General features: G+C 36.2%; 206 protein-coding genes, 4 pseudogenes and 2 riboswitches (2 of these 212 only partly in view). Of the genes and pseudogenes, 75 read left to right on the plus strand and 135 right to left on the minus strand.

The features are described 5' to 3' along the window. The 3 genes from fsa to I5776_RS20090 all read right to left on the minus strand — a co-directional run. A protein-coding gene (gene fsa / locus I5776_RS20080; protein WP_202778256.1) for a fructose-6-phosphate aldolase crosses the window boundary here: on the minus strand, window positions 1-328 show its 5' portion. 323 nt of this gene lie to the left of the window's left edge; the window shows 328 of its 651 coding nt (coding positions 1-328); the start codon lies at window positions 326-328; the stop codon falls past the left edge of the window. Between the two features lie 101 nt (window positions 329-429). Next, entirely contained in the window at window positions 430-1,287 is an 858-nt protein-coding gene (locus tag I5776_RS20085) for a class II fructose-bisphosphate aldolase (protein ID WP_202778257.1), read from the minus strand. Between the two features lie 224 nt (window positions 1,288-1,511). After that, window positions 1,512-1,880 (minus strand): response regulator, encoded by a 369-nt coding sequence (locus tag I5776_RS20090; RefSeq protein WP_213085686.1) that lies wholly within the window; start codon window positions 1,878-1,880, stop codon window positions 1,512-1,514. 296 nt (window positions 1,881-2,176) lie between these two features. Here I5776_RS20090 and I5776_RS20095 point away from each other — a divergent pair, with 296 nt between their 5' ends. Further along, the gene (locus I5776_RS20095; RefSeq protein WP_246483854.1) at window positions 2,177-2,695 is read left to right on the plus strand and encodes a DUF2529 domain-containing protein; all 519 of its coding nucleotides are present in this window, start codon (window positions 2,177-2,179) and stop codon (window positions 2,693-2,695) included. A gap of 34 nt (window positions 2,696-2,729) precedes the next feature. On the opposite strand, the gene pyrG is transcribed toward I5776_RS20095, so the two are convergent. The 9 genes from pyrG to I5776_RS20140 form a co-directional block, all read right to left on the minus strand. Continuing rightward, a complete protein-coding gene (pyrG, locus tag I5776_RS20100) occupies window positions 2,730-4,328 on the minus strand; it encodes a CTP synthase (RefSeq protein ID WP_202778258.1) in 1,599 nt (532 codons plus the stop codon). Window positions 4,329-4,530: 202 nt separating this feature from the next. Further along, window positions 4,531-5,103 (minus strand): DNA-directed RNA polymerase subunit delta, encoded by a 573-nt coding sequence (rpoE, locus tag I5776_RS20105; protein ID WP_202778259.1) that lies wholly within the window; start codon window positions 5,101-5,103, stop codon window positions 4,531-4,533. A gap of 474 nt (window positions 5,104-5,577) precedes the next feature. After that, the gene (icmF, locus tag I5776_RS20110) at window positions 5,578-8,844 is read right to left on the minus strand and encodes a fused isobutyryl-CoA mutase/GTPase IcmF (RefSeq protein ID WP_202778260.1); all 3,267 of its coding nucleotides are present in this window, start codon (window positions 8,842-8,844) and stop codon (window positions 5,578-5,580) included. Between the two features lie 20 nt (window positions 8,845-8,864). Further along, on the minus strand, window positions 8,865-9,425 hold the full coding sequence (locus I5776_RS20115; protein ID WP_425490305.1) for a TetR/AcrR family transcriptional regulator: 561 nt from the start codon (window positions 9,423-9,425) through the stop codon (window positions 8,865-8,867). Between the two features lie 178 nt (window positions 9,426-9,603). Beyond that, window positions 9,604-10,743, minus strand: coding sequence for an acyl-CoA dehydrogenase (locus I5776_RS20120; RefSeq protein WP_202778261.1), 1,140 nt, complete (start codon window positions 10,741-10,743; stop codon window positions 9,604-9,606). A 22-nt stretch (window positions 10,744-10,765) separates the two neighbouring features. Continuing rightward, complete coding sequence (locus I5776_RS20125; protein ID WP_202778262.1) at window positions 10,766-11,896, minus strand: acyl-CoA dehydrogenase; 1,131 nt, start codon at window positions 11,894-11,896, stop codon at window positions 10,766-10,768. Between the two features lie 31 nt (window positions 11,897-11,927). Continuing rightward, window positions 11,928-12,779 carry a 3-hydroxybutyryl-CoA dehydrogenase gene (locus tag I5776_RS20130; protein WP_202778263.1) on the minus strand — a complete coding sequence of 284 codons (852 nt, stop codon included), beginning with the start codon at window positions 12,777-12,779 and terminating at the stop codon, window positions 11,928-11,930. Between the two features lie 15 nt (window positions 12,780-12,794). Beyond that, entirely contained in the window at window positions 12,795-13,982 is a 1,188-nt protein-coding gene (locus I5776_RS20135; protein WP_202778264.1) for an acetyl-CoA C-acetyltransferase, read from the minus strand. Window positions 13,983-14,208: 226 nt separating this feature from the next. Further along, window positions 14,209-16,323 carry a 4Fe-4S dicluster domain-containing protein gene (locus I5776_RS20140; protein WP_202778265.1) on the minus strand — a complete coding sequence of 705 codons (2,115 nt, stop codon included), beginning with the start codon at window positions 16,321-16,323 and terminating at the stop codon, window positions 14,209-14,211. 487 nt (window positions 16,324-16,810) lie between these two features. Here I5776_RS20140 and cls point away from each other — a divergent pair, with 487 nt between their 5' ends. Beyond that, entirely contained in the window at window positions 16,811-18,010 is a 1,200-nt protein-coding gene (gene cls / locus I5776_RS20145) for a cardiolipin synthase (RefSeq protein ID WP_202778266.1), read from the plus strand. 50 nt (window positions 18,011-18,060) lie between these two features. Here the strand turns inward: cls and argS are convergent, their stop codons facing one another. The 5 genes from argS to speE all read right to left on the minus strand — a co-directional run bounded on the left by argS (window position 18,061) and on the right by speE (window position 23,363). Next, the gene (argS, locus tag I5776_RS20150) at window positions 18,061-19,731 is read right to left on the minus strand and encodes an arginine--tRNA ligase (RefSeq protein ID WP_202778267.1); all 1,671 of its coding nucleotides are present in this window, start codon (window positions 19,729-19,731) and stop codon (window positions 18,061-18,063) included. 3 nt (window positions 19,732-19,734) lie between these two features. Then, complete coding sequence (locus I5776_RS20155; RefSeq protein ID WP_425490306.1) at window positions 19,735-20,178, minus strand: YwiB family protein; 444 nt, start codon at window positions 20,176-20,178, stop codon at window positions 19,735-19,737. Between the two features lie 272 nt (window positions 20,179-20,450). Next, window positions 20,451-21,197, minus strand: coding sequence for a sulfite exporter TauE/SafE family protein (locus I5776_RS20160; protein ID WP_202778268.1), 747 nt, complete (start codon window positions 21,195-21,197; stop codon window positions 20,451-20,453). A 444-nt stretch (window positions 21,198-21,641) separates the two neighbouring features. Further along, window positions 21,642-22,514 carry an agmatinase gene (gene speB, locus I5776_RS20165; protein ID WP_202778269.1) on the minus strand — a complete coding sequence of 291 codons (873 nt, stop codon included), beginning with the start codon at window positions 22,512-22,514 and terminating at the stop codon, window positions 21,642-21,644. Window positions 22,515-22,532: 18 nt separating this feature from the next. After that, complete coding sequence (gene speE / locus I5776_RS20170; RefSeq protein ID WP_202778270.1) at window positions 22,533-23,363, minus strand: spermidine synthase; 831 nt, start codon at window positions 23,361-23,363, stop codon at window positions 22,533-22,535. Between the two features lie 244 nt (window positions 23,364-23,607). Here speE and I5776_RS20175 point away from each other — a divergent pair, with 244 nt between their 5' ends. Next, window positions 23,608-25,674, plus strand: coding sequence for a transglycosylase domain-containing protein (locus I5776_RS20175; protein WP_202778271.1), 2,067 nt, complete (start codon window positions 23,608-23,610; stop codon window positions 25,672-25,674). Between the two features lie 165 nt (window positions 25,675-25,839). On the opposite strand, the gene I5776_RS20180 is transcribed toward I5776_RS20175, so the two are convergent. Then, window positions 25,840-26,349, minus strand: a complete 510-nt coding sequence (locus tag I5776_RS20180; RefSeq protein WP_202778272.1) for a YwhD family protein — start codon at window positions 26,347-26,349, stop codon at window positions 25,840-25,842. 15 nt (window positions 26,350-26,364) lie between these two features. Continuing rightward, complete coding sequence (locus I5776_RS20185; protein WP_425490394.1) at window positions 26,365-27,018, minus strand: site-2 protease family protein; 654 nt, start codon at window positions 27,016-27,018, stop codon at window positions 26,365-26,367. Between the two features lie 194 nt (window positions 27,019-27,212). Here I5776_RS20185 and I5776_RS20190 point away from each other — a divergent pair, with 194 nt between their 5' ends. Further along, the gene (locus tag I5776_RS20190; protein WP_202778274.1) at window positions 27,213-27,398 is read left to right on the plus strand and encodes a 2-hydroxymuconate tautomerase; all 186 of its coding nucleotides are present in this window, start codon (window positions 27,213-27,215) and stop codon (window positions 27,396-27,398) included. 629 nt (window positions 27,399-28,027) lie between these two features. On the opposite strand, the gene I5776_RS20195 is transcribed toward I5776_RS20190, so the two are convergent. Together I5776_RS20195 and I5776_RS20200 are read right to left on the minus strand one after the other, a co-directional pair. Then, window positions 28,028-28,540 carry a YwgA family protein gene (locus tag I5776_RS20195; RefSeq protein WP_202778275.1) on the minus strand — a complete coding sequence of 171 codons (513 nt, stop codon included), beginning with the start codon at window positions 28,538-28,540 and terminating at the stop codon, window positions 28,028-28,030. Window positions 28,541-28,586: 46 nt separating this feature from the next. Beyond that, a complete protein-coding gene (locus tag I5776_RS20200) occupies window positions 28,587-29,888 on the minus strand; it encodes an HD domain-containing protein (RefSeq protein ID WP_202778276.1) in 1,302 nt (433 codons plus the stop codon). Window positions 29,889-30,097: 209 nt separating this feature from the next. On the opposite strand from I5776_RS20200, the gene I5776_RS20205 reads away from it, so the two are divergent. Continuing rightward, entirely contained in the window at window positions 30,098-30,811 is a 714-nt protein-coding gene (locus I5776_RS20205) for an RsfA family transcriptional regulator (protein WP_202778277.1), read from the plus strand. Between the two features lie 146 nt (window positions 30,812-30,957). On the opposite strand, the gene I5776_RS20210 is transcribed toward I5776_RS20205, so the two are convergent. The 4 genes from I5776_RS20210 to pta all read right to left on the minus strand — a co-directional run bounded on the left by I5776_RS20210 (window position 30,958) and on the right by pta (window position 36,906). Further along, window positions 30,958-32,967, minus strand: a complete 2,010-nt coding sequence (locus I5776_RS20210; RefSeq protein ID WP_202778278.1) for an ABC transporter ATP-binding protein — start codon at window positions 32,965-32,967, stop codon at window positions 30,958-30,960. After that, a complete protein-coding gene (locus I5776_RS20215) occupies window positions 32,964-34,721 on the minus strand; it encodes an ABC transporter ATP-binding protein (protein WP_202778279.1) in 1,758 nt (585 codons plus the stop codon). Before I5776_RS20215 ends, I5776_RS20210 begins: the two co-directional genes overlap by 4 nt. A gap of 339 nt (window positions 34,722-35,060) precedes the next feature. Next, window positions 35,061-35,894: an octanoyl-[GcvH]:protein N-octanoyltransferase gene (lipL, locus tag I5776_RS20220; protein ID WP_202778280.1), complete on the minus strand. Its 834-nt coding sequence runs from the start codon at window positions 35,892-35,894 to the stop codon at window positions 35,061-35,063. 40 nt (window positions 35,895-35,934) lie between these two features. After that, complete coding sequence (gene pta / locus I5776_RS20225; protein ID WP_202778281.1) at window positions 35,935-36,906, minus strand: phosphate acetyltransferase; 972 nt, start codon at window positions 36,904-36,906, stop codon at window positions 35,935-35,937. Between the two features lie 249 nt (window positions 36,907-37,155). Here pta and hemQ point away from each other — a divergent pair, with 249 nt between their 5' ends. Beyond that, entirely contained in the window at window positions 37,156-37,911 is a 756-nt protein-coding gene (gene hemQ, locus I5776_RS20230) for a hydrogen peroxide-dependent heme synthase (RefSeq protein WP_202778282.1), read from the plus strand. Between the two features lie 639 nt (window positions 37,912-38,550). Beyond that, entirely contained in the window at window positions 38,551-39,021 is a 471-nt protein-coding gene (gene gerQ / locus I5776_RS21530) for a spore coat protein GerQ (protein ID WP_246483856.1), read from the plus strand. A gap of 45 nt (window positions 39,022-39,066) precedes the next feature. Here the strand turns inward: gerQ and I5776_RS20240 are convergent, their stop codons facing one another. Then, the gene (locus tag I5776_RS20240) at window positions 39,067-39,438 is read right to left on the minus strand and encodes a DUF423 domain-containing protein (protein WP_202778283.1); all 372 of its coding nucleotides are present in this window, start codon (window positions 39,436-39,438) and stop codon (window positions 39,067-39,069) included. A gap of 73 nt (window positions 39,439-39,511) precedes the next feature. Next, entirely contained in the window at window positions 39,512-39,796 is a 285-nt protein-coding gene (locus I5776_RS20245; protein WP_202778284.1) for a YwdI family protein, read from the minus strand. A gap of 281 nt (window positions 39,797-40,077) precedes the next feature. Here I5776_RS20245 and I5776_RS20250 point away from each other — a divergent pair, with 281 nt between their 5' ends. Then, complete coding sequence (locus I5776_RS20250) at window positions 40,078-40,437, plus strand: YflT domain-containing protein (protein ID WP_202778285.1); 360 nt, start codon at window positions 40,078-40,080, stop codon at window positions 40,435-40,437. 175 nt (window positions 40,438-40,612) lie between these two features. Here I5776_RS20250 and I5776_RS20255 read toward each other — a convergent pair whose 3' ends face one another. From I5776_RS20255 to rsgA, 4 genes are all read right to left on the minus strand, one after another. Beyond that, window positions 40,613-41,077 (minus strand): molybdenum cofactor biosynthesis protein MoaE, encoded by a 465-nt coding sequence (locus I5776_RS20255; RefSeq protein WP_202778286.1) that lies wholly within the window; start codon window positions 41,075-41,077, stop codon window positions 40,613-40,615. After that, complete coding sequence (gene mobA / locus I5776_RS20260; protein WP_202778287.1) at window positions 41,067-41,678, minus strand: molybdenum cofactor guanylyltransferase; 612 nt, start codon at window positions 41,676-41,678, stop codon at window positions 41,067-41,069. The genes I5776_RS20255 and mobA overlap by 11 nt, the downstream gene beginning before the upstream one ends. Continuing rightward, window positions 41,678-42,076: a VOC family protein gene (locus tag I5776_RS20265; RefSeq protein ID WP_202778288.1), complete on the minus strand. Its 399-nt coding sequence runs from the start codon at window positions 42,074-42,076 to the stop codon at window positions 41,678-41,680. Before I5776_RS20265 ends, mobA begins: the two co-directional genes overlap by 1 nt. A 269-nt stretch (window positions 42,077-42,345) precedes the next feature. Then, window positions 42,346-43,404 carry a ribosome small subunit-dependent GTPase A gene (gene rsgA, locus I5776_RS20270; RefSeq protein WP_246483857.1) on the minus strand — a complete coding sequence of 353 codons (1,059 nt, stop codon included), beginning with the start codon at window positions 43,402-43,404 and terminating at the stop codon, window positions 42,346-42,348. Between the two features lie 474 nt (window positions 43,405-43,878). Here rsgA and pdxK point away from each other — a divergent pair, with 474 nt between their 5' ends. The 6 genes from pdxK (at window position 43,879) to I5776_RS20300 (ending at window position 48,562) form a co-directional block, all read left to right on the plus strand. Next, complete coding sequence (gene pdxK / locus I5776_RS20275) at window positions 43,879-44,694, plus strand: pyridoxine/pyridoxal/pyridoxamine kinase (RefSeq protein ID WP_202778290.1); 816 nt, start codon at window positions 43,879-43,881, stop codon at window positions 44,692-44,694. A 213-nt stretch (window positions 44,695-44,907) separates the two neighbouring features. Next, window positions 44,908-45,255, plus strand: coding sequence for a YojF family protein (locus I5776_RS20280; RefSeq protein WP_202778291.1), 348 nt, complete (start codon window positions 44,908-44,910; stop codon window positions 45,253-45,255). A 27-nt stretch (window positions 45,256-45,282) separates the two neighbouring features. Continuing rightward, window positions 45,283-45,966: a bacillithiol biosynthesis deacetylase BshB2 gene (gene bshB2 / locus I5776_RS20285; RefSeq protein WP_202778292.1), complete on the plus strand. Its 684-nt coding sequence runs from the start codon at window positions 45,283-45,285 to the stop codon at window positions 45,964-45,966. A 141-nt stretch (window positions 45,967-46,107) separates the two neighbouring features. Continuing rightward, window positions 46,108-46,830, plus strand: a complete 723-nt coding sequence (locus I5776_RS20290; RefSeq protein WP_202778293.1) for an ABC transporter ATP-binding protein — start codon at window positions 46,108-46,110, stop codon at window positions 46,828-46,830. Next, window positions 46,827-47,879, plus strand: a complete 1,053-nt coding sequence (locus tag I5776_RS20295) for an ABC transporter permease (protein WP_202778294.1) — start codon at window positions 46,827-46,829, stop codon at window positions 47,877-47,879. Before I5776_RS20290 ends, I5776_RS20295 begins: the two co-directional genes overlap by 4 nt. A gap of 23 nt (window positions 47,880-47,902) precedes the next feature. Next, window positions 47,903-48,562, plus strand: coding sequence for a TetR/AcrR family transcriptional regulator (locus I5776_RS20300; RefSeq protein WP_202778295.1), 660 nt, complete (start codon window positions 47,903-47,905; stop codon window positions 48,560-48,562). A gap of 21 nt (window positions 48,563-48,583) precedes the next feature. On the opposite strand, the gene I5776_RS20305 is transcribed toward I5776_RS20300, so the two are convergent. Continuing rightward, complete coding sequence (locus I5776_RS20305) at window positions 48,584-49,456, minus strand: Cof-type HAD-IIB family hydrolase (RefSeq protein ID WP_202778296.1); 873 nt, start codon at window positions 49,454-49,456, stop codon at window positions 48,584-48,586. Between the two features lie 230 nt (window positions 49,457-49,686). On the opposite strand from I5776_RS20305, the gene I5776_RS20310 reads away from it, so the two are divergent. Beyond that, on the plus strand, window positions 49,687-51,012 hold the full coding sequence (locus I5776_RS20310; RefSeq protein WP_202778297.1) for a short-chain fatty acid transporter: 1,326 nt from the start codon (window positions 49,687-49,689) through the stop codon (window positions 51,010-51,012). Window positions 51,013-51,053: 41 nt separating this feature from the next. Here the strand turns inward: I5776_RS20310 and recQ are convergent, their stop codons facing one another. The 10 genes from recQ to I5776_RS20360 all read right to left on the minus strand — a co-directional run bounded on the left by recQ (window position 51,054) and on the right by I5776_RS20360 (window position 64,520). Next, on the minus strand, window positions 51,054-53,189 hold the full coding sequence (recQ, locus tag I5776_RS20315) for a DNA helicase RecQ (RefSeq protein ID WP_202778298.1): 2,136 nt from the start codon (window positions 53,187-53,189) through the stop codon (window positions 51,054-51,056). A gap of 187 nt (window positions 53,190-53,376) precedes the next feature. Continuing rightward, entirely contained in the window at window positions 53,377-54,627 is a 1,251-nt protein-coding gene (locus tag I5776_RS20320; protein WP_202778300.1) for an ATP-binding protein, read from the minus strand. Window positions 54,628-54,782: 155 nt separating this feature from the next. Continuing rightward, window positions 54,783-55,730, minus strand: coding sequence for an L-threonine 3-dehydrogenase (locus tag I5776_RS20325; protein ID WP_202778301.1), 948 nt, complete (start codon window positions 55,728-55,730; stop codon window positions 54,783-54,785). A 37-nt stretch (window positions 55,731-55,767) separates the two neighbouring features. After that, window positions 55,768-56,958: a glycine C-acetyltransferase gene (locus I5776_RS20330; protein WP_202778302.1), complete on the minus strand. Its 1,191-nt coding sequence runs from the start codon at window positions 56,956-56,958 to the stop codon at window positions 55,768-55,770. Window positions 56,959-57,174: 216 nt separating this feature from the next. Beyond that, window positions 57,175-58,251 carry a DUF871 domain-containing protein gene (locus I5776_RS20335; protein WP_343066403.1) on the minus strand — a complete coding sequence of 359 codons (1,077 nt, stop codon included), beginning with the start codon at window positions 58,249-58,251 and terminating at the stop codon, window positions 57,175-57,177. A gap of 53 nt (window positions 58,252-58,304) precedes the next feature. After that, a complete protein-coding gene (locus I5776_RS20340; RefSeq protein WP_202778303.1) occupies window positions 58,305-59,678 on the minus strand; it encodes a PTS transporter subunit EIIC in 1,374 nt (457 codons plus the stop codon). 22 nt (window positions 59,679-59,700) lie between these two features. Continuing rightward, complete coding sequence (gene murQ / locus I5776_RS20345; RefSeq protein ID WP_202778304.1) at window positions 59,701-60,585, minus strand: N-acetylmuramic acid 6-phosphate etherase; 885 nt, start codon at window positions 60,583-60,585, stop codon at window positions 59,701-59,703. Between the two features lie 165 nt (window positions 60,586-60,750). Then, window positions 60,751-61,599, minus strand: coding sequence for a MurR/RpiR family transcriptional regulator (locus tag I5776_RS20350; protein WP_202778305.1), 849 nt, complete (start codon window positions 61,597-61,599; stop codon window positions 60,751-60,753). Further along, window positions 61,596-62,762 carry a MalY/PatB family protein gene (locus tag I5776_RS20355; protein WP_202778306.1) on the minus strand — a complete coding sequence of 389 codons (1,167 nt, stop codon included), beginning with the start codon at window positions 62,760-62,762 and terminating at the stop codon, window positions 61,596-61,598. Before I5776_RS20355 ends, I5776_RS20350 begins: the two co-directional genes overlap by 4 nt. 654 nt (window positions 62,763-63,416) lie before the next feature. Next, complete coding sequence (locus I5776_RS20360) at window positions 63,417-64,520, minus strand: PRK06851 family protein (RefSeq protein ID WP_202778307.1); 1,104 nt, start codon at window positions 64,518-64,520, stop codon at window positions 63,417-63,419. A 205-nt stretch (window positions 64,521-64,725) separates the two neighbouring features. Here I5776_RS20360 and I5776_RS20365 point away from each other — a divergent pair, with 205 nt between their 5' ends. Further along, window positions 64,726-65,580 (plus strand): alpha/beta fold hydrolase, encoded by an 855-nt coding sequence (locus I5776_RS20365; RefSeq protein ID WP_202778308.1) that lies wholly within the window; start codon window positions 64,726-64,728, stop codon window positions 65,578-65,580. Between the two features lie 280 nt (window positions 65,581-65,860). On the opposite strand, the gene I5776_RS20370 is transcribed toward I5776_RS20365, so the two are convergent. Continuing rightward, window positions 65,861-66,046 carry an SE1832 family protein gene (locus I5776_RS20370; RefSeq protein WP_202778309.1) on the minus strand — a complete coding sequence of 62 codons (186 nt, stop codon included), beginning with the start codon at window positions 66,044-66,046 and terminating at the stop codon, window positions 65,861-65,863. A gap of 161 nt (window positions 66,047-66,207) precedes the next feature. Between I5776_RS20370 and I5776_RS20375 the strand changes: the two genes are divergently transcribed. Next, window positions 66,208-66,858 carry a LytTR family DNA-binding domain-containing protein gene (locus I5776_RS20375; protein ID WP_202778310.1) on the plus strand — a complete coding sequence of 217 codons (651 nt, stop codon included), beginning with the start codon at window positions 66,208-66,210 and terminating at the stop codon, window positions 66,856-66,858. A gap of 177 nt (window positions 66,859-67,035) precedes the next feature. After that, entirely contained in the window at window positions 67,036-68,550 is a 1,515-nt protein-coding gene (gene scpC / locus I5776_RS20380; RefSeq protein WP_202778311.1) for a succinyl-CoA:acetate CoA-transferase ScpC, read from the plus strand. Window positions 68,551-68,599: 49 nt separating this feature from the next. Here scpC and I5776_RS20385 read toward each other — a convergent pair whose 3' ends face one another. Then, window positions 68,600-69,919, minus strand: coding sequence for an L-cystine transporter (locus tag I5776_RS20385; protein ID WP_202780883.1), 1,320 nt, complete (start codon window positions 69,917-69,919; stop codon window positions 68,600-68,602). Window positions 69,920-70,408: 489 nt separating this feature from the next. Then, the gene (locus I5776_RS20390; RefSeq protein WP_202778312.1) at window positions 70,409-71,980 is read right to left on the minus strand and encodes a bifunctional metallophosphatase/5'-nucleotidase; all 1,572 of its coding nucleotides are present in this window, start codon (window positions 71,978-71,980) and stop codon (window positions 70,409-70,411) included. A gap of 283 nt (window positions 71,981-72,263) precedes the next feature. On the opposite strand from I5776_RS20390, the gene I5776_RS20395 reads away from it, so the two are divergent. Next, on the plus strand, window positions 72,264-73,211 hold the full coding sequence (locus I5776_RS20395) for a phosphate/phosphite/phosphonate ABC transporter substrate-binding protein (protein WP_202778313.1): 948 nt from the start codon (window positions 72,264-72,266) through the stop codon (window positions 73,209-73,211). Between the two features lie 541 nt (window positions 73,212-73,752). Here I5776_RS20395 and I5776_RS20400 read toward each other — a convergent pair. The 9 genes from I5776_RS20400 to I5776_RS20440 form a co-directional block, all read right to left on the minus strand. Further along, window positions 73,753-74,919 carry an IS256 family transposase gene (locus I5776_RS20400; protein WP_202778314.1) on the minus strand — a complete coding sequence of 389 codons (1,167 nt, stop codon included), beginning with the start codon at window positions 74,917-74,919 and terminating at the stop codon, window positions 73,753-73,755. 191 nt (window positions 74,920-75,110) lie between these two features. Next, window positions 75,111-75,908, minus strand: coding sequence for a phosphonate ABC transporter, permease protein PhnE (gene phnE / locus I5776_RS20405; RefSeq protein ID WP_202778315.1), 798 nt, complete (start codon window positions 75,906-75,908; stop codon window positions 75,111-75,113). After that, window positions 75,905-76,684 carry a phosphonate ABC transporter, permease protein PhnE gene (gene phnE / locus I5776_RS20410; RefSeq protein WP_202778316.1) on the minus strand — a complete coding sequence of 260 codons (780 nt, stop codon included), beginning with the start codon at window positions 76,682-76,684 and terminating at the stop codon, window positions 75,905-75,907. Before phnE (I5776_RS20410) ends, phnE (I5776_RS20405) begins: the two co-directional genes overlap by 4 nt. Beyond that, window positions 76,681-77,454: a phosphonate ABC transporter ATP-binding protein gene (gene phnC, locus I5776_RS20415; RefSeq protein WP_066230565.1), complete on the minus strand. Its 774-nt coding sequence runs from the start codon at window positions 77,452-77,454 to the stop codon at window positions 76,681-76,683. The genes phnE (I5776_RS20410) and phnC overlap by 4 nt, the downstream gene beginning before the upstream one ends. A gap of 244 nt (window positions 77,455-77,698) precedes the next feature. Continuing rightward, window positions 77,699-77,836, minus strand: a complete 138-nt coding sequence (locus I5776_RS20420) for a hypothetical protein (RefSeq protein ID WP_181294656.1) — start codon at window positions 77,834-77,836, stop codon at window positions 77,699-77,701. 68 nt (window positions 77,837-77,904) lie between these two features. Beyond that, entirely contained in the window at window positions 77,905-79,155 is a 1,251-nt protein-coding gene (locus tag I5776_RS20425) for a DEAD/DEAH box helicase (protein WP_108072080.1), read from the minus strand. A 77-nt stretch (window positions 79,156-79,232) separates the two neighbouring features. Continuing rightward, a complete protein-coding gene (asnB, locus tag I5776_RS20430; RefSeq protein ID WP_202778317.1) occupies window positions 79,233-81,080 on the minus strand; it encodes an asparagine synthase (glutamine-hydrolyzing) in 1,848 nt (615 codons plus the stop codon). A gap of 330 nt (window positions 81,081-81,410) precedes the next feature. Then, window positions 81,411-81,842: a threonine/serine exporter family protein gene (locus I5776_RS20435; RefSeq protein ID WP_066230574.1), complete on the minus strand. Its 432-nt coding sequence runs from the start codon at window positions 81,840-81,842 to the stop codon at window positions 81,411-81,413. 16 nt (window positions 81,843-81,858) lie between these two features. Then, window positions 81,859-82,623, minus strand: a complete 765-nt coding sequence (locus I5776_RS20440) for a threonine/serine exporter family protein (protein ID WP_066230579.1) — start codon at window positions 82,621-82,623, stop codon at window positions 81,859-81,861. A gap of 226 nt (window positions 82,624-82,849) precedes the next feature. Here I5776_RS20440 and I5776_RS20445 point away from each other — a divergent pair, with 226 nt between their 5' ends. Further along, window positions 82,850-83,866 carry a DUF1646 family protein gene (locus I5776_RS20445; protein ID WP_107919844.1) on the plus strand — a complete coding sequence of 339 codons (1,017 nt, stop codon included), beginning with the start codon at window positions 82,850-82,852 and terminating at the stop codon, window positions 83,864-83,866. Window positions 83,867-83,913: 47 nt separating this feature from the next. Here the strand turns inward: I5776_RS20445 and I5776_RS20450 are convergent, their stop codons facing one another. From I5776_RS20450 to I5776_RS20475, 6 genes are all read right to left on the minus strand, one after another. Then, entirely contained in the window at window positions 83,914-84,864 is a 951-nt protein-coding gene (locus I5776_RS20450) for an ATP-grasp domain-containing protein (RefSeq protein ID WP_202778318.1), read from the minus strand. Beyond that, window positions 84,857-84,994, minus strand: a complete 138-nt coding sequence (locus I5776_RS20455) for a hypothetical protein (RefSeq protein ID WP_160331433.1) — start codon at window positions 84,992-84,994, stop codon at window positions 84,857-84,859. The genes I5776_RS20450 and I5776_RS20455 overlap by 8 nt, the downstream gene beginning before the upstream one ends. A gap of 2 nt (window positions 84,995-84,996) precedes the next feature. Next, window positions 84,997-85,105, minus strand: a riboswitch (SAM riboswitch). A 158-nt stretch (window positions 85,106-85,263) separates the two neighbouring features. After that, entirely contained in the window at window positions 85,264-86,217 is a 954-nt protein-coding gene (locus I5776_RS20460) for a siderophore ABC transporter substrate-binding protein (RefSeq protein ID WP_202780884.1), read from the minus strand. A 156-nt stretch (window positions 86,218-86,373) separates the two neighbouring features. Continuing rightward, window positions 86,374-87,132, minus strand: coding sequence for an iron ABC transporter ATP-binding protein (locus tag I5776_RS20465; RefSeq protein ID WP_066230592.1), 759 nt, complete (start codon window positions 87,130-87,132; stop codon window positions 86,374-86,376). After that, window positions 87,129-88,076, minus strand: a complete 948-nt coding sequence (locus I5776_RS20470) for an iron chelate uptake ABC transporter family permease subunit (protein WP_202778319.1) — start codon at window positions 88,074-88,076, stop codon at window positions 87,129-87,131. Before I5776_RS20470 ends, I5776_RS20465 begins: the two co-directional genes overlap by 4 nt. Continuing rightward, on the minus strand, window positions 88,069-89,019 hold the full coding sequence (locus tag I5776_RS20475; protein ID WP_108072072.1) for an ABC transporter permease: 951 nt from the start codon (window positions 89,017-89,019) through the stop codon (window positions 88,069-88,071). Before I5776_RS20475 ends, I5776_RS20470 begins: the two co-directional genes overlap by 8 nt. A gap of 353 nt (window positions 89,020-89,372) precedes the next feature. Here I5776_RS20475 and I5776_RS20480 point away from each other — a divergent pair, with 353 nt between their 5' ends. Then, on the plus strand, window positions 89,373-89,909 hold the full coding sequence (locus I5776_RS20480; protein ID WP_202778320.1) for a shikimate kinase: 537 nt from the start codon (window positions 89,373-89,375) through the stop codon (window positions 89,907-89,909). Between the two features lie 26 nt (window positions 89,910-89,935). Here I5776_RS20480 and I5776_RS20485 read toward each other — a convergent pair whose 3' ends face one another. The 7 genes from I5776_RS20485 to I5776_RS20515 all read right to left on the minus strand — a co-directional run bounded on the left by I5776_RS20485 (window position 89,936) and on the right by I5776_RS20515 (window position 97,841). Next, window positions 89,936-90,265 (minus strand): potassium channel family protein, encoded by a 330-nt coding sequence (locus I5776_RS20485; protein ID WP_066230601.1) that lies wholly within the window; start codon window positions 90,263-90,265, stop codon window positions 89,936-89,938. Between the two features lie 620 nt (window positions 90,266-90,885). Then, entirely contained in the window at window positions 90,886-91,608 is a 723-nt protein-coding gene (locus tag I5776_RS20490) for an amino acid ABC transporter ATP-binding protein (RefSeq protein ID WP_202778321.1), read from the minus strand. Then, window positions 91,605-92,258 (minus strand): amino acid ABC transporter permease, encoded by a 654-nt coding sequence (locus I5776_RS20495; protein WP_202778322.1) that lies wholly within the window; start codon window positions 92,256-92,258, stop codon window positions 91,605-91,607. The genes I5776_RS20490 and I5776_RS20495 overlap by 4 nt, the downstream gene beginning before the upstream one ends. A 383-nt stretch (window positions 92,259-92,641) precedes the next feature. Next, entirely contained in the window at window positions 92,642-93,451 is an 810-nt protein-coding gene (locus tag I5776_RS20500; RefSeq protein WP_202778323.1) for a basic amino acid ABC transporter substrate-binding protein, read from the minus strand. A 240-nt stretch (window positions 93,452-93,691) separates the two neighbouring features. After that, window positions 93,692-94,045 (minus strand): hypothetical protein, encoded by a 354-nt coding sequence (locus I5776_RS20505; protein ID WP_202778324.1) that lies wholly within the window; start codon window positions 94,043-94,045, stop codon window positions 93,692-93,694. A 40-nt stretch (window positions 94,046-94,085) separates the two neighbouring features. Further along, a complete protein-coding gene (gene abc-f / locus I5776_RS20510) occupies window positions 94,086-95,879 on the minus strand; it encodes a ribosomal protection-like ABC-F family protein (protein WP_202778325.1) in 1,794 nt (597 codons plus the stop codon). A gap of 528 nt (window positions 95,880-96,407) precedes the next feature. Then, entirely contained in the window at window positions 96,408-97,841 is a 1,434-nt protein-coding gene (locus tag I5776_RS20515) for an amino acid permease (RefSeq protein ID WP_202780885.1), read from the minus strand. Window positions 97,842-98,035: 194 nt separating this feature from the next. Between I5776_RS20515 and I5776_RS20520 the strand changes: the two genes are divergently transcribed. Next, entirely contained in the window at window positions 98,036-98,869 is an 834-nt protein-coding gene (locus I5776_RS20520; RefSeq protein WP_202778326.1) for an HAD family hydrolase, read from the plus strand. A gap of 54 nt (window positions 98,870-98,923) precedes the next feature. On the opposite strand, the gene I5776_RS20525 is transcribed toward I5776_RS20520, so the two are convergent. Continuing rightward, on the minus strand, window positions 98,924-100,576 hold the full coding sequence (locus tag I5776_RS20525) for a methyl-accepting chemotaxis protein (RefSeq protein WP_202778327.1): 1,653 nt from the start codon (window positions 100,574-100,576) through the stop codon (window positions 98,924-98,926). A gap of 183 nt (window positions 100,577-100,759) precedes the next feature. Next, window positions 100,760-101,650 carry an NAD(P)/FAD-dependent oxidoreductase gene (locus I5776_RS20530; protein ID WP_246483858.1) on the minus strand — a complete coding sequence of 297 codons (891 nt, stop codon included), beginning with the start codon at window positions 101,648-101,650 and terminating at the stop codon, window positions 100,760-100,762. A gap of 148 nt (window positions 101,651-101,798) precedes the next feature. Between I5776_RS20530 and I5776_RS20535 the strand changes: the two genes are divergently transcribed. Further along, the gene (locus I5776_RS20535; RefSeq protein ID WP_202778329.1) at window positions 101,799-102,734 is read left to right on the plus strand and encodes a nuclease-related domain-containing protein; all 936 of its coding nucleotides are present in this window, start codon (window positions 101,799-101,801) and stop codon (window positions 102,732-102,734) included. 1,030 nt (window positions 102,735-103,764) lie between these two features. Here the strand turns inward: I5776_RS20535 and I5776_RS20540 are convergent. Continuing rightward, window positions 103,765-103,911: a hypothetical protein gene (locus tag I5776_RS20540; protein ID WP_202778330.1), complete on the minus strand. Its 147-nt coding sequence runs from the start codon at window positions 103,909-103,911 to the stop codon at window positions 103,765-103,767. Window positions 103,912-103,942: 31 nt separating this feature from the next. On the opposite strand from I5776_RS20540, the pseudogene I5776_RS20545 reads away from it, so the two are divergent. Then, window positions 103,943-105,108, plus strand: a pseudogene (locus I5776_RS20545) (IS256 family transposase). Between the two features lie 272 nt (window positions 105,109-105,380). Here the strand turns inward: I5776_RS20545 and I5776_RS20550 are convergent. Next, window positions 105,381-105,995, minus strand: coding sequence for a hypothetical protein (locus I5776_RS20550; RefSeq protein ID WP_202778331.1), 615 nt, complete (start codon window positions 105,993-105,995; stop codon window positions 105,381-105,383). Further along, window positions 105,970-106,503, minus strand: a complete 534-nt coding sequence (locus tag I5776_RS20555) for an RNA polymerase sigma factor (RefSeq protein WP_202778332.1) — start codon at window positions 106,501-106,503, stop codon at window positions 105,970-105,972. The genes I5776_RS20550 and I5776_RS20555 overlap by 26 nt, the downstream gene beginning before the upstream one ends. 143 nt (window positions 106,504-106,646) lie before the next feature. On the opposite strand from I5776_RS20555, the gene I5776_RS20560 reads away from it, so the two are divergent. The 3 genes from I5776_RS20560 to I5776_RS20570 all read left to right on the plus strand — a co-directional run bounded on the left by I5776_RS20560 (window position 106,647) and on the right by I5776_RS20570 (window position 109,149). Continuing rightward, entirely contained in the window at window positions 106,647-107,915 is a 1,269-nt protein-coding gene (locus tag I5776_RS20560) for a dicarboxylate/amino acid:cation symporter (protein ID WP_202778333.1), read from the plus strand. 87 nt (window positions 107,916-108,002) lie between these two features. Then, window positions 108,003-108,473, plus strand: coding sequence for a hypothetical protein (locus I5776_RS20565; protein WP_202778334.1), 471 nt, complete (start codon window positions 108,003-108,005; stop codon window positions 108,471-108,473). A 175-nt stretch (window positions 108,474-108,648) separates the two neighbouring features. After that, window positions 108,649-109,149, plus strand: a complete 501-nt coding sequence (locus tag I5776_RS20570; RefSeq protein ID WP_202778335.1) for a hypothetical protein — start codon at window positions 108,649-108,651, stop codon at window positions 109,147-109,149. A gap of 203 nt (window positions 109,150-109,352) precedes the next feature. Here the strand turns inward: I5776_RS20570 and I5776_RS20575 are convergent, their stop codons facing one another. Further along, entirely contained in the window at window positions 109,353-112,436 is a 3,084-nt protein-coding gene (locus I5776_RS20575; RefSeq protein WP_202778336.1) for an efflux RND transporter permease subunit, read from the minus strand. Window positions 112,437-112,535: 99 nt separating this feature from the next. Here I5776_RS20575 and I5776_RS20580 point away from each other — a divergent pair, with 99 nt between their 5' ends. Further along, window positions 112,536-113,372: a TetR/AcrR family transcriptional regulator gene (locus tag I5776_RS20580; RefSeq protein ID WP_202778337.1), complete on the plus strand. Its 837-nt coding sequence runs from the start codon at window positions 112,536-112,538 to the stop codon at window positions 113,370-113,372. Between the two features lie 236 nt (window positions 113,373-113,608). On the opposite strand, the gene I5776_RS20585 is transcribed toward I5776_RS20580, so the two are convergent. The 9 genes from I5776_RS20585 to I5776_RS20625 all read right to left on the minus strand — a co-directional run bounded on the left by I5776_RS20585 (window position 113,609) and on the right by I5776_RS20625 (window position 124,151). Further along, the gene (locus I5776_RS20585) at window positions 113,609-115,333 is read right to left on the minus strand and encodes an ABC transporter ATP-binding protein (RefSeq protein WP_202778338.1); all 1,725 of its coding nucleotides are present in this window, start codon (window positions 115,331-115,333) and stop codon (window positions 113,609-113,611) included. A 189-nt stretch (window positions 115,334-115,522) separates the two neighbouring features. Further along, window positions 115,523-115,993, minus strand: a complete 471-nt coding sequence (locus I5776_RS20590; RefSeq protein ID WP_202778339.1) for a (2Fe-2S)-binding protein — start codon at window positions 115,991-115,993, stop codon at window positions 115,523-115,525. A 9-nt stretch (window positions 115,994-116,002) separates the two neighbouring features. Next, window positions 116,003-116,836, minus strand: coding sequence for an FAD binding domain-containing protein (locus I5776_RS20595; RefSeq protein ID WP_202778340.1), 834 nt, complete (start codon window positions 116,834-116,836; stop codon window positions 116,003-116,005). Continuing rightward, window positions 116,823-119,180 carry a xanthine dehydrogenase family protein molybdopterin-binding subunit gene (locus I5776_RS20600; protein WP_202778341.1) on the minus strand — a complete coding sequence of 786 codons (2,358 nt, stop codon included), beginning with the start codon at window positions 119,178-119,180 and terminating at the stop codon, window positions 116,823-116,825. The genes I5776_RS20595 and I5776_RS20600 overlap by 14 nt, the downstream gene beginning before the upstream one ends. Continuing rightward, complete coding sequence (locus I5776_RS20605) at window positions 119,167-119,781, minus strand: nucleotidyltransferase family protein (protein ID WP_202778342.1); 615 nt, start codon at window positions 119,779-119,781, stop codon at window positions 119,167-119,169. The genes I5776_RS20600 and I5776_RS20605 overlap by 14 nt, the downstream gene beginning before the upstream one ends. Continuing rightward, window positions 119,778-120,776 carry an XdhC family protein gene (locus I5776_RS20610; RefSeq protein ID WP_202778343.1) on the minus strand — a complete coding sequence of 333 codons (999 nt, stop codon included), beginning with the start codon at window positions 120,774-120,776 and terminating at the stop codon, window positions 119,778-119,780. Before I5776_RS20610 ends, I5776_RS20605 begins: the two co-directional genes overlap by 4 nt. Window positions 120,777-120,870: 94 nt before the next feature. Beyond that, complete coding sequence (locus tag I5776_RS20615) at window positions 120,871-121,446, minus strand: spore coat protein (protein ID WP_202778344.1); 576 nt, start codon at window positions 121,444-121,446, stop codon at window positions 120,871-120,873. Window positions 121,447-121,482: 36 nt separating this feature from the next. Next, window positions 121,483-121,755: a hypothetical protein gene (locus I5776_RS20620; RefSeq protein ID WP_202778345.1), complete on the minus strand. Its 273-nt coding sequence runs from the start codon at window positions 121,753-121,755 to the stop codon at window positions 121,483-121,485. Between the two features lie 59 nt (window positions 121,756-121,814). Further along, window positions 121,815-124,151: a xanthine dehydrogenase family protein molybdopterin-binding subunit gene (locus I5776_RS20625; RefSeq protein WP_202778346.1), complete on the minus strand. Its 2,337-nt coding sequence runs from the start codon at window positions 124,149-124,151 to the stop codon at window positions 121,815-121,817. Window positions 124,152-124,272: 121 nt separating this feature from the next. Between I5776_RS20625 and I5776_RS20630 the strand changes: the two genes are divergently transcribed. Then, a complete protein-coding gene (locus tag I5776_RS20630; protein ID WP_202778347.1) occupies window positions 124,273-124,572 on the plus strand; it encodes a hypothetical protein in 300 nt (99 codons plus the stop codon). Window positions 124,573-124,642: 70 nt separating this feature from the next. Here the strand turns inward: I5776_RS20630 and I5776_RS20635 are convergent, their stop codons facing one another. Both I5776_RS20635 and I5776_RS20640 read right to left on the minus strand, forming a co-directional pair. Next, window positions 124,643-125,098, minus strand: coding sequence for a (2Fe-2S)-binding protein (locus I5776_RS20635; RefSeq protein WP_202780886.1), 456 nt, complete (start codon window positions 125,096-125,098; stop codon window positions 124,643-124,645). A 13-nt stretch (window positions 125,099-125,111) separates the two neighbouring features. After that, window positions 125,112-125,951, minus strand: a complete 840-nt coding sequence (locus I5776_RS20640; protein WP_202778348.1) for an FAD binding domain-containing protein — start codon at window positions 125,949-125,951, stop codon at window positions 125,112-125,114. Window positions 125,952-126,043: 92 nt separating this feature from the next. On the opposite strand from I5776_RS20640, the gene I5776_RS20645 reads away from it, so the two are divergent. The 3 genes and pseudogenes from I5776_RS20645 to tnpC all read left to right on the plus strand — a co-directional run bounded on the left by I5776_RS20645 (window position 126,044) and on the right by tnpC (window position 128,275). Next, window positions 126,044-126,238 (plus strand): hypothetical protein, encoded by a 195-nt coding sequence (locus I5776_RS20645; protein WP_055740709.1) that lies wholly within the window; start codon window positions 126,044-126,046, stop codon window positions 126,236-126,238. Continuing rightward, window positions 126,235-126,588 (plus strand): IS66 family insertion sequence element accessory protein TnpB, encoded by a 354-nt coding sequence (gene tnpB / locus I5776_RS20650; RefSeq protein WP_143252667.1) that lies wholly within the window; start codon window positions 126,235-126,237, stop codon window positions 126,586-126,588. Before I5776_RS20645 ends, tnpB begins: the two co-directional genes overlap by 4 nt. A 99-nt stretch (window positions 126,589-126,687) precedes the next feature. Further along, window positions 126,688-128,275 (plus strand): annotated as a pseudogene (tnpC, locus tag I5776_RS21855) (IS66 family transposase). Between the two features lie 236 nt (window positions 128,276-128,511). Here tnpC and I5776_RS20660 read toward each other — a convergent pair. After that, window positions 128,512-129,528, minus strand: coding sequence for an FUSC family protein (locus I5776_RS20660; RefSeq protein WP_202778349.1), 1,017 nt, complete (start codon window positions 129,526-129,528; stop codon window positions 128,512-128,514). Window positions 129,529-129,915: 387 nt separating this feature from the next. On the opposite strand from I5776_RS20660, the gene I5776_RS20665 reads away from it, so the two are divergent. Further along, window positions 129,916-130,314 (plus strand): DoxX family protein, encoded by a 399-nt coding sequence (locus tag I5776_RS20665; RefSeq protein WP_202778350.1) that lies wholly within the window; start codon window positions 129,916-129,918, stop codon window positions 130,312-130,314. A gap of 196 nt (window positions 130,315-130,510) precedes the next feature. After that, complete coding sequence (locus I5776_RS20670; RefSeq protein ID WP_202778351.1) at window positions 130,511-131,884, plus strand: MATE family efflux transporter; 1,374 nt, start codon at window positions 130,511-130,513, stop codon at window positions 131,882-131,884. A gap of 76 nt (window positions 131,885-131,960) precedes the next feature. Here I5776_RS20670 and I5776_RS20675 read toward each other — a convergent pair whose 3' ends face one another. Continuing rightward, window positions 131,961-133,214 (minus strand): methyl-accepting chemotaxis protein, encoded by a 1,254-nt coding sequence (locus tag I5776_RS20675; RefSeq protein WP_202778352.1) that lies wholly within the window; start codon window positions 133,212-133,214, stop codon window positions 131,961-131,963. A 260-nt stretch (window positions 133,215-133,474) separates the two neighbouring features. Here I5776_RS20675 and pepT point away from each other — a divergent pair, with 260 nt between their 5' ends. Next, the gene (gene pepT / locus I5776_RS20680; protein ID WP_202778353.1) at window positions 133,475-134,707 is read left to right on the plus strand and encodes a peptidase T; all 1,233 of its coding nucleotides are present in this window, start codon (window positions 133,475-133,477) and stop codon (window positions 134,705-134,707) included. Between the two features lie 75 nt (window positions 134,708-134,782). Here pepT and I5776_RS20685 read toward each other — a convergent pair whose 3' ends face one another. The 9 genes from I5776_RS20685 to I5776_RS20725 form a co-directional block, all read right to left on the minus strand. Continuing rightward, a complete protein-coding gene (locus I5776_RS20685; protein WP_202778354.1) occupies window positions 134,783-135,562 on the minus strand; it encodes a sulfite exporter TauE/SafE family protein in 780 nt (259 codons plus the stop codon). A gap of 44 nt (window positions 135,563-135,606) precedes the next feature. Continuing rightward, a complete protein-coding gene (locus tag I5776_RS20690; RefSeq protein WP_202780887.1) occupies window positions 135,607-135,834 on the minus strand; it encodes a sulfurtransferase TusA family protein in 228 nt (75 codons plus the stop codon). Window positions 135,835-135,855: 21 nt separating this feature from the next. Then, window positions 135,856-136,983 carry an MBL fold metallo-hydrolase gene (locus I5776_RS20695; protein WP_202778355.1) on the minus strand — a complete coding sequence of 376 codons (1,128 nt, stop codon included), beginning with the start codon at window positions 136,981-136,983 and terminating at the stop codon, window positions 135,856-135,858. A gap of 37 nt (window positions 136,984-137,020) precedes the next feature. Beyond that, window positions 137,021-137,593 (minus strand): sulfurtransferase TusA family protein, encoded by a 573-nt coding sequence (locus tag I5776_RS20700; RefSeq protein WP_202778356.1) that lies wholly within the window; start codon window positions 137,591-137,593, stop codon window positions 137,021-137,023. A gap of 51 nt (window positions 137,594-137,644) precedes the next feature. Next, window positions 137,645-137,941, minus strand: coding sequence for a rhodanese-like domain-containing protein (locus I5776_RS20705; protein ID WP_202778357.1), 297 nt, complete (start codon window positions 137,939-137,941; stop codon window positions 137,645-137,647). Window positions 137,942-137,965: 24 nt separating this feature from the next. Beyond that, on the minus strand, window positions 137,966-138,445 hold the full coding sequence (locus I5776_RS20710; RefSeq protein WP_202778358.1) for a DsrE/DsrF/DrsH-like family protein: 480 nt from the start codon (window positions 138,443-138,445) through the stop codon (window positions 137,966-137,968). Between the two features lie 81 nt (window positions 138,446-138,526). After that, a complete protein-coding gene (locus tag I5776_RS20715; RefSeq protein WP_202778359.1) occupies window positions 138,527-138,790 on the minus strand; it encodes a metal-sensitive transcriptional regulator in 264 nt (87 codons plus the stop codon). 220 nt (window positions 138,791-139,010) lie between these two features. Further along, window positions 139,011-139,598: a hypothetical protein gene (locus I5776_RS20720; RefSeq protein ID WP_202778360.1), complete on the minus strand. Its 588-nt coding sequence runs from the start codon at window positions 139,596-139,598 to the stop codon at window positions 139,011-139,013. Window positions 139,599-139,607: 9 nt separating this feature from the next. After that, the gene (locus I5776_RS20725) at window positions 139,608-140,789 is read right to left on the minus strand and encodes a ParM/StbA family protein (protein ID WP_202778361.1); all 1,182 of its coding nucleotides are present in this window, start codon (window positions 140,787-140,789) and stop codon (window positions 139,608-139,610) included. A 384-nt stretch (window positions 140,790-141,173) separates the two neighbouring features. Here I5776_RS20725 and I5776_RS20730 point away from each other — a divergent pair, with 384 nt between their 5' ends. The 5 genes from I5776_RS20730 to I5776_RS20750 all read left to right on the plus strand — a co-directional run bounded on the left by I5776_RS20730 (window position 141,174) and on the right by I5776_RS20750 (window position 144,208). Beyond that, the gene (locus I5776_RS20730) at window positions 141,174-141,299 is read left to right on the plus strand and encodes a DUF4023 family protein (protein ID WP_202778362.1); all 126 of its coding nucleotides are present in this window, start codon (window positions 141,174-141,176) and stop codon (window positions 141,297-141,299) included. A 153-nt stretch (window positions 141,300-141,452) separates the two neighbouring features. Further along, window positions 141,453-141,839 carry a GntR family transcriptional regulator gene (locus I5776_RS20735; RefSeq protein WP_202778363.1) on the plus strand — a complete coding sequence of 129 codons (387 nt, stop codon included), beginning with the start codon at window positions 141,453-141,455 and terminating at the stop codon, window positions 141,837-141,839. Further along, on the plus strand, window positions 141,836-142,732 hold the full coding sequence (locus I5776_RS20740; protein ID WP_202778364.1) for an ABC transporter ATP-binding protein: 897 nt from the start codon (window positions 141,836-141,838) through the stop codon (window positions 142,730-142,732). Before I5776_RS20735 ends, I5776_RS20740 begins: the two co-directional genes overlap by 4 nt. Continuing rightward, window positions 142,719-143,462 carry a hypothetical protein gene (locus tag I5776_RS20745; RefSeq protein WP_202778365.1) on the plus strand — a complete coding sequence of 248 codons (744 nt, stop codon included), beginning with the start codon at window positions 142,719-142,721 and terminating at the stop codon, window positions 143,460-143,462. The genes I5776_RS20740 and I5776_RS20745 overlap by 14 nt, the downstream gene beginning before the upstream one ends. After that, window positions 143,459-144,208 carry a hypothetical protein gene (locus I5776_RS20750; protein ID WP_202778366.1) on the plus strand — a complete coding sequence of 250 codons (750 nt, stop codon included), beginning with the start codon at window positions 143,459-143,461 and terminating at the stop codon, window positions 144,206-144,208. Before I5776_RS20745 ends, I5776_RS20750 begins: the two co-directional genes overlap by 4 nt. A gap of 52 nt (window positions 144,209-144,260) precedes the next feature. On the opposite strand, the gene kynU is transcribed toward I5776_RS20750, so the two are convergent. Then, on the minus strand, window positions 144,261-145,547 hold the full coding sequence (gene kynU, locus I5776_RS20755) for a kynureninase (RefSeq protein WP_202778367.1): 1,287 nt from the start codon (window positions 145,545-145,547) through the stop codon (window positions 144,261-144,263). 26 nt (window positions 145,548-145,573) lie between these two features. Next, window positions 145,574-146,059: a PaaI family thioesterase gene (locus tag I5776_RS20760; RefSeq protein WP_108072230.1), complete on the minus strand. Its 486-nt coding sequence runs from the start codon at window positions 146,057-146,059 to the stop codon at window positions 145,574-145,576. A gap of 177 nt (window positions 146,060-146,236) precedes the next feature. On the opposite strand from I5776_RS20760, the gene I5776_RS20765 reads away from it, so the two are divergent. Together I5776_RS20765 and I5776_RS20770 are read left to right on the plus strand one after the other, a co-directional pair. Further along, the gene (locus tag I5776_RS20765; RefSeq protein ID WP_202778368.1) at window positions 146,237-147,487 is read left to right on the plus strand and encodes a GGDEF domain-containing protein; all 1,251 of its coding nucleotides are present in this window, start codon (window positions 146,237-146,239) and stop codon (window positions 147,485-147,487) included. Window positions 147,488-147,653: 166 nt separating this feature from the next. Next, window positions 147,654-149,147: a peptide MFS transporter gene (locus I5776_RS20770; RefSeq protein ID WP_202778369.1), complete on the plus strand. Its 1,494-nt coding sequence runs from the start codon at window positions 147,654-147,656 to the stop codon at window positions 149,145-149,147. A gap of 150 nt (window positions 149,148-149,297) precedes the next feature. Here I5776_RS20770 and I5776_RS20775 read toward each other — a convergent pair whose 3' ends face one another. The 4 genes from I5776_RS20775 to tatC form a co-directional block, all read right to left on the minus strand. Next, the gene (locus I5776_RS20775) at window positions 149,298-151,013 is read right to left on the minus strand and encodes a GMC family oxidoreductase (RefSeq protein ID WP_202778370.1); all 1,716 of its coding nucleotides are present in this window, start codon (window positions 151,011-151,013) and stop codon (window positions 149,298-149,300) included. Between the two features lie 28 nt (window positions 151,014-151,041). Continuing rightward, window positions 151,042-151,812, minus strand: a complete 771-nt coding sequence (locus I5776_RS20780) for a gluconate 2-dehydrogenase subunit 3 family protein (RefSeq protein ID WP_108072597.1) — start codon at window positions 151,810-151,812, stop codon at window positions 151,042-151,044. A 153-nt stretch (window positions 151,813-151,965) separates the two neighbouring features. Further along, on the minus strand, window positions 151,966-152,163 hold the full coding sequence (gene tatA, locus I5776_RS20785; protein WP_108072596.1) for a twin-arginine translocase TatA/TatE family subunit: 198 nt from the start codon (window positions 152,161-152,163) through the stop codon (window positions 151,966-151,968). A gap of 45 nt (window positions 152,164-152,208) precedes the next feature. Beyond that, a complete protein-coding gene (gene tatC, locus I5776_RS20790; protein ID WP_202778371.1) occupies window positions 152,209-152,943 on the minus strand; it encodes a twin-arginine translocase subunit TatC in 735 nt (244 codons plus the stop codon). A gap of 176 nt (window positions 152,944-153,119) precedes the next feature. On the opposite strand from tatC, the gene I5776_RS20795 reads away from it, so the two are divergent. Further along, window positions 153,120-153,380, plus strand: a complete 261-nt coding sequence (locus I5776_RS20795) for a hypothetical protein (protein ID WP_108072593.1) — start codon at window positions 153,120-153,122, stop codon at window positions 153,378-153,380. A gap of 91 nt (window positions 153,381-153,471) precedes the next feature. Here I5776_RS20795 and I5776_RS20800 read toward each other — a convergent pair whose 3' ends face one another. Continuing rightward, entirely contained in the window at window positions 153,472-153,825 is a 354-nt protein-coding gene (locus I5776_RS20800; protein ID WP_202778372.1) for a c-type cytochrome, read from the minus strand. Window positions 153,826-154,056: 231 nt separating this feature from the next. Between I5776_RS20800 and I5776_RS20805 the strand changes: the two genes are divergently transcribed. Next, complete coding sequence (locus I5776_RS20805) at window positions 154,057-154,989, plus strand: S66 peptidase family protein (protein ID WP_202778373.1); 933 nt, start codon at window positions 154,057-154,059, stop codon at window positions 154,987-154,989. A gap of 44 nt (window positions 154,990-155,033) precedes the next feature. On the opposite strand, the gene I5776_RS20810 is transcribed toward I5776_RS20805, so the two are convergent. Then, on the minus strand, window positions 155,034-155,999 hold the full coding sequence (locus I5776_RS20810; protein ID WP_246483859.1) for a TRM11 family SAM-dependent methyltransferase: 966 nt from the start codon (window positions 155,997-155,999) through the stop codon (window positions 155,034-155,036). 188 nt (window positions 156,000-156,187) lie between these two features. Between I5776_RS20810 and I5776_RS20815 the strand changes: the two genes are divergently transcribed. Beyond that, window positions 156,188-158,554 carry a penicillin acylase family protein gene (locus I5776_RS20815; RefSeq protein WP_202778374.1) on the plus strand — a complete coding sequence of 789 codons (2,367 nt, stop codon included), beginning with the start codon at window positions 156,188-156,190 and terminating at the stop codon, window positions 158,552-158,554. A gap of 41 nt (window positions 158,555-158,595) precedes the next feature. Here I5776_RS20815 and I5776_RS20820 read toward each other — a convergent pair whose 3' ends face one another. After that, window positions 158,596-159,633 carry an LLM class flavin-dependent oxidoreductase gene (locus tag I5776_RS20820; RefSeq protein WP_202780889.1) on the minus strand — a complete coding sequence of 346 codons (1,038 nt, stop codon included), beginning with the start codon at window positions 159,631-159,633 and terminating at the stop codon, window positions 158,596-158,598. 408 nt (window positions 159,634-160,041) lie between these two features. On the opposite strand from I5776_RS20820, the gene I5776_RS20825 reads away from it, so the two are divergent. The 7 genes from I5776_RS20825 to I5776_RS20855 all read left to right on the plus strand — a co-directional run bounded on the left by I5776_RS20825 (window position 160,042) and on the right by I5776_RS20855 (window position 168,173). Then, complete coding sequence (locus tag I5776_RS20825) at window positions 160,042-161,517, plus strand: methyl-accepting chemotaxis protein (RefSeq protein ID WP_202778375.1); 1,476 nt, start codon at window positions 160,042-160,044, stop codon at window positions 161,515-161,517. A gap of 149 nt (window positions 161,518-161,666) precedes the next feature. Continuing rightward, window positions 161,667-162,584 (plus strand): aldo/keto reductase, encoded by a 918-nt coding sequence (locus tag I5776_RS20830; protein ID WP_202778376.1) that lies wholly within the window; start codon window positions 161,667-161,669, stop codon window positions 162,582-162,584. 147 nt (window positions 162,585-162,731) lie between these two features. Next, a complete protein-coding gene (locus I5776_RS20835; protein WP_202780890.1) occupies window positions 162,732-163,418 on the plus strand; it encodes a response regulator transcription factor in 687 nt (228 codons plus the stop codon). Between the two features lies 1 nt (window position 163,419). Then, the gene (locus I5776_RS20840) at window positions 163,420-164,424 is read left to right on the plus strand and encodes a sensor histidine kinase (RefSeq protein WP_202778377.1); all 1,005 of its coding nucleotides are present in this window, start codon (window positions 163,420-163,422) and stop codon (window positions 164,422-164,424) included. 100 nt (window positions 164,425-164,524) lie between these two features. Continuing rightward, complete coding sequence (locus I5776_RS20845; protein ID WP_202778378.1) at window positions 164,525-165,286, plus strand: ABC transporter ATP-binding protein; 762 nt, start codon at window positions 164,525-164,527, stop codon at window positions 165,284-165,286. Then, on the plus strand, window positions 165,276-167,222 hold the full coding sequence (locus tag I5776_RS20850; protein WP_202778379.1) for an ABC transporter permease: 1,947 nt from the start codon (window positions 165,276-165,278) through the stop codon (window positions 167,220-167,222). Before I5776_RS20845 ends, I5776_RS20850 begins: the two co-directional genes overlap by 11 nt. A gap of 570 nt (window positions 167,223-167,792) precedes the next feature. Next, window positions 167,793-168,173 (plus strand): VOC family protein, encoded by a 381-nt coding sequence (locus tag I5776_RS20855; protein ID WP_202778380.1) that lies wholly within the window; start codon window positions 167,793-167,795, stop codon window positions 168,171-168,173. Between the two features lie 67 nt (window positions 168,174-168,240). On the opposite strand, the gene I5776_RS20860 is transcribed toward I5776_RS20855, so the two are convergent. The 3 genes from I5776_RS20860 to I5776_RS20870 are packed head-to-tail and all read right to left on the minus strand — an operon-like array spanning window position 168,241 to window position 171,160. Continuing rightward, window positions 168,241-168,897 carry a YcnI family copper-binding membrane protein gene (locus I5776_RS20860; RefSeq protein ID WP_202778381.1) on the minus strand — a complete coding sequence of 219 codons (657 nt, stop codon included), beginning with the start codon at window positions 168,895-168,897 and terminating at the stop codon, window positions 168,241-168,243. A gap of 24 nt (window positions 168,898-168,921) precedes the next feature. Beyond that, a complete protein-coding gene (locus I5776_RS20865; RefSeq protein ID WP_246483860.1) occupies window positions 168,922-170,571 on the minus strand; it encodes a copper resistance CopC/CopD family protein in 1,650 nt (549 codons plus the stop codon). After that, window positions 170,561-171,160, minus strand: a complete 600-nt coding sequence (locus I5776_RS20870; protein ID WP_202778383.1) for a DeoR family transcriptional regulator — start codon at window positions 171,158-171,160, stop codon at window positions 170,561-170,563. Before I5776_RS20870 ends, I5776_RS20865 begins: the two co-directional genes overlap by 11 nt. Window positions 171,161-171,448: 288 nt before the next feature. Between I5776_RS20870 and I5776_RS20875 the strand changes: the two genes are divergently transcribed. From I5776_RS20875 to ahpF, 12 genes are all read left to right on the plus strand, one after another. Then, entirely contained in the window at window positions 171,449-172,180 is a 732-nt protein-coding gene (locus tag I5776_RS20875) for a GntR family transcriptional regulator (RefSeq protein WP_202778384.1), read from the plus strand. Next, window positions 172,173-173,732: a gluconokinase gene (gene gntK / locus I5776_RS20880; protein WP_202778385.1), complete on the plus strand. Its 1,560-nt coding sequence runs from the start codon at window positions 172,173-172,175 to the stop codon at window positions 173,730-173,732. The genes I5776_RS20875 and gntK overlap by 8 nt, the downstream gene beginning before the upstream one ends. Then, window positions 173,723-175,069, plus strand: a complete 1,347-nt coding sequence (locus tag I5776_RS20885) for a GntP family permease (protein ID WP_202778386.1) — start codon at window positions 173,723-173,725, stop codon at window positions 175,067-175,069. The genes gntK and I5776_RS20885 overlap by 10 nt, the downstream gene beginning before the upstream one ends. Before the next feature lie 240 nt (window positions 175,070-175,309). Continuing rightward, window positions 175,310-176,290 carry a sugar ABC transporter substrate-binding protein gene (locus I5776_RS20890; protein WP_202778387.1) on the plus strand — a complete coding sequence of 327 codons (981 nt, stop codon included), beginning with the start codon at window positions 175,310-175,312 and terminating at the stop codon, window positions 176,288-176,290. Beyond that, window positions 176,283-177,746, plus strand: a complete 1,464-nt coding sequence (locus I5776_RS20895; protein WP_202780891.1) for a sensor histidine kinase — start codon at window positions 176,283-176,285, stop codon at window positions 177,744-177,746. The genes I5776_RS20890 and I5776_RS20895 overlap by 8 nt, the downstream gene beginning before the upstream one ends. Further along, entirely contained in the window at window positions 177,724-179,292 is a 1,569-nt protein-coding gene (locus tag I5776_RS20900) for a response regulator (RefSeq protein WP_202778388.1), read from the plus strand. Before I5776_RS20895 ends, I5776_RS20900 begins: the two co-directional genes overlap by 23 nt. Window positions 179,293-179,303: 11 nt before the next feature. Next, window positions 179,304-180,416, plus strand: coding sequence for a D-xylose ABC transporter substrate-binding protein (gene xylF, locus I5776_RS20905; RefSeq protein ID WP_202778389.1), 1,113 nt, complete (start codon window positions 179,304-179,306; stop codon window positions 180,414-180,416). Window positions 180,417-180,609: 193 nt separating this feature from the next. After that, a complete protein-coding gene (locus I5776_RS20910) occupies window positions 180,610-181,725 on the plus strand; it encodes a sugar ABC transporter substrate-binding protein (RefSeq protein WP_202778390.1) in 1,116 nt (371 codons plus the stop codon). A gap of 88 nt (window positions 181,726-181,813) precedes the next feature. Continuing rightward, a complete protein-coding gene (locus tag I5776_RS20915) occupies window positions 181,814-183,334 on the plus strand; it encodes a sugar ABC transporter ATP-binding protein (protein WP_202778391.1) in 1,521 nt (506 codons plus the stop codon). Window positions 183,335-183,345: 11 nt separating this feature from the next. Further along, window positions 183,346-184,521 carry a sugar ABC transporter permease gene (locus tag I5776_RS20920; protein ID WP_202778392.1) on the plus strand — a complete coding sequence of 392 codons (1,176 nt, stop codon included), beginning with the start codon at window positions 183,346-183,348 and terminating at the stop codon, window positions 184,519-184,521. A 650-nt stretch (window positions 184,522-185,171) separates the two neighbouring features. Continuing rightward, window positions 185,172-185,735 carry an alkyl hydroperoxide reductase subunit C gene (gene ahpC, locus I5776_RS20925; RefSeq protein WP_202778393.1) on the plus strand — a complete coding sequence of 188 codons (564 nt, stop codon included), beginning with the start codon at window positions 185,172-185,174 and terminating at the stop codon, window positions 185,733-185,735. A 12-nt stretch (window positions 185,736-185,747) separates the two neighbouring features. After that, window positions 185,748-187,277, plus strand: a complete 1,530-nt coding sequence (gene ahpF, locus I5776_RS20930) for an alkyl hydroperoxide reductase subunit F (protein ID WP_202778394.1) — start codon at window positions 185,748-185,750, stop codon at window positions 187,275-187,277. Between the two features lie 66 nt (window positions 187,278-187,343). Here the strand turns inward: ahpF and I5776_RS20935 are convergent, their stop codons facing one another. Both I5776_RS20935 and mqo read right to left on the minus strand, forming a co-directional pair. Further along, on the minus strand, window positions 187,344-188,018 hold the full coding sequence (locus I5776_RS20935; protein ID WP_202778395.1) for a uracil-DNA glycosylase: 675 nt from the start codon (window positions 188,016-188,018) through the stop codon (window positions 187,344-187,346). Window positions 188,019-188,225: 207 nt separating this feature from the next. Then, window positions 188,226-189,737 (minus strand): malate dehydrogenase (quinone), encoded by a 1,512-nt coding sequence (gene mqo / locus I5776_RS20940; protein WP_202778396.1) that lies wholly within the window; start codon window positions 189,735-189,737, stop codon window positions 188,226-188,228. Window positions 189,738-190,043: 306 nt separating this feature from the next. After that, window positions 190,044-190,143: riboswitch (SAM riboswitch) on the plus strand. 105 nt (window positions 190,144-190,248) lie between these two features. Here mqo and I5776_RS20945 point away from each other — a divergent pair. Next, entirely contained in the window at window positions 190,249-191,370 is a 1,122-nt protein-coding gene (locus tag I5776_RS20945; protein WP_425490310.1) for a 5-methyltetrahydropteroyltriglutamate--homocysteine S-methyltransferase, read from the plus strand. 777 nt (window positions 191,371-192,147) lie between these two features. Further along, window positions 192,148-193,587, plus strand: a complete 1,440-nt coding sequence (locus tag I5776_RS20950; RefSeq protein ID WP_202778397.1) for a L,D-transpeptidase family protein — start codon at window positions 192,148-192,150, stop codon at window positions 193,585-193,587. Between the two features lie 113 nt (window positions 193,588-193,700). On the opposite strand, the gene I5776_RS20955 is transcribed toward I5776_RS20950, so the two are convergent. Then, window positions 193,701-194,969, minus strand: a complete 1,269-nt coding sequence (locus I5776_RS20955; RefSeq protein WP_202778398.1) for a cytosine deaminase — start codon at window positions 194,967-194,969, stop codon at window positions 193,701-193,703. Next, a complete protein-coding gene (codB, locus tag I5776_RS20960; RefSeq protein WP_202778399.1) occupies window positions 194,959-196,233 on the minus strand; it encodes a cytosine permease in 1,275 nt (424 codons plus the stop codon). The genes I5776_RS20955 and codB overlap by 11 nt, the downstream gene beginning before the upstream one ends. Window positions 196,234-196,606: 373 nt before the next feature. On the opposite strand from codB, the gene I5776_RS20965 reads away from it, so the two are divergent. Both I5776_RS20965 and I5776_RS20970 read left to right on the plus strand, forming a co-directional pair. Continuing rightward, window positions 196,607-197,155: a helix-turn-helix domain-containing protein gene (locus I5776_RS20965; protein ID WP_202778400.1), complete on the plus strand. Its 549-nt coding sequence runs from the start codon at window positions 196,607-196,609 to the stop codon at window positions 197,153-197,155. Between the two features lie 145 nt (window positions 197,156-197,300). Next, a complete protein-coding gene (locus I5776_RS20970) occupies window positions 197,301-198,296 on the plus strand; it encodes a hydroxymethylglutaryl-CoA reductase, degradative (protein WP_246483861.1) in 996 nt (331 codons plus the stop codon). A 113-nt stretch (window positions 198,297-198,409) separates the two neighbouring features. On the opposite strand, the pseudogene I5776_RS20975 reads toward I5776_RS20970, so the two are convergent. The 5 genes and pseudogenes from I5776_RS20975 to yeiL all read right to left on the minus strand — a co-directional run. Then, a pseudogene (locus I5776_RS20975) lies at window positions 198,410-198,895 on the minus strand (IS3 family transposase); the annotation flags it as partial. A 26-nt stretch (window positions 198,896-198,921) separates the two neighbouring features. Then, the gene (locus I5776_RS20980) at window positions 198,922-199,248 is read right to left on the minus strand and encodes an IS3 family transposase (RefSeq protein WP_202778401.1); all 327 of its coding nucleotides are present in this window, start codon (window positions 199,246-199,248) and stop codon (window positions 198,922-198,924) included. A 47-nt stretch (window positions 199,249-199,295) separates the two neighbouring features. Continuing rightward, on the minus strand, window positions 199,296-199,583 hold the full coding sequence (locus I5776_RS20985; protein ID WP_202778402.1) for a transposase: 288 nt from the start codon (window positions 199,581-199,583) through the stop codon (window positions 199,296-199,298). Window positions 199,584-199,742: 159 nt separating this feature from the next. Continuing rightward, on the minus strand, window positions 199,743-200,915 hold the full coding sequence (locus tag I5776_RS20990; protein WP_202778403.1) for a cadherin-like beta sandwich domain-containing protein: 1,173 nt from the start codon (window positions 200,913-200,915) through the stop codon (window positions 199,743-199,745). 137 nt (window positions 200,916-201,052) lie between these two features. After that, entirely contained in the window at window positions 201,053-201,724 is a 672-nt protein-coding gene (gene yeiL, locus I5776_RS20995) for a transcriptional regulator YeiL (RefSeq protein ID WP_202778404.1), read from the minus strand. An 80-nt stretch (window positions 201,725-201,804) separates the two neighbouring features. On the opposite strand from yeiL, the pseudogene I5776_RS21000 reads away from it, so the two are divergent. Next, window positions 201,805-202,976 (plus strand): annotated as a pseudogene (locus I5776_RS21000) (MFS transporter). An 86-nt stretch (window positions 202,977-203,062) separates the two neighbouring features. Here the strand turns inward: I5776_RS21000 and I5776_RS21005 are convergent. Next, entirely contained in the window at window positions 203,063-204,025 is a 963-nt protein-coding gene (locus I5776_RS21005) for a helix-turn-helix transcriptional regulator (RefSeq protein WP_202778405.1), read from the minus strand. A 108-nt stretch (window positions 204,026-204,133) separates the two neighbouring features. On the opposite strand from I5776_RS21005, the gene I5776_RS21010 reads away from it, so the two are divergent. Together I5776_RS21010 and I5776_RS21015 are read left to right on the plus strand one after the other, a co-directional pair. Continuing rightward, the gene (locus I5776_RS21010) at window positions 204,134-204,613 is read left to right on the plus strand and encodes a GyrI-like domain-containing protein (protein ID WP_202778406.1); all 480 of its coding nucleotides are present in this window, start codon (window positions 204,134-204,136) and stop codon (window positions 204,611-204,613) included. Window positions 204,614-204,637: 24 nt separating this feature from the next. Continuing rightward, window positions 204,638-205,102, plus strand: coding sequence for a DUF8821 family protein (locus I5776_RS21015; RefSeq protein WP_202778407.1), 465 nt, complete (start codon window positions 204,638-204,640; stop codon window positions 205,100-205,102). 90 nt (window positions 205,103-205,192) lie between these two features. On the opposite strand, the gene I5776_RS21020 is transcribed toward I5776_RS21015, so the two are convergent. The 11 genes from I5776_RS21020 to I5776_RS21070 form a co-directional block, all read right to left on the minus strand. Then, complete coding sequence (locus tag I5776_RS21020; protein WP_202778408.1) at window positions 205,193-205,897, minus strand: YczE/YyaS/YitT family protein; 705 nt, start codon at window positions 205,895-205,897, stop codon at window positions 205,193-205,195. A 266-nt stretch (window positions 205,898-206,163) separates the two neighbouring features. Then, window positions 206,164-207,891 (minus strand): amidohydrolase family protein, encoded by a 1,728-nt coding sequence (locus tag I5776_RS21025; RefSeq protein ID WP_202778409.1) that lies wholly within the window; start codon window positions 207,889-207,891, stop codon window positions 206,164-206,166. 202 nt (window positions 207,892-208,093) lie between these two features. Then, the gene (locus I5776_RS21030) at window positions 208,094-209,074 is read right to left on the minus strand and encodes a LacI family DNA-binding transcriptional regulator (RefSeq protein WP_202778410.1); all 981 of its coding nucleotides are present in this window, start codon (window positions 209,072-209,074) and stop codon (window positions 208,094-208,096) included. Between the two features lie 42 nt (window positions 209,075-209,116). Further along, the gene (locus I5776_RS21035) at window positions 209,117-209,533 is read right to left on the minus strand and encodes a hypothetical protein (protein ID WP_202778411.1); all 417 of its coding nucleotides are present in this window, start codon (window positions 209,531-209,533) and stop codon (window positions 209,117-209,119) included. Window positions 209,534-209,662: 129 nt separating this feature from the next. Further along, window positions 209,663-210,049, minus strand: a complete 387-nt coding sequence (locus tag I5776_RS21040) for a hypothetical protein (RefSeq protein WP_202778412.1) — start codon at window positions 210,047-210,049, stop codon at window positions 209,663-209,665. Between the two features lie 262 nt (window positions 210,050-210,311). After that, window positions 210,312-211,337 carry a C45 family autoproteolytic acyltransferase/hydrolase gene (locus I5776_RS21045; RefSeq protein ID WP_202778413.1) on the minus strand — a complete coding sequence of 342 codons (1,026 nt, stop codon included), beginning with the start codon at window positions 211,335-211,337 and terminating at the stop codon, window positions 210,312-210,314. 1 nt (window position 211,338) lies between these two features. After that, window positions 211,339-212,118: a MerR family transcriptional regulator gene (locus tag I5776_RS21050; protein WP_202778414.1), complete on the minus strand. Its 780-nt coding sequence runs from the start codon at window positions 212,116-212,118 to the stop codon at window positions 211,339-211,341. A gap of 541 nt (window positions 212,119-212,659) precedes the next feature. Then, complete coding sequence (locus I5776_RS21055) at window positions 212,660-214,303, minus strand: hypothetical protein (protein WP_202778415.1); 1,644 nt, start codon at window positions 214,301-214,303, stop codon at window positions 212,660-212,662. Window positions 214,304-214,476: 173 nt separating this feature from the next. After that, window positions 214,477-216,351 (minus strand): DUF3732 domain-containing protein, encoded by a 1,875-nt coding sequence (locus tag I5776_RS21060; RefSeq protein ID WP_202778416.1) that lies wholly within the window; start codon window positions 216,349-216,351, stop codon window positions 214,477-214,479. After that, window positions 216,348-216,812, minus strand: a complete 465-nt coding sequence (locus I5776_RS21065; RefSeq protein ID WP_202778417.1) for a three component ABC system middle component — start codon at window positions 216,810-216,812, stop codon at window positions 216,348-216,350. Before I5776_RS21065 ends, I5776_RS21060 begins: the two co-directional genes overlap by 4 nt. Further along, window positions 216,781-218,043 carry a hypothetical protein gene (locus I5776_RS21070; protein ID WP_202778418.1) on the minus strand — a complete coding sequence of 421 codons (1,263 nt, stop codon included), beginning with the start codon at window positions 218,041-218,043 and terminating at the stop codon, window positions 216,781-216,783. Before I5776_RS21070 ends, I5776_RS21065 begins: the two co-directional genes overlap by 32 nt. Window positions 218,044-218,588: 545 nt before the next feature. On the opposite strand from I5776_RS21070, the gene I5776_RS21075 reads away from it, so the two are divergent. After that, on the plus strand, window positions 218,589-220,235 hold the full coding sequence (locus I5776_RS21075; RefSeq protein WP_202778419.1) for a DUF2075 domain-containing protein: 1,647 nt from the start codon (window positions 218,589-218,591) through the stop codon (window positions 220,233-220,235). Further along, window positions 220,232-220,534 carry a nucleotide pyrophosphohydrolase gene (locus I5776_RS21080; protein WP_202778420.1) on the plus strand — a complete coding sequence of 101 codons (303 nt, stop codon included), beginning with the start codon at window positions 220,232-220,234 and terminating at the stop codon, window positions 220,532-220,534. The genes I5776_RS21075 and I5776_RS21080 overlap by 4 nt, the downstream gene beginning before the upstream one ends. A 64-nt stretch (window positions 220,535-220,598) precedes the next feature. On the opposite strand, the gene I5776_RS21085 is transcribed toward I5776_RS21080, so the two are convergent. The 7 genes from I5776_RS21085 to I5776_RS21710 form a co-directional block, all read right to left on the minus strand. Continuing rightward, complete coding sequence (locus I5776_RS21085; RefSeq protein ID WP_202778421.1) at window positions 220,599-222,089, minus strand: recombinase family protein; 1,491 nt, start codon at window positions 222,087-222,089, stop codon at window positions 220,599-220,601. Then, window positions 222,089-222,283 carry a hypothetical protein gene (locus I5776_RS21090; RefSeq protein ID WP_202778422.1) on the minus strand — a complete coding sequence of 65 codons (195 nt, stop codon included), beginning with the start codon at window positions 222,281-222,283 and terminating at the stop codon, window positions 222,089-222,091. The genes I5776_RS21085 and I5776_RS21090 overlap by 1 nt, the downstream gene beginning before the upstream one ends. A 776-nt stretch (window positions 222,284-223,059) precedes the next feature. After that, window positions 223,060-224,574 carry a recombinase family protein gene (locus I5776_RS21095; protein WP_202778423.1) on the minus strand — a complete coding sequence of 505 codons (1,515 nt, stop codon included), beginning with the start codon at window positions 224,572-224,574 and terminating at the stop codon, window positions 223,060-223,062. Window positions 224,575-224,579: 5 nt separating this feature from the next. Continuing rightward, window positions 224,580-225,959 (minus strand): recombinase family protein, encoded by a 1,380-nt coding sequence (locus I5776_RS21100; protein ID WP_202778424.1) that lies wholly within the window; start codon window positions 225,957-225,959, stop codon window positions 224,580-224,582. A gap of 83 nt (window positions 225,960-226,042) precedes the next feature. Then, a complete protein-coding gene (locus I5776_RS21105) occupies window positions 226,043-226,486 on the minus strand; it encodes a recombinase family protein (protein ID WP_202778425.1) in 444 nt (147 codons plus the stop codon). Beyond that, the gene (locus I5776_RS21110) at window positions 226,476-226,661 is read right to left on the minus strand and encodes a hypothetical protein (protein ID WP_202778426.1); all 186 of its coding nucleotides are present in this window, start codon (window positions 226,659-226,661) and stop codon (window positions 226,476-226,478) included. The genes I5776_RS21105 and I5776_RS21110 overlap by 11 nt, the downstream gene beginning before the upstream one ends. A gap of 56 nt (window positions 226,662-226,717) precedes the next feature. Further along, window positions 226,718-226,852 carry a hypothetical protein gene (locus I5776_RS21710; protein WP_281397281.1) on the minus strand — a complete coding sequence of 45 codons (135 nt, stop codon included), beginning with the start codon at window positions 226,850-226,852 and terminating at the stop codon, window positions 226,718-226,720. Between the two features lie 942 nt (window positions 226,853-227,794). Between I5776_RS21710 and I5776_RS21115 the strand changes: the two genes are divergently transcribed. Next, window positions 227,795-229,513, plus strand: a complete 1,719-nt coding sequence (locus I5776_RS21115; protein WP_202778427.1) for an ATP-dependent nuclease — start codon at window positions 227,795-227,797, stop codon at window positions 229,511-229,513. Continuing rightward, on the plus strand, window positions 229,506-230,686 hold the 5' portion of the coding sequence (locus I5776_RS21120; protein WP_202778428.1) for a UvrD-helicase domain-containing protein. The gene runs 580 nt beyond the window's last position; the window shows 1,181 of its 1,761 coding nt (coding positions 1-1,181); the start codon lies at window positions 229,506-229,508; the stop codon falls past the right edge of the window. The genes I5776_RS21115 and I5776_RS21120 overlap by 8 nt, the downstream gene beginning before the upstream one ends.

A 230,686-nucleotide genomic window follows, 5' to 3' on the forward strand; every position in this document is an offset into this window, starting at 1 on the left:
AAATTAAAGTTACATTTGTTTTTATTCCCTCTAAAGAGAAAATATGTACAGCTTTTAAGCCTTCAGGAGTCATAGGAACTTTAATCGTAATGTTTGGAGCTATTTTAGCTAATTCCCTACCTTCATTCACCATTCCTTCAGCATCTAAAGCAATCACTTCTGCGCTTACGGAACCGGGTACTAGACTAGTAATTTCCTTTAAACGGTCATGAAATGAAACGTTCTCTTTGGCTACAAGAGAAGGATTTGTCGTTACCCCGGATAAAATCCCCAAATCATAGGCTTGTTTAATTTCATCAATATTAGCTGTATCAATAAAAAACTTCATTTTCTCCACCCCTAAAAATTTTAATATAGGGAAACCGCCCAAATAGGCGGTTTCTCAAGCTTGCGTATTTCTAAAGATGTTTTTAATTTTCTAATCAACAATTACGCTTTATTTGAAGATCCAAATTCGCGAATTTTACCAGTAACTGTTTCTTTAATTACTTCACGAGCCGGTCCAAGGTATTTACGTGGATCATATACTTCAGAATCTGCTGCAAGCACTTCACGAACTTTTTTGGCAGAAGCAATTTGGTTTTCAGTGTTTACATTAATTTTAGCAGTTCCTAAAGAAATTGCTTTTTGAATATCTTTTGTTGGAATACCAGTACCACCATGAAGAACTAGCGGAAGTCCAGTTGCAGCACCAATTTCCTCCATTTCTTTGAAACCAAGATTAGGCTCACCTTTGTATGGTCCATGCACTGAACCAAGAGCTGGAGCAAGTGTATCAATACCAGTACGTTCTACTAATTCTTTACACTCATTTGGATCAGCGTAAATGACGCCGTTAGCAACTACGTCATCCTCTTGTCCACCAACTGTTCCAAGTTCAGCTTCAACAGAAACTCCTTTTGAGTGAGCATATTCCACAACTTTAGAAGTAATTGATACATTTTCTTCAAAAGGATGATGGGATGCATCGATCATTACTGAAGTAAATCCTGCATCAATTGCTTCTTTACATTTGTCATAACTTGAACCGTGATCTAAATGAATAGCAACTGGTACAGTAATATTGTAGTCTTCCATTAATCCTTCAACCATTTTTACAACTGTTTTAAATCCACCGATGTAGCGTCCAGCACCTTCGGAAACACCAAGAATTACCGGTGACTTTTCTTCTTCAGCTGCTTGAAGAATCGCTTGTGTAAATTCTAAATTATTAATATTAAATTGACCTACTGCATAATGCTCATCTTTCGCTTTATTCAGCATTTCAGTCATTGAAACTAATGGCATGACTTATTTCCTCCTTTGATATTTCGTCAAAATGGTTTATTTCATCCTAAGTTAGGCAGGTCATTAAACCATAAAGGTTTTCTAAAGTGTCTTCTTTTATAGATTAAACAAACAATTTGACTTCATACAAGTTAAAATTTCATTTTCATCATACCAAACTAATTTTTCTTTTTCCAATGAACTTCATTATATTTCACAAAGATGGAATTTTTTATTTTTTCATTTTATTTATTTACAGGTAAATGATCCTTTACAGCTTTTCTTATATCATCAATATCAAATGGTTTGGCAAAATGCGTTAATGCACCTAAATCTTTTGCCTCTTGAATCATATCCAATTCACCGTACGCTGTCATAATTATTACTCGAATATCAGGTTCAATCACTTTCATTCGTTTCAAAATTTCAATACCATCCATTCCTGGTATTTTCATATCCAGGAGAACAAGGTCGGGTGAGTATTTTTTTGTGATTTCTAACGCTTGTACCCCATTTGCCGCTTGAAATGTTTTATACCCTTCTTTTTGTAAAACTTCATTTAGTAAAATGCGAATACCAAATTGATCATCTACAATTAATATTTTTTCCTCCATCAGAATCCCCCCAAATGAACTTTGTCTAATTAAAATTTCAAAAATGATCAACCGTATATATTTAATTTGGAAAATCTGGTTAATTTAATAAAATTTCCTCTTTACTACTATTGTATTATACTAAAAAATTAATAAGAATTTTACATTTCTTCTAATGATTTTTATTTTGCCTATATAAGGCTTTATGTATTATCTACATATGTGTATTCTATTAATGTTAATCATTTTCCTGCAAAATAGGATTCTATGCTATAACAAATATTTTTATTATCTCGTTTTAAAGGAGTGCGGATTTTATGAAGATGTTTTTAACCCAAATTAATGGTTTATTTTCAAGAATTTATGAAAAAGAGCAATTTTCCATCGAAGATAGTGCAAGATTATTAGCTCAAGCCACTATAGGTCAAGGAAAAATATATATTAAAGGATTTAATGAAATGGAGGGTGTTACATTAGAGGCTTTAGAAGGGGCAGAGCCATTAAAAAGTGCTTTGCGATTTACAGAAGTGGATGATCTGACAGATGCGGATCGTGTCATTCTACTATCGAGGTTCTCTAATGATGCCGAAGCATTGGCTCTTGCCCAAAAGCTTGATAGAAAAGGAATACCTTTTATATCCATTTGCGGTGATGTTAAAAATGATGAAAATGATTTGTCTAAACTAGCCGAAGTACATATTAATACCTCTTTATTAAAACCAATGCTTCCATCAGAAAGTGGAGATCGCATTTGCTTCCCAACCTCCATGGCTGCACTGTTTATTTATCATTGTATAAAGCTCACCTTCGATGAAATTATGGAGGAATATGAATAATAATAAATAAAAAAAATCCCTAATGGGATTTTTTTTATTTATTATTTAATGCTGCTCCAATAAATCCACGGAATAATGGTTGTGGACGAGTTGGTCTAGAAGTGAATTCTGGATGGAATTGAGATGCAACAAACCATGGGTGATCTTCCAATTCAATCACTTCAACTAGTCGTCCATCCGGACTTGTCCCAGAGAAAACAAATCCTGCCTTTTCCATCTGTTCACGATACTCATTATTGAATTCGTAACGATGACGGTGTCGTTCGTCAATCATTTCATTTTGATAAACAGCAAACGCCTTTGTGCCTTTTTCAATTTTACAAGGATATAGACCTAAGCGAAGTGTTCCACCTAAATCTTCAATATCCTTTTGTTCTGGAAGAAGATCGATAATTGGATACTTTGTACTAGGATCAAGCTCTGCTGAATGTGCACCTTCAAACCCAAGTACATTTCGTGCATATTCAACGGAAGCTAGCTGCATTCCTAAGCAAATACCGAGGAACGGGACCTTATTTTCACGCGCATATTGAATCGCACAAATTTTCCCCTCTACGCCCCGATCTCCAAATCCACCAGGAACTAATATTCCATCAGCATCTTGTAATAACGATTGAACGTTTTCGGCTGTTACATTTTCAGCATTTATCCAATCAATTTCAATATCTGCATCATAAGCATATCCTGCATGTTTTAAAGCTTCGACTACAGATAGGTACGCATCTTGCAATTCCACATACTTACCAACCAAAGCTATTTTTGTTACTTTTGATAAATTTCTTACCTTTTCTACAAGTCCTACCCACTCGGTCATATCCGGTTCATGACATTGTAATTTCAAATGGTCACAAACAATTTGATCAAGGTTTTGGTCACGTAACGCTAACGGAATAGAATATAAAGTATCTGCATCTCTGGACTCAATTACTGATTTTTCATCGATATCACAGAATAACGCTATTTTATCCTTCATATCTTGAGAAATAGGCATTTCCGTACGAACAACAATAATATTCGGCTGAATACCAAGACTACGCAGCTCTTTCACACTATGTTGCGTTGGTTTTGTTTTCATTTCACCAGCCACTTTAATATACGGTACAAGTGTACAGTGGATATACATAACGTTATCGCGTCCGACATCACCTTTAATTTGACGAATCGCCTCAAGGAAAGGTAATGATTCAATATCCCCTACCGTTCCACCAATCTCCGTAATAACAACATCGGAATCAGTTACTTCACCTGCTCGAAACACGCGGCTTTTGATTTCATTTGTGATATGAGGAATAACCTGTACTGTACCTCCAAGGTATTCGCCACGTCTTTCTTTTCTTAATACTTCAGAATAGACTTTCCCTGTTGTAACACTGCTATATTTCGTTACATTAATATCAATAAAACGCTCATAGTGTCCAAGATCCAAATCTGTTTCAGCACCATCGTCTGTTACAAAGACTTCACCATGTTGATATGGACTCATCGTTCCAGGATCGACGTTTATATACGGATCAAATTTCTGAGTTGTCACCTTCAAACCTCGATTTTTTAATAATCTTCCTAATGATGCAGCGATAATTCCTTTCCCTAATGAAGAAACAACTCCACCGGTTACAAAAATGTATTTTGTCACTTTTCTTCCCCCTTCTATTTGATGTTATTGTGTCACAATATTGTATCAGTTAATCTGATAATTAAATTTGTTTAAGTGGGGATAAAAAAATAAAAATGCCCCCCTTATTTACTAAGGGGAGCATTAGAATATTCTTCTTCGTTCCTTTTTTAAGGAGCCCAAATAAAATACTACCTGCCTATTGGGAAGAAGTCAAGAAAGATTATTTTTCCTCTTCTTCCTCTTCCGAGTCAAGGTCATCTTCTTCATCTTCTTCATCTAAGTCATAATCGTCTTCGCCGATTAATTCCTCATCATCTTCAAAGACTTCATCGTCATCATCTTCATCAAGATCATCAAAATCTTCGTCTTCTACTTCATCATCGTCATCATCGAGTAAATCATCTTCATCATCAAAGTCGTCTAAGTCATCATAATCAAGATCCTCATCATCGAGTAAATCCTCGTCTTCCTCTTCGACAACCTTTTTGGATTTTTTCTTTTTCGTCTTAACAGGTGCTGTTACTTCTTCATCAATTTGATCATATGGATACCACGTACGTAAGCCCCATCTGTTTTCTCCCAAACTGATGAACCGTCCGTCAATATTTAAATCTGTGTAGAATTGTACCATTCGAGAACGAATATCCTCCATTGGTATACCTAGAAGCTTAGCAATTTCCTCAACTAACTCGTTAAATGATAATGCTTGTTTGTTTTCCTCTAAATATTGATAACCTAGCTCAATAAGTGACATTTCACGTAATTCTTCTTTAGATAATTGCTGTAAACTCAACTTTCGCACTTCCTTTCTCTATTTCAAACTCCTATGATTAGGAGCAAAAAAGGGCAGAGTTTAAATATAATTGCAAAATACATACTTACCATTATAAACAAATTCAAAACATTTATGCTAGCTTTAAAATGCCTTTTTTGTAAAAATAAATCTAACCCTTTACTTTTTTTTTGAACGTATACTTATTCCGAGATAAAAAAGAATAATGGACAATATTAACAATGGAATCGCGCCTAGCTGTTTCGTATAAAGAAAGTATCCAAAAATAAAAAAAGCAATAATACCGATTATTTTCAGTAAGTTCTTATATCGCATATTTTCACATCCTGTTAGGCACTTAACCAATTCTTCGTTGTTCATTTACATCTATCTAGATTTTACCTTTAATTCACAGTAGCATTCAATAGCTGCACAATTTTTTTCGTAAAAACTCCTTAGCATTTGTATACTAAGGAGTTTTTCGATCATTTTTTCTTACATATTTCTTCTATATTGCCCGCCAACTTCGTACAATGCTTTTGTAATTTGACCTAAACTAGCCACCTTTACTGTTTCCATTAATTCTGCAAAGATATTTCCGCCATTCATTGCAGTATTTTTCAACTGTTTTATCGCCTGATCCACTTTATCACTATTTTTTTCTTTAAATTGATTTAAATGGCGAATTTGAGTTTCCTTTTCTTCCTTCGTTGCGCGTGCAAGTTCAATGCTGTTCATTTCTTCCTCTGAAGGTGGGTTTGGATTCAAATAGGTGTTGACACCTATGATTGGCAATTCCCCACTATGCTTTTTCATTTCATAATACATCGACTCTTCTTGAATTTTCCCGCGTTGATACTGCGTTTCCATTGCTCCTAAAACACCACCGCGATCGTTCAAACGATCGAATTCGGAGAGGACTGCCTCTTCAACTAAATCAGTTAATTCTTCGATAATGAATGATCCTTGTAATGGATTTTCATTTTTCGTTAATCCGTGCTCCTTCGTAATAATCATTTGAATCGCCATTGCCCGCCTTACCGATTCTTCGGTAGGAGTAGTAATCGCTTCATCATAGGCATTCGTGTGTAAAGAATTACAATTGTCATGTAGTGCCATTAGCGCTTGCAATGTTGTTCGTATGTCATTAAAGTCAATTTCTTGGGCATGTAGTGAGCGCCCTGATGTTTGAATATGGTATTTCAGCTTCTGGCTCCGTTCATTTGCACCGTACTTATCTCTCATTACTGTTGCCCAAATTCTCCTTGCTACGCGTCCAATCACGCTGTATTCAGGATCAAGGCCATTCGAGAAGAAGAAGGATAAGTTTGGAGCAAAATCATTTATATCCATTCCACGACTTAAATAATATTCAACATAGGTGAAACCATTAGCTAAAGTAAAAGCAAGTTGTGAGATAGGATTTGCTCCAGCCTCAGCAATGTGATACCCAGAAATCGAGACAGAATAATAATTACGTACTTTATGATCGATAAAGTATTGTTGAATATCTCCCATCATTCGAAGGGCAAATTCAGTTGAAAAGATACACGTATTTTGGCCTTGATCTTCTTTTAAAATATCTGCTTGTACGGTACCCCTAACTACTTGTAACGTCGATTCCTTTACGGCTGTAAATTCCTCAAATGATAAGGGTCTTCCAAGTTCTTCTTCTTTCAATTGCACTTGCTGATCAATGGCTGTATTCATATACATCGCCAAAATAATCGGTGCAGGACCGTTAATCGTCATCGAAACAGATGTCGATGGGTGGCATAAATCAAATCCTGCATAAAGTTTCTTCATATCATCAAGTGTACAAATACTTACACCTGATTCCCCAACTTTCCCATAAATATCCGGTCGATAATCCGGATCCTCTCCGTATAATGTTACCGAATCAAACGCCGTGCTCAAACGCTTTGCTGGATCATTTTCCGATAAATAATGGAATCGCTTATTCGTTCGTTCTGGTGTTCCTTCACCTGCGAACTGCCTTTTTGGATCTTCGCCTTCTCGTTTAAACGGAAATACTCCCGCCGTGTATGGAAAAGAACCTGGAACATTTTCTTTATATACCCATTTCAGAATTTCCCCATAATCCTCATACTTAGGTAAGGAAACTTTCGGAATATCTAGGCCAGATAAGCTTTTGGTCGTTAACTCAGTGATAATTTCCTTATCGCGAATTTTCGTAACAAACTGTTTTCCAGAGTATTTTTCCTTTAGATTCCCCCAGTTACTAATGATGCCTTTTGATTCTTTTGTTAGACTTTCATACACATCATTTTTCAATGCTTCTAGTGAGGCAATAACGTCATCATTTGTTTCCTTTTCCCGAACCGCTTGAAGTGCGCCTTCAAGCTGGAAAAGCCTTCTTGCCAATCGTACTTGTTCCTCTGCCTTCTTATGATAGTTTCGTACCGTTTCAGAGATTTCTCTTAAATAGTAACGACGACTATTCGGAATTATCACATTCTGTTTTTCAACAAGAGCATCTTTCGAAAAGGGAACACTCCAGTTCACAGACATTTTTTCATTAATTTTTTCAACAAGTGCAGCAAATAGGGCATTTGTACCCGGATCATTAAATTGACTCGCTATTGTACCATAAACAGGCATACTCTTTAAATCACTATCAAATAATAAATGACTTCGCTGATATTGTTTCTGTACCTGGCTTTTGGCATCTTCAGAACCTTTCCGTTCAAATTTGTTGATCACAATTAAATCCGCAAAATCGATCATATCGATTTTTTCAAGTTGTGAAGGTGCACCAAATTCGCTCGTCATGACATACATAGCAATATCACTTATCTCAGCAATTTCAGCATCCCCTTGGCCGATACCGCTCGTTTCGACGATGATCAAATCATATTCTGCTGCTTTTACAACATTTATCGCATCTCTTATAGCAAGTGACAATTCGGTTCTTGAACCCCTTGTAGCCAAACTTCTCATATATACTCGAGAATGAAAAATGGCATTCATTCGAATTCGATCGCCTAGTAAAGCTCCACCCGTTTTTTGCTTTGTTGGATCAATGGATAAGATCGCCACCTTTTTATCAGGAATCTCATTTAGAAATCGGCGAATTAGTTCATCTGTTAAAGAGCTCTTACCCGCTCCTCCAGTACCCGTAATACCGATGACTGGTGCGTTTTTTGCTAATAATTTTATCTCGTCAAATGCTGACTCTACAGAAGAGGCAACTTCTTGATTTGCACCAATTTGATTTTCTGCGAGTGTGATAAGCTTTGCAACTGAACGAATATTACCCTCTTTTAACTGATTTATCTCATCCGCCAGTTGACTTGTAATTGTGGGATAATCACATTCTTTTAGCATGATGTTAATCATCCCTTGCAGACCATATTTCCGTCCATCCTCTGGTGAAAAAATCCATGCAATTCCATATTCATGAAGTTCCTTAATTTCACGCGGAATAATGACTCCGCCTCCACCACCATAAATGCGAATATGGGATGCCCCTCTTTCCTTTAATAGATCATACATATATTTAAAATATTCAACATGGCCACCTTGATAAGACGAAATGGCAATCCCTTGGACATCTTCCTGGACGGCTGCATTGACAACTTCCTCTACCGAGCGATTATGCCCAAGGTGAATAACCTCTGCCCCGCTTGATTGCAGTATTCTTCGCATAATATTGATTGATGCATCATGGCCATCAAATAAACTTGATGCGGTTACAAAACGTACAGAATTTTTTGGTTTATAAATCTCAACCGTGCTCATTTTTCTCCCCCTGTTCCATACTATATTTCAAACTCAGCGATTCCCTTAAAAAGTAAGTTCGTTTGTAAGACAATATATTCTTCTATGGAATAATTCTTCTTGAGCGCCCATCTTCTAAATCCCCACATTTGTCCTTGAACAAAAATATTATGAGCTAATAGATCGATATGTTGATCATCCATAATCAATTCACCGTTTTCAATGCAACGCCGAATTAAAGTTTCAAACATTCCAACCATTTCCATTTCCTTTTTCAACACATATGGAAGCGCATCTTTCGATAATGACTTTGCTTCCTGATACATAACTAATACCTCGTCTTGCATTTCGTTCATAATGTTAAAATAGTAAGCAATTCCAAGCTTTAAACTTTCAAGAGTCCCCTTTTCCAAATCCATCCCTTGCAAACGTTCTCGAACCTGGTCATAAATACTATCACAGACAAGATATAAAATATCTTCTTTCGTTCTAATATATTCATATAATGTACCAATACTGAAACCAGCCGCTTGTGCAATTTCCCTCGTTGTCGTTCGATGAAATCCTTTTTCCTTAAACAGTGCTACTGCTCCCCGAATCATTTGGGTTCTTCGAATATTTACTAGTCGCTCATCTTTTACAGATGCATGAACAGCTCTTTTTTTATTCAGAAAACATCACCTTCTCCCGATACAGATAAGGAACTCCCCAAGTTCCTTACCTGCTCGCTACTATCTATTAAAATTACCCCTTTATGACCGTTTTCTCATGGTGATGTTGTTATTTTGTTAGCATTCTCGAAATGACTAAGCGTTGAATCTCTTGTGTACCCTCATAAATTTGAGTAATTTTAGCATCTCGCATAAATCTCTCAACAGGATAATCCTTTGTATAACCATATCCGCCAAAGATTTGCACCGCTTCTGTCGTTACTTTCATTGCTGTATCACCAGCTAAAAGTTTAGACATCGCCGATTCCTTACCATATGGCAATCCATTTGATTCTAGCCATGCTGCTTGATAAGTCAATAAACGGGAAGCTTCAACACTTGTAGCCATATCAGCAAGTTTAAAAGAAATGCCTTGATTTGCAGCAATTGGTTTTCCAAATTGATGACGCTCTTTCGCATATGCAACAGATGCATCTAATGCTCCTTGAGCAATCCCTACCGCTTGTGCGGCTATTCCGTTACGCCCGCCATCAAGAGTCATCATAGCGATTTTAAAGCCATCTCCTTCTTGGCCTAGTAAATTCTCCTTTGGAACCTTACATTCCTCAAAAATTATCTCAGTTGTTGGTGAGGAACGAATACCTAATTTTTTCTCCTTTTTCCCTACGGAAAAGCCTTCAAAATCTTTCTCGATAATAAACGCGCTCGTTCCTTTATGTTTGCTAGATGGATCTGTCAATGCAAAAACAACGTAAATATCCGCTACTCCGCCATTTGTAATAAAAATCTTTGATCCATTTAAGATATAATGATCACCTTCTAAGCGAGCGGTTGTACGCATTCCACCCGCATCCGATCCTGAACCTGGCTCGGTTAAACCGTAACCGCCAATCTTTTCACCCTGTGCCATTGGTTTTAAATACTTCTGTTTTTGTTCCTCGGAACCAAATTTATAAAGTGGCCATCCAGCTAATGAAGTATGTGCAGAAAGGGTAACTCCCGTTGATGCGCAAACTCTTGATAGCTCCTCAACAGCTATACAGTAAGCTAAATAGTCACTGCCGATTCCACCGTATTCCTCTGGCCAAGGAATTCCTGTTAAACCTAATTCAGCCATTTTATCGAAGATTTCTCGATCAAAGCGCTCCTCTTCATCCCGTTCAGCGGCAGTTGGTGCCACTTCTTTTTCTGCAAAGTCACGAACCATTTTTCGAATCATTTCATGCTCTTCTGATAAACGAAAATTCATAATTAAGTTCCTCCACTTATTGTTATAATTGTTTGCTTATTACGATTCGTTGTATTTCACTTGTTCCTTCATAGATTTCAGTAATTTTTGCATCCCGGAAATATCTTTCTACTGGATAGTCCTTTGTGTATCCATAACCGCCAAAGATTTGAATTGCTTCTGTCGTTGTTTCTACTGCTGTTCGCGACGCAAATAATTTAGCCATTGAAGCTTCCGTTTTACACGGAAGACCCAAGGATTGTAGGTTAGCGGATCGATAAACCAATAGTTTTGCTGCTTCTACATTTGTTGCCATATCAGCAAGTTTAAACCCAACACCTTGTTGAGAAGCAATAGGCTTTCCAAATTGGAACCGTTCTTTTGCATATGCTATCGATTTTTCAAGTGCCGCTTCAGCGATTCCTAGGCTTTGTGCGGCAATTCCGATTCTTCCAATGTTAAGATTGGCAAGGGCAATTTTATTCCCTTCCCCTTCTTTGCCAAGTAGGTTTTCAACAGGAACAGCCATGTCATCAAAAGTAAGTTGTACTGTACGAGACCCATGAAGTCCCATTTTATGTTCATCTTTCCCTATGATTAAACCAGCGGTATTTTTCTCAACGATGAAAGCCGATATGCCATCTTTTCCTGCCGTTGGATCGGTCACAGCAAATACAATATACGTATCGGCTTCACCACCGTTTGTAATAAATACCTTTGAGCCATTGATAATATAGTGGTCCCCTTTTTTAATGGCTCGTGATTTTAAATTTCCAGCATCAGAACCTGCACTAGGCTCTGTTAAGCAAAATGCTCCTAAATATTCACCCGTTGCCAGCTTAGGAAGATACTTTTGCTTCTGTTCCTCCGTACCAAAATAGAGAATTGGATTTGTTCCTACGGACGTATGGACAGATAGAATGACGCCAATAGTTGCACTAACTCTTGATAACTCATGAATTGCAATAATATACGAGGTAAAATCCATCTCTGATCCGCCATACTTTTCAGGAACGGTAATACCCATTAGCCCTAAATCCGCCATTTTTCGTAAAATAGATCTAGGGAATTCCCCTTCTTCCATCTTTTCTATGAAAGGAGCAATTTCTGCTACTGCAAATTCATGAACCATTTTTCTCATCATTATTTGCTCTTCGTTGAAATGTAGATTCATCATTGTCTCCCCTTATTTCCTACAAAAATAATTAATGATAAACATAGAAACCTCTACCTGATTTCTTTCCGAGCCATCCGGCTTTTACATATTTTCTTAATAATGGGCAAGGGCGATATTTATCATCCCCGAAACCTTCGTGCAATGTCTCCATAATATATAAACAAGTATCTAAACCAATAAAATCAGCTAGAGTTAAAGGTCCCATCGGATGATTCATCCCGAGCTTCATTACTTCGTCGATCGCTTCTTTTGTAGCAACCCCTTCATACAAGGTAAAAATCGCCTCATTAATCATTGGCATGAGTACCCGGTTAGAAACAAAACCAGGAAAATCATTTACTTCGACAGGAATCTTCGATAACGATTTAGTCATGTCCTCTACTGCCTGATATACTTCATCCGAAGTTGCGAGGCCGCGAATAATTTCAACTAGTTTCATAACTGGGACCGGATTCATAAAATGCATACCAATTACTTTTTCCGGACGATCGGTAGCTGCTGCAATTTCTGTTATAGGTAATGAGGATGTGTTGGAAGCTAGTATCGTATGATTTGGCGCATATTGGTCCAATTCCTTAAAAATTTTACTTTTCACGTCCATATTTTCAACAGCTGCTTCAATAACAATATCAACGTTTTCTGAGTCTTTTAGATTAGTAGACAAAATAAAGTTTGAAAGAATTTTGCTTTTTTCTTCTTCTGTCATTCTTTCTTTAGTTACCTGTCTTGAAAGATTGTTAGTAATGCCACCTAGCCCTTTTTGAACAAATTCTTCTTTTAAATCATTTAAATAGACGGTATAGCCAGCTTGTGCACATACTTGCGCAATTCCAGATCCCATTTGTCCAGCACCGATCACCATCACTTTTTTTATATCCATTTTGAATTCCCTCCTCTAGTTTTTCTTTACTTCGATTAGTACAGCGTCTCCCTGACCGCCACCAGAACAGATTGCGGCTATACCTAATCCACCGCCACGGCGTTTAAGTTCATAAATAAGCGTCAAAATAATTCTTGCCCCACTTGCACCAATCGGATGGCCCAGTGCAATCGCTCCTCCGTTAACATTAACCTTTTCAGGATCTAAATGGGCGATTGTGCTACTTGCCAGTGATACAGCGGCAAATGCCTCGTTTATTTCAAATAAATCAATTTCCTCTGCTGTTTTCCCTGTTTTCTTAAGAAGTTCATTAATGACTAATCCAGGTGTTTGTGGAAAATCTTTTGCCTCAATCGCAATGGCCGTATGACCTACAATAGTTGCTAACGGCTCTAAACTCATTGATTGTGCCTTCTCCTCACTCATCAAAACCATAGCACAAGCACCATCGTTAACTCCCGGTGCATTTCCCGCTGTAATTGTCCCTTCTTTATCAAAAACAGACGGTAATTTCGATAACTTTTCTAAGGTTGTGTCACTTCTCGGTGCCTCATCATGATTCATTAGTAGGGGAGTTCCTTTTCTTTGAGGAATCTCAATTGATACTATTTCCTCTGAAAACTTTCCTTCTTCAATTGCCTTTACTGCACGTTCATGGCTGCGTAATGCCCATGCATCCTGCTCTTGTCTCGAAATATTAAATTCACTAGCTGTTAGGTTTCCATATGAGCCCATATGCACACCAGAGAATGAACAAGTTAAACCATCAAATGTCATTAAATCTTTTAAAGAAGCATCACCCATTCTTAAACCAAAACGGGCATTCGGTAAAATATAAGGTGCATTGGACATGGATTCCATTCCGCCAGCTACAATGATCTCTTCATCACCTAACCGAATAATTTGATCAGCTAATGTTACACTCCGCATTCCAGATGCACATACTTTATTAATTGTTTCTGTCTTTACTTCCCATGGTAGATCTGCTAATCTAGCTGCCTGTCTTGAAGGAATTTGCCCTTGTCCCCCCTGAAGAACAGAACCAAAAATTACTTCATCCACTTTAGCAGGTTCAACTTTTGCTCTTTTCAAAGCTTCTTTAATCGCAATTCCGCCTAATTCAGGTGCGGTAAGGGAACGTAACTTACCACCCAACCTGCCGAAGGGAGTTCTTGCTCCACTCACGATTACTGTCTTTGTCATTTTATTCACTCCTTCAAAGGAAACCTCGGGAAATCGCTTACAAAATTACTGACTGAACGCTCGCTCAACAACATGGTTTATAAAAAGGGACTAAACGTCCCTTTTGTACACTATTCATACTAAATATCTATAAAACTATATTAACTGAAAAACTGAAGGAATTGAAACACTTTATTAAAAATTCCCAATAAATTTTATGTTCCATTTTATCGCAATAGAATATTAATTAAGATGCAAGGGTTTGTTCCGGCTCCCCACAGACCGCTTTTTCAAGCAATTCTGCCACATCATATGTTTTAACCGTTTCTTCTACTTCCTTCGCTTTTGTGCCATCTGAAAGCATTGTTAAGCAATACGGACATCCAGAACTAATGACAGATGGGTTCACTGCCAGTGCCTGTTCAGTCCGGGAGACATTTATACGATGACCCGTATCTTCCTCCATCCACATTAAACCGCCACCGGCTCCACAACACATCCCTTTTTCGCGGTTACGGTCCATTTCAATTAATGTAACACCAGGGATGGCTTTTAAAATTTCGCGGGGTGGATCGTACACATCATTATATCTTCCTAAATAGCAAGAATCATGGAACGTAATTTTTTCATTCACTTCATATTTAGGTTTTAGGCGTCCTTCTTTCACTAATTCATAAAGAAGTTCGGTATGATGATAAACTTCCGCTTCTAACCCAAAGTCAGGATACTCCTTTTTAAAGATGTTATAAGCGTGCGGATCTATCGTAACAATTTTCTTCACTTCATTTTTTTCAAATTCTGAAATATTTTGGCCCGCTAGCTCTTGGAATAAGAACTCATTACCTAAACGGCGAGGAGTATCCCCAGAGTTTTTCTCTTTGTTACCTAAAATTGCAAATTTTACACCCGCCTCGTTAAGAAGCTTCGCAAAAGATAACGCGATTTTTTGACTACGGTTATCAAATGAACCCATTGATCCAACCCAGAATAAATATTCAAATTCTTCGCCAGACTTTTTCACTTCTTTTACAGTTGGTACGTGAACATCTTCACGGGCATCACGCCAATTTTCACGTTCCTTCCGATTAAGTCCCCACGGATTTCCTTGACGTTCGATATTTTGCATCGCACGCTGAGCATCTGCATCCATTTTTCCTTCTGTTAGTACTAGATAACGTCTAAGATCGATAATTTTATCGACATGTTCATTCATAACCGGACATTGATCTTCACAGTTACGGCATGTCGTACAAGCCCATATTTCTTCTTCGGTAATTACATCTCCGATAAGACTTGGAGAGTAATTTAAAGTAGCAGCTGATTCCTCTGCCCCTTGTCCAGCACTTGCTAATGCAATTTGATTTCCTTTTGTGTTAGAAAATGCGAAAGTTGGTACCCATGGTTGTTTGGATGTCACTGCTGCACCATGGTTCGTTAAATGATCCCTTAATTTAATAATCAAATCCATTGGGGAAAGCATTTTTCCTGTTCCTGTAGCCGGACACATATTTGTACAGCGTCCACATTCTACACAAGCATATAAATCAATTAATTGTAATTGGGAGAAGTCTTCGATTTTTCCTACACCGAAAGATTCTTGAGATTCATCTTCAAAATCGATTGATTTCAGTTTTCCTGCTCCATCCAAACGATTAAAGTACACATTTGCTGGTCCAGCTATTAAGTGTGCATGCTTCGATTGTGGTACATAAACAAGGAAAGAAAGAAGGAAAATCAAATGGATCCACCAAGCAATATAGAAAATAATGATCGATGCTGTTTCACCAATCCATCCAAATGCTTGAGCAACAAGCGATGCGATTGGCTCCGTCCATGTTATATCCTCACCGTGCCAAATGATCCCCATTCCATTTCCAATTAACACGGATACCATTAAGCCACCAATAAATAAAAGAACGAGTCCAGATTTGAATCCTCTTTTTAAACGAACTAATTTCTCAATATAACGACGGTAAAATGCCCATACAACAGCAACTAAGATTACGAGTGTGACAATTTCTTGGAAAAATGTAAATCCTGCATATAACGGACCTAACGGTAAGTGTGATTCAGGTGCAAGGCCCTTCCAAATAAAATCAATTGCCCCGAATTGCACAAGAATAAAGCCATAGAAGAACATTACATGGATTGCGCCACTTTTTTTATCTTTCAAAAGCTTTTTCTGACCAAACACATTAACCCAAATCTTTTGTAGACGCTCTTTGACCCGATTATCGAATTCAACCTTTTTGCCTAGCTTAATATATTGAATTCTTGTTTTAACAACATAAACAAATAACGAGATTGCGTAAACGGTTACAAAAAGAAAAGCAATCCAGTTCGCCCAAAGCAACCAAGACATATAATAAACTCTCCCCTCCAAAGAATACCTTTGGGATTTATAACCCCTAAATTTTCTGAATGTTACTTACTTACATTATATAATGAATGAGCATTCAGTCAATGACTTTATTCAAAGTTTTTTGACTTTTATCATAAAATTCTTTCCTTTTATGTACAAGAGTGATGTTAACGCCATCACTCTTTCTTCCTTTACGCTAAATTAGAAAGGACCTCCCGGTGGAGGAATATTATTTCTATGATCATACGGGTTTTTCTCTATATCTTTATTGAATCTCTTTTTTGTATTTGAGCTGTTAAAGAAAAAAATTATGGGGATTACTATGATTAGAAGCAGAAATATCCACCACATATCTTCACCTCCCTAATATTATTATACGTAATTTCATTTGAATTTTCCAAAAATTCATACAAAGGGGCTATTTTTTATGTTTCTCTGAATTATGGAGATACTATTGGAACATTATTTTTTTCGTAGGGAGGAATTTATGCTGACATGGCTATGGATAGTGACTCTGTTTATTCTACTTATCATCGCTTTATGTACAGCTGACTATGTTTTTGGGAAAAGAAATTATTTACGTCATTGTAAAAAGAGAGAATATCCCAAACGGATGGGAGAAATTCACCTGATTACTAGGGGAGATGACTTATTTAATTTATTTTATTCGGACATTAAAGCAGCTAAAACAAGTATTCATATCCTTTTTTATATTGTCAAAGGCGACCAATTTAGTAAGAACTTCTTAGAATTATTAGCGCAAAAGGCAGTTGAGGGTGTAGAAGTTCGATTATTAATGGATTGGATGGGAAGTCATAGTGTATCCAAATCATTGATGAAACAATTAAAAAGTATTGGAGCTGAAGTTGAATTTTGCAATCGACCCCATTTTCCTTTTTTATTTTTTACCCTTCAACAAAGAAATCATCGAAAATGTTCAGTTATTGACGGCAAAATTGGATATGTAGGCGGCTATAATGTAGGCAAAGAATACATTGATAAAGATCCAATTCTCTCTCCTTGGAGAGATTATTGCTTCCGCTTTTTAGGTGAGAGTGTAAAAGATATTCAGCAGGAGTTTTCTATAAACTGGGAAAGGGCAACGAGCCAGCCTTTAACGTTACAATATTCCCCCGAAGCTGTGAATGGATTGATGGTGCATCGTTTTTTTCCAACAGAAGGGAAATATTTGGAGGAAGTAATTTGTGGATTAATTGATTGTGCAAAAGAAAGGATCTATATTGGAACCCCTTATTTTATTCCCTCCAATAAAGTTTTGGAAAGGCTTCTCTTCGCTTCAAAAAGAGGGGTAACGTTAAAAATCCTCGTTCCTGAAAAAGCTGATCATATTTTGGTGAAAGAAGCGTCGTTTCGTTATTTTCGCAGGTTGCTATCTAGTGGGGCTGAAGTGTACCAATATTTGAACGGCTTTTATCATGCGAAAGTGATGATTATTGATCAATCTATATGTCAAACTGGGACAGCTAATTTTGATCGAAGAAGCTTTTTCCTTAATCATGAATTGAATTGTTATATTTATGATCAAGACTTTATTAAGAGAATAACGAAAGTAGTTGAAAAGGATATATTAGATTCACATCAACTTTCCATCGAAGAACTTCATAACACTTCTCTTGGGACTAAAATAAAAGAGTTTTGTGCAAACGCAATGGCAAATATTCTATAGTTTCCTTTACATAAAAAAATCCAATTCATATGAATTGGATTTTTTTGGAATTACATTTTTTCTGGTGCTGATACGCCAATCAATGCTAATGCATTTTTCAATGTGATTTGTACGGATTTAATTAAAGCAAGGCGTGCCTTTGTCAATTCCACATTGTTTTTATCCAATACTTTTTCTGCGTTATAAAAGCTGTGGAAGGTGGACGCAAGATCGTTAATATAGTTAGTGATTCTATGTGGAATACGCTTTTCAGCTGCCTCAGCAATTACTGCAGGGAAATCACCAATTTTCTTTAATACTTCAATCTCTTTTTCCGCTTTTATTAAGTCATATTTTGCATTACTTTCAACTGTAAAACCTTGTTCTTCACCTTGGCGCAAAATACTGCAAATTCTCGCATGTGCATATTGTGCATAATAAACAGGGTTCTCATTTGATTGTGAAACCGCAAGATCCAAATCAAAATCTAAATGAGTATCAGCACTTCTCATTGCAAAGAAGTAACGAACTCCATCCAGGCCAACTTCTTCAATCAAATCGCGCATCGTTACTGCTTTTCCTGTTCGTTTGCTCATTTTCATTTTTTCGCCGTCTTTATATAAATGAACAAGCTGAATAATCTCTACTTCAAGATTATCCGGATTATATCCTAAAGCCTCCATAGCTGCTTTCATACGCGGGATATATCCGTGATGATCTGCTCCCCATACATTAATTAACTTATCAAAACCGCGTTCAAATTTATCATTATGATAAGCAATATCTGGTGTTAAGTATGTATAAGAACCATCATTTTTAATTAATACACGATCCTTGTCATCACCAAATGCAGTTGATCTAAACCAAGTGGCGCCATCTAATTCGTACACATGTCCTCTTTCACGAAGAGCCTTTAACATGGAATCAATTTTTCCATTTTTATAAAGTGACGTTTCTGAGTACCATACATCAAATGGAACACGGAAGTTTTCAAGATCTGTTTTTAACTTTTCCATTTCATACTCTAACCCATATTGACGGAAAAATTCGAAGCGCTCTTCTTCTCCTTTTTTCGTGTATTCATCACCGAATTGTTCAGCAAGCTTCTTGCCAATACCGATAATATCCTGACCATGGTAGCCATCTTCAGGCATTTCCTTATCCAATCCAAGGGCTTGATAATACCGCGCTTCAACAGAACGTGCCAAATTATTTATTTGGTTACCGGCGTCATTAATATAATATTCACGACTAACATCATATCCTGCTTTATCAAGAATATTACATAAAGAATCGCCTACTGCTGCCCCACGAGCATGTCCTAAATGCAAATCTCCAGTCGGGTTGGCAGATACGAATTCAACTTGAATTTTTTGACCTTTCCCTGCATCTGTTTGTCCGTATTGGTCGCCGGCCTCAATAACTGTCGGAATCAGATTTGTTAAATAACTATTATTCATGTAAAAATTAATGAATCCCGGTCCTGCGATTTCAATTTTTTCAATAGAAGCTTTAGATGTATCGAAATGAGAGACAATTTCTTCTGCAATCATTCGAGGGGCTTTCTTTGCTACCCTAGCTAATTGCATGGCCGTATTCGTCGCATAATCACCATGTGATTTATCTTTCGGTGTTTCTAGAATAATTGCAGGAATTTGTTCCTCCGTAGCCAATCCTGCCTTTAACACGGCATTTTTAATTTCACTTTTCACGTTCATTTGGATTTGTTCAACAATATTCATTTTTTATGCCTCCTTATATGCTATCGACATTTCGTATTTTCCGGATGTGGAGCCTTGCATAAGAAGATCGTATGCCAGCTTAATTTGCCCCTCATTCTTCGTCGTTTTTATATGTTCAATTTTTTCCGTTTTCGTTGAAAGTAAAAGTGTGCCAAATGCACTTTCATAGGAACCATTTTTCTCGACATCCATATGGAAATTTATGCGCATTTTAATGGCACCGCTTCGCAAAATAACCGCGTTGTTATCCGCTATTTTAACAATGGTATGTACCGTTCCTTCCTCAACCTCTTCATCGTATTTTAAGAAAAATGCATTTCCTTTTTGATAAAAATTTCCGAAAAGCATTAATTCATAGCTTTCACTTTCTGTATCCTGTTTAATAACTGTCTTTAGGTGAATTTTGACAGGTGTTTGTTGGATCATTCCTTCTGTCAAACGATTCACATCCTTTTTTCTAATAAATATATATTTAGACCTTCAAAGCCAAAGCCGTTCCTTTCCGCTGCAGGCACTTGCTTTCCGTGGGGCTGGCGATGAGCCTCCTCATCGCTTCGCTCTTGCGGGGTCTCATCTGTCCAGCTGATCCCACAGGAGTCAAGTGCCTTCCGCTCCAATCCACTCTGCGTGAATAATATGGGAAAGTATCAATCTTATAGAAAATAGCTGATCATTATAACTTTTTTAAGTATAGAAATAAATCTCAAGAAAATCAATGTCTATACGACGAGAATCAATGCGCTTATGGCTGGTGTTAAGATCATTGCTGTTTTCAAAATTCCTTTAGGAACAAGATTCGTGAATTTAGCACCAAGATAGGCGCCAAGCATCGTTCCTATTAATACTTGAATGAGTAATGTGACATCCAGAAATCCTTCTGATGAAAAGCCGACTCCGCCTCCGATTGCAATCGGAACAATTACGAGCATGGTTGTCCCAACCGATTGTCGAAGGGAAAGCCCCAAAAATGTGAGAAGACCTAATTGAATAAACGGTGTGGAACCAATTCCAAACGTACCCGATAGAATTCCTGTGATAATTCCTAATATGGCGGCTCTCATTAATAGTTTCGTATTTAGTGTCCAAGTTTCATTAGTTACTTCCTTCTTCTTCATAAAAAATAAGCGAATAACTAATAAAATTGCTGAAAGAAAGAGCATTCCACCAGTTAAATAGTGCATATCATCCGTTGGAATAAATGAAGCAATCTTCGAGCCAACAAACGCTCCTACTGCGCCAAAACCACCTACTAGAAGACCCGCTTTCACAGATATATTTCCTTCACGATAGTGGCTAAACGCACCTGATAAACTGGTAAAGGCCATTGCCGTTAAAGAGGTGGCTAATGCGACATGAATAGGTATCTTAAATACAAGTGTAAGAATAGCGATGATAAATCCTGAACCACCTGCTCCAATAAACCCTAGTATTGCTCCTAGTACAAGCATCGTTAACACAATTGCCATTCTTGCCACTCCTATCGCGTTTAAATACTTTAAATTATCCTTATGATTACTAGAATATTATACCTTATTTCCTTTTGCGAACTAAAGCCGTTTTTGGAAAAGGACTATTTCATTAAGAGATGGAATAGTATTTATATGATTTTTAAATAAGGGGATGGAGGATTGCTATTTTTAAATATCTGTTTATAGTCGGTGTACTATGTTTTACAATTATACGTACATTAATTAAGGAGCCTAAAAAGAAATAGAGGATTACGATCCGAAGATACTTTTAAGCTTAAGTTTATTCCTATAGATGATTCCTCATTTAAATGGTATGTTCTCTTTTCAAAAGGAACTATACGTTTCAAAGAAAAGGGCGGAAAAATAAACGAGGTAAAAGGATTAAATATTGCAGGCTGGTGGATGATAACTGAAGAAAAAGGATCCTCTCAATGAGGATCCTTATTTCACCCAACCAAGTATCATTTCACGAATCAACTTACTTGCCGTATTTGCCGTTTGTTCTGACGAATCATAGATAGGAGCTACTTCTACTAAATCTCCACCTACGACCTTCACTTGTGAACGTGCTATTTCATGGATTGATGCCAGCAATTCTTTTGAAGTAATCCCACCACAATCGACTGTTCCTGTTCCAGGTGCGTGTGCAGGGTCTAGAACATCAATATCAATTGTTACGTAAACCGGACGACCAGCAAGCTTGGGTAATACTTGTTTCAATGGTTCAAGTACTTCAAATTTAGAGATGTGCATTCCATTTTCTTTTGCCCATTTAAACTCTTCCTTCATTCCAGAACGAATTCCGAAAGAATATACATTTTTAGGACCAATTAATTCGGCCGCTTTTCTGATCGGGGTAGAATGGGAAAGTGGCTCTCCTTCATATTCAGAACGCAAATCTGTGTGTGCATCCATATGAATAATCGCGAGATCGGGGTACTTTTTGTACATCGCTTTAATAACTGGCCACGAAACGAGATGCTCCCCGCCCATTCCTAAAGGAAATTTATTATCTTTTAATAAACCATCGATGTATTCTTCAATAAGATCAATACTCCGCTGAGGGTTTCCGAAAGGCAACGGAATATCACCTGCATCGAAGTATTTCACCTCTTCCAATTCTCGGTCTAAATATGGACTATACTCTTCTAAGCCAATTGAGACTTCTCTTATCCGCCCTGGACCGAAACGTGAACCTGGTCGGTAGCTAACTGTCCAATCCATTGGCATTCCATAGATAACCGCTTCGCTTTCCTCATAGTTCGGATGGCTTTTAATAAACACATTTCCTGAGTAAGCTTCATCAAATCGCATATGTGTACCTCCTCTTTTTTATTCAGTTAAATCCTTAACAAACTTAGGCAGTACAAATGCTGCTTTATGAAGTTCTTTCGTATAGTATTTTGTTTCAATGTCATGGAATCGATCTTCACTTACTTCAAGTGGATCATATTTTTTTGATCCAACTGTAAATGTCCACATGCCACTTGGATATGTTGGAACATTTGCGATATATAGACGAGTAATTGGGAAAATTTCCTTTACATCTTTTTGTACTTCGCGAATTAAATCAGCTTTAAACCAAGGATTGTCTGTTTGAGCAACGAAAATACCGTCTTCTTTTAATGCTTTTGAAATACCTGCATAGAATCCTTTTGTAAACAAATTGACTGCTGGTCCGACTGGTTCTGTTGAATCAACCATAATTACATCATATTCGTTTTCGCTTTTCGCAATATGCATGAAACCATCATCGACTTGAACATCAACACGAGGATTTTCTAGTTCGCCTGCGATTTCAGGTAAAAATTTCTTGGAATACTCAATAACCTTGCCGTCAATATCCACAAGTGTTGCTTTTTTTACACTTGGATGCTTCAAAATTTCACGAATTACCCCGCCATCTCCGCCACCAACAACAAGAACATTTTCGGGATTTGGATGGGTAAACAATGGAACATGTGCCACCATTTCATGGTAGACGAACTCATCTTTTTGTGAAGTCATCACCATATCATCCAAAAGAAGCATATTACCCCATTCAACAGTTTCAACCATATCTAACTTTTGAAATTCCGTTTGTTCTGTATGTAAAGTTTGCTTAATCTCCATTGTAATTCCAAAATGATCAGTTTGTTTTTCAGTAAACCATAGTCCACCCATTGCAATCTTCCTTCCTATTATAAATATTAGCGTCCATTAATAACTCACTACTAACTCATTTTTCCCTAAGACACTAAATACAAACATGAGAAAAAGTATAGTGAATTCTGGCAAAATTGCAAGAAAAACTTTCATTCACTTATTAAAATTATTCCTATCAAAAAATTCTTTTTGCATGTTTAAAAAAGAGGTTGTTTTTTCATACTGATACAATAGGCATTTTTAGAAGTTTGAGGTGAACGTCATGGAAACAATGACAAATCCAAAAATACAAAAGTCAAAGCGCTTTTTAAGACTATCATTATTTGTCTTACTTATTGTTCTAACCATATCTATCGTTTCTATAGCTGGAATTTTAATATATGCAAAAATATTAGGTCCTCCCCCTCTTTCTGTCCCACAATCAACTCTATACTATTCAAATGATGGCACTCTAATCGGAGAAAGTAGTAACGGGGATAAAAGATATTGGGTTGATCTAGACGATGTATCAGAAGACGTAATCAATGCGACTATATCCATTGAGGACCAAAACTTCTATTCACACCATGGATTTGATTACAAACGAATAGCGGGTGCAGTATTAGCAGATATAAAAGCGATGGAAAAAGTGCAAGGCGCTAGTACGATTTCACAACAATATGCAAGAAACCTCTTTTTAACGCTCGATAAAACATGGAAGCGAAAAATTTCCGAGGCTTTTTATACACTTAGATTAGAAATGAATTATGATAAAAAGGAGATTTTGGAAGGCTATTTAAATACGATTAATTATGGTCATAAAGCTTATGGAATCGAAGCGGCCAGTCAATTTTATTTTGGAAAAAAGGCAAAGGAACTTAGTCTGGCAGAGTCTGCTATGCTGGCTGGAATCCCAAAAGGCCCTAATATCTATTCACCTATTGGTCATTTTGATCGGGCGAAAACTAGACAAAAAATTATTCTACAGTCAATGGTTCATAATGGTTTTATTACACAAAAAGAGGCCGACAAAGCAGCAAGCAAAAAGCTAAATATTATCGGCGAACATTCCTCTTTGCAAACAACGGTCGCCCCCTATTTTCAAGATACGGTGAAACATCTTTTAAAAACAAAAATTGGTCTTGATGATCGAACAATTGATTTAGGTGGTCTTCATGTATTCACAACATTAAATACTGATCAACAGAAAATTGCGGAACAAGTAATTGAGGAAACAATTTCCGGGAATTCCAATATCCAAGTAGGATTTGCAGCTATGGATCCTAACACTGGCTTTGTTTCAGCATTGGTTGGCGGGAGGAAATATGAAGATAGTCAATATAATCGTGCTGTTCAAGCTATTCGCCAGCCAGGCTCGACCATCAAACCATTACTGTATTATGCGGCTCTAGAAAAAGGGTTTACCCCAACGACAATGATGAAAAGCGAACCGACTACTTTTCATTTTGATGATGGTAATAAAGAGTACACACCACATAATTTTAATAGTAAATATGCGAATGATGAAATTACGATGGCACAAGCACTTGCACTTTCTGATAATGTATTTGCTGTGAAAACACATTTATTTTTAGGAGAAGATGTTCTCGTCCAAACAGCCAAGCACTTTGGAATACAGACAAAAATGTCTAAAGTTCCTTCTTTAGCTTTAGGAACATCTGGTGTTCGTGTTATTGATATGGTAAACGCTTATAGCTTATTAGCAAATGGCGGTAACCAAGTGGAGCCTGTCTTTATTACAAGGGTAGAAGATTACCAAGGGAAGGTTATATATCAGTATGAACCACCTAGGGGGCAAATTCTTGATCCAAAGCTTGCGTTCATTATGGATCAAATGATGACGGGCATGTTTGATAAAAAGTTAAATGGGTACTCGAGCGTCACAGGGTCAACGATCGCTAGTCAAATAACAAGGCAATATGCAGGTAAATCGGGGTCAACTGATACCGACAGCTGGATGATTGGGTTTGCTCCACAGCTCACTGCGGGAATATGGACTGGATATGATCAGGGGAACCAAATTACACTAAATGCAGATAAACTATATGCCAAAAACATCTGGGTTCGATTTATGGAAAAGTCCCTTGAAGATCAGCCGATCAAAACTTTTAAACAACCAAAAGGTGTAATTGCTGTTCCAATCGACCCGGAAAGCGGAAAAATTGCAACTGATGACTGTCCAGTTTCTCGAATAACCTATTTCATCGAGGGAACAGAGCCTACTGATTATTGTGATAAACACGTTAATGAGGGAAACATGTTGGAGCTCGATAAAAGGAAACAAAAGGAAAACAAAAGCTGGTTTAAACGGTTCTTTAGATGGTTTTAAAGTTGTTTACAAGTAAATGAAAAAACTCGGGGTGTGCGTCCCCGAGTTTTTTCGTGTCCTAGTTTGTATATGCAAACCATCAATTCTAGTTTACTTATTTTCCATTAAATCAGCAAGTCACTGCAAATAAATTCAAACAAATGTCACAATTTGTCCACATTTTCTTTATTCCGAAGCCAAACCTTTTTTTAACTCTTCACTAGATAGTTCCCACATCTTTTCATCGTGAGTTTTCAAGAAGTCTTCCAGTATTTTTTTAGATTTGACATCCATATGATCGACAATAATATGACGTTTTAATGATTTATCTAAGCGATTTACATGCTCTGGCAATGATTTATACCCACGTCTCGCTTCTTTATTTACGGTCATTTCACAAGCAGTCACACCTGCAAAATACGGTCCTTCTTCTTTTCTGTCAATTGTCACCCAAACTAACCAATAAGGCTTTGCCCCTTCTGGTACATCCTCGCGATTAGGTAAAAATTTCACCCTTTTCTCAACAGAACTTCGTGCATGCATAGCACCAATATCAACAAAGGCTTCTCCTTCTTCTACATCTACAAATACAGGTGATACATTTTCTAAACTTAATGATCCAATTCCGAATCCTCGGTGACCATCTGTAGGATCGTTTTTAATAATATTGAATTCTAGCTTTTTCTTCCCTTCCATTACGATACCTCCTGACTACATAAACATTGAAAAAATTGTTTGAAAGCTAGATAGAAAAAAATTACTAACTTTTTGCATCAACGGAAAAATGGTGTATTCATCTAATGGTGTCACAATAATAATTAGAAATACTAAAATACTATATTGTTCAAATTGTGTCATTTTTGCCCGGATGGTAGGGCTCACTAAGTCTTCCACAATTCTATACCCATCTAGTGGTGGAAGGGGAATTAAATTGAATACAAATAACATCATGTTTAGTTGAATAAAAATATTTAAAAAATCCATGATGAAACTAGATGCATTCGTCCATGATCCCGAAGAAATTAAAAAATAGAAAACCCCGTATCCTATAAATGCCAATAATAAGTTACTTAGTGGTCCCATAATCGAAACTAATATCCCTGCAGCTCTCGGGTTTTTAAAATGGCGACGATCGACAGGTACTGGACGTGCCCAACCAAATCCAGCAATTAAAATAAGAATCGTCCCAAATGGATCAAGATGCTGAATCGGATTCAGTGTTAAACGACCTTGATCTTTAGCAGTCGGATCGCCAAATTTATAAGCCGTATATGCGTGGGCAAATTCATGCACGGTAAAAGCAATTAATAATGTAATAACTACAAACGGTAGATACTCAATTGGATATTTCAAAATACCGGACAAAAAATTAATCAATTGATCCACAATCAAACCCCTTTTTCAATCATTCTATTCATTCTAACTATTAGTATACAACAATCCAATGATAAATTCCTTGTAGTGGAACTGATTTTGCTAATATCCCTTGCATGCCCTTTCATAAAGCAATACACTTTGTATTGTAAATACTATTTTTCATAGAAGGAGTTGTCGGTTGTATGCCATATATTACAGTAAAAATGTTAGAAGGTCGTACAGAGGAACAAAAAAAAGCATTGGTAGAAAAGGTTACGGATGCTGTTAGTGAAACTGCTGGCGCGCCGAAAGAAAATATCGTAGTTTTTATTGAAGAAATGTCAAAAAATCACTATGCAGTAGGTGGAAAAAGATTAAGTGACAAGTAAAAAGAACCGGGCATGCCCGGTTCTTTTCAGATTAATATGAAACATTACATATAAAATCACTAAAAGGTAATAGAAATTGGTAGTTTCCTGTTCAATCGGTTTGCCTTTGGTTGCTTGCGGTACCATGGGCGGTGATGGGACTGCTCTATCGGCTTGCTTTTGGTTCCTGCGGGACCATGGGCGGCGGTACCACTCCTCTATCGGATTGCTTTTAGCTCTTGCGGGACCATGGGCGGCGGTGCCACTCCTCTATCGGATCGCTTTTGGCTCTTGCGGGACCATAGGCGGCGGTGCCACTCCTCTATCGGATCGCTTTTGGCTTCTGCGGGACCATGGGCAGCGGTACCACTCCTTTATCGGATTGCTTTTAGCTCTTGCGGGACCATAGGCGGCGGTGCCACTCCTCTATCGGATCGCTTTTAGCTCTTGCGGGACCATGGGCGGCGGTGCCACTCCTCTATCGGATCGCTTTTGGCTCTTGCGGGACCATAGGCGGCGGTGTACCCTGCCCTATCGGTTCGGTTCGCCTCTTCTTCTCACGGGACCATTGCCGATGTATGTTTGTTCCATTAGATTGACCCTTCATTCTATTAATTCCTTATTTTTTAATAAAAACAAATAGCTAAGCCTTATTCCCGCGGCTTAGCTATTTGTTTTAACGACTCAATATACTGGTATGCTTCAGTAATTTCCGACTCACTATAATTCTGTTTTGCTTTAACTGTTTGGACTTTCTCGATAACCTCTTGCTGAGGAAGATTATCAAAATAAAGAACTGTAGATACCAACTCCAAAAAACGAGAATTTTGTTCGTTCATATTGACTAAACATTCATCTAAATGCGGAACCTTTGTTTCATACATATTTAGAAACTCTTTGCCACTTTCAGTGATTGTATAACGATATTGAAAGTATCCACCCTTTTTTTCCTTCACTTCTTCAATAAAACCTAAATTAGTAAGTTCCTCTACCCGCAGAGTTAACTCCTCTGAATAAGGACCATAAAAGTGAAATTGAAATCTTTCTTGAAAAGGAAAATCTAACTTTTTCGATATATAAATCATCTTTTGTAACTTTTTCCGTCCGATAATCTCTCCCGAAGCTGCAAGTGCCCCCATCAATCTAACATGATCATTTAACAAAGAAACTCATCTCCCGCTTAATAAAAACTTATTTATCGTGATTCAACTATATACTCTCTAGTATGGAGCGAATCTTCTGCTTTATTTCGCTATTCATCTTGTCATCATGAATAAAGTCAGCTGGATAATATAATTTATGATCGGTTCTGCGCTTTCCTGAAATAGCATCAACAATGTCAGACGCCCTAGATAACTCTCGTAATTCTCCATTTGACTTTAATAAATGAATAGGAAGTCTTTCCTCTTCTTCGCCTGGGCGATAAAAATCATATGGAAGGTCGGATGAAGAATCCACAACTAAATAATAGTTAGGGTCTATTCCTGCCTCTTTAAACAGGTTTTCTAATGTACTATGTACCTTGAACTGTTTAGCTGGATCAAAGTCAACATATTTAAATAAGTTTCTATTCACAAATCTTGTACATAAATCACTTAAAATTGAATCATCTTCATCTTGCCACATTTGAAAATAATATAATATGACATTTTCATCTAATTTTAAATAGTCTTCTAATGTCATTTCATCCTCAAAAAGGGAATAAAAATGAACTGGATGTTGTTTAAATGAATAATATTCATCATGCAATTGCTTCGCACGATGCAAAATTTTCGTTAAAATCACTTCTGCGCTTCGTGTTACCGGATGAAAGTAGATTTGCCAGTACATTTGATAGCGACTCATAATATAGTCCTCGACTGCATGCATTCCGCTGTACTTAAAGACAACTTGTTCTTCACGCGGCCTCATTACTCGTAATAGCCTTTCTATATCAAAGTGGCCGTAACTAACTCCTGTAAAATAGGCATCCCTAAGTAGGTAATCCATCCGATCGGCATCAAGCTGGCTCGAAATTAAACTAACAACTAATTTATTTTCATAAGTTTTAGCAATGACTTCAGCCACTTTTTTCGGAAAGTCGGGACTTACTTTAGCCAATACTTTGTTTACTTCAGTGTTTCCGACAATAATCTTCTGTGTAAATTCCTCATGATCAAGTTGAAATACCTTTTCAAAAGAATGTGAAAATGGACCATGTCCTAAATCATGCAAAAGAGCCGCACACAAGGTAAGGAGACGATCCTCACTGTTCCATTCTTTTCGGCCATCAAAAACATCATCAATAATTCTTCTAATAATTTCATAAACACCTAGGGAATGATTAAATCGACTGTGTTCCGCACCGTGGAATGTAAAATAAGTGGTTCCGAGCTGACGAATTCGACGTAGACGTTGAAATTCCTTTGTAGCTACTAAATCCCATATCACCCTATCTCTTACATGGACATAGCGGTGAACAGGATCTTTAAAAACCTTTTCCTCGCTTAACTTCTGTTTAGAATATTCCATGTCTGACCCTCTTCCTAGACTATCTTTTTTATATTATATCCTTCTTCTTTTTAATATGAAAGATGTTGATTTTCGTATTCATTTTACAGCTTCAACATGCTAATTTGAGAAACTATTATATTTTTTACAATATTGGTATAAAAGATGTTCCTTTTGTCCATCCTTTGAGTATTGGGGAAAGTTAATAATGAATATGGGAGTTGAGAAGTATGAAAGAGCGTCAAGATGCTTGGACAGAAGAAAATGATTTACATTTAGCAGAAACTGTTTTGCGACATGTACGTGAAGGAAGTACTCAGCTAAATGCGTTTGAAGAAGTTGGTGACAAGTTAAATCGAACATCTGCAGCGTGTGGATTTCGTTGGAATGCTGTTGTGCGCCATGATTATGAACAGGCTTTACAACTGGCAAAAAAACAACGAAAACAGAGACAGCGGTTACTTGGGAAAGACCAAGGCGGTAAGAAAAAACTACTCTATCAACCACCTACTCCATCCTTTGAGGAAGTAGAAGATACACCTTTAGAAACTATTAATCAAGAATTTGCTGAAGACATGGATGTTGTTCAAACACCAATTGTGACGAAATCTGCGCCGATTAGTAATAACAATGGAGAATTAAATCTCCAAAAAGTAATTAGTTATTTACAATACCTAAATAGTACCCAGTTCCAATCAACCATTTTAAAAAGTGAGAATGCAAGAATAAAACGTGAAAACTCGGAACTAAAGCATCAAAATGAAGAACTTCAAAAACGAATTCGTGATTTAGAAAAGAACTCTGTGACAATGCAAGAAGATTATGAAACAATGATGAAAATCATGAACAGAGCAAGAAAACTTGTCCTATTTGAAGAAGATGAGCCTTCGACTTCTACGTTTAAAATGGACAGAAACGGAAACCTGGAGAAACTGGCGGAATAATATAGAAAAGCAAACATGAGCCGAAGGTAGTGCCCGTTTTTCGGGACTCTTCGGGATTTGAGTAGATAAACCAATGAGCAATAGTGACAAATAGAAAAGCACAACTTTTACCTAACAGGTGAAGTTATGCTTTTCTATTTTTTAGATTAGCCAACCTTTTTCATTTGCTGAAGCTGATACATTTGATAGTATTTTCCCTTTAGCTCCATTAGTTCGTCATGATTGCCTTTCTCTACAATTTCTCCTTTGTCTAAAACAAGAATTTGATCGGCATTGCGGATTGTTGATAAACGATGTGCGATAATAAAGGTCGTTCTTCCTTTTTTTAACACATCCATTGCCTTTTGAATAATTGCCTCTGTTTCTGTATCAATATTAGAAGTTGCTTCGTCCAATATGAGAATCGCTGGATTAAAGGCAAGTGCTCGTGCAAATGAGATCAGCTGTCTTTGCCCGGATGAAAGTGTGCTTCCCTTTTCGACTACGGGTTCATCAATCCCATTTTCCAAGTTTTTCAACACCTTATCTGCCCCAACATCTTTCAACGCCTTTTCTACTATTTCACGTGATATGTGCGGGTCATCTAGACTAACATTCGAAGCTATCGTTCCAGTAAATAAATATGGGTCCTGCAGAACGATGGCCATATGCTCTCTTAAACTTTGTGTCGACATATCTTTTATATTGACACCATCAATCTTTATTTCCCCTCTTGTACAATCGTAAAATCGGAATAATAGGTTCATAATCGAGCTTTTGCCTGAACCAGTATGTCCTACTAACGCAACCGTTTCTCCGCACTTTGCATCGAAAGTAATGTCTTTTAAAACATCGTTATTTTCTTTGTAGCCAAAGTGAACATGATCAAAAGTCACATTTCCTTGATACCTTGGAATTCTTTGATCATTTACTGCCGTTCCTTTTTCATCAAGCAATTCGAAAACCCGCTCACCAGCAACCAGTGCTTGCTCCAGTTTCGCCAATTGATTGACAACCCCTGTAACCGGCTGGAACAAGCGATTAATATAATCAACGAAAGCATATAGAACACCCAATGTAACGAATGAACCGACACCGATCGAGCCTCCGCCAAAGTACCAAATGAAGGCGACAAATGTAATATTCCTTAACACGCCGACTAGATTGTGGGAAGTAAGGGCATCTAAACTTAGCATTTTATTTTGAAACTGAAAATGGGTCTGATTAAGCTCCTCAAACTCGTCTTTCATTTTCTCTTCACGGCGGAATGCTTGAATAATATTCATTCCTTGAATAGATTCATTGATTGTTGCATTAATTTCGCTTACTTTTGAACGAATAACCTGATTATATTTCGATGCGTATTTACGATAGATAATGATCCATAGATAAAGTAATGGCAATAGCAATAAACAAATCATTGCTAATTTTACATTTAAAATAAACAGCGCAATGTATATCCCTGTGATATAGATCGTACTAGTAAAAAATGTAGCTAAAACCGTTACATAAAGCTCACGAATCGCTTCGGTATCATTAGTAATTCGCGAAACGACCTTCCCGGCAGGTAAATTATCAAAATAGCGAATTGGTAAACGTTGAATATGACCAAATATATCTGTTCGCATTTTTTGAATAATACGGTTCGCTGCTTTCTGCAAATAATAATGCTGTCCATATTGGAATAAGGAAGCACTTAATAATAGACCAAAATAAAAGAGAATCAGTCGAATAATTCTTGGTATCTCAGGATTGTAAAAATTTAATAGCTGAGTTGTAGATATTTTTTGAACGTTTATTTTTTGTATAGCCTCACCCTTTTTAATCGTGACTACTCCATTTCGATAAGTCCGATCACCATCAAATTGAATGGCATCATTGGTAAAATAAAAATCTTTCCCAACTTGTAGAATTCTAATTTCGTTCCCTTTTGTTTCGCCTTTTTTAAAATACTTTTCCCGTTTGTAATACTTCCCATTATATAGAACAGCATCTTTCCCCTTTTCCGTTTCGAACCAAGGGGACTCAATTCCCAATACATGTGAATCAATCATTTGTTTCGCGATAAATGGGCCTGTAAGCTCCGCACCTACAGAAAAGGCAAGCATGAGAAGGGCTATGATAATGAACTTTTTATAACTCATTGCATATTGTACTAATCTTTTTCCAACGTTCACAATACCATCTCCTTGCTTTCCGAAGACTCCAGCTGTTGGCGCTCATATTGTTCAAGGTACCAACCTTCTTCTTGGACTAATTCATTATGTGTTCCTTCTTGAATGATTTCCCCATCATCTAAAACAAGAATCCAATCGGCATGCTCTACTGCTGAAAGACGATGAGTGGTAATAATCGTTGTTTTCCCATTTCGCTCCTTTTGAATATTTTCGATAATATTTGTTTCTGTTTTTGCATCAACTGCTGATAAAGAATCATCCAAAATTAAGATTTCCGGATTTTTAATTAATGCCCGTGCAATTGAAATTCTTTGCTTCTGTCCTCCAGAAAGTGCAACTCCTTTTTCACCTACTAACGTCTCTAACCCTTCCGGTAAAAGCGCTAAATCTTTACGAAAGTAAGCTAAATCAATAGCATCTTGAATCTCCTTTTCTCCTGCTTCCGGATAGCCAAATAAAATATTTTCTTTAATTGTCCGAGAAAAAAGAACATGATCTTGCGGGACATAGCCAATCCAATCTCGTACTTGCTCCTTCGTTTGTTGGCTAATTTCAACACCTGAAAAGGCAAATTTACCATTACCTTCTTTGTATTCTCTAAGAAGCTGCTTAATAAGTGTCGTTTTGCCGCTTCCTGTTTTCCCGACAATTCCAAGTGTATTTCCACGACTAAGATCTAAATGAATATTTTTTAAGTTTTTCACTGTAGAAGTTGGATATTGAAACTCATAATTGTTAAATTCAATTGTATTAGGATGATCTACTATAATCGGCTTTTCAGGGTTTGTAACATCTTCTTTCGCTCTTAATGTCTCCTCCACCCGATCCAAAGAAGCACTACCTCTTTGCATTAAGTTCATCAATTCTCCAATTGCAAACATTGGCCAAATTAGCATTCCCAAATAGACATTAAAGGACACTAGGTCCCCAAGTGTAATTGCCTGATGAAACACAAGATACGCTCCATACCCTAGACCAATTAAATAACTCATCCCGGTTAATACTTTAATCGTCGGGTCAAACAAGGAATCTATCTTTGCTACTTTCATATTTTTTGCATACACATCTTCTGTCATTTCGTGAAATCGCTTCTTATCCGCCCGTTCTTGAACATAGGCACGAATTACTCTTACACCGGCTACCGATTCTAATACTTTATCGTTTAGATCACCAAATGAATCTTGTGCTTCAATAAAACGTTCATGAATTTTCTTTCCATAAATGGTCATTAACACCGCCATTATTGGCAGCGGCAAAATGGCTGCTAGTGTGAGCTTCCAACTAATCAGTACACTCATCGTAAACAGAATCGTAAGCATAAAGACAGTAGAATCGATTAACGTTAAAATGCCGAATCCCGCCGTGATCGAAACGGCCTTCAAATCATTTGTTGCACGAGCCATTAAATCACCGGTTCGGTTTTTTTCATAAAATGCAGGAGTCATCTTAAAAAAGTGACCCATTAAACGCGAACGCAACTTCCTTTCTACTAGATATGCCCCGCCAAACAACTGATACATCCATACATACGTAATACCATAAGAGACGACTGTAATAAGGAATAAATAAAATAGATAACGAAGAATCCCGCTCCAAGTCAAATTTCCCAGGTGGATATTATCGATTGCCATCCCAACCAGTTTCGGGGGGATTACATCTAATATTCCAACGATAGTTAATAATAAAATTGCAATGACATACCTCTTCCACTGTTCTTTAAAAAACCAGCGGAGCTTCCATAAAACGCGAAACATCTCCATCACCACCCAATTTGTTCAAAATAAAAATGGGCAGCTGCACTAAGCAGCTGCCCACCATATACTACGGCACTTATACAGTACTGTAGCAAGACAACAAAAAAGCACAGAAAACGATACGCCTCCTGTGCTTTTTATTATCAAAAATAATAAAAGTCCCGTTCAATAAATCCCTTGCTTCAGGCAGGTTGCGTGATATATTAAATTAGTTCGTTCTTTGTTGACCAAATTCATGTATATCATCACAATACCTCCCTCGCTTTCTGTTTATTTGGTAATACTTTGTTAGATTACCATCATTTAAATTGTGTGTCAATTGCTAATTTTTATAATAGACTAAACAAATTTTTCATTTCTTTCGACAATCCGCTTGTAGTAATCCTCATACCACACAAGTTCATCCCCACTTAAAGGTTCAGTAAACATTTCCCCGCTCATATCCTTAAGGCTGTTAAGAAAACGGAGCATAACATCTTGTATTGTCATTTGGACTTTTAATAATTCTGAAAGAGATGCCATTACCTCTGGATTGATTGTAGGGTAAACCCATTTTGTTTCAATCCCTTTTCTTGCCTTTTCATAAAACTGCTGAACGAGTTTCGCCCGCTCTTGACCATTTCCAGTGATACACAGGTAGATTTGAACAGCTACTCCTTTTCGGATACGGCGTTGAGAAATACCAGCAAATTTTTTCCCATCTATGCTTAAGTCATAACTGCCTGGACAATATGAACCAACAATTTCTCTCGCTTCTATGTTCGTATCATAGTCTGAAAACATATGCTTGATTAGCGCCCACATCGCTTCATATCCTTTATTAATATCGATTCCTTTTTCAGTATCAGGAATAATGAGAGACAGGTTAAGTACTCCCTCATCCAAAACAACTGCCAATCCTCCAGAATTGCGCACAATATAACGATAGCCCTGTTCCTCTAAATAAGTTAACCCATCCTCTAAAAAAGGAAGCCTTGTATCCTGGATGCCTAAAACAATTGTTTGATGATGTACCCATGCCCTCGCTGTTGGTGACGAAAATCTCGAACCAACAGAGGTACAAAGAGTATCATCCATTGCAAATGACTGCAAAGCCTCAAACTGTGGCCCTAAGCTGGATTGATCAATAATTCGCCATCTATCTTGCTTTAATAATGATAATGCTTGCTCCATTCTCCTTCTCCTTCATGCAACCTTATAATTCAACTATATTTTACAAGACTTGGGCCGCAGTGATAAGTGCAAGCTTATAAACATCCTCTGCATTGCATCCCCTTGAAAGATCATTAACCGGTGCATTTAATCCTTGTAATATTGGACCAACTGCTTCAAATCCACCTAATCGTTGAGCAATTTTGTAACCAATATTACCTGCTTCAAGGCTTGGGAAAATAAAGACATTCGCATCTCCTTTTATGACGGAATCTGGGGCCTTTTTCTGTGCTACTGATGGAACAAAGGCAGCATCAAATTGAAACTCTCCATCTAGGACAAGATTTGGTTCACGTTCCTTTGCAATTTGTACCGCTTCTGTTACTTTTTCCGTTTCAGGTGATTTAGCTGATCCTTTCGTAGAGAAACTTAACATTGCTACCTTTGGTTCTATATTAAACATTTTTGCTGTTTTTGCACTTTCGATAGCAATTTCAGCCAAATCTTGATTATCAGGTGCAATATTGATCGCACAATCAGCAAAAACATATTTTTCATCATTACGAACCATAATGAAAACACCAGAAGTTTTTTGAACGCCTTCCTTTGTCTTAATAATTTGTAAGGCAGGTCGAACGGTATCTGCAGTTGAATGTGCGGCACCACTCACTAATCCATCTGCCTTTTTCATATAGACAAGCATCGTTCCAAAGTAGTTTTCGTCCAACAGTATTTTACGTGCATCTTCCTCGGTTGCCTTCCCTTTTCTTCGTTCAACAAAGGAACGGACCATTTCATCCATTTCTACATATGTATTTGGACTAAGGATGTTCACACCTTCTAAAGAAATATCTAACTTTTTTGCTTCATCCTTTATTTTTTGTTCATCGCCTAATAAAATTGGTTTAATGATCTTTTCTTTTGCTAAACGACCAGCAGCCGTTAGTATTCTTTCATCTATACCTTCAGGAAAAACGATTGACAAGCCTTTACCGTCTAGTTTTCCTTTTAAGTCTGTAAATAAATCACTCATGTTATATCCTCCTACTTTTTTATTAGCATATCCAAATGTATCATATTTTTTTAAACCAAAAAAACCCTTTGCCCTAATAAAACGTCACTTCACCAAATAGTAAAGGGTTCGTGACGTTTTTTCAACAATTGAGGTTGAAAAGAAGTGATTTGGAAAAACTATGCTATAGTAATGGTGGAGATAAGAAAAGTGGAAGTGCCTTGCAAGGTGCTGAAGCTGAACATATAAATTAAAATAGGAGTGATCTAGATGAGTGAAGCAGCTCAAACTTTAGATGGTTGGTATTCCTTACATGATTTAAGAGCGATGAACTGGACAGCTTGGAAAGAACTTTCAAGTGATGAAAGACAAGAAGCAATCCAAGAATTTCACCAATTTCTTAATAAATTGAATGAAACTCAAGAAAAGAAAGAAGGAAGTCATGCATTATATACAATTGTTGGACAAAAGGCTGACTTCATCCTTTGGATGCTTCGCCCAACAATGGAAGAGTTAAACGATCTTGAAAATGAATTTAATAAACTTACAATTGCGGAATACACGATCCCTACATATTCATATGTTTCAGTTGTAGAATTAAGTAATTATGTAGGTGGAGGGGAATCTAATGAAGACCCTTATGAAAATCCTTATGTAAAATCAAGACTATATCCAATTCTTCCTAAATCCAAATATATCTGCTTCTATCCGATGGACAAACGCAGAGAAGGAAATGATAACTGGTATATGTTATCCATGGATGAGCGCCGTGAATTAATGAGAAGTCACGGAATGATCGGACGTAAATATGCCGGTAAGGTTAAACAGATTATTACTGGATCAGTTGGTTTAGATGATTACGAATGGGGTGTCACTCTATTTTCAGATGACATGCTTCAATTTAAAAAGCTTGTCTATGAAATGCGTTTTGATGAAGTAAGTGCACGTTATGGTGAGTTCGGTTCCTTCTTTGTCGGAAATCTGTTAGAAGATGATAATATTGCGAAATTTCTACATGTAAATTAATTCATTTCACGAAACCGTAGCGAAAAAGCTGCGGTTTTTTATTTTGGCTCTTTGCGTAAAGATTGTTATTTTAGGGACATAGACCGTTCCTTTCCGCTACAGGAACCTGCTTTCCGCGGGGAGGAAGTCGAGCCTCCTCGGCGCTTGCGCCTGTGGGGTCTCGACCTTTCCTCTATATCCCGCAGGAGTCAGGTTCCTTCCGCTCCAATCCACTCTGCGTTTTCATATTTGTTAAATACAATGACCTATTGAATTTCCTTTCTCAATGTTTCGACATTAAGTTCCGTTAAAAAAGACTGATTGGAGCGGAAGGGTGCAAGACTCCTGCGGGATCAGCGGGACAGGTGAGACCCCGCGGAAAGCGAGTACCCTGGAGCGGAAATCACCTTCATACTCAATAGCAACAAAGTTTGTAAAAACAGCCTTTATTTTTAAATTAGAAAAGCCTTCACATTCTCTGCATATCTTTTCTCTCTCTTACATACATATGAAATGTAAAAGCCTAATCTTAAACCATTCATCATACACTCTAAAGTGAGGTGAAGGATAGGCAGTTTATGCCTATTATAGAGAATTTCCTATTTTCTTGCTACTTGTTTCAAATTCTTATTTATTAGCATATTATGAGGAGGGAGAAGATTGTCTAAATCAAATTATAATCCACCTTACGGGTATCAAGTCCCGCAAGGCGGTGCAGGATCACAAGGTTTTTATGGAGGGTACCCGCCACAATACGGAGCTCAGCAACAAGTTCCACCAGCCGTTCCTTTTTCACCGCCTCAAGGCGGAGGATCAAATGCAACAGGACCAAATATTCCTGGAATGTTACCGCCCGAACAATCATATATAGAAAATATTTTACGCCTGAACAAAGGGAAATTGGTTACACTATATGCAACATTTGAAAACAATCGGGAATGGAATGCAAAAGTGTTTAAAGGCATTATTGAAGCTGCTGGCCGTGATCATGTCATCTTAAGTGACCCTCAAACTGGAGAACGAAATTTAATTCCTATGGTGTATGTTGATTACATTACATTTAACGAAGAAATCGAGTATGAATATCCATTTGGAGCCGCACCAAATTTATCAACCTATTCTCCAAGATGACCAGAATTTTAAAGGGATCCTTCGATATGAAGGATCCCTTTTGTATTATAGATGTTTTACAGCGGCAACGACTACAAGAATCCAAGCAACTAAAAATGCTACTCCACCAATTGGAGTGATCGCCCCCAATATACCTATCTTCGTTACACTTAATACATACAAACTTCCTGAAAATAAAATAATACCGATGAACATTAACCAACCTGACCAAGAGATTAATGAAGAACCTTGAATATTTCCTGCAATAATTCCAATCGCAATAATTCCTAATGCGTGGAACATCTGATACGTAACACCTGTTTTCCAAATATCTAAATATTTCGGTTCTAATTTATCTTCCAAACCATGTGCACCGAATGCACCGAGCGCAACTGCTAAGAACGCATTAATTGCTCCTATAATGATAAAAGCCTTCAAAAAAATACACTCCTTCTTCTTTCAAACCCTTTATATTTTCAAACTTGTCTACTTTATTTTAAGAAAAACGACTCTAGAAATCAAAAATTGACTCTCCATTTGATCCATCATCTGTTTTTAAGGGTTCTGCCTTTCCTACTGACATGATTGGTTTATCTTGGGGTAATGAATGTTCCACCTGTACTTTATTAGGGATTGCATACGAGGTTGATATGCTTTGTCCTTCCGCTAAGATTAATTCACAAAGGGTTTTCACTGAATAAATATGATTTTTCAACACACTCTCCCGCTCTGATTCCTTCGCATAGTTTACTTCTTGTTCGATTTTATTTAATAGAGAATTAATTGAAATACTCATTACTTCATCTCCTAGTCGCTTCGATATGTCTACATTAATTTTATCACATTTATTCCAAATCTAATATTTAGTAAGTCTTCATGTTTCGACATGTTTCACGTGAAACATGTTAAATTTTGTCACCTGTTAGAGTTCATTGTTTTTGCCATTAGATTGCAGCAGAAATCAACATCCTATTTTAATAGAACCAAAATAAAATGTTTAACAAATGAAATAACGGATATATAAATACTAGATTCGAGGTGCAAGTTACCTCTCAAATACAAGGAGGAGATTTTTCAATGTACAAAGTAAACGTAGTTGAAAACGGCTTAGAAGCATCAAATCTAATTAGTGAGTTACAAAACGAAGGATACTTAAAAAGTGAAATTTATATATTTGCACACGGAAAAGAAAGATCAAAAGATATAACTGACGCGACTGAAACAGGAAAAGTTGGTATTGAGGAACAAGGGGTTCTTAATACTTTAGGCAATGTTTTTAAAAAGAGAGGCGACGAACTAAGAACGGAGATGGCGTCACTCGGATTATCCGACCACCAGGCGGCTGAGTATGAAAAAGAACTCGATCAAGGCAGACTTGTGGTGATTGCTTCAAGAGAAACACCGAATGAATATCTATCAGAAAATCCATTAAACTAATAAATACTAATAAGAGTACTAGCCTCACTGTTTTAGTGGGGCTGTATTTTTTATCCAAATTGTGCAAAGAGTGGTGAATTTGCAAGTACTTCTTTAACTCTTTAATCGTCCCTTTAAACGAGCTTATTTCAATTTCACCAGTGCCGATTTGTTCGCGTAAATGTGCAACATCACCTTAATTATGCAAATCTTCCTCCTCGGGTTTTCCCTTGCGGTATTCTTTTGTCCCTAACTGATTCCCTATCCACTTCTCCCCATCTTCCCAATGTTCTTTTTTCCAAATCGGAACGATTTCTTTAATCCGTTCAATTGCATAACGATTTGCTTCATAGCTTTCCGCACGATGAGGAGTGGATGTAGCAATAACGACAGCAATATCAGTAATCTCCAATCGACCAATTCGATGGGTAATCGCTGTCTTTGTACTCGGCCACCGTTCACTAATTTCTTGTCCAATTTGTTCTAGTTTTTTAATAGCCATGGACGCATATGCTTCGTATTCCAAATATAAGGTTCTTTTGCCGTTTGTTAATTCTCTTACCGTACCGATAAAAGTTGTAATTGCTCCCGCTTCACGTTGAACGACCTTATTTACTACGACTTCAATACTAATTGGCTCCTCAACAATTTCAAAATTCATTTTGTCCCCCTAAATGCTTTAATGCTTTCTGGTAATCGTCCATTGTGTTCATGTTCCAGAAACATTTCTCCCAAACTTTTTGTAAATAATCTGGAGCATCATTTTGTTCAACTAACTTCACATTTAATTGATTGATCAAATCGGTCATCCTTCTTTTTTGATCTAATAAGCAAGTTCTTATGATTGATTGGATGCCCTTTTGATAAGCACCAAACAATGGATGGATTCTGCCTTCGAACATCGGAATAACCGCGTCGTATCCGCTGTTTATAAGCCCATCGACCAACCACTTCCCCACTTGCCTAGAGGCGAATGGCATGTCACATGCAATTATTAAACACTCTTGGGAAGTAGAGCTTTTTAATCCGATTTCTAATCCAGCTAATGGTCCATGTCCTTTAAATTCCGGTTCATCCGTCACTTTATTTATATGAATAGATTGGAATTCGGAAGGATGGTTCGTAACTAAGAGCATTTTTCGAGATATAGGAGAAAATTCGTTAATTAACCGATCAATAACCCGCTCATTTCCCAAAGGCAAAAGTGCTTTATTTTGTCCCATTCGTCTTGATTTTCCGCCTGCTAAAATAATAGTATCCATTATTCCACCTCTTCTGTAGGTGCGACTACTTCTACTTTAATTCTATCGGGATCCTCAAAATATAAGGCATAATGATTTTGACCTCCCGCATATGGATAGCGTTCAGAATATAGAATCTTCATGCCTTTTTCTTTTATCTCAAAAGCCATTTCATCGACTTGTTTTCGAGATTGAGCCTGGAACGCTAAATGATTTAAACCGACACGACAACGATGATATGGAGTCGTCAGAAATTCTTCCTTTACCTGAACAAAAACAAGATAGGTTGATTTATATTTCCAACTTATACCGTGATCCCATTTTTGAAACTGATGGTAACCGAGTTTAGTTAAAAACCATTCCCAAAATTCTGTGGATTTCTTTAGATTGGAGACATATATTTCAAGATGGTGAAGCAATAGAACTACCCCTATTCAACATAATATGTAATTTATCTTATTTTATCATCAAATTAATACTATGCGCTTTTGAAACTTCCTTTGAAACCCAATAATTCATTTGGTTGCTAGCCTTTCGTGCACTATGTTTCAAAAGCGCAGACTTCAAGTGCACGAAAGAACCGGATGCGTGCATTTCACATGAAAATACCGAGCTCATCTTCCCGAATGGACCGCATTCACGTAAAAAAGAAAAACAGTCCTCGTAAAAAGGACTGTCATTTACATTATTACTTTTTATTCTTTTTTTGACCATTTGTCAGTTGTTTCATTCTGGCTTTCTCGGCTAGTTTTGCCTGCCGATTTTCTTTTCGTTCTAAAAAAGCCAATTCTCTTTGAAGCTTAACATAGCTTGCATATCTATTTTTATCCAATGTACCTTCTAATAATGCTAATTGAATGGCGCATCCAGGTTCCTTGGCATGTGAACAATCTCTAAAACGGCAACTTTCAGCCAGTTCCTCTATGTCGGAGAAGCTTTGACTTAATCCATCTTCTGCATCCCAAAGCTGCAATTCACGCATTCCGGGAGTATCAATTAAAATTCCTCCGCTTTCTAAAACGATTAATTCTCGGTGTGTCGTTGTATGTCGTCCCCGCCCATCATCTTCACGTATTGAACGAACATCCTGTTTCACACTTCCAAACAATGCATTTGTTAGCGTAGACTTTCCAACACCCGAGGAACCGAGTAACGCAATGGTCTGCCCTTCATAAATATATGGAGTTAATTGCTCCAATCCAATATTTTGTTCCGCACCGATGGCATGGATAGGTACTCCAAAGGCAATTGATTCTACTTCTTGGATCTTTTCTTCAACATTTTCACATAAATCGACTTTACTTAGAATGATGACAGGATTTGCGCCACTTTCCCAAGCAGTCAATACATATCTTTCAATCCGGCGGAGATTAAAATCGGAATTCAATGCGTTCACAAGAAAAACGGTATCGACATTTGTAGCAACTATTTGTTCATCCATTTTTGGTCCAGCTGCTTTTCGCGAAAATTTACTTTTGCGAGGCAAAATAGCATGAATCGTCGCCTTTTGTTCCTCTATTCTTGGGCTAATGACAACCCAATCCCCTACTGCCGGGTAGTCCTGCCGTTCGAATGCTTGAAATCGTAGTTTTCCCGACACTTCAGAAAGCAACTCACCTTGTTCGGTTGCTACTCTATAAATTTTTTTATGTTCTAGAGTGACTCTGCCCACTTCATAACCTTGTTGTTTATATTGTTCAAACTGCTCTTCAAAATAAGAATTCCAACCTAATGTTTGTAAATTCAAATGTAATTCCTCCAATATTTGTGTAAAAATAAAAACCATCGACTGATAAACGGCAGTCCATGGTTGGGTACACAAAATTTAATTAGAGAAAATTTTACAATTGATTTTTAATTAATTGGTTTTGTCTTTTCCCATGGACTGCAATATGAAATTAACGTTAGATTTATAAGTAATTTGTTCATATTACATACCTCCCACCATGGAAATTTTTTAATTACTACCTCAATAGTATATCCTCTTATGTGAAAAGTAAAGAGTTTTCACAAAATTATATTTCTTCCAAACTCCCATGTATAGTCTTAGAGAATTTGTACATACTGAATAAAGACGATGATCCCCCCTTTTAATAGCTTATCTACTTCGGTAGATAAGCTTTTTTATTTCTGAGTATGGAAATCTATTTACTATTGGTATATTCTAAAATAGAGATTTTTTGAATATTACTCATTTTCGCTGATAGAGGAGGACTTGTTTATGACTTTGAAGAAGACTTTAACCCTTGCTGGTTCAGATTCAAGTGGTGGTGCGGGAATTCAAGCGGATTTAAAAACGTTCCAAGAACTTGGAGTTTATGGAATGACTGCATTAACTTCCATCGTTGCAATGGATCCAAAAAATGATTGGCACCATAATGTGTTCCCTATTGATGTAAAAACGGTCGAACCACAATTAGAAACGATTCTATCTGTGAATATCGATGCAATGAAAACGGGGATGCTTGGCTCTGTTGAAATTATTGAGTTAGCCGCTCGTAAAATAGACGAACATAAATTAGATAAAGTGGTCATTGACCCTGTTATGGTTTGTAAAGGTGAAGATGAAGTATTACAGCCAGAAAACACAGATGCAATGCGTGAATTATTAATCCCACGCGCTACAATTGTGACTCCAAATCTATTTGAGGCTGGGCAATTAGCTAAATCCGGGCCTATTAAAACAATCGACGATATGAAGAAAGCAGCTATGAAAATCCACGATCTAGGTGCGAAAAATATCGTTATTAAGGGTGGTAAACAGCTAGAACATGAAAAAGCGGTTGATCTATTCTATGATGGCAGTGAGTTTACACTTTTAGAAAGTGAAAAATTTGATACTACTTTCAATCATGGTGCAGGCTGTACATTTGCTGCAGCGATTACAGCTGAGCTTGCAAAAGGAAGTTCAGTTAAAGAGGCTGTATCAGTAGCGAAGAAATTCGTTTCTGCCGCTATCGAACATGGCTTTAAGTTGAATCAATATGTTGGTCCAGTTATGCACGGTGCGTATACACGTTTTGTTTCGAATAAATAATTTTGAGGAGTGGGTTTCACCCACTCCTTTTTTACTTTCTATCCCCGTAAGCAATCTCTTCGCAATCCAATACTATTTTTAGTAAAATAATCACATACTTTAGTTATCGTATTTTAAAAATGGCCTAGTTAAAGATATTGATTGTTCACACCTATCAACTTAATAGCTAATCAATAAGTCATTTAACAAAGCATTAAAAAAGGAGGGTTCTACGTGGAGCCTATACAAATCTCTGCTGTTCAGGAGAAGATTAATGAGTTTGCGAATAAAACCGTATATATACATTTAGAAACAACGAATGGTGCATATGCTTCCCATTTTAACGAAGGTTTCTTTTCCGCAGGAGCATACATACGGAATGCACAAGTTAGTTATGAGCACGGAAAAATTATTGGAGAGGGGCCATTTCGAGTAGGTTTAAAGCTGCCAATCGGTTGGATCTATGCTGAGGGATTAACCCATTTCGAAGAAGATGACCTTGGCCGCTTACTTCTTGCAGGCCATGGATACGATGGAAAATTAGCAGTTGCACTTGAGATTAGTGAAACACCATTTGAATAATTTAATGAAGAAAGGAGCGTTTGTTCAATGGAAACAGAACGTCAAGTTTTAGTTATTTTTCCTCACCCAGATGATGAAGCGTTTGGGGTGTCAGGAACTATTTCAACGCACGTAAAAAATGGAACACCGGTGACTTATGCATGCTTAACACTTGGGGAAATGGGAAGAAATTTAGGAAATCCCCCATTTGCAACAAGGGAGTCATTGCCGAAGATACGCAAAAAGGAGCTGCAAAAGGCCGCAGCTGTAATGGGAATTCAGGATTTGCGGATGATGGGTCTTCGTGATAAAACGGTTGAATTTGAAGATGATGAAAAATTAATCCAGATGGTTACCGGTTTGATTAATGAACTAGATCCTTCACTGATTATTACATTCTATCCGGGATATTCCGTCCATCCTGACCATGAAGCAACGGGAAGAGCTGTAGTTCGTGCCGTTAGGCGTATTCCTGAAGAAAAAAGACCGAAGCTTCATTGTGTGGCATTTTCGAATAATCACGAATCAGAAATTGGACCTCCGGACGTAATTAATGATGTAAGTGCTGTTACCGATCAAAAAATCGGTGCGATGAAAGCACATATATCACAAACTGGTTGGATGATAGCCGATCGCGAAGAAAAATTGAAACAAAATGACCCTGAAACCCTTGCTTGGTTACAAAACGAAAGATTTTGGAATTACCAATGGGAGAATGATCAAGTCAAATAAAGTTGTGAAAGAGCTGAAATTTACAGCTCTTTATTTTTTTATCAACGGTGTGAGTGTTCACTCATTTTGTGATTGACATGTACTCCACCGCATTTTATTATAAAGTGAGTAATCACTCATTTAATAGCAGGGGGTTGTAAGATGGATCATGCCATTCGTATTCATCAAGTAACTAAGAATTTTGGCAAAAAAAACGTTTTAAAGGATATAAATTTATCAATAAGTCCGGGACAAATCTATGGTCTAATCGGACCTTCAGGATCGGGAAAAACAACCTTAATCAAAATTATTGTAGGTATGGATGTCCCTTCAAAAGGAGATGTTCAAGTTTTAAATACATCCATACCTAATTTAAAGGCATTACAAAATATTGGTTATATGGCCCAATCTGATGCTCTTTATCCGGAACTAACCGGAGAAGAGAATATGGCTTTCTTTGCCTCCCTATTCAAATTGAAGAAGTCCGTACAAAAGGAAAGAATAGTTTATGCAGCGAATTTAGTTGATCTTAGCTCACATATATCCAAGAAAGTAGGAACCTATTCTGGAGGTATGAAACGGAGATTGTCTCTGGCAATAGCATTAATCCACGATCCACAAATACTAATTTTAGATGAACCTACAGTTGGTATTGATCCAGAACTACGCTTATCGATATGGAATGAATTAATACAGCTAAAGAAAAAAGGAAAAACAATCCTAGTTACAACACATGTCATGGATGAAGCAGAAAAATGTGATTATCTTAGTATGGTACGAGATGGAATGATTTTAACGAGTGGCTCCCCTTCAGCATTAAAGGCGCAGTACAATGTAAGCAATTTAGAAGAGGTATTTTTAAAGGCTGGGGGTACGAACTCATGAGAATTGGTGCATTAATAAAAAGAATTTGCAGGCAAATGATTCGAGATAAACGAACACTTGCATTAATGATGATTGCCCCACTCATCATTTTAACTCTTATTCATTTTCTCTTTACAAGCGATTCCGATGAAGAAATTAAAATCGGTGTAATGAATGTGGATTCTTCTTTCGTTAACCAATTGAAAGACCAAGATATACTTGTTATAAAATATGACCCATCAAACGATTCGAAAAAGATAATCTTAAAAGATGAATTAGATGGAGTCCTTCAGTTAAAAGGGAATCAACCTTTGCTTACATTAAAAAACGATGATCCTACTGTATCAAACGCTTTACAAATGAAAATTCAACAAATGTTTTCCGCACATGTATCAAAAATGAATAATCATAGTAACCTAAAGGAATTCCCTAAGATTGATACTTCTTATCTATATGGTACTAACGATACGACATTTTTTGACGTATTAAATCCGATATTAATTGGATTCTTTGTCTTTTTCTTTGTCTTTCTTATTTCAGGAATTGCTCTTTTAAGAGAACGGACAACTGGAACTCTCGAAAGACTTGTAGCTACGCCCATAAAAAGAAGTGAGATTGTTTTTGGCTATTTATTCGGTTATGGAATATTCGCTGTCATTCAAACTGTTATTGTTGTATTTTATGCAATACATGTATTAGATATTATGTTAGTTGGTTCTATCTGGAACGTTTTGCTCACTAATTTACTATTAGCTCTTGTTGCCTTATCTTTAGGAACCCTACTGTCCGCTTTTGCAAATACGGAATTTCAAATGATGCAATTTATTCCGATTGTTGTCGTTCCGCAAGTATTTTTTGCTGGAATTTTCCCTGTTGAAGGAATGGCAAACTGGTTACAAGTTATCGCTAAGTTTATGCCAATGTATTACGGTGGAGATGCATTACGAAGTATTATGTATAAAGGATTACAATTTCAAGATATTTATACTGATTTACTTATGCTTTTTGGCTTTGCACTTCTCTTTATTGTTTTAAACGTGTTTGCTTTAAAGAAATATCGTAAAATATAATGGATTAGATTGGAGAGAATGCAATGCCTGAACATGATAGTGTTCTTGATATACTTTTTGAAAACCAAGAAATGACTGAGAAGCAAAAGAGAATTCTTGAAGCTGCTGTAGAAATTTTTTCAGAAAAAGGTTATTCCGCTACTTCTACAAATGAAATTGCCAAAAAGGCAGGGGTTGCTGAAGGTACCATTTTTCGCCATTATAAAACGAAAAAAGATTTATTATTATCAATAATTGCCCCAACAATGGCAAAGTTCATCGCTCCGTTTATTATTCGAGATTTCAATAAAGTTTTGTTATCAGAATATCAAAGTTTTGAAGATTTTTTAAAAGCTGTGATTATCAACCGAATGGAGTTTGCAAAAAGGCATTTGCCAATGATCAAAATATTAATTCAAGAAATCCCCTTTCACCCTGAATTGCGAGAACAATTTAAGGATCATGTACTTAATCAAGTAGTTGAACGTTTCACATTCATCGTTGAAACTTATCAAAAAAAAGGTGAAATCATCGATATGCCAACGCAATCGGTCATTCGACTTACAGCATCATCCATTCTAGGTTTTGTCATTGGAAAATTTTTAATCTTTCCTGAGTCAAATTGGGATGAGGAAGAGGAAATAGAAAGAACCATCCAATTTATTCTACGGGGATTATCAGCTTCTAGTAAAATGAAAGGGTAGCGAAAAAACGCTACCCTAATTTTATTTAACTGCTTGACCATTCAATACTTGATAAATAGCTTTACCTACACCATCTTCATCATTCTTCACTGTGTGATTGGCAATCACCTTTTTAATTTCATCTTCTGCATTACCCATTGCTACTGGATATCCTACCTTTTTCAACATGGAAAGATCGTTAAAATTGTCTCCTATGGCCATTGTTTCCTTAAGTGTAATTCCTTTTGATTTTACAAATGCTTCAAGGGCAATTCCCTTTTGTGCATCAATATGATTAATTTCAAGATTATTATGTCCTGAAGAAGTAATCTTGATTTCCTTTAATGCTTTTAGTGAGGCATTGGCCATTGTTAATTGTTTTTCGTCTTTAGAAAAGGCAATTATTTTATAAACCACACAATCTGAATCGAAAAGAACCTTTCCATAATCATCAACTGTTTGAATAAAGCCTTTTACAAATCTATCTTCAATGGTTGAGCGAATCTCTTCTATAGGCCGTTCAGGATTGGCCGTGTGAAAAATGTCGACGATAACACTAATACTTTTCTCTTGATCCTTTGTATATTTCCCTTTACTCGTATAAACCTCGAAATATATGTCTAATTGGCTAAGAACATTGATAATGGATGATGCATGTTCCTTATCAATTCCTGTTGTACTGACGATATCACCTTGGATATTTCTTATTTCTGCTCCATTTGCAGCAATAATGGGGCAGTTAATTCCTGTAGCTTCCAAAATGACTTTGGCCTCATCATAAGAACGACCTGTAGCAATGACAAATTCAACCCCTTGATCCTTCGCAAAAAGAATCGCTTTCCGATTTAACTCACTAATTTCCTGCCTTGAATTTAATAACGTACCATCCATATCTGAAGCTATGCATTTAATCATAAAAAACTACTTCCTTTCTATCCGACTCGTTGCTTGATTTCAATATTGTACCATTTGTCTTTCATGTGCTCCAAATAAAGTAACTTATCAACCAAAACCCATACTCACACTATTCGTCATTTTCATGAAGGATTATTAGCGATAACTAAGAATTAATAATATATGGGCTCTTATCATACTTCTAAACGAGGTGATAAATAGTCTACTATTGAACAAGGGGGAAAATTGTATTGAAGGTATTAATTAACTTTTCAAATCGTTTGATGCAACGCTATTTGCCTGATCCGTACTTATTTGTAGTATTACTTTCATTAGTCGTGTTTATTTTAGGTTTGATTTTCACCAAAAGTTCGCCTATTGATATGGTTCAATTCTGGGGAGATGGGTTTTGGGGCTTATTAGAGTTTTCGATGCAAATGGTTCTTGTTCTTGTTACAGGACATGTGCTAGCGAGTAGCCCTGTTTTTAAAAAAATATTAGGTGGATTAGCAAGTACTGCAAAATCACCGGGCTCTGCCATTATTATTGTTACAGTAGTATCTGTAATAGCCAGTTGGATAAATTGGGGATTTGGCTTGGTTATCGGTGCACTTTTTGCAAAGGAACTAGCAAAAAGAATTGCAAATGTAGATTATCGCCTTTTGATTGCAAGTGCTTACTCAGGTTTCCTTGTTTGGCATGGTGGAATTTCTGGTTCCATCCCTTTATCTATTGCCACACCGAAGCATCCATTTGAAGATAAAATTGGGGTCATTCCTACAAGTGAAACCATTTTTTCAACGTATAATATTGCCATCGTTGTCGCTTTATTTATTATCCTACCACTATTAAATCGATTTATGATGCCGTCGAAAGATCAAACGATTACAGTAGATCCAGCTATTCTACAGGAAGAGACAAGTTTACATGCTGCAGCAATAGATAAAGAGAGCATCACTCCAGCAACGAGATTAGAAAACAGCTACATCACTTCACTTATAATTGGCATACTCGGTCTCATCTTTATAGGCTATTACTTTATAAACAATGGATTCAAACTAAATTTAAATATCGTTAATTTTATCTTTTTATTTTTGGGGATATTATTTCATTGGACACCTAAACGATTTCTAGATGCGGTGGCGAACGCGGTGAAAGGATCGGCCGGGATTATCATTCAATTTCCTTTTTACGCAGGAATCATGGGGATGATGACTGCCTCAGGGTTAGCTGCCGTAATGTCTGAAGGATTTGTTTCCATTTCAAACGACTTTACCTTTTATTGTTTTGCGTTTTTAAGTGGGGGCCTTGTCAATTTCTTTGTTCCTTCAGGTGGTGGACAGTGGGCCGTTCAGGCACCCATTATGCTAGATGCAGCTCAAGCAATGGGAGCATCAACAGCTAAAACAGCAATGGCAATTGCTTGGGGGGATGCATGGACGAATATGATTCAACCGTTTTGGGCCCTTCCCGCATTAGCAATTGCAGGATTAAAAGCTAAGGATATTATGGGTTTTTGTGTAATTGTTCTCATTGTAAGTGGGATAATTATTAGTTTAGGTATGCTCTTTTTATAGGAAACTGTTCATAATAATGGATGGGGCATCCCCATCCATTATTATACTTTCTGCTCCTTTTCCCTTTGTAGAAATGCTCGTATCATAAAAAAGCTGACTTCTTCGGGGAGCAACTGCTTAATAGGTGTCAATCTTTGAGAATCCGCTTCGTTTACTGCTTCCTTTATTAATTCATCATATTGTGAGGGGATAAATTGATTCCAATCAATTGAAATGCCATCTTCCGCACATTTAATTAAGTGTCCTTCAACTGTGCGCACTGTCATATTTCGTTTAACGGCAATTTCATCAATGGTTAAGCCTTGTTGAAGAAATGTGAAAGTTATATGATGACTTTTCTCTTTATCATCCTTCGTTGTTTCACTTCTTGCCATAATAAAGTCGTCATGCTTTTCTACAACAATTCCGTTTTCCTCACAGTAGGATGTAATAACTGCGATAAACAACTCTCCGTATTGATCAAGCTTTCTCTCCCCTACCCCTTTAATTTGTAATAATTCATTTTTCGAAGATGGAAGTTTTGCACTCATTTCCCTCAAAGTCTGATCCGAAAAAATAATATACGGTGGCACCTTTTCCTTATCTGCGATTTCCTTACGTAACTGCCTTAATTGTTCAAACAGCTGGTTATCTTCAATAATCTGTTTCACTTGTATTCTTTCTTTTCTTGATACTATACTTTCCCCACGTAACACTTCAACTGCTTGATTGGTCAACAATAAAACAGGAAATTGTCCATCCGTTGGACGCAAATACCCCTCTGCTGTTAAAAAGTCGATTAGTTCATTCACTTCTTTTTGGGTTCGGTCCTTCATAATTCCGTACGTTGATAATTTATTAAAGCCAAAACTTCTAATCTTTTTATCAGATGATCCTGTCAACACTTTCGTAATAAATGTTTTTCCGAATCTCTCATTCATCCTTTTTATACATGACAACACCATTTGTGCTTCCTTTGTAACATCTACCTGGGTGCGTTCGTCTGTACAATTCCCGCACTTTTGGCACACTATCGCGCCTTCTTCCCCAAAATACTCTAAAATATATTGTTGAAAACAAGATTCAGTATGGCAGTAACTAACCATCTTCCGAAGTTTTCCATATTCATGTTCTTTACGTTCATCATCCATTTCTGATTGGTCGATTAAAAACTTTTGGATATGGACGTCCCCAGGTGCAAACATTAAAATACATTCGCTATCCACCCCATCTCGACCGGCACGTCCAGCCTCTTGATAATAAGCTTCCATATTTCTAGGAATATGATAATGCAAGACATAGCGAACATTTGATTTATTAATTCCCATCCCAAATGCACTAGTTGCTACCATCACGTGGATATTGTCATACAAAAATTGTTCTTGGTTTTCATTTCTGTCCTTTTCAGACATTCCGGCATGGTATTTCCCTGCTTGAATTCCCTTTTTCTTTAACAGAAGATAAATACGGTCTACTTCTTTTCTTGTTGCAGCATAAACAATACCCGACTGGAGACTATTTTTCTTAATATATTCCTCGATGAACAAATCACGGTCTTGCCCTTTAACAACTTTGAAAATCAAATTTTCTCTTCCAAAACCTGTTAGAACAACATTCTTCAAAGAAATATCGAGTAAGTGGCAAATATCGTCCTTCACTTGGAGGGTTGCAGTGGCTGTTAAAGCTAAAATAACAGGTTTAGGTTTAATAGATTCAATAAATTTTTTGATAAGTAAATAACTTGGCCGGAAATCATGCCCCCATTGGGAAATACAGTGTGCTTCATCAATTGCAATCATCGATACAGTAATTTGGTTTAACATTTGAGTAAAAGACGGAGCCTCAAGCCTTTCCGGGGCAATATACAAAAGTTTGTATTCATTGGACATGATTCCCTGCAACCGTTCCTGCATTTCGCTGTTGCTTATGGAGCTATTAATAAACGTCGCTGGTATACCTGCATTACTTAATGCATCCACCTGATCTTTCATTAATGAAATTAATGGGGAAATAACAATCGTGATACCCGGAAGTATCATAGCCGGAACTTGATAACAAATCGATTTTCCTCCACCAGTCGGCATTATCGCTACAGTATCCTTACCTTCTAGTACTTGTTCGATAATAGTATTTTGTCCGCTCCGAAAGTCATTGTATCCGAAATACTCTTGGAGAATTTCTTTTGCTTCATCTAGCAATTTAGTAAACCTCCTTAAATTTATAATGGAGTTGTTATGAAGTAGGCACTGTTAAACAAGATTGTTGATTTTCGCTGCAGGCACTCGCTTCAATCAACATGGTGTCATTATCAACACTGAACTTTAACAAAGCCAAGAAGTAAAAAAAGATAAAAGGGGCAGAGGATAGTGAGTGCCCCAAAAGTTATTAACCTAGTGGAAACGTCATTGTAACCTTTGTACCAACATTTTCAGTACTTTGAAAATCAATCGTGCCTCTATGTTCTTGGATAATTTTATGGCTTATTGTAAGCCCCAAGCCCATTCCTTTTTCTTTTAAAGTAAAAAATGGCTCACCTATTTTCTTTAATCTTTCAGGCGGGATTCCCATTCCTTGATCGGAAATAGAGATAAACACCTTATTCCCTATAATTTCACTGCTAATGGTTATAATTCCTCCATCAGGCATCGCATCCATTGCATTTTTGAATAGATTAATAAATACTTGGATAAGTCCATTCCTATCTCCTTCAATTTGACAATGCTCCGCATCCTTAAATTCTAATTCGACCCCTCTTAATAAGGCCTCGGGTTCCATAATATTCATTACATAACGCAGAATATCTGTTAAGGCCACTTGATTGTGCTTCCTTGATTGGGGTTTAGAGAGTGCAAGTAACTCACTTGCAATTTGATTAATTCGATCAATTTCAGAAATCATTACTTTCACATATTCATCCGTGACGTTTTGCGATTCATGCATCAACTGTGTTAAACCTTTAATACTTGTTAGCGGATTTCGAATCTCATGTGCAATTCCCGCAGCCAGTTCGCCAACAACAGATAGTTTTTCCCTTTTTAGAAGCATTGACTCCGCTGTTTTTTGCTGTGAAATATCTCTTCCAATCGTCAATAATCCTTTTCGATTGCCATTTGGATAAAAAAGAGGAATTTTTAACACATCAAAGCTTTTAATATCGCCTGATGGAATCGCGAATGATTCTTCTATTCGTAAAAGTGTCCCCTTATTCCATGCATTTTCATCAGAGGTAAAACAGTAATTAAAATCATTTTTGAAAAATGGACTTAGTTCTCCAAGCTCCAAATCAGTTTTCCCGTAATAATCTACGTTTTCCAATTGATACAGTTTTCTTCCGAAATCATTTACTTTCTTCCATTTACCTTGTCCATCTTTAAAACAAACAAAGTCAGGCATAAAGTGAATAAGTGCGGACCACTGTTCCTCTTCTTCTTCTAATTTGCAAAACTCCTTATAGAAGAATGAAAGTCGATAAACGAAAAAGATTAGCATACCAATTGACAGGATTAGCAAAGTAATACTTAGAAACGTATCCCCTTCAAACAACTCTACTAATAATGCAAATCCTAATAAGGCAAATAACAATATTATATATACAATCCAAAAACGACTTGATCTTAAATTTTTTATATTTGTCATGAAAGTCACTTGTTCCTTCATCATCATTTATTACTATTTTATCATGAAGAGACCAGTAAATATATCCCAAAAATTTTTTAACTGTTCTAATAATGACCCTTTTATTATAACAAAAAAATAAAAGGCAATGGTTTTTCACCATTACCTTTATATTATTAATTTAGTTTTCGTTTTAACTTTTCAAGCATATCGACTGTCATTTTTTCTAGATTATATTCCGCTTTGAAACCCCATTCCTCTTTAGCGGCTGTTGCATCAATGGAGTTTGGCCAGCTATTTGCGATTGCCTGTCTTGCAGGATCAACAGCATAGCTCATGTCAAATTCAGGAATATGTTTTTTAATCTCAGCAGCTATTTCCTCAGGGTCGAAACTCATCGCTGTTATATTGAATGCATTCCGATGGTTTAATTTTGATGAGTCTGCTTCCATTAAATTGATGATGGCGTTCAGTGCGTCCGGCATATACATCATGTCCATATATGTTCCTTTATCAATATAGGAAGTGAATTGTTTATTTTTAATCGCTTCATAGTAAATTTCTACAGCATAGTCTGTTGTTCCGCCACCAGGTTCTGCTACGTATGAGATTAAACCTGGAAAACGTACTCCACGTGTATCGACTCCGAACTTAGTAAAATAATAATCACAAAGCAACTCACCGGACACTTTATTTACCCCGTACATTGTAGTTGGCCGTTGTATTGTATCTTGTGGTGTGTTGTCCTTAGGAGTTGAAGGACCGAATGCGCCAATGGAGCTTGGTGTGAAAAATTGACATTTCAATTCTCTAGCCGTTTCCAACGCATTCACTAACCCACCCATATTCAAATTCCAAGCGAGCAATGGCTTTTTCTCCGCTGTTGCAGATAGTAATGCGGCTAAGTGAATAATTGTATCTACTTCATATTTTTTCGCTAATTCATACATCTTTGTTGCATCTGTTACATCTAATAGTTCAAACGGACCAGCGTTCACGACTTCACTGCCATTATCTCTTATATCAGTGGCAATGACATGATCTGTCCCATAAATACTTCTCATTTTTGTTACTAACTCACTACCAATTTGACCTAATGATCCAGTCACAAGAATCTTTTTCACTAGTATTCCTCCTGATTATGTCGCATCTCTATGTTGTCTAAATTAAGCCCATTTCTTTTCCGACTTTTTCGTAGATTGAAATCGCTTGATCAAGCATTTCTTTCGAATGCGCAGCCGTAGGCATATTTCTTACACGACCAGTACCTTGTGGAACGGTAGGGAACACGATGGATTTAGCATAAACGCCCTCTTCGTAAAGACGTTTACTAAAGAGTTGTGTTGTCTTTTCCTCACCAATAATACAAGGTGTAATTGGCGTTTCACTTTCGCCAATATTAAACCCAAGTTGTTTCAAACCTTTTTTCAAGTAGTTTCCATTTTCCCATAGGCGGTCATTTAATTCCGTACTACTCATTAAGATTTCGATTGCTTTCGTAGCAGCTACTGCATCAGCCGGAGTGACAGCTGTTGAAAATAAGAATGGACGGGAACGGACTTTTAACCAATCAATAAGATTTTTCTTCCCTGCTACATAACCTCCAACAACACCAATTGCTTTGGAAAGCGTACCAATTTGGAAATCGACTTTATCAGCAAGGCCAAAGTGTTTAACAGTACCAGCACCTTTACCAGTTACACCAGATCCATGAGCATCATCTACATATGTGATAAGATCAAATTCCTCGGCAATTTCAATAATTCCAGGAAGGTTTGCAATGTCTCCATCCATAGAGAAAACACCGTCAGTGATGACCATTATCTTATTGTATAAACCCGATTCTTTTGCTTCTTTTGCCTTTTTTCTTAAGTCATCCATATCTGAATGATTCACGCGGATAATTTTTGCCTTAGACAAACGACAGCCATCAATAATTGAAGCATGGTTTAATTCATCCGAAAGGATCGCATCATTTTTATCCATAACAGCGGAAATAGCCGCCATATTACAGTTAAATCCGGATTGATACGCAATTGCCGCTTCTGTTCCCTTAAACTTTGCTAATGTTTTTTCTAATTGAATGTGAATATCTAGAGTCCCGTTAATAGTACGAACGGCTCCTGCACCAACACCCCATTCTTTTATTGCGTTAATTGCCACTTCCTTCATGCGCTCATCAGTCGCTAAACCTAAATAGTTATTGGATGAAAGATTAATAAGCTCTTTTCCATCTATTTTTATTACTGGACCATTCGCACTTTCCACTACATCGATTTCATTATATAAGCCTTTACTTCTTAAATCCTCAAGGTTTTCATTTAAAAATTGATCTAAAGCATTACTGCTCATTTTCATCCCTCCAAGGTAAATGTAAGCGTTTCACAAACAACTGTCCACCCTACGTGAACAAAATGTATTGTTCAATCCTTTAATACCAATATTCTATCACAAATATTATTTTTTGTTTATATGTAGTGGACATTTCAAATGACGTTTTTCACTTTAAATATTGTTTCCTAAACGTAAAAAAAACTATCCCATCAATATGAGATAGCTTCCTTTTGACTAAATCCAACGGATTTTAAATTTATTCCCGCCTTTTACATACTTCAATAGCGGAATATCTTCTTCAACGACTCTACCAATCACATTTACCTTCGCATCTTCATCTAAGTTCGTTTTTGTGATTTGAATTTCCCCTTGATAGCGTCCGTAATTTTTATTGTCAACGGTAATTGAGCCTACGTTTCGCTTAATCATATGAAATGGTTCAACCGGATTCTTTCCGATTAATCCATATTCCCTCGATTCCATTGACCTAATACAGTCTCTTGCTGAATCTAGACGATTTGTTTGTATGTTCTCTAATATATTTAATACCCCTTTGTCTTCAATAAACGATTTTGCACGAATAAGAAAATATCCTTCGTGGAGAAGGGCTGAAAATTGTTCAAGTGCAAAATCACTTAATTCAAAATCCCCTACTAAAATTTTATCCACCTTTTCTTTAAATTTTAGGTCACAGAAAGATGTAAACGGAGAAAGGGCTCGATGGTCCTCTAATGTAGGCAAACCTTTGTAAAGTGGACCTCGGCGCTTTTTGTCTCCGGGAATAAAGGCCATTACTTTTAGTCCTTCCGATTTTAGCCATTGGTTCTGTTCATGGAAATCTCCGCGGTCTAAACCTGTTTCCGGCCGTGGATAAAAATTATGCCATGCTTCAACGGATGAAACATTAAGTCCAAAGGATTTTAAGCGAAGTAATGATTCTTCTGTAATCGTGCTAGCATTTAAAGCGATTTTCATTTTATTCGATAGTTGAGCAATGGTGCTTTCTTCCACACCGTAATCGATTCGTAAACCTGTCAACCCCCATGAGAGTAGTTGATCGGCTGTATCCCATGTATATCCTAAATATTGAAGAGATTTTGGTGAAATGTCTGCGATTAACTCCATCTCATTCTTTTTTGCAATAGCTCCAAGTTCGATGAGTCTTTCTTTAAAGAGATTCGGATTGTCCTCTGGAATATGTAACGATGTAAAAATCGATTGAAACCCTTTATCAGAAAGCTTTTGAATATATCCACGCTGCCCCTCGATTGTTTCAGACAAATAAACTGAAATTCCTAGCAATGTACTCACTCCATTTCATAAATAGCAAAAAGGGGGAAAAAATCCCCCTTTTTTTGTTTTTCTTAAATATCTTCAGCCATTTCTTCTTTAAACCCAAATAGATAGGTAAAGAGGAAACCAAATGCATAGGCAATGACAATGCCAATTAAATATAATATATACTTATTATCAGCAATTAGCATTGTAAGAGAAAGACCGGATACTCCGATACTTGTTGCTGCAACATGGAAAATTGCTTGAAACGCCCCACCGACCGCAGCACCTAAACACGCCGTGATGAATGGTCGACCAAGAGGGAGTGTAACCCCATACAAGAGTGGCTCTCCTATTCCTAGGAATCCTGCTGGTAGACCCCCTTTAATAATATTACGCAATCTTTTATTCTTTGTTTTTACAAAGACAGCAATTGCCGCACCAACTTGACCTGCACCCGCCATCGCTAATACCGGTAAAAGTGGTGTATTACCAATTTGATTCATAAATTCTAAATGAATTGGTGTTAACCCTTGATGCAGCCCGACCATTACAAGCGGTAAGAAGAATCCCGCTAAAATCGCGCCTGCTACAACACCGCCGATATCTAAAATCGCTTTAATTCCACTTGTAATTCCATCTGATAACAATCCTGCTACAGGCATAACGACAAATAATGATAAAATAGCAACAATTAAAACCGTAATAAGAGGAGTTAAAATAATATCAACAGAGTTCGGAATAATTTTTCTAACTTGTTTTTCAATCACAACCATTAACCATGCGGCAAATATGACACCAAATAATCCGCCGCGTCCCGGAATCAATGCATCACCAAAAATATGAATTTCGGCTAATCCCGGATTAAATAAGAACATCCCTGCAATGGCACCTAATACTGGTGTTCCTCCAAATTCCTTGGCTGTATTCCAACCGACTAAAACAGCTAGATAAGTAAAAATACAGCTACCTAAAACTAGTAGAACTTGCATGATTGTTGAAGTTTTATCAACCCCAGCATTGACGGCAAAGTTTGCTGCCCCATTAATTAATCCTGAAGCAACTAATCCAGGAATAAGTGGAATGAAAATATTCCCTATTTTTCTTAAAAAGTTCTTCAAAGGTGTATTGTTTTTCTTTTTAATATTTGCTTTCTTAAGTTGCGCTTTTTCCTCGAATGATAAATCGTCTGCATCGGCAACCTCACCGATTTTTAATCCTGTCATTGTGCTTAATACATCGGAAACTTTATTTACCGTTCCGGGACCAACAACGATTTGCAATGTTTCATCGTCAATGACACCCATAACCCCATCGACTTTTTTTAATGAAGCGATATTGACTTTGTCACTATCTTTTAACTGAAGGCGAACACGCGTCATACAGTGGGCAAGTTGTCTAATATTTTCTTTACCACCTACATGTTCGAGAATTCCTTCTGCGATGACTTGTTCTTTTTTCATGGTTTCTCCCCCCTACATGTGACTATAATGTTTTTCTAATATATCCTTTTGCATTTTTAAGACTTTCTAAAGCATCTTCATAAGAACATTGTAATAAAATCATCACAATAGCTACTTTTACATTATGATGTGCCTTTTCAAAATAATCGGCAGCCGTGTCATAGTCTACTTCTGCTGCCTGCATAATAATGCGTTTAGATCGTTCGACAAGCTTTTTATTTGTTGACTGAACATCAACCATTAAATTTTTATAAACCTTGCCAATTCCAATCATCGATGCGGTGGAAATCATATTTAATACTAACTTTTGTGCCGTACCCGCTTTTAAACGAGTTGACCCGGTTAATACTTCAGGGCCTGTTTCGACTTCGATTGTGACTTTCGCGTACTTACTAATTTCAGCATTTTTATTACAGCTGATGCTTACTGTCTTAGCACCCATTTTGCTTGCGTATTTTAATGCTCCAATAACATATGGTGTGCGACCGCTTGCAGCGATTCCTATGACAGTATCTTTTGCCGAAAGCTTGATACTTGCTAAATCATTCTCACCTTGGTTTTCATCGTCTTCAGCACCTTCAACCGCCTCCGTAAACGCTTTCATCCCACCTGCAAGAAATCCTTGAACCATTTCAGGCGGGGAACCAAAAGTTGGCTTACATTCGACGGCATCCAAAATCCCAAGTCTGCCACTCGTACCAGCACCAATATAAATTAATCGACCTCCTTCTTGAAAGGATTGGATAACATATTGAACGGCTTTTTCAATACTATGAAGTTCCATAGCAATGGCTTGAGGTACTGTTTGGTCTTCCCGATTCATCGTTTCCAGTATTTCGTGAATCGACATGACGTCCAAGTTCATCGTTGTGTCATTACGTTTTTCTGTCGTCAGTTTTTCAAGCATAATACCATCCCTTAAAATTTTATTTCTTACTTTTATTTTATATTACAGAAATTAAATGTCAATAAAATATATAAATTTCATGAATTAAAATTTCATTTGTCGAAAAATAGTTTGCATTTCTATTTATGTAAAAAAAACTTGGCACATTTGCCAAGTTTTCAATTCTTAACGCCGTAATCGCACTGCTTCATTTCTTGCCTCATGATATTGTTCCAATACGTTTTCACCAATATTATTAAATACACTCAAATATAAAGTATCAATAATATTTAATTGCGTCATACGAGAGGAGATGGTTCCAATACGGACATCCCCCTCGACGATCGGTGTACAAAGGCGAATATCTGCCTCTTTATATAAGGGGGAGTTATCAATATTCGTGATCGATATTAAGGTGGCCCCTTTCTTTTTAGCAAATCTCGCTAACTCAAGCACATCCTTTGTTTTCCCCGACATACTAATCGCTATAAATACATCGTCCTCAGTAAGATACGGAATAAGCGAGATCATAAAATGGAAATCCAATGTCGTAATGGAATGGTAGCCTAGTTTTGAAAATTTATAATGACCATCAAAAGCTGCTGTTGCCGATCCCCCTACTCCATAGAAAATAATTTTTTTTGCCCTTTTTATTAACTCAACTGCTTTGTCTAACTCATTTTTATCAAGTGAGGATAAGGTGGAGTCAATAGCCGCTTTATTTACATAAGTTACTTTATGAAATAGATCATATGGTGAGTCCCTTTTTTGCAAAATCGAAAAATCGGTAATATTTGTTTGTGATAACGTTATGTTTTTTACTAGTTCCAGCTTAAACGTTTTAAAACTCCGAATCCCAATCGATTTGCAAAACCGGACAACACTTGCTTCACTTACACCGCTTTTCTTTGATAATTCCTTCGTTGTCATATTAGGTATAAGCTCTGGGTTTTTTATGATATATTCGCCAATTTTCCGCTCTGCATCGGAAAGCTTGCTTAACTCCTTTTCGATCCTAGATAGTAATGAATTCAACCATTCGACCTCCATCTCAAAACTGTTTCATGTATGCGATGAACAGCCGTTTCTAACCGCTCTTTCGGACACGCTATATTCATACGCAAAAATGCATCTCCACCACCGCCAAATTTATAACCTTCATCGAATTTGATTTTCGCTTCTTTTAAAAAGTATTGAAATAACTCTTCCCCTTGCATCCCCAACTGACTACAATCTAACCAAACAAGATGCGTAGCTTCAGGTCTGATAGGGATAATTTCAGGTATATTCGATTTAAAAAAGTCTAGAACATATTCCAAATTTTCTTCTAAATAAATGAGTAGCTCTTCAAGCCAATACTCACTTGATTCATAAGCGGCGATTGTCGCCTCTACCCCGAATGCATTTGGACGCATTAAACCATACTGAAAAAGCTTTTCGTTATATTTTTCACGTAATTCCTGATTTGGAATCATAATAATCGATGTTTGCAAACCTGCAACATTAAATGTTTTACTAGGTGCAGCACATAGAATACTACTTTGTTTAATTTCAGGATGTATACTAAATAATGGGTGATGTTGCTTACCTTTATACACCAGGTCCCCATGCATCTCATCAGATATAATCCATACATTGTGCTTTAAACAGATGTCAGCCACCTTTGCTAATTCATCTTCAGTCCAAGCCCGTCCGACCGGATTATGCGGACTGCACAAAATCAAGACTTTTGCTTTCGGATGACTTGCCTTTTTTTCTAAGTCTACAAAATCCATTTCATATGTACCGTTTTTGTGAATTAGTGAATTATGAACAATCGTGCATTGATGGTTTTCAATACTGCTATAGAATGGATAATATACTGGCTCTTGCGCAATTACTTGATCCCCTGGTTTTGTTAAAATTTCAAGTAAAAGATTTATTCCGGGAATAATCCCAGGACTAAAGGAAATCCACTCCTTATCAATATCTATATTGAATCTTCTCTTCCACCATCCGATAATTGAACGATAATAACGATCACAAAAAGTCGTGTAGCCATAAATACCATGCTCTGCTTTCTTCTTCATTGCCTCGATTATTTCTGGAGCAACTTGAAAGTCCATGTCAGCAATACACATTGGGATTATTTCATCAGGTGCAGTTGACCATTTTACTGAATGTGTGTGTGTACGTACAATACAATCATTCCAATTCATTCTAGACCCCCCCGTTATTAAACAGCTTTATTACTACTTTAATATAATTGCTGCGAAATGAAAAACTAAAAAAAAGACTTCCATAAAGTAAGTAGTTTCGATAACGTGGAGGAAATTTAAAATCGTAGCACAAATAACATAAGATTTCGTAGCGTTGAGCAACAATATAATTAGCATGCAAAACTTGGGGTTTTTCCTAAGCTTTCGTGTTTAATTAAAGGAGAAATTGTACAAGTTCATTAAACGCTAAATTGAGTTTGATAATAAGCGGAGAAAATCCTCTTAATTAAGAAATTGTACTGAAAACACCTTAAATAGCCGGAAGAATTCCGACTATTAACTCGAAAAACGCGAGAATGAATAAATTTGCTTTGCTTAAGCGGAAAAACTCCGCTTAAATCTCACGAAACTAGCTCTATTCTGCTGAATAACCGTAAAATATCCGCTTATTTTGATTATCTTTAGGACATCATTTACCTACTTAAGTAAAAAACATAGTAATTAGCATGTTGACAAGTCAAGATGTTTGCAACTAATTAAAGTATATAAAAAAATAAGAGACCAAATCATATGCGATTTAGTCCGCTAATTAGAGTGCTATTTGGAATTTTTATTAATAAAAACGGACTACTTACCCATCAAGTATAGCCCTATTTAATGTAAAAGTTTACTTTCTAATTGAATAATCTCATTACTTATCTCTTCATAAATCCGATCTATGATTGTAAAGTCCATTGCTTCAACATAGTATTTTTCCAATTCGTCATGCAAGGATTTTGCCTTTGCTAAACATGTGGTACCTTCTTTCATTTTATCCTTATACCGTTTATGGACCTCACTAATTTCAATCACATATTTTTCATCCGTCCCAGGCGTTACCGCTGCCAGATAAAGATCAACTATTTCATCGCCATCCCGATCGGGAAAATATTCATGTGGGTCTGTGCTGTCAAAAATCGCAAAACTCAACTCTCTTACGACAACCATATCAATACTATTAGGATCGAATCCACAATGATAGATTTCTGTATCGAACCCTCTTTCCTCTGCAACTGCGGCAATTTTTTTCAATAATGTAGACTTACCAGTACCTGCTCGCCCCTTTAAAAAATACCTGTTTCGTAAGCCGTACGTAATATTTGGTATGAAATCAGCAGCTCCTTCTGGGGTTGCCGCACCTAGAAAACGATGCCGAACATCCGCCCGCTTGGAAAGTTCCCTGTCTGAGAAAAGTTGCTGAATTAACTCGTTTGTTAGTTTATTTGCTCTTGGAAAATTCATTTCTTTGAAATAGATTTCCTCTAATTGATCATGCTCCTCCAGCCCTTTTGCAAATGTGTTATATGCTAGCTGAAACGCATTGGAAACTTCATGATGAAGGGAAATTATTCTTTCTTTATTTTGTTTTAATTTTTCACTATCCCACGCTATCCCTAGATTGATATATTCCTCTATTACACCCGGAGCGGTTGGTTCAATGATGTGGGGAGCAGTTCCATCGACAATTCCAAATTTTAATTCCGGAATAATGACCCCATCTATTGAGCCATTGTCTGATGAGCAATGAATCATTTCTAAGTCATAACCTTTATTTCCCCATTCATCAGCCAATCTTTTCATCATACTTGACTTACCGGTTCCAGGTCCCCCTTTAAGGATAAACAAGCGATCTAATCCCTTTAAATTCGAGTCGAAGAGATTATAAAATCCTCTGCCCGTATTTCCGCCTGCATAATAATTTAGTACCTTCCCTGCCATGAAAAACACTCCTCTTACAGTGGGATTTATCATTTACTCTACACACTAGCCTATGCATTTCATCCTAATAGGTGAATACCTACTTCCTACTTGTACTTTTATAAACACATTTTTAGGGAAAACAAATATAAGAAACTTTTGAAGTCATGAAGTTCGTATTCTATACTTATGAAGTACCAGAGTTATAAAGAAGGAGATCATCAAAGTGATTTTAAAACGTACGTTCATGCGAATAACAGTTGCACTCCTATTAATTACAGGTTTTTCACTGTTATTGCTGCACCATACAAGTTCAAATAAAAATTCCCTCCCAAACGAGAGTAGGATTCCAACCATTTTTGTCCATGGGTTTAAAGGAACTTCTAAATCATTTAACACGATGCTAAATCGGTTTGAAAATAATTACTATTGGGGAAAAAAGACCATGGTTTGTCGGGTTAGTCATAGTGGGCATGTGTTTATATCAGGAGGCATTCCTAAAAACCAAAAGCATCCTTTTATTCAAATTGTTTTTGAAAATAATCGAGCCACAATACAAAACACAACAGATAATTTGAAGGATGTAATGAAGATTTTAAAACATAGATACGGGATTAATGATATCTATGCCGTTGGTCATTCCATGGGTGGTCTTGTCCTAACAAATTATATCGAACAGACCAGTAAGCAAAAGCGTTATCCAAAAGTCAAAAAACTAATAACGATCGGAAGCCCATACAAAGGGATTGAACGAAAAGCCTATTATAAAAATCCAAATAATACAGGACCAGCAGTTAAAGATTTAAAACCTAATTCCAGTGCTTTACAAACGCTGGTTGATCATAAAGAAACATTTGATGCAAACATTAAAGTATTATCCATCGCCGGTGTCATTTTGAATTCAAAACATGGTGATGGGGTTGTCTCACAGCCAAGTGCATTAGGCATTCAAGACATCGTCCACTCAAACCAATTAAAGACAAAAGTTGTTAATGATATTAATGCTACACATAGCGGACTTCATGAGCATCAAACAGTGGATCGTTATATTGGGGAATTTTTGTGGGGGATCAAAGATTGATTTTATGTAAAAGGCTTGTAGAAAATGAACCTTTCTCTACAAGCCTTTTATTAAGAGGACAGAGAATCCGTTATTTTTATAAAATGAGCCAAAAGTAAGAGCTAAGAGGACACAGAGTACGCTATTTACAAAAAAACACAAGAAATCACTGCTTTTTTAGCAAATAGAGGAACCTCTGTCCGCAAACATAAGGAATTAGCCCATTTTGTCACAGATAAGGGAACTGGTGTCCACCGAGTTTTACTCCTTTTATGTGCTCCACCTTTTTAGACCTACTTATTTACCCCTGATCAAGCTTTGCTAACTGTTCATTTAACGATTTTAACTCCTTTTCTATTCCTTCCAGCTGGAGTTCAAGTGGGGATAAATTCCCTTTAACAAACTCAAGCTTTTCCAAATCATGCTGAAGACGTACATAATCCGCCTTCAAGTCCTGAATTTTATATTCAATTTCTTTTCGATTCATATAGGACACCTCTTTTTTTTACTTTAATCATATATTACCGTACCATATATCATTTTTCATTGGGAATCTATTCGTATTTAAATATTTTCCCTCACATTCAACTAAACAATCGTGTGTGATATACTTGAAGTGAAATGTAGTATAGGAAGGTGAAATCTAGCATGGATCATCATACTGTTTCATCCATAATGGAAGTTATTCAAGAGCTATTTCCGAAAGATACTTCCATTGCGATAACTAACGATAAACAATATATTTATTATCAACCTAGTAAACAAATTGATTTAAAAATAAAACCAGGTGATCATATTAAAGAAGGCACTGCTACCTATAAAGCGTTAAAAGTTCAGCAAAAGATATCCGATTATATAGATAAAAATGTACTCGGAGTCTCCTATTTTGGAATGTCTTTTCCTATTGTTGAAGGGAATGACATAAAAGGTTGTGTTACGGCTATTTTACCTAGAAAACCAATCACATTCCCTACTTCTTTTCTAACCGTGAAATCTAATGACCGATGGCTTCCATTACCTTATAATCAAATTATGTTTTTAGAGGCACAGAGTAGAAAAACCAATGTTCATTCCGACTCATTAGTGGGAACACATAAATTTAACTTAACAGAATTAGAGTACTTTTTACCTACTGATCTATTTATTCGTTGTCATCGATCATATATTATTAATATCAATTTTATTGCGGAAATACACCCCGATTCACATTCCACTTTCTTACTGATTATGAAAGACGGGGCAAAAATTCCTGTAAGTCAAACATATGCGAGTCAATTTAGAAAAATATTATGCTTTTAACAACTTGCCAATGATGCAAGTTGTTTTTTTATTCAAGCATACAACCAATTTAAACAATGCTCCTTTATGTATAAAAAATACCTCCTCATTCCTCAATAAAGCCTTTTCACTCCGATACTAGTGAAGAACCACCCAATTATTGATAGAATATTTCAAAAGGAAACAAAGGGTGACATTATGGAAAACAATACAATGAAATATATTAGAGACCCTCGTTTAACGGACCGAGTTGTATCTGCGAAAGATGCTGCATCATGGATAAAGGACGGCATGACATTAGGATTAAGTGGATTTACTCGAGCGGGAGATGCTAAGGCTGTGCCTACTGCATTGATCGAACGGGCAAAAAACGAAAGTTTAAAGGTAAATGTTTATACAGGTGCTTCCTTAGGATCTGATATTGATAAATTAATGGCTGAAGCAGGGATGATTCATAAGCGTATGCCATTTCAAGCGGATCCTGCAATGCGCAAAAAAATCAACCAAGGACAAATACTATTTGTCGATCAGCATTTGTCCCACATGGCGGAAGCGATTCGTGCGGATGTACTCTGCCCGATTGATTTCGCAATTGTGGAAGCGGTTGCAATTGACGAAAACGGCATGATTATTCCGACAACATCTGTCGGAAACTCTTCTATCTTTGTTGAAAAATCAAAACATGTAATTGTTGAAATCAACACTGCACAGCCAATCGAACTAGAAGGACTTCATGATATTTATGAGGTTGGTATGCAAGGAAAGCGCAATCCCATATTACTTAAAAATGTACAAGATCGATTAGGTACAATAGGTATTCCTGTAGACAGTGAGAAAATTATTGGCATCGTGTTCACCCATCAATTGGATTCGGCTTCTACTATTGTGCCACCTGATGAAGAGACACAAATCATGGCCAATCATTTAATTAATTTCTTAAAAAGGGAAGTAAAGGCTGGGAGATTAACAAATCAGCTTGCACCATTACAGTCTGGAATTGGTTCTGTTGCAAACGCAGTATTACATGGACTTATAGATTCAGAGTTTACTAACCTGGAAGTATACTCCGAAGTTCTCCAAGATGCTGTCTTTGACTTAATTGATGTGGGGAAAGTACGATTTGCTTCTTGCTGCTCTATTACATTGTCCGATGAAAAAATGAAGCATGTATATGCCAATCTTGAAAAATATAAGGAACGTCTTATTCTCAGACCACAGGAAATATCCAACCATCCGGAAATTATCCGTCGTTTAGGATTGATTTCAATTAATACGGCATTAGAAGTCGATATTTATGGAAACGTGAACTCTACACATGTACGTGGAACACATATGATGAATGGTATTGGTGGTTCGGGGGATTTTGCAAGAAATGCACGTCTAGCTATATTTGTTACCAAATCAATTGCAAAAAATGGAGACATCTCCAGTATCGTACCATTCGTATCACATGTAGACCATACTGAACATGATGTGGATGTTATCGTAACTGAACAAGGTTATGCAGATTTACGAGGCTTGGCACCTATTGAACGTGCACCACTCATTATCCAAAATTGTGTTCATCCATCCTATCGTGAGCAACTGCTTGAATACTTCGAAGAGGCACGACACAAAGGGGGACAAACACCACATGTATTAGAAAAGGCATTTTCCTGGCATATTAATTATGAAAAAAGTGGAACGATGCGTCAGCTTGTAAACCAAATATAAACCATGCAAAAATGCCATCCATTGCTATATGGATGGCATTTCTATTTATCTATGCTTCTATCGCATTCGATTGTTGATAAACATCTTTATCAAGCTCTTTTGTTGCCTTACCTGTTAGAATTCCTGCTGTCATACTTCCACTAACATTTAAAGCTGTACGTCCCATATCAATTAAAGGCTCTACTGAAATTAATAGACCAACGATCGCAATCGGTAAGTTCATAACTGATAATACGATTAAAGCAGCAAATGTAGCACCGCCACCAACACCTGCAACACCAAATGAACTAATTGCAACTACTAGAATGAGAGTGATAATAAACGATGGATCAGTCGGATTAATTCCTGCAGACGGAGCTACCATAATCGCTAGCATGGCTGGGTAAATCCCTGCACACCCATTTTGCCCGATTGATAACCCAAAGGATCCCGCAAAGTTTGCAATCCCTTCTGATACACCGAAACTCTTCGTTTGTGTTTGAATATTTAAAGGTAATGTTCCCGCACTTGAACGTGAAGTAAACGCAAATGTTAAAGTAGGCAAACTTTTTCTCACATACTTCACTGGGCTAAGTTTAGCTAATGTAATAAGTAATAAGTGAACAATAAACATAACAATCAATGCTACATAAGAAGCGATAACGAATTTGCCTAGTTTGGCAATTGCCCCATAATCACTTGTAGCCATAACTTTTGTAATTAACGCAAGTACACCATACGGAGTAAGTCGTAGAATTAACGTAACAATTCGCATAATAATGGAATATAACGTATCAATTATTTTTGCAAAAAATTCACCTTGCTCCGGACTTTTTCTCCTAACTCCCAGGTAAGCCATGCCAACAAACGCTGCAAATATAACAACTGCAATTGTAGATGTTGGGCGTGCACCCGTTAAATCTTGAAACGGATTACTTGGTAACAATTCAATAATTTGCTGAGGAATTGTCATATCTTTCACACCTGTGACTTTTTCCTGTAGAAGTGCATTTCTTGCAGCTTCTTCTTCCCCTTGATTTAAATGAATCCCATCTAAATTAAAGCTTAAAGCTGAACCAATACCGATGGCTGCAGCAATGGCTGTTGTTCCTAGTAAAATTCCAATTACGAGGAAACTGATTTTACCAATATTTTTCGTTAACTTTAATTTTGTAAACGCACCAACGATCGAAATGAATACAAGTGGCATAACAACCATTTGTAACAGTTTCACATAACCATTACCCACGATATTAAACCAATCTATTGTATTAACGGTTACGCTGTCCGTTGTTCCGTATAAAAGATGAATAATAAAACCGAAAACAATCCCCAATCCTAAACCTGCGAATACACGTTTCGAAAAGGATACATGCTTCTTCTGCATCATGAATAAACCGAAGATTAAAAGCAGTAAAACAACTATATTGATAATAATAAGTAAAGAATTCACTTTTATCCCCCTTTAATAAAGTAATAAGATAGTGCAAGCAAAACTATATTACAATTAATCCAATCAGTCAAGTAGGAATTACTGCGAAAATGAATTATTATTTTTTGTTATGCTTTTACAATATGTCAATTAAACGAAAAAAAGTCCTTTCTCAAAAAAAGAGAGAGGACTTCAACCAAAAAAGTTTAATAAGGGACCTTCATATAAATTATTGTCACCTCACCCGCAGACTGAATACACTTCGCTTTCCGTGGGTGAGGTGTGAGCCTCCTCGCTCGTACCTCGCTGCGGGGTCTCACATTGCTCACTTTTCCCGCAGGAGTTTACGTGTATTCAGTCTGCTTAGTACTTTTATAATGTTTCTATTCTAATCAAAAATACTAAGTAGAAAGTCATTATTTCTCATATACTATTAGAAAACAGTCTTTAATAAATTACCTTCCAGTTGTCATTCACTGTTGCTTTAACTACTTTCTTTTCTAATATATAGTTCGCGATGAGTTCCGATACATCTGTAGGAATATCTTTAATGACTGGCTTGTCCTTATACATAAAGTACTCGCCTCCGCCGCCGGCACGGTAATTATTCATTACTACATCATATTGCCCATTGGGGTCGATTGGGTTGCCTTTATATTCAAGCTTAATCACTCGTTCACCTATCGGCTTTCTTATATCAACAATATACTCAATACCTTCCCACATATCATAGTTGAAATGTTGCGGCTTTGGAGTTGTAAAAGTTGGATTTACCTCCACTTCCCCTCCAGTATATTGTTTAAAATAGGAAGCCGAGCGTTCAAGTGCTTCTTTCATATCGTTACCGGTCATACGGATAACCTTTAATGTATTAGGGTATATATAGTTTGAAACAACGTCCCTCATCGTTACATGTTCAGGAAATCCTGGAGATTGATTATCGAATAAGGCTGTATTTGAAATTTCTACACCCGCAACTTCCATTTGAACATGATTAATAAATTCAATTAACGCATTATCCGTTGTTCTTGTTTTCATCGGATCCCGAACAAGCATGTCCCCTTCAATTTTACCAATTGGTTGATCCAGCCATTTTTGTGTCGATTCCTCATAATCCTTTACCTTTTCTAAAAGTTGAAGATCGGCATCAATTCCTGAAACAGGAAGGAGCTCCGATGATTTTTCAACACATTTCCATGTACCATTTTGGTTCTCGAGCGTTAGCGAAACCTTGCCTAAAGCAATTCCATTATTTCCAGGTTGCACAACAATGACATCATTAACTTTATTTCCTGCAATTTGTCGATGCTGGTGCCCGGTTAATAATACATCAATCCCATTTACCTCTTGGCAAATTTGATAGCCTTGATTTTCTCCCGTTAACGTTTCAGTCGGTTCACCTGTCTCGAGATCTCTCTCGAATCCGCCGTGATACGAAACAATGACTAAATCCACTTTCTTTTCATTTCGCAAAAATGTTACCCACTTCTTCGCAACCTCTACTGCATCGGCAAATTCAATTCCCTCAATGTTTTCTGGCTGTTCCCAATTCGGTATGTATGGGGTCGTTAAACCGAGGATACCTATTTTTAGCTCATTAACTTCCTTTATTAAATATGGTTGTCCATAGTAAGGCTCGCCTGTTTCTTTATTTAAAATATTCGCTGACAACCATGGAAAATTAGAGTCCTCTATTGCAGATGACAATATCTCTTGACCATAATTAAATTCATGATTCCCAAACACTGCTGCATCATAATTCAACTCATTTGCCAATAGAATCATTGGATTGATCTTTTCGTGATCGATTCTTGCGTAATGATAGGTAAGTGGAGTTCCTTGGATTAAGTCCCCGTTATCAATAAGAAGAACATTTTCATTTTCCATTCTTTCTTTTTTTATCAAAGAAGCAATTCTTCCTAAACCGACCTCTGCTTCCTTATTCGTTCCATAATTGATCGGGAAAATATTCCCGTGCACATCGCTAGTTTCCAGTATTGTTAATGTTAGTTGCTTCATTTCTTTACCACCTGTCTATTAAATATCTGTAACTATTATAAACTAAAATTAATTTAACTCTCTACTATACCTATCTAATAGCAGAAGTTTGAATAATTAAAATATATCACAAAAATAAATAGTGCTATTAACCAAACTTTAATACTTGATTAATATCTCCTTAACAATTAACATTTATCTACTAAAAATTTAATAATAAAGTAATTTTCTTATTTATTTTATAGTCAAAATATTATATGCTTAAAGCGTATTCAAAAAAACTTTTACATTCGGAGGTAAATGTATGCTGAAAAAATTTGCTGCATTATTTCTAGCACTTGGTGTCGTTGCAATGGTAATGGCAGGGTGTGGAAAAAGCGATGACAAAGCAAAGGATGGCAACAAAGACAGTAGCAAAGGATTCGTTCCTAAGGAATTAACAATTGGGTTTGTACCATCTCAAAATGCTGAAACATTAGAGGCAAAAGCAAAACCTTTAGCAGAACTTCTAGAAAAAGAAATTGGTATTCCTGTTAAAGTTCAAGTAACTACTGACTATAACGGTGTTGTTGAAGCAATGGGTTCAAAACAACTTGACCTTGGTTTCCTACCACCTACTGACTATGTATTAGCACACGAAAAAGGATATGCAGATGTATTACTACAAGCACTACGTAATGGTGTTGACCCTGAAACAGGGAAACAAACAGATGAATTAGTAGATTACTACTATTCTGGAGTACTTGTAAGAACAGATTCTGGTATTAATAGTATTAAAGATTTAAAAGGTAAGAGAATTGGTTACCAAGCTCCAACTTCTTCTGCAGGTTATGTATGGCCAGCCGTTGAAATGAAAGAAAAAGGCGTTGACGCGCAAAAAGACGTTAAGTATGTACAACTACAAGGGCATGACAAAGGTGTACAAGGTGTTCTAAGTAAAGATATCGATGCTGCAGCAGTATTCGTTGATGCACGTAATATCGTAGAAAAAGAATATCCAGATGTATATAAAAATACAAAATACCTATTCTTAACTGATAAAATTCCTAATGATACAATCAGTGTTCGTCCTGACATGGATCAAGCATGGAAAGACAAAATTGCCGATGCATTCGTTAAAATCGGTGAAGATGAAAAAGGTAAAGAAATTATCAAAGCTATTTACTCTCACGTTGGTTATAAAAAATCACAAGACTCTAATTTTGATGTCGTTCGTGAATACACTAAAAAAATCGCTGAAGTAGGTAAATAATAAGTTCGAAGCGCCAACACTGTTGGCGCTTTTTTAGTTCCATTTTTTTTGATTTGAACGGTTCAATGCTTTTCTTAATCGGTCTTGCTTCTTTTTTGATTGATCCTTTACCCTTTTTGATCGGTCTTACTCTTTTTTTGATCGGATCTTTATTTTTTGATCGGTCTTGCTTCTTTTTTGATTGGTCCTTTATCCTTTTTGATCGGTCTTACTCCTTTTTTGATTGGTTTTATATTTTTTGATTGGTCTTGCTACTTTTTTGATTAGTCCTTTATCCTTTTTGATTGGTCTTACTCCTTTTTTGATCGGTCCTTTACCCTTTTTTAGTCAAGTCCTTAATATTGTGTAAAATCCTATACAATGTTTTCAACCTGTTATGATATTTGGGGTTAATCCTTCCCCTTTACATTTTTTTAGCGAAACTTCCATGGGTCTTTTACTCCATATCCAGTCAAGGGTGTCAAAGGTGGTTTTCCTTTGATAGCCTTGACTGGATATGGAATAATCCAAGAATGGAAGTTACCTTAAAAATGAAACATAGCTATCTCTTAATAGATTTTTGTTTTGAATATACGGTCTCTTGATAATGCATTAAAACAGCTCCAACTAAACGAAAAGCAGACTGTGTATTTGGAAAGATACGGATAACTCTTTCTCTTCGACGTACTTCTTGGTTTAAACGTTCAAGAGAATTTGTACTACGAATGTGACATCGTATATCTTCCGGGTACTCCATGTATTGAATGGTATCTTCGAACCCTTCATCTAAAATAGAGAGTGCCTGTTTATACTTAGAATTTTCACCAAACTGATCCATCAGCTCCTCTTTACATTTCCGGGTGTCTTCGATAGTGACCGCTTCAAAAATATGCTTTATCATCATTCGAATATCGGCGGAGTCTTTTTTAGGTAGTCTTTCAATGATATTTCGTTTAAAATGTACGTTACACCTTTGCCAGCTAGTTCCAATGAATTCTCGTTGAATGGCTTTTTGTAGTCCTTGATGAGCATCTGAAATCACTAACTTTGGAGATTGAAGACCTCGTGATTTAAGTTGTTTAAAAAAATGGCTCCAACTCTCAAAACTTTCAGCGTGATCTACACTTAGACCAAGTATTTCACGCTTTTTGTGATCCGTAATAGCTGTGGCAATATAAACAGCTTTAGAGACTACACGGTTATGTTCTCTTACTTTTATATACATTGCATCCAAAAAAACAAATGGATAGTATGTTATATTTAAAGGCCGTTTGGCCCAATCATTGACGATAGGATCAAGCTTCTGAGTAAGGGAAGAAACGAATGACTTCGAGATATTTTCGCCACAAAGTTGTTCTACTATGTGCGTAACCTTACGGGTAGAAACCCCGTTGATAACCATCTCCAGCATAGAGAGAACTAAAGCCTGGTCGCACCGAGAATATTTTTCAAAAACGGAAGATGAAAACTCCCCATTTCGAGTTCTAGGCACTCTTAGTTTTATTTTACCGATACTCATGGTTAGTTCTCTTTCATAGTAGCCATTGCGGTAATCTAGATGTTCAGGAGAGCGTTCATAAGCGTCCGCATGTAAATAATCATCTCTTTCCTTTTCCATGTACTCATTTAAAACTAAAACAATCGCTGATTTAATAACTGCGTCAATATTGGAATTCAAAACAGATTCTTTTAAAAGATCCATATCTAGGTTAAACTGTAATTGGGTCATTTTATATTCCTCTTTTCATTGTTTATCGTCGTTGAAAACATTGTTTCCAAGAGGGATTAAAATGACTCTTTTCTTTTTACACAATTATATGGACTTAATCCCTTTTTTGATCAGTCCAGCGTTTTCCTTGAAGGTCGTTTAAAAAAAAATGCTGATATTCATTTAAATATCAACATTCTTTCTTCATTTTTTTATACTAATCGCTTACGAATAGCTGCTGAGATCAAGTCGATAATTGTTACCATAATGATAATTCCATAAAGAATAATCCCTACACGATCCCATGAGTGTCCGTTTAATGCAAAGATTAACGGAGCACCAATCCCCCCGGCACCAACAATACCTAAGATAGTGGCTGAACGTACACTAATTTCAAATCGATATAATGTATATGACATGAATGCCGGCATGATTTCCGGAATAATCGCAAACCACAATACTTGAAGCTTGTTTGCTCCCGAAGCAATTAACGCCTCTCTTGCAGTAAATTCTGTGTTTTCAATTGACTCCCCAAACAATTTCCCTAGCATACCAATTGAGTGGAAACCAAGTGCTAAAATACCCGCAAATGGCCCAAGACCTACTGATTTAATAAATAGCAAGGCCATAATAAGCTCTGGAAAAACACGAATACAGCTTAAAACGATTTTCCCAAGACTTGAAAGTGTACGATGCTTCGTCATATTTCTTGCAGCCCAGAAAGCAAATGGAACACATAGAATAGCCGAAATAAATGTACCTAAAACAGCGATGGCTAATGTTTCAAGTAGTGTACGTAACAAATCCTCTCCCGCTGGGTCATAAATATAATCCCAATCAGGATGAAGAAATCCATGAAAAATCGCCTTAAGAGCTTGAATGGCAGAATCTTTAAGTGCAATGGAAGGTGCACCTGCAAATGCCCAAACATAAATGGCGATAACGATAAGTACAATTGCCCAGTTTCTTATCCGCTTTCCTATTGGTTTTTTTATCTGATTTTGGCTCATAATAACTTCTCCCGAATCTTATTACTTATTGCATCTACAATGACAACCACGATAAATGTATAAATAATAATAGATAATACACGGTCATATTGGAAAAATCCTAGTGCATTATTTAGGAATAATCCTATCCCACCTGCACCTACATAACCTAGAATAGCGGCTGCACGTATATTAATTTCAAAACTATATAAGAAAAATGATGCATAGTGTGCAATAACTTGTGGAATAACTCCAAAGAAAATCCATTGAATCTTATTTGCTCCAACTGCTGTCATCGCTTCTAGCGGCCCTGGATCAATCGTTTCAATTGCTTCATAAAATAATTTCGCAATAATACCGAAAGAAAAAACAGAAATGGCTAGAATACCAGGGATTTCACCAATCCCAAAAATCGGTACAAATAATGCTGCCAATAACAATTCCGGAATTGTACGAATTAAGTTCATTATAAATCTAGCAATTTGATAAATAACAGGAATTCTTACAACGTTACTTGAAGAAAGCAATGCTATCGGGATAGCCACAATTCCTCCGAATGTTGTACCTAAAACAGCCATTCGAATAGTAGCTAACATTGGCTCTGTAATCGATTTAAAATAGCTCCAATCAGGAGGAAACATTTCATTAAGCAAGGTCCCCATATTAGGAAGCCCATCCCATAGCTTTTGAAATGATACATCTGTATTGAGTGCACTTGCCCAAATGATGACTACAATAAGTAAGAATGTAACAATTCCCTTAACTTTTGACGGCTTTTTCACCTTTATTGAGTTCATTCTTCCTTCTCTCCTAGCAACTCATCTTTCTTAATCTCACGTCCATAGATTTCAGAGAAGACATCATCTGTTGCCTCTTCAACAGGACCATCATATACTACTTCCCCCGCACGTATACCGATAATTCGTGTAGCATATTGGCGAGCTAAATCAACAAAGTGCAAGTTTACAATTGTTGTTATTCCTAATTCCTGGTTGATTCGTTTCAAATCATCCATAACTTGTCTAGTTGTAAACGGGTCCAATGACGCAACGGGTTCATCTGCAAGAATAATTTTTGCTTCTTGCGCTAAGGCACGAGCGATCGATACACGTTGCTGTTGTCCCCCAGAAAGTTCATCTGCACGGGAATAAGCCTTTTCTTTAATGTTCACACGATCAAGTGCATTTAAAGCGAGATCCACATCTTCTTTTGGGAACATTCCAAGTAGAGTACGGACAGTAGAGTGATATGCCACTCTTCCAGATAATACATTACGAAGGACGCTAGAGCGTTTTACAAGATTAAAGTTTTGGAAGATCATACCGATATCCCGACGGATATGGCGAAGAGACTTGCCTCTTGCAGCAGTTATAGATTTTCCATCGATGATAATTTCACCATCAGTAATTTCATGTAGCCTGTTAATAGAACGAAGTAGGGTCGATTTACCTGCCCCCGATAGACCAACAATAACAACAAAGTCTCCCTTATTGATGGTAAGGTTTACATTTTTTAAACCTTTCGTTCCATTAGGGTAAACTTTCGATACATTTTTAAATTCTATCATTTCTAAATAATTTCCCCTTTTGGATAATATTTTAATATAAAATTAATCGCAAAATACAACAAATTACAACATTAAATTTACCAGTGAATTCACATAAACTCAAGCTAGATTTTGTATTTATACAAATTTTATATAAACTCAATAATAAATTTACAATCTAGTACTTTTTAATTATATAGTAAAATGCTATTCAATGTATATGGAAACGCTTACTAATTAAGAAGAGGTAGGCAATAGCCTACCTTCACTTTTTCTTTGCTTTGTTATTATTTTGATCTCTATTCTCTGTATTAAATTCAACTAATTCTTCACTAATTTCATTTTGATTTTTCGCATTATTGTTTCTTTGAGCATTGGCATTTCCGCGTTTTGTTCGACCCATTCTATTCCACTCCTTTTTAATTTGCCTTCATGATGTAGTCTAATTAAAAAGGAATGGAATATTCACTATTATCTTCTTTTTCGTTTTCCTTTTTCTTGCTGGCCTTTTTGTTTATGATTGCGAGTATTTCTTTTATGATTTTTATTCGTTTTCAATTGGTTCTTGCCTGACTCAGATGGAGTAAATTGTTCTTTTGCCGGACTAATACTTATCTTTTCAATTTTATGCTGGATTCCTTTTTCAATCATCTCAAGATAGGAACGATCCTTAGGTGCAACAAAAGTAATAGCCATCCCTTTTCCTCCGGCCCTACCTGTTCGGCCAATACGATGGATGTAGCTTTCCACATCTTCAGGGATATCATAATTAAACACATGGGTAACCCCTTCTACATCAATGCCCCTCGCCGCAACATCTGTGGCAACTAAATACTGGATTTTGGCTTCGCGAAAGAGCTTCATTACTTTTTCACGTTTTGCTTGTGATAAATCACCATGCAGTTCCTCTGTTTCATATCCAAAGCCTTTTAATGCATCATTTAATGTACTTGCTCTCCTTTTCGTACGGCAAAAAATAATTGCTAGAAACGGGCGATATTGATCCATCATCATGCGTAAAGATGCTTGTTTTGCCCGATCGGTTGTTTCAACAACTAGTTGATCAATCTCATCCACTGTTATTTGTTTATTTTTAATTCGAATATCAACCGGTTTTTTCATATATTGGTTGGCGATTGAGCGAACTTGTTTCGTCATCGTTGCCGAAAACAACATCGTTTGCCGGTTCGATGGTAAGGCCGTTATGATTTCCTTTACTTCCGGCAAAAATCCCAAATGTAACATTTGATCCGCTTCATCAAGGACAAGCATAGATATTTCCGAAAGATCGATTGTTTCCCTCCTCATATGATCTAATAAACGCCCTGGAGTACTAATAACAATATGTATGGCCCCTTTTAACTTTTTCATCTGTTGGGCAACGTCCTGCCCCCCATAAACAGCTAATGCTTGAATGCTATTAAGTACTGCTGTGAAATTTTTTAATTCCGCAGTTATTTGTAAAGCTAGTTCCCTCGTGGGTGTAACAATTAATGCTTGTACATTCGGTTGATTAGGATCGACTTTTTCCAAGATTGGCAAAAGAAAAGCCAATGTTTTCCCTGTCCCTGTTTGAGCTTGAGCAATCACATCTTTCCCTTCAAGGAGTACTGGTATCGTCTCACTTTGGATGGGAGTGGGCTCGGATATACCATTTGATTGTAATCGTTTTTGTATAATTGGTTGAATACCTAGTGTTTTAAAATCAGGCAAATTTATCATTCCTTTAGGTTTTTAAAAATAAGCGAAATAAAGTGATAACATCGCAATGATATTATCACTGAGTATCTATCATACCATTATTCATTAATGTTAATGCCATATTCTTCAAACCAATAATGAATTTGTGCAAGATAGGCGAGTAATTGCGGACCTGTCATCAATTGTCCAAACCACGGGACTTGGAATGCCCTTCCTTCCGATTCAACAATCGCAAGTAACTGATCTTTCTTTAAAAACTCATAAAGAACAGAACTCTTTTCTTGTAAAATTTCATGTAGCCACCCTTTTACTGCCTTTGTATAAGCTGGATGGTGTGTTTTCGGGTAAGGACTTTTTTTACGATAGAGCACATCATTAGGCAGTATTCCCTCCAAAGCCTTTCTTAGTAAGCCTTTCTCACGATTATCATACATTTTCATCTCCCAAGGGATATTCCATGCGTATTCAACTAACCGGTGATCGGCAAAAGGGACTCGAACTTCCAGACTTGCTCCCATACTCATTCGGTCCTTACGATCCAGCAAAGTGGTCATAAACCAAATCATATTTAAATAAAATAATTGTCTCCTTTTTGCCTCAAGCGGATCTTCACCTTCAAGAATAGGGGTCTCCCTAACCGTTTCCTCATACTTAGTTAACACATAATCTTTAATATTCAGCTTTTTATTCCAATGATCTTTTACTAAGTCAACCCGCTCATCCACCGACCGCATCCATGGAAATCCTTCCCGCTCCAAATCATCCTTTCGGTGGAACCATGGATACCCGCCAAAAATTTCGTCGGCACATTCGCCAGAAAGACTAACAACAAAATCGTGTTTGATTTCCTTACAAAACCATAATAATGAGGAATCGACATCAGCCATTCCTGGTGTATCTCGAACGATTACTGCTTCCTTTAAATACTCCGCCAGCCGCTCTTGAGTGATAACACGATTGTGATGGATAGTTCCAAATGTATTGGTTATTTTGTCTATCCAGTGTGCATCGGAATTAGGTTGAAAATCATTGGCTTCGAAAAATTGGTCATTTTCCTCATAATCGATTGAAAATGTATGCAAAGCACCTAATCCATTTTCTTGAAAGTGATTGGAGGCAATGGCCGTAATCGCACTGGAATCAAGCCCTCCTGACAAAAATGTGCATATCGGTACATCTGATACTAACTGTCGGGTTACCGCGTCTGTAAATAAATAGTTGATTTTTTCTGCTGTTTCCTCCACTGAATCGTGATGCTTCTCACTTTTCACATTCCAGTATCTCCAGACCTTTAGTCCATCTCTTGAGAAGGTAAATGCATGCGCCGGTCTTAACTCATTAATACCGAGAAATATCCCATGTCCAGGTGTTCTTGAAGGTCCTAATCCGAGGATTTCTGTAAGTCCATCTAAACCAATTTCAGTCTTTACCTCCGGGTGAGCGAGAATCGCTTTCAACTCCGAACCGAAGATAACCCCACCAGTATACTCCCGATAAAACAAAGGCTTTACCCCTAACCGATCTCTTGCAGCAAATAAATGTTGTTTCTTTTCATCCCAAATAGCGAATGCAAAAATTCCATTGAAATGATGAATGCAATCCTCTTCCCACTCTAGATAAGAAGTTAATAACACTTCTGTATCCGAGTGACCCTGAAAACGATACCCTTTTGCTAATAGCTCCTTGCGAATATCTTCCGTATTATAAAGCTCCCCGTTATAACATAACGTATAAGTATATTCACCCTTTTTCCGTGACATTGGTTGAATTCCGCATAGAGGGTCCACTACAACTAGTCGTTTATGTCCAAAAGCCGCGTGTTTTGTAAACCATGTATTTGTATCATCTGGCCCACGTCTAGATAAAGTTTCCGTCATATTTGAAACAATCTCATGTGTATTCGATAAATTTCTTTTAAAATCAACCCAGCCTGTTATCCCACACATATATTGCATCTCCTCCTTAACACGTATAAAAAACTGATACTTATTATATGTGCGTTCGCCTAATGGTTGAGTTGTCTACAAAAAAAAACGCAGATTTCCGATTCGAAAATCATGCGCTATTTTTGAGTTTGCCGTCCGGATTTTTTAAAGGTAAGAAAGTATAAATTTTATAGGATTAATGTTCCTAATTAATATCTGCTTTGTCTAGCTCCAGCGCCTATCGACTAGAAAACTTCAGGACTTTTCCCTACGATAAGTCAACATCGATTCGCCTTACATCACCCGCGTTTCCTTTATCTCAGTCGAAGTCCCGTAAGTCTTTTACGTCGATTAGCAAGGCGCCTTCGCTTTTCTAATCATTTGATTAATTACTTCTGCAAATACGATTCCAATCGCAATAGCACCAGATATCATGAATGCTTTTGCAGCCATTTGTATAGCTGTATTGTAATCATTTGCCACGAAATGTCTCATTGCATCATAAGACATTCCTCCTGGAACGAGCGGAATAATTCCTGATACACTAAAAATAATAATCGGTGCCTTATATATTTTTGCAAATACTTGACTAATCACAGCAATAACGAACGCAGCAACCAAACTAGCTACTGCCGCGTTTGCATGTGAATTGATTAGTAAAACATATATGAACCAGCCAATCATTCCAACAAGTCCACAAAGTAATAATTTTTTCCTCGGTATATTAAAAATTATTCCAAACGCACCCGTGGCGATAAAGCTAGTAATCAGCTGTTGAATCATCACATATTTCCCTTCATTATAATATTGAAAAAAACGAAATAACTACAGCAATCCCTGTTCCAATAGCAAATGCTGTTAAAAATGCCTCTGCACCTTTTGAAATACCTGATACAAGATGTCCTGCCATTAAATCCCGTACCGCATTCGTTATGAGCAATCCTGGAACAAGGGGCATAACGGAACCAATAATAATCTTATCTATTTCATTTCCTAGCCCCGACCTCACAAAAAGGACTGCTAATAATCCGATGATGAGTGAGGCCAAGCATTCCGAGAAGAACTTTACTTGTACGAGGCGATGTAAATAAATAAAACCCGTGAAACCTAAACCTCCAGTAATGATAGCGGGAAGAAAATCATGCCACCCGCCATTGAACATAATTAAAAAACATCCGCTCGATATCGCTGCAGCGGTAATCTGTATCCAAATAGGATAGGCGAAATTCGTTCTTTCGATTACCTTTAATTCGTCAAAAGCCTCACTTAACGATAGTTCGCCACTAGTTAATTTCCGCGATATACTATTTACGATTGTTACTTTTTTTAAATCTGTTGAGCGTTCAGATACGCGAACAAGTTTAGTCGGCTCTGAACCATCGATTGAAAAAATGATACCTGTTGGCGTCACAAAGCTATGTGTTCCTTTAATACCGAACGCATAAGCAATTCTTGTCATTGTGTCTTCTACCCTATATGTTTCAGCTCCACTTTGAAGCATAATTTTCCCTGCCAGTAAGCATGTTTCCACGACTTTATAACTTTGACTTGTGTGAGTTTCCATACCTTTTTCTCCATTTATCATATTAAATTCATTATATATTAACACATCAATCAGCGTTGATTAAGACCTATTAAAAAAAAAGAGAGATGATTGAAAAATCACTCAATTGGTTCAACTTTATTGAAGTTAACAAAAAAAATATTTATACTAAAAGAACAAGTTTCCTATTAATACCCCTTTAATTAGTAAATACCACCTTAAAAATACATATATGAAGGAGACTAACATGCTAATAGGTTTAATCATTATTTTATTATTTGTTTTATTTCTACCTTTCTCCGTTAAGTTTGTTGAGCATAATCTAGAAATATTTTTATTCATTATGGGACTTGCTGCTGTATTAGTTAGTGGAGTATTGGATAAATCACTAATTCTTAAAGCATTGGAAGACCCTATAAATATTTCTCTGGCTGTTTTAATTGCCGGCTTATTATTTAGATGGCTTCAAAAGCCATTGGAGAAAATGATTCTTGGAATAAGCGGGGCTATGCCTTACCAATTATTCTTGGCACTAGTCGTTATTATTTTAGGACTCATATCTAGTGTTGTAACCGCGATTATCGCTGCACTTATTCTTGTTCTCATTGTGAGCGTCCTACGCTTGGATCGAAAGTCAGAAGTTCGTTTAGTTGTTTTGGCATGCTTTTCAATTGGACTCGGTGCAGCCTTGACGCCAATTGGTGAACCATTATCTACTCTTGCGATCAGTAAGCTTCATGAGGACTTTTTCTATCTATTTCGATTAATTGGCCCTGAAGTGATTTCCTTAGTGGTGATATTTGGTATATTAGCTGCGATTTTAGTTAGACCGAAGAATGATGAAGACAGTTTAAAAAGTGATCAAACCACGGAAGGCTACGGAGAAATTATTATTCGTGCATTAAAGATTTATCTATTTGTAATGGGATTAACACTTTTAGGTGCAGGTTTTGAACCGTTAATTACTAAATACTTATTGGATTTGAGTCCATTTATTTTATATTGGATTAATATGATCTCGGCTATTTTAGATAATGCGACTTTAGCTGCAGCTGAAATCAGTCCTGCTATGGGGCCATCAACTATTAAGGCAATCCTGCTCGGACTGCTTATCAGCGGTGGAATTCTCGTTCCGGGAAACATCCCAAATATCATTTCTGCGGGAAAACTAAAGATAACGAGTAAAGAATGGGCAAAGTTTGGGATTCCCGTTGGATTAAGCGCAATGGTTGTTTATTTTATTGTTTTAATCTTTATAAGCTAAGATTCAATTTACCGGCTTAGATTAACATCTAAGCCGGATTTCTCCATCTATTTATAAATAGAATTTACTGTCTTTAATTCTTCACCTAAGTATTTTGCCAACTCCAGCATTCCATATTTTTCGACCTTCGCCTCTGCCTCACTATTATAGTTCGTATTCGTGTTTATATCATAGGTGAAAATTTGTCCTTGCTCATTACGAATGAATTCAATTCCAGCTACTAAAATATGATTGCTTCGCAGTAGTTCCTCATATTTCTTAATAATCGGATCATCGAACCCTTCGATTACTTGGAATTTATCTATAATAGTCGGTTGTTCGCCTACAGGGCAAAATAGATCATCGATTCGACATGCATCTGCAGGGCATAATTCAAACCCTTCTGAAGTATCTACTCTAACTGCATAGATAAACTTACCACCAATAAATTCACAGCGAGTAATCGAGTTATCCGGAGATTGAATATATTCCTGAATCAATGTAATTCCATCAATAGGTTCTTCAAACAGAGGACCTTGTAAATATTCTTCTAATGCTTGAATTGAATGGAATAACTGTACACCTAGCCCTTTTCCCGCACGATTATGCTTTGTAATAAAAGATGCGGATTCTAATTTCCTTGCCGCTTCGAGGATTTGCTCCTTTCCGACCGCGGCAATTGTCTTCGGTGTACGTATACCGAACTTATCTAATTCCATATACTGATTTACTTTACTTAGTTCAAGTCTAATCGCCCCACTGCCATTAATAACTGTTCTTCCATGCCTTTCTAACCAAGCGAAAACGGCTGTAGACAATTCTGGTGCATAGCGGTGATCCCTTGTATGAGAGGATGCACTCATTCGGCTAAAGTATAAACCTTCAGGAGGTATTGACGATAAATCAACCGTTCCTTCATCAAGGAACCATTCCTCATATGGAAGTTCTAACTCTTCTAATCTATTTATTAAATGATCTGTCCATTCCTTATTTTCATGAATTATATATATTTTAGACATGTGTGAAAGCACCTCTTCTTTGTTTTACGATTGGCATTACATCTTTTGAAAAACGTTCTATTTCCTCTAATTTAATTTGCTGTTCAAAACAAAAAACTTCTTCGATAAGAAGAAGTTTACGAAACAACATCTATCTTATCTTTCAGAACGATTCGTTCTACTGGAATTAGCACCTAACAAAACTACGTCTCGCGGTTGCTGGGCTTCGTCGGGCCAGTCCCTCTGCCTCTCTTGATAAGATTATTTAATTCATTATTCATAGTAATCCTACTATATAACTTGGTTATTAGTCAAAGGTTTTTGTTTAAAAGCTTTTCACCCCTGCAAAATGGACAAAAAAACATGCCTCCACGTCCCTAAGGGATATGGAGACATGTTCTATTGCCCCATTAGACTACCTTATTCCAATCCTTTTGCTGCTTCTTTTACCATTTCAGCTACAGATTCTAATCCGCCGCCTGATAAGTACCAATAACCTGGATCTAAGTATACAATTTTACCATTTTTGTAGGCATTGGTTTTCTTCACTAAGCTATTTTCGATAACCTTTTTCGCATTATTACCTTCTCCTACGGCAGCATCACGATCGACTACATAAAGAATGTCTGGATTTTTTTCATTAATAAATTCCATTGAAATGTTTTGACCGTGTACAGGATCCGCTTCAATATCATCTGCTGCCGATTTCACACCAAATACATCATGAATTAGGCCGAATCGAGAAGCTGGTCCATAAGCTGTTACTTTACCACCGGAAGTTAATGTAATTAACGCTTTTGCATTACTTGCATCCGCTTTTTCCTTCAAGCTAGCAATTTCTTTGTCAATAGTTGAAAGTTCTTCTTTTACTTGAGCCTCTTTACCGAAGATTTCACCTAAAGTATTTACATTTTGTTTAAATGAATCCATATATTTTTTGCTATCAATTCCCATAAAAATTGTAGGTGCGATTTCAGCAAATTTATCATATGAATCTTGTTGTCTACCAGAAATAATGATTAGATCAGGTTGAATTTCATTAATTGCTTCAAAATCTGGTTCCTTTAATCCACCTACGTTTTTATATTTTGCATCCTTATATTTTTCCAAATAAGCTGGTACATTTTGTTGTGGCACTCCCGCCACCGTATCGGATAATCCAAGCTTATCTAAAGAATCTAATGTTCCCATATCAAATACAACAACTTTTTTGGGATTTTTCTTTACAGGAGTCTCTCCTAATTGATGTTTAATCGTAAGTGTATCTCCCTTACTTTCTGAACCATTAGATTTCTTCCCGCTAGTTGAACCGCACGCTGCCGCAAAAATGGTCATTACTGCTATGATTAAAAATAATGATAATTTCCTTTTCATCATTACACCTCGATAAATATATTTTTTTATAAAAATTGCCATTGTAAAATTTTCCGATAATGAAATTCATTCTCAATGAAGGATAAACTGAATACGGGGCGCCATCCGTATGTTCAGTATTTCTTCCTTTTTTACAATCACAACGTTTTATCTTAATTAAGCATAGTAAACACAAATTTTGTTTTCATTGATATTTTGAATAGCAATATCCATTTCATAAATATCTCCTAAAACAGATGAATCAATAATATGATCAGTTGGCCCATTTTGAACGACCCTGCCATCTTTTAAAGCAACGACATGATCAGAGTAACAAGATGCAAAATTGATATCATGAATAACGATGACAACTGTTTTCCCTAATTCATCCGTCAGCTTTCTTAGTACTTTCATAATTTGAACAGAATGTTTCATATCAAGATTATTAAGCGGCTCATCTAATAAAATATACTCGGTATCCTGAGCAATAACCATTGCAATATAGGCCCTTTGCTGCTGGCCACCACTTAATTGATCAAGAAATTTATGTTGAATACTTGTAAGCTCCATATATTCAATGGCTTCATCAACGAATTTCCAATCTTCTGCACTAAGCTTACCTTGTGAATATGGAAAACGGCCGAAGGAAACAAGTTCCCTTACTGTCAATCGGATATTAATATGATTTGCTTGCTTTAAAATCGCCATTTTCTTAGAAAGTTCATTCGTTTTGCACTTACTAACTTCCTTTCCGTCAATAGTGATTTCCCCCATATCCTTTGATATTAGACGACTCACCATTGATAGAAGGGTGCTTTTACCCGCCCCATTCGGTCCAATAAAGGAAGTAATTTTACCTTTTTCTATCGTTAAAGAAACATTATCTACTACACATTTATTACCGTACTTTTTTGAAACATTTTTGATTGTAATCATGCTTTACTCTCCTTTAAAAGTAGATAGATAAAATATACTCCGCCGACAAAGTTGATAATGACGCTTAATGTAGTTGAAAAAGTAAAAACCCTTTCAACAATAAGTAATCCGCCAACTAATGCAATAATACTGATAAAAACAGACCCGGCAATCAAATAAGAATGTCGATATGTTTTCAAAAATTGATAGGAAACGTTTGCTACAAGTAATCCTAAGAACGTAATAGGACCAATTAATGCGGTAGAAATGGAGATGAGAACCGCTACAATAATAAGTAACCGTTTAACGACATAATCATAATCCACTCCTAGGTTAATCGCCTCTTCTCTTCCTAGTGAGAGCACATCTAAATATTTAGCAAACCGCATAAAATATATGAAAACCAAAATAACTAATATAATAGATAGTGTGAGTAAATCGGTATTGATATTATTGAAGCTGGCAAACATTCGATCTTGAATGATCATAAAGTCATTTGGATCGATAATAACCTGCATAAACGATGAAAAGCTTTGAAACAGCGTCCCCATCACTAATCCGACTAGTAAGAGAAAGTAAATATTTTGCCCTTCTCTTTTAAATAAAAACTTATATAAAAAACTAGCAAACAATACCATACATCCAACACAGAGAAGAAAATTAATATTTTTATTCATTACTACAGTACTTGTTGCACCAAAGATAATAATGAGAAACGTTTGAATAAGCATATAGAGCGAATCCAAACCAATAATGCTCGGCGTTAAAATTTTGTTATTGGTAATCGTTTGGAACACCACAGTTGAAAAGGCGATTGATGCGCCCGTAAGAACGATGGCGAGAATTTTTATGCTTCGTTTTGGCAGGACATACCCAGGAAAATTTCCTAATTGGGTAAATAAAAAGATTCCAACAAGGATTGCAGCCAAAACAACTAATATCCCTAGTTTGACTTTATTACGCATACGCCTTTCTCCTCATGAGCAAGTAAAGAAAAATACCGCTTCCTATGACCCCAACAGTTAATCCAATTGGAATTTCGTATGGATAAATAATGATTCTGCCTAAAATATCACAAAACAGTAAGAACACGGCACCTAACAAGGCTGTTTGAAATAGGTTTTTCTTTAAGTTATCGCCGTTATAAATGGAAACGATATTCGGAACGACTAATCCTAGAAAAGGAATTGTACCTACCGTCAAAAGAACGGATGTAGTAGACAGTGCCACAATAATTAAACCGATATTTACTACTAGCTTATAATTCAAGCCTAGATTCACTGAGAAATCCTCACCCATGCCTGCTATCGTAAATTTATTCGCAAATAAATACGCAAGAATGACAAGTGGGATACTAATATAAATCATTTCATATCTTCCCGACATAACCATGGAGAAATCCCCTTGTAGCCAAGAAGAAATGCTTTGGATCAAATCATGCTTATAGGCAAAGAATGTTGTGATGGAACTTATGATATTCCCAAACATCAATCCGACTAGTGGAATGAAAATAGCATCCTTAAATTTAATCTTGCCAAGGATATTCATAAATAAAAATGTACCTGCTAAAGCAAAAATGGATGCCATCAACATTTTTTCCATCATACCTGCCGATGAAAATAGGATTAAAGAAACAAGTATCCCTAATCTTGCTGAATCCATCGTTCCTGCAGTCGTTGGGGAAACAAATTTATTTCGAGACAACTGCTGCATAATTAACCCGCAAACACTCATGCTGACTCCCGCCAAAATGAGACTCACAAGCCTTGGAAAGCGACTGATCAATAAAATATCTCGTTGTTCCTCGGATAAATGAAAGATGTCCAATGGTGTAATATTTTTAACTCCGACAAATAATGAAATGACGGATAAAACAATAAATGCAATTATTAAAACGACTTTTTTCATTGCAAATCCTACTCTTCCCTTTTGAATGCTGGCAATTGGATATGTAATTCAATATTTACGATAATGAGATTCATTATCAGTAGAGGTAATAAAAAAAATGAATGCCATTATTCATAGAATGTTAATGTATCCATTATCTTTGATCCCCGCAAATGATATTCATTATCAATTACAATACTAAACATTTAAAATACTTCTGTCAACACTTTTGGTAAAAAAGACAATTTTAATCGAATTTCTATCCCTTCTATCATTGTATTATATATTAGGCTATAAAATTATGAATATTTTTTACAAATCCGTGAATATATATTATAATTTGACTAATTTTAAGTTGGAAAGAGGCTTGCAAAATGACAAATAAACCATCGTCTCTTAATAATAAAAGCATTGTATTTATTGGATTTATGGGAGTTGGCAAGACAACAATTGGTGAAGCCGTTGCAAAAAAATTGAACCGAGATTTTATCGATATAGATCAAGAGATCGAAAAGGAGTTTCAAATATCTACTACTGAAATTTTCAACATATACGGCGAAAAAATATTTCGCGAAAAAGAAAAGGCATATATCTCTGAATATTGTAGGTGTCCGGAAAAAGTTATTTCTGTAGGAGGCGGAGCATTTCTCCAAGATGAGATTAAAAACCTTTGTCTGTCGGAATGTATTGTCATCTATCTTCATTTATCTTGGGAAGCGTGGAAGGAAAGGCTCGACTTAATTATTGAAAGCAGGCCGGTATTAAAAGGACGGACGTTGGAAGAGACGAAAGAACTTTTCTATACTAGACAGAACATCTATGCCTCACATCATCTAAAAGTGGAAACAGATCAACTGACAGTTGATGAAATTGCTGATCGTATTGTCGATCTCATTCAAAAGACTCAATAAGACGGAGCTTACTTGAGTCTTCATTTTTATTTTTTATTTTTGCTGCTAAGAATTCCACGCCCAATTCGAACAATCAATCCGAAGAAAAGACCAATTCCTGCTAATATATAAACCATAGTAAAAATCTTTCCAAAATCGGTTTGCGGTACAAAGTCCGGATGCCCAATTGTACTTAAAGTGACAAAGCAAAAATACAATGCATCAAGAACCGATAGCCCTTCTACCTTTGTATAAAAAATTGTACCCGATAATAGCATCACAACAATTAATACAAAGATGACTTGGAATTCTTTCTCTTTAAAGGAATGAAATAGTCCATGAAAAAGTCGTTTTAACGTGAGGATAAATGATACCAAGAAACTGCCTCCTAGCTAGTTTAGTTTGATAACAATTAATTATAGAGAAATGTTGTAGGGAGTTAAATGATAGTATCTACTTTTATGGCTAAATTATTGGATGATGTTCCGATTATAAAGATTGTTGATTTTAATTATAATGGGTAACTTTCACTGGCAACATCTTCAGGTATAGTTGGGCTGAGTCATCACTAAGATCCCCCTCAACGCATATAAAAGAAATTTACTTGGTTTTATTAAAACATAAGAAGTCTTATCCCTAATTGAGTAACTAGTAATATTTAACATAAACGGAGGTTTTCCGGTTATACTGCGGAATAGAGCTCGGTTTTGGGGATTTAGGCGGAAATTTTCCGATTAAGCAAAGCAAAATTGCTCATTTTTGCGTTTTTCGAGTCAATAGTCGGAAACCTTCCGGCTATTTTAGGTACATTTCAGTGCTATTTCCTCAATAGGGGGAATTTCTCCGCTTATTTATCAAACTCGTTTTATCATCTATTTCACTTGTGATTCCCGAGAAAAAAAGGCTTAGAGAAATTACATCTCTAAGTCTTTTTGACTGTGAAGTATGCTTTGAAGTTTATGTGAATTGATCCGTGATTTGATTGTAGGACCCTCTCTTATAAAACCTTCCCCAAAAACGCCTTCGTCCGTTCATTCTGTGGATGTTCGAAAAGTTCTTGAGGGGTATTTTCTTCGACGATGTATCCTCCGTCCATAAAGATGACTCGGTCGCCAACTTCTTTGGCAAATCCCATTTCATGGGTGACGACTACCATCGTCATTCCTTCTTGTGCGAGCTGTTTCATGACTTCTAGCACTTCACCGACCATTTCAGGATCAAGGGCGGATGTTGGTTCATCAAATAACATGATTTTTGGTTCCATTGCTAATGCTCTAGAAATCGCAACACGCTGCTTTTGACCGCCTGATAGTGAATCAGGATAAACATTGGCTTTATCAGCTAATCCAACCTTCTTCAAAAGCTCCATCGCTTTTGTTTTCGCTTTTTCCTTTCCCCATTTTCTCACCATCATTGGTGCCAACATAATATTTTCTAAAACTGTTTTATGCGGGAATAGATTAAATTGCTGGAAAACCATACCGACTTCCGTTCGAATATCATTGATATTTATTTTTTTATCCGTAATATCCGTTCCTTCTATATATACATGGCCATCTGTGATTGACTCCAGTAAATTTAAACAACGGAGAAAAGTTGATTTACCGGACCCCGATGGACCAATCACAACAACTACCTCTTGAGGTTTGATTTCAATATTTATATCTTTCAATACTTCCGTCTGACCGAAGGATTTTTTTAAGCCTGTCACAGAGATCATTCTTTTGCAAACCTTCTCTCTAAATATTGGATTAAATAGGTTAATGATAGGGTGAGAATAAGATAAATGATAGCAATTGTAATATACGGCTCCCAAACCCTCATATAAGCACCTTGTGCTGCTCGTCCCCAGTACAGCAGTTCCGGAGCAGCAATGATGGCAGCTAAAGAAGATTCCTTTAATAGTACGATAAATTCATTGCCAAGCGGCGGGATCATTCGTTTAAATGCCTGTGGCAGAATGACCTTTTTCATTGCTTGAGCATGACTCATTCCTAGTGAACGCGCCGCTTCCATTTGACCTTTATCAATTGATTGGATACCAGCCCGGAAGATTTCTGCAATATAAGCCGCCGAGTTGAGTGATAAGGCAACAATTGCTGAAAGGATTGGGTTTACCGGCTTCATAAACATTGGCATAACACCAAAATGAATAATTAAGATTTGCACAAATAAAGGTGTCCCTCGAAAAATATTAATATACCATATAAACGGAAAACGTATTAACTTCTTTGACATTTTTCCCATACCGATAAACAATCCGAGAATTAACCCTAAGATTGTTCCAGCTAGAGAGAGACCAATCGTAAGTAATGTTCCTTTTAAGAAGAATGGTAAATACTCTTTTACTATATCAAATTGAAAGTCCATCGTCTTTCTCCTTTAGGCTAAAAGAGGCAGACTAAATTTTTAGTCCCACCTCTTTTTGTTTTTTTATTGGCTTTTTGCGTAAAGATTGTTGTTCTTGGGAACATAGACCGTTACTTTCCGCTACAGGAACCTGCTTTTTCGCGGTGAGAAGTCGAGCCTCCTCGGCGCTTACGCCTGTGGGGTCTCGACCTTTCCTCTATATCCCGCAGGAGTCAGGTTCCTTTCGCTCCAATCCACTCTGCGCTTTCATATTTGTTAAATACAACGATCTAGTGAATTTCTTTTCGCAATTTTTCCCACTTAAGGTCCGTTAAAAAAACTGATTGAAGCGGAAATCACCTTTATACTGACCAATAGCAACAAAGTTTGCGAAAATGGCCTTTTTATTTTTGAGCTGATTTTAAAGTATCGATATCCGGTTCTACTCCAAACCACTTTTTATAGATATCCGTGTATGTTCCGTTGTCTAGCACTTTATTTAAAGCTTTATCGAACTTCGACTTCAATTCGCTTCCTTTTGGAAGTAGAATTCCATAATACTCAGAAGAGAAATTTGTCTTATCATCAATTGTCTTCACTTCTTTATCGGGGTTCTTTTTCACATATTCATTTGCTACAGCATTATCTGTCACAACCGCATCAACATCGCCATTTTCTAATGCCATGAAAGCCATTGCGGACGTTTCGTATTTTAAAATATTTTTGTTGTTTTCACCGAACAATTTTTCACTTGAGATTTGGCCGGTCGTTCCATTTTGAACACCGATTTTTTTACCTTTTAAATCCTTGGCATTTGTTACAGTTGAACTTTCGTTTACCACGATCATGTTGATAGATTCAAAATACGGAAGGGAGAAATCATATGACTTTTTTCTTTTATCGTTGATCGTTACACCGGCCATTCCTACATCAATACTTTCATCTTTAACTCCAGCCAGCATTGCGTCCCAGCCCGTGTTTTTAATATCCACCTTATATCCGGCTTCTTTGGCCACTGCATTTAGAAGGTCAACATCAAATCCATCTACTTTGCCCTTTTTCATAAATTCAAATGGAGCAAATGTTGCTTCAGTACCGACACTTAATGTTTTTTCCCCAGAGCTTGTACCATTTGAACTTTTTCCACAGGCAGAAAGAATTAATATACAACTTACTACTACAAATAATGCTATTTTACCGTTCCACTTATTCATATTTATTCACTCATTTCTATTTTTATTTATCTGTTACTAAAGATATTAAACTGAAAGTCTACATTTTTCAATACTATATTTTTATTTTTATTAAATTTTATTTCCCCATCGTGTATAAATCATGCATAATCATTAACAAAGCCAATGGACCCTTTGCCCCTCCTAAAGACGCAAAAAAGCCACAGTCAATACGACCATGGCTTGCCTCTAACTATCTATAACAGCTTGTTAACCATTATGTTATTCCTTATATTTCCCATTACTATTGATTTTTACGTATCCATTATCAGTCTTAACTGCTAAAGAATCATGTTGGTCCACTTCTTTGATTGAATATAGTAATGTTCCTCTTTTGAATTTATTAGAAAACGTTTTGTTTTTATTAACATTAGTTTCATTATCCAAGTAAGTCTGAATTTCTCCAACCTTCTTTTCAATATCGGATTCTCTCACTTTTTCATCTGAAATAATATAATTGTATCCTTCCCAAACTACAAATGCATACTTCCAATCTTTATTTGAGGTTTCTCCATTACTGCATGAGGCAATAATCACTAACAAAAAGAGGAAAAGTAAATATAATGGTTTTTTCATCGGATAAACCTCCTCAAAGTAGGAACGAGTTTTAGTCTCACTATTCAAGCTCTACAATCTTCCGTTTAAGCTCTTTTAATTTCTTTTCATACACTTTCTTTTGTTGTTCATCATCCGGAATTTCTTCAGCAATGAGATTGGCAAGCTGGAGTTCGAGTATGCTCCGTTCATTTTGTATTTTTTGAAGCTCGCTTGACATATGTGTATTCTCCATCCACTCATCGTAGGTGCCGGGATAGTCGAAAACATTGCCATCCTCAAGTGAAATGATTCGATTCGCCACTTTTCTTAGCAAAAAGGAGTCATGTGAAACCATGATGACAGCTCCCGGATACATCTCTAAGGCATCTTCAATTCGTTCTCTTGTCTCAATATCTAAATAATTGGTCGGTTCATCAAATACGAGTAAATTTGCGTGGGAAAAATATAACTTCACGAATGCCACTCGACACTTTTCACCCATGCTCAAATCTTTTACCTTTTTGAATACATCTTCACGACGGAATAGGAAACAGGCTAGTATTGTTCTTGCTTCTGTTTGGGTCATATTCGGCAGAGTTAAAATTTGTTCTAAAATTGTTTCTTCATAATTTAAACTTTCTAATTCCTGCATGAAATAGCCTATACGTACTTGTGGATTTTGAGATATCTTTCCAAAGCTTGGTTCCAACTTGCCTGTTAACAACTTTAATAAAGTGGTTTTCCCTGTACCGTTCTTTCCTACTATCGCAACTCGATCACCCCGCTTAACTTCTAACGAAAGCTGCTTGAAAAGTGATTTTTCGGGAGGGTAGGAGAACGATACATCTGTCAAAGCTACCATCGTTCGGCTTGAAAACTCTTCAGTATCAATATGGTAATTGATATTTTTCGAATCAGCCGGTTTTTCTATTCGATTATTTTCTAAACGTTCGAGCGCCTTTTCTTTTGCCTTTAATCTTGTCATATTTTTATTTGCCTTTTTCTTTGCAAACGGGTCACGTTCACTTGCGGCAGCATGGGCTTTATCAAACCACTGTCTGTACTGGTTCACCGCTTCAGCAAGCTTCTTTCTCTCCGTCTCTTGCTTTTGATATTGGGATTCTAATGTTTTTTGTTCGAGTTGCTTTTGATCATAATAGAATGAATAGCCACCCTGATATTTCCTTGTTCCTTTACCCGTCAGCTCATAGGTTGTCGTCGCTACTTTATCGATAAAATCTCGTTCGTGTGAAGTGAATAGCACAGCACCTTTAAATTGGGTTAACCATTGAACCAACCAATCAATCGATTCCGAATCCAAATGATTCGTGGGCTCATCTAATATCAACAATCTTGGTTCCTTTATCATTACTTTCGCAAGTTTTGCCCTCGTCTTTTGTCCACCGCTTAAGTTATTAAACGGCTGGGACCATAGCTCCTCCGCTAAACCAACTTTTAAAAGCTGCCGTTCGACGGTTGCTTCCCAAGCGTACCCATTCAAATCAATATATTGTTGAAGTACCTCCATATAGTCATCTGTAAAATTAATTTGATCTTCAGCCTGTTTTATTTTATTTTTCAACTGAAAAAGAAGTTGATTTTCCATCTCGACAAATTCTTTTGCTGTTCGTTCCTCCGTTTCAATGGATTCTTGATCCATCCACCCAACTTCATCTTTTTTTATTTTTAATTGGATCGTACCTTTAGTAATAGGTAATTCCCCCAACATACTTTTAATAAAAGTTGTTTTTCCCACTCCGTTATTCCCGATTAATGCAATTCGATCACCGTCACCAATTTCAATCGATGCATTTTCAAATAACACGTTCCCAGTTATTTCAACTGTTACATCTTCCGCTCTTAATAAAAACATACACAGCCACCACCGTTCTATTTTTTTGGATAAAAAAAGCACAGGCATCTGCCTGTGTTAAGTTTGTGATGGTGTGAAAAACTTGGAGAACACAAAAAAGCTGTAGTTCCCCTTTAAAATCCGTACAATATTAAAGCTAGTATCAAAAATAGACATAATTATCCCATCACTCTGACAACAGGCAGAGCCACTTTTTCGTATAAAATTTATTAGCGAAAAAAGTGTAAAGAAATCATAATGTCTAAATTCGATACCTCCTTTAAAGTAGTTACTATTACTATACTCAATTTTACGGAAAGTTACAACCGGTTAAAATGGCCAGATTTACGAAGAAACGATACAAACTTTATCTGAGTTTAGCTGACACACATTCCGCTATCTGTGACAAAATTGGGTATTACCTTATGTTTGCGGACATAGGTTCCGTTGATATGAACAAAACTGGGATTTCCCTATGTTTTTTCGTAAATAGCGTACGCTGTGTCCGCTTAGCCCTTATTTTACGTTCATTTACTAAAAATAACGGAATCATTGTCCACTTAAGATCGTTTCTGGATCAATCTTTGTTTCTTTTTGGCGTGGCTTCCTCATAATCAATGGATATAAAATTAACCCTACTACAAATAATCCAATTCCTAATAAAAATGTCATCATATCGGCTGTTCCTGTTTTGATAACCCAAAGAGAGTAAATAAGGGCAAGTACAGTGATCATTCCATCCTTAATTCGCGATCCTTTAATCACATCATATGTTTCTCCAGTTAATACGAGCTTTAATTGATAAATCGCCGAGACTAAATATGGGATAAGATACGCTAATGTCGCGACAACCATTGCAAAATTATACGCTTGTGTGACCGTTCCTGAAATTGTTGAGAATAAGAATATTTGGGTCATAACATTTGTTAGTGTTAACGAATTTCTTGGGCTTCCTGCCTTGTTTGTTTTTGCAAAAAACGCTGGAAATAATCCTACTTTTGCAGCTTGATAAGGCACTTCGGAACTAACGACAATCCAACCGACTGTTGAGCCGAATAATGAAATAAGGGCTAAAATGGCAAGAATAATGGGCCCTTTATTACCAACAACTACTCCTAATGCATCTACTAACGGTTTGGAAGAATCCTTTAAAACATCCTGTGGCAATGCACCCATTGTTAATAAGGTAATTCCAATATAGATCACTAATGAAATTAATAATCCGATAATCGTTGCTTTTTTCACATCTCCTTGTGATTTGGCACGATTGGAAAGCATTACTGCAGATTCTATTCCTATAAACGCCCAAAGTGTAGCAATTGCAGCAGAATTTACTTGTCCGCCTAACGAAAAGGACTTACCAGTTGCATCAACAAATTCCTTTGCATTTCCTAGATTGGCTTTATCAAAAATAAAAATCGTAGCGACAATAAATAACCCGAAACCAATGACTTTAGCAACCGTAGCCATTAAATTCATTTTCCCAGCACTATTAAAACTTTTGGAAAGAATAAGTTGGATTCCCCAAAGCATGATGGAACAAATAATAAATGTAATTGTTTTACCCATCTCTAACTGAAATGAGCCGATTGAAACTAAGACTTTGTTACTTTGCATAATCGGGAAAAAGGTTGTTAAATACCCCGCAAATGAAATGATTACTGAAGCAGTTGCCGCCCAGTTTGCTGCCCAATATCCCCATGCCATGCTATATCCAGCAACTTTTCCGGTCTTCGGAGATGAGAATAAATTTTGCGCGTAGCTTTGTGGGCCGGCCTTTAAATTCGGTTTGCGAATGGCTAAATTCCCGAATACAAGGGCAATCATAAATACCCCTAATCCTGTTGCAACCCATGCCAACGTTGAACCTAAAGGGCTAGACACTTGTGCTAAATTGGCAGGTAGCATAAATATCCCGCCGCCAACCATATTTCCGACTACGAAAGTAATTAAAATCAAAAGTCCCCATTTATTATTCATGATGCCTCACCTTTCTATCTGAAAATCTATTAAACACGTTTCTTTTTAATATGTTTTTATTCTATACCAGTCCTTTATTTTAGTAAAGTGGTAAATAGATGAAGTGATAAAGTTTAGGAAATAAAAAGATTCAAATTATTTAATAGATAAGATTGTTATAATGAACAAGGATATTTTTTATAAGAGGAGTTGATCGAATGGAAAAGGTTAAGGTAATGGTATTCGATTTAGATGGAACACTTTACGAGGATACCCATCATTTTGATTATTACGCTAATAAATTATGTGAAAAGTTAGGTATAGAAAAACAGGAGCTATTTAAAAAAGATTACGAAGCAATATTAACCGGGGAACATGCGTTAAAAATGGGCACGGTATTTGATGCAGATCATGATTTGATCTTAACTCATGAAAACGGTCAGGTTCTCCAGGCACACACATGGGATGGTGAACCACTTTCAAAACATGAAGTAGGCAAGCTTTATCCCAAAGAGCTACAATTCAATTTCCACTCAATGTTAAGCATCGGAGATTTATGGTGGGTTCCTGCAGCTATTGCTAGGCATTACGGAATTGATAATGAGTCCGCTGGTCTATCTTTTCTGGAAACGCGACAATACATGATGACTCCTGAATTTCAAATGAAAGTAGTTCCCGGTTTTAAGGAAATACTACAGCGATTATCAAATAGTAAAAAACTTGTTCTCCTGACAAACTCACCGAAGCGCGATAGTGAAGTTTTACTAAAAAAACTAGGATTTGATAATCTTTTCGATATGTTAATTTTTGATGGTAAAAAGCCCCTTCAAACGAGAGATCATTTAACGGGAATTAAGGAGAATTATCAGGTTGAATATCATGAAATTCTATGTGTTGGTGATAATATGATGAATGAAATTTTTCCGGCTAAACAATTAGGCTGTCAGACGATTTTGATTGACCCGCACAACATTAGCCGAGAAGTGGGCGCTGATCATATTGTTCCTCGCTTATCAATGTTAGTAGACACATTAATAACTTTTGAACAGTAAGACCCCTCTTGTAGAGAGGTCTTACCCTATTATAAATAAAAATTTACCTAGATTTTAAACATTAAAATTACTTAATACATTTTCCAGCTCTTTGGACAAATTGTTTAAAGCAATTGCTTCCTTCAATACCTCTTCCATCGAAGCATGCTGTTCTTCTGTTGCTACTGAAACATGCTGCATCGTCCCTGCAAATTGCTGCGAAATCTCTGTAATTTCATTCATTTGACTCATTGTTTCTTTTGTTTGTGCATTCACTCCATGGACAACAGTGGACAAATCATGCGTTTCATTTGTTACCTTTCCAACAGATATAACAATGTCCTCAAAAACTTCTTCCGTTTTGGCGATCATATGGGTTCCATCTTTTAATACTTCCACTCCTTGTTTCATAGCCATAACAACTTCTTCCGTAGCTTTTCTAATCTCATCTGTCATCTCTTTTATTTGAACAACAGCATAACTAGATTGACTTGAAAGCTTCTTAACCTCTTGTGCTACAACAGCGAATCCCTTTCCGTGCTCTCCGGCATGCGCGGCCTCAATAGACGCATTTAGAGATAAAAGATTAGTTAGATTCGCAATATCACTAATTAGATTTAATATTTGATCAATATCCTTTGATTTTTCGTGAAGAGAATCAATCATTGCTGATGTATTTTCTATCGTTGTTTGTGCTAATGCTATTTTTTCAACTGTTTGATCTACATATTGACTGCCGATGTTTGCCTTTTGTAATAATAGATTGGAAGATTTATTGACGTTATCAATAGAATAGCCCACTTGGTCCATTCCTCTTGATATTCCCTCTACGCTCCCCATTGAAAGTTGCGCGGAATCAACTTGTTTTTCCGTACCTCCCGCCACCTCCTCGACAGCTTCCGCAATTTGTTCAGATGCAGATTTTGATTCAGAAGAAAATATCCTTAGTCTATCTGATGATGTAGTGACTTGACTAGCACTTTTTTCAAGATGGGAAATTAATGAATAAAGACGAATAACCATTTGGTTAAAACCTTTACCTAGGGCATATATTTCTTTACTAGAAGCTCGTATATTTATTTTTGATTGTAGATTTCCCTCTGAAACTTCTTCCATTACATTTTTTAACTTTAAAATTGGATTCGTCACTTGGTGAATCGTGAAAAAGCCAATAATACTTGCAAGAAGTACGGTCGCAAATGTGATTGAAATCAAAATGGTTCTATAATGGTAAACCGATTTTAAATAGTCAAGATCTTTAAGTGCAATCACATAGGTTGATCCTAATTCAGCTTGATAAGAAAAGGCTAATGTCATCCCATTATAATGTGTAATCCCTTGACGAGCTTTGTGAATATTATCAATAACAGTCTTGGATAGGGGTGGAATTGGATTTTTGAATTCCTGAAAAGAGGCGACTTTTCTTTCTTCTGTTATATTGAATTGCATCGGTTCTAAGTTTGATGCAAGAAAACTATTCTTATTTTGTGTTAAGGCATACGCTAATTTTTTATTAAATTGCTGTTTTGGAACGGATGATTTTAGCATTGTAATCTTTTCTTTTATTACATCAGTAGAATTGTGCATTTTCTGTTCAACTAAACGCACGGTTAATTCCTTATTTTTTTTATAGCTTACATAGGCTATAACACTGGAGGATAGCACGATTACTATAATAAGCGGAAATACCAAAAGTGTTCTTAGGCTCATCTTATTTAGTAGAGTCATTATTTTTAACCCCTCTTTTTCAAGATATCTTTCTATGACTTTTCTACTATTTATTTAAACCTATCATTGTTAAGAAGTTGTATAGTTATGGTTAAGATTTCCTAATACAATTACTTTCCTTCAATGTAAGCAATCAAAAAAACTCCACTTATACATGTGGAGAGTCATTGTTTTTATTACAATCTAAAGCAAACTTTTATGTATCCAAATCGCCGCCTGTGCACCTTCCCCCATGGCAATCGTAACTTGTTCAGAATGTGCAACGACATCACCTGCAGCCCAAACATTATTGATGTTGGTCATTTTTGTACGGGGATCTGTCAGGATATGTTGATTTTCATGTAGCTGAATACCGATGCTAGCTGCGAGTTCTGAGCGAACATCATTTCCACCTAGTGAAACAAAAGCATGTTCACTTTCAAAGTGAAGGTTATTCTCTAAAACAACACCTTTAAATTGTGATTCCTTTGTTATGACATTTTTGATTGCTTCATTATAGTAGGTGATATTTTTTAATTGTAATTGGTTTTGTAGACTAGTATCTATTTTTGTTTTTTCATGGTTAATATAGATGATGTTGTCTGTCCAATGGGTTATCGTAAGGGCCATATTTGCACCAGTATTTCCGGACCCAATTACAATTGTCCGTTTGTTTTTCACTTCATACCCATCACAATCAGGACATACATAGACACTTACACCAAGACAAGGGTAAATTTCCGGAAAGTTCGGAAGGCGATCCGCAATACCTGTTGCAAACAGAATGCGCTTTCCAGTATATTTTTTTTCACTTTTAACTGTACAAACGAATGTTTGATTCTCTTGCTCAATTGACACTACTGTTTGATTAATAAATTCAACCCCTAAATCTTCAGCTTGACTTCTGCCCGTTGTTCTTAAGTATTCTCCACTTACCCCATTTGCCCATCCAAGAATATTATGATAAGCCCTGCATAGATTCGACCTACCATCATGAGAATCAATGACAAGAATGTTGTGCTGATATCTCCCTAGTTGAATGGCCGCCTGTAATCCTGCAATTCCTCCACCAATGATGATACAATCATAAATCAATAGCATTCACTCCAGCCTCAATTGGTATCGACATAGTTTTACCAACTTGGACGCTTTTTATTTTTGTTCATTTTATAAATCACTTGAAAAAGTAGTCAGAAATATCTTACTATTAATAAAAGATATCTTTTAAAAAGGAAGTGTTGTGATGAATTTTAAACCTCGCTGCGTACCCGCAGAGTTGCAAGTTACCAAGTATTTAAATTGGAGAATGAGTTTATCTCCCAAAGAACATTCATACTATTTAAACCTAGAAAAGGGGTTTATTGGCGAACAAAGAGTCGACGAATGGCTAAAGAATTTGTCGGAGGATTGGCTTATACTTGATGATTTACTATTAGAATGCAATGGTACTGTCTTTCAAATCGATAAGGTATTGATTTCTAATCAGAAGATATACATTTTTGAGGTAAAAAATTATGAAGGGGATTTTTATATCGAAGGAGATAGTTGGTACACTTTGTCTGGAACTGAAATTAACAATCCATTACTGCAATTGAAACGCAGTGAAACCTTATTTCGAAAATTACTCCAAGAGCTAGCGTATCATTATCAAATCGAATCCTATATTATCTTCATCAACCCCCATTTCCAACTATATCAAGCTCCACTCGATCTTCCTATTATTTTTCCAACTCAACTTGATCGATTTCTAAACAAACTAGTTACAATTTCACCAAAAATAAAAGATAACCATATAAAACTAGCAAAACATTTAGTCTCCCTTCATATTCACACATCTCCTTACAAACGGACAATTGATTATAATTTTGATGATTTAAAAAAGGGAATCACCTGTGTACAGTGCCACTCATTTATTGCTGAATTCCATAAAAATGAATTGATTTGCGATTCATGTGGTTATAAAGAAAAAGTAACATCTGCAGTTTTACGAAGCATAGAAGAGTATCTTTTTCTTTTTCCTGAGAGAAAACTTACCGCAAATGCCATGTATGAGTGGTGTGAAATAATACCGAAAAAGACCATTTACAAAGTTCTCTCAAAAAACTTCAAAATTTTTGGGCACGGTAGATATTCATATTATTTACGCCGAGACTCGAATCACTCTTTGGACAAATGGTAAATTTCAATCAACTTTTGTGATGCAATAGGTACTTTAACTGTATTCTTGAGGATACTGAAATTTCCTGAAGGGGGTTAGCTTCCTCCTTTTCTTCATTTGAGATACTTATTTTTGTTTTCTTGATCATGATGTGACTCATAACACTCTTTGGAGGTACTTCCCTTCATCCTTTTGATCATGATGTTCTTCATACTCTCTTTTTGAGGTACTTCTTTCAGCTTTCTCAAGCATGATGTGGCTCATGATACTCTTTGGAGGTACTTCCCTTCATCCTTTTGATCATGATGTTCTTCATACTCTCTTTTTGAGGTATTTACTTCCGCTTTCTCAAGCATGATGTGACTCATGACACTTTTTGGAGGTACTTCCCTTCATCCTTTTGATCATGATGTTCTTCATACTCTCTTTTTGAGGTACTTCTTTCAGCTTTCTCAAGCATGATGTGGCTCATGACACTCTTTGGAGGTACTTCCTTTCATCTTTTTGATCATGATGTTCTTCATACTCTCTTTTTGAGGTATTTACTTCCGCTTTCTCAAGAATGATGTGACTCATGACACTCTTTGGAGGTACTTCCTTTCATCCTTTTGATCATGATGTTCTTCATACTCTCTTTTTGAGGTACTTCCTTCCGCTTTCCCAAGCATGATGTGGCTCATGACACTCTTTGGAGGTACTTCCTTTCATCCTTTTGATCATGATGTTCTTCATACTCTCTTTTTGAGGTACTTCCTTCCGCTTTCCCAAGCATGATGTGGCTCATGACACTCTTTGGAGGTACTTCCCTTCATCCTTTTGATCATGATGTTCTTCATACTCTCTTTTTGAGGTATTTACTTCCGCTTTTTCAAGCATGATGTGACTCATGACACTCTTTGGAGGTACTTCCTTTCATCCTTTTAATCATGATGTTCTTCATACTCTCTTTTTGAGGTACATACTTGCGCTTTCCCAATCATGATGTGCCTCATATTAGTCGTTGGCGCCATTTCCTTTCATTTTTTTGCCCATGATGTACTTCATGCCCTCTTTATGGGATATTTCCTGCACCAAGTTGACCGGAATGTGCCTCATATCGCCCTTTGGAGGCACATCTCACATCCTTTTTGATTAAGTCCATATAATTGTGTAAAAAGAAAAGAGTCATTTTAATCCCTCTTGGAAACAATGTTTTCAACGACGATAAACAATGAAAAGAGGAATATAAAATGACCCAATTACAGTTTAACCTAGATATGGATCTTTTAAAAGAATCTGTTTTGAATTCCAATATTGACGCAGTTATTAAATCAGCGATTGTTTTAGTTTTAAATGAGTACATGGAAAAGGAAAGAGATGATTATTTACATGCGGACGCTTATGAACGCTCTCCTGAACGTCTAGATTACCGCAATGGCTACTATGAAAGAGAACTAACCATGAGTATCGGTAAAATAAAACTAAGAGTGCCTAGAACTCGAAATGGGGAGTTTTCATCTTCCGTTTTTGAAAAATATTCTCGGTGCGACCAGGCTTTAGTTCTCTCTATGCTGGAGATGGTTATCAACGGGGTTTCTACCCGTAAGGTTACGCACATAGTAGAACAACTTTGTGGCGAAAATATCTCGAAGTCATTCGTTTCTTCCCTTACTCAGAAGCTTGATCCTATCGTCAATGATTGGGCCAAACGGCCTTTAAATATAACATACTATCCATTTGTTTTTTTGGATGCAATGTATATAAAAGTAAGAGAACATAACCGTGTAGTCTCTAAAGCTGTTTATATTGCCACAGCTATTACAGATCACAAAAAGCGTGAAATACTTGGTCTAAGTGTAGATCACGCTGAAAGTTTTGAGAGTTGGAGCCATTTTTTTAAACAACTTAAATCACGAGGTCTTCAATCTCCAAAGTTAGTGATTTCAGATGCTCATCAAGGACTACAAAAAGCCATTCAACGAGAATTCATTGGAACTAGCTGGCAAAGGTGTAACGTACATTTTAAACGAAATATCATTGAAAGACTACCTAAAAAGACTCCGCCGATATTCGAATGATGATAAAGCGTATTTTTGAAGCGGTCACTATCGAAGACACCCGGAAATGTAAAGAGGAGCTGATGGATCAGTTTGGTGAAAATTCTAAGTATAAACAGGCACTCTCTATTTTAGATGAAGGGTTCGAAGATACCATTCAATACATGGAGTACCCGGAAGATATACGATGTCACATTCGTAGTACAAATTCTCTTGAACGTTTAAACCAAGAAGTACGTCGAAGAGAAAGAGTTATCCGTATCTTTCCAAATACACAGTCTGCTTTTCGTTTAGTTGGAGCTGTTTTAATGCATTATCAAGAGACCGTATATTCAAAACAAAAATCTATTAAGAGATAGCTATGTTTCATTTTTAAGGTAACTTCCATTCTTGGATTATTCCATATCCAGTCAAGGCTATCAAAGGAAAACCACCTTTGACACCCTTGACTGGATATGGAGTAAAAGACCCATGGAAGTTTCGCTAAAAAAATGTAAAGGGGAAGGATTAACCCCAAATATCATAACAGGTTGAAAACATTGTATAGGATTTTACACAATATTAAGGACTTGACTTCCTTTTTTACAACAATGTACTTTATCAACAGCTTCGGGGCTCCAGCTACTGCTTCTCACCGAATCATTGTCATATGATTCAAAATATACCCAAATCCCTTTGCCTCTTTACTTTTAATCGTATAGAAGGTATTTGTTGTAAAATCCTTAAAAATGATTGATTGATCATTTATCCAAATTTTGAACTTAATTGTTATTTCATCGTTTAGGTAGATCATTAAATCATATCCTGGCTCTTTGGAAGGTTGATGTTTGATCTCCTTCATTTGAAGCAGTATGTCTTTCAAGGATTCATTCCAACGTTTATCATCATCGATTATGGCCACCGGATTTGAGCTACGATTTATTTGACCTGGCGAAAAGGAATAGGCTGAGACTGATTTTGATACGTAAGATCGAGTAATATTTCTATCATTAAGCATTTTCGCATATGGGTTACTACTATTTGATAATTGAGTGGAAGTTGGTTGGATTCCATTTGTCATTGTTAATAGTGTAAATACCAATGAAATAGCTAGTGCACCAGCGCCAATTATTATAGGAACAAATTTTCTTACCCTTTTAGATAATCTTTTTTCAATAGCTGAAAAGGTAGCCTTTTTCCTTTCATTCGACCGTTCAATCTCATTTAATTGATTAAATAATTCATCCAATTTCGATAAAGTTTTCATCGAAAGCCGCCCCCTTTTCAGAAAGATTTTTTCTTAATGCGGCTATTGCTCTTACAGTTGTATTTTTCACCCTTACTTCACTCCAACCTAAAATAGTAGAAGTTTCTTTTATGGAGAATTCCTTTATTTTCCGTAAAATAATAACCTCTTGGTATTCCAGTTTTAAGCTATTGATTGCCCTATAGACCATTTCCACTTCTTCACCTTTAATAAGAATTTCCGGAGGTGTTTCATTATATATGCTTTTCTCTTGATACTTTTCAATGGGTAAAAATTTTAATAGTTTTTTCCTTCGAAAGAAATCATAAGTTAAATTTCGTCCTATTTTTATTAACCATGTGCTAATGTTCGATTCACTTTTGAATGTATTCCTCTTCTTATATGCTTTATAAAAGGTTTCTTGTGTTAAGTCTTCAGCTAATTCTTTATTTTTTACGAGTAGAAACAGATAACTATAAACCTTGTCACTATATTGATTGTAGATTTCTTCAAAATCATTACTATACATCGCTTTCCCCCCTTTATTTAATAGACGATTATCGTAAAAAAAAGAATCACACCATTTTAAAATGAGTCATTGTCAAATCATCCATTTCCGTTGATAATAATATTTTAGGATAGTATAGAAAATACAGAAAGGTGTTGAACATCTTGGGAAAGTTTCTGGCAAATTATAAATCGACCATTCTACTACTCCTTTCTATTATTATAGGCGGAATAGCGGGGATTATCTTCGGTTCGAAGGCAACAATAGTAAAGCCTTTTGGAGATTTATTTCTTAATTTAATGTTCACCATTATTGTTCCGTTAGTCTTTTTTAGCATTGCTTCAGCGATTGCAAATATGAATGGAATGAAAAGACTTGGAAAGATTATGGGAAGTATTTTTTTAGTTTTTATTATAACTGCCCTTGTTTCGGCTATTTTAGGTTATATTGGTGCAATTATCGTTGATCCGTTAAAAAATACAGATATTTCTTCTATTAAAAGCATTATGTCATCTTCAGGTGCTGAACAAAAAGCGGATGATGTCACTTTTCTTGGACAGCTTGTAAATACGTTTACTGTTGAAGATTTTTCAGAGTTATTTTCGAAAAGTAATATGCTTCAATTGATTGTGTTTTCGATTTTATTCGGATTAGCTACAGCGATGGTTGGCGAAAAAGGTAAACCAATTGCGAATCTATTATCATCAGGTTCTGCCATTATGATGAAACTTGTAAAGTTTATCATGTACTACGCACCTATTGGGCTTGGATGTTATTTTGCCACAGTGATTGGTGAGCTTGGTCCGCAAATTTTGGAAGGCTATGTTCGTGCGTTTGTATTATATCTAGTTCTTGCTATTATTTATTATTTTGGCTTCTTTACGTTATATGCCTTTTTCGCTGGTGGCAAAGAGGGCGTAAAGGTATTTTGGAAAAATGCTATAACTCCCTCCGCTACAGCGATTGCTACTTGTTCAAGCGCTGCTTGTATACCTGTTAATCTGGAGTCTGTTAAAAAAATGGGGGTTCCAAAAGATATTGCAGAAACGATTGTTCCTCTTGGGGCAAACACCCATAAAGATGGTTCCGTTTTCGGTGGGGTTTTAAAAATTGTCTTTCTCTTTAGTTTATTTGGTAAAGATATGACAAGCGTAACAGGAATTTTCAGCATTATTGCCGTTTCCTTTTTAGTTGGTGCTGTAATGGGTGCGATTCCGGGTGGCGGAATGATCGGAGAAATGCTTATTCTTAGTGTGTTCGGATTTCCACCAGAAGTGCTGCCGATTATTGCAGTCATTAGTACGATTATCGATGTACCTGCTACATTATTAAATTCTACTGGTAACACAGTTTGTGCCATGATGGTTAGCAGACTTGTCGAAGGAAAGAATTGGCTTAAAAAGGCGTTCAGTAAAGAAAAGGTGTCATCCTAATCTAGAGGAATTTTCCCCTCTAGATTTTTTGTTGACTACTAAGTATGATATAATCATGCAATTAAATGAAGATTTTATGGAGGCTCTATGCTTACTTTTGAAGAAAAACTAGCGATTATTGAATCGTTTCCAGAACTACAAAGAAAAAATGTTTCTTTAGGAAGAATTAACTTTCATTATGAAGAAAGTATGTTAGATAAAAAAAATGTTGTCTATCATTTGCACCCAAACGGGAATGGTTTTGTCTATGCTGAATTATTGAACGGATATGATGTGAATGATAAAGGGATGACGAACATCCGTGACTTTTCGGAGGAAGAACTTCGTACAATTATTCAAAAATCAATCCTCTCACTCGCTCCTAAGACAACTGTGGAATCGTCCATTGTGGGAGATCAATTCGAAGAAAAGTGGATCAATCAAGATCATTTTACATTGATCCTTGTGAACGAAGATGATATGTGGAATGTGTACGCAGGACTGAATTTGGATGGAACATTTAACTCTTATGCAGAAGCAGCGGAATATTTAGATGAAGAAGGGTTTTCAAGACTATAAGAAAATAAGCGTAAATATAAAACTCCACGTTAGTAGGGCTGATCTATCCCGCCCTATTGATGTGGAGTTTTTATCTTTTTAACATCCATTTAATTTTGTAAATCTTATCAGCACAATATTGTGTGTTACCGAACTTGCCGAACAACATAGTATAGAAGTTATGGAGGTGAAATTGTTGAAAAAACTCATATTTGTCCCTTTATTTCTATTTGCAATCTTACTCACAGGCTGTTCTAACGACCCCGTTCAAGATGACCTTCTTAATTACATTAATAAAGAGATAGATGTTGTAGCTGATTTGGAAAACAAGGCGGTTTCAAAATATGAAAGTGTAACAGGTGTCAATTATACAAATGATCAAACATTATATGATGCGTTATTGGGTGAAATACTTCCTACCTATCAAGACTTCTTAAAGAAGTTGGAGGCCATTAGCATAGAAACCGATGAAGTCAAAAAAATACATGAAAAGTATATTGAGGCTGCTAATCTTCAATATGATGCATTTGTAAAAATACTAAGCGCACTCCAAAAACAGGACATCACAATCATCGAGGAAGCGAATGGGATGCTTGCTGACGCCCGAAAAATGTTCCGCGATTATCAAGAAGACATAAAAAAATTAGCGAAAGAACATGACGTTGAACTGAAAAAGAACAAAGAAAATGCAGCATAGCCATTAACCTGGTTTGGAATTCCAATTTCCACAAAAGTGTCCACCATCCATGGACACTGTCCATATTCGGTACCTGACACCAGTGTAAAGACACTAACAGGTACACACAAAAAGAGGCTTACCCCTTGATCAAGATGGTTAGCCTCTTTTTTGTTTGTTGTGAAAAATCGTTTGTGGACAACGGAACTGTCCCCTTGTTCCAACTAGTTTTCTTCGATTTCTTTACGATTTTTCTTGAATAGTTTTGACAATACTTCGTAGACAATTGGAACAACTACTAGTGTTAATAATGTTGAACTTATTAAACCACCAATTACAGTTATGGCAAGGCCTTTAGAGATTAATCCCCCGCCGCCTTCACCAAGTGCTAATGGAATTAATGCACCGACTGTGGCAATGGCTGTCATAAGAATTGGACGAAGACGTGTTGCTCCTGCTTCCAACACGGCTTTACGCATAGTCATTCCATCACGTTCCATATGAATAATTCGATCGACAAGGACGATTGCATTTGTCACAACAATACCAATGAGCATGAGTAGACCCATCATAACCGGAACGGAAATTGTTTCTCCAGTAAGGAATAAACCGACAAACGAACCGATTACAGCAAAAGGTAATGAAAATAGAACGGCAAACGGTGCAACTCCTTCACGGAATGTAACAACAAGGATAAAGTACACAATGGCAATAGCAGCTGCCATTGCAACACCAAGTTGTGTAAAGGCATCTGCCATATCAGCCTGAACACCACCAACTTCAGAGCTAACACCTTTAGGTAAATCTAATTTTTCAATATCTTTATCCACTGCAGCAGTAACTTTTGAAACATCTTTGCTTTTAATTTCACCTGAAACCGTTGCGTAATATTCACCTTTACTTCGTGAAAGTGTATTTAACGTGGTTCCTTTCTTCACTTTTACTAGTTCCGAAAGCGGCATTGATTTCCCTAATGCAGTAGGTATTTGTTTGTCTAAAATATCATCGATAGATTCAGGTTGAGCTGATTGTTCTTGTTGAACGATGACGTCCAATGAATCTCCGTCTTTTTCTACTGTTGTTAATACGTTTTTTGTTTGTTGTGGACTTAACATTCCAACAATCTGGCCAGTTGTTAATCCGTATTTCATCAAGTTATCTTGTTCTACACGGAATTGATACTCTACATATGCTTCTTCTGAACTTGAAGAAACATCTTTAAGGTCGTCATTTTTATTTAATAGGTCTTCTACTTTTGTAATCGTTTGGTTTAGTTTATCCAAATTTTCACTATAGAAAGTATAACTTACTTCATTTGAAGCCATTGAAGATGCTGAGAAGTTTTGGCTTTTCCATGTACCTGGTTGATCGACATTCTTGACGTAGTGCTCGATTTTTTCCTTCACTTTCGGGAAGTCTTTCATATCTGGATCGAAAATCAAGTACATTAGAGCACCACCTGATCCAGTGCCCATCATTGCTGCTTGTGTATCACCAGGCTCTGTAACAGATACTTGAACGGTATCAATATCGTTACGCTTTAACATTTTCTCTTCTACTTCTTTAACATGTTTTAATGTTTCATCATGAAGTTCTCCCGCTTTTGGTGTGTATGTTAAATACATAACTTTTTCTTCATCACTACCCAGAAAACTAAAGCCGATTAATGGCGTTAATGCTAAGCTACCAGCCAACAAAACAATGGCAATGATAGAAGAAATCCATTTATGGCTAAGTGCTTTTTCTAAGAACCCTTTATACCAATTGGCAAGCTTACCGGCTTCTTTATGACTCTTTTCAGTTCTTTCCCCATATAACTTTTTCTTAAATAGAAAATGCGATAGAGCGGGAACAATCGTAATCGCCACTAGTAATGAAGCACCTAATGCAAAGGCCATCGTTAAGGCAAAGGGCGTGAACAACTCACCAACCATGCCGCTAACAAAAACTAATGGTGCAAATACAGCAACTGTTACTAAAGTAGATGACATAATTGGTTTGAACATCTCAATTGTTGCTTCCCGTACTAGGGCACGGCCTGTTAATTTTTCATCCTTTAAGTGTAAGCGACGATAAATGTTTTCTACTACAACAATCGAGTCATCAATAACCCTACCGATGGCAACCGTAACAGCCCCGAGCGTCATAATATTTAAGGTGATATCCATCCAGTTCAATAGCAAAAATGCCATAAAAATAGAAACTGGAATTGAAACAATTGAGATAATTGTCGATTTGAAATCACGTAGGAAAAGAAGAATGATCAATACAGCAATTAAGCCACCAAAAATTGCTTTTTCAACCATGGTTGAGACTGAATCTTCAATCGGCTTCCCTTGGTCAAGAGTGGTATTAATGACAAGACCATCGTATTTTTTCTTTTCATCTTTTACCAGATCTTTCACCTTATTAACTACGTCTACTGTGTTTGCTTGCTGATCTTTTACAATTTGAATTGCAATCGCATTTTTACCATTTGTACGAGAAACGGACTCGACTTTTCCAACTGTTTTAATCGTTGCAATATCCTTAAGCTTTACAAATGGAGATGGGTTCGTTGCAGATGGTGTTACAGGAATCAACATATTTTGTAATTCCTTCACAGTCATGAACTTACCATCTACCGAAACAGCTTGTTCACCTTCTTTAAACTCATAAAGCCCTAGTGAAACGGACATATTGCTTGCTTGGATTATTTCTTTAACTTTATCTGTGGTTAAACCTAATTTATCCATTTTATCTTTTTTGTAAGTAAGATCAACTTCCTCAATATGCTGTCCACTAATCGTTGCTGAAGCTACACCATCAATCTTTTCAATTTTTGGAAGTAGAGCATCTTCTACGGTTGACGTTAGTTCAACAATATCTTCTTTTGAACTACTTACACTAAGAGCCATAACAGGCATCATATTCATACTAATCGCAGATGTTGTTGGTTTTTCTGCTCCTTCTGGTAATTCAAGTGAATCTAAGACAGATTTCAATTCTCTTTTTGCTTCATCCATATCAATACCGTATTCGTACTCCACTTGTATGCTTGCCATATTTGAATACGAATTAGAATAAACAGATTTCACATGGTCAAGTCCCTCGACTGCCTGTTCAATCGGCATAGAAATATCATTCATTACCTTCTCAGGTGTTGCCCCAGGATAAACATCTGACACCATCAAATACGGGATTGAAATATCCGGGATTGTTTCCATTTTCATTCTTGTGCCAGAGTAAATCCCTGAAACGGTAATAATAATGGTTAATAACCAAACTGCAAGTTTATTTCCCAAAACAAAATTAACTAAACCTTTCACCTTTACACCTACCCTTATTTGACATGTTGAACTCAATTACTTATACTAATGACTGATTAGTCAATTGTCAACAAAAGACCCCAGGAGTGAGCAAATAAGATGCAAAAAAAACAACTAATAATGGAAAAAGCTTTAGAATTATTTGCCGAGCAAGGGTTTGAATCCACCTCCGTTCAACAAATAACAGAGCGTTGCGGGATCTCGAAGGGTGCTTTCTACTTATCCTTCAAATCAAAAGATGAATTAATTTTGTCTATAATTGACCACTTTATGATGCAAATAACAGCTGATATTGACCATATAGTCAAAAACTCAGTAACTAATGATAAACTACTATATAAATTTTATTATGCTATTTTTCACGCATTTCATCAGAAATCCGATTTTGCAAAAGTAATGATGAACGAGCAATCAAATTATTCGCTCAATAAAGAATTAATTTCTAAGTTGCGTTATTATGATCAAATACTCGATCAAACAATTCTATTTATGATTGAACGTTTATATGGAAAGAATGTCGCTGCAATTAAATATGACCTTATGTATTGTATTCGAGGCTTTATGGGGACCTATTCTCATTTGTTTTTCTTTTATAACTTTCCCATTGACCTAGAGGCCCTGTCAAAGTCACTCGAGGAGAAAACCAATCTCCTGGCCAAACATACAACCATTCCCTTTATCTCTGAGGAACTGGCAGAGCTGTGCAATAATGCAATTCCTGAGGGACTAACAAAAGAAAAGATGATTAAGAAGATTGACAAAAAGATAAAGGAGATAGAAGAATCGATAGAAATGGAGTCTTTAATCCTCTTAAAAGAACATATAGTAAAGCCTGTTTATAGCCCCGCTATTGTCAAAGGCTTATTAGAAAATATTCGAAATCATCCACAATGCAAATGGCTTACCTACTTACTTTTCCAGTATTTCGGGATATAGGATTGGGTCCTTTGTCCTCATTTTTTTATATTCTATAACTAAGCATCTAATTCCTTTGTTGCATAGGCATAAATTTAAAGAAATGTGTCAAATTTCAAAACGTATTTGTAACTTTTAAAAGCCCAAACTCCCACAGAGGTTAAATGGAACCCTGTGGTAACTTACCGCTGATTCTTCTATTGGAATATGTTAACTTTCACCTTAGGGTTTGCTCCCATTCAAAAAAACAGCAGGAATTATACTCCCTGCTGTTCGTATTGGACTTGGTGTAGTTTAGCGAAGATGCCGCCTTTTTGGATGAGTTCGTTGTGTGTTCCTTCTTCAGCAATACCATCTTCAGTGACGACGACGATTCGGTCGGCATTTTGAATGGTTGCTAGACGGTGAGCAATGATTAAGGTGGTTCTGTTCATTGCTAGTTCATTTAACGCTTGTTGGATGATCCGTTCTGTTTCGGTATCTAGGGCGGATGTTGCTTCATCCAAAATTAATATTGGCGGGTTTTTCAAAAACATACGCGCAATTGCAATTCGTTGCTTTTGTCCGCCTGACAGCTTCAATCCTCGCTCACCAATTTGCGTTTCATATCCAAATGGAAGCGAATGAATAAACTCCTCTAAATGGGCACGTCTTGCAGCCTCCACAATTTCTTCTTCTGTTGCATCCAATTTTCCATAAGCAATGTTTTCACGTAGCGTTCCAGTAAAGAGAAAAACATCCTGTTGAACAATTCCAATTTGTGATCTTAATGATTGTTTTGTCATCTCACGAATATCGATTCCGTCAATTAAAATTCTTCCTTCATTTACATCGTAGAATCTCGGAATTAACGAGCATATGGTCGTTTTCCCTGCACCGGATGGTCCAACAAAGGCGATTGTCTCTCCAGCTTGTATTGATAAATCAATGCGTTCCAAAACAGGCTTATGTTCATCATAACTAAAAGACACATCCTCAAACTCAATATCCCCATGAAGATAAGTAATTTCAGTTGCACCTTTTTGATCCACGACTTCTGGGTCTTGATCAATTAATTCAATAAAACGTTTAAAACCGGCCATCCCCTTCGGATAGAGCTCCATAATCGCACTAATTTTATCAACTGGTTTAAAAAGTACGTTCACATATAAGATAAAAGAAACGAGCTCACCATATGATAAATGGTTATTGAAGCTAAGCCAAGCACCATAGATCAATACTGCTAAAATAATAAATCGAGTCATCATATAGATTCCCGAATTACTGAACGACATCACCTTATATCCGCTAAGCTTCGCCTTTCTAAAACGACGATTATTTTTTGTGAATCTTGTAATTTCATAGTTTTCATTTGTAAACGATTGAACAACACGCACCCCCGAAACGCTATCTTCCACACGGGCATTAACGTCTGCTATATCACTATACATTTGTTTCCATGCTTTATTCATTTTTATATTACAAACCGTAATTAACCAAATTAAAAAGGGAACGATAATAATCGTTACTAATGCCAATTGAACATTAATCGTTAGCATAATCCAAAATGCGCCAACAAATGTCATAACAGCAATAAACATATCTTCCGGCCCATGATGGGCAAGTTCACCTATATCAAATAAATCATTCGTAATTCGGCTCATAATATGTCCTGTTTTCGTATTATCAAAAAAACGAAACGATTGCTTTTGAACATGCTGGAATAACTGCTGTCTCATATCTGTTTCAATATTGATTCCGAGCTTATGCCCCCAATAGTTGACAATATATTGCAAAAACGTACTCATCACATAAAGTGCCAGCAACCCGCAGCCCACTGATACAATCGTGGACCAGTTTCCATCTGGTAAAAGGCGATCGATAAACCACTGTACAGCAAGCGGAAATCCTAATTCTAATAATGCAACAACTACCGCACTGAAAAAGTCAATCATAAATAACTTTTTATGCGGTGTATAATATGAAAAAAACCTGCGTATCATGATGCATCCCCCATCTATTTCTATTCATCTTAGCGATTATAAATTTTATCATGAATGGAAGCAAATGATTTGACACAATTATTTTAATATTAATTCATATAGGAGATTTTGATACTCCCGTTTTAAAGGGTAAATATCCACACTCACAAACAACAATCATTAAACATAAACATCAAGTGCGCCTACCAACTATTCCGTGGATTCTCTCATTCTAAGCACCGACTTGATTGCCTGCTCAATTTCCTGGTACCCTGTACATCGACAAATATTCGATTCAAGCCATTCTTGAATAACTTCGTTTGATGCGTCCGGATGCTGCTGAATGAGAGAATGGCAATTCATGATAAATCCCGGGGTACAGTAACCACACTGAAAGGCAAACGTTTCGACGAATGCTTGTTGAATAGGAGCCCCTTCCAATCCTTCTATCGTAGTAATCCGTTTATCGACTGCCTCAACTGCTAACATGAGACAGGATTTCATCGGCCATCCATCAATGTTTACGGTACAGGCACCACAATCCCCATTTAAACACCCGGGCTTCGCTCCAGTTAGTCCAAGATTATTTCGTAATACACTGAGCAAGGTCTCTGCCGGCCTTACATTTACCGTCCTTTGTTCCCCATTGACGTGTAATATAACGGAAACTAATGAAGACATAACCAAGCCTCACTCCTTCTCCAATTCTACTAAAATATCAACCAATGTATTTTTTAATACGAATAAACGATACTCCGAAGAACCTTCTACATCATCTAAGACCGAAGAAGGAATCTTCTCCATTGCTTGATTAACCTTTTCCTCCATAGAAAGTTGATTGTTATTTAGATACTTCTCCATTTCAAAAGCACGGAACGGAAAAGGGAATAATCCACTTATAGCTATTCTTATCTGATTCTCCACTTTTAATGCCGCAATAGTAATAAGAGGGTAACCCGTATTCCATTGTTTTCTCTTTTTTATCGTTCTAAAGGGGGCACTAATCAATTTTTGGTCTGTACTAACTTGGAGGAGAAATGCCCCTTCGTTTAAACAGAGGCATTCCTTAAAAACTTGATGGATCGGATAAAATTTAATGCCATTATACTCAGCAACTACTATTAGACTATCAGCTAATAAAAAGGGCAATACCGCTTCACGGTAAAAGATTTGAGCGCAAATGTTTCCAGCTACTGTAATTTTTGTACGGGCAGTATGATCAGCAATTTCACTTACCGTTTTAGCTAATAGCGGAAAGGGATTCATTTCTTCAATTTGCACCAGTGAAAGCCCTCCACCAATGATTAAGCGATCTTCACTAGAATACACAACGTTATATTCGGGGATTTTTTTTAAATCAATGACGGCATCAGTATAAACTTTGTTTAATCTCCCAAGGGTAATGATTTCTGTCCCGCCTGAAAAAAACTTCGGCCTTCTCCCATCAAGTCTTAATGAATGGTACAAAGATGTTGCTTGTTCTATGGTTGTCGGTTGATAATAGTCGAAATCATAGGGAATCACGTACGGTTCCCTCCTTTGTCCTCCATATCAGCTCCGGAATAAGAGGAAGGTGATGCAACGATACTCCTGCCGCCTTCGATAAACTGTTCCCTAATGCGGCAGGCATTCCTAATATTCCATGTTCCCCGACACCTCGTAATCCGAACGGAGCATCTAACATGGGTGTTTCAATAAAATCTACTAAATACTTGGGATTCTCCCCATAATGTATTGGACGATAGGTTCGTAGTTGAGGATTTAGCATTCTACCTAACTCATCAAAAATAAACGTTTCTCTTCCACCATAAGCAAGCCCCATACTCATCGCCCCCATCACTTGCCCTTTTGCAGTCTTTTCATTTAAAACCCTTCCAATATCCACAACTGTACTTGCTCGAATTATTTTATAAGTATAATCCCTTCGGTCAAATTCTACTTCTACGACAGAAGCACATACCGTCCATTCGGGACCGGGTTTCCCGGCACCTGTTTCGCTATCAATATTTGTTAATCTTCTTAAAATATAATTACCTCTACCGATAATTTGCCCACCAATTGAGTTACCGTTTGGGTACATGTAGCCATACACAATTTCAGGAAAGTCCAGTCCGACTGCTGGATTATCCCTTAAAAACACGCGTGAATTTGCAACGACTAAATCCCCCGGTGAAACTCTTAAAATACACGATGCAATTTCCTTTAATTGGCGCTCAACATCATCTGCCGCTTCCATCAATGCTTTACCGGCTAAAAATGTTCCCCGGCTTGCTACAGTTTTCCAATGTTCAGGCGTTGTTTGCGTATTCACTTCCATTCGAACATGAATCTGATTCACATCCATTTTTAAACGCTCGGCAAGCATTTGTGCAAGGACCGTTTTTGTTCCCGTACCAATTTCAATGACTCCCGACATTAAATTGATGCTTCCATCTATATTAAACGTCAATATCACGCCCGAACTCGAATTAAGGTCAATTGTTGATGTTTTCCACCCACAGCTAGCCCCTTTTACGCGAACAATTCGGTCATTTACTTCCGTTACTTGACCTTCATCCCAATTCGCCAATTGCTTTACCCGATCAATGCATTTTCGTAAATCCCCGACCATACTCCGATCAAGAACGACTTGAGTTGGTGTTGTTTGTCCGGGGAGAATTGCATTTCGAAAGCGCAGATCGAATGGATCTATTTGTAATTTTTCTGCTAAAAGATCCATCGTCCTTTCAAATGCAAATAAAAGCTCAGAATGACTGAACCCGCGATAAGGAGCTGCATAAGGATGGTTTGTATACATACAATACGAATTACACCATATATTTTCGATGTAATAGGGTCCTGTACAGTCAACAGATGCTGCCCTACTGAGATCGATTGATTTATCTGAGTAGGCACCTCCATCAAATAAAAAGGTGATTTCCGCGACTTTCACTATTCCTTCTTTTGTACATCCTAATTTAATTGTTGCATCAAGTCCGATATGACATGGTGCGGTAAGCATATCTTCTTCTCTTGAATAGGCCATTTTAACAGGACGTCCTCCAACCGCTTTCGATGCAAGATAAGCAAGAATTTCTGTTTGTACAGATGCCTTTCCGCCATATGCCCCCCCGACAAGCGGTGTGTTAACAATAATTTTGCCGACATCTTCCTGAAAATATTGGCTAATTAGTCTCTTTACCATAAAAGGTGCTTGGGAAGTCGTTGATATAAGAATCGTTCCATCAGGTTTGATTTCTGCAGTTGCACACCGTGTTTCCATTGCTGCATGGTCCGATGGTTTAAAGGAGAAGTTCGCTTCGACTGTTACATCGCTCTCATTCCATCCTTGTTCAATTTTACCTTTGCGTATTTTTTGTAAACTGGCTATATTTGTTCCCGGAACTGGATAAACGGAAGGGATTTTTTCGTACTTCCCTAGGTTTTCGTGTATGATTGGGGCATTTTCACTGAATGCTTGTGATGGTGAATTGACAACTGGAAGGGGGTCATATTGAATATTAATTAGGTTTGCGGCCTTCTTAGCCAGGAATAATGTATCTGCGATAACTACCGCGACAACTTCTCCATGGTAGCGAACCTTATCAACGGCTATTGGTGGACGATCGCGCATTTCCTCACCCGTTAAAGGAAATCTTTCACCAGCAATCACCGCTCTAACACCTGTCATTTTCCGGGCCTCTGTCGTATCTATCATTTTAATTATCGCATGTCCTAATGGACTAATAACAGGGACTGCATGCAACATTCCTTGCGTTGAGAAATCATTTATATATTTTGCTTTACCTGTTACTTTATCAAGTGCATCTTTCCGAATAACACTTTTTCCGATTATGTCCAATCCTTTTCCCTCCTCACCCTTTTTCATCTAGTAATTGTCTAACCCGCAAAAAATCCTCTTCATTATCAATATCAATAAAGGGCATACAGTCTGCGAACTCGATTATTATCTGTTCTCCTGTTTTTTTTCGACGTATTAATTTTCTTGCCCCTTGGTCGCCTTGCAAATTCAATATTTCCGCAAAGGATTTTTCGGAAAAAAGAACAGGTGGTCTAGGTATATGATTGAAGGAGGATGCCACAACATTTACATTCGCACCTTTTTTGTAATGTGAAATGAGTTCATTAATCAACTTAGTCGAAATAAATGGCTGATCAGCAAGAAAAATAATTATTGCCTCCGCCCCAATCTCCATTGCTTTTTTTACACCAAATTTCAAGGAATAAGATTGACCATATTGAGCATCAAAACATGGAAAGGTGGAATATCTTCCATTATCCGCTACTGACGGTGGCAGCCAAATAAGTTCATCAGACGGATTTGTAACAACAATGGTAAAATCCAGGCGGGATTGAAGAATTATTTTTAGAGCAATGCTACCTACATATTCATTTCCTAAAGACATAGCAAGCTTATTTCTCCCCATTCTTCGACCTTGACCGGCGGCAAGATAAATTCCGACGATCATGTAACCATCACTGTTGCCCGTTTTCTTAAAGCGTAAATCATTTCCGCCACAATGCTAACAGCAATTTCTTCTGCCCCTATTGCACCAATTTCCATACCGATCGGAGAAGAAATCCCAGGAGGAATATCATCTTGTTCTAATAACCGAGCCGTTCTTTTTTGCGGACCTAATATTCCAAGAAAAGCAAGATCCTTGGATGTTATTGTCGCTAAAAGTTCCTTATCCCTTTGAAAATGGTGGGTCATAATAACAACGAAATCATTTCGTGTAAAAGTAACTTCCTTTACTATTTCATTAGGGAAACCGATTATAATCTTACTTGCTTTTGGAAAATGCCTTTTGTCACATAAAGCTGGACGCCAATCGCATACCGTAACAGAAAAGCCCGTATTCGCGGCTAGTTCCACGAATGGTCGGGCATCATGTCCCGCCCCGAATACATATAGTCGCGGCTTCGGCTTATATAAATGGATATATTGGTTCGAATCGTACAAACCGCTTTTTAACGGTTCTTTATATTTTTGTGTATATGGTAGGTCATCAGCGAATGGCTCTCCCTTTTCAGGTAAATAGCAAGTTGCGATTAGTTGATCATTATGATCAAACTGTTTAATATGTAGTACGGAATGGCCATCATCCAAATGGGATGCTAATTGTAGCAAACATTTTTTTAACTTTTCATTCATAGGTTCTAACAAAATATGCAAGATTCCATTACACCCGGCGCCTTGACCCCAAGACATGTCTGTTTCTTCTTTCATATCATACGTGAAGATTTTCGCATCCCCATCTATCATTACTTGTTTTGCTTTCCACGTTAAATCCTCTTCAAGACAACCTGCACTTAACATGCCAATTTGTTGACCATCTTCTTCTATCAACATACAAGAACCTTCCTTTTTATACGCTGAACCTTCAACATGGATAATTGTTGCCAATACACACTTTCCTTTAATGAAAGGGAGCTTTGTTAAGATTTGAAATATATCCTCCATATCTTCACACCACCTTCGAACTACTATATATATATACATATAAGTAACTATAAAGAATTAGAAATTTCAAATTGATATTTCCCTATACTTATGTTTATTGTAATTGTTGATTTTCCGGGTTTTGCAAAATTGTCTGAAAAAAGAATGACAATGTCGCTCTTGTATCTTGTGGTGCTGGTTCTAACGGATAATAGCCTTTTTCAACCATGTATTGCCACACATCATATGCATGATGGCTACTCATTAAAAATGCCTTTTCTAAAAATTGGCGTAAATCCGGATTTGCCGTTTCCATTGTTGACCATGCATATTCCCGACCTGCCCGTTTCAATGTTAATAGGTAGGCAGTGGCTATTTCGCGATCCTTCATGTTTTGCAAGACAACTCTTGGCGTGGCGGGAGGCAAAGGTGAAACGGGTGATTGGGTAAATGATTCTAATGTAGGTTGTAATAATGGTGGCTGAAATATCGTAGTAGGCCCATCAGCCTTGCTTAAATATTCAACCTTAGTATTGTAATCTTGGATGTGTAGAGGTAAATGTTTCTGAATGATTGACTTGAGTTTTGGATCTTGTGCCTGGTTGATAAAATATGCCATATTAGTAATAGAATTAAAACAACTCATCGTTAACTCACTTAATTGATGTATTTCATGTCCAGCCAATTGCATAATGATGCCTCCTAAAATATTATTTATTTTTCAATGTTAGTTCCATTTTGAAACGGCATTTTCGGGATCATACTCCTGCTGTAATTGTTGTTGTATTTGTTGAGCAATTTGTTGAATTTGTAGAAATTGTTCTGAATTGAAATGTTCCGTTTGCAATAGTTCATTAAGAGATGACTGATCTTGGTTTCCTTTTTTCCGTAAGCTTTTGAGCTGTCCCATATCGGATTGCCCGTTATTATATAGTTGGTTAATGATGTGTAAAATTTGATTTAATTGATCATTCGTTTGTTTAGCAAATGGATTAATCATAGTTCCTCCTTTATGACTTCGCCAGAAAAGTTACGATCTACCGTTTTAGGACACACATGTTAACTCTCCCCTACTTTATTTTTCTCCTTCCAAATGGTTTCAGGAAGCAGCGGCAAATGATTAAGTTCTACCTCAGCGGCAATCGATAAACTATTTGCTAGTGCGGCAGGCATTCCGATTACCCCGTGTTCCCCCAATCCTCTCGCTCCAAACGGTCCATCGGTTTGGGGAGTTTCTACAAAATCGACTAAATATTCGGGTGCATCTCCGAAACGCATCAGTTTATAAGACCTCAAATTGGGGTTTTCGACTATCCCTGATTCCGAAAATGAAAATCCTTCCCTGCTCGCAATTCCTAGGCCCATACACATGCCACCCATCGTCACACCTTGTGCGGTTTTATAATTAATTACTTTCCCTGCATCCATTACAGAATATGCTCTTACGATTTGATAAGAATAGTCCGAGGTGTCAAATTCAACTTCAACAGCTTGTGCTCCGACTGTCCATGTGGGGGCAACTGTTCCTTTCCCAGTATTTGGGTCTAATAAAGTTAGATTGCGCATAATGTAAGTTCCACTGCCGATAACATGTCCACCAATAGCGTTTCCGTTCGAATACTTTAATCCAGATGCAACATCTTTTACATCAACATAAACGTTTGGATTCCGTTCCAAAAATACTTTTCCTTTGGCCACATCAAGTTCAGCGGGAGAACAACGCAGCAAAATAGAAGCGATTTCCCTAATTTGGTTAATGGCATCATCCGCCGCTTCAATAACCGCGTTCCCAACCATAAATGTGGCTGTGCTGGCGACAGTTTTCCAATGTTCCGGGTTGGTTTGTGTGTTCACTTCATTTGTTACATTTACCTGATTGATTTCGACCTTTAAACGTTCAGCTAAAATTTGTGCAAGTATCGTTTTGACCCCCTGCCCAAGTTCGACTGCCCCGATATTTAAATTTACACTGCCATCATGATTAAATGTTACAATTGCGGATGACGTAGCATTTGGCGGACTAGTAGGGGATTTCCAAAAAACAGCTACTCCTGTAGCTCTCACTTTCCGGCTATTCACTTCCAACCTTTTTCCTTCGTTTTCCTTCAGTAATTCCTTTAAACGTAAAATACATTTAGAGAGATCCCCAATATTATTATCATTTAGAACCGTTTGAGTAGGTGTCGTATTTTTGGGCCGAATGGTATTTTTTAAACGAAACTCTAAAGGATCCATGTTAAGTTTTTTTGCGAGAATATCCATCAACCGTTCAATTGCAAATGTAAACTCCGAATGGCCAAAACCTCTAAAGGAAGTTGCATATGGATGGTTCGTGTACACACAATAAGAATCGCAAAAAACATTTTCAATGTTGTATGGTCCCGTACAATTTGCAGCTGCAGCTTTAGTCATTGCTAATCCTTGGTCAGAATAAGCACCAGTATCAAATAAAAAAGTAATCTCTGCTGCTTGTAAAATTCCCTCTTTAGTGCAGCCAAACTTCACTTTCGCCTCAAGTCCTATATGTCCCGGAGCTGATAGCATATCTTCTTCTCTAGAAAGTTCTAATTTCACTTCTTTGCCACCAACGTCTTTTGAGGCCATAAAGGCGAGAAATTCCATTTGTACTGCAGCCTTCCCTCCAAATGAGCCCCCAACAAAAGGTGTATGGACAATAATTTTTCCGGGATCAACATTAAAATATCGGTGGATCAATTTTTTTATAACAAAAGGTGATTGAGACGTTGAATAAATATTGACCTGGCCGTCCGGGAAAATACTGGATCTTACACATCTTGTCTCTAAAGCGGCATGATCACATCTTGGATAAGAAAAGGTTTCTTCAACAATAATCTCACTAGAATTCCACCCTTTATCCATATTCCCTTTACGAATTTTTACATGGTTTGCAATGTTGGTCATTGGTTTAAAATTGGCTTCCTTTACCCTTGCATATGAACTCAAATGTTCATGAATTAAAGTAGCTCCTTCTTTTAATGCATCTGCAACTGAATTGACAACCGGAAGCATTTCATAATCCACATGAATCACTTTTACTGCCTCACTCGCTATAAGCTCACTTTCAGCAACAACTACCGCAATGGGTTCTCCCATATAACGAACTTTCTTAACGGCCATGACTGGGCGATCTTTAAGTAATGATCCTGTTAAAAAGGGATAATGTTCGCCCGTTAAAACGGCCTTCACTCCAGGAAGTTTCAATGCTTCAGTGATATCTATGGAATTGATTTTTGCATGCGCAAACGGGCTAGTTAGCAATTTAGCATATAATAACCCAGGTACCGTGTAATCAGCTGTATATTTCACTATCCCACACACTTTATCATACGCATCTTTCCGATGGTAATTTTGCCCTATCGATTGGTAGTTTTCCATATGTACCTCCAAAACGCGTTAATTTCTTTTTGAAAAAATAAGCGATCAAGATTCTTTTTTTGATGATTGGTTAAACTAAAATAGGTTTTATCCACTTTAAAAGTGAAAATAGGAGGAAATCATGTCTAAACAACGTTTTGCTAAACAAGCGAATGCTTGGATTCAACAAATGATGCAAATTACTTCTCAAGTTTATTTTGATCAACAAATCAGTGCCCAAAAGCAGCTACAACTAGCAAATAAACAAGCATTATTTTCAGAATCTCTAAACGCATTGCATCAACGAAAACTAGATTCTTCTCAGCAATTATTCGAACTGCACCAAATCATCCAAGATTTACGTAAAAACTTTCAAAAACAATTTGGACCGGAGCCCACTCTTCCGAAGGAGATCTCAACAGAAACGAGTTTATTATCTTGATGGAATACCAGTTCTTTTTTGAACTGGTTCTTTTTTGCCGACTAGGATTTTTTAAATGCATTTTGTTTTCCTATGCGCTTGAATTGTCCTCAATTAATGATTTAACTGCCTCTTTGATTTCTTGATATCCCATACATCTGCATAGATTCGATCCCAACCAATCCTCTATTATTTCATCAGTCGCATTTGGGTGTATTTGCAATAACGCATGGCAATTCAATATGAACCCAGAGGTACAGTAACCACACTGAACTGCAAATTTTTCAACAAATGCCTTTTGAATCGGCTCATTTTTTAAACCTTCAATCGTTGTAATTGCTTGCCCTTTAGCTTCAATGGCTAGTTTCAAGCATGATTTTATCGGTTTTCCATTTATCAAAACGGTACACGTATCACAGTCTCCATTTTTACAACCCGGCTTTGCACCTGTAAGTCCTAACTGTTCACGTAACATATCTAAAAGGAGCTCCGCTGGTCTAATGTATACATTTTTTTCTTCACCATTGATTTGAAATGAAATGGCCATTTTATCGAGCAATTTAACCAGCTCCTTCTAATTCTTCCAAAGTACGCATTAATAAACCTTTCAATACAAACTGTCGAAATTCAGCTGATCCTTGAAAATCATTTAATACAAGACTAGAAATTTGGTTCATTGCCATATTTACTCTTTCTTCATAACATACTTTCTTATTATTCATTGCTTCTTCAACAGGGAGAGAACGAAGAGGGGCGTCACAAAGTCCACTAAAGGCAAACCGTAATTGTTCCTCCCTTTTCAAGGCTGTGACAGTGATTAGTGGATAGTCTATTTTTCCCTGCCTTGTCCTTTTAAAATGAACATATGGACTATGCAAATAGGAACCATCAATAATTATTTGCACAAGAAATTCCCCATCTTCCAGCTGTAACTTTGAATGAAAAACCTCGTGAATAGGCTTCATTTGGAAACCACTTTTCCCTGCTATAACTACTTTGCTATTCGTCAACAACACAGGCAATATCGCCTCGCGATAGATCATTTGGCTGCAAATACTGCCACCGATTGTGATTTGATTGCGTGAAGTATGATCGGCTAAATGTCGTAAGGTTTTTGATAGCAAGGGAAAGATCTCCCACTCAACAAGTTGTGATAAAGTGACAGCCGAACCAATAATAAGCTTCTGATTTTTGTACTCTAGAACACTGCATTCGGGGATTCCCTTAATATCAATTAGGGCATTTGTTTGCATCTTATTTAAACGCAATAAACTATTAATTTCTGTTCCACCAGCGTAATAGGTGGGAGTTTTCCCTTGAGAAGAAAAACTGCCATACGCTTGCACCGCCTCAGTAATTGAATTCGATTTTACATATTCTATACTACCTACCAATGTCATTCATTCTGTAAGCCCCCATTCAAACCACGCATTTCAAACATATGGCACCACTTGGTATGATACTTATATCAATCAAAGGAGGTGCTTTTTCTATGCCACAACAAAAATTAACCATCGTCCCCGTCACACTTCATACCGAAAGTAAAAAGGATTTACCACCCACTTCTCCAAAAGAATCTTTAACTAGCATTTGCACAATCAAAATGGCAAACGTTGAAATCTCCCTTCATAGCGGCGTAGATGAGTACGTAATTCGAACCATTATGAGGGAGTTGAAACATACGTGAAGCACGATTATACAAATGTCAAAAACATTTACATTATTTGTGGAAAAACCGATATGCGTAAAGGAATTGATGGCCTTGCCACACTGATTCAAGATACATTCAAACTGGATCCATACGGCGATTCCATTTTCTTATTCTCTGGATGGAGTAAAGATCGTTACAAATGTTTATACTTTGATGGTGATGGCTTCGCCATGCTTTATAAGCGTTTGGATAACGGCAAACTACAATGGCCCAAGGATGAAAACGAAGTACGCAATCTTTCACAAAAGGAGGTTCGCTGGCTTCTAGAAGGATTATCCATTCAGCAGCCAAAAGCAATAAAATCATCACTGAAAGGGGCGTTCTAAATCTATCAAAACATTGATTTACAGCCGTTTTTAGCTTCATTTTTTTGTCCCAAATGGTATACTATAAGTAACGAAAACGGGCGAAAAGTGGTGAGACGAATGGTTAATGTTTCTTCAAATAATGGGGCACAATATGAAAAATTAATTCAGCTTCTTGAAACGCAATTGACCAATTCCAATCAACAAAACAATAGGCTTTCGGAAAAACTCGATAAGGCCTTAAAACAGAACGAGGCATTAACCGAACAAATTCGTCAATTAACCAAAGCTTTATATGGTTCTAAATCAGAAAAATCAAAGTATCAAGTACCAGACGGTCAAGGCTCTTTATTTGAAGACGATCCGTCTTTTAACGATTCTGAGCAGACAGAAGAACAAAGCACAGAAACAGTTAGCTATACCGTTGTCCGTAAAGTATCAAAGAAAAAGAGAAACGATTCATTTAGCAACAATATTGAGATAGAAGAAATTCACCATCATCCAGCTAATACGCTATGTGATTGTTGTCTTCATCAAATGACAGAAGTAGGTACAACAATAGCACGTGAAGAAGCAAAATTCATTCCAGCTACAATGAAGCGTGTGCAACATATCGAGCATGCCTATGAGTGCACGGTGTGCAAAAAGATACCACTCAAAAACAAATCAAGCGTGGGAAAGCACCGCAAACTGCCATTCAACGTAGCATTGCAGGACCAACTGTTTTGGCTAAACTTATCTACGATAAGTTTATTCAGTACTTGCCTCTTTACCGCCAGGTGAAAGAATGGGAACGATATGGTCTACTTACAAATGATAAGAACCTATCTAACTGGGTTATTCGCGCTGCCGAAGATTGGCTTCAACCAATTTATGATTTGATGAAGCAAGTACTAACAGCCAAGTCAGTGCTCCATGTGGACGAAACCTATGCGCAAATCATTAATCGTTCCGACGGAAAATCCGGTCAATCGAACGCTTATAACTGGGTATGTCGTAGCGTACCAAGTCAAGGTCCTATCATTGTCCTTTTCAAAAGCGCCTTATCTAGAAGTCGAGCTGTATTAGAAGATTTGATAGCCGGGTTCAAAGGAACGGTGATTTGCGATGGCTATTCAGCTTACGGTCATTTACCTGACGTGCAGTTCGCCAACTGCTGGGCGCACACGAGGCGTTATTGGTTAAAAGCTGATAGTAAAAACGGGCGAATAGGCGTCGATTACTGCGACCGGTTGTATCAGATTGAGCGTAAAATTAAACACCTTTCGCCAGAAGAGCGCCAACAAATAAGACAAGAAAAATCGAAGCCCATCGTAGATGAATTTTTCGCTTGGATTGATCGCTCACCGTTCTTCGGTAAAAATGCGTTGGCGAAAGCAGCTGAATATACGTTGAGCCGAGCAGAAGGATTAAAAGCATTTCTTGATGATACCATTTAGAAATCGATAATAATCTTGCTGAAAATGCGATTCGTCCCAACGTAATCGGTCGCAAAAATTGGCTGTTCTCTGTAAGCGAAGCAGGTGCAAAAGCGAACGCTATTTGTCTAAGTTTAGCTGAAACAGTAAAAGCAAATGGTATCGATTTTTATCAATATTTAGTCAAGCTACTAACAGAGCTGCCAACTTTACCAATTCACCAGCAGTCGGATCTTTTACATAACTACATGCCTTGGTCAGAAAATATCCAAGCCACATGTGCAAAATAGCCAACTATCCGAAAAAAATATCAGATGGCTGGCTATTCGTTGTGCGTACCGTAAAGGTGCGCTATTTTTTTATATTTCGGGCTTACTTCATTCTCCCTTATTTTAATTAAATATAAACAATAAGATTTGACCGACGGTTTATCCATTTTAGGGTTTCCTTTCTCTTATTTTGATATACTCTATTGAAATAGAGAATTCTCAATAGTCTTGCTAAGTTCATTAGACAGATGCTTTGGTTAAAGGATCTGATAGGTCTTTTCAGGATTAGAATTTGATTTATGTATAAACTGTTCTGTCAACTGAAATAAAGTAACATGATAACGATGTAATTGCTGTTCTGTTGATAAAGAGATTCGAAGAAGAGGATCCTTTGAAAAAGAATGCCTTTTTTCCAAGTCAGCTACTTTCTTACTGAATCGTTTCATCTGATCCGACCACATCACTTTATCATTTTCTTTCATCGTTCCCGAGGAACCCCAATCTTTAAATGTTTCTGCTACTTCTAATAGATAGATATAGCACTTGCTTATTTGCTTTGTTTTTTGATAAATTTCTTTTAAATTTGTCTTTTTCTTCACACAGAAAGGAAAGTAACCAAAAGTATTAGACGTCTTTTTTAAGTCCTTTTTCATTTGTTGTATCTCCTGTAAAGATTTCTTTAATTGTTTTTCATACTCGTTACCTTTGACAGGATCACATCCACCTAAAATCCATAGGGAAAGTTCAGAATACACGGAAGACAATTGAATGCTGTACTCGTTAAATGCAGAGGTAGCCCTCTTCACAAAAATTGAAGGGAATATATATACATTTACTATTATTGCTATTACTGCACCGATTAACATATCTTTGATTCGATCCAAGGCATAATGCTGAGACTTCTGCTCAAATACAAATACAAGCAAAATTGTTAAGGCCACTTGCTCGATAGCTGCCATATCTAACTTAAACCACTTTGCAATAAACCCCCCACTTAAAATTAGTATTCCTAAAGTGAATCCATTTATCGGAATAGTGGAAGCCACTAGAATAACGAGAACAATTCCGAACACGGTTCCAATAAAACGATAAAAGGCAAAAAAAACGGTTTGATCAAGTAATGGTTTCAAACATAGGATTACCGTTAAAGGGGCTAGATAGGGGTGGTATGAACCCGTTATCTTTGCCATCTCCCATGACAAAGCCGAGGCAATTGCCATTTTCCAAATGACAAGTGATTTATTTTCAAAAATTGGCCTATCATTCTTTTTCATGTATGATCCTTCCTTCATTTCATTCCTAAGACCTATTTTTCATTCTTTCTAAAACTTTTATACAAAAGACATCCTATACAGGGTAAATTTGGATTAACTATTAAGGATATTTTCGTGAACGGGGATTTGTTTTAAGTGCTATTTACTCTTTACTCACTTATGCAAAAATATGCGTTTCCTTACATACCTTTGAAGATGAATAAAAAACACTTCCCCGTTCATACTGTAATTAGAAAAGATTCTGGGAATAAGAGGGGAAATAGTCCTAATTGATTTCCTAGTCAAAAGGTTTCTTTTCCCAAAAATAGATTGCACTTATTTTGACTAATAACCATAAAAAAATTTGACTTATTTACGCATAAATAAGGATATGAAAGAGGGACATGTATGGCTGATATCGGATTACTTATCATTCGTCTTGTTATTGGATTAACTTTTGTTGGTCATGGCACACAAAAATTATTTGGCTGGTTTGGCGGAACAGGAATTAGTAAAACCGGTGAATGGCTCGAATCAATTGGAATCAAACCCGGCGGCACCATTTGGGCTATTTTAGCGGGGCTGTTTGAGTTAGTCGGAGGAATACTTTTTGCTGCGGGTGTATTTACACCAATCGGTGCCGGACTCATTGTCATCATCATGATTGATGCAATTCTGTCTGTACATGGACGAAATGGATATTGGTTGACGAATAACGGTTTTGAATATAATTTCGTATTGATTGCGGTTGTAATTGGCGTAGCTATGATTGGACCTGGTGAATATGTACTTATACAAAATCTATAATTGAAAACAGTAAAGGCGCCTAAATAGGCGCCTTTACTGTTTTCAATAAGTTACTTTATTTGATTTAACCTGATCGTATGATGAACAGCAACAATTATTCATCCTTTTTTATGAATTATCATATTTTTCTATTTCCCTAATATATGTATAGAGTTACAATGGACTTTGTAAATTATTTTAGAGTAGGAGAATCCCATTGAATGCTGAAAAAAAGGAATTTCAAGAGCAGAGCCTTTTTAATATATCTTGGCCACTTTTAATCGAACTGACGTTGCACATGGGAATGGGGATTATGGCTACATTGATGCTTAGTCACTATTCTGATGATGCTGCATCTGGTGTCGGGGTGGCTAACCAATTACTAAATATATTTATATTAGTATTCACCGTTACATCAATTGGAGCTACAGTTTTAATCAGTCAAAATATTGGTGCAAAGCAATTTAAAAAAGCAAGACAGCTTTCTCGCTCCGTTTTTGGTTTAAATTTTTGGTTCGGATTAATTATCGCCGTTATTGTATTTTTATTTGGGGATCATTTACTTCGACTTTTTGATATTCACGGAAAAGTATTTGATTACGGACTTATTTTTGTTCGAATATGTGGGGCATCGCTTTTTCTTGAATCATTGTCCCTAGCTTTAAGTGCAGTACTTCGAAGCCATGGATATACAAAGGAATCTATGATCGTCACTGTAATTATGGATTTAATTAGTATTGGAGGCAATATTCTCGCCACTACCGGAATATTAGGACTTCCAATTACAGGTGTAATCGGGGTCTCTTGGGCAATGGTTGCCGCACGAATTTTCGCCGTTGTGGCACTTATTTATTTTGTTTATAAAAGACTTTCATTAAAATTGACGGTGAATGATGTATTTCATGCAAAGAAAGAAGACGTAAAGGGCCTTCTTGCAATAGGAATACCCTCCGCGGGAGAAAATTTGTCTTATCAATTATCACAGTTAGTTATTACCGGGTTTGTCGTTGCTATTGGAACTTCGGCTCTTGCTTCGCGAATCTATTTATTAAATCTTTCTATGATCTGTTATTTGTTTACATTAGCTATCGCGCAAGGGACACAGTTATTGGTTGCCCGTTATATTGGTGGCAAGCAGTATGAACGTGCGCTTCGAAGAGGCATTAAAACGTTAAAAGTGGCGATGTGTGCATCCTTTATTGCTTCCCTTCTATTAGCACTAGTTGGTTCGCCAGTATTGAAGCTCTTTACCGACAATCAGGAAATAATCGCAATCGGACTTCCTGTACTATGGGCGATTGTCGTTGTTGAGCCTGGAAGAGCAATGAATATCGTTCTAATGAATTCATTGAAATCTGCCGGGGATGTTCGTTTTCCTGTTATTATCGGAATCATTTCTATGTGGGGAGTGGCCGTTGTACTAAGCTACTTACTTGGAGTGCATTTCGAGCTTGGCCTATTAGGTATTTGGATTGCGCAAGGGGCAGACGAATGGTTTAGGGGAAGTTTCGCCTTAAGAAGATGGATGACTAAGCCTTGGGAACGGAAGGCATTAAAGATTCGTACGGAAATGGCAAAAGCTTCGTCATAATAAACGAGTTTACTAGTACCTTTACAGCATTAAAACAGCAAAAGTTTAAGAAAGGACTCCTTTCTTAAACTTTTTTTTACACATTAAATTTTTTTGTTAGTTTCTGTAATTCTTCAGCCATTTTAGCCAAGGCGAAAGTGGATGAAGTAATTTCCTCCATTGAAGCTAATTGCTGTTCAGTAGCAGCAGACACGGTTTGCGTTCCTGCTGCATTTGTTTCAGAAACACTGGTGATCTGTTCAATCGAACGTACCACATGAGTAACCCCCGTTGTCATCTGTTCAGAAGCAACCGACACTTCTTGAATCTGTTTAGTGACTGTTTGTACCGATTCTTGAATCATATGAAAAGCTTCCCCGGCAAAATGGACAACATTAATTCCATCAGATACTTCTTTTGTCGCCCTTTCCATTGATGTAACTGCCTTTGAAGTTTCTATTTGGATTGTTTGAATAAGATCTGTTATCTGCTTGGACGATAACGCTGATTGTTCCGCCAATTTTCGCACCTCATCCGCTACCACGGCAAATCCTTTTCCGTGTTCACCTGCTCGAGCCGCTTCAATTGCTGCGTTAAGGGCGAGAAGATTTGTTTGATCAGCAATTCCTGTAATCACCTTTACGATTTGACCAATCTCCTCGGAACGCTCTCCTAATTCTTGAATGACATCCGAAAGTCCATTAACTGTTTCGTGAATAGAGTTCATCTGGGTTACTGCATTTTGAATTTTTTCGTTTCCCCGACCTGCCACATTCAATGTCTCAATAACTGAAGAAGAAACACTTTGAGCATTTGATGTAATCTGTTCTGCACCTGCAGACATTTTTGCGACAATTTCAGAGCTTTCCTCTACACTTTGTACTTGCTTTTCCGATCCAGCAGCTACTTCTTGTATAGTTATTGATACCTGTTTTGTTGCCGTTGTAGTTTGCCCGGCTTTTGTAGATAATTCTTCCGATAAAGATGCCACCTGGAAGGCCGTTTCATTTACCTTCTTAATAATTGATTCCCATGTTTCAGTCATTTCATTGAGTGACTGGGCAATTCCCTTTAACATTCCCGCTTTAGAAAGCTCCGTTCTGGAATCCAATTGGCCATTCGTTAGCTGATGGATGTGTTCAACAATTATTTTAATAGGGGCAATGAACCTTTTATGATTAAGAAAGGCAGATAACGTCCCAAGAATTATTCCACATATAACAGCTCCTATCATCGTCATAAGGCTGGCATCAAAGGAAAGATGATTAAAGAGACATACCCCAAGAACAATTAAAAACACACCTGGTATTACAACTATTAATGTTCGAATAATATACTGCAACAGCGACATTCCATTCTCCCCTTGAACATGTAATGAAAACGCTTACTGAATTTTTTTATCTTAAACGATTAATTATTTCACCAATAGGAAAAAAGTAACTATTTTACTATAAATATAGACTAGATTACCTATAATTACAATATCTTAATTTTTTGTACATTTAAAAATTGATATTTTCCTTCTTGCATTTGCGAAAAAACTGGAATTGTACCTTATATATTGGTTCATGCTAAAATAAAAATATTATGATAATAGGGAGTTGAAGAAAGATGAAAGACGAGATCATTAAAAGATTTACTTCATATGTAAAAGTAGATACACAATCAAACGAAGAAAGTGAAACATGTCCTTCTACATCTGGACAATGGACACTTCTTCATATGCTCGTTGAAGAACTAAAAGAGATCGGAATGGAAGAAGTAACGATTGATGAAAATGGCTATGTAATGGCAACTCTTCCTTCTAACACGGAAAAGCAAGTTCCTACGATTGGATTTTTAGCACATGTGGATACAGCAACGGATTTTACTGGTAAAAATGTAAAGCCCGGGTTAGTTGGAAATTACAATGGGGAGGATATTGTTTTAAACGATTCATTACATATTGTCTTATCTCCTAATAATTTTCCTAATCTAGCTAATTACAAAGGGCATACACTAATTACAACTGATGGCACCACCCTTCTCGGTGCGGATAATAAAGCAGGAGTTGCTGAAATAATGACAGCAATGGCTTATTTAATTCAACACCCAGAAATCAAACATGGAAAAGTGCGAGTAGCCTTTACACCAGATGAAGAGATTGGAAGAGGGCCACATAAATTTGATGTGCCCGCATTCAATGCAAGTTATGCGTATACCGTAGATGGAGGACCGTTAGGAGAACTAGAATATGAAAGCTTTAATGCTGCGGGGGCAAAAGTTACAATACACGGAAACAATATTCATCCTGGATCTGCTAAAGACAAAATGATTAACTCTCTTAAAATTGCCATGGAGTTACAAGATATGCTTCCACAAGAGGAGGCACCTGAACATACAGAAGGATATGATGGCTTTTATCATTTACTTTCTATGACTGGCGATGTAGAACTAACAAAGATGAACTATATCATTAGGGATCATGATAGAGAAAAGTTCAATGCAAAAAAGGCTAATTTAGAACGAATCGTTCATGACCTTCAAAAGAAATATGGAGAAAAGAACGTCACTCTAGAAATGAATGATCAATATTATAATATGAAAGATAAAATTGAACCCGTTAAGCATATTGTCGATATCGCATATGATGCAATGAAACGCTTAGATATCGAGCCCATTGTTTCACCTATTCGTGGTGGTACAGACGGCTCTCAATTATCCTACATGGGGCTTCCAACACCAAATATATTTACGGGTGGGGAAAACTTCCACGGTAAATTCGAATTCATCTCGGTGGACAACATGATTAAAGCAACAGAAGTAATCGTTGAAATCACTAAAATGTTTGAAGAAAAGGCATAACTCTATAAAAAGGTGTCAGGCACCATCTGTGTACATTTGTCCACAAGAGGTGCCTGACACCTTTTTGGGTATTTTTTACTTTAGGATATCGAACCAAATTTTTATGGCTGTGGCTAATATCATGATGCCAAGAATGATTTGAAGCATTTTTGTATTTACTTTCTTGCCAAGAGTAACGCCTATTGGAGAGGCAATTAAACTTGCTATTACAATAATAATAGAAGGAATTATTTCTACTTGACCGGTAGATAACTTGCCCGTGACTGACCCTATAGATGAAATAAATGTTATAGCTAATGATGAAGCAATGGTCATTCTCGTTGGAATTTTTAATACGACGAGCATAATCGGTACTAATAAAAATGCTCCACCTGCACCAACTATCCCCGCACCTAAACCAACTACAAATGCAAGTATTGCAGCAAACCATTTATTAAACTTTACCTCGCCAAGAGGCTTATCATCAATATTCCTTCTAGGTACAAACATCATAATTACAGCAATTATGGCCAGGATTCCATAAACTAAATTAATCCCACTCTCAGTAAAAGACTTAGTTGCAAATCCACCTATAAAACTCCCAATTAAAACACTAATCCCCATATAGGCAATCAATGTTTTATTTAAATAGCCACCCTTTCGATAAGCCCAAACACCGCTTAATGTCCCAAAAAACACTTGAATAGCAGTTATACTCGACACACCGTGAGCACTGAAATGAGCCACCCCAAGCATCGTCGGTATATATAATAACATTGGATAATTAATAATTGCTCCACCGATACCTAGCATTCCAGATATAAAGGAACCTACAAAACCAATAATAAAAATTGTTATAATAAAACTAAAATCCATGTAGCACCTCCTCCAAAAGGGAACCTAACATGGTTCCCTTCCTATTATCCCTTTTTAATCCAAAACTTCAATAGATCATTTTCTTCTTCAACTTTTAACAACTCATGACCACCGGACTTGGACCATGCAGCCAAGTCATTTTTTGCCCCTTTATCTGTTACATGTATTTCAAGTATTTCTCCCACTTGTAATTCAGTCATTGCCTTTTTCGTTCTAACGATTGGCATTGGGCATGCTAAACCTTTTGCATCTAAAAATTTTGCTATATTCATCATTATCTTACCTCCATTTATTTATCGTACCGCACAACGGTTTGGACCAATTTCCATTTCCCGTTGTTTTTCAATATCAGGTGTCACTTTTCCCATATTTGTCTCACGAATCTCTTGATAAGAATTAGGCTGTGGCGGTAAATTTTCTGTTACTAATTTATTGAACTCATATTCATTTGAAAGATTTAAGCCATGATTATTTTCAAATAATGTTCCTAATTTTTCAGAAACACTGCCATCTTCGTTCAGTTCAGAAATAACCATAAAATGTGCAGGCAGTACTATTAGCTCATGTGACAATTCTTTATAACGTCGGTAAAGGGTTTCTCTTAAATCACCCACCCAATCTTCGGCTAATCCTGCTAAATCTGGTCTTCCAATTGAGTCAATAAACAAAATATCACCCGATAGTAAATACTGTTCATCCACAATAAAAGAAGTTGATCCAATTGTATGCCCCGGAGAATACAACGCTTGAATAGACAGTGTTGTGTTTCCAATCATAATTTGATTATTATTTTCTAGTGGATTGTAGCTAAAAGTTACTTCAGTCGCATCTTTTGGAGGCAGCCAATAAGTCGCACCCGTTAATTCTGCAATTTTTCTACCCCCAGAAATATGATCTGCGTGTAAATGTGTATCGAATATATGAACAATTTTTGCGTTAATATCTCTCGCAAAATCGATATACACATCAGTCATCCGTGTCGCATCAATAATGGCTGCTTCACCATTTGATACTAACATATAGGACAGGCAGCCTTTACCGATTCGGACAAATTGATAGAGCTCACCGCCATTTACTAAGTCACCCACTTTAATCGGTTCTAAATACTCACTCCACGCTTTCATCCCACCTTGTAGATATGACACGGACACCCCATACTCCGATAACATTTCGGCCACCATTACAGATGACCCCTCTTTTGCACAGACAACCAATATTTCTTTATCATTTGGTAGTTGATTTAAAATTCCTTCTACACCGTCAAGCAATTCGAAATAGGGAATATTTAAATACTCAAACTTCTCTCCTTCAATCTTCCAATCGTTAAAATCATTTTGATTACGAACATCCAATATAAAAAGTTCTTCTTTTTTTATTACTTTTTTTGTCACTTCTTTAGAAGTCATTAATTTTACTGCCATTCAAATTTACCCCCTATGGTATATTTATTGTAAAAAATTAATAGCTTTTCTCCGTTTTTCCTGACCATTGACTCATTCCTGGTATGACATTCACTACATTCTTAAACCCGTTTTCTGTTAACTTCTGTGCTGCTAGATCACTGCGTCTACCTGTTCTGCATATGACATATATCTCTTTCTCTCGATCAAGTTCTTGTATTTTTTCATTAAGTTCTCCAAGAGGAATTGATACAGCCCCGGGTATATGGTCAAATGCATATTCTGCAGCTTCTCGAACATCTAGGAGAAGAACGTTTGATTTTGAATAAAGGACATTTTCTAATCCCTCGTTATTTATAACATTGGGGTGATTTTTTTCCTCTATTTCTTCCTCACTTGCCTTACGAAGATAATGCTTTAATACTTCTCCCTCTTCAATTGTACCTAAATATTGATGGCCACCACTTTCTGCCCACGCTTTAAGATCAGCCTTAGAGCCTTTATCAGTTGCTTGTATCTCTATAACTTGACCTGCCTTTAACTCTTTCATTAATTTTTTCGTTTTTACGATTGGCATTGGACAGGCTAAACCCTTCGCATTTAGCACATAGTCTGTTTTAATTCGTTCCATACTTTTTCCTCCTCATTTTACCCTATAGGGTATAAAAAAGTGTGTAAAAAATTATACCATTTCACCTTCCCAATCGAGCATTCCCCCGACCATATTAATCACATTAAAGCCTCTGCTTTCAAGAAATTGACATGCACGACCACTTCTACCACCTGAGCGGCAAACGATAATATATTCTTTAGATTTATCTAGTTCAGACATACGCGCCTCTATTAAACCAAGTGGTATATTCATCGCTGCATTAATTTTCCCTTCTTTTACCTCATCCAATTCTCGAACATCTATAATATTTAATTGCTTTCCCTGACACAGTAAATTTTCTACTTCTTTTGCAGTTAATTGTTTCATTTTTATCTCCCCTTACTTCTTATGTTAAATAAATAAATTTACATTTCCATCTTCCGCATCACCCAAATACGCTGCAACACCAGCATATTCAATGTTATCCAATAACTCTTCTTGTATAAGTCCTAGAAGATCCATCGTCATTGTGCATGCAACAAGCTTAATATCTTGTTCCTCTGCCATTTCAATAAGTTGTGGAAGTGTCATTGCATTATGCTTTTTAATAACATTTTTAATCATTTTAGGTCCAAATCCTGCGAAGTTCATTTTAGATAGTCCCATCTTATCAGCGCCTTTAGGCATCATTTTTCCAAACATTTTTTCAAGGAATCCTTTTTTAATCATCAACTTCTCATCTTTTCTTAACGCATTTAGTCCCCAAAATGTATGGAAAATGGTCACTTCATGGTCATATGCAGCTGCACCATTAGCAATAATATAAGCTGCCATTGCTTTATCATAATCTCCGCTAAATAACACGATTGTCGTTCTTTTCTTTTCAGACATATAGTATCCTCCTTGTGTTTACTCCTACCCCTATGGGTATATTATTGTTTAAAATAAAAGAGGGTCTTCACCCTTTTTTACTCATCTGCTTTTCACTAATAGGTTCACTGCCTCTTTTACCAATTGTTCAGGATCCTTTTCCCCGCTTTCATTGGCCGCCCTAACGCATTCCACTAGGTTTGAACTAACAATAACACCAATTGTGCGATCAATCGCACTCCTTGTAGCTGAAAGCTGGGTTATTACTTCTTTACAATCTTTATTCTCTTCCATCATGTTCAGAATTCCTCTTAATTGTCCTTCAATTCTCTTCACTCTATTTTTCATTTGATCATTGTAATCCATCGCTCTTCCTCCTTTCTTTAAATTAGAATTATATATATGCCATTTTGTTATTCATTTATTTTTACTATGGTAAATCATTTACAAGTTTGATTGTATACCCACACGGGTATATTGTCAACCCGAAATACTTAAACCAATTAATGGTAAAAGGGTGCCAGGCACCGCTTATGGACAAATGTCCATTGACGGTGCCTGGCACCTTTTTCAAAAATTGAAGTTTTTATTTATTCATTTGTGCTAGGAAGTCTCCAAGGAGGTCTTGTATGTCTTCGGATTCTTCTTGTTGTTCGTTTTCTCTTGTGTATGCTGTTTCTTGCTTAGCATTTTGCCAATCAAAGTTATCCAAATCGTCTTCTAAATTAGGTGCTAATGAATCAGATTTCCGGCTTTCATGCTTTATCTCAGCATTGATTTCCATATCATCTGGAATTGGTGATTCTTCAATATAAAACGGGTTGGTGACTTCCTCAACTGATCCTTGGTTTACTGATGCTATTAGGGAAGCGGTCTTTACTGGGTCTGTTAATAATTGATAAACGATACTGCCTAGCAATGCCTGGGACTGTTCATGCTTTAACCAGCTTCGTTGAGCTTTATTAAGGCCCTTAGGTAATGGAATCGTTAATGTTTCTTGGTGCTTAGATAAAGATTGTCCAACCCCAGCCAAAACCAATTCCGCAATTTTACTTGAAAAATTTCTTCTTTCCGTTTCTTTCATCAGTTCCAAATGTCTTAAAATATGATCAGGGGTATCGGAGGGAAGACGGAATGTGATGGGCTGCCCCCTCTTCATCTGAATATCTTTCATCTAATCACCTTATTGAGTTTTGGCTAATTTCTTTTCTTCTTTTTGTTCAACTGGTTTATTTTTGCGAGAAAAATCTTTAATTAATTTATAGTAAGCATTCGCCATCATCCAAATGCTTTCTCTTTCATCCTCAAAAAAGTCGATATTATATCCATCAAGACTGTTATTCATCGTTTTTAGATAATCCTTTAAAATAATCGATCCGCCGCCGATAAAATAACAAATTTCCGTTTGTGAATTTTTTTGCCACGTATTCCTTAATATTCTGTATTGCTTTTTGGCCAAGTCAAATAATATTCTGTCGACAATATCATGAACGCTTGTCCGACTACCTTTAACCATTATATGATTTCGGTCATTCTTCTTAGTGATAATTTCTACGACGTCTCGTCGACTATCCAATTCAACACCATGTTTAGACCGTATTTCTTCTCTTATAGATTCTAGCGACTCAGAAACGCCTAAGTTATATCCTTGCGCTTTATCGTCATCTACTTTGCGATTTTTAATCACAGCAATATCCGTAGATAGACCACCAATATCCTGAATAAGAATTCGCTTATCAATCAATTCCTTATTAATTATATTTAAATGATTATCCATTACTAAATTAATAAAAGCAGCAAAACCTTCCGGATACACTTTCACTTCATCAAATCGAATATTTACCTTTTTCCCTTGATATTTAGGAGTAACTAGAAATTCAACTTGATGGACCGATCCGAGTAGACGTGAACGAAAGCCAACATCTTTTCCTTCTTTTACTTCCCTAAGAGGTAATCCAGTACCCAAAGTATAATTAGCTTCAATAACATGATTTGATTGCTTAAATTTTTGGCTATTTTCTTCACTTACAGCGTCTAAAGCTAAGCTTGCAAATAACATAACAAGTGTTTGATCTTCTTCCGATTTACTGCTGCCCGGATCTAGTTCTGTAGAATTGTCACTTTTTGTCGCGAGGTGTCCGACCCGATAAATGGCATTGTTATCTTTAAGAGTGGGGGAGTGGACACGAATATGTATACCTTCAATAGGGTTTTGTTGATCTAACTCCTCTAAACCTATGATTGGACGATCTGCTATATCTCTTGCGATAACATTAGGAATATTTATTTCTGTTTCCAGCTCTCCAAATATACCTTTTAATGAGTCATTACCTACATCAATTGCTGCAATTCGAGAGTGAGTCATACTTATCATCCCTTTCGATTTATATTAGGAAAAGCTATTTTCAAAAATGTACGATGAAAACAACTTTGTGTAAAAGGTTATAGAAACAACACTAGACCGTCAATATAACATATATAAGTAACACGAATATTTATTAATAGAAATATTTTTGTAATTTTGTATACAACTTTGTAAACATTCCGAGAGAAGCAAAACCCTTTTATTTATGGATGTGTACGTTTTGTTTACATGTATACATTATTGTTTACAATAGTAAACATTTTCGTATACTTGTATTCATAATTGTGTACTTAACATATTTATGATTATTTTCTTTCCTAACGAATTCTTTATTTCAAATAAGGTTATAGTAACAATGACATTTATGTTAGGAGGATTCATTGTATGGACACACATGATTTTGTGAAAAAATTACATGATGATCAGGAAAAACAAGAAAAGAACAAAAAACACGGACACGGTAGCCCAAATAAAGTCTTACCTACAAAACAACATGGGACAAATAAATAATTCCTTTTTACCGGAGCCATGACATGATCATGGCTCTTTTTCTTGCAAAAATATTAAAATTAACTTCTTTCAAAAGCCTATTGTATTTTTCCTTAAAACTCAGTATACTACATTACAACACTAATGCACTAATCCTCGAGAGGAGGACAAAACTTGAAATTAAATCCGGATGGATTAAAGCCTATTTATGTACAAATTTCAGAGTGGCTGGAAAATGAAATTATCAACGGAAGTTTGGAAAAGGACCAAAAAGTTTATTCACAATATCAACTTGCTGAAATGTTTACAATCAATCCAGCAACTGCAGCAAAGGGATTAAATATATTGGCTGATGATAATATCCTTTATAAAAAGCGTGGACTTGGCATGTTTGTCACAGAACATGCGCAAGAAATCATCCTTTCCAAAAGAAAAAGCCAAACATTAAAAAGACTTGTTTTCGAGACAGTGCATGAGGCTAATACACTAAATGTTTCGGAAGTTGAATTGGTACAAATGATTAAAAACGCAATTATGGAAATTAAGGGGGTTGGGAAATGAATGCCGTTTATTGTAACAATTTAGCAAAATCATATGCAAATGCGCAGGTATTGAAAAATATCACTTTTACAATTGAGCCAAACACGATTACTGGGATTATTGGAAGAAATGGTGCCGGAAAAACGACACTTTTGAAAATTATAGCTGGATTTTTCCGCGAAACCTCTGGTGAAATCAAAGTATTTTCAAAAAAACCTTTTAATAATCTTTTCGTGTCCGCAAATACCATTTATATCGATGATCAAATGAATCTACCCGCTTCCTTACAACTAATTGAAATTTTAGAAGAGGGTCGTCGCTTCTATAAAAATTGGGATCATCAACTTGCGCTTCGTCTATTTGACTATTTTTCTCTTCATCCTAATCAATACTATAGCAATTTATCTAGAGGGATGAGAAATACGTTTAATATGATTATAGGATTGTCATCTCACTGTGCATTAACCATTTTCGATGAACCGACAACAGGTATGGATGCAGCAGTTCGTAAGGATTTTTACCGAGCTTTATTAAAGGATTATATTGCACACCCTAGAACAATTCTTTTGTCCAGTCATCATTTAGATGAAATTGAGGATCTATTGGAAGATGTACTACTTATTAAAGATGGAAAAGTTTTATTACATCGTCCAATATCCGAATTTAAAGAATGGGCAATCGGACTCAAAGGACCAAAATCACTTATTGAACAATGGATTGAAAATAATGATGTCCTCCATGTGCAAGAAGTCGGAAATAACTCCCTGTATGCCGTCATTAAGAATGATTTTACTTCTTTTGATATAGATAATATTCGGCTGGCTGGAATAGAAATTACTCCTGTTACAGCAAGTGATGTGTGTGTCTATTTAACAAGTACGTTTAAAGGAGGGATTGATGATGTCTTTAATTGAAGTGAATCTTCCTGAGATTGTAAAAAAGCAGTATTTATTTAAGCTTAAATCATATAATCGAATCTTCAGTTCAATGGTTGTCCTGCAAATTGTAGGTATTCTTTTTTCGCTAGGTGGAACCGGCGGCGGTGGTGGCGGTAGCAATAATATTGAGTATAAAGTTTCATATTATTCTTCTACTACTGTAATGTTTTTTACTTTTTTGTGGGCCTTTATTTCGGCGATTTTACTGACAACAAAAGCCAATAGATTTGATGATTTTTCACTCATAACAACTAGAGTTTGCAGTCATTTATCTAATTTCTTAATTCTGTTAACGGCTAGTATTTTAGGAGGACTCTCATTCTTTTTATCAGGATTTCTATTAAAACTAATCATTTATTTCTTCGTAAATCGCCTAGTATATACCGGGGAAGGATATGTACCGTTGGACTTTTTAATTGGCATCACTTCTTCAGTCCTTTATGTATTACTATTTTGTGCGCTTGGGTATGTAACAGGAACACTCGTTCAGCTTCACAAAGGATTTATTTTATTACTGCCCGGACTTTATATCGGGTTAATTATTTGGGGAGATAATAATCGATTTGTACGTATTTTAAAGAATATTACGGAGTTTTTTACAACTGAACAATCTATTATATTATTTGGTATCAAAGTGATAATAACTGCCGGAATGCTTTTTGCCTTCGCCATCGCAATATCCAATCGAATGGAGGTTAAACAATGAATGCTGTAGGAGCCTTCATCCCCATAATATTTATTTTCTTAATTATTTGGGGAATCTTTTACATTATACAAAGTAAAAATAAAAATCAGTTGACTCAAAAGCATAAAAAACAACGCTTCTATTTATCTAACAAAAGGATTCTCTGGATGGTCAGTGGTTATATGATTATACTCATCCTTTCTGCTGGCATTTATGCTTTTATCCCTCAAAAGCATACACCTGCTAAGGTTTATATTGATGACGAGGAATACGATAAGATAAGCAACCATCTATACGATGCGATAAATACTGGTAATATTGAACAAATTGACTCCTCCTTTATTAGCGGTAAGTGGGAAAAGAAATATACGGGGAAGCAATTGAAGATTGTCGCTCCTGAACCTGACGACATAACTCCCACTATTGTAGTCGAAAGAAAAGCTACGAATGATCAACTAATAGAAGGAATTTTTTATAAAACTAAATCGTATGTTGATAGCATCGATGTTACCGAAAAAGTTCCATCCGACCAATTAAAATGGTCAAACAATACACTTACCTTGATTCCGCCTAAACCAGTAAAACTTAATTTTGCATTATTTCATAAAGATATGACACTCAAACAATTTACAGAGGAAACATCTGTAAGGGATGATGATTTCAACAGTAGCTTCGGTTTCCAAATTCTCTATTTACGCGTCCCGAAAGACCTAAAAATACTTGAAAGTGAAGAAATAGGAATTCAATATGTTGGAGATTCAAACTAAAGATTTAGTGGGGATGAAGTATCTATTCATCCCCACTAAATTTGTTCAAAACCTACGCCACTACGCCACGCTTATTTTCAAATTGCTTGTACTGTTCATCCTCCATAATTTTTTTCAATAGCTGAACAGAATTCCAAACCTCTTCATACGTAGTATAAAGTGCAATAGGTGCAAGCCTTATCCCATTTGGTGCGCGGAAATCAGGGATAACACCGTTCGCTTTCAATGCCTTACAAATTCTTGCTGCTTCTTTATGCTCCAAATAAATATGTCCACCTCGGCGATGATCATCCAATGGATTCCCTATAGTAAACCCCATATCATTTAACTCATATGTGATAAGATTCATCATATATCGAGTGATTTGCAAAGATTTATTGCGCAGATGATCCATCCCCGCTTCTTCAAACATTTCAAGGGAACCGATTAACGGTGCCATACTTAATATATGTGGAGTCCCAATTTGATAAGCTCCGGCATGTTCCGCGGCGGTTAAGATATGCTCCATATCGAATTGTTTATCCTTTTGTGAACTAAACCACCCTGCAAGACCGGGTAAACGTCCGAAGTGTCGCTTATTAACATACAATCCACCTACCGCACCAGGTCCACTATTTAAATATTTGTAATTACACCAAACAGCAAAATCCACATCCCATTCATCGAGCCAATGCTTTATTGCGCCGATGGAATGGCATAGATCAAAGCCGATGATAATTCCACGTTTGTGTGCTTCATTTGTGAGTCGTTTCATATCTAAAATTTGCCCGCTCCGATATAACACGCTTGGCAAAAGTATTATTGCCACTTCCTCTGTCATTGCAGCAATAATATCATCTTCCTCTATCAATCGGCCATCTCGACTTTTCACTCGTAATAAATGTATCCCAGGATCAAAACCTCTAAGCTTAAGCTGGCTTTGAAGGGTATAAATATCCGAAGGGAAATTTAATTCATCTGCAAGAATTTTGTTTCTTCTCCCGTTCGGTTCAAAAAAGGTCGCAACTAATTGGTGAAGATTAGTCGTTGTGGAACCGCTTACGATTACCTCATCGTCCAAAGCACCAATTAGTGGAGCAATCATTTTTCCAAGTCGTTCAGATAGGTCAAACCATGGATACTCCCCTTCTGTCCATCCATCAATCCCAAAGTTTCTCCATGAATCTAGCAATTCCAATAATGACTTCTCCGCTCGTTTAGATAATAACCCTAGCGAATTCCCATCAAGATAGATGATCCCCTTTTTTTTATAAAATTCGGCCTGATATTTAGCTAACGAATCTTCGGCATCCAATTGGAGAGCATAATCCAGTGAATACTCAAATGTTTGTTCGTCCATTATGTTACCCTCCTAGACTCCCATCATCATTCCTTTTTCAAAAACGTACTTGGCATTACGACAGCTACTACTTCACCGCGAACACAAAGCTCATCATTTGCAAATACTTCCGTAGCAACTTTCCACTTTTTAGGGTGAATTTCCTCTACTGTCCCAATCGCTTTTAACGGAACACCATGTGGTGTAGGTTTAAGAAAGTCGACCTTTAGAGATGCTGTAACAAAACGAGGTGGTTCTGAACCATCTCCCGGTTCGTGACCGTTTTTTCTATGTAATGCTAATGCGGCTGAACCTGTACCATGACAATCAATTAATGATGCGATTACTCCACCATAAACAAAACCTGGAAGTGCCAAATGATCCTTTGACGGTGTATAAACAGTTACTGTATTTTCCCCTTGCCAGACTGTTCGAAAGTGGTGCCCCTCCTCATTTAATCGTCCACAGCCGTAACACCAAGCAAAACTATCTGGATAATCATCTTGAATCGCCTTTACACTTTGTTCTTCCATTACTACCCCTCCTTTTCAGAATAGTATAACATATTTTGCTAAAACTTTTTAAAGCGCTTTACTAATCTTTAGTCCCTATTTGCTAGCTGTTATGTCTAATAAGTCAGAAAATAGTAATGCATTCTGGGAACTTTTTAGGTAAAATGAATTATAAAGTATTTAGAGGAGAATTCTTCAGTGACGCTAAAAGCACGGTTATTCGATTTTTTACTATTTTTCACTTCATTAGCAGTAGCATTTAGTTTAGGTCATTTTACAATTGACCCCACTACATTTGTAATCGCATTACTTTTGTATTGGGTATTTTCTAGTCTTTATTACCAATTACGAATAATCAGCAAAAAAAACAATACTAGTTTTGATTATGGAATTAGCTATAGCCTTTCATTTGCTATTTTCACCGGAACATTAGGCTTATTGCTTTTTGAAACAATCTATCGTTTTACGGTCTATCTAACGAAAAGGTGGAAAAATACAGCGGATCCCGGTGAACTTTTAGATGTATTTTATAATATCGGTTCATTTGTCCTAAGTAACTCTATTTCCTATTATTTATTCACGCTTTTGCATCCCGGCTTTCAACATATTCCTTTTGGATTTTGGATATTAATGATTTTCCTAGTATGTGTAAGCTCCTTTCTTACAGGAACTTTTTTAGCTATTGTCCTTTATATTTCGGGGGATATAAAATCAAGGTCAGAAACCATCGAATTTATTTTTAAAACAAGAAGCTTTATGGATATTGGGAAAGTCGCCTTTACGAACGGACTATTACTCCTTCTTTTAGAAGAGGGAAAATGGGAGATGATTATCAGCCTGTTTATTCTTAACTATCTTGTTAACCGATCCTTTGTTTTCAAATCCCATAGCATACAAAACAAAATCGAAAGAGATAAATTTGAACAAATGGCATACACGGACTTTCTTACCGGGATTGCAAACAGAGCATACATGGATAAAAAAATGGCTGAACTTAATCAATCAAATGAAACAATTGCCATCGTTGTTGCAGATATCGATAAATTTAAAAGAATTAATGATAACTACAATCATGCCGTCGGAGACCGCGTCATCCAGCATTTTTCAACTATATTAAAAAGCCGCTTAAACTATGATGATTATTTATTTAGAAGTGGCGGCGAGGAATTCACACTGTTTCTAAGAAATCGATCGTTTGAAACGAGTGTCGCCTTAATCGAAACAATTTCACAGGATGTTATGAGTAATATGGTAACTGTTGAACATCATTCAGAGTCCATTCCTATCTCTTACACCGCCTCGTTTGGGCTTTATTTCCTCAAGTTAAATGATGATGTATCAATTGGTAAAGGATATGTATACGCAGATCAACTTCTTCTTCAGTCAAAAGAATTGGGTAGGAATAAAATAACGGTAAAGAACGCCATACTAAAGACAGATAATCAATGAGCATTGTTCATGATTCTCTGTCTTTTTTTTGGAATAAAGTTATTTCCAGAAAATTTATTATTAATAATAACGGAGAATATAAAAACGCAAATACTAATATAACAATTATTTTGACAATAACTAAAATTACAAGTATTATATTATAATAACAAGGGAGGTAAATTTAATGTCAGAAATCAATAGACAGAAAATTGTGTCTAGTGTTCCTCAAAAGGGCTTTTTCGGACACCCGAAAGGATTATTCACCCTGTTCTTTACGGAATTCTGGGAACGTTTCTCATACTATGGAATGAAAGCAATTTTAGTTTACTATATGTATTATGAGGTCTCAAAAGGCGGTTTAGGACTTGATCAATCAACTGCCCTTGCTATTGTATCTATTTATGGATCATTAGTTTATATGTCGGGAATTATCGGTGGTTGGCTAGCTGACCGTATTTTTGGTACATCCAGGGCGGTATTTTTCGGTGGGATACTTATCATGCTCGGTCATATCGCCTTAGCCATACCGGGGAATATTTCATTTTTCTTCGTGTCTATGGTATTAATCGTCCTCGGTACGGGGTTATTAAAGCCAAACGTTTCTAGTGTGGTCGGTGAAATTTATAGCGAAGAGGATAGTCGTCGTGATTCCGGTTTTAGTATCTTTTATATGGGAATCAATCTTGGTGGATTTGTATCTCCTCTAGTTGTTGGGGCTGTCCAATCAAATTATGGGTTCCACCTAGGCTTTGCCTGCGCAGCGGTTGGTATGTTTATCGGACTAGTTGTCTTTCTTGCAACGAAGAAGAAAAATCTTGGTCTTGCTGGAACCTTTGTTGCCAATCCATTATCTCCAACTGAAAAGAAAAAGGTATTCACTATAATTGGGTTAGCTATTGTTATTATTGCGATTTTATGTGCGATTGCTATTCCGATGGGAATCCTTAATTTTAAGACTTTTATCGGCTTAATCGGTATATTAGGAATTTTGATTCCGACTATGTACTTTATTGTAATGTATCGCAGCCCTAAAACATCAAAGGTAGAACGGTCACGTATAATTGCCTATATTCCATTGTTTATTGCTTCGGTTATGTTCTGGGCAATACAGGAGCAAGGATCAACCATCCTAGCAACTTATGCCGACAAACGGACACAATTAGATTTTGCTGGAATTCATATTTCACCTGCTTGGTTCCAGTCATTAAACCCATTATTTATTATTGTGTTTGCACCAGTGTTTGCATGGCTTTGGATGAAGTTAGGAAAACGCCAGCCATCTATTCCTAAGAAGTTTTCATTTGGATTATTATTTGCCGGTATTTCATTTTTAGTTATTCTTTTACCAGCATACTTCGGCGGCTCTAATTCATTGGTTAACCCACTATGGCTTGTTCTTAGTTACTTTATAGTCGTAATTGGCGAATTATGTTTGTCCCCTGTTGGACTATCAGCAACTACAAAACTAGCACCTGCTGCATTCTCAGCACAAACAATGAGCTTATGGTTCTTATCTAATGCAGCTGCACAAGCAATTAACGCACAAATAGTAAAATTCTATACACCTGCAACCGAAATGGTCTACTTTGGAATCATAGGAGGGGCATCAATTGTTCTAAGTATTATTTTATTTATTCTCTCTCCAAAGATTCAAAGCTTTATGAAAGGTGTTCATTAAGAAAAGAGCGGGGCACCTAAACAAATAGTAAATTACATTTTCAAAAGCCTATGAAAACGAAAAGGGCTGCCTGATATTTTTCTGATCAGGCAGCCTTTTCTATTTATATTTTCATATTTGGTTTAACCTAATTTTATAGGAAACTAGTGGTTAAGCGAGTGAACCGCCTTTTTTAAGATACTTTTCAATACCTTCTGCAGCGCGATATGCTAATGCTCCTACTGTTCCTGTTGGATTGTAGCCAGAATTATGACCAAAAGCATTTGCACCGGCGGAGAATACATTTTCACAATCCCACATTTGTAAATAATTATTTAGAGCGCTTGTCTCAGGATCTGCTCCCATAATTGAACCACCAGTATTATGTGTAGATTGATAGTTTCGAATATCATAGTCGCCTACTTTTTGGCCACCTTGATTGACTTTTGATGCGCCCATTTCTTTTAAAATTCCCGCAGTTTTTTCACCGAGATATTTACCTAATTGCTTATCTTGGTCTTTCCAGTTAAACGTCATACGAACAAGAGGATCACCAAAGGCATCTTTATAAGTTGGATCTAAATCTAAGTAATTATCTGCCCATGGCATGGATGCCCCTTGTGCACCAACTGAAATTGTGCGATTTGCGTATTTTATTGATGCATCTTTAAATTCTTTACCCCAAGATGGTGTTCCTGCAGGTACCGCATTATTTTGAATTGGACGATTTCCTGATTTACCAATTCGAACATTTGCACCGTGGATAAAGTTTAAATCAGAGTGATCAAAGAAGTCTCCGTTAAAATCATCAAGATTAGCTCCTAATGCTCCAGCTCCGGCAAATACATTGTATTCTTTATCGAAGAATCCAGTAGATCCACCAAAGTTAACTTGATATGCATAGTTTTTACCAATTACACCTTGTCCTGTTTTTGGATCATATGGCTTACCTAATTTTGAATTTAACATGATCTTTACATTATTCATTTGATAAGCAGAAAGAACAACTACTTCAGCTTCTTGAATATATTCTTCACCCGTACGTGTATCAACATAAAGCACACCTGTTGCTTTTCCACCACTATGTAACACTTTACGAACTACAGAATGTGTACGCAGTTCATATTTACCAGTCTTCTCAGCGACTGGAAGAACAGTCACCACAGGGTCTGCCTTAGCTCCATACTCACAACCGAATCTTTCACAGAAACCACAATATTGACAAGCTCCACGACTAATATTGTCTGGATTTGTGTAGTTCTCTGATAGATTGGCTGATGGCATACTATATGGATGATATCCAAGTTTACTAGCTGCATCTTTGAATAATTTCATTTCTGAGCTTTCAAGCATTGGCTTTGTCGGATATTTGTATTGTGGTGAACCTTTTAATGGGTTCGGCTCTCCTGATATACCTGACATTTTTAAGAATTGATTGTAATATGGCAATAATTCATCATGAGTAATTCCCCAATCTTGAATCGTCATACCTTTAGGAATTTTATTTTTGCCGTAATGCTCAACGGTTTTAGAATAAATTTCAAAATCGTATGGTAAAAACAAATAAGTTTGTCCGTTCCAATGAACCCCAGAACCACCTAATCCATCACCAAACAGGAATGAACCCCATTCGCGATATGGTAATGCTTTTTGCTTTAGATTATGACGAATTGTTACCGTTTCTCTCGATAAATCTTGCATTAATTCATATCGTTGTGCATAGCGCAATTCATCATGTACTTTTAAATAATCTTGTGTAGAACGGCTTTTTCCTCGTTCTAGACCTACTACTTTATATCCTTTTTTAGTAAGCTCAGAAGCAATTATACCACCAACCCAGCCTACACCAACTGTTACTATATCAGTCTTTGGTAATTTCTTTGCCATAACTAGTCACCTTCTATTAGAGAATTTATCACATTGAACTTAAGCTTTTCGGATCCATTTTCACAAACGAATCTTTTTCGATAATATCTTTATAAGACATTTGATGTCCTGGGAAGTTTTTCATTTTCCATCCAGCCATATCTTTATTTCCACCGTACATTGGATCAGCATAAACTCCCTCAATCGTTGCCTTTCTTAATAATCCAAAAAAGTTACTCGCTGAAGTTGCACCATTTAGTTTTACTTTATCTGCCTCAAAATCTTTTAAAATAGCAACTTGTTGATCGCCTTCAAGCTCATGGAATTTCTTCTTATGTTTCTTTTGTGCAGTACTATTTAAAGCTTGAATTCCCAAATCAAATATTTCATGTCTTTTTAGATGGGTTTGATATCCTAGCTCTGGAACAGAATCAGCAAGAGAAAAAGGACCGGACATGTATTCCTTTGTGTTTAATCCCCAATTACCAGCTAATTGGTGGTCAATATAATACGCTACATCTAAGTCTTTTGCTCCAGGACCTACATCTGTTTTAGGAAAAATTTGTTCTGCCGCAGCTTCAATTGTTGAAAAATCCTCTTGATTCGTGAAATACATCAACGCTCTTGACGGATTGGATGAGTTAGACATTTGATGACCACCGGGTTCCGTTGATGCTGGTTTCGAAGAACCAGGTTTTTTTCCAATCAAACCACCTAATGCACCACCGACAATAAGTCCACCGACAGTCAATCCGGAATTTTTCAAGAAAACACGTCTTGAATTATCTTGTACACCATTTTGATTTTTTTTATCTGACACACAAAAAACCCCCAATTATCATTACTAAATAATGTGATTTAACAAAAGAATAATCTTAACCCTTTTCAATACTAGGTTAAGATATTATTTGTTGGGACTATGAAGTTAGCATTTCATCATCATACAAATGAAATACTAAATACCTGCATAAAATTAATTTTTAGTATCCTTTTTTTCTTCTGACTCAAAAGGTTCTGTTACATCATCAACAACCTCTTTTGTTGATTTTTTGAATTCTCGAAGTGTATCACCAACCGCTTTACCTAGTTGTGGCAATTTAGCGGGCCCGAATAAAATTAAAGCGAGAACTAGTATAATAATTAGACCTGGAATTCCGATTGAACTAAACATAAATATTCACTCCTAAAAAATAATATTGATGAAACTATGAATCTCTTACCCTTTTTTCTTATAAATAGAACTTGAGCAAATAATACTAATCTCAAACAAAAGAAGTAGAGGTATGCTGACTAATATTTCAGATACAAAATCCGGCGGAGTAATAGCTGCAGCTATAACGACTAATACCATATACGCCACTTTTCTAATTTTTCGTAATAACTGCGGATTTACAATACCAACCTTCGTAAGGAATATGACGATTACAGGCAACTCGAACATAATACTAATTGGAAATATGATTCCAAACATCAGTTTAAAATACTGATTAATTCCGTATGTTTCCGTTGCTCCGATTGTTTGATTGATTTTAGTTAAAAATTGAAGCATCATCGGGAACAAAACAAAATAACTAAAGACTACGCCTAAAATGAATAAGAAAAATGAAATAGGAATAAAAATAAATGTACCTTTTTTCTCCTGTTCAGTTAATCCTGGCTTCACAAACTTCCACGTTTGATATAAAGCAACGGGTAAGGTGATTAATACCGAAACAATAAGGGCACATTTTAAATAGATGGTAATTCCATCTCCGAATCCAAAAACATTCCACTCTATATCCACAGCTGAAGGTTGATTTTTAATAAAGTTTAAAATCGTAGAAGATACGAAAAATCCTAAAATTAAAGAAAGTATAAAAAATACAATAACGATAATCATCCGTTTTCTTAATTCGGTTAAATGCGAAACAAGTACATGTTCTTGATCGTTTTGATGATTTGCCTGTTCCATATTAAATTAGAGCTCACCCCTTTTTAAACGGATAAAATAATAGTATACTTATATTTAGGAAAACGAAATAACAAAAACCATTATACGCCCAAAAAATTGAAAAATCACTAAAACTTTAAAAATTTTTTTGAAAAATGATTAGGAATTAAAAAAATTTTTTCATAAGGAGAAAAACAATGACTACTCACAATAAAGCGGAACTATCTCTTTTCAGTGAGGTTCTTTTATCAGTACTATTAACCGCGTGCCTAGCAATCTTTCTTTTTAAATTCAATGACACATTTCCTTGGTTATCCTTTATTGGTATTCCAATTGGACTTGCAGTGATCATTGCATGTTGGGAGCAGAAAAAGAATAGTTGGTCTCTTTTAATTACCGGATTGGTACTAAATACGATTGTATGGTCAGTTGTATTTAATTGGACATCCTTTTTCTAAGTTTGTAAGAAAAGTGAAAGCGCCTTGCTCAGTTTTTCAAAAAGAGAACCTGAACCCCAGTTTTTTGGGTCAGGTTCTCTTTTTATTACCCTTATTTTTTCTGTGATAACCATTCAGCGACACTTTTCGCCTCGTCTTTTGAAATAAGACCGGCAGGCATTTTTCCGTTTTTTCCGTTATTAATAATATTTTCTATCTCACCTTGATCATATTTTGAACCAATTTTATTCAAGGCCGGACCCGCACCACCTTGTAATGTATCTCCATGGCAAGTAATACAATTTTTCTTCACTATTGCCTCTGCATTAGCAGTCGTATTAGCTGATGCATGTTCACTAGTACTTGCTGTTTGCGAAGATTGAGGTCCCTTGTATATAAACAATACAAATACTAAACACACCAAAAGAACAATATTGATTCCAAAGGAAACCCATGTCTTTTTCATATAAAAAACCTCCTAGAATAAAGTATTTAGTAATACGAACTTTCTTATTATAACTCAATAAAAGATAGTGAAAAGTAAAAAACACTTTTTTGAAAATTCATTATACTGGAATACAAAACGAAAATTGTCATTCATTTACTTTTATCAAGCTATATTGAAATAACATTTACTAATTTCTTTCTCATTTACTTCTGTCATATTGAATAGTAATAAAAAAGAGGAGGGAGTCATGTGCAAAAAGGCAAAACACTAAAGTTTGGAGACACGATTGGCTTAATTGCCCCTGCTAGTCCCACAAAAAGGGACCGGACTCTCAAGGCAATTGAAACAATTGAACGTCTTGGATTTCATGTAATAGCAGGCAATAGCTGTTTTCAAGAATTAGGCGGTTATTTAGCGGGTACTCCAAAGAGCCGCGCTACGGATTTGAATTCAATGTTTAAGAATGACAGAGTAGATGCTATTTTATGTATACGAGGAGGATACGGTACTCCCCAACTATTGACATACGTAGACTATGAGATGATTGCTGAAAATCCTAAACTATTTATTGGTTATAGTGATATTACAGCACTTCATATTGCATTGATGCAAAAAAGCCATTTGGCAACTATACATGGTCCGATGGCCGCCTCTGATTTAATCGATGCGGATGATTTTACAAAACAAGCCTTATTAAGGACAGTGATGGACCATCATCCTCTTGGAAAACTTATGAATCCGAATAAGGAAAATATGTGCAGTATGGTAGATGGTGAAGCAACCGGCGAAATTGTTGGTGGAAATCTCTCGCTAATTTGTGCATTATTAGGAACACCCTATGAACTAGATACGAAAGGAAAACTATTGTTTTTAGAGGATATTGATGAAGAGCCATATAAGGTTGACCGAATGTTAACCCAATTAAAGTTAGCGGGAAAATTAACGGATGCTGCTGGTATTATCCTTGGGTCATGGACAAATTGCGAAAGTAAAACGGATCCAAATGGTTATACATTGATGGATGTGTTTAAAAATATACTAATTCCAACCAATAAACCCATTATTTATAACGTATTTGCTGGACATTGTAAAACGAAATTGACCTTGCCACTTGGTGTAAAAGCACGTGTAGACGCAACAAATAGACACTTGATAATAGAAGAATCCATTACTTGCAATTAGTTTTAAAGAATAGAGAGTCTCATAGACTTACGAGACTCTCCTACTTACTCACAAACAATGACATGACGGGAAAATGTGCCCTTTTTTGCAATAGCACGGTCAGTAATGATAAATCCCGCTTCTAGTAGAATGTCATCAATTTCTTCAATTGTTATTACGACCAATTTACTAGAAAATCTCCGCGCACTTTGTAACATGTTCAATTTATCAGCATCCGGTAAAACAGAACATAAATTATACGGCATATCGATGATTGCTACATCATACTTTTCTGTTATCTTATTCATATCCCTAACAGTTACTTCACCTTCAAGTCCAAAATAAGCAAGGTTTTCTCTTACCCCTGGAACAATAAGATAATTTCTGTCGCTTCCAACGATATCTATCCCCATCGACAAAGCCTCCACTAATACTGTTCCAATTCCACAACAGGGGTCTATGGCTTTAGTTCCAACTGGATTAGGAACGGCAATATTTACCACTGACCTTGCCACACGTGTACTGAGTGCCGTTGAATAACTATTTGGTTTCCTTTGATGCCTTAACCAACTTGCATCATTCTTAGTATACTCACCAAATACCCACTTCTCATCGATACGTAAAATACCAAATAGTCGATTTGGGCCGATTAAATCCGGTTCGCCATCGATATGCAATCCAATTTCGCGTTCAATTTTTCTGCGGTCTTCAAAGCTCATCTTTTTAGCCTGATTGAAATCGGCACTTTTCACATAAATAACTTTAAACGTGCATGCTCCTACCTTTAGCTCTTTTACTTTTTGTAGAATATCCTGAAGATCATTTCCTGTATAAATGACATCGATTCGTTCTTTTATAAACGGACTTCTGCTAGGATTAATTTTCACTGAACTTTCGATTATACGAAAGTCGTTATTTATATTGTTTATGTCAAATAGCGTGCGTAGCTCCAATTCACAAAGCGATTGTTCCTCATCGCGATAGGCATATGTATAAACATAAGATATTGGCTTATAATTTTTACTTTCCAACAATTCTCATCCTTTATTGCAGAAATTTCAAAAACTAGTAAGCTGGCTAGATTTATCTAGTATTGTATCTGCTTCATTCATTATATCAACAACCCGGCATATCCCACAAAAAGAAGTTCTTTAAGAACTTTTTTAAAAGGATTCTATCTATTGTGCGCGAATAATAATTACAAAAGGGGGAATGTAATTTGGAGTCTGTTTTACAAAATCAAAAGAAAAGGAAAATAAACTGGAAAAAGATATCAATCTGGACGATATCAATCATCATTGTGCTAGTACTTGTTGCGTATTTTGCAGCGAATATGTACATCTCTCGCTCTTTACCAAAAACAGAAGGGGAAATAAAATTGTCCGGATTAAATGCTAAAGTAAATGTAATAAAGGACAAAGATGGGGTGCCACATATAGATGCGGAAAATGAGCATGATTTATATATGGCGCAAGGGTATATTCAGGCACAGGACCGTTTATTTCAAATGGATCTAAGTCGGCGCCAAGCTTCCGGTGAATTAAGTGAAGTTGTCGGCGAATCTGCCATCAATAGGGATAAATACTTTCGTACACTTGGATTAAGAAGAGCAGCCACCGCATCCTATGATGAATACTCAACCCAAGCGCAAGAAACGTTACAATGGTTTGCTGACGGAGTAAATGCTTATATGAAGGAATTAAAAGACAACGGCAAATGGCCGATTGAATTTACAATCCTCGGCTATAAACCGAGAGAATGGACACCGATTGATTCACTCACAATCGGCAAATATATGGCATTTGACCTTGGAGGGCATTGGGAGGATCAAGCATTTCGTTATTATTTATTGCAAAAGTTCCCTAAAGATAAAGCGTATGATTTATTTCCATCCTATCCAAAAGATGCACCATACATTATAAGCAAAGATACATTAAACCTTGAAAAAAGCTTTGCTTCTGTCGTTACACCTCCTGAATTTAATGGAAGTAACGATTGGGTCGTAAGCGGACAAAAAACAAAATCAGGGAAACCAATATTAGCTGATGATCCACACTTATCACTTGGTACACCATCCATATGGTATCAAATGCAGTTGAAGGCACCGACAGTGAATGTAAGCGGCGTCATTTTTGCCGGGATACCGGGAATTATTTTAGGACATAACGAGGAAATTGCCTGGGGGGTAACAAATACAGGACCAGACGTTCAAGATTTATATATTGAAAAAAGAAATCCAAAAGAGAAAAACCAATTTCTTTATAATAAAAAATGGGAGAATGCGGAGGTTGTTAAAGAACCAATAAAGGTTAAAGATCAAAAAACGATTGATTATGAAGTGACTATCACCAGACATGGTCCGGTAATTTCCGAATTTGCTGCAGATAGCGGCAAGGACACTGTTCTTTCATTACAATGGACGGCTCTACAGCCTTCAAATGAATTGGAGGCCGTCTTACAAATGAATAAAGCGGGAAATTGGGATGAATTTGAAAAGGCACTAGAAAACTTTGAAACTCCAACCCAAAACTTTGTCTTCTCTTCGAAGGACGGAACAATCGCTTATAAAGCAAATGGCAAAATACCGATTCGAAAAAAAGGAGATGGCCTGCTCCCAGTCCCTGGTTGGACGGATGAATACGAATGGACGGGTTACATCCCTTTTAACGAACTGCCGAAAACCGTAAATCCGAAGGAAGGATTTATTTCGACAGCTAATAATAAAGTCATTTCTGACGATTATCCATACCATATTAGTCATAATTGGGCACAGCCGTATCGTCAAATGCGAATCCAAGAAGTTTTAAAATCAAAAGATCAAATAACAGCAAAAGATATGCAAGATTTGCAAATGGATAAATTAAATTTACAAGCAAAAGAATTTGTTCCTATTTTTCTTAAGCATGTGGGAGGAATACAGAATAAAATTGAAAAGGAAGCTCTAGTATCCTTACAAAATTGGAACTTTATCGATGACAAAGATTCCGCTGCACCACTCATTTTTAATATGTGGATGAGGAATATCCCTGAAATTCTTTTTAATAAAGAAATTTCAAAAGAAATGCTCGGAAAATTTGGCGGACAAAAACAAGCAGTCGATGAATTAATTAGACATGCTGCAGAAGGGAAACCAGGTCCGTGGATAAGTGAGTATGGCGGATTGGAAAAGGTATTACAAGATTCATTAAAACTAACGGTACTAGAAATAGAAAAAAAACAAGGTGATAATGTGAAGAAATGGGAATGGGGCAAATACCATCAACTCTATTTCGCCCACCCACTTTCTAGCGTGAAACCATTAAACTATTTATTTAATAGTGATGGTAAAATTCCTGTAGGCGGTTCAAGTGTCACCGTTCAAGCAGCTGCTAATAAAGAAGATGGAACAGTTGATCACGGAGCCTCATGGCGGTTTGTTATTGATACCAATGATATGAATACCGGTTATCATATAGTCGGTCCTGGCCAATCAGGACATATAAAAAGTGAATGGTACCACAATCAACTCAAAGCATGGACAGAAGGAACTTATCATGCAACAAAACTTAACACCAAAAAGGGAAACAAGCTCGTACTATCTCCTTAATCCGAAAAAAGTCGGGACGGTGGACCCAAACCACTGTCCCATTATTTTTTTGTTTCCTTTCTAACAGCAGGAGCTACCTTTGTTGCCAATTTTTCTATGTTTTTGGCCACTTCTTTAAAAGGCATGCCACCTATATCCATTTGTGCAAGGAAGCGCTGATGGCCAAACAGCTCGTGTTGCCGTAGAATTTTTTCGATGATTTCCTGGGGACTTCCAACAAATAAAGCAGATTCTGGACCGGTCATCTTTTCAAAGTCTTCCCTAGATAAACGTGTATTCCCTTTTGGAGGTTGATTCGGATTCCCCCAATAATTTGAATGATAGGGGTAAAATTCATCCCTTGCCTGTTGCGATGTGTCTGAAATATAAACATGTCCGGTTACAGCAACCTTTAAATCTTGAGGAGAAAATCCAGTATTATAAGCCGTTTCACGATACTTCTCGACAATTGGTTTAAATCGTGCTGGATCACCTTCAAGAATCACTATTGCTAAACCTGTGCCTAACCTTCCTGCTCGTGCTGCACTATTTGGATTTCCCCCGACACCAACCCAAATAGGGATACCTTCCTGATAAGGACGCGGTGAAATTTCTGCATTGTATAGTGCTGAACGATATTGTCCTGACCAGGAAACTTTATCACACGCATTCAGCTTCTGAAACAACTCGATGTTTTCTTCAAATAACTCATCATATTTTTCCAAATCATATCCAAAAAGGAGAAAAGGTTCAATAAAGGCTCCACGCCCTGCTATTATTTCTGCGCGGCCATTGGACAAAAGATCAAGTGTTGCAAAATCTTCGAATAGCCGCACAGGATCTATTGTATTTAATACCGTTGTAGCGCTTGTTAATTTAATTCTTTTTGTGACTTGTGAAATCGCTGATAAAATGACTGGAGGTGTTGAAACTGCGTAGTCCAAACGATGGTGTTCACCAACACCAAAAACATCTAGTCCGGCCTCATCAGCAATTTTCGCCGCCCCAATAATTTCCTCTAAACGCTGCTTTGGACTAATTTTTTGTCCCGAATGTGGATTAGGAGCTATTTCTCCGAATGTATACACTCCTATTTCCATACCGGATTGCTCAGATGCGGGATCAACTTTCACCTAACTCCCCTCCCAAGTTCTGAATATCGTCTACCTTTTTATGTTAGGCTTTGTTAAAGTTCAGTGCTGATATTGACACCATGCTGATTGGAGTGGAAATCAACAATCCAGTATAACAGAGCCTTTTGTTAATAAAATAAAGTTCACTCATATACTATTCTCATATCACAAATGAGTAACCTTCTAAAATACAAATGGTTAATGCAACAATAAAAAAAGTGACTCCTGTCCATAACAGAAACCACTACTAATAAATTTCCCCCTCTTCTCTATTTTCCTCTTTTTTTAGACAGAATCATCCTAACTAACTATTGAATAATTCCCTTTTTCGCCGATATATAAGATAAAGTGAATATTTCAACTGGAGGGACAACATTGAGTGCGTTTGAAGAGTTAAAACTGATGGATATGAAAAATAAAAACAAATTGATGCTCATTACCTATTTAGCGTCAACCATTTTGGGATTAGCTAGTTTACTGGCTTTAAAATCGGATTTTTGGACAACTTTTTCCTATGTTTTTCAAATCCTTTTTTACCCTATTGTATTTTTTCTAGCAAAGAAATATAAAAAGGACTATATATTTCCTTATGTCATTGTTGTTTTCATGAATTTATTTAATTTGGGTTTAGTCATGTTAAATGGTGGTTCATTATCAACGGCACTATCTATTTTCTTCTTTTCTGTTTTTTCTGCAGTACAATTTAATAAAACAATTTTTGGAATCGGATATTTACTTGGATTTGTCACACTTATATTAAATAATCTTTTTCCTACAAAAAACTATTCATATATCCAAGGGGAATTAAGCTCTTTTATTATTATTTATTTATTTTCCGGCGTTCTTTTAGGGATGTTAATCGTATTAAACCAAAAACAATATAAGAAACTAGAAGAATATATAAACTTAACAGAGGCAGATACACGATTCAAGGAAGAACAAAAAAATCGTCTTGAGAAGGAAATGCTCACCATTGCCGAAAGTATCGGAAAGATTAGTGAAAAGGTACAATATAGTCTTGGTTCTCAGGAAGAAATGAAACTTGCAATGAATGAAGTTTCCGCTGGTAGCCAAGTACAAAGCGAACAGATTTCTGAAATTGCTGAAAATGCCCATAAAAATTTACAAGCGATTCATGAGATGAATAAAATTTCAGCGGAATTGATCGAGGATTCAACTAAAACTAGTGCCCTTGCAGGCGAAGGTCAAGAGAAGGCCAATCATCTTACAAAAGAAATGGACCATCTCCAAAATGTCATTCATAAACTTAGTGAAAACTTTACTACTTTAACCAAAAAAATTGAAGAAACCAATCAATTTGCTAATAATATTAAGCAAATAACAGAACAAACCAATCTTTTGGCTCTAAATGCTTCCATCGAGGCTGCTCGTGCCGGCGAGGCTGGGAAAGGATTCTCAGTAGTAGCTGAGGAAATAAGAAAACTAGCCGATTTAACAAAGGATATTACAATAAAAATCACAGAAAACTTAAGTGAAGTAAATAATACAAATCAACTTGCACAAGAAAATATGCAAACAAGTAGTGTAAGTTTAAATCAAAGCGTTGAATCGACTAAGGAAGTGACTAGTAGATTCAGCCAACTCGATGAAATGCTTAAAAAGCTAAAAAACCAATTCATAGAATTCGAAAAGTTTTCTAATGAGGTTGGGAAAAACAGTGAAAATGTAGAATCATCTACAACTGAATTTGCTGCTATTATCGAACAGGCAACGGCCAGCTTACAACAAATTAGTGCATCCGTTGAGAACATGACATCTGACAGCCATTCAATCGCAACTTATATCCAAGAGACAGCATCTAGTACGGAAAATATTAAAAATAGCTTTTAATAAATGCAAAAAGGGTGTCCATTATTTGGACATCCCTTTTTTGATATTGGGGCAAATTGACTTGTCCATTGTCACACCAATATTGTAACTACTTCACTAATGTGTCAAAATCAAAATAAATATATTTGTAAAATTGGAGGGGATCAAAAATGAAAACAATGAAATTAGGAAGCAGTATGTTAGATGTACCGGTTGTAGCTGTCGGTTGTATGAGAATCAACTCGTTAGATAAAACGGAAGCTGAACGTTTTGTTCAAACCGCTTTAGAAGAAGGTGCAAATTTCTTCGACCATGCAGACATTTACGGGAGTGGAACATGCGAAGAAATTTTTGCAGATGCCATCAACATGAATGCAGATATCCGTGAGAACCTTATTTTACAATCAAAATGCGGCATTCGCAAAGGTATGTTTGATTTTTCAAAGGAGCATATTTTAGAATCAGTAGACGGCATTTTAAAACGGCTGAAAACCGACTATCTTGATGTTTTGCTTCTGCACCGTCCAGATGCACTTATAGAACCCGAAGAAGTAGCCGAAGCCTTTGATATTCTTGAAAGTTCCGGAAAGGTGCGACATTTCGGTATCTCCAACCAAAAACCAATGCAAATTGAATTACTAAAAAAGTACGTCAAGCAACCGCTTGTTGCAAACCAGCTTCAGCTAAGTATCACTAATGCCACTATGATTTCTAATGGAATAAATGTAAATATGGAAAATGATTCAGCTGTAAATCGTGACGGCAGTGTTCTTGATTATTGCAGACTAAATGATATTACCATTCAACCTTGGTCACCTTTTCAATATGGATTCTTTGAAGGTGTCTTTCTTGGAAATAACAAGTTTCCTGAACTAAATCAGAAAATTAATGAAATCGCTGAAAAATATAATGTTAGCAACACAACCATTGCCATCGCATGGCTTTTACGCCACCCTGCAAAAATGCAACCTATCATTGGCACAATGAATGTTAATAGACTAAAGGATTGTTGCACGGCAAGCGAGATTTATTTAACACGTGAAGAATGGTATAGCATCTATCGTGCCGCGGGTAATATCCTTCCATAATCATCGTACAATCGTCTAAAAGGATAGCGAACAACTATACAGTGTTGTTCGCTTTTCATCATTCAAAGAAATTCTGCCCATCACCATATAGCATGCAAAATGGATTTACTATACAATATTTTTAAGAAATCAGATCGGGTGATTGTATTGTTTAAACTTTTATTAATTGAAGATGATACTACTCTTTACCATGAAATTAAAGATCGATTATCGAGTTGGTCTTATGACGTATATGGTGTTACAGATTTTAATCATGTAATGCAAGATTTTACATCTATTAAACCAGATTTAGTTATTATTGATATCCAATTGCCGAAATTCGATGGATTCCACTGGTGCCGAATGATTCGCGCGCATTCAAATGTTCCCATCATCTTTCTTTCGTCTCGCGATCATCCTACCGACATGGTGATGTCCATGCAGCTAGGTGCAGATGATTTTATGCAAAAGCCATTTCATTTTGATGTGCTAATTGCAAAAATCCAGGCAATTCTCCGCCGCGTATATAACTATAATACGGAAGAAACTGTTCTCAAAACATGGTGTGCGGCAACGATTGATTACGAAAAAAACATGGTCTCCAATGAAATAGGCTCCATTGAACTGACAAAAAATGAAATTTTTATTTTAAAACAGTTAATTGAACAAAAAAATAAAATCGTTAGTCGGGAATCATTAATTAACAGCTTATGGGAAGATGAGCGTTTCGTGAGCGATAATACATTAACTGTCAATGTAAACCGATTACGAAAAAAATTAGACGAAATCGGTTTGGGGCAATTTATCGAAACAAAAGTAGGACAAGGCTATATCGCAGTAGAAGAGGCATTTTAATATGATTAAAAAATTTTTAATCGAAAGATTTAGTTGGATCTTCCTATTTTTATTTCTGCAACTCTTGTTTGTCTTTATTGCAATTATTGATACGGCCATCCCGCTTTCGTCTATTCTTTATATTGTCTTTTTATCCTTTATCATCTTTATCTTTTTTGTCATCATTCGTTATCAAAAGGAAACAAAATTCTACCGTAGCCTCGAAGAATGGGAAAACAGTCTTGATGTAACAAGAATCACCAATGCGGAAAGTCCTTTTGAACATATTATTGAAGATTGTATAACGAATCAAACAGAGATGCTGAAAAAGAATTCTTCACTTAATCTAATGTCATTAGAAAAGGAGAAAGATGAACTATTATCCTGGATTCATGAAGTGAAAACACCATTAACAGCAATGAGCTTAATGATTGATCGTTTAGAAGATGAAAAGATGAAAGCACAATTAACCCATGAATGGCTGCGAATCCATCTGCTGCTTGACACCCAGCTTCATCAAAAGCGGATTCCATTTATGGAAAATGATTTATTCATGGAAAAAGTAAACCTCCAATCGCTCATTGTAAAAGAAATTAAAACTTTACAATCATGGTGTATGCAAAAGGGCATTGGGTTTAATATGGAAGTAGAAGTGACAGAAGTGGTTAGTGATGGAAAATGGGTTGCCTTCATCATCAGACAGCTTTTAACAAATGCCGTTAAATATAGTGAAGGATCAGATATTTTGATTAGAACCTATGAGCAAAATGGACAAACAGTCCTAGAAGTCAAAGATTCCGGACGAGGGATCGATCCCAAGGATTTGCCGCGAATATTCGATAAAGGGTTCACCTCTACTGCCGAACATCAAGATCATGCAGCAACAGGAATGGGGCTCTACTTAGCCAAAAGAAGTGCCAAATCCTTGTTGATAACTATTGATGTGCAATCCACTTTGGGAAAAGGGACAACCTTTACATTAACATTTCCAAAGAGAAATGAGTTTCATCAAATTACGGGCGTGTGACAAAAATGTCACATGCTTTTATTTTTTGTTCGCTTAATCGAAGGATAATGAAATTTTGGCTCGTTATAATAAGATTATTAAATGAAGGAGCGATTCAAAAATGAAAATATTAGATGCAAATAATATTTATAAAATATATGGAAATAAGTTTAATAAACAAGAAGTATTAAAAGGCATTGATATAAGTGTTGAAAAAGGAGAATTTGTCAGCATCATGGGGCCTTCAGGTTCTGGTAAAACAACCTTGCTTAATGTCCTTTCCTCTATCGACAGGGTAAGCAACGGAACCATCCAAATTGATGGGAAAGATATGACCCGGATGAAGGAAAAGCAGTTAGCTGAATTTCGCAAAAGCCATTTAGGTTTTATCTTTCAAGACTATAATCTACTGGATACATTGACTGTTAAAGAAAATATCCTATTGCCATTATCGATTACCAAAGTGCCAAAAAAAGAAGCAGAACAAAAATTTAAGGAAGTGGCAACTGAACTTGGTATTTACGAATTGAAAGATAAGTATCCGAATGAAATTTCCGGAGGACAAAAACAACGTACCTCTGCCGCTAGGTCGTTTATCCACCATCCAAATATTATTTTTGCCGACGAACCAACGGGTGCCCTTGATTCAAAATCGGCTTCCGACCTATTAAATAAGCTTAACGATTTAAATGCGAAGCTTAACGCAACCATTGTAATGGTCACTCATGACCCAGTCGCAGCAAGCTATTGCAATAGAGTTATTTTTATAAAGGATGGAAAAATCTATACGCAGTTAAACAAAGGAGAAGAAACGAGACAAGCCTTTTTTAACGATATTATGAAAACACAAGCAGTATTAGGTGGTGTGCAAAATGAGCATTAATCGCCTCATTCTCCGCAACCTGAAAAAGAATATTAAAAATTACTATCTCTATGTTTTTGCTTTAATCTTTAGTGTCGCTCTTTATTTCGCGTTTGTTACGTTACAGTATGACCCATCCATGACTGAAGCAAAAGGAACGATTAAAGGTGCCGCTGCGTTGAAAACGGCATCCATCCTCCTCATTGCAATTGTTGCGATCTTTCTTTTATATGCGAATAAGCTCTTTATGAAGCGTCGCAGTAAAGAAATTGGTTTATTTCAATTGATTGGAATGACAAAGAACGGCATCTTCCGTCTTATGAGTGTTGAGAACTTAATCCTTTATTATGGTTCTTTACTAATCGGTATCTTTATCGGATTTTCCTGTTCTAAGTTGATTATGATGATATTATTTAAAATTACGGACGTAGAAACAAACGCAACTCTTCAGTTTTCTGTGGAAGCTTTAATACAAACAATTATTGTCTTTACGCTCATCTACCTTGTTATCCTGTTAATGAACTATGTATTTATTAAAAGACAAACAATTTTATCCTTATTTAGAGTGATATCTTCTGCAGAAGGAAAAGTGAAAAAAATAAGTGTTTTTGAAGTATTGATTGGAATTATTGGCATTGTATTAATTATTTCAGGTTATTATGTTTCATCAAAATTATTTGATGGAGACTTTTCAACCATGTATGGGCTTTTCGGGGCAATGATCTTCATTCTCGGCGCTGTCATCATTGGAACGTATCTTTTTTATAAAGGATCTGTCACATTTATTACGAATGTTATTAGGAAAAAGAAAGGCGGATACCTGAATATTAATGAAGTATTATCTCTTTCTTCAATCATGTTTCGAATGAAATCAAACGCCTTGTTACTAACGATTATTACAACCGTTTCTGCACTTGCCATCGGTTTATTGTCGCTATGCTATATCTCTTATTACTCAGCAGAGAAAACCGCAGAGCAGAATGTACCTACTCACTTCTCGATAACAAATAATAAAGATGCTGCCAAATTTGAGAAGGAATTAAATGCAAAAAAGATCTCCTATAATGAAAAAAGATTCGATGTCATCCAAGTAGATATCGATACAAGCAAAATAATTGAATCTAGTTTAAAACAATTTAATGGTGATTTGACTGCTATGGATTTTCCTGTCATAAGTGACAAATCTGTGAAAGACCTTAATCTTTCAAAGGATGAGACACTCTTTAGCGGATTTGAAGGGATGCTGTCAAAAGTATTGTCCTTCAAAGATTCAGGAACTCTTGTTTTAAAAGGAAAAACGGAAAGAATTCCACAGAAATACGTTGGTCTAAACGAAGAGTTCATTCTTCCTTATAATTTCACATATGGTGGATTTCCTGTTGCCATTGTAGATGACACAGTTTTCCAACAACTAAAGAAGGATCTCAATCCTAAAATCCAAACTAATCATTCCCTTTATATTGGTATCAATATAGATGATAAAGCTAATATAGAAGAGGCGGACAGACTTTTCCAAGAGCTTCATCTTGATGACCATCCCGGGAATTTATCACGCCTTTTGATGAGCAGCAGCCAGAAACAATCGATGGGACTGATCATGTTTATCGTCGGTTTCCTCGGATTAACTTTCTTGATTACATCCGGTTGTATTCTTTATTTTAAACAAATGGATGAAAGTGAAGATGAAAAACCAAACTACACGATCTTGAGAAAACTCGGTTTTACCCAAATGGATTTATTAAAGGGTATTCAAGCAAAACAACTCTTTAATTTCGGTATTCCTTTAGCCGTTGGATTACTCCATAGTTACTTCGCCGTTAAATCAGGCTGGTTCATGTTTGGTACTGAACTGTGGACACCGATGATTGCTGTTATGGTTTTATACACAGTCCTATATTCAATCTTCGGCATATTATCTGTTCTTTATTACAAAAAAGTGATTAAGGATGCACTATAACGATCAATTCAAACTTTAAGATATATGAAAGAGCTTTTACATTAAGTAGTTCCAATAACGTGGAGAAAATCTAAAATCACAATATGGATTAACAATATAATTAGCACACAAAAGCTTGGAATTTCCCCCAAGCTTTTGTCTTTAATATGTTTTTTAATTAAGCTTTCATTAGATGCTTAATCGAGTTTGATAAATAAGCGGAGAAAGTTCCCCTAATTAAGAAATAGCACTGAAAACACCTTAAATAGACGGGAAAATTCCGACTATTAACTCGAAAAACGTGAAAATGAGTAGTTTTGCTTTGCTTAATCGGAAAACCTCCGCTTAAATCCCCGAACCGAGCTCTATTCTGCTGTTTAACCGGAAAATATCCGCTTATTTTGATTATCTTTAATTAGCATACTATTGGTATGTTTCTCAACCGAAACGGAACTAATTACTTTTACATACTTAGGACTCTTTTTATCATGTATAATAAAATTGTCGGAAAATTCTTTCCACCTATAAATGGAGATGGGGAATTTTTCATTTAATGCTTATAACAAACTGTCGAAGGAAGGGGAAAATTTTATGGATACTAATTTTATTCAAAAGGTAGGACAAATTGGGGTACCTGTTAAGGATTTAGAAAGGGCTATACACTTTTATAAAGAGCAACTGAATCTTCCTTTATTATTTCATACGGATACTATGGCATTTTTTGAATGTAACGGCCTGCGTCTTTTACTTAGCCTGCCGGAAAAAGACGAGTTTGCTTATGCTAGCTCTGTCATCTATTTTCAAGTTGAACAGATAAAAAATACATATGAGAAATTCCGTCGTAATGGAGTTGCCTTCATCGATGAGCCACATCTTGTAGCAAAAATGGGACAAACCGAGACATGGATGACCTTTTTTACAGATACCGAAGGAAATACCCATGCTTTAATAAGTGAGGTTCATGCTCAATAGCATCCTAAGTTCCTTTAAAAACAAAAATGACCTATTCAACAGATGAATAAGTCATTTTTTGTTTTTATTACTTTTTACGAAAAGCCATGATAAGCGCAACTAATGAAAGAACAACTGCTACAATTGATAAGATTAAAGGAAGTGAAGTAGATTTAGCAGCGTCTGATGTTTCCACATCCGCTGTTTTTGTTTCCTCTTTTTTTGTTGTATTGGTTGTAGCCTGATCATCATGATGTTGCTCTGTAGAGGCACCTGCAACGATATCCGTAATTGAATGAGGTGTATCTCCCCCTTCATCTTTCGTCCATTCTACAATACTGCCATCTTTATAAAATTGGAAAGCATCCCATGCAATTTTTGCGGCCTTATCAGGGTTTTTCGCAACAAACGTAAACTGTTGGAATTGACCAGGTAAGATTCCTTCACTAGTAGCCTCGAAAGTAAAAGATTTTATTTTTCCATTGGCATCTTTTTCAGAGGAATATTTCCACCCAGGTATCGGCTGGTAAGACTCAATTTCTACGCCCTCTGGTGCTTTAATCGTAAATTTAGTTGTAGGGATTTCTTTTTCTGTTGGAACTTTAACTGTATATGTTTCCCAAGCACCTGTTGTTGAAGTTGTTGGGTTCACTGTCACATGGGCACTTGCCGCACATGAAAACAAAAATAATCCAAAAACTGTTGGTAAAAGTACTTTTGACATCTTTTTGATCGTCTTTTTCATTTTCGATTCTCCTCTTATTCTAAATTATTGACTACCTACCATCACTTTAAAGTCAGTATCGAGTGTTTCTAAATCCTTCGTGAGGACATGGACATGAACATTCCAGTGACCTGCCATATTGAAATTCATACCCATTCCTTCATATTTGCCTTCTTTGACTTTCAATAATGTTTTCGTATCCTCACCCATATCCATCTCTAGGCAAGTAAATGTAAGGATAACTTGTTCAATATTCTTCATTGGTTGCCCATTTCGGTCTTTTAAATCAATGGCAAATGTATTTTTCCCGATGACATTTGGGGTCGCTTCAAAGGTAATTTTGCTTCCTTGATTTACTGTTTTCGATTCCTTCACCGGACCCGGTGATGCCATTGCCGTTGGTAAATTTGTTAAGATAACGGAAAGGACCAGGACAATTATTCCTGTTAGTAATTCACCCCATAAAGAAGGAGAAACTCCCTTTTCACTTTTGCGCTTTCCTTTAATAAAATTCACCGCTGCAAATATAATCATAATAAACAGAAGAATAATTTTTCCTAATAATGTCCGTCCATAATCAGTAGTAATAAGTGAACGGAGATTAGGAATGTATAATAGACTTCCAAAAATACCTGTCGCAGTTAAAACTAGAACGATGATGATTCCCCACTTGGAAAACTTTCTTATCATTTCAAGATAATGATTCTTCGTATCCACTTTCTTGCTTAAAGGAAGTAAAGCAACAAAAACAACTAAGCTCCCGACCCAGATCGATGCCGAAAGTAAATGGAGAAAATCCATTCCAACCGTTAATAATATATTTGTCGTTGACGCAGCATGACTTGTTAGAGCTTTGGTTAGTAACAAACCTATTCCGATGATAAAAGAAATCCAGTAAAGATATGATTTATTTTTAACGTGTATTAGATAAGTAAAAATCATTAATAATATCAAACCACCAATTTGGATTAACCAAGTTTCCCCAAAGTTTGAATTAGTGATCATATCCTTTAGCGTTTCAATATTTAATACATGTTTCCACGATGTCGTTAATTCAATAGATGCCATTAATGGCAAACTGACAATAATACTCAAAGATAATAATAATAGAGAATAATTTAGTATCTTTTTAAACGCCTTTATAACATATCCATTTTGAACTAAATCCTTTTGAAGTATCAGTAGGAAAAAAAATAAAGCACCAATATAGCTTGCATTGCTAAAGTATTGTAACCAACGAATAATGATAAGATCACTTTGAGGTGTATACCCCTCTGATTTTGCCTCTATCGCTGTTCCAGCTTGGACTGCACTATCTGAACCGATTTGAAATGGAATCACACCTTGAACGGGATGCCCGTCATTCGATACAGCTTTCCATTGAATTCGGTATGTACCATTTGGAAGTTTAGAGTTTAATCCACATTCGAGTATGGTTGAGTTTTTCGCATTTACACGCCCATTATTCTTATCAACCCGTTCACCTTTGTCATTATAAACTTGAATTGAATTATTCACAGATTGAATCGTTTCATCAAATTGAATGAATATCTTCTTCGGAGATTGTTTAAGAATCTCGTTATCAGAAGGATTGGATTTGACTATGTAAGCATGGGCAGAAGTAAAAGTCGGGAATAAAAATAAAGTAAGGCAAATAAGAGATATTAATAGATTAATTTTCTTTTTACTTATCACGGCCACTACCTCCCGACTGATGACACTTACTGCTTCGATTCCCATTCATTCTTTTCACGATTTCATCAACAGCTTCTTCAAATTGGAAAATTACTCCGCCAAAGCCTTTTTGAAATTGTTCAGCATATTTTAATGAATCAAACGTAAGTACCTGTGGTTGGCAGCAATTTAAATGAAAATCAGCACCCATTAAAAAATAGGCTAACTTCGCGCTAATCGTAGTATTTTGTAAAAAATCCCTACAGATTATTTGCGAGACATTCTTTTCAATATCCCGAAACCTTAATAAACCACAATGGGGGCAGCACAATTGTTCCACCTTTTGATCATTGGTGATAATTTGTACCGGATGTCTATTATTTAATTCCTTTAAACAATACGTACATGAATTTGCGGGAACAGTCCCAATCGTTGCAAGAGAAATACCGCATGAAGTTTTATTTATCTTTTTATCCTCTAGTAGCGGCCTAATGTCCCGATAGACGGTCATTTCAGATACATTTAAACGCCTGCTTAATTCTGCGATGGATAGCGTTTCCTCTTCTTCTAACCAAACTACAATTTGCCTTTGCCTTTCAATCGGTAACATAAAAGCACCTCCCTTAATCTAGTTGGAATTTACTTCATATGAATAGATTAAAACAACCATTCGTTACAAACAAGTGAGAAATGTGAATTTTATGTTAAGAAATATCAATTAATAACATTTTTTATCAATGAAGCATGTATATACATAACTAAAACTTTATAACCTATTAAAATGTCAAATAAAGTATAAAAATAATTTTTACATCAGATAAAAAAGCGTTTACATTTTGGAAAATTGAAATTATAATACTTGTATACAAGTCTACTTGTAACATTGGAGGATCAATTTATGGTTGAATCAACAGAACATTTATATCCGGAAAAGTGGCTTTCTAAAGCTTCAACTGGAGATCGTATTGCATACGAGCTTAGAATGCGAATCATTTCGGGTGCAATTGAAAGCGGTACCGTTCTATCGGAGAATAAATTAGCAGCAGATTTTGCGGTAAGTCGTTCCCCTGTTAGGGATGCGTTAAAAATACTTGCTTCCGAAAACATTATTCAATTAGAAAGAATGGGGGCTATTGTCCTCGGATTAAAAGAAAAAGAAATTGAAGAAATTTATGATGTCCGTCTGCTTATCGAAACGTTTGTATTTGAACGACTTGTAAGAATTGATGTAAATGATTTAGTAAAGGAACTTAGCAAGATTTTGGAAATGATGAAAGTTGCAATCAAATACAATGATGCTGATGAATTTTCCTATCAAGATGTCCTTTTCCATGAAACGATTATTCGCGCTGTAAATCATTCATACATTCTAATGATTTGGAATAATTTAAAACCAGTTATGGAAAGCTTCATACTTTTATCCATGCGGATGCGGTTTAAGGAAAAATACGAGGATTTTGAAAGGATTGTAAAAAATCATGAACTGTATATTGAAGCGATCAAAACGAAAGATCGGTCACTCATGATTAAATCTTTGCATCAAAATTTTGATGATGTTCAAGGTAAAGTTGAAGACCTGTGGAGATCACAAGAATTGCTTTCTAAAGGAGTAATACAAGAGAATGACTAACTTTATGTTAGGGATAGATATCGGTACGACAAGTACAAAAGCTGTGTTATTTAGTGAAAAAGGTAAAGTTATTCAACAGGAAAATATCGGTTATCCTCTTTACACGCCTGATATATCAACAGCAGAACAAAACCCTGAAGAAATATTTCAGTCTGTCTTACAGGCAATCTCAGCTATTACGAAACAGCATTCAGATAAAAAGCCCATGTTTATCTCATTCAGTAGTGCGATGCATAGTGTGATTGCTATGGATGTAAATGACCAGCCGCTAACTCCATGTATTACTTGGGCAGATAATCGTAGTGAAGCATGGGCACACAAAATTAAGGATGAGTTGAACGGGCATGAAGTTTACAGGCGCACAGGAACACCCATCCACCCAATGTCGCCATTGGCCAAAATAACCTGGCTAGTGAATGATTATCCTGAAATTGCTGAACGTACGAAAAAATACATCGGAATTAAAGAATATATTTTTAAAAAATTCTTCAATCAGTATGTTGTGGATTATTCCCTTGCTTCTGCAACGGGGATGATGAATCTCAAAACATTGGATTGGGATGAAGAAGCATTAAATATCGCTGGGATTACTCGAGAACAATTATCTGAACTCGTGCCCACAACAAACGTATTTAAAAACCTTCGCCCGGACATCGCAAAACTAATTGACATCGAGCCACAAACCCCGTTTGTCATTGGTGCCAGTGATGGCGTACTTTCAAATTTAGGTGTAAATGCGATAAGGAAAGGCGAAATTGCCATTACGATTGGAACGAGCGGTGCCATTCGAACGATAATTGACAAACCACAAACAGATGAAAAGGGAAGAATATTTTGCTATGCCTTAACAGAAAAACACTGGGTCATTGGCGGACCGGTAAACAATGGAGGAATGGTTCTCCGATGGATTAGGGACGAACTCGCCTCAGCAGAAGTAGAAACGGCGAAAAGATTAGGAATTGACCCATACGAAGTATTAACGAAGATTGCCGCGGGCGTAAAGCCAGGTGCTGACGGATTATTATTTCATCCATTCTTAGCAGGAGAACGTGCACCATTATGGAATCCTGACGTACGTGGCTCATTTTTCGGTTTAACGCTGTCACATAAAAAAGAACATATGATCCGAGCAGCCCTTGAAGGAGTCATTTACAATTTATACACCGTATTTTTAGCATTAACAGAATGCATGAATGGCCCTGTAACCAAAATTCAAGCTACCGGGGGCTTTGCAAGATCGGATGTATGGCGGCAAATGATGTCAGATATTTTTGAATCTCAAGTAGTTGTACCCGAAAGTTATGAAAGCTCGTGCTTAGGTGCCTGTATTTTAGGGCTTTATGCATTAGGAAAAATTGAATCATTTGAAATTGCCTCTGAAATGATTGGAAGCACTTACACACACACACCGAAAGGAGGTGCTGTTAAGGAATACAGGAAATTGTCGCCCATTTTCATTCACTTATCTAGAGTTTTAACAGAAGATTATACAAGAATTGCAAACTATCAAAGGGGATTACTTACTCAAAAGGGGGAAAACGAATGCCATTAATTATTGTAGCAATTGGAATTTTAGCCTTATTAATCTTAATTATGGGATTTAAATTAAACACATTTATTTCATTAATCATTGTATCATTCGGTGTTGCTTTAGCACTTGGAATGCCTTTAGGGGAAATTGTCAAAACCATCGAAGCCGGATTAGGGGGAACACTTGGGCATTTAGCTTTAATTTTTGGACTTGGAGCGATGTTAGGCAAGTTAATCGCAGACTCAGGGGGAGCGCAGCGAATTGCCATGACCCTTGTAAATAAATTTGGTGAGAAAAATATTCAATGGGCGGTAGTTGTAGCCTCTTTTATCATCGGTATCGCCTTATTTTTCGAAGTTGGTCTCGTATTATTAATTCCTATCGTATTTGCTATTTCAAAAGAATTAAAGGTGTCTATTCTATATCTCGGAATTCCGATGACAGCGGCATTATCTGTAACTCATGGTTTCTTACCGCCTCATCCCGGACCAACTGTTATTGCTGGAGAATATGGTGCAAATATTGGTGAGGTATTGCTTTATGGTTTCATCATTGCGATTCCTACAGTAATTCTCGCGGGACCTATCTTTACAAAGTTTGCTAGAAAAGTTGTGCCTGAATCCTTTACAAAAATGGGCAACATTGCCTCTTTAGGTGAACAGAAAGTATTTAAGCTTGAAAACACACCTGGTTTTGGTATTAGTGTATTTACTGCAATCCTTCCTGTTATTTTAATGTCAATTGCAACTATTATTACACTTCTTCAAAAGACAATTGGATTTGAGGATAATAGTTTACTAGCGGTCATTCGTTTTATTGGTGATGCTGGTACCTCAATGTTGATCTCCTTACTCGTTGCTGTCTATACAATGGGTATAGCGAGAAAGATTCCGATCAAAACAGTGATGGACTCATGTACTACAGCGATTACACATATCGGGATGATGCTCTTAATTATCGGGGGTGGCGGTGCCTTCAAACAAGTATTAATAACTGGCGGTGTCGGTGATTACGTAGCCGAGTTGTTCAAAGGTACTTCCCTATCACCAATCTTATTAGCTTGGATCATTGCTGCCATCCTACGGATTTCCTTAGGATCAGCAACAGTAGCTGCACTAACAACTGCCGGATTGGTTATCCCTATGCTCGGACAATCTGACGTCAACCTTGCTTTAGTCGTTCTTGCAACAGGTGCAGGTAGTTTAATTGCTTCACACGTTAACGATGCTGGATTCTGGATGTTTAAAGAATATTTTGGCTTAAGCATGAAAGAAACATTCGCAACCTGGACATTGCTTGAAACAATTATTTCAGTAGCAGGATTAGGATTTATTTTATTATTAAGTTTAGTCGTATAAATAAATTACGGTTAATTAATCCTTAAAGAGTCCTTTACTCCCTTGGCGGTATATTCCCCCTCTCATGCCTCTAGTATGAAGGGAGGGATATGCTGCCAATTTTCCTTTTTTAAAAAAACTCCCCATCTTCCAATCTCAAAAACAATCATGATTGCCCTCTAATTTTTTGATGAAAATGTAAGTGAAACCTTGTATGATATTACTTATAGTAGGCTACTAGAGATAAAGGAGATCGTCCATTTGAGGAAAATAACCTTTGTGGCACTTACATTTGTAAGCGCTATCTTATTTTATTTTACCTTTGCTTCGGCGGAAAAGGTATTTCGCTCTTCTTGGCAATTGCCAAAAGAAATAAAAGATGAGCAAAGCCAATATCGCATTGTCTTAGTCACACAAGAGTTAGAAACTCCATTTTGGGACAAAGTTGGCAAAGGGGCACGTGATCAAGCCAAAAAGGATGGGGTAAGCCTCGAAGTTTGGGGAAGCTATGGAAAAAACCAAGAGGACTTTTTGAAAAAAATTGAAATCGCAATTGATTCAAAGGTAGATGGCATTATCGTACAAGGGTTAGATACGGATGAATTCAAAAATTTAACAAAAATTAAAGCTGCATCCCACGGTATTCCTATAATAACTGTTGCAAACGACGTTCCAATGGGAGAAAGCTTAAGAAAAACTTATGTTGGTTCTGATCAATATTTGGCAGGGAAGATGATTGCAAGGCAATTAATTAGTGATATGGGACCATCAGGTATAGTCATTTTGATGTATGATAGCCAACAAGAATATTATCAAAAGAATAGACTCAAGGGGATTCAAGCAATATTGAAGGACTATCCGAAAGTCACTCTTAAATACGCACCGACGGATAATACGAGGGATAAAATAATCGCCACAACAAAGGATGTAATGAACCAAATGCCAAATGTAAATGCGTTTGTAGCAATTAATGCAAATATAACTGAAGCGATGGTTCAAGAAATTAGCAGAAGATCACCGATTAAGCCTTTCTATATCTATTCATTTGATGATAGTCCTGAGTCAAAATCACAATTAAAGCAAGGAACACTCGATGGAATGATCGAACAATCACCAGCAACGATGGGAAGTTCAAGTGTGAATTTAATGGTGAAATGGCTAAACAATGAGATTGTTCCACTAAATAAGAACGGTTATTTTACAGATATTCGGATGGTAAAGGCGATGAATGACCATGACTAGCATACAGAAAAAAATATGGACACTCGCTATCATTGTATTATTTATTATGGCGGTAATATGGATATCACTCACCTACTATAATCAAAAGATGCAAGATCAATATAATAAAATTTTAGAGCGATACTTAATTATGAACGAAGTATCAAACACAAGCCAACAGTTAGTAGCATCTCTAAATAATTACCTACTCTCCCCTACAGACACAAATGTAAAAAAGCTTAACATGAACAAGAAAAAAATTCAGAAGGCAAAAATAGAAATGACCTCTCTCAGGAATGAAGAAAATACTTTTGCATTAACAAGTTATGTAAATTTAATCGATAGTCTTATTGAAACGACAGACCGCTCGCTAATGTTTCAGTCTGAAAAGGAATCTGAGGATTCATCGACGGCGTTTTCCGAAGCGACACGTATTTCAAAATATATATCTGAAATGTCGCTTACCTTAATAGATAAAGAGTTCAATACGTACAATCGTTTTTATCGAAGTATCATAGATCAATCCAAAGAGCTTAAGAAACTTGGAATCTGGCTTTTATTTTTAATCACCTTCCTTCTTCTACTTTTTACTTATTTATTTTCGTCAAGTATTACTCGTCCTATACAAAAGCTAACACACGCTGCAAACGCATTATCTAAAGGAAGATTTGATTTAAAAATTGAAGTTGAATCAAACGACGAAATCTCTTTTTTGGCAAAGATGTTTGATCGAATGCGTATTAATATTAATAACCTTATATCAGAAATTCAGCATAAAGCTCAACTTGAGCAAGAATTACAACAAAACAAACTTCTGTTACAAGAAAGCCAACTACGAAGCCTACAAAGCCAAATTAATCCACATTTTTTATTCAATACATTAGATACACTCTCAAAAAAAGCCTATTTAGAAGGATCGGAAGAAACGAGTGACCTTCTTGTGAGCGTTGCTGGCATGTTGCGATATAACCTAAGGCAATTAAATAAATCAATTACGCTTCGTGAAGAAGTAAATGTTCTTCAACAATATATAGATATACAAAAGGCACGGTTTACTGACCGTTTTCAGATAAATATGGACATCGATACAACTTGCTTAGATGTACACATCCCCCACTTAACATTACAGCCAATTATTGAAAATGCTGTGATTCATGCGATAGAGCCAAAGGAGGATGGTGGGATTCTATGGTTTCGGGTAAAGAACCAAGGCGAACATGTAATCATTGAGATGGAAGATAACGGACCAGGCATGCCAGTGAATAAGATTAAACAAATTCTTGAAGAAAAACCTATTGTCCTTGAAGGACACTCTACTGGGATTGGCTTCAGCAACGTTGTTAAGCGTTTACGACTCTTCTACGGAGAACACGATGTCATAAATATTAAAAGTAAAATGGGTAGTGGAACGACAGTTGTATTAAATATACCAAGAAAAAGGAGAATAGATATCTATGCTCAAGCTCCTGATTGTTGATGACGAACAAATTGAACGTGAAGGACTGCAGGCCATAATACAAAATAGTTACCCTGACCTAATAATAAAACAAGCAAAAAACGGAAAAACCGCTATCGAGTTGACTCCCCTATTCAAACCGGACTTGATACTGATGGATATTAAAATGCCTGGAATGAACGGACTTGAAACGATTGAACAAATTAGTTATAACTCTCCAACTGTTAAATTCATTATGGTGACTGCTTATGAAATGTTTGAATATGCACGTCAGGCACTGAAGCTCGGTGTGAAAGATTATTTGCTTAAACCAAGCAAAGCAAGCGAAATCGTATTTACGGTTGGTAAAGTATTAAAACAAATAGTGGATGAACAAAAGGCATTGGAAACAAATAGGTTTCAACAGGATACACTCCAAAAGACATTACAAGTGGTCGAGACAGATATTGTTACACAATTATTATTTGATCACGTACACGAAGTACATTTAAATGAATTAGTGGGATTATTAGATATTCGTACCACACATGAAAAGTTTGTCATAAGTGTCTTACTCCCCCACGGCTCGGAAAATTTCTACCCATTTATTAAGGAAAGGATTAGAAAGACGAAATGCGGATGGGTAGGCGCTTTGTACGGACGGCAACTTCCAATCATTGTGTTCAGAAATTTGGACATGTCCTATCGTTCTCAAGCTATTTCTTTAGCAAGAGACATTTTGTCAGTGATCAAAACGGACAATCAAAAAGGGCTTTTCATCGGAATCGGAGAGGTTTATCAATCTTTAGATAAGATTCGCCAGTCCTATCAAGAATCATTAATAGCGACAATGGATTCCAACCTTCCTATTAAATATCGCTTTTATTCAGATGTGCAAATTTTAAGTAATTTAGATCATATAAATGAAACAAAACAAAGAGAAAAGCAGTTTTTTGATCAAATTCAAAGTGGTCAATGGGAAAAAGTAATCGATAATATTATGGATATCATTCATCGTTATGAAAGTGCAGGCGCTGATTTAGTACAGACACAACAAAGTGTTCTTGAGTTACTTTGGGTTGCTTCAAGAATCTTAAACGAAATGGGAATTGAAACGGACCGGCCGCTATTTTCTTTTCAAGCTCGTGATTTTCGTCAAATACGGGCCGAGGCGAACGAACTTATTGACCGAATGAGAGTTGCTTATATTGAACAACATACTTATCTGGCACCTGACATCATCTTTCGGATCAAACAATATATAATAGAACATTCCCACAAAGATATCTCTCTTGAAACAATCGGTAAAAAGGTTGGATTAAGTCCTATTTACATTAGTAAAATTTTCAAAGAACAACTAGGTATAAATTACATAAACTTTCTAACTCAATGCCGAATTGATAAGGCGAAGACATTAATGAACGACCCAAATAAAAGCCTAAAGGAAATTACATTTGAAGTTGGTTATCACAATCCGAATTATTTCAGTAAAGTTTTTAAAAAAATGTGCAATCTCTCCCCTACTGATTACCGGAAAAGGCTTTTCAGTAATAAAGGCATTCCGTTTAATGAAAAGTTAAGTGAATAGGAGCAAACCTAATGAGTCGTTTGTCTTTCCAGATTGTTTTGACGTTTCTAATCATATCGATTTTATATTCTGTTACTGCATGTGAATCAAGTGTTAAACGTAGCCAAAATCATGTGTCAGAGGTCGCCTCAAGTCCTTCAACAACCAACAACAAATCAGAAAAGAATCGGGTAGCGACAAATAAAATCAAAATTGGCTTCTCTATGGACACTTTATTAGAGGAACGTTGGCTAAAAGATAGGGAATTATTTAAAGTAGCGGTGGAAAAATTAGGTGGAGAAGTAGAGATTACGGCGGCAAACGGCGATGATGCTCTGCAAATATCCCAAGCAGAAACCCTTATTAGTAGAGGCATCGATCTTCTTGTGGTCGTTCCACACAATGCCGAAGCTATGGCAGCCATTGTCAATAAAGCTCATTCCGCCGGAATTAAAGTTCTTTCCTATGATCGCCTAGTTAAAAATTCATATGTCGATCTATATGTTTCCTTTGACAATATAAAAGTTGGGGAACTACAGGCAGAGGCAATCACAAAGCTCGTTCCTAAAGGTAAGTATGTTTACATTGGTGGAGCGGATACGGATAATAATGCACATTTGTTTAAACAAGGTGTATTCAATGTCCTTCAACCATTCATTGATCGAGGAGACATCACAATCGTTTTTGACCAATGGACGAAAGACTGGGTCCCAACGAACGCATTTGCCAATATGGAAATGGCCTTAAAAGCAAATCACAACAAGATAGATGCTGTAATCGCCGCGAATGACGCAACAGCCGGTGGGGTTATACAAGCACTTAAGAAACATGGCCTTGCCGGAAGAGTTTTAGTTGCTGGTCAGGATGCAGATCTTGCAGCCTCCCAGCGTATTATCAAAGGAACACAGACAATGACCGTATATAAACCGATAAAGATCCTTACTGAAAAAGCTGCTAAATTAGCAATAAAGATGGCAAAAGGTGAAAAGGTAAAAACAGTTAGGAAAGTGAACAATTCGAAAATGGAAGTCCCATCGGTACTGCTCACACCCATTGCTGTTGGTAAGGACAACATTGACGAAACAATTATTGCAGATGGATTTCATTCAAAAAGAGAAGTTTATCAACACATAGATAAAAAATAACTTTACAGACCGTCGAAGGCTTCTTCGGCGGTTTTTCTATTGATCGTGCAACAGAAAAAAGGCCGTTACACCACAGGATAAAAAAGTATAGGTAATAATAAAAAATTGCTATCGGAAAGCGTTTTCACCCCTAGAAGACGATGATATATTTTAACCATTAATACGTTTTATCATTATTTAAGGGGGATTAGAAATGAAAAAAGGATCAAAATTGGTCGCTTCCTTACTAGTTGTCATGATGTTCATCTTTGTTGCAGCGGGATGCAGTAGTAGTACTGGAGGCAGTAAAAGCAAAGTTGACGTCGGAATTGTTCTGCCGACAAAAGATGAGCCAAGATGGGTACAAGACGAACAAAGATTTAAAGATGCACTAGCTGATTCCAAATACTCAACGGAAATTTTATTTAGCCAAGGATCTACAGCTAAAGAAAAAGAAAACGTAGAAACATTAATTAACAAAGGAATCAAAGTATTGATTATTACTCCTCAAGACGGTGCTTCGGCTGCCGCCGCAGTAGAAGCTGCGAAAAAGGAAGGAATTAAAGTTATTTCTTATGATCGGTTGATTACGAATACAGATGCGGTCGATTACTATGTAACTTTCGACAGCGTCGCTGTAGGTGCTGCCCAAGCACAATACCTTGTTGACCATGCGAAAGGGACTGGTGTTCCACTATACCTTTATGCAGGAGCAGCTTCAGACAATAATGCATTCCTATTCTTCCAAGGAGCATGGAATGTCCTTCAACCAAAAATTGCTGATGGTACATTTAAAATTGCAAACTCAAGTGAAGCAGTTGCTTTAAAAGATACAAAAGAACTTTCCCGTGATCAATTAAGTAAAATCATTAACCAGGTAACGACAAACTGGGATGCAAACGAAGCCAAAAACAAAGCACAAACTCATTTAACTGGTGCCGCTTCAGACATGAAAGGTGATGTAGCAATCCTTGCACCGAATGATGGAACTGCTCGCGCCATTGCTGATGTTTTTGCTTCAGATAGTGCAGTTACAAACTATGTAGTAACGGGACAGGATGCAGAAAAATCCTCGGTTCAATACATTATTGACGGAAAGCAATCCATGACCGTTTTCAAAGATGTTCGTACTTTAGTAAAAGATGCAATGGGTATGGCTGTTTCTATTCTCGATGGAAAAACACCTGAAACAACCGGTTCCTACAACAACGAAAAAGTCGATGTTAAGGCAAAACAAACAAATGTCATTGTTGTTGATAAAGAAAACGTGAAAAAGGAATTAATTGATTCTGATTACTATAAAGCTAGTGACTTTAAAGGAATAAAGTAATACAAAAATAGATTTAACAACGGATTAGTGATAGATAGATATCTATCACTTTCCGTAATTATTAACGTTTTTTTGGGAGGGCATAAGGATGAGCGACTATATTCTAGAGATGAATCAAATCACCAAGGAATTTACGGGAGTCAAAGCGCTCTCTAATGTCAATTTTAAAGTTGAGAAAGGCGAGATTCACTGTTTAGTTGGTGAAAATGGAGCAGGCAAATCAACATTAATGAAAGTGCTCAGCGGTGTTTATCCGTACGGTTCCTATCAAGGTGATATCGTTTTTGAGGGCAATATACAACAGTTCCACAAAATTAACGATAGTGTAGATACTGGAATTGTCATTATCTATCAGGAATTAGCCCTTTTTCCAGATCTTTCAGTCTACGAAAATATATTCATAGGGAATGAAATCAAACGTAGAGGAATTATCGACTCAAATCAGACGATTAGCAGAGCCAAAGAATTATTGCAAAAGGTAAAGCTTAATATAAATCCTGAAACGCTAGTAAAGGATTTAAGTGTTGGAAAACAACAACTAGTGGAAATTGCAAAGGCATTAAGCAAGAACGTAAAACTCCTAATTCTTGATGAACCAACTGCTGCCCTTAATGAAAATGATAGCGAAAATCTTTTAGATTTGTTACGTGAACTTAAAAGACAAGGTATTTCCTGTATTATGATTTCACACAAATTAAAAGAGGTTATTTCTATCGCTGATAAAGCGACTGTGTTACGTGACGGGAAAACAATTTGTACATTAGACGCAGCTAAAGAGGAAATTTCAGAAGTACGAATTATCAAAAACATGGTTGGGCGGGAAATTGAAGATATTTATCCAAAAAGACCAGACAAAAAAATTGGCGAGAAAGTTCTCGAGGTTAGAAGCTGGTTTGCCTTTGACTCCCAATTGGGTCGACATGTTGCAAAAGATATTAACATTCACGTAAACAAAGGAGAAATTGTTGGGATTGCAGGTCTTATGGGATCGGGTAGAACTGAATTTGCACTAAGCATATTTGGGAACCCAAAATCTTATAAATTACACGGTGAATTACTAGTTGAAGGAGTACCGAAATCATTTAAACATACAAGTGAAGCAATCAAGGCGGGAATCGCCTATGTCACTGAGGATCGTAAGGGTGATGGCCTTTTTTTAGCTCAGGATATTAAGCGAAATGTAACTGCAGCCTATTTGCAAGGAATCTCCACGAACGGAATGATGAATGAAAATGAAGAAGTGAAAGTAGCCAATGAATATAAAAATTCGCTCTATATAAAAGCTTCTTCAATCGAACAAATCGTTGGCAATCTAAGCGGTGGTAATCAACAGAAGGTTTCATTAGGAAAGTGGCTTTTTGTTGGTCCAAAGCTATTAATCTTAGATGAACCAACGCGCGGGATTGATGTAGGGGCTAAATTTGAAATATATACAATCATGAATAAGCTGATTAGCCAAGGAATGAGCATTATCATGATTTCTTCTGAGCTTGGTGAAGTGTTAGGGATGAGTGATCGTATATATGTTATGGCACAAGGCGAAATCAAAGGCGAGTTGTCAATAGATGCGGCCAATCAAGAAAATATCATGCAACTTGCTACGCAATAGGAGGTTCACTAATGGATTTTTATAATGAATTTAAAACGTTAATGAAAGTAAATATTCGTGAGTACGGAATGTATATTGCACTGTTGATCATTTTGATTACGTTCACAATTATGACCGACGGACTTTTTATGTCGTCACGTAATATAAGTAATCTCCTTGACGCAACAGGCTACATCGCCGTTCTAGCTGTCGGAATGACGCTTGTTATCGTTATTCGGCATATTGATTTATCGGTTGGATTTGGAGCAGGATTTTTAGGTGCGATTGCCGCAATACTCCTTACTCAAGCAGGCATGCCTGTTATTGTTGTTATTCCAGTCATCTTAATCTTTGGAATTATTGTAGGTTTATTTATTGGCTTACTCGTAGCAACGATAGGGATTCCTTCCTTTGTCGCAACTCTCGCAGGCATGCTAATTTTTAGAGGAGCACTCCTTCAAGTAACGGCTAAAACCGGAACAATTATCATTAACAATGATCACTTTAACTCTATTGGCAATGGGTTTATCCCATCAATTGCTACAATCAATGGATTGCATATCCTCTCATTGATTGTTGGTGCGATTGGAATATTGTTTTATATTTATAGAGAAATATCGATACGAAAAAACAAGCTCAAGTACAATTTCGAAATTGTTTCCTTTCCTATATTTATATTAAAATTAGTCTTTGTTTCAGCGATTATTGCTTATATCACTTGGATTCTTGCAGGATACAATGGATTTTCCTGGACCGTTGTCATTATGTTAGTCGTTACGATGATCTACCACTTTCTTTCTACAAAAACCGTGCTTGGTAGACATATCTATGCTGTTGGTAGCAACCCGGAAGCTGCACATCTTAGTGGAATCAATGTGAAAAAGATTACGTATATTGTTTTCGGGTCTATGGGCATGTTAGCCGCGCTTTCGGGTATATTATTCACCTCCCGTTTGCAATCCGCTACAACCACTGCTGGAACATTGTTTGAATTAGATGCAATTGCTGCTGCCTATGTAGGTGGTGTATCCGCCGCCGGTGGAGTAGGAAAAATAACTGGGGCAATTATTGGTGCAGTAGTTATGGCCGCCTTATCTAACGGCATGAATTTGTTAGGCGTCGGCATCTCCTACCAATACATCATCCGTGGTGGTGTATTAGCTTTAGCTGTTATCTTCGATGTACTGACACGCAAACAAAGAGCATAAAACTACAATTAAAAAAGAGGATTAAAACTTCTGTCATTTGCAAAGTGCTGTTTTGAGTACCAATTTATTGATTTTCATAATCTGATTTGTGAAAAGCTACTAATTCCCGCATCTAGGTGCAGGAGGAGACGCACTTATCAGTTGGCGATTAGGTTAAATCCCAGAGATGATACATAGGCGGAAAGATTCCGCCTATGTAGTATTTATTAATAAAAAAAGCTTAAATAGAAGGAGAAATTCCGCCTATTGACTCGAAAAATGCAAAAATAGGAGATTTTGCTTTGCATAGGCGGAAAATCTTCCCTTATATACCCCCGAAGCGATCTCCATTCTGCATTTAACCGGAAAATTCCCGCTTATTTTACTTTTGCTGGTTACTCGATTACGGACGAGCAAAAGGCACTTGACCCCTGTGGGATATAGAAGAACGACCCTTTATTTATTCCGAAAAATAGCATTTAGTGTCTAATTTTTGAAATGATCATAAATTAAATAAATAGTGCGTACTTTTCATTTGACCCCAAATAATTATTTCTATATAATAATTAATATAAATTAATATTGATTATAGATTTTACAATTGAAGGATTATGGGAATACTTAATCTGTTATCTATAATCAATATAACACAAAATAGGAGGAAATTAATAATGTCTCTAATAGGAAAAGAAGTACTACCATTTACTGCACAAGCATACAGAAACGGTGATTTCATGGAAGTTTCTGAACAAAATTTCAAAGGTCACTGGAGTGTCGTTTGCTTCTACCCTGCAGACTTCACTTTCGTTTGCCCGACTGAACTTGAAGACCTTCAAGAACAATATCCTGCGCTACAAGAATTAGGAGTTGAAGTATTCTCTGTTTCAAGAGATTCTCATTTCACACATAAAGCATGGCACGATACATCAGAAGCAATTGGTAAAATTACTTACACAATGATTGGTGATCCTGCACACGTTCTTTCTCGCAACTTTGATGTATTCATCGAAGAATTAGGACAAGCTGATCGCGGTACTTTCATTATTGATCCAGATGGTATCATCCAAGCAATTGAAATCAATGCTGATGGTATTGGACGTGATGCAAGCACCCTTATTAATAAAGTGAAAGCTGCACAATATGTTCGCAACAATCCAGGTGAAGTTTGCCCAGCAAAATGGAAGGAAGGCGCTGAAACACTTAAACCAAGCCTAGATCTTGTTGGTAAAATCTAAGGGGTGCTATAAATGATACTTGAATCAGATATTAAGGCACAATTAAATCAGTATTTACAACTATTAGAAAACGATGTACTTCTTAAAGTAAGTGCAAGTTCTGATAAGTTATCAAATGACATGCTAGCTCTTGCTGATGAGCTAGCAACGATGTCATCTAGAATTAAAGTAGAACAAACAACATTAGAGAGAACACCTAGCTTTAGTGTAAATCGTATCGGAGACGATACTGGAGTAGCTTTCGCAGGAATTCCTCTTGGTCATGAGTTTACTTCATTCGTATTAGCTCTTCTTCAAGTAAGCGGAAGAGCACCGAAAATTGACCAAAGCTTAATCGATCGTGTGAAAGGCATTAAGGGTGAATATCATTTTGAAACTTACGTAAGCCTGACATGCCATAACTGTCCTGATGTAGTTCAGGCATTAAACATCATGTCAGTTCTAAATCCTGGTATTACTCATACGATGATTGATGGTGCAGCATTCAAAGAAGAAGTAGAGAGCAAAAATATTATGGCTGTGCCAACGGTTTTCCTAAACGGTGAATCCTTCGGCAGTGGTCGAATGACTTTGGAAGAAATTCTTGCAAAAATGGGAAGCACAGCTGATGCTTCTGAGTTTTCCGACAAAGAACCATTTGATGTTCTTGTTGTCGGCGGCGGTCCATCTGGTGCCAGTGCAGCGATCTATGCAGCACGCAAAGGCATTCGCACAGGCATTGTCGCAGAACGCTTTGGCGGTCAAATCATGGATACGCTCGGCATAGAAAACTTCATTAGTGTTAAGTATACTGAAGGTCCAAAACTTGCAGCTAGCCTTGAAGAGCATGTAAAGGAATATAACATTGATGTTATGAATACGCAGCGTGCTAAACGATTAGAAAAGAACGAATTTGTTGAAATTGAGTTAGAAAACGGCGCTGTTCTTAAGAGCAAGTCGGTTATCCTTTCAACAGGTGCTCGCTGGCGTAATATCGGTGTTCCTGGTGAAGCAGAATTTAAGAACAAAGGTGTAGCTTACTGCCCACACTGTGACGGTCCATTATTTGAAGGAAAGGATGTAGCAGTAATTGGTGGCGGTAATTCCGGTATTGAAGCGGCTATTGACCTTGCCGGAATCGTGAAACATGTAACCGTTCTTGAATTCTCCGCAGAACTAAAAGCCGATACTGTATTACAAGATCGCCTTTATAGCCTTCCAAATGTAACGGTTATTAAAAATGCACAAACAAAGGAAATTACCGGAACTGACAAAGTTAACGGTATTACCTATATTGACCGTGAAACGGAAGAAGAGCGTCACATTGAATTGCAAGGTGTGTTTGTTCAAATCGGTCTTGTTCCAAATACCGATTGGTTAGGTGAAACGGTTGAACGTACGAGAACCGGAGAAATTGTTGTCGATAATCACGGGGCTACAAACATTCCCGGAGTATTTGCTGCTGGTGATTGTACAAATAGTCCTTATAAACAAATTATTATTTCCATGGGCTCTGGAGCAACTGCAGCTCTAGGGGCATTCGACTATCTTATTAGAAATTAATTAATACCTTTTTGGAAAGTCGCTTTCTATAGATTAATAGGGAAGCGACTTTTTTTGTCCCATTAATTATAAATTTGGTATTTGCCAATCAATCTCTTCCTTCCCAATTTCCCGTAAAATTGCATTCGTCCGAGAAAATGGGCTACTACCGAAGAAGCCTCTGTTAGCGGAAAATGGGCTCGGATGAGGAGACTTGATGATAAAATGCCTAGGTGAGGTAATTAATTGTTGTTTTTGCTGGGCAAATTTCCCCCAAAGAATAAATACAACCGGTGTCTCCCTTTGATTCAAAGTTTCTATCACTTTATCAGTGAATATCTCCCAGCCTAAACCTTTATGTGAGTTTGGAATTCCCGCTCTCACGGTTAAGACGGCATTTAGCATTAAAACACCTTGCTTTGCCCATTTTACAAGGTAGCCATTATCCGGGATATAGCAGCCTAAATCAGTATGTAGTTCCTTATAAATATTTTGCAATGACGGGGGAATTTTCACTTCTGGTTTAACGGAGAAGCTTAACCCATGAGCTTGTCCTGGGCCGTGATAGGGATCTTGGCCAATAATAACGACCTTCGTATCGTTAAATGAAGTAAAATGCAGTGCATTAAAAATATCATTCTGGTCTGGATAAATCACTCTCGTTTGATATTCTTGCTTCAGTGATTTTCTTAATTGTTGATAATATGGCTTTTTAAACTCTCCTTCTAGTATAGGAGCCCAATCGTTTTTTAAAATCTCCATGTCCACTTTTCACTCATTTCTTTTATTTTAACGTTTCCGCTAAATGCCTATATTAGGTTGTTGATTTTCGTGGCAGGTACTCGCTTTTTATGCTTTTGCGTGAACCTCCTCATAAAAAAAAGCACCTATAATGAACTGAACCCCAAACGTTAGGCATTTAAACTAACATCGGAGGTGCAGTTATTAAAAGATGCTCTTTTAGCAAAATTAGCTAGATACTGTTTCCTTTTCACTATGACTTAGGCCAAGAGCCTGCGCTGTTGAAGTATGAACTTCTTTGAAAAGCTCTGGATTTTCCACTAGTGATAAACCATAGGATGGAATCATTTCTTTTATTTTCGGTTCCCACTCTTTTTGATGCTCTGGGAAGCACTTTTTAATTATATCAAGCATGACATGAACGGCAGTAGAAGCACCTGGAGAAGCACCTAACAATGCAGCGATTGTTCCGTTAGCTCCAGTAATAACTTCCGTACCAAATTGAAGTGTGCCTTTGCCACCCGCTTCAGTATCTTTTATAACTTGTACACGTTGACCCGCTACGACGATATCCCAATCTTCACTTTTCGCATTTGGAACAAATTCCCGCAATTCCTCAATACGCTGTTCCTTCGATAACATTAGTTGTTGGACTAGGTATTTTGTTAATGGTATATTTTTTGCACCCGCCGCTAACATAGTGAACACATTATTTGGTTTAACCGATAGGATTAAATCCATATTTGAACCCGTTTTTAAAAATTTTGGTGAGAATCCTGCAAATGGTCCAAATAACAATGACTTTTTTTTATTGTCGATATATCTTGTATCAAGATGCGGTACAGACATTGGAGGTGCGCCAACTGCGGCTTTTCCGTATACTTTTGCATGATGTTGCTCGACAATCTCCTGATTGTTGCATACCAAGAATAATCCGCTTACAGGGAATCCGCCAATATGCTTACTTTCGGGAATACCTGTTTTTTGCAGTAAAGGCAGACTTCCTCCCCCACCGCCGATAAAGACAAATTTTGAAGTATGGCGTTCGATACTGCCAGTTTCCATATTCCACACTTTTAATTCCCATAAACCGTCTTCTGTACGTTTAATATCCTCTACCTGATGCTTGTATCTAATATCAACATCTTTACTCTTTAAGTGATCAAACAATATTCGTGTTAATGCACCAAAGTTTACATCTGTTCCAGAGTCAATTTTCGTAGCCGCAATTGGTTCCTTCGATGTACGGTTTTCCATAATAAGTGGAATCCATTCCATTAGTTTATTCGGGTCTTCGGAAAATTCCATTCCTTGAAATAACGGATTATTTGAAAGGGCTTTAAAACGCTTTTTCAAAAACGAAACATTATTCTCCCCTTGTACTAAACTCATATGCGGCAATGGCATGATAAAATCCTGAGGATTACTTATCAAATTACTGTTTACAAGATAAGACCAAAACTGTCTTGAAAGCTGAAATTGTTCGTTAATCGTTATCGCTTTACTAATATCTAAGGTTCCATCTGGCTTTTCAACGGTATAGTTAAGCTCGCATAGTGCGGAATGACCCGTTCCCGCATTATTCCATTCGTTCGAACTTTCCTCTCCTGGGCTTTCAAGCTTCTCAAAAACTGTAATTTTCCAGTCCGGTACTAATTCCTTCAAGAGTGTCCCTAAAGTTGCACTCATAATTCCGGCACCAATTAAGATAACATCTGTAGTCGTTTGTCTGTTACTCATCTTTACCGTCCCTTTATACCCTAATATTTGCAGAAAAAGTGTGGGTGTACCCGTCTAAAAACATAGCAAGACAAGGCATAACCTATTCATACCTTTTCCGTATCAATTTTCACCTAATTATAGTATATCACTATTATTTATAGAATAAAATATTCACTATTAAGGAGAAAGTCGTTATATACATATAAATTAAAATTGGAAAATGCGCTTCCCAAACCTACAAAAAATTCTAACATTTAATATCTCAACCATTGACACTCGATGAATATACAGGTACATTGGTAATTAATAATAGAATATGTAACTTTCTTATTTAGAGAGATGGAGGGACTGGCCCTAGGATATCTCAGCAACAGACATTTTTGTACTGTGCTAATTCCAGTAGCGTTATGCTTGAAGATAAGAAGAGTCATTATCCATGATACGAATCTCTTCTTTTTAAGAAGGGTTTTTTTGTGCCCTGAAAAGCTAACGTAAACATACTAATTTAACTTTAGAGGGGTTGTCCAAATTGATTAACACAATTACGAAAGCACCATTTAGATCAGACCACGTAGGGAGCTTCTTGCGTCCACAAGCACTAAAAGATGCAAGAGCACAATATCAGAAAGGTGACATAACAAAGAAAGAACTACGTTCGATTGAGGATATTGAGATTGCTAGAATTGTTGAAAAGCAAAAAGAAGTAGGTCTGAGGGCCGTAACAGATGGTGAATTCAGAAGAAGATGGTGGCATTTGGATTTCATTAGAGCTATTGAAGGAATACGTGTTTATGAAATAGACCTAACTGGTGCATTTAATGGTGCGATGAAAAAAGCAGAAGCATATACAGTTGATTCAAAATTAAACTTCCCGAAGGATCATCCATTTTTGGAGGATTTCGCATATTTGAAAAGCATTGCTGGTGACCACGTCGCAAAAATTACAATCCCGGGTCCTAATATGATTTTCTATTCTGGTGTAGTTGGAAGCGAACCTTATTTAAGTAATCCTACTTATCCTTCACTTGATGAAGTGGCTAAAGATATTATTAAAGTCTATCAAGATGCCATTCAAGCTTTTTACGAAGCGGGTTGTCGCTATTTACAATTAGATGATACAAGCTGGGGAGCATTATTCAGTGATGTTTTCCGAGATAAAATAAAGGCTCAAGGATTTGACCCAGATGAGCTAGTGAAAAAATTTGCTGATATTACTGTTGAAGCTGTAGCCAACAAACCGGAAAATATGGCAATTACTATTCATATTTGTCGCGGGAATTTCAAATCTTCTTGGCTATATCAAGGTGGATATGGACCAATTGCAAAAGAATTATTTTCCCGTGTTAATGTAGACGCCTTCTTCTTAGAATATGATAATGAGCGATCTGGAGACTTTGCGCCGTTGCGATTCATTAAAGACCAACATGTCGTATTGGGCCTAATCACTTCTAAAACTCCTGAACTCGAAGATGCAGATGAAATTAAAAGAAGAATTGAAGAAGCAACACAATATGTGAATATCAATCAACTTTGCTTGAGTCCACAATGTGGTTTTGCTTCTACTGAAGAAGGAAACATCCTAACAGAAGAAGAACAATGGAATAAATTACGCCATGTTGTTCAAATCGCAAAGGAAGTTTGGGGAGAATAGGCTTTCATACATTAATGGAAAACCCGGCAAAATCGTAACCGGGAGAAACATACCAAATAGTATGCTAAATTAGTAGACCAAATCGCATAGGATTTGGTCTCTTATTTTCCTATATATCAAATGATTAGGGGATATTACTACTTTAATTAGCAAGAAAAATTGCAGCTTAAAAATCATCTTGGCAATTGTTGTTATCAACAAGCTAGTTGGTATGTCGACTTTATTTCTTGAGTAGATAATTAATTCCTTTGGAGCAACCAAAGATAATCAACATAAGCGGATATTTTCCGGTTAAACAGCAGAATAGAGCCCGGTTCGGGGTGAATAAGCGGAGGTTTTCCGATTAAGCAAAGCAAAATTTCCTTTTTTCACGGTTTTTGAGTCAATAGTCGGAATTTTTCCACCTATATAGGGTATTTTCATTGCTATTTCTTAATTAAGGGAAATTTATCCGCTTATTTACCAAACCCAATTTTTGGCGTCTTTTGAACATGTACAACTTCTCCTTTAATTTTATCAATTCACCTATTTCCATGTTTCAAGTAAGGATGAAAAAACATAAGGTTTTAGTAGGTGATCATAACAAAAATTCTTTTATCATATTAATAAAGAGCAACTACATTATAATTCTGTAGTTACTTCCATTTCATACAATTTGTAACAACGGAATTTGATAGTATAATAGGTATATCTTAATAGTAAGAAAAACTACTAAAGTCTGAGATGAAAAGTTAAAGGGCGTTAAAAGCTAAGCTATAAGTGGCGGAGGGAATATTTATGAATGCGTTAAATGAAATGGAAGTAATAAATAAAAAACGAAGTCAGCGATATAAAAAACCTGCAAAACGTAAATTCATTATTATTGGAATTATCTTCTTTATTGCGCTCCTTTTTGCTGGAATGAGCTTTTATCAGGCAACCCGTTTTAATTCACAGATTAAGATTAATAGCATTGAAGTCGGTGGACTCACGGCTGATCAGGTAGTAAATAAATTAAAAACAGCTGAATTAAAAAATAGAGTCTTCATCGGAAAACAACAAATTTTAGATGCGAAACCGACGCGGATGGCATTTACAGCTAAGGATCTGCCTGAGATTAAGAAATTATTGAAAAGCCAGTGGACACTTTTTCCTTCCTTCAAGAAAAAAAACTATTCGTTGATACCAAAAAAAACGGATAAGTTTCGAAGTGAAGCGATGGAAAAGCAAATAGAGAAGAAACTTCTAGCAATGAATAAAAACTTAAAGGCACCCCAGGATGCGGATGCCAAATTAAAACAAGGTAAAATTGTTATTACCGATAGTAAAGATGGTGAACAGTATGATATCAATGGTCTTTTAGAAGAATATAAGAAACAGAAATATACGAGTGATATCCATCTGAAACCTTTATTATTAAAACCAATCAAAAAGGACAGTCCGATTATAAAGGAAAAGGAGAAAATGTTAGCGTATCTCCTGCAACAAACAGTTGATTACAAGGTACAGGACAAAGTTTATCCCTTAAAGGCAAGTGAATTAATTAAAAATGCCTCCGTGTCGAACGATAAGAAAATGACAATCACCACGAGTGACATTAAAAAGAAGATAGACAAAATTAATCGTTCTCAATCAACATTAGATAAAAACTTTACATTTAAAACCCATTCAGGGAAGAAAATTTCCGTAAAAGCAGAAGGTTATGGCTGGGCAATCAATGTTGAAAAGGAAACAGCAAGGATTCAGAAAGCTTTCGAAAAAGGAGACAATTCGATTTCCGCCTCCAATATTTACGGAAAAGGCTGGAGCAACGAAGGCATCGGCTATGAAACGACTGCGAATCATGGTATTGGCAACACATATGCTGAAGTATCAATTGCTAAGCAGCATATTTGGATTTACAAAAATGGAAAATTAGTTGTCTCCACGGATGTAGTGACCGGTAAACATAGCACCGGTGAAGATACCTCACCAGGAATTTGGTATATCCTTTATAAGCGAACACCCTATACCCTCAAGGGCACTGCTGTAGGTAAAGGAGAATACGCCGTTGATGTAAAATACTGGGCTCCATTCACAAACAGTGGCCAAGGGTTCCACGATGCCGGCTGGCGGAAGAACTGGTCAAAAAAAGCCTATCTTAATGAAGGATCGGGCGGTTGTGTGAACACCCCTCCAAGGATTATGAAAGCTGTGTATGATAATCTCAGTACGTACGATCCAGTCGTTGTTTATTGAGAAAAGCTCAGGCTGTCGAATTTCGACAGCCTATTCTTTTTGGCATTGTTCGATAGTGTAGTGCCTGTCCACAAAAAAAGCGCAACTCAATTAAAGTTGCGCATAATTGTCTTCTATCGATTAAAATTAACTTTCTCTTCAACATGATCTAAAGTGATCGTTGCTTCACTTGGCTTTGTTTTGGCGATCACCTTACCATTTCTGAAGGAATACGTAACAACCGCTTGCTTACGAATGGCTTCATATTCATTTTCCGCGGATAAGACAATGAAATTAGCGGGTTTACCTTCCTCAATTCCGTAATTCTCTTCAATTTGTAACGTCTTAGCACTATTTTTTGTAATTAAATCAATTGAATTAACAATTTGCTCATAGCCCATTAATTGTGAAGCATGGATACCCATATGCAATACTTGAAGCATATTTCCTGTTCCAAGAGGATACCATGGGTCAAAAATATCATCGTGACCGAAGCAAATATTTAGCCCAGCTTCCTGCAACTCTTTTACCCGTGTTAGCCCTCTTCTTTTTGGATACGTATCAAATCTCCCTTGAAGGTGAATATTCACAAGTGGATTCGATACAAAATTAATGGAAGAAAGTTTTAATAGGCGGAATAACTTATACGTATAAGCATCATTGTATGAGCCCATTGCCGTTGTATGGCTTGCTGTAGTGCGAGTACCTATTCCACGTTCGTATGCCTCTTTTGCGACAACCTCAACAAAGCGTGATTGTTCATCATCGATTTCATCGCAATGAATATCAACTAATCGGTTATACTTTTCAGCAAGGTCAAAGGCTATTTTTAATGAATCCACTCCATATTCTCTCGTAAATTCAAAATGAGGAATTCCCCCCACTACATCCGCACCCATCTTCAATGATTCCTCAAGCAGTTCAACTCCATTTGGATAGGAAAGGATGCCTTCTTGCGGAAAAGCAACAAGTTGAATATCTACGAAGGATGCCAATTCTTCCTTTACTTCAAGCATTGCTTTTAAAGCTGTTAATTCTGGATCTGTTACATCTACATGTGTGCGAACGTGCTGAATCCCTTGAGCCATTTGCCATTTTAATGCATGTTTCGCTCTTGTTTTCACATCTTCACTTGTTAATGACTCTTTTCGCTGCGCCCATCTTTGGATCCCTTCAAACAAGGTGCCGCTTTTATTCCACTCCGGTTCACCAGCTGTTAGCGTTGTATCTAAATGGATATGTGGCTCAATAAACGGAGGAAGCACAAGTGACCCATTTACATCAATGACTTCCTTTCCTTCAATATCTCCAAGTGTTTGCGTCACTTTATTGAACTTGCAGTCTTCGATTAATAAGTGCCACAGTCCATCTTTTCCTCTAAGCTTTGCATTTTTAATAATCACCGATTACCCCACCCTTATCATTTATTTTACTCATTTCTTCCTTTTTCTGAGGCAGACATTTCATCACAACAACATAAATAATGGCAGATCCTAATAATGCATTGATCGGAGGGATACCCGGTACAAATTTTGCAATGGCAACCCCACCTACCCATGCAAAGATCGAAACCCAGTTAACTGCTTTAAATCTCATCGTTTCAAATGGTTCATATTTTCCACGTTTTAAGATAAAATAATCTGCTAATATAATCGCTCCAATCGATGGCAATGTGGAGCCTAAAATCGTCAAAAATCCAACAAAGTTATTATAAAGCCACATGGCTGCAATTGTACCGACAATTCCGTTAAAGACAACCACTTTATGCTTCGATATTTTTGTAATATTGGCAAACCCTAATCCTGAAGCATATAACGCGCTATCATTGGTTGTCCAAATATTTAATCCAAGGACAATAATGGCCGGAACAATGAGCCCTTGTAAAAACATAACATCCGAAACATCTGATTTTCCAAAAGCAATGGCTCCGATTGCACCGAATAAAAACATCAGGGTGTTTCCAAGAAAGAAGGCAATTACAATCGCCGTTACTGCTGAACGTGATGTTTTAGCAAAACGGGCAAAATCCGGCGTAAGCGTACCACCACTAATAAAGGAGCCGATACAAACCGTTAATGCTGCTGCAAGACCCATTGTCTGAGTTGGTTCATAGTCAAGCAACCCTTTAAGTCCGCCAATCGTTCCAGCTGCATCAAACATTGAATAACTCCCGAAAATGGCAATTGCAGGAACCGCGACAAACCCTAATACGGTTAAGGCCTTTATTCCAAATATCGCTGACGCCGTCATCATTAAACCTAATATAGCAATTAGCACATACACATTAATCCCAGTCGCTTTTTCTACCGGAACAGCAAACATCGCAAGACCGACACCGAACCATCCTACCTGGGTTGTAGCTAATAAAAATGAAGATAAATATGAACCTTTATCTCCAAAGGCATATTTCGTCAACAAATGGGTGGATAACCCCGTTTTTGCTGCAATATAAGCCAATGCACCTGTATATAAGCCCAAAATGAAATTCCCTGTCAGTACAATCCAAATGAACTGGACAAGCGTCAACCCGCTTCCTAACGTCCCTCCAGACCACATACTCGCTGAAAAAAAGGTGAAAGAGAGCATGACCGCAAGAATCTTCCAAAAACCATTACGATTCGTCTGAGGCACAGCCTGAAACGAGAACTCTTTATCTACATTTGACATACCAATTCCCCCAATAAATTAGTTGATTAGAAACTGGTACCGAAGAAGACTTCGATAATTTAGACGATTAGGAAATAAAAAAAGCTTCTTGCCAATACCTGACAAGAAGCTTTTTCTACAAAATGAACAATAGATATCCTACACTTAGGCTACCCAAGCAATGCTCATTATTTCCGCTGTCCTTGTCAGCCTCTCTGGACTGAATTAAAGGTACCAGTATTTAATTAAGGTATATTATTGCACAATATTGTTAGTTTGTCATCTCATAAATTTTTGTTATTTATTATTCACACAAATACTTCACGGTTCTTATTTAATTTGTTATTTTTAGAATTGAAGCTAAACAAGATAAATTAATGGAGGATATTAAAAAATGGGACCTAAAGAACTTGGCAAGAGAATTAAACAAATGAGAACAAAGAAAAAACTTACACAAGCTGCTCTTGCTGAATTAGTAGGGATTACAAAAAGTCATATTTCGAAAATTGAAAATGGTGTTGCTACTCCTAGTTTAGTAACTCTCTCAAGTATTGCTGAAACTTTGGATTCCCCCATGTCTTGGTTTGTTATTCAGGAAGAGCATGAAGGATTATCCATTGTAAGAAAAAGTGATCGGAAAGAAAATGTCGCTAAAAATGAAATTGGCTACGACTATGAGTTATTAGCAAATAAAAGTTTTATGAGTAATATTAATCCTACGATTGTTACTGTCTTACAGGGTGCAGAAGAAGTTGAGCCGTATCTCCATAATAATGACGAGTTTATATATGTTCTTACTGGGGCCATCAAACTAATTTATGATGGGGTTATTTATAACTTGGTTGAAGGGGATTCAGCTTATTTTTCAGGAAGAAAACCACATATATTTATCAGCAATAGTCAGGAGGTTTCAAAAGTATTAACCATTTATGTTGAAGAATAAACTTGGCTCATAAGTCGTTAAAAATAAATAAAAATACTACTTGAGTGGAAACCCCCTTTACAAAATATTTATACTATTATAAATTATATATATCTTATTCAACAAAGTTGAATTATAGGAAACTATTTTCAAAGGGGGCCATATGATGGTTATTTCAAGAGTAAAGGGTTTCTATCAATTATCAGTAGATGAAAGAGTAGATCTTATTACTAAAGGAATAGATTTAACAGAGGATGAAATAAATGTATTGTCTAATGGTATGACGTTGGATTTAGCTGACGCTATGGTTGAGAATGTGATTGGACAAATTGGTATTCCGTTAGGAGTTGCTGCCAATTTTAAAGTAAACGGTAAGGATGTTTTTATTCCGATGGCTACAGAGGAACCTTCCGTCATTGCGGCAGCAAGTAATGCCGCTAGGGCAGCATATGATTTAGGCGGTATTCACACAGCAACTTCCGGAACAATCATGCGCGGACAGATTCAAGTGTTAGATATTTGTGATCCATATGCAGCAAGAGCAAGGATATTTGAGAACAAAGAGGAAATTATTGAACAATGCAATTTAAAAGATCCTACCTTGGTGAGCTTAGGAGGGGGAGTAAAAGATATTGAGGTACATCTAGTAAACACTGTTAAGGAAACAATGCTAGTTATCCATTTAATAGTGGATACAAAGGATGCGATGGGAGCAAATGCAGTAAATACAATGGCGGAATCTGTTTCTCCATTAATTGAGAAAATTACCGGGGGAAGAGTTGTTTTACGTATTATAACGAATCTAGCTGATAAACGAGTTGTTAGAGCCCGAGGAGTTTTTTCTTCAGAAATGTTGGGGGGAGAAGAGATTGTAAAAAATATTGTAAGCGCTTTTGAATTTGCTGATGCAGATCCTTATCGTGCAGCAACACATAATAAAGGGGTCATGAACGGAATTACCTCAGTAGTTCTGGCAACCGGGAATGACACACGTGCTGTAGAAGCAGGGGCACACGCATATGCTTCTAGAACTGGAAGATATCGTTCCCTTACGACTTGGGAGTTAAATAATGAAGGGAATTTAGTAGGAACGTTAGAAGTCCCAATGGCAGTCGGAATTATTGGGGGTGCAACGAAAACTGGTCTTCTGTCAAGAAAGTAGACAATAAAAATCGAGACTTTTTTAATAAAACACTACCGCACTTCGTTTGCTGGGGTGTTAGAAATAATCAGTCCAAAACCACGACTGATTATTTCTAACACCAAATGGCTAATTTATGAGGTATACTCCACTTCATTTTGTTGCTGTTTTTTCTCGAATTGGTTAGGAGAACAATTATCCAAAGTGGTATGTTTTCTTTTTCCATTATAAAAACTACTAATATAGTAATTTATTGCCTTTACAGCTTCCTCTCTTGTTTTAAAGCGTCTTCTGTAAATTAAATCTTTTTTGATTGTGGCATGGAATGATTCAATGCAGGCGTTATCGTATGGGTCACCTTTTTTACTCATGCTTATTTGTGCATTCTGTTCTTTCAAGATATCAATGTAATCATGCGAACAATATTGAGAGCCGCGATCAGAATGATGAATAAACCCGTCTTCGGGCTGCCTTGAAACAATCGCCATATTTAACGCTTGTATGGCTAACTCCTTTTTCATGTGAGTGGCAAGACTCCACCCTACAATTTTTCTAGAGAATAAATCCATAATCGACGATAAGTACAGCCATCCTTCCAACGTCCAAATATATGTAATGTCAGCTACCCAAACCTTATTGGGTTCCTCTACATCAAATTGTCGGTTAAGTAGGTTAGGTAAATAGTTAAATCATGATTAGAATCTGTAGTAACTACGTACTTTTCTATTGGAGTAGCTCTTAACCCCATTTCCTTCATCATTCGTGCCACTGTTTTTTGCGAAATACTATACCCCCATTCCATTAGGTCATCGTGAACTCTAGGGCTTCCATAGGTTCCGTAACTCTCGTGAAAAGATCTACTAATTTTTTGTTGGATCTCTAAACGGTAATATTCCTTCTTAGAAAGAGGATTATTCTGGACCCTTAGCCACTTGTAGTACCCACTAGTTGATACTTCTAAAACTTTACACATCTTCCACACAGCGTATTCATCTGAGTGGGCTTGAATGAAGGCGTAAATTACTTTTGGCTTTTTGTGAAGATGTGCATGGCCTTTTTTAGGATTTCATTTTCCTCTCTTAACTGTTCTATTTCCCTTTCGTGTTGTTTCTTAAGATCTTCCAGTTCTTTGGGTGTAATATAATCTGGCTTCTTACTGTTCAATTTCTCCCTGTATGCCTTAACCCAGATAATGAGGGTCTTATAAGGGATCTCAAGCTCATAGGCAACTTCTGTTGCTTTTCTGCCTTCCTCCACAACTAACTTTGAAACATACTCTTTGTATTCTTGTGAATGATGCTTCCCCATGTGAACACGTCCTTTTAAATGTTGATTCAATTATAAACTAAATCTCGTTTTCCAGTGTCCACTTTTAAGACTAACCTCATTCTATCCCCATTTACTTCCACTTTTTAGTTTACTTTCTTTAAATTCCGAATCTTCTTCAGCAGAATAATCTGCATATGACTACCTATCAAATACAAGAACATAGGTTTTTCGATCATCGTCATCATATTGGACGACCACAGAAATAACCGTTTTGTTACCTTCATCTAATTGGATAGTTTTTTTAGTTTCGCCTTCAATCTTTATCGTTGAACTACTGTGCACTGCTACTGGTGAAATTGTGACATTTTTGGTTTCTTTATCTACTGCGATATGGTAAGTAAATTCATCCTTAACAAATGTACTATCCCATGTACCTGTTGAAACTGTGAGAGATGAAAGCATCGCCTTACTTGTTTTTTGTTCCGTCGTACTAGGCAACTGTTGTGGTGTACCTGCTGTTGTTTTCTGCACTGTAACAGCTTGGCCACCTTTTTGATTGTTTTGTTGTATGTTTGTATTACGATTTGTGCTGGTCGTTGGACCAATTGATGGTTTAGTACTAATAGTGGTACCAGGGGTTGACTTGCCAGGTGATTTACCTGGTGACTTATCATTACTCTTTAATCGTTTGACATGAAAGTTATACGTTTTTGACTCCCCATTTTCTGCTGTTACCGTAATGCGAATAGTGCTTTCACCGACAGGAACATTCACTGTCATCCCATTCTTTGTGACTGATTTATTATTGATCTTAATGGTCGAAGTCTTTTTCATAGCAGTCGGAATAATTTTGATCCTCTCTTCGTTGTTTAAACCTTCAATGTTATAGGTAGTAGTACTTGGAGAAAAACGTGGGGATAGCACCCCATCTGATAGTTCAATATGTTTTAGTGAATTATCTCCATTCTGCTCTCTAGTAATTGTAAGTTTATACGTACTAGATTCATTCGTTCCGTTATTAACTGTAATTAGAAAAAGATTTTCTCCAGTTTTAAGTGAATACGTTTCGGAAGTTCCATTTCCTACATTTTTTCCGTTAACGGTAATTTGAGCACTCGAAGTATTACTTTTTAAAAGCAAATTAATCTCCTGAACCTTATTTTCCACCGTAGCGGAGTATACCTTTACATCCGATGAGAAAGCTTGGTCAAGTTTCAGCCCACTAATTTCCAATTCCGATAATAGATTAGACTTCTGGGCAGTTTGGATTGCTGTTACACTTTCTGCAAAAGAATAAGGTATGTAACTAACCGATCCTAATCCGATCACCGAGGCAGTAAGTAAAATCTTTAATTTTCTCGAGTTCACCATCAACTAATCCTCCAATCAACTGTTTGTTCAATAGTGAATAGTGGATTAACTATACCAATCGAAGCTTAAATTTTGCTTAATTTATATTCTTATAACCTTCATTTACCTATAGTCCGGTTCGTGATGGATCCAAATGGTTAGTTATTCCTCAACATCTCCGCAAGTTCATATAAAGAATGGTATTGTAAAATTTGATAGTTCCTTCCATCCTTTTTCAAGTAGTTTTTCTCACAAAATTGTGTAAGTACATGCAGTAAGTGCCGATAGGATACACCTAAATAATCACAAACCGTTACGTGTTTCTCCTTATAAATCCCTTCATCGGCAGTTTGTAATATAAAGTCCGCAAGCCGGTTTTCAAGTGGGAAAGCGAGGCTTTGTGAATACTTAGCTGCCATAAGTGTCGCTTTTGCACTTAAAAATTTGGTTAATTCTCGGAGAAATTTTGCATCCTCCAGTAATTGTGTACGATATCGATGAAACGGAAGCGCAAAACAAATTGTCTTCGTTGATGCTTGAATACCCTTCGTATAATACACATCATTTAATAATTCCATTTCCCCAATGTAATCATGGGTATTAATCATATTAATTAAGGATACTTTCCCATTTTGATGTGTTACATATATTTTTGCCTTTCCTTCCATTACATAAAATAAAAAGTCCGGTCTCATGCCCTCTTTGATAATCCATTCATCCCGTCTGTATTCATGCACCTCCAAATACTCTTCAATTTGAAAGGAAAATAGATGTGCTATTGAGTTATTCTCCAAATACAACCTCTTCTTCTCGCCTTTATAAACTTCCATCTCCCACCTCAGAATATGAGATATCTCCTATTTTTTAAATGTAATTCCATGATATCATCCAATCATTGAGGGGGAAAGTAATGAATACACAACGCTGGATGAGTACACGCTTTTTAGTTTTTTTATGACATGGGGCATTTTTCTACCTTTTTGGTCAGGATGGATGATTTATACAAAAGGAATTACAGTCTCACAAGCTAGCTTGATCATGAGCTGCGGTTTAGTCGCAAGAGGTTTGTCCACATTATTTGCCTTTCCTTATTTATCAGGGAAATTTAGCAGTAAACTCCTATTGAATGTGGCGGGAATCGGCACACTGGTTGCTTTACTCTGTTATATTCCGGCAATCTCGTATGCTAGCTTACTAGTAGTAACCATCGTTTTACATTTATTTTACCCAATGTTGATGCCTGCATTAGATAGTGCTGCAAGCCTTCTAGTGAAGAGCAAACAACTACAGCATTACGGAAGAAGTCGCCAGTGGGGATCCATTGGGTTTGTCTCGGTCGGAATCATACTAACCATTTTTACAGGAATGTTTGGGGATAAGGTGATTTTTTGGGCACTTTTTCTTGGAATAATTGGGTTTGTATGTCTTAGTTTTATGCGCGCACCTGATATATTGTCTGAAAAGACGCAAGTAGATCAAACTCAGAAGGTGAGCATATTTCAATTATTCCGTATCAAGCACTTTGGCTTAGTGCTCATAATCGTTATTTTACTGCAAGCGGCACATGCCACCTATTACAACTATGGTTATATTTTCTTACAAGATATCCATGCACCGATATATCTAATTGGTCTCATTATTAACATTGCTGTAATTGCAGAAATTGTCTTCTTCTCCATTGCAGATAAACGCTTCAATAAATTTTCAATAGGCTCTTTGTTGATATTAGCGGCACTTGGTTCTTCCATACGCTGGATATTAGTGTTTACCTTTCCAAATGTAATTGTATTCTGTGTTGCGCAAACTTTACATGCATTCTCGTTTGCCATGGGGCATTTTGCCTTTATGAAATACTTAATCAACAACATTTCACACGCACAGGTACCAAAAGCTCAAGGCATGTATTCGGCGCTTGCACTTAGCTGGAGCACCGCGGTGTTTACAATTTTCGGCGGCTATTTATACGAGATTGAGCCAAGGTATGCCTTTCTCGGAATGATCATTTGTACTCTACCGGCAATGATACTTGCTCTTGTATATCGAAAGCTTTCACTCAGAAAGGAAATCATACGTTCAATTTAAATTGTTTAGTAATATTACAAAGCTGATTTAAAAATAATGTTTTAGCAATTAGCCAAGTACAATTATCAGGTTTTAACTGGCACTCCTTATGGAAAGAATAAACTTAATCTCTTTTGTAAAACTTCTAAGACTTCTGGAGGCAATTCTTTGACCTTGATATCCTCACCGAGGAAAAGTAGCCAATTTGTTATTTCGGTCAGTTCTGCCGAATTATGAACATCGATAAAGGTCGTTAAAATGGCTGTCGTTTGGTAAGGATTTGTATAGGAAATTGAAACTTTTAACGGATGATATTTTTTGAACTGGGCAATCGCATTCGGACCAAGTTCCAGGACAAGGTTAATTTCTTCCTCCTGCTTACGTAGTTTTTCTAAAATCCTTTTCCTACTTAATTTATTTTTCATCATGTAGGGTTCGACTTTATTGAGATTGTCGACATGAAAAACCCGCCTTTTTTCATCCTTTAAGTCAAAGCCTTCAATCAACCAAAGGCTTTTTTCACGATAAAGGTGCAAAAGATAAATTGGATAAGACTGTATTATCTTCCCTTCTTCGATGGTAATCAATAAATAGCTATCCAATAGGAGAATTTGGATAAGCCTTTCTAACATCGGCTGGGGTAGATCTGACAGATCTAATAGGTCGGGATTATTCGGATTGGTCCCTTCAAAAAGCAAGATTTGATTTAAGAGAACAAGGTCATCTTGTTGGTTTTCTGAGATAAGGCCAAGTAATTTTTCAGCTAAAGATTGACGGCTTTTTAGATAAGGGAGTTGTTGGTTTCTTGTAGCCATAAAAGCAATAAAAAGTGCTTTAATCTCATTATCGGTAAAGCGAACAGTAGGCAGGACAGAGTTATTCATAACAAAATAACCACCATCCCTGCCAACTTCAGCAACAAGTGGCATCCCCATAGCTTCAATTTCTCTAATATCTCTAATAGCTGTCGAACGAGAGATGCTAAATTCCCGCATGATTTCAGTAATGGTAAAGTGGGAGCGGTTGTTGATATACCGCATAATGGTATTAATCCGTTCAACTTTTTTCATAAGGTCTCCTAAACAGTGTCACTTTTTGACATGATTTAAGGTTATCATATACTTAGCAAATGAAGAACACAAGTCGTTTGACTAATAAAAAAAAGGATGGTTTTGAACATGGCAAATTACACTTTAGAACAAAAAGACAGTTTTACCGTTTTAGGAATTGGAACAGAGCTTAAGAGCCATTACACAGATTTTGCGGGCATAAACAAAGAAAAATCGGACTTTTGGAAAGCTGTCAGCGAAGATGGAAGGCTTGATACTTTAAAATCCATTGCCACAAATGATTACATTTTTGCCGTGAACGAAGCGGTGAATAACAAGATGATGTATTATGCTGGTGTGATGACAGAGGAGAATGTACCAGAGGAGTCCAGACTTATTCAATTTCCAAAAGGGGAATACCTTGTTGTAAAGGGAGAAGGAAAGACAGGCGAAGAATTGAGTAATACGCTTACAGGCATTGCCTTCGGGCAGGCCTTACCAGAAGCAAAGGATGTTGCCTACGTTGGCGGGCCAAATACAACGGTTGAGATGGGGCAACGAAACGGCTTAGTCTTTGGTGAAATGTGGATTCCTGTTGTAAGGAAATAATTAGTGAAAAAAGGAGAGTTTTAATTGTCCTATATCGTTGATTTTAAAAATGTATCTACAGTTGGTTTAGAGTCTTCACCAGTAGCAGAAGCACTTGCAGGTTTACGCGCTAATGAAGCACGTTATTTTATGAACAAATATAAGCATGAATTTACCGTTGTACCCGCTAGCGAAAGTCAGGAGACCCTGGATTATGCGAACCGAATTTTGAAAGAAGAACGCGATATTGAGTTTGCGGCCAAACCTTTAGAAACGTCACGTTTTCAAGTGGAAAACATTAAATTTGCCTACGTCTTTTATGAAGATGGCCTTAGCATCAACGTTATGTACACGGTTGATGACCCTAAGAAGCGTGCTGTAGGTTTTAAGCTTTCTGAAGGCATGGAGGTACCAAAGGAGTTAGAAGGTAAGTTTAAGTTTGCTAGGCAGAAGTCTAAGTTAGCTGGAACCATTCGGGGCTCGTTTTTTGTTATTAAAGGAGAATATTAAAGAGACAAAACAGCACCTCTCAAATTAGAGGGTGCTGTTATTTTTTCAAAAAAACTTATTTACTCTTGATACGGTTCACACCAAACCAATCTATGATTGAATTATTTTGTTTGAGTCGACTTGTAAGTCCTTTTTTTCTCTATTTTTCTTATACAAATAAGTAAATAATCTAATATATTGTCCGACAAGTAATGCATTTAAGACAGTACCTTCTCGAATAAACATAATCTTACCAGCTAAAATTAGACCGAAGATTAATGCTAAAGCAAGTAACGTCAAGTCAAAAAATGTTTTAACGTTGCCCCATTTAAAACCGGTCCTTAGCTGAACAGCATTAACGAAATTATCAATAGGCATTAGAACAACTTCAGATTGAAGCATGAGGAAGACACCAAAGGCTAAAAATGCATCTCCAACAACAAGTGTTAAAAGTCGAGTCCAATACACAGGAAGATCTAGGTATTCAAATGTAAGGGATAAGTTGAAGTCTAAAAAAACCGCCATAATTGCTGAAGCAACCAGCCCCATAATATGGTACAATTTAAAGCCCTTTCTATACACTAAAAATGCCAACACTAACATGATACACTCTAAAATGAAATTCGCCCTTCCTTGGGTTAACCAATCGATATGCACGACGAAAACTCTTTGAAAAGCACTTTGAGGTGAAATTCCTATCCCTGCTGTTATTGCAAAACTAACACCAAGTGACACCATATAAATACCAATAATGTAAACAATCCAACGTTTTACTAGGCTACTTTTATCTGTCTTTAAACCGCTTTCATTTTGCATAAACATCCTCCTATTACCCTAAGAAATTTTGTAAGTGTAAATCAATCATTTACTATCTTGGGTGGAACATTTTGCATCTGTTAACTATGGAAACTAATCGTTTCTATAAAACTAAGTAACAAAATGAAGTTGCTATCTTCCATCATTATAAAATGTTAGTGAACTAGCTGACTATCCCAAAAGTCGTATACTTCGAAATAAGCGAATAACTTTGGAGATGATTCTGATAATGATGGAACATTATAAGTGTGGACCTCACAGTCCAGTTACTCTTCCATAAAACGAAAACGGTGTAGTGAGATAAATAGACTTAATAATTTATTAACGACAGGTTCCCCTTCATTATGATTTCCCATCGTTTCTAACGTTGCATCAATCGCGTCTGCACTGGCTGTCAATTCATCTACTGTCATATTTGCCATTACTCCATAGATTTCCAAAGGCATGACACTTTTGTTTTCTAAGTTATCTGTAACAATACAAGCACCTGAATATTTATCTACTTCTTTCGCACAGTAACACATTTCTTCACTATTTTGACCAACTACGACAAAATATGGTGTTGGTGCCGGCCATGTAGTCCCAACAGCACCATGATCAACATAGACGCCTTTAAATAATCCGTTCACAACATGTCTCTTACCATTTGCATATCGTTGAATGACGGATAATCTACTATAAGACTTTCCTTCATATTCTGGAATGACCACACCATCTTTGAATGGTACCCAAATTTCTTGGTAGAAGTTTGCATGTCCTCTGCCATACACATCAAATAAATATACTTTTGCTCGTGTGCCGTCTTCCGATATTTCTAATGGTTCAATATCTAACTGTTCCGGTGTTAAGTCATCTAAACCTCTGACTGCTTCTGTACACATGCCTGAATAGTCATTATCCGCATTTTTTAGTAACCTTTTATCTTTTGCAATTAAATCCCCATCTTTAAATACGTAAAGTGGATTAATATTTGATAAACTGTCTGTTAATACAATGTCTGCATAACGCCCTGGTGTTAAGGATCCGATTTCATGATCCATATGAAATGATTTTGCAGTATTATAGGATGCCATTTTAATAGCTTTAATCGGGTTGATGCCCATCTCAACACAATAGGAAATAATCCAATCCATATGCCCCATTTTAAGAAGTCTTTCCACTGAAATATTATCTGTACAGAGCATAAAATTGTCTGTTGGAAATTTACGGTCGACAATCGCACGTAATAACGTTTTAATAACTTCACTACTGCCTACGCCAAATTTTATTTGTGTTGGGAAACCATAACGAATACTTTTTTCAATATCCTTTTCATTCCATACATCATGATTATTAGATACACCCACAGCAGGTAAATAATTTAGCATCATATCGGAAAGTGCGGTTAACCCCCAATGTCCATCAATAAATACACCTTTTTCTCTTGCCCATGCTAATTTTTGAAAATCCTCTATATCACCTTTACTATATTTAAAATGATCTAATTCACCAAGTCCAATGACTGGGGCCATTTCCAATACTGCTTTTGTAACGTCAGGGTCTGTTTTCTTTCCGGGTGCCAATGCAAACAAGCGATATGGTAGTTTTTCATAGCCTTCAAAAAGTTCTGTTGCTGCTTTGATGCCATCTTCTTTTGCCGCGCTAAGAAGATCGAGACATTCTGCAAAAATAGTTGTGGTACCATTTGGAACCATCGCTTCAGCTAATGCTGTAGGGTGGGCTAATTGTGATTCAAAATGTAGATGTGCATCTATTAATCCCGGAATTGCATATAATCCCTGCCCATCGAAGACATCCTTTACTTGAATAATAGATTCATCTGGATTGAGTGCAATAATTCTTTTGTCATAAATAAGCAAAGACCCCTCATACACAGTTTCTCCATGCACGTCTAAAATGTTTAAATTCTTCATGAGTAAGTCTGCTTCTGCTTTTCCTTCGAGGATACGAAAAATAGTTTGAACTTTTTCTAATTGATTAGTTGTTTCTTGCATGTGAAATCTTCCCTTCTAGACGAAATTTTTATAAGTAAACGTTTTAAACTATTTGGTTAATCGATTAACTAAATTTTAAAAAATAAAGGATATTACCATTTGCAGTTAGTCTTCAAAAGAAGTTAATCGATTAACCATTATACGTGTAACCCCTTACAAGTTTGAAAAGGGGGTGATTCAGCCTGATTTATTTTAAAAGAAATCAGGCAGATTCACGTTCTACAATAAATGGCTCCACTACGGTAACATCCTCAAATTTTTTATTCGAAATTTGATTCAAAATAATTTCCGCACTCTTTTGTCCCAACACCCAGTTTTGTAAATCGACGCATGTGAGTTCCGGTGTTGAGATTTCCGAAATAAGTGAATTACCTAGACTAAGCACGGAAATATCCCCAGGTATTTGTATATTGGACTTGGCAAATGCTTTCGTTAAGTAGACCGCGCTTTTCTCATCAAGCACAAACACGCCATTAATCTGATGTTCAATAAGTTTGGGTACAAAATCCTTGATAACATTTTTGTCATCAGGTATTTCTATTAACATTGGCTCCTGACCACTATTTGTTGCTTGCCTATACCCATCTAAAAAGTATTTCAGCAAATGCTTCGGTAAAGGCTTATGCATAAAAGCAATGTTTTCCTTCTTCTTTTTAATCAGATGTTCTGTACCGATTTTGCTCGCTTTTACTAAGTCAGGATATAAAAGTGGAAAACCTTCATAAGGTATACATCTATTCGCATACACGACTGGAATCTTCCAACCTAAAACATCCTCTTTAATTTTCTCTTTAAAAGATGTATCCGGAAATAATCCAATAAAAATAATACCAGCCACCATATTCTCTCTCATGAGATTTAGAATATCATCTTCACTTAAATGAAGATTATCCACTTCATAGATAAAAATATTGTATTGATGTTCAGCCAATGTCTGACTGATCCCAGAAGTAATCTCCGAATAATACAGATGATTCAATTTAGGTAAAATCACCGCAACATTGGAAGTCACTTGTTGTTTTAATGATTTGGCGATGACATTAGGAACATAGCCTAATTCCTTAATCGCCGCTTCAATTCTGTCTTCCGTTTCCTTTTTTACGACAATATTGGAATTGAGATATCTAGAAACAGTACATGTACTTACCTTTGCATGCTTAGCGATATCCTTTAAAGTAGCCATTTTATTTCTCTCCTATTTCATAAAACACATTTAGTTAATCGATTAACCTCTAACTAAAATTAGCATAACACAAAATTCCCAAATTGCAATATTATTTTTTAAATAAAATTTATATTCTGATAAATCAAAGGGCGAAAACGTATAGCTGTTTAAGATAAAAGCAACAGCTATACATCTTTCATGGTCTGTTAGATTGATTGAATTATCAAAAGAAGTATATGTTGTTGCCGCAGACAGCACCAAATTTGGCAAAGATGTAACAATTGGTATTGCTCCCCTTGAAAAAATTGACCACATCATTACAGATGGCAACATAAAAAAAGATTTTATAAATAAATTTAAAAAAACAACTACAAACTTAATTGTTTCGGAATAGGAGATAGACCTATCATTTAATGATTTTTCGCCCTTTGAAAAGAATTTCATTTCACCATAAAGGTGATTTTTCCATCTTAACAAAACAGCCCCTTTGGTGGGTGCTGTTATTTTTAATCAAGAACCTTACTTATGATACGGTTCAACACAATGTATCTTTGTGAGGTTTAAAAAGGTGCCCCAAAAGTAAGAATTTAGGGCACCTACTATTTTTTATAACTTATTATCTAAACTTGCAAACACTTTGTGAATTTCATTATATAGATGTTTCCAACTTTCGGATGTACTTGCAAGTTCACTTAAACTATTCATGTAAAGTTTAATAATAAACCTTCCAAGCTTACTGCTAGGAGTGGTCTCCAGCGTATCCATGATCTGCTGCAATCTTTCATTCATAACTTTGACAGTTTCCACTTCAAATTCATCATTAGAATAATCATATGTCGCATGTCCATACGCATCTTTAAGATCAAAAGGTGCAGTTAATATATATACAATGGAAGAAACAATTGGTTCAACAAATTGTGGCTCGCTTTCCATGATTTCCGGTGAAACTTGGTTTAACACAACCGTTTCTAAGTTGTTGATTACTTCTGACATTTAATTGCACCCCAGTTTTTTTGAACTTTGTTTTCTAGGTTAAATAACCACTCATTGTAAAAAAATGCTTTAACATTCTTTAGTTTTCATCATGATTATATAAAAAACTACGCGACTTTTATACTATTTTAAAAAAATAATTTCAGCTGGGGATGGTTCTGCAGTTTTAAGTTAGCATATAATTCAAGGTCAAATCAAAAAAAACACCCTTCCCTACAACTAAAACAAAAACGGGAGCTTCCTCCAAAAATCTCCCTCTTATCTAGATTGTTATTGTCCCTTTTATATATTCAGGAAGAATCAATCCTCCATCAATATATTCTTTAAGAGAAAACACCATCGGTTTACTATTTTCGCCAACTCCAATGATTACGCTTAAATCCTCAGGCGAATATACAACGGTATGCAACGTACCAAAGTACTCTTTATAATGTTTAAAAAATAATGGGGAATTTCCATCATTAAAATGATGATAAGCAGACATAGGAGATAGACCCTCGGTTATTAGAGATTTTACATACTCCTTTCGTTTTATCGACTCATATACCTGTGTCCTGTTTTTATTCTTTAAAGTTTCTGATTCAAAATGGTTTGTGCAAATTAGAGGATTTGTAAAATTTTCTACCTGCTGTTGTGGAGAAGCTTCTATGAGGACACTTTTTCCACTTTGGTCTGTGATGGAATAATTGTAGCAATAGCCATGGGGGATATTGGTGATAAAGGTTATTGCCTCTCCAATATTCGAGCACTGTTCGAGTAGCATTCTGACAATAGTAGTCGCAATAAATCCCTCTTCACTATGTTTATTATTTACAAAATGCAACCCTACAACAAGGCCTCTTTCATTCATTCCATCAAGTCTCCCGATTACTTGCTGACTAAAGCCTACACTAGCATAGCCATCTATTGGATTCATAAATACAATTCTTGCATCATACATTTCCGGACTAAAATCATAATTACGAACATAATAGCCATCATTTACTAATGTAGTACAACCCATTTCGGGAAACACTACATCATATCCACTAAAAAGTTTAATAGTCGAATCTAATTCCATACCCAATCCCACAGCCATACCTTTTAGTTCTTGAAATAAATTCGGTGAAACATCCTTTATTAATTCCTTCGCCTTTTGTGTATTAGAATTCTTTGTCAATTCATTCATTTGATCAAGATGGTTTGAGATTGGCAATGACATTAGTTCCTTCCCCAGTTCCAAGCCAATTTGATAATAGTCCCCTTTTAAATCTACTACTCTAACAATCAACTCTTCGTTTAGATCCATTTTACATATCTCCCCTCTTACTCATTTGAGTGACTGGCATTATTAAATTGATATCCGTGAAATCATCTCCACGATACCATTCTAGTACGGAACCTGTTGGAATCCATTTATTATCGTTTGCATAGGTTATTAATTTTTGATAGCCTTTTTGAATTTCCGTTATCGGTTCATGGAAGGGTAAAGCAATACAAATACACGAAGCCATTTGTTCGATTATACCTATTTCAGTTAGTCTGCTTGTTTGAATGGCAGATGGTACACCAAAACCAATTTGTGCTTTGATCAAATCTTTTCCGGATAGATATTTTAAATAACAACTTTTAATCGGAATGTTTAATTTCTCAAGTTCTTTACCTCTTTTAATAAAATATTCTCCAAACTTTCCGGTTTTAGATTCTGCTAAGAACCATACAATCGTTTCCGCAGTTTTTTCAATTAGATAAAATTGATTATTGGCTGAATCGCTTTCTAAATATCGTAAACTTACATTCAAGATATCTAACCTTGCCTTTATCATTTGGATCCAACTATCCATCATTTTCTGCCGAATTTTATCATCATCTTCCTTTAAATACATTTGAATATCCTTAATCGGTACATCAGCCAACCGCAAACTGGAGATCAACTTAATCTTTTCCACTTGATCATCCGAATAAACTCGATAGCCACTGGAGTTTCTTTCTACAGAATGTAGTAAATTTATTGACTCATAATATCTTAATGCACTTTTGGAGACACCCGTTCTTTCTGAGAAATCTTGTATTGTCATGAACTTACTCAACTATTACACCTCCTATACTCAATGTTACAGCTTAAAGCTACTTTAAGGTCAAGAGGAATTTCAAAAAAAAGCTTGCTACTCAGCAAGCCACTTCATTACCTTTTATGAGGTTAAAATTAACCTCACTTACTTATGATACGGTTCACCGTAGTTATTTAAGAGGCAAAAATTAAGGCATTGGAATACATTTAATTTATCCAATGCCTTATAAGTATTATATTGTCTACACCAATGATTTGATAGTAATAACTAATTACTTCATGCAATTTCTAAGGTAAAAATCTGTAATCTCCTTAACAATTTGTGCTATAAGTGCAGTATATCATGGAATTAGGGAATCTGAGGTTAACAACATTAACAGAAATTTACCGTTTTTCATGAGATAGCGTTACCAAAATGTTAGCAGTTTCAAGAAGATAGTCTGTTATCATTATTCACGTACCCCACATGTGGCGAGTAGACAGTGACAACAAAAATAAATTATTACGTGTCCCAAGGAATAGTGTTTGCTCAAAATAAAATATTGTCACCATATCGAACTTTAATTTGATTCTACTAAATAGTACTTTTCCAAAATCTCTAAAAACCCTGTTTTATTTCTTAATGATTTCAAATTATTATGATTTTTCAATAAAACAAGCAATTTCTTTCTATCATAATAACAATCAAAAAATGAAGGTTTAATTTTATCACTATTATTTAATTCTTTCAATTTTTGCATGCCTTCTTGGGAAAAATTAGCACTAGTAATATAACAACCTTTTATTTTCGACTTATCATACTCGGAGTTTTTTTCGTAATATGCTTTGGCAATTGGATATGTCTTACCAAAAAACCAACGTATAGAATTTGGTGTACTGGTATCTCCTAAATTAATTATAGTGGAATTTTTTAATCCCTTTAATTCAATAATTACAATTTCATCTTCATTGTTATCGCGAACGATAACATCGAACTCATAGGATTTTTTAGGATCATCAATACTTTTAATAATTTTTGAGTGTTCTATATGTGCTCCTTTAAATAAATTCGATAAAACAGTATACATTAATGTCTCAAACAAATCTCCCTTTAGATTTTGTAAATTCTCCGTTTGACCTGACTCCTCAATAACTGTTAGGGATTCTCCGATCTTTTCAATAACTGAACTACTAGTTTCTTCATCTATCATGAATGCTTCATCAATTATTCTTTTCATATCTCTGTACTTTTCAATAACCTGAACGATATTACTTCCCATTATTGACTTAAGTGAGAAGTTTAGAATATGCAAATTATTCATTTCCCTTTTAACGTTTTCATCTACATCAAGATAAAAAATAATCGGCATTACTTTACGAGCGCTTTCTTGTATTGTGCTATGTCTTATTGACTGAATACGCTCATAAAATGCTTCTAAATCGATTTTTTCATAAGTACGATAAATCAGAATTTCCATTACAACAATTGTATAATCCTCATCTAATTTACCTGTATTTAAGGTAAAACCCGTGGTCTTAGAAATGGTTGTTGCATCAAAAGGAAAATCATTTCTAATAGCCCCTAAATTGGGATTATCTTTTCTCCGATAAGATACCCTATCAGTTATAAATCCATGATTAACCAGCCATCTAATAATATCGTTTATAAACATGACATCCCGCTTCATGTTAGCAAGATGGGCTTTTATTTTTTGTCTTATGACAAAAGAATCTTCAACATCCATTTGATCTTCTAATAATACTAAAAAAGGAATTCCAGTCTCCTTATCTTCAATCTTCTTAATGATCTTGTTATCATTTAATCGTTTTATTTCATCTTCTAACGAAATAACGCGATACTTTTCTTTATTAGTCATTGGCGTTGCTGTAATCTTGACTGCTTCATAATAAGAACAAATTCCACCTGTACGTGAAAGAAGCGTAAGCAATCTGAACAATGGCTTGCGATATTTTCGACTTATATCAAGCAATGCTCTTACATCAACATTTCTGTTTTGATTCATATAAAAATATTGTCTTTTTTCAAAGCTAAATGGCTCGCTAGATTTTATGATTTTTTCTTTAACCGCTCGGCTAATTAGTTGACGTGCATAATTATAAGTAACTTCAAACTCAGTTACTAATTTTTCAATTAAATCATGAGCAACTAATACATTAGATTGCTCCTTAAATAAATCAGTTAGAAATTTATTATATTTATTCATGTAACACAGCCCTTATATAAATTTTATCTTCTTTTAAAAAAAGGGACTAAAGATTTTTTTAAAAAAAGGTTGATAATAAAGGTTTTTGGGAATCAAATTAAGGTAATAACATGTAACTTAGCTAATGTTTCTCAAAGATATAATGCTAGCATACTGGATGATTTTCATACCTTTTATAAAAGTTCGTCTGGAATAAGAGCATTACCATCCCTAAATTCTTGATCGACTAAGATAACATTATTTAAATTGGCAGACTTCCATATTGACTCTGGAATGTGTTCAAATACTATCATCTGAAACGTTTGGCCATATACTTCATTAATATGAGTTATAAAGTTGTTAAGGACGGTAAAAGCAATCGTTATTTTGGTTCTATCATCTTGTGGTATCTGTGACCATTTTTTTGTGTTTTTCTTGTTTCCTTCCTCACCGTAATATGGTCTACTAGGCTGATCCAAGATTAGAAGACTTGGAACATAAGGAGCACCTTGTTTTATTATCAACTCATGTATTCCAAGCATAAAACAAAGATGCATAAACATATGATTTGAACTACTTCCTACAACAGAAGGGACAAGTGCAGTAGGTTTTTTCAACTGTAAAACCTTGGTTTTATAATCAAATACAGATTGATAATCCTTGTAGATTCCAAGTGCATTAGAAGATTTGTCTAGATATCTTTGAACAAGTTCTTCTAGCAACCTGATAACTAAACTTCTATCAATAATTTCTGTCTCAAGTTTTGATTTAAGTTGTTCAAGTTCATCTTTCTTTTTTTCTAGATCCTCTTCATTGAAAATCTCTTGATCTCCATGTTTAAATAACCTTAATTTAGATTTTATTTCCCCAATGAATACGAATTTTTCAATTTCTGTGTTAAAAGATTTTTTATTTTGCGGAACTTTATCTATATCTTTTTGAATTTCATCAAGTTGCTTTGTTAGTTTTTTAAGATCATCATCTAAATTTATGTCAAATGGCCTTTTGTTACTTATATCCTTTTTAATCTTATTCATTTCAGTTTCAAGAAAATCAAGCAATTCAGTAAGAATAGGATGTTGTATAAGATGTCCGTAATTTTCTCTTAGATGATCTACTGGTTTGAGACTTTCAAATGTCTCCGACTGAAGTTTTTTGAATCCACTATACTCATTTTTAAATTTATTATAACTTCTAATTTTATGCTTGATTTCATTCTTCTTTTTTTGTAATCTTTCAAGCTCCTTCATATTTTCGGATGTATTTAAAAATTGAACATTTTCAACTACATGCTGTAAGTTACCTATATCCTCATTTAAGCTATTTGTTTCAAGTGAAATTAAATCGTATTCTTTTGCCTGTTTAACTATTGATCTTAGCTCACTATCAAATACACTATTTTCTTTTAAGATAGCATTTTTTCGTCGCTCCAATTTCAAAATGTCTTTTTCTAATGTATTAATCTTGTCCTTTATTATTATGTTATTAACGGTATCAATTCCAATAGCTAGGTCAAATATTCTATGAAGGGCTTCTTTGTATTTTTCATCATTTTGTTTATCGAAAAAAACTTCACTATGGTCAATAGTATCTCCAGATTGTGTATTGAATAAAAAGAAATATCGTAGCGATATTTTACTTCCAGCCTTTAATTTTTTCCCACTGTATGGAATAGTTACATTGCTATCAATCGAAAACTCCCTTTCAATTACAGCTTTTAATTCATCTTCGGTAATGTTTGGAGTAGGCTCATTTGGAACATCACCGATTGGGGAGAAATAGTATGATGAACTTACTTTTCGATTTTCACTTAACGCCCCTCTAGCAATTACATATTGCTTATCGTTTATCTCAAATTTAAGACCGTACCAATTGATATTCTCATTAATTTTTTCATCAGGTATTTTTGTTTTACTGGCAAAGAAACAATAATCTACAATATCAATAATTACGGACTTGCCTGTACCACTTTCACCTGTAATTACATTTATTTTGTTCTCAAAAAAGGGGATTGAACGTATCTTTTTATTTTTGAGCCACAAATTTATTTCATTAATTACGAATCTCATAATTTCACCTTCAATTGTAGGTATAGGTTCTTATCATTGTCATTAAGAATTTCTGATAATTTTTTCCCAGCTATTGAAATATTGAACGCTCTTAGTCCATACGCCTCTTTGTTTATTGCAAGTTTTTTTTCTGGGTTAATAGAAATTTCAGAATTCTCTATTCTTATAAGTTCTATCTCTTTAAGTAATATTATTGAATTCACTGACAAAGTCAGAAGTGAATAGTAACGGTCGTTATAATTTGAAAAGAAATCGGGCTTTTTAATTATAAATTCCTCAAGACTACGCAAGGTAGTGTTGTTGTTTTTCAAGAAATCGAGTGTGCCTTGATGCGAAATAAAAGGGAATATAAGCATTGATTTAGCGACGCTTATGGTTTGTAAATGAAAAAGTACTGAATAAATAGCTATTGCACCAATCATTTCATTATTATATAGATTTTTTGGGGTCATCATGCTCATACTTTTCCTCCCAGTCAATTCGCCACCCAATTAAGGGCTCATTGGACAACAAATAAAATTGACCATTACTCAATTCAGTATCAAGCGCTGTCTCATCAAAGACAAGTTCATTTTTTCTAACAGCGTCTAAGCATTTCAGAGCAGCTAATACGATATCCTTTTCTGAGGGCGCTGTTCCAAACATTTTTAAATCCACATTAATTTCCCGATGAACTTCGTCATGACAATTTCTCCACCTTGCGATACAGTCATTGTTGAATTCATCGATTTGTTCCTGCACTATAAGTCCTCTATTAAGCCATTCCTTCAAATGGTTATTGATCTGTAACATAGAACTTGCAAGCCTAAGCATTTCCGAAGTTGCAGTCTTATCTAATGCTAAAATGTCAATAAGTTGTTTAATAAATACTTGTTGTTCTATAGGCTTATCAAAGTGAATGGGGTTTTTATTTATGGGTAACTTTTCATTTCTACCTTTATCAAAGTATAAATGATAATCATGGTAAAACTCTTCAAAGCTAATTACATTTTTAACTTTCGATTTAGTATTGATGTAGTTACGTTGTCTTAAATTACTGTCCACAGCATTAAATACATCCTCAATTTTTGATTCTTTTACCTGTTTCCCTTTGATTCTGCTTTTTATTTTTAAAATCAAATCGTCTTGATCTAGTTCAAATTCAAGTTTAGTAAGAAACTTAGTAAGCCACTTTTGTGTTTGTTTTTTAAGCGATTCAACATACTTCTTAATATCCTCATCAGCGGTGGTTGATTGTAAATCCTCTAAGTATCCCTTTACTTCCAAAATATTAATTGACTTCTGTTTAAAGCATTTAATTTTTTGAAGGAATTTGTTACTCTCATTACTAGCCTTGTTTGAAACGAGTATGAAAGAAGTTTGCTCTATAAAAGCAAGTTGCTCATCACTTTTTGACCTCCCACCTAACGGATCATTTATTATATTGACCCAATTAGAAAGTGTTTTCCACAAGTCACTGTCCCGTTCAGTTAGATTAACAGCTTTTCCTGAAGCATTAGTTTGTATTGAATGTTTCAATTGCAGTAAGACTTGCGAACCATCATTCAAATCGATATGTACATCGTCTTTAACTTCAATACCTATTTTCTGGCCTTCTTCCAGACCTAGTAATAGATAAAGAAAATAATAATATTGATAATCAAAGCCTATTGATTTATCTTCTGCATTTGTTTTATCCTGAAAACTTTTCAATAATACCACCTCTATCAATGCCTTTTTGATAAGATTCGACAAATTCCTTTAATTTCCTTTCTATTTTAAAACATAAAAGCTGAAAACTTCTTGGCAGACTTGTGCGTACAAAAGAATTTGAAGTAAGTATCATGCAGCTTTGAAGAGGGTAAGCCTTGATTCAAAATGAGTACTCTGACCATTCGGCATTGGGGGGTATCTTCAGAAGCCCGTATTTGCATTTTCTGGCTATTTCTTAAATTACTATCAAAGTTTTCTCCAGACTCATCTGGATTTTCTACAAATATCGCTTTAAACCTATTTATATTTGTAAGAGTCCAAATAGGCTCTCCCAAGGGGACGGGTCTAGCGGTTCATTTTTATGATAAAAACTATTTAGACCGTACCCTAGTTAATCCATTTGTGTTCTTTTTTTACGACTTTTAAACTAACAAGTTGTACTACTTTCATAATATACTAGATACTCCTATAAATCCATAAATTGTTAATTATCAGACGTGATTTATGATACTATTATCTTAAAAAGAGATAATGGGGCTACAAACATGTGTGAATTAGTATATGAAAAGAGAGATTTTACACGGGATTCTGATTATACCGTTAAGACAGTTCATCTAAATAATTATCCTATCGTCTATATTCTATATAATGAGAAAAACAGGCCATCAGCTTATATTGGTCAAACCGTTCATGCTACAAGAAGGTTAAAGAATCATATAGAGGATAATCGGAGAAAAGATTTAAATCGCACTATCCTAATTGGACATGAGAAGTTTAATCAATCAGCAACGTATAATATTGAGTCAAATTTGATTAACTATTTCATTGCTGATAATCACTATCAACTACAAAATGTTAGCCAGACTAGCTCAAGGGAAATGCACAATTATTATGAGAAATCATTCTATAATGAAGATCTTTTTCAAGCAATTTGGGAGAAGCTTCGTGAGGAGAAAATTGTGAGTGATACCCTGGAAAACCTTCGGAACAAAGATATTTATAAACTATCACCTTATAAAGAATTATCACCTCTGCAGCTGGATATTAAAAATAAAATTCTTGATTTCTGTAAGGAACATATCAAATTAGAAGGCAACCATGTGATTACAGTTGAAGGAGATGCTGGGACGGGTAAAAGTGTCCTATTAAGCTCTTTGTTTAACACTCTTCAGGATTTATCAAAGGATAGTAGCTCTCTTCTGCATGGAACCGACAATTACTTGCTTGTGAATAATGGCGAGATGCTGAAGACGTATAAAAATATTGCCAACAGCTTGCCGAATATAAAGAAAAAGAATCTCATGAAGCCAACACCGTTTATTAATGAGAAAACGAAGTCAGAAGCTTTAGCAGATATTGTTCTCATAGACGAAGCACATCTTCTATTAACAAAGGAAGATAGCTATAACAATTTTAACTATAAAAATCAGTTGGATGAAATTATTAAACGTAGCAAGATTACCATCGTCATCTTTGACCCAAAGCAAGTATTAAAGATTAAAAGCTACTGGAACGAACGCTTACTTGAGGAAATTACAAATCACTATTCAGCCAAAAATGTCAAACTTACAGACCAAATGCGGATGAATGCTAACCCTGAAACAATGAAGTGGATTAATCGTTTTATTGCCAAAGAGGTTCTTCCATTACCAGCAGAAACAGGATCTTCCTTTGAACTAAAAATATTTAAAGATGCTGAATCGTTTAAAAGTGCTTTAGAATGTAAGAATAATGAAGTAGGTCTATCACGTATTGTTTCAACCTTTGATTACTTACATAAAAAAGATAAGAAAACTTACATTGTCGATGAAGATGGAATAAATATGCCTTGGAATAACACCATGAATAATGTGGCATGGGCTGAGAATCCTGAATCCATTAGAGAAGTAGGTTCCATCTATACTGTTCAAGGCTTTGATCTTAACTATGTCGGTGTAGTTCTTGGCCCTTCGGTTAGCTATAATGAAGATGAAGACCAATTAGTTATCGATACATCTAAATATAAAGATACAGGGGCATTCGCTTCACGCTCTGACTTATCACCAGAGAAGAACCAAGAAATTAAGGAAGAAATCATCCTCAATTCCATCAACGTTTTAATGAAGAGAGGCATTCACGGCCTATACATTTATGCTACAGACCCTATTTTAAGAAGACATCTATTAGAGTTAGAAAGGAGAAGAAAGGCTTGAGCGATATTCAATACTTAATCAATAAAATTAACAGATTCCGAGATGAGCGTAACTGGAGACAATACCATAATCCCAAAGACCTTGCTATCTCTATTTCTATTGAAGCAGCCGAACTACTAGAAGACTTTCAATGGATTAGTAGCGAGGAAGCACTTAAAACAAAGAAAGAAAACATCCGTGAAGAAATCGCGGATGTCTTAATCTACTCATTGATGTTGTGTTCTGACCTTAGGTTGGATGTTAAAGAGATTGTAGAAGAGAAGATCTTGAAGAATGGAAGGAAGTATCCTATTGGTTGAGTATTGGGTACTTCCTCTTTCGCATTGGGACTTCTATTATTAGAAAACGGTACCAACCGTTTCATTACTTTATGTTATTAAGATTTTCAAAATCAAAATGATATATAACATCTTTTATGCGTCGATCCTTTGTTTTTTTTCCTTGAGTTACATGAACTTCTTTAATTACAGAATGAAAAAATATCTTCTTTTCGTCATCAGAGATTGTATGGTAAAAGTCTTCAAAGTTCTTAATAGAAAATTCTATAATGTCCATTATTGACTCATTTTGTTTTAGCTCAATTTGCTTAGTAATGTCAGCAAGCGCAGATTTTATTTTGTTTATTTCATCTTGTTTTACAGCTAAATGGGATTTTATCATATCGGCATCTAGATTAAGAGATGGGTCACTAGAGTGTTCCATTATTTTTAACATCTCTCTTTCTAACTTTTCTATCTGCTTTTTTAGATTACTAGCTTCCTTTTCTAAAGGATTTAATTCATAGTCCAATATTGACTGTGTAACAGAGTAAATAGCGGATGGTGAAACTTTTTCCTTGAAATGTTGTAAGAAATCCTTAAGTACAAATTCTTCAGCATACTCCTTTTTAATAAGATTGGAAGAACACACACTACTACCACTGTTTTTATTTTTATTGCACTGATAATACTTATATTTCGGACCACTGTTGCCTTGAACCATTGGTCCCAAGCATTGTGGACATTTAAGTATTCCACTCAATGGGAAAGATCCTGGATGTACCTTTCGGGGTGTGAAACTTCTTACTTGCATAACCTTCCTTGTTTCATCCCACAAAGACTTTTCAATGATTGGAGTATGTTGCCCTTTTGTATATTCCCCTCGCCATTTGCTATTCCCTATATACCGCTGGTTCTCAAGTACCGTTTTAACTGCATTAACTGTCCATTCTTTTCCATTTTTAGTCTTAATTCCTTGAACATTAAGGTTTGCAGCAATCTTTTTATATCCCCACTTTTCTAAGGAGTACTTATCAAAAATATATTTAACAACTTTCGCTTCCTCAGGAAGTATTGATAATTTCTTATTTATAACTTCATATCCATAATTCTTCCCGCCAAGAAAGTCTCCATTTTCAGCTCTTTTTTCCATTCCCGAATTCGTTCGAAACGTGATAAATTCCCTTTCTAATTCGGCGACTAAAGCTAAAACATGAACAAGGATCTTAGCTGTAGAATCCTCTGTATTAATGCTATCGGCTATTGATATAATATGTTTGTCAATTTGGTTTAGTTTCTTCATTAAATACAATGTATCTAACGAATCACGAGAGAGTCTATCTTGCTTATAGACAATGATATAATCTATTTCCTCTTCTTCTTTTAGCACTCTGTTATACATTTCAATAAAACCGTCTCTACCTTTAAATGAACTACCTGACTTTAAATCATCGACATAAATATCAACTAGTTCTATGTTGTTTTTATTACAATAATTGATAATTTCATCCTCTTGTTTTTCCAAAGACGTGTTTCCAAAGTCCTTTTCTGATCGAGGACTTCTTCTTTTATAACCAACAGCTCTTTTTTTCCTCATTAAGTTGTTTCCTCGCTTTTACTTCTAAGATTCATTTCTATTTGATTCGAATATTTAATTATTAAATCTGAAAAGCAGTGTAAAAAATCTAATGCCTTAACCTCCTCCAAATCTACTTCAGTAGTTAAAACTGATTCATAATGTTGTTTGTAATCAAGTTGTATGTTTTTTTTCATTAGTAACACCTCTATCAAAATGGTTATGTTCTTGAATAATGAAATGTACCTCAAGCCCACCTCAATGAATGACTAGATTAATAAGTCGGCTAAATAAAAAAGCACCACTAACAATAGTCGAAAAAAAGAAATTTCCTCAACAGATTGCTAGCGGTACTTCCGCGCAGTTTATAAGCTTTAATACATATTAGGTTTTAAATTTCCTCTTTTTATGATAAATCACTTCAAATTATATGGCGAGCATAAGTACCTTTTAATTATTAAAAAATTTTTTTTAATAAGACTATGAGCTTTTGAAAGAATTTTATAATCATATTTGCTCATAGTTTGACTAGCCTTAACATTTTGGGTTAATAGTAATGGGCATATAAAATATTCCTTACATGCTATCCTAATATATACAATGGCTCTTTGTTTTCTAGGTTTTAATAAAACATTATACAATTAAATTCCTCCTCGATTTTTCATCCCAAAACTGTTTGTTCAAATAAAAAAGCACCGCCAACTCACCTTTGAATAATTCTTCAAAAGTGAGTTAACGGTGCTTCCGTTTTTCAATATTTAATTCTTAATTTCATGATAGCTTGCATAAATACTGGTGTAAAGAAAAAGTACACATTTAATTACAAAATCGGTATCTTGCACATCATTGGTCATTACCATTCGGTAGGCTGCACGACTTGGTATCCCTAATCGTGCAGCCTACCGAATGCATATGCTGAAAACATTGTGATTTCATAGGCTTTCGGTAGGTTTCAATAAATCAGTTGAAAATCATTATTGAAATAGTTCGGTTAGGCATCCATCTTAATATTATTTATTTCGGTAAGCTGACCCACTTTATTTTCTAATTCAATGAATGGGTGAAGTCTAAAATCAATGTCAACCTTCATGGTTTTCATGTTAATGATAACTTTTTCAATAAACGTCAGGGCAATCATTCTTTTTTCGACACCCGTTAATTTATCAAATGAATTCGAAAGAGACAAGTGTAGAGTTAATCGTAAAGCTCTTTTATCTTCAATTAAGTTTGTAATTTGTTTTTGCGTCGCAGAAATAGCTTTTCTTTTATCATTCAGCTTTTCTTTTACCTGAACAATATGCTTATTTATGGAAGATTTCAGTTCAAGACTTGGAATCATTGATTCATTGTATTTAAGCAATTCATACGAAGTATTTAATTTATCCAACTCTTTTTCCAATATTTTTTCCATCTCTTTTAACTTGTTTAGTCCGATTTGTTCCATTTTACTTAGTGATATTGCCCAGTGTTTAGTAAAAACTTGATTAACAGCGGCATGAATTGCACTTAATTCTGCTTTCTGCTTGCAATTAGGGCAAATGTAATTCTGATACTTTCGTTTGGCTTTTGTTTTCTTCGGCCCATCATCTCTAGTTTTTAATTGCACTTTGCAATTCTCACAGTAAGCAATTGAACGAAAAGTATAAGGGGTACTAAATTGACCATGTTTCTTTTCCAACCCTTTTGCTTGTTCCACAAGTTCGTGTAATTCTGGTACAATAACTGGAGTATAAATAGGTTTTTTTTCAAACAGGTCATCTTGATACTTGTTATATTCACCCCAAACATTATCTCCTAGATAAATTGATCGCTTTAGTATTCCTTCAACAGTATTCTTATGCCACAATTGCCCTCCAGGAGCTGGTACTTTTTTATCGAGAGTATCAGCTATACGCTGTATGCTATACCCCCATGAATATAAAAAGTAAATAAACCTTACGATGTCTGCATTCTCATCCTCAACAAATGTTTCATACTGATTTTCTGAACTAGGAATTTTCTTTAAGCCAAATGGAGTTCGACTTCCAGGACGCTTATCTTGATTTACTAAGACCTTTTGATTATCAATTGTTCTCTGAGATTTAGTAACAGATTCATATGATGCATTTAGCAATTTAAACTGAATATCAATAGTGAACGGATCCCACTCTTGACTAGATGATGTAGAATAAAATTTGATATTAGGTTTATGTTGAATTAATGGCTTGTATATCTCATTAACAAATGTAACAATAGATCTATCAATTCGAGTTTCATCATAGAAAAATACAGCTGATGCTTTATCATTTAATACTAAATGATATAATTGTTGCATCCCCTTTCTTTTACTTGCAGGGTTTCTAAATGCGCTAACTGCATCATCAATTATAAAACCAACAATGACGTATCCCATATGTTTTGCATGTATTTCAATAATTTCTTTTTGAAACTCAATTGAGTGATTCCCTTTTTGTTTAAGACTAGAACGACGGCAATAGCCTAAAGCATATTTAACTTTTTCGACCATTCCACTCACCCCGCATTTGAGTTATAAAAGTCTGAATAATATAATTCAAAATTTACATATCCCTCGTGTACAAAAGCATCTTTAATGAAAGATTTAATTACAATTTCGCGATATTCATTAAAAGGTAACGCTTCTAACTTACGAATTACGATGTTTACAAACTGATTCACTTCAGAAATTAACTTTTCAATTTTAACCTCGTTTTCAACAAGCTTACGGTATTCATCTTGTAGGGCAAACAAGGTATGTTCCATTTCGTAAACTAAACTTTTCTCTTTTGCAAAATTCAACCCAGTTAACATTTTCATTTGAACTTGTTCAAACTTTCTTTGGATTCCTTCTTTTTTGTTAACTATGGTTGATTGTAATTTTTTTAATGTAGCTAACGTTTTTTCCTCTATTTGATTAAGGTCCGTGTTCTTAATTATATCAGTCATAACCTCGTCAATTAGTGAATCTAATAACTCTCGGTGAATAGATACTTTTTTATGTTTTTTACATTTTAATATATCAGTTTTCAAATAACTATTAGTTACCAATGGTTCTTTACATTTATGGCACCTCGGAACAATCGGTGGCATTTTATCATCTTTCAATGTACCAAGATTTAAGTTTGGAGCTAATTCTTTCAACTTTTCCTGAATCTCTTTAAATTGGTCCAGTGTAATAATTGCTGGTACATGACTTAGGCGTTCATAGTTACCATTAACTTCTACATAGCCAGCATAAAATGGTCTAATCAAAATATTAAAAACATCAGTCTCTTTTCGCTTAATAATGCTTTTATATCTCAACAAGAGCTCAATTAAGTCTTTTGAATTTTTAACAGAAAGGCAATCCTTATATAATTGTTTAATAATTGCTTTATACTCAGGATTGACAGTGTACGTTTTACTATTACTGTTTCTTTCTACTATATAACCAAAGATACTATGAGGTGCTTTTTGAAAAGCGTCTCCTGTTCGATTTGCAATGTTCATACCTTCTATTTGGCTCAACATTCCAAACACACCTTCCGAAAACATGCCACTTTCTAAATCATGATTAAAAGGAAGATGTCCTGTTGCGGTAAAAATCACATTAACCTTATAGGTATAGATTAACAGGATAATCTCCAAATATTCGTAAAAATCCCTTGCCAGTCGATCACGTTGGTAAACAATTAATGTATCAACTTGTTCATTTCGAATCAATTCAAGCAGCTCTTGCATCTTAGGGCGCTCTTCTAATTTTTTCTTAGTTGCTGAAACACCATCGTCACTTAAATAAATAATCTCATCCGGATGATAGTCCTTAATGAAAGGCTTTGCCGCTTCAAGTTGCATATCCAAATTTTGTTGGTCGGAACTAACCCTTGCATATACGACTTTTAATTTCGATAACAAATACCAAAACCTCCTGAAATTGTAGTTATCCAAATATGCAGAAGACATTTAGTTCAATAAACATATCCTCTGCATTATGGTTCTTAAGGCTGTTTTGCTTTCCTAATAGCTTTCATACGATTGGAAATGAGACTTCCCTCACTTTCATGAAGTAATAGATACATAAATTCCTTTAATGTACCAAATTCTTGATCAGGCTCGAAGGGTTGCTCATTTCCGGTAAAAATCACATTAACCTTATGAGTGTAAATTAGATCCGTGATTTCTAAATATTCATAAAAGCTTCGTGCTAAACGATCCCGTTTATATACAATTAATGTATCAACTTGATCGTTTTTAACTAACTCAAGTAAATTTTGAAGACCTTTTCGTTGAGATGAACTAGGAGTTGCATAATCAGTTATCTTCATAATGTTTTCTTCTTGAATCCCCTTTAAATGGGGGTTCGCAGCTTCTAATTGTAGATCAATATTTTGCTTTGTTGAGGCAGATCTAGCATAAACAATAGTCTTTTTGTTATCTTTCATATTTTCCTCCGAATGATGATTTTGTTGAATAACTTATTACCTTTGCTTCAATTGATGGGTCTAAATCAAGCTCTTTTAATAGGATGCGCTCCACTAATCGATCAAGCCAAAGTCTGGATTCCTCCGGCATCTCTTCACTAAATGATACTTTGCCAATAGAAAATTCTTTTTCCATTGAAATCCCTCCCGTCTAATAACCTTTTATTAAAAGATTGACAGGAGAGAGCTTTTTTATACTCTTTTTCTAGTTTCTATAGTTAAAGGTAAATCTAGTTGAATATGACCCTCTGAATCAGCTATTCCAGGGATACGCTTAATAACCACTCTTGTTTGCATTCCAGGAATTTTTTCATTAAAGTTTTTCATTTTCCCTCTCCTTCTTATTTGACGTAAGATAATGCTTTTTAAAAAGTAATAAAACCTCTTTAGATACCTTCTGCTTTTTGAGTAATGCATCAAACCACGTTGGTATTTTTTGCTCTGCAGTCAGTGAAGTGCCCCCCTTTCCTGTAACGAAAAACAAAAAAAGCACCGTTCAACAAGCCTACATTTCTATAGACATATCGAACGGTGCTTCCGTATCGTTTTTATTTTGTTTTTTATTATTTTGAATTGCAAACCTTAAAATCAACTTACTAGTAGTAAGTAAATCATATAAGGACAATAATTGCAATATTTTTTTATTTTATTTCATTTAATCTTTTATTCAACAATGCAAACCCTTATGAAAAAAATGATTTTCCAGTGGAGAAAGTTAATTTTCATCGTTAATATCTTCCTTACAAATTTCACTTACCAAATGCCATAACGTGTTGTTTTCTTTATCCTTGGGTTGTAGCCTATGACAGAGTTCTTCAACTTTCTTCTTAAACTCTTCGACACACCACCATCATCATTATCCACCATGCCGCATCTCCTTTCAATAAAACGACTTACTCCAAATGAACATTCGAAAGGCGATTCTTTATTTTCTTTTTATGTTGCATAGTATTTTTGTACTACGCAGCAATTGACTTTGTTTTTTTTCGTTCTTACCCTCCGAAGAAATTTCCTTTTGTATGCTGTATAACCAGGTTGAGCTACTTCAACAACATCAATTGGTTTAAAATCATTGGTAAATATTTGTTTTCAATCGAAAGGAAATCTTGAGCTTAACTTATGAGTTGCGCATTTAGCTAACTTACTTTATCACTATAAAAAGGCAGAATTTGTAGAAATTAGTCGTAATATTCTTTAATATATATATAGTGGCTTAAATCTAAAAAGTTACAAAAAGAGTCTTATACTACTGAGCTAGGAGGAGATTTAGTGCAAGTTAGCAAAATTTGTAACATAGATAACTATAGAAATTTGTCAAAGATGAAAGTTGATTTTAATAAAAATATTAATTTTATAGTAGGAAAGAATAACACAGGAAAATCCAACCTACTTGAGCTTCTAAATATATTAATCAATACAGGGAAATTCTATGAAAGTGATTTTCATGATGTAAGAGCCCCAATAGAGGTTACGTTTCAAGTAAAGTATACTGATGATGAAGTTGGATATTTTGAGGATAATTTTGATGTGGATGATAAGCTTCAAATTACCGTAGTGGCAAAACAAAATTCTGTTGATGATAGAATTGAATATTACCATAAAGATTCAGCAGCATTCATTAGCCCAAAAAAGATTAAGGGGTTAAATTTTATATATTATTCTTCACTCAGAATTCCGAGTAAAGAATTAAACTTTAATAGAAACCTAGGGACAGGTAAAGTCTTGAGTTATCTCATGAAGGAGAGCTTGAAACAAGAATCCATTGAAGAAGTTGATTTACTAGACACTAGTAAAATAAATAAAGTTATTAAGGTTCTAAATGGTCAAATAAAAAAACTTAATGGATTAACTAATGAAAAGATAGAAGCTTACATTAATAGTGATAATGAGAATCTAGTAAATAGAATTGTTGAAATTGGCGATGATTTCAAGAGAAATCTTAATGATCTTGGAGACGGAATAAGATATGGTTTTAATATTTTCTTACACATCTTAGAGCTATTGGTTCATTTAAAAACTACTACTAAGGAAGAAAATTATGAGAAACTTATGATTTCTATGCCAAATGACAAGAAGTATTTACCGCTAATTCTCGGCTTAGATGAACCTGAAATTCATCAACATCCATATAGACAGAGAGCATTAATAAAAAGTGTACAAAAAATAATTAATAATGCAAACCATGAATTTGCGGAACTACTCAAAGAATTATTTGGAATTGATGGATTTCTGGGACAGGTTTTTGTTGTCACACATTCTCCAAATATATTATTGAATGAATATAAAGAAATAATAAGGCTTCATAGTCAGGAAGGCGTAGTAAAAGCAACTAGTGGTATTAACATAAACTTTGATCCGAAGATTCATAAACATTTGATCCGTAGTTTCGCCTATATAAAAGAAGCTATGTTTAGTGAATCTGTAATCCTAGTTGAAGGTGATACTGAATTTGGCGCTGTTCCCGTTTTTGCAAGTAGAATGGGACATGATATAGACGAAGATGGTATAGGAGTTATTAAACTGGATGGTGCAGATAGTGTAAAACGTTGTTTACAACTTTACAGGGCTTTTGAAATTCCAGTTAGCGCTATAATAGACAAGGATAAAGAAGCTTCCTATATGGGTGAAAGAGACGTATTTTTCACAACTGAAATAGATTTTGAAGAAGAAGTCTACTCTCTTTACTCTTTAAAAGAATACATGAAATACCTAATAGAAGTTGATAAAGTAAGAAGCCTTATAAGGATCTTCAAGCAGGAAGTAGACCAATTTAATGTAGCAGAGTTTTTAAAGAATCCCACAGAATATGAAATAGAAGGGACAATAGCTGAGAAAATAATGACAAAAATTAAAGATGAACAGCTTCAATTTTTGAAGAATAATAAAACGGCAATTAATGGTGCATTGCTATCTACTTATGTTAACGAGGTTCCTAGTTGTTTTAAGTCAGTAATTGAGAATGCATTAAGGGGAAAATTAAATGAATAAGGAAGAACTTAGAGCTAAATTTACAGAAATTCACGGTAACGATCAGGAACAACTTGACTTTATTCTCTCTGAAGAAAACAGAATAATTGTTACTGCACCAGCAGGATGTGGGAAAACCAAAGCGATGATTAGTAAAATAGCACATGAAATTATTACTAATGATTATTTAAATAATAAAAGAATACTTGCTTTAACATTTAGTGTAAATGCTGCAGCTAAAATTCGCGAAGATATAAAAGAGACCTTGCCGATTTTACTAGGTAAAGCTAATTATGAAGTCGATGATAAACTGGACGTTTCTAATTATCATGGTTTTGCAAATAGAATTCTTAGGAAACATGGATATATACTCCATGATAATTTTAAAAATATAAATGATTTCATAAGGATTTCTGATAATAGTGGAGAACTTAGAAAAGTTCTTGTATCACAAGAAATAAGAGTTCTCGAAAATTATGATGAAAGTTTAAAAAAACTTGATTTTAAAGAAGCAGACAGACTGCAAGGATCTTATATAGATATCGTCTTAACTAAATTGGTTCCTCGAAATATAATCACATACAATGGAATATTGTTATTAGCTATGCAAATACTTGATAAGAAAGCCATTAGAGATTTTTACAAATTATATTATCAAATGGTAATTGTTGATGAATTTCAAGATACAAATTACTTAGCCCTGCAGTTTCTAATGCGTATAGTAGAAGCTAATAAAGTTATTCTAATGGGGGATGACATTCAGAAGATTTATGGATTCTTGGGAGCTGTACCAAACATTTTTAAAAAGATGGAAAACGAATATAATATGCTTCCTATGGAATTTAGAACTAACTATAGATTTAAAGATAATAAAAATATGAAGCAGTTAGACAGCTATATACGTGGCATCTTTAGAAATTATAATAACATTATTTCCTATTCTAAAACTGCTAATATAAATTTCAAGTTATTCAACTCGGATAATGGGGAAGCAAGATTCATTTATAAAGACCTATTAAAATATACAACAGCAGATAAAAATGTAGCAATCCTTTTTAGAGCAAAATATTTAGCAAGCGACCTAATTAATATACTTGAGAAGAATAAAATCATGTATTTTAACGGACTATTTGAGGATAGTGACCCTGAATATATTAAATTCCATAAAGAAGCTCTTGAAATCTTCATTAATGA

Source organism: Heyndrickxia vini, from assembly GCF_016772275.1.
GTDB lineage: Bacteria > Bacillota > Bacilli > Bacillales > Bacillaceae_C > Heyndrickxia > Heyndrickxia vini.

What these genes read in the sequence shown, in the direction of transcription:
- I5776_RS20085 (WP_202778257.1), bottom strand. Translation starts at nt 1,287, where the DNA reads ATGCCATTAGTTTCAATGACTGAAATGCTGAATAAAGCGAAAGATGAG.
- I5776_RS20090 (WP_213085686.1), bottom strand. Translation starts at nt 1,880, where the DNA reads ATGGAGGAAAAAATATTAATTGTAGATGATCAATTTGGTATTCGCATT.
- I5776_RS20095 (WP_246483854.1), top strand. Translation starts at nt 2,177, where the DNA reads ATGAAGATGTTTTTAACCCAAATTAATGGTTTATTTTCAAGAATTTAT.
- icmF (WP_202778260.1), bottom strand. Translation starts at nt 8,844, where the DNA reads ATGAGCACGGTTGAGATTTATAAACCAAAAAATTCTGTACGTTTTGTA.
- I5776_RS20115 (WP_425490305.1), bottom strand. Translation starts at nt 9,425, where the DNA reads ATGATTCGGGGAGCAGTAGCACTGTTTAAGGAAAAAGGATTTCATCGA.
- I5776_RS20120 (WP_202778261.1), bottom strand. Translation starts at nt 10,743, where the DNA reads ATGAATTTTCGTTTATCAGAAGAGCATGAAATGATTCGAAAAATGGTT.
- I5776_RS20125 (WP_202778262.1), bottom strand. Translation starts at nt 11,896, where the DNA reads ATGAATCTACATTTCAACGAAGAGCAAATAATGATGAGAAAAATGGTT.
- I5776_RS20130 (WP_202778263.1), bottom strand. Translation starts at nt 12,779, where the DNA reads ATGGATATAAAAAAAGTGATGGTGATCGGTGCTGGACAAATGGGATCT.
- I5776_RS20135 (WP_202778264.1), bottom strand. Translation starts at nt 13,982, where the DNA reads ATGACAAAGACAGTAATCGTGAGTGGAGCAAGAACTCCCTTCGGCAGG.
- I5776_RS20140 (WP_202778265.1), bottom strand. Translation starts at nt 16,323, where the DNA reads ATGTCTTGGTTGCTTTGGGCGAACTGGATTGCTTTTCTTTTTGTAACC.
- cls (WP_202778266.1), top strand. Translation starts at nt 16,811, where the DNA reads ATGCTGACATGGCTATGGATAGTGACTCTGTTTATTCTACTTATCATC.
- argS (WP_202778267.1), bottom strand. Translation starts at nt 19,731, where the DNA reads ATGAATATTGTTGAACAAATCCAAATGAACGTGAAAAGTGAAATTAAA.
- I5776_RS20160 (WP_202778268.1), bottom strand. Translation starts at nt 21,197, where the DNA reads ATGGCAATTGTGTTAACGATGCTTGTACTAGGAGCAATACTAGGGTTT.
- speB (WP_202778269.1), bottom strand. Translation starts at nt 22,514, where the DNA reads ATGCGATTTGATGAAGCTTACTCAGGAAATGTGTTTATTAAAAGCCAT.
- speE (WP_202778270.1), bottom strand. Translation starts at nt 23,363, where the DNA reads ATGGGTGGACTATGGTTTACTGAAAAACAAACTGATCATTTTGGAATT.
- I5776_RS20175 (WP_202778271.1), top strand. Translation starts at nt 23,608, where the DNA reads ATGGAAACAATGACAAATCCAAAAATACAAAAGTCAAAGCGCTTTTTA.
- I5776_RS20180 (WP_202778272.1), bottom strand. Translation starts at nt 26,349, where the DNA reads ATGGAAGGGAAGAAAAAGCTAGAATTCAATATTATTAAAAACGATCCT.
- I5776_RS20190 (WP_202778274.1), top strand. Translation starts at nt 27,213, where the DNA reads ATGCCATATATTACAGTAAAAATGTTAGAAGGTCGTACAGAGGAACAA.
- I5776_RS20200 (WP_202778276.1), bottom strand. Translation starts at nt 29,888, where the DNA reads ATGGAATATTCTAAACAGAAGTTAAGCGAGGAAAAGGTTTTTAAAGAT.
- I5776_RS20205 (WP_202778277.1), top strand. Translation starts at nt 30,098, where the DNA reads ATGAAAGAGCGTCAAGATGCTTGGACAGAAGAAAATGATTTACATTTA.
- I5776_RS20215 (WP_202778279.1), bottom strand. Translation starts at nt 34,721, where the DNA reads ATGTTTCGCGTTTTATGGAAGCTCCGCTGGTTTTTTAAAGAACAGTGG.
- lipL (WP_202778280.1), bottom strand. Translation starts at nt 35,894, where the DNA reads ATGGAGCAAGCATTATCATTATTAAAGCAAGATAGATGGCGAATTATT.
- pta (WP_202778281.1), bottom strand. Translation starts at nt 36,906, where the DNA reads ATGAGTGATTTATTTACAGACTTAAAAGGAAAACTAGACGGTAAAGGC.
- hemQ (WP_202778282.1), top strand. Translation starts at nt 37,156, where the DNA reads ATGAGTGAAGCAGCTCAAACTTTAGATGGTTGGTATTCCTTACATGAT.
- I5776_RS20245 (WP_202778284.1), bottom strand. Translation starts at nt 39,796, where the DNA reads ATGAGTATTTCAATTAATTCTCTATTAAATAAAATCGAACAAGAAGTA.
- I5776_RS20250 (WP_202778285.1), top strand. Translation starts at nt 40,078, where the DNA reads ATGTACAAAGTAAACGTAGTTGAAAACGGCTTAGAAGCATCAAATCTA.
- I5776_RS20255 (WP_202778286.1), bottom strand. Translation starts at nt 41,077, where the DNA reads ATGAATTTTGAAATTGTTGAGGAGCCAATTAGTATTGAAGTCGTAGTA.
- mobA (WP_202778287.1), bottom strand. Translation starts at nt 41,678, where the DNA reads ATGGATACTATTATTTTAGCAGGCGGAAAATCAAGACGAATGGGACAA.
- pdxK (WP_202778290.1), top strand. Translation starts at nt 43,879, where the DNA reads ATGACTTTGAAGAAGACTTTAACCCTTGCTGGTTCAGATTCAAGTGGT.
- bshB2 (WP_202778292.1), top strand. Translation starts at nt 45,283, where the DNA reads ATGGAAACAGAACGTCAAGTTTTAGTTATTTTTCCTCACCCAGATGAT.
- I5776_RS20290 (WP_202778293.1), top strand. Translation starts at nt 46,108, where the DNA reads ATGGATCATGCCATTCGTATTCATCAAGTAACTAAGAATTTTGGCAAA.
- I5776_RS20295 (WP_202778294.1), top strand. Translation starts at nt 46,827, where the DNA reads ATGAGAATTGGTGCATTAATAAAAAGAATTTGCAGGCAAATGATTCGA.
- I5776_RS20300 (WP_202778295.1), top strand. Translation starts at nt 47,903, where the DNA reads ATGCCTGAACATGATAGTGTTCTTGATATACTTTTTGAAAACCAAGAA.
- I5776_RS20305 (WP_202778296.1), bottom strand. Translation starts at nt 49,456, where the DNA reads ATGATTAAATGCATAGCTTCAGATATGGATGGTACGTTATTAAATTCA.
- I5776_RS20320 (WP_202778300.1), bottom strand. Translation starts at nt 54,627, where the DNA reads ATGACAAATATAAAAAATTTAAGATCAAGTCGTTTTTGGATTGTATAT.
- I5776_RS20330 (WP_202778302.1), bottom strand. Translation starts at nt 56,958, where the DNA reads ATGAGCAGTAATGCTTTAGATCAATTTTTAAATGAAAACCTTGAGGAT.
- I5776_RS20340 (WP_202778303.1), bottom strand. Translation starts at nt 59,678, where the DNA reads ATGAAAAAAGAACAAGTCATCGCAGAAGGAATTCTCGAACATGTAGGT.
- murQ (WP_202778304.1), bottom strand. Translation starts at nt 60,585, where the DNA reads ATGCTTGAAAAACTGACGACAGAAAAACGTAATGACACAACGATGAAC.
- I5776_RS20355 (WP_202778306.1), bottom strand. Translation starts at nt 62,762, where the DNA reads ATGAATTGGAATGATTGTATTGTACGTACACACACACATTCAGTAAAA.
- I5776_RS20360 (WP_202778307.1), bottom strand. Translation starts at nt 64,520, where the DNA reads ATGGCAGGGAAGGTACTAAATTATTATGCAGGCGGAAATACGGGCAGA.
- I5776_RS20370 (WP_202778309.1), bottom strand. Translation starts at nt 66,046, where the DNA reads ATGAATCGAAAAGAAATTGAATATAAAATTCAGGACTTGAAGGCGGAT.
- I5776_RS20375 (WP_202778310.1), top strand. Translation starts at nt 66,208, where the DNA reads ATGGATCATCATACTGTTTCATCCATAATGGAAGTTATTCAAGAGCTA.
- scpC (WP_202778311.1), top strand. Translation starts at nt 67,036, where the DNA reads ATGGAAAACAATACAATGAAATATATTAGAGACCCTCGTTTAACGGAC.
- I5776_RS20385 (WP_202780883.1), bottom strand. Translation starts at nt 69,919, where the DNA reads ATGATGCAGAAGAAGCATGTATCCTTTTCGAAACGTGTATTCGCAGGT.
- I5776_RS20390 (WP_202778312.1), bottom strand. Translation starts at nt 71,980, where the DNA reads ATGAAGCAACTAACATTAACAATACTGGAAACTAGCGATGTGCACGGG.
- I5776_RS20395 (WP_202778313.1), top strand. Translation starts at nt 72,264, where the DNA reads ATGCTGAAAAAATTTGCTGCATTATTTCTAGCACTTGGTGTCGTTGCA.
- I5776_RS20400 (WP_202778314.1), bottom strand. Translation starts at nt 74,919, where the DNA reads ATGACCCAATTACAGTTTAACCTAGATATGGATCTTTTAAAAGAATCT.
- phnE (WP_202778315.1), bottom strand. Translation starts at nt 75,908, where the DNA reads ATGAGCCAAAATCAGATAAAAAAACCAATAGGAAAGCGGATAAGAAAC.
- phnE (WP_202778316.1), bottom strand. Translation starts at nt 76,684, where the DNA reads ATGAACTCAATAAAGGTGAAAAAGCCGTCAAAAGTTAAGGGAATTGTT.
- phnC (WP_066230565.1), bottom strand. Translation starts at nt 77,454, where the DNA reads ATGATAGAATTTAAAAATGTATCGAAAGTTTACCCTAATGGAACGAAA.
- I5776_RS20420 (WP_181294656.1), bottom strand. Translation starts at nt 77,836, where the DNA reads ATGGGTCGAACAAAACGCGGAAATGCCAATGCTCAAAGAAACAATAAT.
- I5776_RS20425 (WP_108072080.1), bottom strand. Translation starts at nt 79,155, where the DNA reads ATGATAAATTTGCCTGATTTTAAAACACTAGGTATTCAACCAATTATA.
- asnB (WP_202778317.1), bottom strand. Translation starts at nt 81,080, where the DNA reads ATGTGTGGGATAACAGGCTGGGTTGATTTTAAAAGAAATTTATCGAAT.
- I5776_RS20435 (WP_066230574.1), bottom strand. Translation starts at nt 81,842, where the DNA reads ATGATTCAACAGCTGATTACTAGCTTTATCGCCACGGGTGCGTTTGGA.
- I5776_RS20440 (WP_066230579.1), bottom strand. Translation starts at nt 82,623, where the DNA reads ATGGAAACTCACACAAGTCAAAGTTATAAAGTCGTGGAAACATGCTTA.
- I5776_RS20445 (WP_107919844.1), top strand. Translation starts at nt 82,850, where the DNA reads ATGCTAATAGGTTTAATCATTATTTTATTATTTGTTTTATTTCTACCT.
- I5776_RS20450 (WP_202778318.1), bottom strand. Translation starts at nt 84,864, where the DNA reads ATGTCTAAAATATATATAATTCATGAAAATAAGGAATGGACAGATCAT.
- I5776_RS20455 (WP_160331433.1), bottom strand. Translation starts at nt 84,994, where the DNA reads ATGTTGTTTCGTAAACTTCTTCTTATCGAAGAAGTTTTTTGTTTTGAA.
- I5776_RS20460 (WP_202780884.1), bottom strand. Translation starts at nt 86,217, where the DNA reads ATGAAAAGGAAATTATCATTATTTTTAATCATAGCAGTAATGACCATT.
- I5776_RS20465 (WP_066230592.1), bottom strand. Translation starts at nt 87,132, where the DNA reads ATGATTACAATCAAAAATGTTTCAAAAAAGTACGGTAATAAATGTGTA.
- I5776_RS20470 (WP_202778319.1), bottom strand. Translation starts at nt 88,076, where the DNA reads ATGCGTAATAAAGTCAAACTAGGGATATTAGTTGTTTTGGCTGCAATC.
- I5776_RS20475 (WP_108072072.1), bottom strand. Translation starts at nt 89,019, where the DNA reads ATGAAAAAAGTCGTTTTAATAATTGCATTTATTGTTTTATCCGTCATT.
- I5776_RS20480 (WP_202778320.1), top strand. Translation starts at nt 89,373, where the DNA reads ATGACAAATAAACCATCGTCTCTTAATAATAAAAGCATTGTATTTATT.
- I5776_RS20490 (WP_202778321.1), bottom strand. Translation starts at nt 91,608, where the DNA reads ATGATCTCTGTGACAGGCTTAAAAAAATCCTTCGGTCAGACGGAAGTA.
- I5776_RS20495 (WP_202778322.1), bottom strand. Translation starts at nt 92,258, where the DNA reads ATGGACTTTCAATTTGATATAGTAAAAGAGTATTTACCATTCTTCTTA.
- I5776_RS20500 (WP_202778323.1), bottom strand. Translation starts at nt 93,451, where the DNA reads ATGAATAAGTGGAACGGTAAAATAGCATTATTTGTAGTAGTAAGTTGT.
- I5776_RS20505 (WP_202778324.1), bottom strand. Translation starts at nt 94,045, where the DNA reads ATGAAAAAACCATTATATTTACTTTTCCTCTTTTTGTTAGTGATTATT.
- abc-f (WP_202778325.1), bottom strand. Translation starts at nt 95,879, where the DNA reads ATGTTTTTATTAAGAGCGGAAGATGTAACAGTTGAAATAACTGGGAAC.
- I5776_RS20520 (WP_202778326.1), top strand. Translation starts at nt 98,036, where the DNA reads ATGGAAAAGGTTAAGGTAATGGTATTCGATTTAGATGGAACACTTTAC.
- I5776_RS20525 (WP_202778327.1), bottom strand. Translation starts at nt 100,576, where the DNA reads ATGACTCTACTAAATAAGATGAGCCTAAGAACACTTTTGGTATTTCCG.
- I5776_RS20535 (WP_202778329.1), top strand. Translation starts at nt 101,799, where the DNA reads ATGAATTTTAAACCTCGCTGCGTACCCGCAGAGTTGCAAGTTACCAAG.
- I5776_RS20550 (WP_202778331.1), bottom strand. Translation starts at nt 105,995, where the DNA reads ATGAAAACTTTATCGAAATTGGATGAATTATTTAATCAATTAAATGAG.
- I5776_RS20555 (WP_202778332.1), bottom strand. Translation starts at nt 106,503, where the DNA reads ATGTATAGTAATGATTTTGAAGAAATCTACAATCAATATAGTGACAAG.
- I5776_RS20565 (WP_202778334.1), top strand. Translation starts at nt 108,003, where the DNA reads ATGCTTACTTTTGAAGAAAAACTAGCGATTATTGAATCGTTTCCAGAA.
- I5776_RS20580 (WP_202778337.1), top strand. Translation starts at nt 112,536, where the DNA reads ATGCAAAAAAAACAACTAATAATGGAAAAAGCTTTAGAATTATTTGCC.
- I5776_RS20585 (WP_202778338.1), bottom strand. Translation starts at nt 115,333, where the DNA reads ATGATACGCAGGTTTTTTTCATATTATACACCGCATAAAAAGTTATTT.
- I5776_RS20590 (WP_202778339.1), bottom strand. Translation starts at nt 115,993, where the DNA reads ATGTCTTCATTAGTTTCCGTTATATTACACGTCAATGGGGAACAAAGG.
- I5776_RS20600 (WP_202778341.1), bottom strand. Translation starts at nt 119,180, where the DNA reads ATGAAAAAGGGTGAGGAGGGAAAAGGATTGGACATAATCGGAAAAAGT.
- I5776_RS20605 (WP_202778342.1), bottom strand. Translation starts at nt 119,781, where the DNA reads ATGATCGTCGGAATTTATCTTGCCGCCGGTCAAGGTCGAAGAATGGGG.
- I5776_RS20610 (WP_202778343.1), bottom strand. Translation starts at nt 120,776, where the DNA reads ATGGAGGATATATTTCAAATCTTAACAAAGCTCCCTTTCATTAAAGGA.
- I5776_RS20615 (WP_202778344.1), bottom strand. Translation starts at nt 121,446, where the DNA reads ATGCAATTGGCTGGACATGAAATACATCAATTAAGTGAGTTAACGATG.
- I5776_RS20620 (WP_202778345.1), bottom strand. Translation starts at nt 121,755, where the DNA reads ATGATTAATCCATTTGCTAAACAAACGAATGATCAATTAAATCAAATT.
- I5776_RS20625 (WP_202778346.1), bottom strand. Translation starts at nt 124,151, where the DNA reads ATGGAAAACTACCAATCGATAGGGCAAAATTACCATCGGAAAGATGCG.
- I5776_RS20630 (WP_202778347.1), top strand. Translation starts at nt 124,273, where the DNA reads ATGTCTAAACAACGTTTTGCTAAACAAGCGAATGCTTGGATTCAACAA.
- I5776_RS20635 (WP_202780886.1), bottom strand. Translation starts at nt 125,098, where the DNA reads ATGGCCATTTCATTTCAAATCAATGGTGAAGAAAAAAATGTATACATT.
- I5776_RS20640 (WP_202778348.1), bottom strand. Translation starts at nt 125,951, where the DNA reads ATGACATTGGTAGGTAGTATAGAATATGTAAAATCGAATTCAATTACT.
- I5776_RS20645 (WP_055740709.1), top strand. Translation starts at nt 126,044, where the DNA reads ATGCCACAACAAAAATTAACCATCGTCCCCGTCACACTTCATACCGAA.
- I5776_RS20660 (WP_202778349.1), bottom strand. Translation starts at nt 129,528, where the DNA reads ATGAAAAAGAATGATAGGCCAATTTTTGAAAATAAATCACTTGTCATT.
- I5776_RS20665 (WP_202778350.1), top strand. Translation starts at nt 129,916, where the DNA reads ATGGCTGATATCGGATTACTTATCATTCGTCTTGTTATTGGATTAACT.
- I5776_RS20675 (WP_202778352.1), bottom strand. Translation starts at nt 133,214, where the DNA reads ATGTCGCTGTTGCAGTATATTATTCGAACATTAATAGTTGTAATACCA.
- pepT (WP_202778353.1), top strand. Translation starts at nt 133,475, where the DNA reads ATGAAAGACGAGATCATTAAAAGATTTACTTCATATGTAAAAGTAGAT.
- I5776_RS20685 (WP_202778354.1), bottom strand. Translation starts at nt 135,562, where the DNA reads ATGGATTTTAGTTTTATTATAACAATTTTTATTATTGGTTTTGTAGGT.
- I5776_RS20690 (WP_202780887.1), bottom strand. Translation starts at nt 135,834, where the DNA reads ATGAATATAGCAAAATTTTTAGATGCAAAAGGTTTAGCATGCCCAATG.
- I5776_RS20695 (WP_202778355.1), bottom strand. Translation starts at nt 136,983, where the DNA reads ATGGCAGTAAAATTAATGACTTCTAAAGAAGTGACAAAAAAAGTAATA.
- I5776_RS20700 (WP_202778356.1), bottom strand. Translation starts at nt 137,593, where the DNA reads ATGGAACGAATTAAAACAGACTATGTGCTAAATGCGAAGGGTTTAGCC.
- I5776_RS20705 (WP_202778357.1), bottom strand. Translation starts at nt 137,941, where the DNA reads ATGAAACAATTAACTGCAAAAGAAGTAGAAAATTTACTGTGTCAGGGA.
- I5776_RS20710 (WP_202778358.1), bottom strand. Translation starts at nt 138,445, where the DNA reads ATGTCTGAAAAGAAAAGAACGACAATCGTGTTATTTAGCGGAGATTAT.
- I5776_RS20715 (WP_202778359.1), bottom strand. Translation starts at nt 138,790, where the DNA reads ATGGATTACAATGATCAAATGAAAAATAGAGTGAAGAGAATTGAAGGA.
- I5776_RS20720 (WP_202778360.1), bottom strand. Translation starts at nt 139,598, where the DNA reads ATGAAAGATATTCAGATGAAGAGGGGGCAGCCCATCACATTCCGTCTT.
- I5776_RS20725 (WP_202778361.1), bottom strand. Translation starts at nt 140,789, where the DNA reads ATGACTCACTCTCGAATTGCAGCAATTGATGTAGGTAATGACTCATTA.
- I5776_RS20730 (WP_202778362.1), top strand. Translation starts at nt 141,174, where the DNA reads ATGGACACACATGATTTTGTGAAAAAATTACATGATGATCAGGAAAAA.
- I5776_RS20740 (WP_202778364.1), top strand. Translation starts at nt 141,836, where the DNA reads ATGAATGCCGTTTATTGTAACAATTTAGCAAAATCATATGCAAATGCG.
- I5776_RS20745 (WP_202778365.1), top strand. Translation starts at nt 142,719, where the DNA reads ATGTCTTTAATTGAAGTGAATCTTCCTGAGATTGTAAAAAAGCAGTAT.
- I5776_RS20750 (WP_202778366.1), top strand. Translation starts at nt 143,459, where the DNA reads ATGAATGCTGTAGGAGCCTTCATCCCCATAATATTTATTTTCTTAATT.
- kynU (WP_202778367.1), bottom strand. Translation starts at nt 145,547, where the DNA reads ATGGACGAACAAACATTTGAGTATTCACTGGATTATGCTCTCCAATTG.
- I5776_RS20760 (WP_108072230.1), bottom strand. Translation starts at nt 146,059, where the DNA reads ATGGAAGAACAAAGTGTAAAGGCGATTCAAGATGATTATCCAGATAGT.
- I5776_RS20770 (WP_202778369.1), top strand. Translation starts at nt 147,654, where the DNA reads ATGTCAGAAATCAATAGACAGAAAATTGTGTCTAGTGTTCCTCAAAAG.
- I5776_RS20775 (WP_202778370.1), bottom strand. Translation starts at nt 151,013, where the DNA reads ATGGCAAAGAAATTACCAAAGACTGATATAGTAACAGTTGGTGTAGGC.
- tatA (WP_108072596.1), bottom strand. Translation starts at nt 152,163, where the DNA reads ATGTTTAGTTCAATCGGAATTCCAGGTCTAATTATTATACTAGTTCTC.
- tatC (WP_202778371.1), bottom strand. Translation starts at nt 152,943, where the DNA reads ATGGAACAGGCAAATCATCAAAACGATCAAGAACATGTACTTGTTTCG.
- I5776_RS20795 (WP_108072593.1), top strand. Translation starts at nt 153,120, where the DNA reads ATGACTACTCACAATAAAGCGGAACTATCTCTTTTCAGTGAGGTTCTT.
- I5776_RS20800 (WP_202778372.1), bottom strand. Translation starts at nt 153,825, where the DNA reads ATGAAAAAGACATGGGTTTCCTTTGGAATCAATATTGTTCTTTTGGTG.
- I5776_RS20820 (WP_202780889.1), bottom strand. Translation starts at nt 159,633, where the DNA reads ATGGAAATAGGAGTGTATACATTCGGAGAAATAGCTCCTAATCCACAT.
- I5776_RS20830 (WP_202778376.1), top strand. Translation starts at nt 161,667, where the DNA reads ATGAAAACAATGAAATTAGGAAGCAGTATGTTAGATGTACCGGTTGTA.
- I5776_RS20840 (WP_202778377.1), top strand. Translation starts at nt 163,420, where the DNA reads ATGATTAAAAAATTTTTAATCGAAAGATTTAGTTGGATCTTCCTATTT.
- I5776_RS20845 (WP_202778378.1), top strand. Translation starts at nt 164,525, where the DNA reads ATGAAAATATTAGATGCAAATAATATTTATAAAATATATGGAAATAAG.
- I5776_RS20850 (WP_202778379.1), top strand. Translation starts at nt 165,276, where the DNA reads ATGAGCATTAATCGCCTCATTCTCCGCAACCTGAAAAAGAATATTAAA.
- I5776_RS20855 (WP_202778380.1), top strand. Translation starts at nt 167,793, where the DNA reads ATGGATACTAATTTTATTCAAAAGGTAGGACAAATTGGGGTACCTGTT.
- I5776_RS20860 (WP_202778381.1), bottom strand. Translation starts at nt 168,897, where the DNA reads ATGAAAAAGACGATCAAAAAGATGTCAAAAGTACTTTTACCAACAGTT.
- I5776_RS20870 (WP_202778383.1), bottom strand. Translation starts at nt 171,160, where the DNA reads ATGTTACCGATTGAAAGGCAAAGGCAAATTGTAGTTTGGTTAGAAGAA.
- I5776_RS20875 (WP_202778384.1), top strand. Translation starts at nt 171,449, where the DNA reads ATGGTTGAATCAACAGAACATTTATATCCGGAAAAGTGGCTTTCTAAA.
- gntK (WP_202778385.1), top strand. Translation starts at nt 172,173, where the DNA reads ATGACTAACTTTATGTTAGGGATAGATATCGGTACGACAAGTACAAAA.
- I5776_RS20885 (WP_202778386.1), top strand. Translation starts at nt 173,723, where the DNA reads ATGCCATTAATTATTGTAGCAATTGGAATTTTAGCCTTATTAATCTTA.
- I5776_RS20895 (WP_202780891.1), top strand. Translation starts at nt 176,283, where the DNA reads ATGACTAGCATACAGAAAAAAATATGGACACTCGCTATCATTGTATTA.
- I5776_RS20900 (WP_202778388.1), top strand. Translation starts at nt 177,724, where the DNA reads ATGCTCAAGCTCCTGATTGTTGATGACGAACAAATTGAACGTGAAGGA.
- xylF (WP_202778389.1), top strand. Translation starts at nt 179,304, where the DNA reads ATGAGTCGTTTGTCTTTCCAGATTGTTTTGACGTTTCTAATCATATCG.
- I5776_RS20910 (WP_202778390.1), top strand. Translation starts at nt 180,610, where the DNA reads ATGAAAAAAGGATCAAAATTGGTCGCTTCCTTACTAGTTGTCATGATG.
- I5776_RS20915 (WP_202778391.1), top strand. Translation starts at nt 181,814, where the DNA reads ATGAGCGACTATATTCTAGAGATGAATCAAATCACCAAGGAATTTACG.
- I5776_RS20920 (WP_202778392.1), top strand. Translation starts at nt 183,346, where the DNA reads ATGGATTTTTATAATGAATTTAAAACGTTAATGAAAGTAAATATTCGT.
- ahpC (WP_202778393.1), top strand. Translation starts at nt 185,172, where the DNA reads ATGTCTCTAATAGGAAAAGAAGTACTACCATTTACTGCACAAGCATAC.
- ahpF (WP_202778394.1), top strand. Translation starts at nt 185,748, where the DNA reads ATGATACTTGAATCAGATATTAAGGCACAATTAAATCAGTATTTACAA.
- I5776_RS20935 (WP_202778395.1), bottom strand. Translation starts at nt 188,018, where the DNA reads ATGGAGATTTTAAAAAACGATTGGGCTCCTATACTAGAAGGAGAGTTT.
- mqo (WP_202778396.1), bottom strand. Translation starts at nt 189,737, where the DNA reads ATGAGTAACAGACAAACGACTACAGATGTTATCTTAATTGGTGCCGGA.
- I5776_RS20950 (WP_202778397.1), top strand. Translation starts at nt 192,148, where the DNA reads ATGAATGCGTTAAATGAAATGGAAGTAATAAATAAAAAACGAAGTCAG.
- codB (WP_202778399.1), bottom strand. Translation starts at nt 196,233, where the DNA reads ATGTCAAATGTAGATAAAGAGTTCTCGTTTCAGGCTGTGCCTCAGACG.
- I5776_RS20965 (WP_202778400.1), top strand. Translation starts at nt 196,607, where the DNA reads ATGGGACCTAAAGAACTTGGCAAGAGAATTAAACAAATGAGAACAAAG.
- I5776_RS20970 (WP_246483861.1), top strand. Translation starts at nt 197,301, where the DNA reads ATGGTTATTTCAAGAGTAAAGGGTTTCTATCAATTATCAGTAGATGAA.
- I5776_RS20980 (WP_202778401.1), bottom strand. Translation starts at nt 199,248, where the DNA reads ATGTGTAAAGTTTTAGAAGTATCAACTAGTGGGTACTACAAGTGGCTA.
- I5776_RS20985 (WP_202778402.1), bottom strand. Translation starts at nt 199,583, where the DNA reads ATGGGGAAGCATCATTCACAAGAATACAAAGAGTATGTTTCAAAGTTA.
- I5776_RS20990 (WP_202778403.1), bottom strand. Translation starts at nt 200,915, where the DNA reads ATGGTGAACTCGAGAAAATTAAAGATTTTACTTACTGCCTCGGTGATC.
- yeiL (WP_202778404.1), bottom strand. Translation starts at nt 201,724, where the DNA reads ATGGAAGTTTATAAAGGCGAGAAGAAGAGGTTGTATTTGGAGAATAAC.
- I5776_RS21005 (WP_202778405.1), bottom strand. Translation starts at nt 204,025, where the DNA reads ATGAAAAAAGTTGAACGGATTAATACCATTATGCGGTATATCAACAAC.
- I5776_RS21010 (WP_202778406.1), top strand. Translation starts at nt 204,134, where the DNA reads ATGGCAAATTACACTTTAGAACAAAAAGACAGTTTTACCGTTTTAGGA.
- I5776_RS21020 (WP_202778408.1), bottom strand. Translation starts at nt 205,897, where the DNA reads ATGCAAAATGAAAGCGGTTTAAAGACAGATAAAAGTAGCCTAGTAAAA.
- I5776_RS21025 (WP_202778409.1), bottom strand. Translation starts at nt 207,891, where the DNA reads ATGCAAGAAACAACTAATCAATTAGAAAAAGTTCAAACTATTTTTCGT.
- I5776_RS21030 (WP_202778410.1), bottom strand. Translation starts at nt 209,074, where the DNA reads ATGGCTACTTTAAAGGATATCGCTAAGCATGCAAAGGTAAGTACATGT.
- I5776_RS21040 (WP_202778412.1), bottom strand. Translation starts at nt 210,049, where the DNA reads ATGTCAGAAGTAATCAACAACTTAGAAACGGTTGTGTTAAACCAAGTT.
- I5776_RS21045 (WP_202778413.1), bottom strand. Translation starts at nt 211,337, where the DNA reads ATGGATCTAAACGAAGAGTTGATTGTTAGAGTAGTAGATTTAAAAGGG.
- I5776_RS21055 (WP_202778415.1), bottom strand. Translation starts at nt 214,303, where the DNA reads ATGAATAAATATAATAAATTTCTAACTGATTTATTTAAGGAGCAATCT.
- I5776_RS21060 (WP_202778416.1), bottom strand. Translation starts at nt 216,351, where the DNA reads ATGAGATTCGTAATTAATGAAATAAATTTGTGGCTCAAAAATAAAAAG.
- I5776_RS21065 (WP_202778417.1), bottom strand. Translation starts at nt 216,812, where the DNA reads ATGAGCATGATGACCCCAAAAAATCTATATAATAATGAAATGATTGGT.
- I5776_RS21075 (WP_202778419.1), top strand. Translation starts at nt 218,589, where the DNA reads ATGTGTGAATTAGTATATGAAAAGAGAGATTTTACACGGGATTCTGAT.
- I5776_RS21085 (WP_202778421.1), bottom strand. Translation starts at nt 222,089, where the DNA reads ATGAGGAAAAAAAGAGCTGTTGGTTATAAAAGAAGAAGTCCTCGATCA.
- I5776_RS21095 (WP_202778423.1), bottom strand. Translation starts at nt 224,574, where the DNA reads ATGGTCGAAAAAGTTAAATATGCTTTAGGCTATTGCCGTCGTTCTAGT.
- I5776_RS21105 (WP_202778425.1), bottom strand. Translation starts at nt 226,486, where the DNA reads ATGAAAGATAACAAAAAGACTATTGTTTATGCTAGATCTGCCTCAACA.
- I5776_RS21110 (WP_202778426.1), bottom strand. Translation starts at nt 226,661, where the DNA reads ATGGAAAAAGAATTTTCTATTGGCAAAGTATCATTTAGTGAAGAGATG.
- I5776_RS21710 (WP_281397281.1), bottom strand. Translation starts at nt 226,852, where the DNA reads ATGAAAAACTTTAATGAAAAAATTCCTGGAATGCAAACAAGAGTGGTT.